General features: G+C 63.5%; 187 protein-coding genes (2 of these 187 only partly in view). 111 read left to right on the top strand and 76 right to left on the bottom strand.

The genetic code is table 11. The annotated features are described in order from the left end of the window. Positions 1 to 239, top strand: the 3' end of a protein-coding gene (locus tag RHP72_RS14120) for a malate dehydrogenase (RefSeq protein WP_221742123.1). It extends 751 nt beyond the left edge of the window; the window shows 239 of its 990 coding nt (coding positions 752-990); the start codon falls outside the window, past its left edge; it ends in the stop codon at positions 237 to 239. A 12-nt stretch (positions 240 to 251) separates the two neighbouring features. On the opposite strand, the gene RHP72_RS14125 is transcribed toward RHP72_RS14120, so the two are convergent. Both RHP72_RS14125 and RHP72_RS14130 read right to left on the bottom strand, forming a co-directional pair. Then, complete coding sequence (locus tag RHP72_RS14125; protein ID WP_311094822.1) at positions 252 to 1,487, bottom strand: hypothetical protein; 1,236 nt, start codon at positions 1,485 to 1,487, stop codon at positions 252 to 254. Then, on the bottom strand, positions 1,484 to 1,813 hold the full coding sequence (locus RHP72_RS14130; protein WP_037130770.1) for a type VII secretion target: 330 nt from the start codon (positions 1,811 to 1,813) through the stop codon (positions 1,484 to 1,486). Before RHP72_RS14130 ends, RHP72_RS14125 begins: the two co-directional genes overlap by 4 nt. Before the next feature lie 173 nt (positions 1,814 to 1,986). Between RHP72_RS14130 and otsB the strand changes: the two genes are divergently transcribed. Continuing rightward, positions 1,987 to 2,775 (top strand): trehalose-phosphatase, encoded by a 789-nt coding sequence (otsB, locus tag RHP72_RS14135; RefSeq protein ID WP_231917340.1) that lies wholly within the window; start codon positions 1,987 to 1,989, stop codon positions 2,773 to 2,775. 204 nt (positions 2,776 to 2,979) lie between these two features. On the opposite strand, the gene RHP72_RS14140 is transcribed toward otsB, so the two are convergent. The 4 genes from RHP72_RS14140 to RHP72_RS14155 form a co-directional block, all read right to left on the bottom strand. Further along, positions 2,980 to 3,771 carry an ABC transporter permease subunit gene (locus tag RHP72_RS14140; protein WP_007732982.1) on the bottom strand — a complete coding sequence of 264 codons (792 nt, stop codon included), beginning with the start codon at positions 3,769 to 3,771 and terminating at the stop codon, positions 2,980 to 2,982. Further along, positions 3,771 to 4,745 carry an ABC transporter ATP-binding protein gene (locus tag RHP72_RS14145; RefSeq protein WP_042919882.1) on the bottom strand — a complete coding sequence of 325 codons (975 nt, stop codon included), beginning with the start codon at positions 4,743 to 4,745 and terminating at the stop codon, positions 3,771 to 3,773. Before RHP72_RS14145 ends, RHP72_RS14140 begins: the two co-directional genes overlap by 1 nt. Before the next feature lie 81 nt (positions 4,746 to 4,826). Next, positions 4,827 to 5,882, bottom strand: coding sequence for a serine/threonine protein phosphatase (locus RHP72_RS14150; RefSeq protein WP_030536453.1), 1,056 nt, complete (start codon positions 5,880 to 5,882; stop codon positions 4,827 to 4,829). Continuing rightward, complete coding sequence (locus RHP72_RS14155) at positions 5,863 to 6,381, bottom strand: hypothetical protein (protein ID WP_311094823.1); 519 nt, start codon at positions 6,379 to 6,381, stop codon at positions 5,863 to 5,865. The genes RHP72_RS14150 and RHP72_RS14155 overlap by 20 nt, the downstream gene beginning before the upstream one ends. 158 nt (positions 6,382 to 6,539) lie before the next feature. On the opposite strand from RHP72_RS14155, the gene RHP72_RS14160 reads away from it, so the two are divergent. From RHP72_RS14160 to RHP72_RS14170, 3 genes are read left to right on the top strand one after another with little or no spacing between them, the layout of a single operon-like run. Further along, positions 6,540 to 7,160 carry a TetR/AcrR family transcriptional regulator gene (locus RHP72_RS14160; RefSeq protein WP_039972893.1) on the top strand — a complete coding sequence of 207 codons (621 nt, stop codon included), beginning with the start codon at positions 6,540 to 6,542 and terminating at the stop codon, positions 7,158 to 7,160. Beyond that, entirely contained in the window at positions 7,160 to 8,908 is a 1,749-nt protein-coding gene (gene kstD / locus RHP72_RS14165; RefSeq protein WP_311094824.1) for a 3-oxosteroid 1-dehydrogenase, read from the top strand. Before RHP72_RS14160 ends, kstD begins: the two co-directional genes overlap by 1 nt. Positions 8,909 to 8,923: 15 nt before the next feature. After that, positions 8,924 to 10,606, top strand: coding sequence for an ATP-binding cassette domain-containing protein (locus RHP72_RS14170; protein ID WP_003944811.1), 1,683 nt, complete (start codon positions 8,924 to 8,926; stop codon positions 10,604 to 10,606). Between the two features lie 17 nt (positions 10,607 to 10,623). On the opposite strand, the gene RHP72_RS14175 is transcribed toward RHP72_RS14170, so the two are convergent. Next, a complete protein-coding gene (locus RHP72_RS14175; RefSeq protein ID WP_311094825.1) occupies positions 10,624 to 11,271 on the bottom strand; it encodes a hypothetical protein in 648 nt (215 codons plus the stop codon). A gap of 440 nt (positions 11,272 to 11,711) precedes the next feature. Here RHP72_RS14175 and RHP72_RS14180 point away from each other — a divergent pair, with 440 nt between their 5' ends. After that, on the top strand, positions 11,712 to 12,266 hold the full coding sequence (locus tag RHP72_RS14180) for a transglycosylase family protein (RefSeq protein ID WP_003944949.1): 555 nt from the start codon (positions 11,712 to 11,714) through the stop codon (positions 12,264 to 12,266). A gap of 12 nt (positions 12,267 to 12,278) precedes the next feature. Here RHP72_RS14180 and RHP72_RS14185 read toward each other — a convergent pair whose 3' ends face one another. Then, positions 12,279 to 13,010, bottom strand: a complete 732-nt coding sequence (locus tag RHP72_RS14185; protein ID WP_311094826.1) for a TetR/AcrR family transcriptional regulator — start codon at positions 13,008 to 13,010, stop codon at positions 12,279 to 12,281. 197 nt (positions 13,011 to 13,207) lie between these two features. On the opposite strand from RHP72_RS14185, the gene RHP72_RS14190 reads away from it, so the two are divergent. The 4 genes from RHP72_RS14190 to RHP72_RS14205 are packed head-to-tail and all read left to right on the top strand — an operon-like array spanning position 13,208 to position 18,232. Continuing rightward, entirely contained in the window at positions 13,208 to 14,767 is a 1,560-nt protein-coding gene (locus RHP72_RS14190) for an amino acid permease (RefSeq protein WP_397517612.1), read from the top strand. 2 nt (positions 14,768 to 14,769) lie between these two features. Beyond that, positions 14,770 to 15,603 carry an urea amidolyase associated protein UAAP1 gene (locus tag RHP72_RS14195; RefSeq protein WP_065352440.1) on the top strand — a complete coding sequence of 278 codons (834 nt, stop codon included), beginning with the start codon at positions 14,770 to 14,772 and terminating at the stop codon, positions 15,601 to 15,603. After that, a complete protein-coding gene (locus RHP72_RS14200; RefSeq protein ID WP_054188195.1) occupies positions 15,600 to 16,253 on the top strand; it encodes an urea amidolyase associated protein UAAP2 in 654 nt (217 codons plus the stop codon). The genes RHP72_RS14195 and RHP72_RS14200 overlap by 4 nt, the downstream gene beginning before the upstream one ends. Beyond that, the gene (locus RHP72_RS14205; RefSeq protein WP_166502262.1) at positions 16,250 to 18,232 is read left to right on the top strand and encodes a 5-oxoprolinase/urea amidolyase family protein; all 1,983 of its coding nucleotides are present in this window, start codon (positions 16,250 to 16,252) and stop codon (positions 18,230 to 18,232) included. The genes RHP72_RS14200 and RHP72_RS14205 overlap by 4 nt, the downstream gene beginning before the upstream one ends. A gap of 114 nt (positions 18,233 to 18,346) precedes the next feature. Here the strand turns inward: RHP72_RS14205 and RHP72_RS14210 are convergent, their stop codons facing one another. From RHP72_RS14210 to RHP72_RS14225, 4 genes are read right to left on the bottom strand one after another with little or no spacing between them, the layout of a single operon-like run. Beyond that, positions 18,347 to 19,129 carry a Fic family protein gene (locus tag RHP72_RS14210; protein ID WP_050656329.1) on the bottom strand — a complete coding sequence of 261 codons (783 nt, stop codon included), beginning with the start codon at positions 19,127 to 19,129 and terminating at the stop codon, positions 18,347 to 18,349. Next, complete coding sequence (locus tag RHP72_RS14215) at positions 19,126 to 20,559, bottom strand: putative nucleotidyltransferase substrate binding domain-containing protein (protein WP_228232711.1); 1,434 nt, start codon at positions 20,557 to 20,559, stop codon at positions 19,126 to 19,128. Before RHP72_RS14215 ends, RHP72_RS14210 begins: the two co-directional genes overlap by 4 nt. A gap of 49 nt (positions 20,560 to 20,608) precedes the next feature. Continuing rightward, positions 20,609 to 21,493, bottom strand: a complete 885-nt coding sequence (locus RHP72_RS14220) for a DUF5995 family protein (RefSeq protein WP_081305406.1) — start codon at positions 21,491 to 21,493, stop codon at positions 20,609 to 20,611. 53 nt (positions 21,494 to 21,546) lie between these two features. Next, positions 21,547 to 21,912: a RidA family protein gene (locus RHP72_RS14225; RefSeq protein WP_019748335.1), complete on the bottom strand. Its 366-nt coding sequence runs from the start codon at positions 21,910 to 21,912 to the stop codon at positions 21,547 to 21,549. A 98-nt stretch (positions 21,913 to 22,010) separates the two neighbouring features. On the opposite strand from RHP72_RS14225, the gene RHP72_RS14230 reads away from it, so the two are divergent. From RHP72_RS14230 to RHP72_RS14245, 4 genes are read left to right on the top strand one after another with little or no spacing between them, the layout of a single operon-like run. Continuing rightward, entirely contained in the window at positions 22,011 to 23,048 is a 1,038-nt protein-coding gene (locus RHP72_RS14230) for an Rv2578c family radical SAM protein (RefSeq protein WP_003944842.1), read from the top strand. 37 nt (positions 23,049 to 23,085) lie between these two features. Beyond that, on the top strand, positions 23,086 to 24,510 hold the full coding sequence (locus RHP72_RS14235) for a 3' terminal RNA ribose 2'-O-methyltransferase Hen1 (protein ID WP_230359841.1): 1,425 nt from the start codon (positions 23,086 to 23,088) through the stop codon (positions 24,508 to 24,510). Further along, the gene (locus RHP72_RS14240; protein WP_311094827.1) at positions 24,507 to 27,050 is read left to right on the top strand and encodes a polynucleotide kinase-phosphatase; all 2,544 of its coding nucleotides are present in this window, start codon (positions 24,507 to 24,509) and stop codon (positions 27,048 to 27,050) included. The genes RHP72_RS14235 and RHP72_RS14240 overlap by 4 nt, the downstream gene beginning before the upstream one ends. A 36-nt stretch (positions 27,051 to 27,086) precedes the next feature. Continuing rightward, entirely contained in the window at positions 27,087 to 27,755 is a 669-nt protein-coding gene (locus RHP72_RS14245) for a bifunctional 2-polyprenyl-6-hydroxyphenol methylase/3-demethylubiquinol 3-O-methyltransferase UbiG (RefSeq protein ID WP_058226767.1), read from the top strand. On the opposite strand, the gene RHP72_RS14250 is transcribed toward RHP72_RS14245, so the two are convergent. After that, complete coding sequence (locus tag RHP72_RS14250) at positions 27,716 to 28,945, bottom strand: MFS transporter (RefSeq protein ID WP_221742133.1); 1,230 nt, start codon at positions 28,943 to 28,945, stop codon at positions 27,716 to 27,718. The two genes, RHP72_RS14245 and RHP72_RS14250, sit on opposite strands and share 40 nt — an antisense overlap. A gap of 70 nt (positions 28,946 to 29,015) precedes the next feature. On the opposite strand from RHP72_RS14250, the gene RHP72_RS14255 reads away from it, so the two are divergent. Both RHP72_RS14255 and RHP72_RS14260 read left to right on the top strand, forming a co-directional pair. Continuing rightward, the gene (locus tag RHP72_RS14255; RefSeq protein WP_256938262.1) at positions 29,016 to 30,071 is read left to right on the top strand and encodes a LacI family DNA-binding transcriptional regulator; all 1,056 of its coding nucleotides are present in this window, start codon (positions 29,016 to 29,018) and stop codon (positions 30,069 to 30,071) included. Beyond that, positions 30,068 to 30,523, top strand: coding sequence for a hypothetical protein (locus RHP72_RS14260; RefSeq protein ID WP_311094828.1), 456 nt, complete (start codon positions 30,068 to 30,070; stop codon positions 30,521 to 30,523). The genes RHP72_RS14255 and RHP72_RS14260 overlap by 4 nt, the downstream gene beginning before the upstream one ends. 95 nt (positions 30,524 to 30,618) lie before the next feature. On the opposite strand, the gene RHP72_RS14265 is transcribed toward RHP72_RS14260, so the two are convergent. Beyond that, on the bottom strand, positions 30,619 to 31,437 hold the full coding sequence (locus RHP72_RS14265) for an AraC family transcriptional regulator (protein WP_161120749.1): 819 nt from the start codon (positions 31,435 to 31,437) through the stop codon (positions 30,619 to 30,621). A gap of 89 nt (positions 31,438 to 31,526) precedes the next feature. Here RHP72_RS14265 and RHP72_RS14270 point away from each other — a divergent pair, with 89 nt between their 5' ends. After that, complete coding sequence (locus RHP72_RS14270; protein WP_003945018.1) at positions 31,527 to 31,898, top strand: cupin domain-containing protein; 372 nt, start codon at positions 31,527 to 31,529, stop codon at positions 31,896 to 31,898. Here the strand turns inward: RHP72_RS14270 and RHP72_RS14275 are convergent, their stop codons facing one another. The 4 genes from RHP72_RS14275 to RHP72_RS14290 form a co-directional block, all read right to left on the bottom strand. Continuing rightward, positions 31,899 to 32,627, bottom strand: coding sequence for an HD domain-containing protein (locus tag RHP72_RS14275; RefSeq protein WP_311094829.1), 729 nt, complete (start codon positions 32,625 to 32,627; stop codon positions 31,899 to 31,901). Between the two features lie 209 nt (positions 32,628 to 32,836). Next, a complete protein-coding gene (locus RHP72_RS14280) occupies positions 32,837 to 33,436 on the bottom strand; it encodes a CHAP domain-containing protein (protein ID WP_030536433.1) in 600 nt (199 codons plus the stop codon). 14 nt (positions 33,437 to 33,450) lie between these two features. Then, on the bottom strand, positions 33,451 to 35,022 hold the full coding sequence (locus RHP72_RS14285) for an MDR family MFS transporter (protein WP_003944867.1): 1,572 nt from the start codon (positions 35,020 to 35,022) through the stop codon (positions 33,451 to 33,453). 41 nt (positions 35,023 to 35,063) lie between these two features. Further along, on the bottom strand, positions 35,064 to 35,696 hold the full coding sequence (locus RHP72_RS14290; protein WP_166502267.1) for a TetR/AcrR family transcriptional regulator: 633 nt from the start codon (positions 35,694 to 35,696) through the stop codon (positions 35,064 to 35,066). A 104-nt stretch (positions 35,697 to 35,800) separates the two neighbouring features. Here RHP72_RS14290 and RHP72_RS14295 point away from each other — a divergent pair, with 104 nt between their 5' ends. From RHP72_RS14295 to RHP72_RS14310, 4 genes are all read left to right on the top strand, one after another. After that, a complete protein-coding gene (locus RHP72_RS14295) occupies positions 35,801 to 36,154 on the top strand; it encodes a zinc ribbon domain-containing protein YjdM (protein WP_164490578.1) in 354 nt (117 codons plus the stop codon). Between the two features lie 101 nt (positions 36,155 to 36,255). Then, positions 36,256 to 37,287 carry an ABC transporter substrate-binding protein gene (locus RHP72_RS14300; protein WP_228402242.1) on the top strand — a complete coding sequence of 344 codons (1,032 nt, stop codon included), beginning with the start codon at positions 36,256 to 36,258 and terminating at the stop codon, positions 37,285 to 37,287. A gap of 51 nt (positions 37,288 to 37,338) precedes the next feature. Next, on the top strand, positions 37,339 to 37,758 hold the full coding sequence (locus RHP72_RS14305; RefSeq protein ID WP_007728052.1) for a DUF1622 domain-containing protein: 420 nt from the start codon (positions 37,339 to 37,341) through the stop codon (positions 37,756 to 37,758). A 31-nt stretch (positions 37,759 to 37,789) separates the two neighbouring features. Beyond that, on the top strand, positions 37,790 to 39,190 hold the full coding sequence (locus RHP72_RS14310) for a DUF2252 domain-containing protein (RefSeq protein ID WP_007728051.1): 1,401 nt from the start codon (positions 37,790 to 37,792) through the stop codon (positions 39,188 to 39,190). A 4-nt stretch (positions 39,191 to 39,194) separates the two neighbouring features. On the opposite strand, the gene RHP72_RS14315 is transcribed toward RHP72_RS14310, so the two are convergent. From RHP72_RS14315 to RHP72_RS14325, 3 genes are all read right to left on the bottom strand, one after another. Next, complete coding sequence (locus tag RHP72_RS14315; protein ID WP_063316429.1) at positions 39,195 to 39,911, bottom strand: hypothetical protein; 717 nt, start codon at positions 39,909 to 39,911, stop codon at positions 39,195 to 39,197. A gap of 2 nt (positions 39,912 to 39,913) precedes the next feature. Next, positions 39,914 to 40,543, bottom strand: coding sequence for a helix-turn-helix domain-containing protein (locus tag RHP72_RS14320; RefSeq protein ID WP_007728048.1), 630 nt, complete (start codon positions 40,541 to 40,543; stop codon positions 39,914 to 39,916). A gap of 74 nt (positions 40,544 to 40,617) precedes the next feature. Next, positions 40,618 to 41,541 (bottom strand): neutral zinc metallopeptidase, encoded by a 924-nt coding sequence (locus RHP72_RS14325; protein WP_003945028.1) that lies wholly within the window; start codon positions 41,539 to 41,541, stop codon positions 40,618 to 40,620. Positions 41,542 to 41,704: 163 nt separating this feature from the next. Between RHP72_RS14325 and aspS the strand changes: the two genes are divergently transcribed. From aspS to RHP72_RS14340, 3 genes are all read left to right on the top strand, one after another. Continuing rightward, entirely contained in the window at positions 41,705 to 43,513 is a 1,809-nt protein-coding gene (gene aspS, locus RHP72_RS14330) for an aspartate--tRNA ligase (RefSeq protein WP_050656336.1), read from the top strand. Between the two features lie 18 nt (positions 43,514 to 43,531). Continuing rightward, positions 43,532 to 44,497 carry a DUF389 domain-containing protein gene (locus RHP72_RS14335; protein WP_042448764.1) on the top strand — a complete coding sequence of 322 codons (966 nt, stop codon included), beginning with the start codon at positions 43,532 to 43,534 and terminating at the stop codon, positions 44,495 to 44,497. A 191-nt stretch (positions 44,498 to 44,688) separates the two neighbouring features. After that, the gene (locus tag RHP72_RS14340; RefSeq protein ID WP_047270379.1) at positions 44,689 to 45,870 is read left to right on the top strand and encodes a kinase; all 1,182 of its coding nucleotides are present in this window, start codon (positions 44,689 to 44,691) and stop codon (positions 45,868 to 45,870) included. Positions 45,871 to 45,941: 71 nt separating this feature from the next. On the opposite strand, the gene RHP72_RS14345 is transcribed toward RHP72_RS14340, so the two are convergent. Then, complete coding sequence (locus RHP72_RS14345; protein WP_003944973.1) at positions 45,942 to 46,322, bottom strand: nuclear transport factor 2 family protein; 381 nt, start codon at positions 46,320 to 46,322, stop codon at positions 45,942 to 45,944. A gap of 96 nt (positions 46,323 to 46,418) precedes the next feature. On the opposite strand from RHP72_RS14345, the gene RHP72_RS14350 reads away from it, so the two are divergent. The 11 genes from RHP72_RS14350 (at position 46,419) to aroQ (ending at position 58,290) form a co-directional block, all read left to right on the top strand. Next, on the top strand, positions 46,419 to 47,858 hold the full coding sequence (locus RHP72_RS14350; protein ID WP_370852743.1) for a replication-associated recombination protein A: 1,440 nt from the start codon (positions 46,419 to 46,421) through the stop codon (positions 47,856 to 47,858). 77 nt (positions 47,859 to 47,935) lie between these two features. After that, positions 47,936 to 50,608 carry an alanine--tRNA ligase gene (alaS, locus tag RHP72_RS14355; protein WP_311094830.1) on the top strand — a complete coding sequence of 891 codons (2,673 nt, stop codon included), beginning with the start codon at positions 47,936 to 47,938 and terminating at the stop codon, positions 50,606 to 50,608. A 2-nt stretch (positions 50,609 to 50,610) separates the two neighbouring features. Beyond that, complete coding sequence (gene ruvX / locus RHP72_RS14360; protein ID WP_003944838.1) at positions 50,611 to 51,144, top strand: Holliday junction resolvase RuvX; 534 nt, start codon at positions 50,611 to 50,613, stop codon at positions 51,142 to 51,144. Beyond that, positions 51,141 to 52,451, top strand: a complete 1,311-nt coding sequence (mltG, locus tag RHP72_RS14365) for an endolytic transglycosylase MltG (protein WP_042445689.1) — start codon at positions 51,141 to 51,143, stop codon at positions 52,449 to 52,451. The genes ruvX and mltG overlap by 4 nt, the downstream gene beginning before the upstream one ends. After that, positions 52,441 to 53,280 (top strand): shikimate dehydrogenase, encoded by an 840-nt coding sequence (locus RHP72_RS14370; protein WP_081557839.1) that lies wholly within the window; start codon positions 52,441 to 52,443, stop codon positions 53,278 to 53,280. Before mltG ends, RHP72_RS14370 begins: the two co-directional genes overlap by 11 nt. Before the next feature lie 182 nt (positions 53,281 to 53,462). Further along, positions 53,463 to 53,984: an A24 family peptidase gene (locus tag RHP72_RS14375; RefSeq protein WP_232330040.1), complete on the top strand. Its 522-nt coding sequence runs from the start codon at positions 53,463 to 53,465 to the stop codon at positions 53,982 to 53,984. 225 nt (positions 53,985 to 54,209) lie between these two features. Further along, the gene (locus RHP72_RS14380) at positions 54,210 to 54,908 is read left to right on the top strand and encodes a S1 family peptidase (protein ID WP_007728030.1); all 699 of its coding nucleotides are present in this window, start codon (positions 54,210 to 54,212) and stop codon (positions 54,906 to 54,908) included. A gap of 111 nt (positions 54,909 to 55,019) precedes the next feature. Next, positions 55,020 to 56,207: a chorismate synthase gene (gene aroC / locus RHP72_RS14385; RefSeq protein ID WP_081558810.1), complete on the top strand. Its 1,188-nt coding sequence runs from the start codon at positions 55,020 to 55,022 to the stop codon at positions 56,205 to 56,207. Positions 56,208 to 56,220: 13 nt separating this feature from the next. Beyond that, positions 56,221 to 56,730 carry a shikimate kinase gene (locus RHP72_RS14390; protein ID WP_030536425.1) on the top strand — a complete coding sequence of 170 codons (510 nt, stop codon included), beginning with the start codon at positions 56,221 to 56,223 and terminating at the stop codon, positions 56,728 to 56,730. A 25-nt stretch (positions 56,731 to 56,755) separates the two neighbouring features. Next, positions 56,756 to 57,865: a 3-dehydroquinate synthase gene (gene aroB, locus RHP72_RS14395; RefSeq protein WP_003944873.1), complete on the top strand. Its 1,110-nt coding sequence runs from the start codon at positions 56,756 to 56,758 to the stop codon at positions 57,863 to 57,865. Beyond that, positions 57,862 to 58,290: a type II 3-dehydroquinate dehydratase gene (gene aroQ, locus RHP72_RS14400; RefSeq protein WP_003944916.1), complete on the top strand. Its 429-nt coding sequence runs from the start codon at positions 57,862 to 57,864 to the stop codon at positions 58,288 to 58,290. Before aroB ends, aroQ begins: the two co-directional genes overlap by 4 nt. A gap of 87 nt (positions 58,291 to 58,377) precedes the next feature. Here the strand turns inward: aroQ and RHP72_RS14405 are convergent, their stop codons facing one another. Continuing rightward, positions 58,378 to 58,986: a B-4DMT family transporter gene (locus RHP72_RS14405; protein WP_019748369.1), complete on the bottom strand. Its 609-nt coding sequence runs from the start codon at positions 58,984 to 58,986 to the stop codon at positions 58,378 to 58,380. A gap of 111 nt (positions 58,987 to 59,097) precedes the next feature. On the opposite strand from RHP72_RS14405, the gene RHP72_RS14410 reads away from it, so the two are divergent. From RHP72_RS14410 to RHP72_RS14500, 19 genes are all read left to right on the top strand, one after another. Next, entirely contained in the window at positions 59,098 to 60,192 is a 1,095-nt protein-coding gene (locus tag RHP72_RS14410) for a Xaa-Pro peptidase family protein (protein WP_003944812.1), read from the top strand. 34 nt (positions 60,193 to 60,226) lie between these two features. Beyond that, positions 60,227 to 60,790 (top strand): elongation factor P, encoded by a 564-nt coding sequence (gene efp / locus RHP72_RS14415; protein ID WP_003944958.1) that lies wholly within the window; start codon positions 60,227 to 60,229, stop codon positions 60,788 to 60,790. Continuing rightward, complete coding sequence (nusB, locus tag RHP72_RS14420; protein ID WP_007728014.1) at positions 60,791 to 61,288, top strand: transcription antitermination factor NusB; 498 nt, start codon at positions 60,791 to 60,793, stop codon at positions 61,286 to 61,288. It begins immediately after the preceding gene. A gap of 173 nt (positions 61,289 to 61,461) precedes the next feature. Beyond that, on the top strand, positions 61,462 to 62,103 hold the full coding sequence (gene pyrR / locus RHP72_RS14425; protein ID WP_003944977.1) for a bifunctional pyr operon transcriptional regulator/uracil phosphoribosyltransferase PyrR: 642 nt from the start codon (positions 61,462 to 61,464) through the stop codon (positions 62,101 to 62,103). Next, the gene (locus RHP72_RS14430) at positions 62,100 to 63,044 is read left to right on the top strand and encodes an aspartate carbamoyltransferase catalytic subunit (RefSeq protein WP_209448670.1); all 945 of its coding nucleotides are present in this window, start codon (positions 62,100 to 62,102) and stop codon (positions 63,042 to 63,044) included. Before pyrR ends, RHP72_RS14430 begins: the two co-directional genes overlap by 4 nt. Positions 63,045 to 63,070: 26 nt before the next feature. Further along, positions 63,071 to 64,378 carry a dihydroorotase gene (locus RHP72_RS14435; protein WP_256083065.1) on the top strand — a complete coding sequence of 436 codons (1,308 nt, stop codon included), beginning with the start codon at positions 63,071 to 63,073 and terminating at the stop codon, positions 64,376 to 64,378. Positions 64,379 to 64,384: 6 nt separating this feature from the next. Further along, positions 64,385 to 64,951, top strand: a complete 567-nt coding sequence (locus tag RHP72_RS14440; RefSeq protein WP_003944773.1) for a transporter — start codon at positions 64,385 to 64,387, stop codon at positions 64,949 to 64,951. Next, on the top strand, positions 64,948 to 66,123 hold the full coding sequence (carA, locus tag RHP72_RS14445) for a glutamine-hydrolyzing carbamoyl-phosphate synthase small subunit (protein ID WP_007728009.1): 1,176 nt from the start codon (positions 64,948 to 64,950) through the stop codon (positions 66,121 to 66,123). Before RHP72_RS14440 ends, carA begins: the two co-directional genes overlap by 4 nt. Beyond that, positions 66,123 to 69,479 (top strand): carbamoyl-phosphate synthase large subunit, encoded by a 3,357-nt coding sequence (gene carB / locus RHP72_RS14450; RefSeq protein WP_003945010.1) that lies wholly within the window; start codon positions 66,123 to 66,125, stop codon positions 69,477 to 69,479. The genes carA and carB overlap by 1 nt, the downstream gene beginning before the upstream one ends. Further along, complete coding sequence (gene pyrF, locus RHP72_RS14455; protein WP_063316422.1) at positions 69,476 to 70,297, top strand: orotidine-5'-phosphate decarboxylase; 822 nt, start codon at positions 69,476 to 69,478, stop codon at positions 70,295 to 70,297. The genes carB and pyrF overlap by 4 nt, the downstream gene beginning before the upstream one ends. A gap of 57 nt (positions 70,298 to 70,354) precedes the next feature. Next, on the top strand, positions 70,355 to 71,554 hold the full coding sequence (locus RHP72_RS14460; RefSeq protein WP_232330041.1) for a glycosyltransferase 87 family protein: 1,200 nt from the start codon (positions 70,355 to 70,357) through the stop codon (positions 71,552 to 71,554). Between the two features lie 369 nt (positions 71,555 to 71,923). After that, positions 71,924 to 72,244, top strand: a complete 321-nt coding sequence (gene mihF, locus RHP72_RS14465; RefSeq protein WP_003944825.1) for an integration host factor, actinobacterial type — start codon at positions 71,924 to 71,926, stop codon at positions 72,242 to 72,244. Positions 72,245 to 72,280: 36 nt separating this feature from the next. Continuing rightward, positions 72,281 to 72,880 (top strand): guanylate kinase, encoded by a 600-nt coding sequence (gene gmk / locus RHP72_RS14470; RefSeq protein ID WP_003944801.1) that lies wholly within the window; start codon positions 72,281 to 72,283, stop codon positions 72,878 to 72,880. 98 nt (positions 72,881 to 72,978) lie between these two features. Next, positions 72,979 to 73,278 (top strand): DNA-directed RNA polymerase subunit omega, encoded by a 300-nt coding sequence (gene rpoZ / locus RHP72_RS14475; protein ID WP_003944996.1) that lies wholly within the window; start codon positions 72,979 to 72,981, stop codon positions 73,276 to 73,278. After that, a complete protein-coding gene (gene coaBC, locus RHP72_RS14480; protein ID WP_003944888.1) occupies positions 73,275 to 74,573 on the top strand; it encodes a bifunctional phosphopantothenoylcysteine decarboxylase/phosphopantothenate--cysteine ligase CoaBC in 1,299 nt (432 codons plus the stop codon). The genes rpoZ and coaBC overlap by 4 nt, the downstream gene beginning before the upstream one ends. Positions 74,574 to 74,761: 188 nt before the next feature. After that, positions 74,762 to 75,976, top strand: a complete 1,215-nt coding sequence (gene metK, locus RHP72_RS14485) for a methionine adenosyltransferase (protein ID WP_003944827.1) — start codon at positions 74,762 to 74,764, stop codon at positions 75,974 to 75,976. Between the two features lie 25 nt (positions 75,977 to 76,001). Next, entirely contained in the window at positions 76,002 to 78,020 is a 2,019-nt protein-coding gene (locus tag RHP72_RS14490; protein ID WP_311094831.1) for a primosomal protein N', read from the top strand. A 172-nt stretch (positions 78,021 to 78,192) separates the two neighbouring features. After that, a complete protein-coding gene (locus RHP72_RS14495) occupies positions 78,193 to 78,861 on the top strand; it encodes a PadR family transcriptional regulator (RefSeq protein ID WP_370852745.1) in 669 nt (222 codons plus the stop codon). A 94-nt stretch (positions 78,862 to 78,955) separates the two neighbouring features. After that, a complete protein-coding gene (locus RHP72_RS14500) occupies positions 78,956 to 79,975 on the top strand; it encodes a triacylglycerol lipase (RefSeq protein WP_042445675.1) in 1,020 nt (339 codons plus the stop codon). A 57-nt stretch (positions 79,976 to 80,032) separates the two neighbouring features. Here the strand turns inward: RHP72_RS14500 and RHP72_RS14505 are convergent, their stop codons facing one another. Beyond that, on the bottom strand, positions 80,033 to 80,239 hold the full coding sequence (locus tag RHP72_RS14505; RefSeq protein WP_003944900.1) for a hypothetical protein: 207 nt from the start codon (positions 80,237 to 80,239) through the stop codon (positions 80,033 to 80,035). A gap of 288 nt (positions 80,240 to 80,527) precedes the next feature. Here RHP72_RS14505 and fmt point away from each other — a divergent pair, with 288 nt between their 5' ends. The 16 genes from fmt to tpiA all read left to right on the top strand — a co-directional run bounded on the left by fmt (position 80,528) and on the right by tpiA (position 96,453). Beyond that, positions 80,528 to 81,451: a methionyl-tRNA formyltransferase gene (fmt, locus tag RHP72_RS14510; RefSeq protein ID WP_007727991.1), complete on the top strand. Its 924-nt coding sequence runs from the start codon at positions 80,528 to 80,530 to the stop codon at positions 81,449 to 81,451. After that, entirely contained in the window at positions 81,448 to 82,896 is a 1,449-nt protein-coding gene (locus RHP72_RS14515; protein ID WP_311094832.1) for a transcription antitermination factor NusB, read from the top strand. The genes fmt and RHP72_RS14515 overlap by 4 nt, the downstream gene beginning before the upstream one ends. A gap of 40 nt (positions 82,897 to 82,936) precedes the next feature. Next, positions 82,937 to 83,284, top strand: a complete 348-nt coding sequence (locus RHP72_RS14520; RefSeq protein ID WP_003944924.1) for an MmcQ/YjbR family DNA-binding protein — start codon at positions 82,937 to 82,939, stop codon at positions 83,282 to 83,284. 64 nt (positions 83,285 to 83,348) lie between these two features. Beyond that, positions 83,349 to 84,032: a ribulose-phosphate 3-epimerase gene (gene rpe, locus RHP72_RS14525; protein WP_030536417.1), complete on the top strand. Its 684-nt coding sequence runs from the start codon at positions 83,349 to 83,351 to the stop codon at positions 84,030 to 84,032. A gap of 8 nt (positions 84,033 to 84,040) precedes the next feature. Continuing rightward, positions 84,041 to 85,093, top strand: coding sequence for a bifunctional diaminohydroxyphosphoribosylaminopyrimidine deaminase/5-amino-6-(5-phosphoribosylamino)uracil reductase RibD (gene ribD / locus RHP72_RS14530; protein WP_030536416.1), 1,053 nt, complete (start codon positions 84,041 to 84,043; stop codon positions 85,091 to 85,093). Between the two features lie 5 nt (positions 85,094 to 85,098). Beyond that, positions 85,099 to 85,707 (top strand): riboflavin synthase, encoded by a 609-nt coding sequence (locus RHP72_RS14535; RefSeq protein WP_003944892.1) that lies wholly within the window; start codon positions 85,099 to 85,101, stop codon positions 85,705 to 85,707. A 110-nt stretch (positions 85,708 to 85,817) separates the two neighbouring features. Continuing rightward, entirely contained in the window at positions 85,818 to 87,092 is a 1,275-nt protein-coding gene (locus RHP72_RS14540; RefSeq protein WP_003944833.1) for a bifunctional 3,4-dihydroxy-2-butanone-4-phosphate synthase/GTP cyclohydrolase II, read from the top strand. After that, positions 87,089 to 87,586 (top strand): 6,7-dimethyl-8-ribityllumazine synthase, encoded by a 498-nt coding sequence (gene ribH / locus RHP72_RS14545; RefSeq protein WP_003944999.1) that lies wholly within the window; start codon positions 87,089 to 87,091, stop codon positions 87,584 to 87,586. The genes RHP72_RS14540 and ribH overlap by 4 nt, the downstream gene beginning before the upstream one ends. Next, positions 87,583 to 88,056 carry a PH domain-containing protein gene (locus tag RHP72_RS14550; RefSeq protein ID WP_007727982.1) on the top strand — a complete coding sequence of 158 codons (474 nt, stop codon included), beginning with the start codon at positions 87,583 to 87,585 and terminating at the stop codon, positions 88,054 to 88,056. Before ribH ends, RHP72_RS14550 begins: the two co-directional genes overlap by 4 nt. A gap of 74 nt (positions 88,057 to 88,130) precedes the next feature. Continuing rightward, entirely contained in the window at positions 88,131 to 90,323 is a 2,193-nt protein-coding gene (gene uvrC / locus RHP72_RS14555) for an excinuclease ABC subunit UvrC (protein WP_054828415.1), read from the top strand. Next, positions 90,320 to 91,219 carry an RNase adapter RapZ gene (gene rapZ / locus RHP72_RS14560; RefSeq protein WP_003944872.1) on the top strand — a complete coding sequence of 300 codons (900 nt, stop codon included), beginning with the start codon at positions 90,320 to 90,322 and terminating at the stop codon, positions 91,217 to 91,219. The genes uvrC and rapZ overlap by 4 nt, the downstream gene beginning before the upstream one ends. Next, a complete protein-coding gene (gene yvcK / locus RHP72_RS14565) occupies positions 91,216 to 92,280 on the top strand; it encodes a uridine diphosphate-N-acetylglucosamine-binding protein YvcK (protein WP_042445666.1) in 1,065 nt (354 codons plus the stop codon). Before rapZ ends, yvcK begins: the two co-directional genes overlap by 4 nt. Continuing rightward, entirely contained in the window at positions 92,277 to 93,254 is a 978-nt protein-coding gene (gene whiA, locus RHP72_RS14570; protein WP_021344225.1) for a DNA-binding protein WhiA, read from the top strand. The genes yvcK and whiA overlap by 4 nt, the downstream gene beginning before the upstream one ends. A 158-nt stretch (positions 93,255 to 93,412) precedes the next feature. After that, positions 93,413 to 94,432 carry a type I glyceraldehyde-3-phosphate dehydrogenase gene (gene gap, locus RHP72_RS14575; RefSeq protein WP_003944851.1) on the top strand — a complete coding sequence of 340 codons (1,020 nt, stop codon included), beginning with the start codon at positions 93,413 to 93,415 and terminating at the stop codon, positions 94,430 to 94,432. A gap of 17 nt (positions 94,433 to 94,449) precedes the next feature. Then, on the top strand, positions 94,450 to 95,661 hold the full coding sequence (locus tag RHP72_RS14580; RefSeq protein WP_003944901.1) for a phosphoglycerate kinase: 1,212 nt from the start codon (positions 94,450 to 94,452) through the stop codon (positions 95,659 to 95,661). A 6-nt stretch (positions 95,662 to 95,667) separates the two neighbouring features. Further along, a complete protein-coding gene (gene tpiA, locus RHP72_RS14585; protein ID WP_042445664.1) occupies positions 95,668 to 96,453 on the top strand; it encodes a triose-phosphate isomerase in 786 nt (261 codons plus the stop codon). An 89-nt stretch (positions 96,454 to 96,542) separates the two neighbouring features. Here the strand turns inward: tpiA and RHP72_RS14590 are convergent, their stop codons facing one another. Further along, a complete protein-coding gene (locus RHP72_RS14590) occupies positions 96,543 to 97,313 on the bottom strand; it encodes a tyrosine-protein phosphatase (protein WP_311094833.1) in 771 nt (256 codons plus the stop codon). Between the two features lie 209 nt (positions 97,314 to 97,522). Here RHP72_RS14590 and secG point away from each other — a divergent pair, with 209 nt between their 5' ends. The 3 genes from secG (at position 97,523) to RHP72_RS14605 (ending at position 101,524) form a co-directional block, all read left to right on the top strand. Further along, positions 97,523 to 97,756: a preprotein translocase subunit SecG gene (gene secG / locus RHP72_RS14595; protein ID WP_003944946.1), complete on the top strand. Its 234-nt coding sequence runs from the start codon at positions 97,523 to 97,525 to the stop codon at positions 97,754 to 97,756. Positions 97,757 to 97,859: 103 nt separating this feature from the next. Beyond that, a complete protein-coding gene (gene ppc / locus RHP72_RS14600) occupies positions 97,860 to 100,634 on the top strand; it encodes a phosphoenolpyruvate carboxylase (protein ID WP_311094834.1) in 2,775 nt (924 codons plus the stop codon). 104 nt (positions 100,635 to 100,738) lie between these two features. Then, complete coding sequence (locus tag RHP72_RS14605; protein WP_042919818.1) at positions 100,739 to 101,524, top strand: oxidoreductase; 786 nt, start codon at positions 100,739 to 100,741, stop codon at positions 101,522 to 101,524. Here the strand turns inward: RHP72_RS14605 and RHP72_RS14610 are convergent. From RHP72_RS14610 to tkt, 11 genes are all read right to left on the bottom strand, one after another. Further along, positions 101,511 to 102,023 (bottom strand): hypothetical protein, encoded by a 513-nt coding sequence (locus RHP72_RS14610; protein ID WP_230587563.1) that lies wholly within the window; start codon positions 102,021 to 102,023, stop codon positions 101,511 to 101,513. The genes RHP72_RS14605 and RHP72_RS14610 overlap by 14 nt on opposite strands. 172 nt (positions 102,024 to 102,195) lie before the next feature. After that, positions 102,196 to 102,444 (bottom strand): hypothetical protein, encoded by a 249-nt coding sequence (locus RHP72_RS14615; RefSeq protein WP_207624530.1) that lies wholly within the window; start codon positions 102,442 to 102,444, stop codon positions 102,196 to 102,198. A 134-nt stretch (positions 102,445 to 102,578) separates the two neighbouring features. Further along, complete coding sequence (locus RHP72_RS14620) at positions 102,579 to 102,899, bottom strand: TfoX/Sxy family protein (protein WP_003944891.1); 321 nt, start codon at positions 102,897 to 102,899, stop codon at positions 102,579 to 102,581. 27 nt (positions 102,900 to 102,926) lie between these two features. Continuing rightward, positions 102,927 to 103,649: an AAA family ATPase gene (locus tag RHP72_RS14625; protein ID WP_003944997.1), complete on the bottom strand. Its 723-nt coding sequence runs from the start codon at positions 103,647 to 103,649 to the stop codon at positions 102,927 to 102,929. A 32-nt stretch (positions 103,650 to 103,681) separates the two neighbouring features. Beyond that, positions 103,682 to 104,026 (bottom strand): iron chaperone, encoded by a 345-nt coding sequence (locus tag RHP72_RS14630; RefSeq protein ID WP_030536407.1) that lies wholly within the window; start codon positions 104,024 to 104,026, stop codon positions 103,682 to 103,684. Positions 104,027 to 104,051: 25 nt separating this feature from the next. Beyond that, complete coding sequence (locus tag RHP72_RS14635; protein WP_030536406.1) at positions 104,052 to 104,972, bottom strand: SDR family oxidoreductase; 921 nt, start codon at positions 104,970 to 104,972, stop codon at positions 104,052 to 104,054. 338 nt (positions 104,973 to 105,310) lie between these two features. Further along, positions 105,311 to 106,051 (bottom strand): 6-phosphogluconolactonase, encoded by a 741-nt coding sequence (pgl, locus tag RHP72_RS14640; RefSeq protein ID WP_030536405.1) that lies wholly within the window; start codon positions 106,049 to 106,051, stop codon positions 105,311 to 105,313. Beyond that, on the bottom strand, positions 106,044 to 106,952 hold the full coding sequence (gene opcA, locus RHP72_RS14645; protein WP_003944921.1) for a glucose-6-phosphate dehydrogenase assembly protein OpcA: 909 nt from the start codon (positions 106,950 to 106,952) through the stop codon (positions 106,044 to 106,046). Before opcA ends, pgl begins: the two co-directional genes overlap by 8 nt. Next, a complete protein-coding gene (zwf, locus tag RHP72_RS14650; protein WP_030536404.1) occupies positions 106,952 to 108,496 on the bottom strand; it encodes a glucose-6-phosphate dehydrogenase in 1,545 nt (514 codons plus the stop codon). Before zwf ends, opcA begins: the two co-directional genes overlap by 1 nt. 4 nt (positions 108,497 to 108,500) lie before the next feature. Then, complete coding sequence (tal, locus tag RHP72_RS14655) at positions 108,501 to 109,625, bottom strand: transaldolase (RefSeq protein WP_039972890.1); 1,125 nt, start codon at positions 109,623 to 109,625, stop codon at positions 108,501 to 108,503. 5 nt (positions 109,626 to 109,630) lie between these two features. Continuing rightward, positions 109,631 to 111,733: a transketolase gene (gene tkt / locus RHP72_RS14660; protein ID WP_003944976.1), complete on the bottom strand. Its 2,103-nt coding sequence runs from the start codon at positions 111,731 to 111,733 to the stop codon at positions 109,631 to 109,633. 201 nt (positions 111,734 to 111,934) lie between these two features. Here tkt and RHP72_RS14665 point away from each other — a divergent pair, with 201 nt between their 5' ends. Continuing rightward, positions 111,935 to 112,918, top strand: a complete 984-nt coding sequence (locus RHP72_RS14665) for a heme o synthase (protein WP_003944994.1) — start codon at positions 111,935 to 111,937, stop codon at positions 112,916 to 112,918. Positions 112,919 to 112,974: 56 nt separating this feature from the next. Here RHP72_RS14665 and RHP72_RS14670 read toward each other — a convergent pair whose 3' ends face one another. Continuing rightward, positions 112,975 to 113,940, bottom strand: coding sequence for a quinone oxidoreductase (locus RHP72_RS14670; RefSeq protein WP_047270394.1), 966 nt, complete (start codon positions 113,938 to 113,940; stop codon positions 112,975 to 112,977). Between the two features lie 83 nt (positions 113,941 to 114,023). Between RHP72_RS14670 and RHP72_RS14675 the strand changes: the two genes are divergently transcribed. Continuing rightward, complete coding sequence (locus tag RHP72_RS14675) at positions 114,024 to 114,386, top strand: hypothetical protein (protein ID WP_003945032.1); 363 nt, start codon at positions 114,024 to 114,026, stop codon at positions 114,384 to 114,386. 63 nt (positions 114,387 to 114,449) lie between these two features. Here RHP72_RS14675 and RHP72_RS14680 read toward each other — a convergent pair whose 3' ends face one another. From RHP72_RS14680 to mptB, 5 genes are all read right to left on the bottom strand, one after another. After that, positions 114,450 to 115,424: a heme A synthase gene (locus RHP72_RS14680; RefSeq protein WP_193595302.1), complete on the bottom strand. Its 975-nt coding sequence runs from the start codon at positions 115,422 to 115,424 to the stop codon at positions 114,450 to 114,452. Positions 115,425 to 115,570: 146 nt separating this feature from the next. After that, a complete protein-coding gene (locus tag RHP72_RS14685; protein WP_311094861.1) occupies positions 115,571 to 116,965 on the bottom strand; it encodes a hypothetical protein in 1,395 nt (464 codons plus the stop codon). A 47-nt stretch (positions 116,966 to 117,012) separates the two neighbouring features. Then, positions 117,013 to 117,849: an ABC transporter permease gene (locus RHP72_RS14690; protein ID WP_371684328.1), complete on the bottom strand. Its 837-nt coding sequence runs from the start codon at positions 117,847 to 117,849 to the stop codon at positions 117,013 to 117,015. A 14-nt stretch (positions 117,850 to 117,863) separates the two neighbouring features. Further along, positions 117,864 to 118,805 carry an ABC transporter ATP-binding protein gene (locus RHP72_RS14695; protein WP_007727917.1) on the bottom strand — a complete coding sequence of 314 codons (942 nt, stop codon included), beginning with the start codon at positions 118,803 to 118,805 and terminating at the stop codon, positions 117,864 to 117,866. Continuing rightward, a complete protein-coding gene (gene mptB, locus RHP72_RS14700; protein ID WP_003944776.1) occupies positions 118,802 to 120,556 on the bottom strand; it encodes a polyprenol phosphomannose-dependent alpha 1,6 mannosyltransferase MptB in 1,755 nt (584 codons plus the stop codon). Before mptB ends, RHP72_RS14695 begins: the two co-directional genes overlap by 4 nt. A 130-nt stretch (positions 120,557 to 120,686) precedes the next feature. Between mptB and RHP72_RS14705 the strand changes: the two genes are divergently transcribed. The 8 genes from RHP72_RS14705 to RHP72_RS14740 all read left to right on the top strand — a co-directional run bounded on the left by RHP72_RS14705 (position 120,687) and on the right by RHP72_RS14740 (position 141,959). Beyond that, entirely contained in the window at positions 120,687 to 121,433 is a 747-nt protein-coding gene (locus RHP72_RS14705) for a metalloregulator ArsR/SmtB family transcription factor (protein WP_076948451.1), read from the top strand. A gap of 155 nt (positions 121,434 to 121,588) precedes the next feature. Continuing rightward, entirely contained in the window at positions 121,589 to 123,049 is a 1,461-nt protein-coding gene (gene sufB / locus RHP72_RS14710) for a Fe-S cluster assembly protein SufB (protein WP_003944799.1), read from the top strand. Continuing rightward, positions 123,049 to 124,269: a Fe-S cluster assembly protein SufD gene (gene sufD / locus RHP72_RS14715; RefSeq protein WP_003945011.1), complete on the top strand. Its 1,221-nt coding sequence runs from the start codon at positions 123,049 to 123,051 to the stop codon at positions 124,267 to 124,269. The genes sufB and sufD overlap by 1 nt, the downstream gene beginning before the upstream one ends. 61 nt (positions 124,270 to 124,330) lie before the next feature. Beyond that, positions 124,331 to 125,137, top strand: a complete 807-nt coding sequence (gene sufC, locus RHP72_RS14720) for a Fe-S cluster assembly ATPase SufC (RefSeq protein ID WP_003944795.1) — start codon at positions 124,331 to 124,333, stop codon at positions 125,135 to 125,137. A 5-nt stretch (positions 125,138 to 125,142) separates the two neighbouring features. Beyond that, a complete protein-coding gene (locus tag RHP72_RS14725; RefSeq protein ID WP_003944865.1) occupies positions 125,143 to 126,408 on the top strand; it encodes a cysteine desulfurase in 1,266 nt (421 codons plus the stop codon). Positions 126,409 to 126,411: 3 nt separating this feature from the next. Further along, positions 126,412 to 126,915, top strand: a complete 504-nt coding sequence (sufU, locus tag RHP72_RS14730; protein WP_003944894.1) for a Fe-S cluster assembly sulfur transfer protein SufU — start codon at positions 126,412 to 126,414, stop codon at positions 126,913 to 126,915. Continuing rightward, a complete protein-coding gene (locus RHP72_RS14735; protein WP_003944963.1) occupies positions 126,912 to 127,334 on the top strand; it encodes a metal-sulfur cluster assembly factor in 423 nt (140 codons plus the stop codon). The genes sufU and RHP72_RS14735 overlap by 4 nt, the downstream gene beginning before the upstream one ends. A gap of 339 nt (positions 127,335 to 127,673) precedes the next feature. Continuing rightward, on the top strand, positions 127,674 to 141,959 hold the full coding sequence (locus RHP72_RS14740) for a non-ribosomal peptide synthetase (protein WP_311094835.1): 14,286 nt from the start codon (positions 127,674 to 127,676) through the stop codon (positions 141,957 to 141,959). Position 141,960: 1 nt separating this feature from the next. Here the strand turns inward: RHP72_RS14740 and RHP72_RS14745 are convergent, their stop codons facing one another. After that, positions 141,961 to 142,809: a Ku protein gene (locus RHP72_RS14745; protein ID WP_020907736.1), complete on the bottom strand. Its 849-nt coding sequence runs from the start codon at positions 142,807 to 142,809 to the stop codon at positions 141,961 to 141,963. Between the two features lie 139 nt (positions 142,810 to 142,948). Between RHP72_RS14745 and RHP72_RS14750 the strand changes: the two genes are divergently transcribed. Then, positions 142,949 to 143,920, top strand: coding sequence for an alpha/beta hydrolase family protein (locus tag RHP72_RS14750; RefSeq protein ID WP_192712426.1), 972 nt, complete (start codon positions 142,949 to 142,951; stop codon positions 143,918 to 143,920). Between the two features lie 14 nt (positions 143,921 to 143,934). Here the strand turns inward: RHP72_RS14750 and RHP72_RS14755 are convergent, their stop codons facing one another. Both RHP72_RS14755 and RHP72_RS14760 read right to left on the bottom strand, forming a co-directional pair. Next, complete coding sequence (locus RHP72_RS14755) at positions 143,935 to 145,065, bottom strand: lycopene cyclase family protein (RefSeq protein WP_192712425.1); 1,131 nt, start codon at positions 145,063 to 145,065, stop codon at positions 143,935 to 143,937. A 10-nt stretch (positions 145,066 to 145,075) separates the two neighbouring features. Beyond that, entirely contained in the window at positions 145,076 to 145,861 is a 786-nt protein-coding gene (locus tag RHP72_RS14760) for an SDR family oxidoreductase (RefSeq protein WP_047270400.1), read from the bottom strand. A 129-nt stretch (positions 145,862 to 145,990) separates the two neighbouring features. Between RHP72_RS14760 and RHP72_RS14765 the strand changes: the two genes are divergently transcribed. Then, a complete protein-coding gene (locus tag RHP72_RS14765) occupies positions 145,991 to 147,622 on the top strand; it encodes an ABC-F family ATP-binding cassette domain-containing protein (protein WP_003944932.1) in 1,632 nt (543 codons plus the stop codon). A 60-nt stretch (positions 147,623 to 147,682) separates the two neighbouring features. Here the strand turns inward: RHP72_RS14765 and RHP72_RS14770 are convergent, their stop codons facing one another. Both RHP72_RS14770 and acnA read right to left on the bottom strand, forming a co-directional pair. After that, the gene (locus tag RHP72_RS14770) at positions 147,683 to 148,249 is read right to left on the bottom strand and encodes a TetR/AcrR family transcriptional regulator (RefSeq protein WP_003944970.1); all 567 of its coding nucleotides are present in this window, start codon (positions 148,247 to 148,249) and stop codon (positions 147,683 to 147,685) included. 180 nt (positions 148,250 to 148,429) lie between these two features. Next, complete coding sequence (gene acnA, locus RHP72_RS14775) at positions 148,430 to 151,231, bottom strand: aconitate hydratase AcnA (RefSeq protein ID WP_007727883.1); 2,802 nt, start codon at positions 151,229 to 151,231, stop codon at positions 148,430 to 148,432. Between the two features lie 456 nt (positions 151,232 to 151,687). Here acnA and RHP72_RS14780 point away from each other — a divergent pair, with 456 nt between their 5' ends. The 8 genes from RHP72_RS14780 to RHP72_RS14815 all read left to right on the top strand — a co-directional run bounded on the left by RHP72_RS14780 (position 151,688) and on the right by RHP72_RS14815 (position 160,399). Then, positions 151,688 to 152,278 carry a DUF6676 family protein gene (locus RHP72_RS14780; protein ID WP_070162284.1) on the top strand — a complete coding sequence of 197 codons (591 nt, stop codon included), beginning with the start codon at positions 151,688 to 151,690 and terminating at the stop codon, positions 152,276 to 152,278. Positions 152,279 to 152,729: 451 nt separating this feature from the next. Continuing rightward, positions 152,730 to 154,277, top strand: a complete 1,548-nt coding sequence (locus RHP72_RS14785; RefSeq protein WP_003944866.1) for an NlpC/P60 family protein — start codon at positions 152,730 to 152,732, stop codon at positions 154,275 to 154,277. Positions 154,278 to 154,427: 150 nt separating this feature from the next. Next, the gene (locus RHP72_RS14790; RefSeq protein ID WP_003944917.1) at positions 154,428 to 155,624 is read left to right on the top strand and encodes a MoxR family ATPase; all 1,197 of its coding nucleotides are present in this window, start codon (positions 154,428 to 154,430) and stop codon (positions 155,622 to 155,624) included. Continuing rightward, positions 155,621 to 156,613 carry a DUF58 domain-containing protein gene (locus tag RHP72_RS14795; RefSeq protein WP_283376413.1) on the top strand — a complete coding sequence of 331 codons (993 nt, stop codon included), beginning with the start codon at positions 155,621 to 155,623 and terminating at the stop codon, positions 156,611 to 156,613. The genes RHP72_RS14790 and RHP72_RS14795 overlap by 4 nt, the downstream gene beginning before the upstream one ends. After that, on the top strand, positions 156,610 to 157,590 hold the full coding sequence (locus RHP72_RS14800; protein ID WP_003944878.1) for a VWA domain-containing protein: 981 nt from the start codon (positions 156,610 to 156,612) through the stop codon (positions 157,588 to 157,590). The genes RHP72_RS14795 and RHP72_RS14800 overlap by 4 nt, the downstream gene beginning before the upstream one ends. Before the next feature lie 70 nt (positions 157,591 to 157,660). Then, complete coding sequence (fabG1, locus tag RHP72_RS14805) at positions 157,661 to 158,410, top strand: 3-oxoacyl-ACP reductase FabG1 (protein ID WP_007727875.1); 750 nt, start codon at positions 157,661 to 157,663, stop codon at positions 158,408 to 158,410. A gap of 54 nt (positions 158,411 to 158,464) precedes the next feature. After that, a complete protein-coding gene (inhA, locus tag RHP72_RS14810; protein ID WP_003944803.1) occupies positions 158,465 to 159,262 on the top strand; it encodes an NADH-dependent enoyl-ACP reductase InhA in 798 nt (265 codons plus the stop codon). An 84-nt stretch (positions 159,263 to 159,346) separates the two neighbouring features. After that, positions 159,347 to 160,399 carry a ferrochelatase gene (locus tag RHP72_RS14815; protein ID WP_047270404.1) on the top strand — a complete coding sequence of 351 codons (1,053 nt, stop codon included), beginning with the start codon at positions 159,347 to 159,349 and terminating at the stop codon, positions 160,397 to 160,399. Positions 160,400 to 160,410: 11 nt separating this feature from the next. Here the strand turns inward: RHP72_RS14815 and RHP72_RS14820 are convergent, their stop codons facing one another. Beyond that, positions 160,411 to 161,019 carry a transcriptional regulator gene (locus RHP72_RS14820; RefSeq protein WP_007727873.1) on the bottom strand — a complete coding sequence of 203 codons (609 nt, stop codon included), beginning with the start codon at positions 161,017 to 161,019 and terminating at the stop codon, positions 160,411 to 160,413. A gap of 106 nt (positions 161,020 to 161,125) precedes the next feature. Further along, entirely contained in the window at positions 161,126 to 161,467 is a 342-nt protein-coding gene (locus RHP72_RS14825; RefSeq protein WP_003944783.1) for a metallopeptidase family protein, read from the bottom strand. A gap of 77 nt (positions 161,468 to 161,544) precedes the next feature. Here RHP72_RS14825 and RHP72_RS14830 point away from each other — a divergent pair, with 77 nt between their 5' ends. Next, positions 161,545 to 162,036: a hypothetical protein gene (locus RHP72_RS14830; protein ID WP_003944993.1), complete on the top strand. Its 492-nt coding sequence runs from the start codon at positions 161,545 to 161,547 to the stop codon at positions 162,034 to 162,036. A gap of 181 nt (positions 162,037 to 162,217) precedes the next feature. After that, positions 162,218 to 163,984, top strand: a complete 1,767-nt coding sequence (locus RHP72_RS14835; RefSeq protein WP_251014346.1) for an enoyl-CoA hydratase-related protein — start codon at positions 162,218 to 162,220, stop codon at positions 163,982 to 163,984. On the opposite strand, the gene RHP72_RS14840 is transcribed toward RHP72_RS14835, so the two are convergent. Continuing rightward, on the bottom strand, positions 163,974 to 164,765 hold the full coding sequence (locus tag RHP72_RS14840) for a hypothetical protein (protein ID WP_042449131.1): 792 nt from the start codon (positions 164,763 to 164,765) through the stop codon (positions 163,974 to 163,976). The genes RHP72_RS14835 and RHP72_RS14840 overlap by 11 nt on opposite strands. Positions 164,766 to 164,832: 67 nt before the next feature. Here RHP72_RS14840 and RHP72_RS14845 point away from each other — a divergent pair, with 67 nt between their 5' ends. Genes RHP72_RS14845 through RHP72_RS14855 form a run of 3 tightly spaced genes read left to right on the top strand, consistent with a single transcriptional unit; the run spans position 164,833 to position 167,417 of the window. Next, complete coding sequence (locus RHP72_RS14845; protein ID WP_042449128.1) at positions 164,833 to 165,660, top strand: DUF3097 domain-containing protein; 828 nt, start codon at positions 164,833 to 164,835, stop codon at positions 165,658 to 165,660. A gap of 42 nt (positions 165,661 to 165,702) precedes the next feature. Beyond that, the gene (locus tag RHP72_RS14850) at positions 165,703 to 166,134 is read left to right on the top strand and encodes an NfeD family protein (RefSeq protein WP_003944877.1); all 432 of its coding nucleotides are present in this window, start codon (positions 165,703 to 165,705) and stop codon (positions 166,132 to 166,134) included. Continuing rightward, positions 166,134 to 167,417, top strand: coding sequence for an SPFH domain-containing protein (locus RHP72_RS14855; protein WP_030536387.1), 1,284 nt, complete (start codon positions 166,134 to 166,136; stop codon positions 167,415 to 167,417). Before RHP72_RS14850 ends, RHP72_RS14855 begins: the two co-directional genes overlap by 1 nt. Before the next feature lie 43 nt (positions 167,418 to 167,460). Here RHP72_RS14855 and RHP72_RS14860 read toward each other — a convergent pair whose 3' ends face one another. From RHP72_RS14860 to RHP72_RS14870, 3 genes are read right to left on the bottom strand one after another with little or no spacing between them, the layout of a single operon-like run. Further along, positions 167,461 to 167,994, bottom strand: a complete 534-nt coding sequence (locus RHP72_RS14860) for a hypothetical protein (protein ID WP_003944797.1) — start codon at positions 167,992 to 167,994, stop codon at positions 167,461 to 167,463. 55 nt (positions 167,995 to 168,049) lie between these two features. Further along, positions 168,050 to 168,646, bottom strand: a complete 597-nt coding sequence (locus RHP72_RS14865; RefSeq protein ID WP_054188230.1) for a hypothetical protein — start codon at positions 168,644 to 168,646, stop codon at positions 168,050 to 168,052. A 31-nt stretch (positions 168,647 to 168,677) separates the two neighbouring features. Continuing rightward, positions 168,678 to 169,385, bottom strand: coding sequence for a TVP38/TMEM64 family protein (locus tag RHP72_RS14870; RefSeq protein ID WP_007727829.1), 708 nt, complete (start codon positions 169,383 to 169,385; stop codon positions 168,678 to 168,680). Between the two features lie 423 nt (positions 169,386 to 169,808). Between RHP72_RS14870 and mutA the strand changes: the two genes are divergently transcribed. The 3 genes from mutA to meaB are packed head-to-tail and all read left to right on the top strand — an operon-like array spanning position 169,809 to position 174,963. Then, positions 169,809 to 171,704, top strand: a complete 1,896-nt coding sequence (gene mutA / locus RHP72_RS14875) for a methylmalonyl-CoA mutase small subunit (RefSeq protein ID WP_050656504.1) — start codon at positions 169,809 to 169,811, stop codon at positions 171,702 to 171,704. Next, positions 171,701 to 173,953 (top strand): methylmalonyl-CoA mutase, encoded by a 2,253-nt coding sequence (scpA, locus tag RHP72_RS14880; RefSeq protein ID WP_311093547.1) that lies wholly within the window; start codon positions 171,701 to 171,703, stop codon positions 173,951 to 173,953. The genes mutA and scpA overlap by 4 nt, the downstream gene beginning before the upstream one ends. Positions 173,954 to 173,970: 17 nt before the next feature. After that, a complete protein-coding gene (gene meaB, locus RHP72_RS14885; RefSeq protein ID WP_007727819.1) occupies positions 173,971 to 174,963 on the top strand; it encodes a methylmalonyl Co-A mutase-associated GTPase MeaB in 993 nt (330 codons plus the stop codon). Positions 174,964 to 175,025: 62 nt separating this feature from the next. Here the strand turns inward: meaB and RHP72_RS14890 are convergent, their stop codons facing one another. The 14 genes from RHP72_RS14890 to RHP72_RS14955 form a co-directional block, all read right to left on the bottom strand. Next, positions 175,026 to 175,973, bottom strand: coding sequence for a sulfite exporter TauE/SafE family protein (locus RHP72_RS14890; RefSeq protein ID WP_007727818.1), 948 nt, complete (start codon positions 175,971 to 175,973; stop codon positions 175,026 to 175,028). A gap of 230 nt (positions 175,974 to 176,203) precedes the next feature. After that, entirely contained in the window at positions 176,204 to 177,238 is a 1,035-nt protein-coding gene (locus RHP72_RS14895; RefSeq protein ID WP_003945017.1) for a nucleoside hydrolase, read from the bottom strand. Continuing rightward, the gene (locus tag RHP72_RS14900; RefSeq protein WP_007727816.1) at positions 177,231 to 177,707 is read right to left on the bottom strand and encodes an OsmC family protein; all 477 of its coding nucleotides are present in this window, start codon (positions 177,705 to 177,707) and stop codon (positions 177,231 to 177,233) included. Before RHP72_RS14900 ends, RHP72_RS14895 begins: the two co-directional genes overlap by 8 nt. 31 nt (positions 177,708 to 177,738) lie before the next feature. Further along, positions 177,739 to 179,052: a CoA transferase gene (locus RHP72_RS14905; protein ID WP_218695024.1), complete on the bottom strand. Its 1,314-nt coding sequence runs from the start codon at positions 179,050 to 179,052 to the stop codon at positions 177,739 to 177,741. Between the two features lie 18 nt (positions 179,053 to 179,070). Beyond that, positions 179,071 to 179,949, bottom strand: coding sequence for a hypothetical protein (locus tag RHP72_RS14910; protein WP_064075308.1), 879 nt, complete (start codon positions 179,947 to 179,949; stop codon positions 179,071 to 179,073). A gap of 3 nt (positions 179,950 to 179,952) precedes the next feature. After that, positions 179,953 to 181,041: a hemolysin family protein gene (locus tag RHP72_RS14915; protein WP_003944826.1), complete on the bottom strand. Its 1,089-nt coding sequence runs from the start codon at positions 181,039 to 181,041 to the stop codon at positions 179,953 to 179,955. Then, the gene (locus RHP72_RS14920; protein WP_003944847.1) at positions 181,034 to 182,416 is read right to left on the bottom strand and encodes a hemolysin family protein; all 1,383 of its coding nucleotides are present in this window, start codon (positions 182,414 to 182,416) and stop codon (positions 181,034 to 181,036) included. Before RHP72_RS14920 ends, RHP72_RS14915 begins: the two co-directional genes overlap by 8 nt. Positions 182,417 to 182,727: 311 nt before the next feature. Further along, positions 182,728 to 184,164, bottom strand: coding sequence for a GuaB1 family IMP dehydrogenase-related protein (locus RHP72_RS14925; protein WP_020969620.1), 1,437 nt, complete (start codon positions 184,162 to 184,164; stop codon positions 182,728 to 182,730). Positions 184,165 to 184,167: 3 nt separating this feature from the next. Then, complete coding sequence (locus tag RHP72_RS14930) at positions 184,168 to 185,049, bottom strand: DMT family transporter (RefSeq protein WP_042919783.1); 882 nt, start codon at positions 185,047 to 185,049, stop codon at positions 184,168 to 184,170. Positions 185,050 to 185,053: 4 nt separating this feature from the next. Beyond that, complete coding sequence (locus RHP72_RS14935) at positions 185,054 to 186,556, bottom strand: DEAD/DEAH box helicase (protein ID WP_217018854.1); 1,503 nt, start codon at positions 186,554 to 186,556, stop codon at positions 185,054 to 185,056. A 62-nt stretch (positions 186,557 to 186,618) separates the two neighbouring features. Beyond that, positions 186,619 to 188,076 carry an NADP-dependent phosphogluconate dehydrogenase gene (gene gndA, locus RHP72_RS14940; protein WP_007730904.1) on the bottom strand — a complete coding sequence of 486 codons (1,458 nt, stop codon included), beginning with the start codon at positions 188,074 to 188,076 and terminating at the stop codon, positions 186,619 to 186,621. Positions 188,077 to 188,293: 217 nt separating this feature from the next. Continuing rightward, the gene (locus tag RHP72_RS14945) at positions 188,294 to 190,291 is read right to left on the bottom strand and encodes a DEAD/DEAH box helicase (RefSeq protein ID WP_218695023.1); all 1,998 of its coding nucleotides are present in this window, start codon (positions 190,289 to 190,291) and stop codon (positions 188,294 to 188,296) included. A gap of 261 nt (positions 190,292 to 190,552) precedes the next feature. Further along, positions 190,553 to 191,506 (bottom strand): M56 family metallopeptidase, encoded by a 954-nt coding sequence (locus RHP72_RS14950; RefSeq protein WP_003944922.1) that lies wholly within the window; start codon positions 191,504 to 191,506, stop codon positions 190,553 to 190,555. A 25-nt stretch (positions 191,507 to 191,531) separates the two neighbouring features. After that, the gene (locus tag RHP72_RS14955) at positions 191,532 to 191,945 is read right to left on the bottom strand and encodes a BlaI/MecI/CopY family transcriptional regulator (protein WP_003944876.1); all 414 of its coding nucleotides are present in this window, start codon (positions 191,943 to 191,945) and stop codon (positions 191,532 to 191,534) included. 191 nt (positions 191,946 to 192,136) lie between these two features. On the opposite strand from RHP72_RS14955, the gene RHP72_RS14960 reads away from it, so the two are divergent. Continuing rightward, positions 192,137 to 194,710 (top strand): bifunctional lysylphosphatidylglycerol flippase/synthetase MprF, encoded by a 2,574-nt coding sequence (locus RHP72_RS14960; protein WP_042450926.1) that lies wholly within the window; start codon positions 192,137 to 192,139, stop codon positions 194,708 to 194,710. 10 nt (positions 194,711 to 194,720) lie between these two features. On the opposite strand, the gene RHP72_RS14965 is transcribed toward RHP72_RS14960, so the two are convergent. The 3 genes from RHP72_RS14965 to RHP72_RS14975 are packed head-to-tail and all read right to left on the bottom strand — an operon-like array spanning position 194,721 to position 198,117. Continuing rightward, the gene (locus RHP72_RS14965; protein WP_003945031.1) at positions 194,721 to 195,572 is read right to left on the bottom strand and encodes an ABC transporter ATP-binding protein; all 852 of its coding nucleotides are present in this window, start codon (positions 195,570 to 195,572) and stop codon (positions 194,721 to 194,723) included. Next, positions 195,569 to 196,660 (bottom strand): iron chelate uptake ABC transporter family permease subunit, encoded by a 1,092-nt coding sequence (locus RHP72_RS14970; RefSeq protein WP_003944960.1) that lies wholly within the window; start codon positions 196,658 to 196,660, stop codon positions 195,569 to 195,571. The genes RHP72_RS14965 and RHP72_RS14970 overlap by 4 nt, the downstream gene beginning before the upstream one ends. Next, the gene (locus tag RHP72_RS14975; protein WP_073512408.1) at positions 196,657 to 198,117 is read right to left on the bottom strand and encodes an iron ABC transporter permease; all 1,461 of its coding nucleotides are present in this window, start codon (positions 198,115 to 198,117) and stop codon (positions 196,657 to 196,659) included. The genes RHP72_RS14970 and RHP72_RS14975 overlap by 4 nt, the downstream gene beginning before the upstream one ends. A gap of 202 nt (positions 198,118 to 198,319) precedes the next feature. Here RHP72_RS14975 and RHP72_RS14980 point away from each other — a divergent pair, with 202 nt between their 5' ends. Together RHP72_RS14980 and RHP72_RS14985 are read left to right on the top strand one after the other, a co-directional pair. Then, entirely contained in the window at positions 198,320 to 199,102 is a 783-nt protein-coding gene (locus RHP72_RS14980; protein ID WP_003944809.1) for a hypothetical protein, read from the top strand. Positions 199,103 to 199,338: 236 nt separating this feature from the next. After that, positions 199,339 to 199,767 carry a PaaI family thioesterase gene (locus tag RHP72_RS14985; protein ID WP_003945020.1) on the top strand — a complete coding sequence of 143 codons (429 nt, stop codon included), beginning with the start codon at positions 199,339 to 199,341 and terminating at the stop codon, positions 199,765 to 199,767. Positions 199,768 to 199,850: 83 nt separating this feature from the next. Here the strand turns inward: RHP72_RS14985 and RHP72_RS14990 are convergent, their stop codons facing one another. After that, positions 199,851 to 201,266, bottom strand: coding sequence for an NAD(P)/FAD-dependent oxidoreductase (locus tag RHP72_RS14990; RefSeq protein ID WP_165639264.1), 1,416 nt, complete (start codon positions 201,264 to 201,266; stop codon positions 199,851 to 199,853). 411 nt (positions 201,267 to 201,677) lie between these two features. On the opposite strand from RHP72_RS14990, the gene RHP72_RS14995 reads away from it, so the two are divergent. Next, complete coding sequence (locus RHP72_RS14995; protein WP_080726673.1) at positions 201,678 to 202,475, top strand: metalloregulator ArsR/SmtB family transcription factor; 798 nt, start codon at positions 201,678 to 201,680, stop codon at positions 202,473 to 202,475. A 451-nt stretch (positions 202,476 to 202,926) separates the two neighbouring features. Here the strand turns inward: RHP72_RS14995 and RHP72_RS15000 are convergent, their stop codons facing one another. Continuing rightward, a complete protein-coding gene (locus tag RHP72_RS15000; protein WP_042450929.1) occupies positions 202,927 to 203,208 on the bottom strand; it encodes a hypothetical protein in 282 nt (93 codons plus the stop codon). Positions 203,209 to 203,260: 52 nt separating this feature from the next. Between RHP72_RS15000 and RHP72_RS15005 the strand changes: the two genes are divergently transcribed. Genes RHP72_RS15005 through galE form a run of 5 tightly spaced genes read left to right on the top strand, consistent with a single transcriptional unit; the run spans position 203,261 to position 208,657 of the window. Beyond that, the gene (locus RHP72_RS15005; RefSeq protein WP_165639265.1) at positions 203,261 to 205,348 is read left to right on the top strand and encodes a glycosyltransferase; all 2,088 of its coding nucleotides are present in this window, start codon (positions 203,261 to 203,263) and stop codon (positions 205,346 to 205,348) included. Positions 205,349 to 205,394: 46 nt separating this feature from the next. Then, a complete protein-coding gene (locus RHP72_RS15010; RefSeq protein ID WP_007732082.1) occupies positions 205,395 to 205,667 on the top strand; it encodes a PqqD family protein in 273 nt (90 codons plus the stop codon). 7 nt (positions 205,668 to 205,674) lie between these two features. After that, positions 205,675 to 206,553: a hypothetical protein gene (locus tag RHP72_RS15015; RefSeq protein ID WP_230359874.1), complete on the top strand. Its 879-nt coding sequence runs from the start codon at positions 205,675 to 205,677 to the stop codon at positions 206,551 to 206,553. After that, the gene (locus RHP72_RS15020) at positions 206,532 to 207,662 is read left to right on the top strand and encodes a nucleotidyltransferase family protein (protein ID WP_054781625.1); all 1,131 of its coding nucleotides are present in this window, start codon (positions 206,532 to 206,534) and stop codon (positions 207,660 to 207,662) included. Before RHP72_RS15015 ends, RHP72_RS15020 begins: the two co-directional genes overlap by 22 nt. Further along, a complete protein-coding gene (gene galE, locus RHP72_RS15025) occupies positions 207,659 to 208,657 on the top strand; it encodes a UDP-glucose 4-epimerase GalE (protein WP_054781624.1) in 999 nt (332 codons plus the stop codon). The genes RHP72_RS15020 and galE overlap by 4 nt, the downstream gene beginning before the upstream one ends. Before the next feature lie 7 nt (positions 208,658 to 208,664). Here the strand turns inward: galE and RHP72_RS15030 are convergent, their stop codons facing one another. Beyond that, the gene (locus RHP72_RS15030) at positions 208,665 to 209,492 is read right to left on the bottom strand and encodes a hypothetical protein (protein ID WP_256933198.1); all 828 of its coding nucleotides are present in this window, start codon (positions 209,490 to 209,492) and stop codon (positions 208,665 to 208,667) included. 671 nt (positions 209,493 to 210,163) lie between these two features. Between RHP72_RS15030 and RHP72_RS15035 the strand changes: the two genes are divergently transcribed. Continuing rightward, positions 210,164 to 211,213, top strand: a complete 1,050-nt coding sequence (locus RHP72_RS15035; RefSeq protein WP_256082814.1) for a diguanylate cyclase — start codon at positions 210,164 to 210,166, stop codon at positions 211,211 to 211,213. Here the strand turns inward: RHP72_RS15035 and RHP72_RS15040 are convergent. The 3 genes from RHP72_RS15040 to RHP72_RS15050 all read right to left on the bottom strand — a co-directional run. Further along, entirely contained in the window at positions 211,202 to 211,675 is a 474-nt protein-coding gene (locus tag RHP72_RS15040; protein WP_003945009.1) for a DUF5709 domain-containing protein, read from the bottom strand. The two genes, RHP72_RS15035 and RHP72_RS15040, sit on opposite strands and share 12 nt — an antisense overlap. Positions 211,676 to 211,748: 73 nt before the next feature. Further along, entirely contained in the window at positions 211,749 to 212,924 is a 1,176-nt protein-coding gene (locus RHP72_RS15045) for a lipase family protein (RefSeq protein WP_054827626.1), read from the bottom strand. Between the two features lie 110 nt (positions 212,925 to 213,034). After that, positions 213,035 to 230,686: the 3' portion of a non-ribosomal peptide synthase/polyketide synthase gene (locus tag RHP72_RS15050; protein WP_311093550.1), read on the bottom strand. The gene runs 8,925 nt beyond the window's last position; only the last 17,652 of its 26,577 coding nucleotides appear in the window; its start codon lies off the right edge, out of view; the stop codon is at positions 213,035 to 213,037.

A 230,686-nucleotide genomic window follows, 5' to 3' on the forward strand; every position in this document is an offset into this window, starting at 1 on the left:
TCCGGGACTGGGTGATCGGTACCGCCGAGGACGACTGGGTATCCATGGCCGTCTGTTCGGACGGTTCCTACGGAGTGCCCGAAGGATTGATCTCTTCCTTCCCTGTGACCTGTGCCGATGGCGAGTTCGCTATCGTTCCCGACCTCGCGATCGACGACTTCTCACGCGAACGGATCGACCTGTCCGTCAGCGAACTGGAGCAGGAGCGTGCGGCGGTGCGGAAGTTGGGCTTCGTCTGAGGTTTGTCTTGATCAGAGATCTCGGAACAGGTACTGATCGGGATCGTCAGCCCCGAGCACGGGCGGCGACACCATCGGCAGATCGTCGACCATCGAATTCTCGTCGCCGGCAGTGACGAGATACCTCGGGGTAGTGCGTGACGACTCGTCGTCCCGAGATCCGCGGGGTCCACCGCCCAGCATGCCGCCCGGCGACATGCCGCTACTGCCGACTGCCGACGATGGTGCACCCAGGCCGGGCGTTGTTACCGGAACCGGTTGAACTGCAGCAACTCCCGCTGCACCCCTCACCATTCCGCCGGTAGTGCCACCGCTTCCGCTCACCCATGCTCCGCCAGAGCTTGCCGTCGCACTGGGTGACGGCGACGCGCCGGCTGCGAGTGACGTCGACGGATTGCCTGCGCCCCACAGCTTGTCGACGCCGGTCGGAAGCCCGGCGCCGGCCTGTGCAGCCGAGGTTCGAACAGCCTCGGTGCCTGGCTGAGTGGAGTCCGGGTGGGTGGAGTACGGCGCATCACCGGCATCGGTTGAGGCAGAAAGAGGTTGGGCGATCTGACGGGCGGCGTTGTTGATTGCCTCCGCAGTGACCAGGTTGGAGAGTGCCTCACTGGTCGGTGGGGTCGGCACGGGGATCGGTCCGGCAAGGGCGTTCATGGCTGCGGTGTGCCCGAGCATCTCCCCACGCGTCCGAGTCACCGCCGCGACGGCTGCCTGCATGTGTTCAGCTGTCGAGGCAAGCAACATCGCCTGTCCTGGTGGTGTCCACGCGATGGGCGCGGCAGCTGCGACCGTGGTGGCGAAGGACTGCGCGATTGCCGCGAGATTCGCGTTGCCTCGCTGCACCGATTCCGCGGCGGCGGCAGCAGTTTTCGATATCGCGGTTCCGCGTTCGCTCAATTCTGCGCCGCTGTTCTGGGCGGATCGCGACAGTTCGGTCGCGGCGTCACTGCCGGTGCTGTTCCAGGTCTGGCCCACGTCGGCGACCGCGCTTCGGGACAGTCCCATGGCGTGGTAGATGAGAGTGGACGCCTGATCGAAGATGCCGACGGGATCGATGCCCGCAAAAGTGCCTGTGCCGAGACTCTTCCCGAGTTCGATCAAGGGCGCGAACAGATCTTCGATTCCGGGGAGTGCCGGTACCGGTATGCCGGCGAGCATCGATTCGACCACATTGTTCGGCAGTACCGGGGCAGGAGCGCCACCGTGAGGGAATTCGATGACGGTCGTCGAGTCGTCTTCGGTGCTCACGCGGTCGCGCCCGTCGATCCGGCCGCAGCGGTCAGATCTGTTGCGATTGCATGATCTGTGGTGTCGTAGGCCTGCGCGGCTGCACCGGCCGTCGCGGCGTTGCCGGCGTAGAACGTGGCGAGTGCTGCAACATCTTTGGTGTGTGTGGCCTGAGCGCGCGCGAATGCTTCGAGAAATTCGATCCCGACGGGGCCCACGGCCGGTGCGACTGCTGCGATGTTTGCACCCAGATCGACGGCGGCGGCCTGCGCGATGCGTCCTGCCGCTTCGGTCGACGTCGAGCCGTACTTTCGGATGCCGTCAGTGGCGACAGTCAATTCGCTCATCATTACCCCCCAGTTGGTAAGCGTCGTGAGAACTTTAGCGGACCACTGTGGGCCCTTACAGGGAGACGACGCGACCTACTCAGCGGTTCCGGACAACCTGGACGAAGTGGCAGAGATTACATTCGGCTCCGGTGTTGGTATTGCGAGTGCGATCGATTTGGCACACTCGAACCATGCGAACCGCTTCGGACGTCATCCTCCGACTCACGTCCGATCCAGCTCGCTGTGGACTGGTGATGGATTTCGACGGCGTGCTTGCACCCATCGTCGACGATCCGTCGGCGAGTGCGCTACTGCCCGGCGCCGAAGACGTGCTTGCGACCCTGGCCGAGCATCTCGGTGTTGTCGGCTTGCTCTCGGGACGGCCTGTGTCGTTCTTGCGAGAGCGGCTCAGCTTGAATTCCGTTGTGCTCATGGGTTCCTACGGCGTCGAGACCTGGACGGACGACGGAATCCACGTGCTTCCGGCCGTCGCGGCGTTCAGTGATGCTGTCGCCGAAGCAGAAGCCGAATTGCGACGCTTGTTCGACTCTCCGGCAGTTCCTGGCATCCATGTCGAGAGCAAAGGCCTTGCGGTGGCCGTGCATTGGCGTCGGGCCGCGGATCGTGCGGTCGCGCAGCGCCTGGTGGAAGCAGCGACGACAGAAATCGCGAGCCGGACCGGGTTGCGGCGTGAGCCCGGCAAGTTGGTCGAGGAATTGCGTCCACCCGTTGAGGAGGACAAGGGGACAGGCCTCCTTCGCGCGATCGCGGCCGCAGGGGTCGACGTCGTCGCGTACGCGGGCGACGACCGGGGTGACCTACCGGCCTTTGCCGTTGTCCTTGCCTCGGGTGGAGAAGCGTTGGTGGTCAAGGGCGACGACATCGCACCGGAAGTGGCTGCTGTCGACGGCGTCCAGTTCGACGGCCCGCAGGCATTCCTCGATTGGATGAAAGAGCTTGCCGCGCAACTGGAACGCTGACGCGTAAGGTCAGTCTGCCAGGAACTCGACCAGGTCTTATTTCGAGGTGCCGCGTCCGCGGGGCAGAGTGACGCGAACCCGCGCGTGCCCTGTCCTGTTCCTTGGCGTGATCGACAAGCGCTGCGGGTTCTGTCAACGCGAAACTGGCCGCACCGGAAGGGCTCCGGTGCGGCCAGTTTTGGTCTTGGTCGGTTTGCGACTCGGTCAGGCGTCGCGCTTGTTGACGACGGCGATGCTGATTCCGAATATCACCAGCACAAACGCTGCGAAGTAGAACAAGCTTCCCCAAGGGCCCCAATGGAAATTGGTGCTCGAACCCGAAGAGAGGAAGTGGTCGGCGTTGGCGAACGGGAGGAACGGTGTGACGTTTCTGCCGAAGGATCCGAACATGCCGAACAGGCTCTCGATGAGCAGTGGCCACAGCAGCAGTAGTGCAATGGCGCCGGCGGACTGACGAAGGAGTGCTCCGACGGCGATGGCAAGGGCAACGCAGAGGAACGCGAAGATCGGTACGCCGTAAACGGCGCGCCAGGCGTCGGCGTTGTCCAGTGCCAGATTGGTGGAACCTTCAGAGCCTGCCGCAGCTTTGGTGATGAATACCGCGCCGAGCATGAGAACGAAGGACAGCACCGCGCCGAAAGCCCCGATCAGGCAGGCTTTGGCGATCAGAACCGAAGCCCGACTCGGGATGGCCTGGAAGGTGGTACGGATGATGCCGAAGCGGTACTCGCTGGTGATCGCGAGCGCCGCCATGATCATCAGGACCATGACGCCGAATCCGGATACTCCTAGCCCCGCGTCGTTGAACGTGGGGAGGAATTTCTCGAAATCAGGAGTTCCTGATGCGGCTTCGTCGTTGTACGCCTGAATGCTCGAACTCGACGAACGCCCGATCATCCAGGCGACGCCCAACCCTAGGACGATGATTGTGATCGTGCACCACAGCGGCGACTTGGTCGTGGTGATCTTGATACGTTCAGCACTGAGAACAGCCATTACAGTGCACCTCCCATAGCGTGCTGTGTGTTTGCGTGGTGGGCTCCGGCGCCCGGATCGATACCGGATGCGTGGTACTGGACATCGTCCCCGGTCAACTTCATGAACGCATCCTCGAGCGATCCCTGCACAGAAGCCAACTCGTGCAACACGATTCCCTGCGAACCAGCCAAACCACCGATCACATCGGTGGTCGAATCCACGACCACCAACACCGGCTCCGATCCTGAATGTTCCTCGCGGACAGTCAGTCCCTGGGCAGTCAATGCGGCATGGAGAGCGTCCAATTGTGGGCTGCGCACGCGCACCGTCGACTCCGACGAACGATCCACGAACTCCGCGACCGTCGAATCCGAAATCAACCGACCCCGACCGATCACCACCAACTGCTCCGCCGTGAGCGCCATCTCCGACAGGAGGTGACTCGACACGAGCACCGTGCGGCCCTCGGCCGCCAACCGCTGCATGAACTTACGAATCCAGACGATGCCCTCCGGATCGAGACCGTTGACCGGCTCGTCGAACAACAACACCTTCGGATCCCCCAACAACGCACCCGCCAACCCCAGACGCTGCGACATACCGAGCGAGAACCCGCCTGCCTTCTTGCCCGCCACCTCGGACAATCCGACCAACCCGAGCACCTCGTCGACGCGGGACTTCGGGATCCCGTTCGAAGCAGCCATCCACTGCAGATGTGCACGCGCACTGCGATTGGGGTGCACCCACTTCGCATCCAGCAACGCACCCACCGTCCGCAACGGCGTCTTGAGCTCGCGGTACGGCTTGCCCTCGATCAACGCCGCACCCGACGTCGGCTGATCCAGACCCAGGATCATCCGCATCGTCGTCGACTTGCCTGCACCGTTCGGGCCCAGGAAGCCCGTCACGATGCCCGGCTTGACCGTGAACGACAAGTCGTCCACCGCTTTCGTCGGTCCGTAAACCTTGGTCAATCCCCTCAGTTCAATCATGAGGAGAACTGTGCCCTACCGGCACTGACCAGCACATCGGTCCCGAGGATGACATGAACCCTGAGATGTGAATACGGCAGTTCAGGGAAAACCCTGTGCTCGACCGGAAGTCGGAACTGGCGCGGCATGCGGGTAGGGCGCATCGAAGTCGCCGTCGAACAATCGCCAGTAGAAGTCGTTCATCCTCGCAGCGACGGGCGCGTGCCGTGTCACGATCGCGGCCACCTCTGGTGTCACATCACCTGGAATATGACCTGTGGCGCATCGTCGTACGTACTGGTTGCGGGCGACTGGTCCGCCGCTCGTCGGCCTCGGTACCCCGCAGACCTCGGTCACCAGCCAGTTGACCAGAAGCATGGCGGCGTAGTCGGCGTCATGAGTGGCGTGGCGCCGGACGAAGTCGTGCTCGGCAGTCGACAGGTCGAAGTGTGGGGATGTGGCCAGTCCGAAGTCGGTGAGATAGATCCGCTCCATGTCGGTGCGCATGTTGCCGAAATGTCCGTCCATGTGCAGCAACTGTCGATCGCGCAAGAATGCCACGATCTCCGAAAACTGTCGCTCGACTTCGGCAGCTTTGGCGGACGGGTTGTCTTCCAGCCAATTCGAGATCGGGTGTTCGATGTACTCGCAGAACAGTACGAGGCTGCACGGCGCAGCGGCAAGCGCTTCGAGACGGGTCCGCACTTCACGGCTGGCGCCGGCGGTGTGAACGGAATCGATGTCGGCGTGTTCGGCCGCAACGGGCGAACGTCCGGGAAGTATCCGCCAGTGGTAAAGCATTGGGAACGACTGTGTTTCGCCGGCCAGAACGGCATCGGTGACCACGATGTTCGCGGCCAGTTCTCGCCAGGCGTTGAAGCTTGGGCCACCAATGCCGTACTGGCAGAACGTCGGCAGATCGAAATGGTTGGAAGTAGAGCCCACCTCGGCGATTTCCCGCACGCTCAGTGGGATGCGTTTGGTGAATACCGGAACGCCGTTGAGCCTGTTGTCATAGACCCTGATCACTCCTGCGGCGCCACCTACGCCGACACTCGAGATTTGAACGGTGTCGACCAGTCGGGCCAGTTCGACATCGTTCTGGGAAGACAGGAACGCCGACAGCTTTCGGTGGCGGTCAATCCTGACGTCTGTCATTCCACGACTGTGCCACAGGCTCGTCCGGCTTCGATTTCGCGGAGCCGCCTGTCGAAGTCACCGATTCTGGCGGTGTCCTCGTAGTAGTCCTCTTGCTCGATGATCTTTCCCACTTGGTCCGAACGAGAAGCACTGTTCGATTTCGATAGATGACGGCGCCGTCGGGGCCGAGGGCTCGGTCGTCGAAACGGGCGAGCAGGGTCATGCGCCAGAGCGGACCACCGAAATACGCTTCGGTGACCGCGCCTTGAAGCCCCGCATCGACAAATTCTTGGAGAAACGTCTCGATTCGGTCCCGTCCGGCATGCACTCCTGACCACCGGTGATCACCATCCGCGAATCTCAGCACCGCGTCGCGGTGATAGGAATTCAACAGCGGCTGATAGTTGCCGGAATTGAGCGCGCGGACGTCGCGTCGGAACTTGAAGATCAGCGCTTGGCGCAGTAGCGATCGCGAGACGATCGCCGTTCCGAAGCCCGCCGCGAACCATCGTTTCATCTTCGAAGCTTGTCGTGGCATCGAATGCCCTGTCAACGAAATGCCCGGGTCTGCTGATATCTGACAGAGAATTGGATATTGACAGTGACTGTCACAATAGGTGAGACTCGCATTATCGAGAACGACCGGATCTCGGCCGAGGCGGGAGGACGTTGCTGATGTCACTACGGGAGAGACAGCGGTTGCAGGTGCGAGCAGACATTCAACGTGCGGCATTCGATCTGTTCGCGCGTGACGGTTTCGAGGACGTGACCACCGAGCAGATTGCGGCGGCAGCGGGGGTGTCGGCGAGTACGTACTTTCGGCACGTTCGTAACAAGGAGGATCTGCTGTTGGATCCGGTCAGGCAGGGCGGTGCCGGAATCGTGACGTTGCTCGAGGATCGCCCACCGACCGAGTCGGCTGATCTTGCGATATCACGGGCAATCCTCGAGCGTTCCAATGCTTTCGAGTCCGCGGAGATCGATCAGTGGCGATCGGCGTTCCGTACCGCGCCGCACCTGATGGATCGAGTCGCCCTGATCGCGCCCGAGCATCGTGATCGGTTGGTCGAGTTGGTGGCACAACGTATGCAACTCGATCCGGAAAACGACAGCCGCCCAGGACTTCTCGTTCATTTGATGTTGGCAGCGGCGGAGTTCGGTTATCGGCAATGGATACGTAACCCTCACAAGCGCGGGGCATCACTTCCCGTGTGCGTCGAGGGGGCGCTCGACGCAGTTCGGGGATCCCGGTGGCACACGCAGGACGAAGATGACACGAAAGGTCGTGACCAGTGATGGACGAGAACTCTCAGGGCGCCGCGCCGCCCGTAGTGGATGTCGTTGTTGTCGGATCGGGGGCTGCCGGCATGTCCGCAGCCATCACCGCAGCCCGCAACGGACTCTCGACGATACTCGTGGAGAAGTCCGAATACTGGGGCGGTTCGTCGTCCCGGTCCGGGGGCGGCGTGTGGATTCCGGGAAACTCGATACTTCGCCGCGAGGCACCGACAGATGATATCGACTCTGCGCGAACATATCTGAAGAGCATTGTCGGAGAGGATGCAGACGCCGACCGAATCGACACGTATATCGATCGGGGTCCGGAAGCCCTCGATTTCCTGATTCGTCACTCTGCGTTGGAGCTCGAATGGGTGAAGGGGTACTCCGACTACTTTCCCGAGGCACCTGGCGGACGTGCAAGCGGCCGCTCGTGCGAGCCGCGCCCGTTCGACGCGCGAGCTCTGGGCGACGATCTTGCGACACTTCATCCGCCGTACATGAAGGTTCCGCTCAACATGGTTGTCCAACAATCTGATTACCGTTGGCTGAGCACGGGGATCCGGCATTGGCGGGGTCCGGTGCGGATGCTTCGGGTAGGAATGAGATCCCTGGCCGCAAGAGCTCGGAGGAAGAAGCTGATCGGGCTCGGGCCGGCGCTCATGGCCGAACTGATGCTCGGAGTTCGGGACGCCGGAGTGACGGTGGAGCTCGGGACGAGGCTTGTGGATTTGGTGACCGACAGTGATCGTGTCGTGGGTGTGCGACTCGAGTCCGGGGGAGTGCAGACCACCATGCACGCTCGATGCGGTGTCATCCTCGCGTGTGGCGGGTTCGACAACAACGACGACATGCGAGGCGAGTACCAGCGACGGCCGAGTAGCGCGCAGTGGACTCTCGGGGCACCGACCAATACCGGGGATGGCATCCGTGCAGCTCTACGCGTCGACGCCGCAATTTCGTACATGGACGACGCGTGGTGGGCCCCGTCGATTCCACTGCCCAAAGGCCCGTGGTTCGCCTTGGCGGAACGCTCGTTGCCTCGCAGCCTCATGGTCAACGCCAGCGGTCAGCGCTTCATGAACGAGTCACTTCCCTATGTCGAAGCGGCACACGCCATGTTCGGCGGAAAGTACGGCCGAGGTGAAGGACCCGCTGAGAACATCCCGGCTTGGCTGATCTTCGATCAGACGTACCGTGACCGTTACCTGTTCGCGGGGGTTCCGGCGCGCAGGCCGATACCTCGGTCGTGGATCGAATCGGGTGCGATCGTGCGAGCTGGATCGATTGCCGAACTCGCTGCCGAGATCGGAGTGCCGGGCGATGCGCTGTCCGCGACCATCACACGATTCAACAGTCACGCGCGCGACGGAGTCGATCGCGACTTCGGCCGTGGGACAAGCAGATACGACCACTACTACGGCGACTGCACCAACAAGCCCAACCCCAGCCTCGGAGAACTCACGAAGGGTCCGTTCTATGCCGCGAAGATGGTGCCTGGAGACCTGGGGACCAAAGGCGGCATCAACACGGACGCTCGCGCGCGAGCGTTGCGCGCCGACGGTTCGGTCATCGACGGGCTCTACGCAGCAGGTAACACCAGCTCACCGGTGATGGGTCATACCTATGCCGGTCCAGGTGCAACTATCGGTCCCGCAATGGTTTTCGGATATCTGGCGGCGCTCGATGCGGTCGGACGATCCCACGACGGTAGTGAGCTCGAGACCGAAGGCAGGAATAATGGTTTGGCAGATCGCCGTGGGTAGGGTTCTCTTGACAGCGTGACCCACCTCAACATCGCCGACGTCGACTACTTTCTCCCTGATGGTCGGCAACTGCTCAGCGGTGTCAGCTTTCGGGTCGGCAACGGTGCAAAAACTGCACTGATAGGCCCCAACGGGACTGGTAAGACGACGTTGCTCCGCATTGTCGCCGGAGACGTCGTCGCCGACGAGGGCGCTGTCACTCGATCCGGAACACTGGGCGTGATGCGGCAATTCGTCGGCCAGGTTCGCGACGAGTCCACCGTGCGCGATCTTCTGTTGTCCGTCTCGCCGGCACGGATCCGGGACGCAGCACTGGCGCTCGATACGGCAGAAAACGCGATGATCGAGCGCGACGAGGAATCAACTCAAATGAAGTATTCGCATGCGCTGGCCGATTGGGCCGACGTGGGCGGCTACGAGACCGAAGACTTCTGGGACAAGGTCACTACCGCGGCTCTCGGTGTTCCCTATGACCGTGCGAAGTGGCGCGCGGCCAACTCCCTCAGTGGTGGCGAGCAGAAACGGTTGGTTCTCGAAGCACTGTTCGCTGGGCCCGACGACGCACTCCTACTGGACGAGCCGGACAACTACCTCGATGTTCCGGGCAAGCGATGGCTGGAAAAGACGATCTCGGAATCGTCGAAAGTGGTTTTGTTCGTCAGCCACGACCGCGAACTGATCGCCAACGCGGCCACCCACATCGTGACGCTCGAGCCCGGAATCAGCGGCGCAACGTCGTGGACGCACGGCGCTGGGCTGGCCAGCTACCACCAAGCCCGCGAGGATCGCAACGCTCGATTCGAAGAACTGCGTCGACGCTGGGACGAGGAGCACGCGAAACTGCGTGCCCTGGTTCTGCGATTGCGTGAAAAGGCCAAGTTCAACGACGGCGTCGCTGCGCGGTATCACGCCTCGCAAACCAGGTTGGCGAAGTTCGAGGAGGCAGGGCCACCCGAAGCGATTCCACTTCAGCAGAAGGTGACGGTTCGGTTGGCGGGCGGGCGAACCGCCAAGCGCGCGTTGGTATGTCAAGATCTCGAGCTGACCGGATTGATGAAGCCTTTCGACACCGAGATCTGGTACGGAGATCGGGTTGCCGTGCTGGGCTCCAATGGATCCGGAAAGTCGCATTTCCTTCGGCTCTTGGCGGGTGGGGGGACCGATCCGGGGAGCGAGCATCTGCCTGTCGAGGCGCTCGACATCGCGCCGGTCGAGCACGGGGGTACTGCGACGCTGGGTGCTCGGGTACGTCCCGGATTGTTTGCGCAGACACACTCCAGACCCGATCTGACCGGAAACACGCTGCTCGAGATCCTGCACATGGGCGACGAACACCGCAGCGGAATGGGACGCGAAGCGGCGAGCCGCGCGCTGGACCGTTACGGATTGTCCCAGGCTGCGGAACAGAAGTACGACGACCTGTCCGGCGGTCAGCAGGCACGATTGCAGATCCTGCTCCTCGAGCTCTCCGGCGCCACGATGTTGTTGCTCGACGAACCGACCGACAACCTCGACCTTCATTCGGCTGACGCGCTCGAGCAAGGCATTGCTCAGTTTGCCGGCACGGTCATCTCGGTCACGCACGATCGCTGGTTCGCGCGCGGGTTCGACAGGTTCCTCGTCTTCGGATCGGATGGGAACGTGTACGAGAGCGAGTCGCCGGTGTGGGACGAGGCCAGGGTCGAACGAGCGCGCTGAGATCGAGCAGCCACTCCCTACCTGGGGAGAGGCGGCAGCTCGTTGATCATCGCGCGAAGGAGGCCCGGATCGCTGCGATCCGATCGAGGCGGGGGACAGCGCGAAAGATCGAGCTGTGTCGGAAAGCGCCACACAACGCGACCTGGATCTACCCTGTTCACCGCCGAGTACCAGTGGGTGAGGGGCTCGGCGAGCGCCGCGTGAAGCTCGAAATGCCGTCGGCGGCGGCTGGGGTCGCCTTCGCGCTGAAGTAGAAGCTGCTCCGGTGACGGTATCGAGATGACGGTCAGATCCGCGAAACCCAGTTCGAGGTGCTCGAAAGCTGTCTCGACTGCCGCGAGCTCGTACTCGAATCGCTCCCGAGGTGCTGCGCCCACCGCAGCGAGACACCAGCTGTAGTGCAGTTTCAGCGGGTCGCTGTCGCAGAGCGCGATACCGGTTCTCGATTCGAGATCTTCCGCTTGCGACCATCGCTTCGAATTGACCGTTGTCCAGTAACTTGCCTGGACGTCGAGATCCGTGCCGTCCGGCTCGCGCCCCGTGGGCTGATACTCGGCGACGAATCCTTCCGCTGCGGTTTGTCCACCGAGTTGGGTTCGGCACCAGGTGGTCTTGCCGGCGGCGCTGGGTCCTTCTACTGCGATGATCACCAGTTCATTCTCCATAATGATTGGGGCGGTTGGTTTTTGCTCGTTGCCAGGACTCTCTTAACATTTGAATGGGGCTGTTTTGCGTTCCGACACGGTCTGTTTCGGTGCGGTGGGTCACAAAATTGTAGTGACGGTTACCACATAACGGACGGATAACGATCGGTATGGTTGAAGCTCGAATCAACTAGTTGACCTGTGGTTATCTTTTGAATCTCGACTGGATCTGGTACGGCAGTGCCGGAAAACCGCCCCGTGACCAATCCGTGACCATCGCCTACGGTCGTTGACAGCCCGAAACCACCGGGCAAACGCCGACCCGCAACTGCGTGCTTCTGCCCCGCGGGTCCGGTACTCCCGAAACCTTCGCGGGGCAGGAGTGAAACAGACGAGTCGATCGACGAGACGTGAAAGCGTCCGGGCCGACCTCGTCCGCGGTAGCGGAGAGGATTTACCCAATGACCAGCATCACCTTCAAGCGCGCCCTCGGCGCAGTTGCAACCGCAGGCGCAGTCGTCGCAATCCCGCTCGCCATGAGCACCGGCACCGCTTCGGCAGCCGGCCACGACTGGTCCGGAGTCGCAAATTGCGAGTCCTCCGGTAACTGGGCGGCCAACACCGGAAACGGCTTCTACGGCGGTCTGCAGTTCACGCAGAGCACCTGGAACGCATTCGGTGGATCGGGCAACGCTGCCAACGCCAGCCAGGCTGAGCAGATCCGTGTCGCCGAAAACGTTCTCGCAGGCCAGGGCGTCGGCGCATGGCCCGTCTGCGGTCAGTACCTGACCACCGGCACCACCGCAGGCAACTACGAGGCCGCAGCAGCCCCCGTCACCGCTGAGGCTTCCGTCGAGTCGGCTCCGGCAGCAAGCACCGGAAGCGGTAACTACGTGGTCAAGGCAGGCGACACCCTGTCGAAGATCGCTGCTGCACACGGCATCTCGCTCGAGAACCTCGCCAGCCAGGTTCCGAACATCAACCTGATCTTCCCGGGACAGTCCCTCTCGGTCTAGTCTCGTGGCCGTTTAGGTCCTCATTGCGTCGAAATTGTCCGGAGCTGATGCAGCCCCGGACAATTTCGGCGTTTCTGCGTTCGCAATGAGCGTTGCCGCTTCCGTATGGATGGGGTCAAGATCCTGGCGCCACCCAAGAATGTGCAGCGCCGACCCGGCGATGACGGCGGCGTCGGGAATCGGGGTGCCTTCGAGCGCGTCGGCTCGCGCGCTGATCACGCTTTCTACCAGGCGAAACGGAAGCTCGGCCAGGTGCGTTGATGATGGATCGTCAATCGCGTCGAGCACATCCTGGGCGAGTGCCCTGTATTGCTCGCGAAGCCGATCGCGATCGGCTCGGAACGACATGAACCTGTCACTTCTCAGTTCCGGTAAGAGATAAAGGACGCCGAGGTTCCACCGTCCGGTGATCAGTTGTGCCGCGTCGATGTACGAAAGTGCGTACAGCTTGACCTCGGGCGCGGTGTCGAGTGGCCTGAGATTCTCCGCGAAGTCGAGCGCCGGCGTCACGGTGTCGGCGAGCAGTGCAACCAGAATGTCGTCCTTGGTGGCGAAATGGTTGTACAGCGACGCCTGACGCATTCCGACTGCTTCGGCGATGTGGCGTGTGGACGTCGCGGCGAAGCCTCGGGTGGTGAACAGTTCAGCGGCTGCATCCAAGATCTCCGCCCGGGCAGTGCCACCCGGGCGTCGGCGAGCGGTCAGGCGGGGTCGTCCGGGGCCGGCGTTGGTCACGCCTTCCATAGTGGCAGGCTGCGGCCTTACGTGCGGGATGGCCGCCGCTGTGAGCATTCGGTCACGTGCTCGAAACGTACTCAACGAGCCTGTTACAGAATCAGGCGAATCGTATACGCGGGCGTCACCTGCGGCGAGTGAATTTCGCGAAAACTATCAATCGACAGTTATTCGCCTCTGAATCGCTTCGCCGAAGGAGTACGCCGTTGAGTGCAACCACCCCGGCTGCGCAGCCCATCACCGCATCCGCACTCGCCTCTTCGCCTCACGACGACGGTGACCTCGCGGAGTTCGGCTACGAGCAGCAGCTGCATCGATCGCTGGGAAAGTTCGCGTCTTTCGCCGCGGGCTTCTCCTTCGTCTCCATCCTCACCACGATCTTCCAATTGTTCGGCCTCGGTTTCGGTTTCGCGGGTCCGGCATTCTTCTGGACGTGGCCGGTCGTCTTCATCGGTCAGTTCATGGTCGCTCTCAACTTCGCGGAACTTGCTGCCAGATATCCGATTTCGGGTGCCATCTACCAGTGGTCGCGGCGGATGGGTGGTGAGATCGTCGGCTGGTTCGCCGGTTGGTTCATGATTCTCGCTCAGATCGTCACTGCATCGGCCGCCGCGATCGCCTTGCAGGTCGTGCTCCCCAATGTGTGGAGCGGGTTCCAGATCATCGGCGAGGACAGCGCACTCACCTCATCGAGTGGTGCCGCCAACGCCGTGCTGCTCGGATCGGTACTTCTGGTTCTGACCACCTTTATCAACTGCATCGGCGTCAACTGGATGTCGCGTATCAACAACATCGGCGTGACCTGCGAAATCGTCGGTGTCATCGCAGTGATTGGGATGTTCTTCACCCACGCTCAGCGCGGACCGGACGTCGTCTTCGACACCGGCAGTGCCGGCGGTCAGCCCGGATACGCCTGGGCGTGGATCATGTCCGGACTGATGGCTGCTTACGTCATGGTCGGCTTCGGTTCGGCAGGCGAACTGGCCGAGGAGACCCGCAACCCCCGACGCGTCGCACCTCGTACGATCCGGCTTGCACTGTCCGCTTCCGCGCTCGGCGGCGGCTTGATGATCCTCGGCGCGTTGATGGCAGCGCCCTCACTCACCGACGGACGCCTGGCCACGGAAGGTTTGCCGTACGTACTGACATCGATTCTCAGTTCCCCGTGGGGCACGGTCTTGTTGATCGACGTCTCGATCGCAGTGTTCGTGTGCACCTTGGCCATTCAGACTGCTGCTTCACGGCTGATGTTCTCGATGGCCCGCGACGGGCGGCTTCCTGCCTCGCAGGTACTGGCAAAGGTCAACCCCCGCACCGGAACACCTATCGCGCCGTCCGTCCTCATCGGTCTGGTCTGCATTGCCGTCCTGGCCGTCAACGTGGGCAACTCGGCAATTTTTGCAACCCTGTCCAGCGTATGCATCATCTTGATCTACTTGGCCTACCTCATGGTGACCGTGCCGCTGCTGGTTCAGCGTCTCAAGGGATGGCCTCGCACGGCAGTCGGCCCCAAGTTCGACGCCGAAGGCAAAAAGCTTTTCTCCCTGGGTATCTGGGGAGTTCCGGTCAACATCGCCGCGGTTGTGTACGGCGCGCTGATGGTGATCAACCTGTCCTGGCCACGAGCCGAGATCTTCAACCCCACCGGGGAGTTCCCCATTCTGCAGTGGGCCGCGCCCATCACGGTAGCGCTGGTCGTGGGGCTGGGAGTCGCTTGCTTCCCACGTGGCCGCGCCACCCCGAATCCCGTCACGATCGGAGCCTGACCATGAGTACTCAGACCACCGCCGGAGCGCGCGAGCATGCCCGGTCTCAAGCTGGAACGATCACCGATTCCATGCCCGTATTGCCGGCAACGCGTTGGCCGAACCCACCCGAAGACGTCGCTCCCGAACGTCTGACCTGGGCTGAGACCGTGCCGGGTGGGCGGTACACGACCAAGGTTCTCGCACGTGGAACCCGATTGCGACTTCGCGACATCGCTGGCAGCGCCTGCGCAAACATCTTGCTCTATCGCGCCGACGCCCCCTGGGAGCGTCTCAACGTCGCCGATACCGTCAAGGTGCCATGGCAGGCCTATCTCGGCGTCGGGCACCCGTTGCTCTCCGATCAGGGGCGAGTACTTGCGACCGTGGTCGCAGACACGTCGGGTCACCACGACGCGTTCTGCGGAACGACGTCACGCGCCACCAACGAGGCGAAGTACGGGCAGGGTTCGCTGCACAGTGCCTCACCGGCCGGTCGTGAACTGTTCACCGTCGCTGCCGCGAAGAACGGACTCGGGCCGCAGGACATAGCGCCGCCGTTGTCCTTCTTCCATGGTGTCCGCGTCGAGGCGGACGGCGCTCTCACCAGTACGGGGTCCGTCGGCTCAGGCGCAACGGTCGACCTTCTGATTCACCTGCCCGTCATCGTGATGATCGCCAACACCGCGCACCCACTCGATCCGGCGCCGCAGTTTCCCACCACGTCCCTCGAAGTGCTCGCGTGGAAGGCCGCCGACGAACTCGGCAGCCTTGACGATCTCGGGCCGGAATACCAACGCGCAGTGCTCAATACCGAAGATGCCTGGACGGCTTCGAACCTGGAGGAGACCGCATGACCACCACCTTGGATGTCCCCGCCCTCCTTCCCGGAACGGTGATCCTCGACGAGATCGCGGACGCATTCGGGCCGTGGTCCGCAGTTGTCCGCGCCGGTGACGTCCTGACCATCGTCGATCTACACGGAAATCAAGCCGTCGACACCCTCGTTTACGCCGGTGACGATCACAGCGTTCGGTACTCGGCAGCAGCGACGGTCACAGCTCAGAAGAACCTGTTTCTGTCCACAGGCTCCGTGCTCCGCAGTGACGACGGAACTCCACTCATGACCCTGGTCGCAGACGAGGTCGGAAACCACGACACCGTCGGCGGCGCGTGCTCACAGGAATCGAACACCCTGCGATACGGCCACCACACCAAGCATCAGCACGCGTGCGTCGAGAACTTCCTCGTCGAGGGCGCAAAATGGGGGCTCGGTAAGCGGGACCTGGTGTCCAACATCAACTTCTTCATGAACGTCCCGGTCGACCCCGACGGCACACTCGGAATCGTCGACGGACTGTCGGCACCAGGCAAGCGGCTCGCGTTGCGTGCCGAACGTGACGTGCTCGTCCTCGTGTCCAACTGCCCGCAGATCAACAACCCGTGCAACGGCTTCGATCCCACGGCCGTCCGCATGATCGTCACACGGCCGGGAGCAGACGAATGAACGCAAAACTGACCATCGTGCGTCCCGGAATGCTGACGACGGTTCAGGACTATCCAGGACGCGTCGGATACTGGCAGATCGGAGTCCCACCATCGGGCCCGATGGACGACCTGTCGTTTCGGTTGGGAAACACCGCACTCGGAAACCCCGAAGGCGCCCCCGGCATCGAATGCGCGATGGCCGGACCTGCCATGACGTTCGACGAAGACACCACGGTCTGCATCACAGGTGCCCCGGTGTCGGTGACCGTCGACGGCGTCGTACACGGTCAGTGGCGACCAGTTTTCGTCCCCGCTGGATCGGTGCTCGACGTCGGAACGGTCAGCGGCCCGGGACTGCGCATCTACGTACTCGTACAGGGCGGAATCGAGACCGACGACTATCTCGGCAGTGCGTCGACCTTCACCCTGGGCAGGTTCGGGGGACACGAAGGTAGGACTCTGCGGGCAGGAGACGTTCTCAAACTCGGACAGGCGACCGGGGTCGCGGGAGCTGTTCCCGCCGAGCATGTTCCGGCGATACACACGTGCTGGGAACTTGCGGTGACCGAGGGCCCGCACGGGGCGCCGGAGTTCTTCACCCGCTCCGACATCGACACGCTGTACGCGACCGAGTACGAGGTCCACTTCAACTCCGACCGCACCGGTGTCCGGTTGATAGGTCCGAAACCAGACTGGGCCAGAACCACCGGCGGCGAAGCCGGACTTCACCCTTCGAACATCCACGACAACGCGTATTCGATCGGTGCACTCGACTTCACCGGCGACACGCCCATCCTCCTCGGACCCGACGGACCGAGCCTCGGCGGCTTCGTCTGCCCGATCACAGTGGTGTCCGCTGATCGCTGGAAGCTCGGACAGTTGGCTCCCGGGAACAAGATTCGCTTCGTGCCGGTCCGCGCCGAACGGGCAGCCTCCCGGCGTGACCTCGGAGTATCGCGTCGAGCCTCCAATTCGGTTGTTCATTCCTCCGGTGGTGACGGCGACGACGGCGTCATAGCCCGTCGTGACGGCGACACCACGGTCACGTACCGGCGCTCAGGCGACGACAACGTTTTGGTCGAATACGGCGACATGAATCTCGACCTGGCGTTACGTGCGCGTGCTCATGCACTGCATCAGCGACTCGAAGCCGAGAAGCCGGCCGGACTACTCGATCTCACCCCGGGAATCCGCAGCCTGCAGGTCCGCGTTGACCCGGACGTGCTGCCCGTCCGCAAGCTGATGGGAATGCTCGCCGAGGCGGAGGACACCTTGCCGGCGGCCAACGAACTCGTTGTGCCCAGTCGCACTGTGCGGATGCCACTGTCGTGGGACGACCCGGCAACGCGCGAAGCGATCCAGCGGTACATGCACGGGGTTCGCGCCGACGCGCCGTGGTGCCCGTGGAACATCGAGTTCATCCGCCGGATGAACGGTCTCGAATCCGTGAACGACGTGTTCGACACCGTCTTCGGCGCCGAATACATGGTGCTCGGACTCGGTGACGTCTACCTCGGAGCGCCGGTCGCGACGCCGCTCGATCCGCGTCATCGTCTGGTCACGACCAAGTACAACCCCGCCCGCACCTGGACCCCCGAAAACGCCGTCGGGATCGGTGGGGCGTACCTCTGCATCTACGGCATGGAAGGCCCAGGCGGGTACCAGTTCGTCGGACGTACGACGCAGGTGTGGAATCACCGCCACCCCGCGAAGTCCGGGCCGTTCGAGGAGGGCACTCCGTGGTTGCTGCGATTCTTCGACCGGATCTCCTGGTACCCCGTCGAGCCGGAAGAGTTGATGGATCTGCGCGCGGACACCGCCGCCGGCCGCGGCGGGGGCGTCGAGATCGAGGACGGCAGCTTCTCGCTGGCCGAGCATCAGGAGTTCCTCGCGTCGAACTCGCGCTCGATCGAGGAGTTCCGCGCGATGCAGTCCGTCGCGTTCGGGGCCGAGCGTCAGCGCTGGTCCGACGCAGGGGAGTTCGCGCTGCCCGGTTGATGGTCGAGTGAGCACAGTCGTCTTAGAGTGAGCACCGCTTCGAGTGTGGCGGAAGCGGTGCTCACTCAGCAGTAACGGTGTTCAGTCCGCCTGGAACGGTTGCAGATGTCTGCGTCAGCGAGTCAGCGCGCGATTGAACAGATCGATGAACGGGCGAGGCGACGGGGTTCCGGTGGGCCGGAAAGGCGCAGAATCCCTCGACGCGGATACCCACTCGGTTCTGCTCACCCGCGACAAGTCGAGCTGATACCGGGTGTCCGCGGCGAGTCGGTGCAGGAAGAGGGTTCCGGTTCGCCCGTTTCCTTCCCGAAACGGGTGGGCATGATTGAGCGTCGAGTACACCGATGCGAGCGCGAACGACGCAGCGCCGTTATCGAGCGCTACCCAATCGACGGCGGCGATGATCTCTTCCACCTCGGACAGGTAGTTCCGAATCGCCGAGACCGGAGCAAACGTTGCCGCACCTTTCCTGATGTCGACGGTTCTGATGTGGCCGGCCCACTGGTACAGATCTTGGAAAACGTGCTGGTGAAGCAGGAGAAGTTCGGCTGTGTCTCGCGTGTGCTGTACGAGGTCGCTGCCGAGATGCGCCTCACCCAGGCGAAGCGCGGTCGCCGCGAACTCGAGTGATTGCAGTGCGGCGGGATCTCGTACGTCGAAATTGTTCTCGAGAACCGATGTACCGCGATAGACGTACGGCGCTGATCGTCGCCAGCGGATCCGCGGGGGAATCGCAGACGAGAGGCCGACGGCTCGCGCCAATTCCTGCTCGAAATACTCACGCCGAGAAAGCATCCCGATCATCACGGCCTCGAGTTCCGCGATCTGTTCATCGCTCGGATCCCAGCCTTCGAGGCGCTCCGCCGCCAGAACCTGTTCGAGCGCAGTGCGATTCACGGATCGATGTCGGGTAGCGCCGACGCGGACGCGGCATATTCGAGTCGTCGTTGCACACCTGCGACCTCGCGCACTGCATTGCTCAGCAAGCTCCGCGAGAGCGGAGTGAGTTCGGAGATCACGACTTCGTCGGTCGGTGGCCGACCTGCCGCGAACTGATCGGTCTGGTGGCGGACACGAATCTGCTGCAACACCTCGAAAGATTCGATCAGTACCTGGGCGTCGTCGTCGAGTAGGAAACCGCTTCCCGCTGCAGCCTTGAGGCGTTCGAGTGTCGAACTCGTGCGGGCGCCCACGGAAATCCCCGCCCAACGAGCGATGTTCACGATCGGTTGGACGGCGCTGGCTTTGAGGTCGACGGTTCCGGTCCGACGCGTCATCACGTCCTTGAACGAATGGAGCTTTGCCTTGTCCCCGACGGCTTCGCGAAGGAGCAGTCGCATGACGGCCGGGTGCAGTCGCAGTTGATCCAACGCCGCAGGGCGAGGATCCAACGCCGGATCGCCTGCGACGACACGGGCGTCCGCCAGCATCGACAACATGACCAGGGCTTGGTCCTGATACGGGTTGGACACCCATTTCCGCAGCGCAGTGCGCCATTGTGGGAGCGTCCGAGCAAACCTGGCCTGGGTCGCGACGGCGTTCTTGGTGTCGCGAGGGAACCCGCAGAGATCGAGGATGTCGTGGATGGTCTTCGCGGCGTCGGCTCCCTCGTGATGAGATTCGCCCCCCCACACCAGCGCACTGTCGATATCCGAAGAGGGGAGCGCTTCACGCCTGGCGACGCTGCCGAGCGACAGCCACGCGAAATCCGGTCGCTCGTCTCCGCCCACCACCAATTCTATGGCTCGCCTGACTGTTACGTCGATCAGCACGGCCAGCGTCGCGCCGATGTCGAGCGGAGAGACCCGTGACGCCACCAATTCCGTCACCAGAACAGGGACCGCGCGGGCTGTTTCGACGAGGTGGGCGTCGTCCTGTGCTGTGGCGAGCGCTGCGCGCAGTTCGAAACCCTGATTGGTGGCCGAAGTCAGGAGGTCGCTGAGTTCGAGCACACCCATCAGTGCGCCTGCCTCGGTCACGACCGGGAGATGGCGCAATCCGTACTCGAGCATGTCGGTCACGGCGTCGGCGCCCAATCGATCCGGATCGACTGTCACTGCTGACGGCGTCATCACCGTTGATACCGGCTGATTGCTGTCGATACCACCAACTACCACACGAGCACGTAGGTCACCTTCGGTGAAGATTCCGAAACCGGTTGTCTCCGTCGGGATCACAACAGCGCGGCGGCCCGCGTCGGTCATCAACTTCGCGGCCTCGCGGATGGTTGCTCGGCCATCGCAGACAATTGCGGGCCCGCGCAACAGGTCTCGCACCCGGCGCATGGCGGGACTCTGCATGCCTTGCCCCGTCGAGTGCCCCGTCATGGGGTCATTGTCGCAGGTGTGTCCGGTTCAGGCAGCGGAGGGTGAGATGTCAGAGACCACCGAGTCGCGAGAGTACGTCGAGAGCGGAATCTGTAGTACGCCAGAGTGCGTCGATCTCCTGTTCTGCGCCCGGACGTGTCTGCGGATTCTGGAGGGCGAATCCGTTGGCCAGCGTGATGGTGTTGTATCCGCTGTCGGCGGCGCGGAGCAGCAGTTCCGAGGGCTGCGAGTTTCCGGCCAATCGGTCGAGTCCTTCGCCGACGAAGTAGAACCGCCAGAGCGGCCCCAGATCGGCGTCGTACTCGGCCTTGGTGAGGGTCACGATCGAACCACCCTTGACGGCAATGGAATCGACGATCTTGTAAAAATCGGGGACATCCTCCGCAGTGGTTCCGGACGTGGCGACGGCGTGAGCGAGGTCGACGGTGAGATGCGCGTTGTAGCCGGCCATGGCGACCCGTGCTGGACTGGCGTCGCACTGACGTGTCAGGGCGAAGTAGTTGCTCCACGCCGGATCGGTGGGAGTACCGGTGAACTCCGCATGGACGTTCACCAGGTACCTGCGCAGCAATTCGAAGCTGACGGAATGGGCCCACTCGTCATCGGCGAAGGCCGCAGGGTCTCGCTGCAGCGGCATCACCGCCTCGTGTTCGACAGCGTCGAGGCCGATGGAGAACAAGCCTCGCCAATCGTGGTGTGAGACGAGGATCGACGTGATCTCACGATGACGTTCGACAGCGGTCTCGAGCCGAGGCAGTCCGGCACCGTTCAGGGTCGTGACGTCGCTGAGTTCGGCAATCCGGCCCACCTCGGCATTGCTCAACTGGCTGCCGCAAGCCGTCGAAAGACTCTCGCCCGGTTCTGCGAGTGCAGAACCGGGCGAGAGGAAAGCGGCGGTGATGCCGAGCGCGAGCGTCAACGGATACAGCCGCATCGGTTTCATCGGCTCAGACTATGCGCCCATTTCACAAATGTCCGGATTGGCGATCAGCTGAGAACCGCGTCGGCCTCGATCTCGATGAGCAGAGCGGGGTCGATCAGCGAGCTGACCTCGAGGATCGTCGTGGCGGGACGAATCTCGCCGAACACTTCACCGTGCGCGAGAGCGGCCTGCTCCCACTGCGTCATGTCGCGCAGGTACATGCGAGTGCGGATGACGTCGTCGAGCGAGGCGCCGGCCTCGGCAAGTGCTGCCTTGATAGTTTCGAGCGCTGCGCGGGTCTGATCTGTGAGGGTCTCACCAGGAGCGGTGGTGCCGGAGACTGCGATCTGGTTACCGATGCGCACGGCACGGGAGTAACCGATCTTGGGTTCCCATTCGGAACCGGACGAAATATTGATTCTGTTCGACATGCACCGAATTCTGCCAACAACTTCCCGGCCGTGGTGAGGCACGGTCAGGTATTCGCTCCATCTTGACATACCTTAGAACAAGTGTTCGACTTGGGGCCATGAGGTGGTCGGGTCAGGCATTGGATGCAGATGACGGAGCGCTACCCGGACTCGAACGAGCCGGGTTGGTTCGCTCCGTGCAGACTCCCGAGTTCGAGGGAATCACGTTTCACGAGGTGCTCTGCAAGAGCGCGCTCAACAAGATGCCCGAAGAGTCGACGTTGCCGTTCAGCTTCACCGTCAACGCTTTTCGTGGTTGCTCGCACGCATGCCGATATTGTTTCGCGAGACCGAGTCACGAGTATCTCGACCTCGACGCCGGCGCGGATTTCGACTCCCAAGTGGTCGTGAAGACGAACATTGCCGCGGTGCTCCGCAAAGAGTTGGCGCGAAAGTCCTGGAAGCGGGAGGCGGTGGCACTGGGTACCAACACCGATCCCTATCAGCGAGCGGAGGGCCGATACCGCTTGATGCCCGGCATTATTCGCGCGTTGACCGAATCCGGAACTCCCTTCTCGATCTTGACGAAGGGAACTTTGCTCCGACGGGACCTGCCGCTGTTGAAAATGGCGGCGGCGCAGGTCGACGTCGGAATCGGAGTGTCGTTGGCGATCAACGACGCTGCACTTCAGAAGCAGATCGAGCCTGGTACCCCGTCGCCGCGGGCGCGTCTCGAGATGATCCGCGCCATCACCGACGCGGGATTCTCGTGCAATGTCATGGTGGCGCCGGTCATTCCGTTCCTCACCGACTCCACCAGTCATCTCGACGGGCTGTTCGAGGCACTGTCCGAAGCCGGTGCGACGAGTGTGACGGTCTTCCCGATGCACCTGCGGGGGAGTACTCGGGGTTGGTTCATGAATTGGCTTGCTCAGGAACATCCGGCGCTCATCCGTCGCTACCGCGAGCTGTACGGGCGGGGCGCGTATGTCACTCCCGAATACAAGCGTTGGCTCGCAAGCCGTGTCGAGCCATTGGTCGAGCGCCATGGGTTGGGTGGTCGTTCGGAGCATCGAGACGTCAGTGCAGCTGGCAGTGAGCCGCGTGAGGCGCCCCGGGAACTGGTGGGTGCGGGAGCAGCTCTCACTTTGTTCTGACGGCCGCGGGCGCGTAAATCGGAGGCGCCCCGGACGTTTGCCGGGCTACATTCGCCTGGTGCTACTCACACTGACGTCCACCCCGACCCCGCAGACTCCTGATGCGACCGCGTTGAGCTACCTGCTGCACAAACATCCCGACCGCGTGCAAAGCTTCGACTTGGCGATCGGCACCGCCACGGTTCTGTACCCGGAGGCCTCAGCCGAAAAGACCACGGTGGCAGTGATTGTGGACGTCGACCCCATCGAACTTGTGCAGAGTAGGTATCGACGCGGCAAGAGTGGCGACAACTTTTCGCTGGGTGAGTATGTCAACGATCGGCCGTATGCGGCGTCGTCCATACTCTCGGTTGCTCTGTCGAAGCTGTTTCGCACCGCGTTGACGGGAACGTGCAAGTCGCACCCGGAACTCGTCGGAACCGAACTCGCGTTGACCGTCTCGATTCCGGTGGTTCCGTGCGGCGGCGATGCGGAATTGCCTCGTCGGTTGTTCGAGCCGCTGGGCTGGGATGTGGCCGCGATACCGGTGCAGCTTGATCCGCACCTGCCGACGTGGGGAAACTCCGACTTCGTGTCGTTGACGCTCACCGGGGAACACACGGTGCAGAGTGCCCTTCGGCACCTCTACGTGCTGTTGCCGGTCCTCGACGACGTGAAGCACTACTGGGTGGGACCCGACGAGGCAGACAAGTTGATCCGCGTCGCTGGAGAGTGGTTGGCGTCGCATCCGGATTCCGCGCTGATCATGTCCCGCTACCTGGCGCGTCGACGCGACCTGGTCGAATCGGTGGTCGATCGACTGATTCCCGACCAAGCAGAGGCGCAGATCGAACTACCGCGACCGGATCCGCCGCTGGCACGGCTTCGCGTCGACGCAGTTTTGGCGACACTTCAGCGACTGCACGTCAGAACGATTGTCGACATCGGTTGCGGCGAAGGCAAACTGATCGAGGCGCTGATGCCGCACGCTCAATTCGACAAACTTGTCGGCGTCGATGTGAGCGCGCGCGAACTGACACGGGCGCAACGCAGATTGAAGTTCACCGAAATGTCCGACGCCCAACGTGAACGTGTGTCTTTGATGCAGTCGTCCGCGACGTACCGCGACGCACGCTTGAAAGGCTTCGACGCAGCCGTGCTGATGGAGGTGGTCGAGCACGTCGACACGGCGCGCCTGCCGGCGCTGGTCAGATCGGTCTTCGTGGACGCAGCACCGCAGTATGTGCTGCTGACTACTCCGAATGCCGACTACAACGTGCTGTATCCGGCATTGGCCGCGGGAGAGTTCAGGCACCCCGATCACAGGTTCGAGTTCTCCCGAACCCAATTCCGCGACTGGGCAACCGAAACGGCCCGAGTCCACGGCTATTGCGTGGAGTTCGAATTTGTCGGAGCAATTGATCCGGTCCTTGGCGGGCCGACACAGATGGCAATCTTCACGAAGGAGGCACGAACGTCATGACGGTGTACGAGATTCCAGATCTCGCCCTGGTAGTACTCATCGGCGTCAGTGGCTCGGGAAAGTCGACCTTCGCGGCGCGTCACTTCGGTGAGTACGAAACTCTCTCGAGTGACACATTCAGAGGGTGGATCAGTGATGATCCGAACTCACAGGAGTCGACGTCCGATGCTTTCGAAGTGCTGGAGTTCGTTGCGGCCAAGCGTTTGCGACGCGGACGTCTCACGGTGGTCGACGCGACCAACGTCCAGCCCGCCGCGCGCAAGCGACTCGTTGCGTTGGCTCGCGAGCACGACATACTGCCGGTGGCAGTCGTGCTCGATGTTCCGGAATCGGTCTGTTCTGCACGAAACGACGCTCGCTCTGATCGGACGTTCGGACGCGACGTGATTCGCCGTCAGCACCAACAGTTGACTCGCTCGCTCCGCGGGCTGGGTAAGGAAGGTTTCCGTTCGGTTCACATCCTCAGAGGTGAGGACGCGGTTTCCGAAGCCACATTCTTGCGCCACCCGCTCCGCAGCGATCTGCGTGTCGAGCGTGGTCCGTTCGACGTCATCGGTGACATCCACGGATGTCGAAGTGAGCTCGAGACGCTCCTCGTGAAACTCGGCTACACCGTCGACTACGGGACGGACGGCAGAGCTGTCGATGCGGTGCCGCCGGAAGGGCGAACTGCCGTCTTCCTCGGTGACTACGTGGATCGAGGACCGGATTCGGTCGGTGTGCTGCGTCTGGTCATGGGGATGGTCGCGGCGGGACATGCGATAGCGGTTCCGGGTAACCACGAGAACAAACTCGTCAAGGCCTTGCGCGGTAAGAAGGTCACGGCCAGTCACGGACTCGCCGAGACCCTCGAGCAGATGGCCACCGAGTCGGCGGAGTTCCGGGACAGCGTCGTCGACTTCTGTGACGGGCTCGTCGCGCACCTCGTCCTGGACGACGGCAAACTCGTGGTTGCGCACGCCGGTCTCAAGGAGGACTACCACAACAGGGCGTCCGGCCGAGTCCGGAGCTTTGCGCTCTACGGTGAAACTACCGGTGAGACGGACGAATTCGGCTTACCCGTTCGATACCCGTGGGCGCAGGACTACCGAGGATCAGCCATGGTCCTCTACGGTCACACGCCGGTGCACGAGGTGGAATGGATCAACAACACCGCGTGCCTCGACACCGGCTGTGTGTTCGGTGGATCCCTCACGGCTCTTCGATACCCGGAACGAGAGATCGTGTCGGTTCCGGCGGAGCAGGTTTGGTACGAGCCGGTGGTACCGCTGGCACCGCCGACTCGTGATCCGGACGTGCTCGATCTCGCCGACGTCCTCGAAACGACCGGCGTCGACACCGAACTGCGCGGTCGAGTGTCCGTTCGCACCGACAACGCTGCCGGCGCCTTGGAAGTGATGAGCCGATTCGCGGTCGCGCCGCAATGGCTGCGATACCTACCGCCGACCATGGCGCCCTGCGCGAGCGCCCAATCCGATGACTATCTGGAACACCCGTCGACCGCGTTCGACGCATACCGGGCCGGCGGAATCGGAACAGTGATCTGCGAAGAGAAGCACATGGGTTCGCGGGCAGTGGTGCTCGTGTGCCGTGATCGATCGGTTGCTCAGTCCCGCTTCGACGCACCGGATGCGCTCACCGGGATGGTGCACACCCGCACCGGCCGCCAGTTCTTCGACGACGACCTGACTCAGCAGTTGATCGACGACATCGCCGCCGCAGTCACCTCCGCTGGGTTGTGGGAAGAGCTGGGCACCGACTGGCTGCTCCTCGACTGCGAACTGTTGCCGTGGAACGTCAAAGCGGAAGGTCTGCTGCGCTCGCAGTACGCGTCGGTCGCGGCGGCCGGGCGATCAGACCTCACAGCTCGCGAGGCCGTGCTGGCGCGGGCCGGGTCGCGGGGCCTGGACGTGGCGGAGATGTTCGAACAGACAACTGTTCGGGCCGCCAGTATCGAGCGCTTCGGCGAGGCGTACCGACGGTACGTGTGGCCGACGAACGGACTGGACGGCGTCACCATCGCGCCGTTCCAGATTCTGGCGGCCGAGGGCCAGTCGTACGGGGAACGGGATCACGAATGGCACCTCGGTATTTCGGACCGCCTGGCCGCGGCCGACCCGAGTCGATTTACCACTACACGTCGCCTGGTGGTCGATCTCGGTTCCGAGGACTCGGTGTTCGAAGCGACGAAGTGGTGGGAGTCGCTCACCGGCGACGGTGGTGAGGGGATGGTCGTCAAACCGCTGGCGAATCAGATTCACGGACCGCGGGGGTACGACGCGAAGGTTCAGCCAGGGATCAAGGTCCGCGGCCGGGAGTACCTACGGTTGATCTACGGTGCCGACTACCTCGAACCGTCGACACTTGCTCGGCTACGCAATCGCAACCTCGGACACAAGCAGTCGATGGCGCTGCGCGAGTACGCGCTCGGCATGGAGGCGGTATCCAGGCTCGTCGACCGTGAACCTTTGTGGCGAGCGCACCAGGCCGTGTTCGCGGTGTTGGCTCTCGAATCGGAGCCGGTCGACCCGCGGTTGTGACGGCCGGTGCGCAGGCTCGGATTGATACCGTCGGGTATGGGTGTGATTGCTCGCGTGGACGGTTTCAACCGACGCCATCCGTGGAGTCACAACGATTACTACGGCCGGTGGGTTCTACGTAATCTGCGCGGGGTCAGGTCCGGTCGCGCTCTCGACGTGGGGTGCGGGACCGGCAATCTGATCGACCTCTTGCGTCGGCGGTTCGACGTGGTGGTCGGTGTGGAACCCGACCTGACAACCTCGGCCGCCGTGCGCGCAAGGTTTGTCGACGACGAGAACGTGATCTTCGACGCGCAGCGGATCGAGGACTTTGCATCCGAGGCGAAGTACGACGCGATCACAGTCGTCGCAGCGTTGCATCATCTGCCACTCGAAGAGTCGATGAAGCAGCTGAGTAGCCTGCTCGAACCGGGCGGGCGGCTCGTCGTGGTCGGGTGTTATCGATCGACCACAGCCACCGACGCACTCCTGTCGGTGTTGGCGACCGTGTGCAATCCCGTCGTCGGCGTCGTCAAGCATCGACGGGTTGCCTCCGAGCCACTGAAGGCGATGACGGCTCCCACCGCGGAACCGGGGGAGTCGATGGCTGACGTCCGACGCGCGGCCTCGTTGTGTCTGCCAGGTAGCCGGATCAGGAGACGACTGTTCTGGCGATACACCCTGATCTACGACGAGAGTCCGGCCGGCGCGTCGGTGGGGGAGTGAGTAGACCGTTCCGGTTCCTGGGGAAACGCGCGTCGGCCGAACCCGACTATCGCCAACGAAGCGATCATCAGAGCGACCCCGATGCCCGCCAGATGTGAGAGCCCGCCACTGTCGACGACGGCCGCACCGAGCAGAGCGCCCGTTGCAATCGCGATCTGGAACACGACAACGTAGATGGCCGAGGCACGGTCGGTCCCGATCGGAACGGCGCGCAGAACCGAGGACTGGAGGCAGATCGGAACGGTGGTGAACGCCGCACCCCACAAGATCGTGGCGACAACTGCGAACGCTCCCATCGACGGCGCCAAGAGCCAGAACATGGCCAGCGCGCCTGCCACTGTCGCGATCGAGATGAGCGTGAAGAGACGCGGTCGGCGGTCGTAGTACTCGCCGGCGACCCACACTCCGACGGCGCCGGCGGCGCCGTAGACCAGAAGCATCGCGGTACGGATGCCACCGGACGAGCTGAGGCTTTCCTCCACCAGAAGTGTGAAGAACGTGTACGAAGCGAATTGCCCCAGGGCGGCAAACAGCGTTGCCGCGCAGATGACGGCGAGTGCCCGTTTCATCGCCGGTGTCGGCTTCGGTTTGTCTCGCTTGCTCCGATGGTGTTGATCGACCGGCATTTCGGGCAACGCACGATGCAGTGAGAAAGCAATGACCACTGCCACCACACCGATTGCCGCCGACGCGGTCCGCCAACCCCAGGACTGGCCGATCGCCGAAGACAGTGGCCCTCCGAGAACAAAAGCGAGAGACGTTCCGGCATACACCATCGCGATGGCCTTGCCCTGTTGTCCGCGCGGAACGAGGGTGGCTGCGACCGGTGCAACGACAGCCCAGAACACTCCGTGCGTCGCAGCGCAGAGCAATCGTCCGATCACCAGCATCGGATAGTTGACGGCCAATGCTGCGACCAGTTGCGACACCGCGAGGGTGGCCACCGTCAGAACGACGACGCGTCGTCGCGGCCAGGTTTTGACCGCTCCAATCAGCGGAAGCGTCAAGACCGCGACACCGTATGCGTAGAAGGTCAGCAGTAGGCCGACACGCCCTTCGGTGACGTCGAGGTCCGTCGAGATTTCGCTGAGCAGTCCGACGGGGAGCATTTCGGCCGTCACGTAGGCGAAGGCTGCTCCGGCCAGTGTCATCAGCCGTAGCGTGGTTGCCTTCGGCAGTCGAGCACTCATGTTGTGTAACGATACATGTATCGATACACACCTGCGCAATGGATATTTTTCACTCGCTATGCTGATGCTCATGGCCATACGTGCGCAGCGTTCGAGTCGTCCGACGATGGCCGACGTCGCCAAGGCCGCAGGCGTGTCGGTGATGTCGGTGTCGTACTCCTTCGCGCAGCCCGAGCGCGTGTCTGAATCAACGCGGGCCAAGGTGTTCGCCGCCGCCGAAGAGCTCGAGTACGCGGGCCCGAACCGGGCGGCGCAGTCCTTGCGGAGCGGGAAATTCAACAACATCGCGGTCGTCTTCAGCGAGAAGCTGACGTACGCCTTCGAAGACGCAGTAGCTCGGCGATTCCTCTCGGGAGTCGCCGAAGCGTGCCTGGATGCGAACGCCGGGCTGATGATGCTGCCGAACTCGGGGAAAGCCGGAGACGTCGACAGAGTTCGCGACGCGGCAGTAGACGGTTTTGTCGTCTGGACCACCGTCTTCAACGATCCCATCCTCGACGCGATTGTCGGCACCGGAAAACCCGCATGCATCCAGGGTGGTCCGTTGCACGAGGGTGTGGATCTCGTCGGGATGGACGATGTTGCCGGCGCCGTTGCGATCGGGGCAGTCGGGTTGTCGGGGGCGCAGCGGCCCGCGGTGATCAGCCTTCCGTGGGATCGTGAGCGTCGGTCCGAGATTCGGATGGACGTGGATCCAGGTGAAGCGTTCTTTCCGGTGTCCCGCCATCGGCTCGAGGGCTACGAGCGCGCCGTCCGCGACGCGGGCCTCGATTGGCCCTCGGTGCGGGTGGGGGTGGTCACCGTCAACGAGCGGAGCGAGGGTGCGCGGATGGCTCGGTCCCTGCTCGACGTTCCCGAGAGCCGAAGGCCCGATGTCATCTTGGCGATGAGTGACGAACTGGCTCTGGGGGTTCTGGACGCGATCCGTGAACTCGGCCTCGCGCTGCCCGACGATGTCGCAGTCGTCGGATGGGACGACACAACAGCCGCATCGGACGCCGGCCTGACAACGGTTCGCCAGTCCCTGTTCGATCAAGGGCGCAATGCAGCTCGCGTGGTTCTCGGGCTGGACGATGCGGTCGAGCCGGTCGAATGGTCGGTGCGTCGGCGAACCTCGACGCGATGATCACGCCGGTAGTCATCGACGGTCTGCGTTTTCGGTGGTTTGTTCCTCCAGAATTGGGGGAGACCGTCCGTTGGGGGCTCTCGTGGAATGCCGACAACCCGCGCCGGTGGGCGGTTGCCGAAGTCGCGGGTGCATTGCACCTACTTGCCGGAACTCCTCGTGACGACCCAAACGCGCGTCAGGCGTGGATAGACTTCGGCGCAGATGCCGCCACGACCGGAGTAGTTCGGCGCCTGCGGCTCATGTCGATCGAGTCCGACATGCTTCCCGACCCGAAGATTCCGCACGGCGCAGATTGGGGTTGGGCTACGACGCAATTCGTGCCGGGCTCCGAGCGCTTCTACGAGTTGGCGCGTGCACCTCGTGCGTTGCGCTCGTACCAGCTGACCGATCGTGAATACGGGCCGCGGCGCGAGGACTTCCTCCTGGTCGACCTCGAGACGGCTGCTTGATCGTTGGGACCTGACACCGTTTTCATTCAGTGCACACAGACTCCAGCTGACCGGAACCAGTGTCTGCTCGACGCAACCGGTGCCAGGTGCTGCGACTAGCGCGCTCCACCGGCCACGTTCAGTGAGTATTTGCCGGGCGGCGCCCCGACATGCTTGACGAAGTGCCGCGACAGGTGGGATTGATCGTGGAATCCGACGTCGACGGCCACGTCCGCCAATTCGCGCCCGGCGAGGATTGCGCGTCGCGCCAGATCGATTCGACGTCCCGTCACGTACTTGTGAGGCGGAAGCCCGAAATGCTTCGCGAAGTTCTTGATCAGATACGTGGGGTTCCGCTGCAGGATGTTCGACGCTTCCCGCATCGTGATTCCCGTTGTGAGTCGCGCATCGAGCAGGTCCCGAAGTTGATCGGCAACGCGTTCGTCAACGGTCGGCGTGTGACGGGATCGACCTGTGGCCGGTGTGAGGATCTCGTTCAATCTTTCAGAGAGGAACCCCAGGCGACTTTCGGCCTCGAGTGATTCGCCGTCCGGGCCGAGTGCAGAGTGCAGTTGATCAATGCGGTGGCGCAGCAGAGGGTCTCGAATCTCGGGGCTGTCCACCGCCGGGCCTATGAGGACCTCACCGAGAACTGACGTGTCGAGGTAAAGGATTCGTTGACGAAATCCAGCCTCGGTGACCGGAACTCCGTCGTGTGCGATGCCTGGCGGCAACAGAGTCACGATCTCGGGTGCCGCGCCATGAGAGCGATGATCGAGGTCGTATGCAATCGTGCCGCGGTCGACGAGCATCAGAGACCACTGATCGTGCGTGTGTTTGGGATAGGCGTGTCCGACGAAATCGGCATGGAAGACCTCGGTGATTCCCGCGAGGCCCGGTGCCCACGCGGTGATCTGTGCGCCGCGGGGATCCATGTCAGAAACGTACAAGACGCAGCTGCCTCGGGTGACGAAGAGTGGCGGGGTCGTCATCGCGGTGGTGGCGCGCCCGAGGGAGGAACAACATGAACAGTTCGGCAACAGCGGTATCGCTCCGCGAGAAGTTCGGTCAGTTCACCGAGCACTGGTCGCCCAAGAAGATTGCAGCCCTCAATGATTACGAGATCAAGATCGTCAAGATCAAAGGTGAATTCGTCTGGCACTCCCACACCGACACCGACGAAATGTTCCTGGTGACGAAGGGGCAGATTCGAATCCAACTCCGAAACGGAGATGTTCCACTGGGGCCCGGTGAACTGTTCGTGGTACCTCGCGGAGTCGAACATTGCCCGATCGCCGAGGACGAAGCGGAGGTGATGTTGATCGAACCCGTTGGCGTGGTGAATACCGGGAACGTCGGAGGGGCGCGAACCGCAGTGCTCGAGGACTTTTCGTAGTTACCGGCTCTTCCAATCCAGGGGATTGGTACGCAACGGCAAGGCCATTCCCGATCTTGAGAGCGTCGCCGCGCGAGAGTGAGGACGGAGCTCGACCTCGCGCCGCATCGACTGCGCGAACTCGTCGGTGAACCCTGTTCGCGGGTACTCCGCGATTGTTGCATCAACAGTTGCTCGCGGAATTTCGGGCGCACGCCGACCGGCAACGTCGAAATGCGCTGCGGCATGCAGTAGGTAGGCGTCAGCGCCCGCGCCGCGGTCGACGGTCAGATCCATGTGCAGACGGATCGCTTCGCCGATTCGCTGTACCGACCTCTCCGAAGTTCCCACTCTGGTCGCGAGTTCTTCTGCGTCTGCGGCACTGATGTAGGTGAAACACCCGTGCTCGGCCGATCCTTCTGCGCCCAGTCCGACATCGTGAAGGGCGCACGCAGTGAAGAGATCTTCGGGGTCGTACTCGATCGCATCGATCTGCGCGAAGGCGTCGGCCCAGATCCAGCAGCGCAGGCTGTGGTTCAAGACCGCGGGGGACAGGGTTCCTCTGGCGTGATCGAGCGCTTCGCTGCACAGCTTGGTGTCGGGGAGTGGGCGTTTGCGCAGCTCGGGTGTGCGAGTGGGGTAGCGGCCGAGCCGCAGTCGGAGCATCGACGGAGCACTCATGGCCTGCGCAGCAGCCGCGCGGGCCATGAGTTGTATCTGCTCGAGAGTGGTGAGCTCACCAGGGCGCATCGAATTCCTGTTCTGGGTGGGGGACAGCTGGATACGAATCTAGTTGGCAGGGAGACTTCTTCACAGATGTCTAATATCTGTCAATGACGGAAACACGGAATTAGCCGAATATTGGTCAATAGCAAGTGCCATCCAACGACAACCCCGAATCTGTAGCCTCACCTCTGCACTTCGCAGGAACCATCAAGCAACGACGGTGGGGCTCGGGCTCAGATGACGCCGAACCCGACGATCCCCGGGACTTCCGACGGGACGATGCGATGGAGCATGACCTTGTTGTTCTCGTTGCCGCCGACGGTCGTCAGAGTGCCGGCGTCGTTGACCAGAACGACGTTGACGTGTTGGCCGAAGGGGCTCGAGTCGCCGTACAGGATCGTGTCGCCGACCTTGGGTTGGTAGTCCTGACCGTAGGGGACAAACGCGTCGACGGACTCGTAATACTCCTGCAGCGTGTACACCCCGGGGATGCGCCACGACCCTGAGTTGGGGTTCGAGAACGGCGTGCCGATCTGGTTCATCGACCAGCTCACGAAATCGGCACACCACGATTCTTCGACACCCTCGGCGTATTTGGTGCCGGGACTCCCTGACTCCCACTCCTGCTCGAGGACGCCCAGTAGCGCACTCTGCTGAGCGCTGAGAATGCTGTGGTCGACGGCCGGGAACGAATCGAGATTCTCGCCGGCAAGAGCGTCGTCGCCGCGCGCGAACCACCACAGTGCGCCGGCGACAACTACGACCACCACAACGCCGAATACGCCCAGAACAGCGAGAGTGCGTCTGGGCGTATTCGGTGCGTGCGACATCACGCCACGATAGTCAATTACTCGAGCGGGGGCGCCGAGCGATCGATCGTCGTCGCGAGGGGCTTCTCCTTGACGAAGAGCAACAGGACAACCGCCGCGATGACCAAGGGGACGAGGTACAGGAAGATCGGCGCCAGCGCGTCGTTGTATGCACCGACGATGATCTCGCGAACCTGGCTCGGCAACTTCCAGAGGATTCCCGGGGTCAAGGAGTTCTCGTCACCACCGACCGCGCCGCCATTCGCCGGGAGTCGCTCGGCCAGGAGATTGGTCAGACGCGAGGCGAACAGGCTGCCCACGATCGCGCTGCCCAACGACGCACCGATCTGGCGGAAGAAGTTGTTCGACGCGGTGGCCGTTCCCACTTCGGCCGCGGGGAAGGTGTTCTGCACGATCAAGATCAAGATCTGCATGACGAGGCCGAGTCCGATACCCATGAGTGCGATGTAGCAACCGAAGACCAGCAGTGAGGTCGACGGCGTCAGACGTGAGAGCAGGACCAGAGCAACAGCGACGATGGATGTTCCGACGATGGGGAAGATCTTGTAGCGGCCGGTCTTGCTGACCAGCTGGCCGGACCCGATGGAGGCGACGAGCAGGCCCGCCATCATGGGAATCATCATCAATCCAGCTTCGGTGGCGTTCTTGCCTGTCACCATTTGGATGTAGGTCGGCAGGTAGGCGAGCGCACCGAACATGGCGATTCCGATGATCAGGCCGGCGACGGTGGTCAACACGAAGTTGCGCTGAGCGAACAGGTGCATCGGAATCACCGGTTCGTCGGCACGCTTCTCGACGAAGACAAAAGCCACTGCCGTCACGACGCAGCCGACGATCAACCCGATGATGACGGCCGATCCCCAGGCGTAGGTGTTTCCACCCCAGGTCGTGAACAGGATCAGACACGTCGCTGCCGTCGCGACGAGAACCATGCCCAGATAGTCGATGCGAGGCTTGCCGAGGTTCGGCTTCCGCAGGTGCAGAAATGCCATCGCGCTCGCGATGGCGAGTAGGCCTAGGGGGATGTTGATCCAGAAGGCCCAACGCCAACCGATGCCTTCGGTGAACCAGCCGCCGAGTAGGGGACCGGCAACCGAAGCCAGTGCGAACACGCCGCCCATCGCACCCATGTACCGGCCGCGTTGCCTGGCGGGGACGACGTCGGCGATGATCGCCTGGGACAGCAGGATCAATCCGCCGCCGCCGAGTCCCTGCACGGCTCGACCAGCGATGAGTGTGGTCATGTCGTGGGACAGACCGCCGATCACCGAACCGACGATGAAAATGCTGATGGCGCCGATGAAGAGGCCCTTGCGGCCGATCAGGTCACCGAGTTTTCCGTACACCGGCATCATGACGGTCGAGGCGAGGATGTATGCCGTCGTCACCCAGACCATGTGGTTGACGCCGTTCAATTCGCCCACGATGGTGGGCAAAGCGGTACTGAAGATCATCTGGTCGAGCGAAGCCAGAAGCATCGTGATCATCAGCCCGACAAAAACGAGGATGATCGACCGTTTGTCCGGCGAGGCCTCGGTGTCGGTATGCGTGCCGTCGGGCTCGACGGTCGCAGCTTCTCGAGTGGACATGTAGTTCCTTAGTTGAGTGACGGCGGGTGCGAGAGTGTGGATCAGGTCTCGGACCTCAGTATTCGAGCCATCAGGAGTAGTGCCGGATCGAGCAAATCTGTTCTGGGGCTTGCCCGTTCACTGTTCTGCCATTTTCGGAAGACGTAACGCATCGCGGCGCCTGCGGTGATGACCGTTGCTGTGGCTTCGTCGGCAGCGGCTGTGTCCGAGTGCAGGCGGCGATACTCGGTTCTGTTCGACAACTCCCGCGTGAGGATCCGGGTGAGCGTGTCTTCAAGATCGTGGAAGGTGGCCAGATGTTGTTGCAACAGCGTGGGATGACGCTCGAACAATTCGCGTCGATGCGCGAGCAGATCGGGTCGCTCGTCGACGATTTGCATCGCCGCCTCGAATACCGCGAGAGCGCCGCGCAGCGGATCGTCCGGGTGCTCGCCGATGAGCGTGAGCATGGTCGTCTCACTTGGCACGACGAGCATGAGCCCGCCGATCGCTGCGTCCTTGGTGGGGAAGTAGTTGAAGAACGTGCGGGTCGACAGATTGCAGGCTTCGCAGATTTTCTCGACGGTCACTTCGTCATAGCCCAGGTCGAGAACGAGTTCGACGGCGGTGTGCTCGATCAGCTGCCTCGTCGCAATTCGTTTTCGTTCGCGCAATCCGAGAGTTTCGGTTCCCATTTCATCCATAATTGCACAGAGTGCAAAGTTTCATCGAATGCAATATTTCGCCCAAGAATGCCTCATGAAATGCAAAAATGGGGATCGGGTGCCTGGTGGATAGGATGAACCGCGTGGAAGACACCTTGCCCCCTTGCCCTGAATGCGCCGGCGAATACACCTACGAGATGGGCGCGTTGATGGTCTGCCCGTCCTGCGCGCACGAGTGGGCGCCGACCGATAGTGCCGGCGAGGACCTGGGTGTGGTGAAAGATGCCGTAGGCAACATTCTTGCGGACGGCGACACGGTGACGGTCGTCAAGACGCTCAAGGTGAAGGGCAGTCCGACCGGCATCAAGTCAGGTACGAAAGTTCGCAACATCCGCCTTGTTCAGGGTGTTGGTGACCACGACATCGACTGCAAGGTCGACGGCATCGGACCGATGCAATTGAAGTCGAGCGTCGTCAAGAAGGTGTGACCGGACAGCGATAGTTGTCGGCTCGAAATCCTGTTCAGTTTCGACGGTTCGATAGCCACAATCGAGGTGATTCTCGACCGCTCGAACGAATGGACCGAACTGTGCCGAACTCGATCTGCCTGGCGCCCGCACTCGATAACACCGCACTCGATACAGACGAGCAGTGGAAACGCATCGTCGATGCGCTGACGCGCAGGGGTTTCCTCGGCGCCGGGCTCGGTGCCGCGGCCGCGACCTTGCTTGCAGCGTGCAGCAGCGACGAAAACGGCTCGGCGCCAAGTGGTCTCGTCACAGTGCAGGATGAGACGGGCAGTGTCGAGATTCCGTCGGACCCGCAGCGAATGGTCATCGCCCATGTCAGCGCCATGGCGACGGTGCTCGACCTCGGTGTGCCGCCGGAGAAGATCGTCGGCGGCTTCTTCGGTCTCGAGGGTGTGAGCGGTGACGCGGTGTTGCGTACGATGCCGGAGGCTGCGAACATCCCGAACCTCGGCACGGCGGGGACGTGGAACAAGGAAGCGATCATCGGCGCGTCGCCGGATCTGATCGTCATGCTCCTGACCGCCGGAAATGCTTATGCGGCAAAGTCCTACGACGAACTCTCCGCGACCGGTGTTCCAGTATTCGCCGGCTTCAACGGGTACCTCACGTGGGCCGAGATGAAGAAGTTGGTCACCTCGATGGGCGTCGCGGTCCGACGCGAAGACGCTGCTGCGGAATTGAACGCGAGAACGGAAGAGCGCCTCCTCACAATCAAGGATCGACTCTCCGCCCTCGGTTCGTTGCCGTCGGTGACCCTCCTCCGCACCGGCGAGAACGGTGTCGTCTACAACCAGGTCGACGCTCTTCTCGACGCCCTCGGTTTCCCCGGCGAACGAGCTACATCGGAGGAGTTCACGCGCACACTCACAGCGGAGCAACTCGATCAGGTGACCAGCGACGTGATCATCGTGGGCGCATTCCAGGACCAGCAGGACGTCCGCGCGCAGTTGGCGATGAACCCGCTCTGGGAGCGTCTTCCCGCTGTCCGCTCGGGGAACGTCCATTACGTCGACGACAGCCTGTGGGGCTCGGGCTATTCTCCCCGCGCGACCGAGCTGCGACTCGACGACATCGAGCGGATCTTCAGCTGACGCCGTCGTGTCACCTCGACTTATCGGTGCATTACCTCGAGAATCATGACCATGGACAAAATCAGGTTCTTCGAGCTGGTCACCGAATGGTTCGAGGTACTCGGTGTTGTCGCCATGGTTCTCGGGTTCGTGTTCGCATTCGTGATCGCGGGGCGCGCATGGAGTCGAACGCGGGACGGTAGTTCGGCGTTTCGTACTCTGCGCGAGACCATGGGCGCGGTCATCCTTCTCGGCCTCGAGATCCTTGTCGCCGCTGATCTGGTGAAGACGGTGACGTCGTCGCCGTCGCTGACAGACGCCGCAGTTCTGGGCATGATCGTTCTTATTAGGACCGTGCTGAGCCTGTCGATTCAGATTGAGATCGACGGGGTACTTCCGTGGCGCAAGGCGTTGGTGTCAAGTCCGGAACTCCTGGTACGCGCAGCGCGCGGATCAGGAGGCCGCACGACGCCCGACGCGTCGAGTTCGTAGCGATAGCCGTTGCGAGTGAAAGGTCGGGCAGATGACAGCAGTGCGTACCGAGCATCTCACGGTCGACGAAAGGCGGGCGCGCGGCCGTCAGGCGCGTAGAGATACGCCATTGGCCGCGCTCGCGGATCTGGCAGAGAGTGACCGTGATCCGATATCACTGCTCGAATTGCAGGCGAAGTCGCGGGTACAGGACCTGGTGCCCATCCGATACGGGCGGATGTCGGCATCGCGGTTCTCGTTCTTCCGCGGCGCTGCTCTGGTGATGGCCGACGATTTGTCACGCAGTCCGGATTCGGGTCTTGCCAGCCAACTCTGCGGCGACGCGCACCTGAGCAACTTCGGTATCTATGCGACGCCCGAGCGAAAGCTCGCGTTCGACATCAACGACTTCGACGAAACGTACCCGGGACCGTTCGAATGGGACGTGAAACGACTGGCCGCAAGTTTGGTGATCGCCGCAAAGGACAACGGATTTTCGGGCAAGGAGCGGAAGAAGATCGTTCGCGGATGCGCGGCCGAGTATCGGGAAACCATGATCACCCAGGCAGGATTGGGAAATCTTGCAGTCTGGTACTCACACATCGCACCCGAGGACGGGCTCGAGGCTCTCCAGATCGACCTGAAGAAGCGCATGCTTGCTCGCACACAAGCGACGCTGGACAAGGCTCGTCGCCGCGACAGTGTGCAGGCGGCAGGCAAGTTCACCGAAATCGTCGACGGCCGGCGGCAATTCATCAGTGATCCGCCGCTGATCGTGCCCGCAAACGAGTTGTTCGCAGGGACCGATCTCACGCAGATCGAGGAGTTGCTACGTCAGCGCGTTCGGTCGTATCGGAGCACGCTGCAGTGGGACCGTCGGGTGTTGCTCGAAAGCTTCGAGATGACGCACATTGCGCGGAAGGTTGTCGGTGTCGGGAGCGTCGGAACACGCGCATGGATGATCCTCATGAAAGGAGTCGACGACGACGATCCGTTGATCCTGCAGGTCAAGGAAGCTCAACCCTCGGTATTGTCCGGCTACGTCGATGGTCCGACCTTCAAGAACGAAGGGGAACGCGTCGTCAACGGGCAACGCTTGATGCAAGCGACAAGCGACATCTTTCTCGGCTGGGAACGAGGGCCGGGGCTCGACGAGGGTGAGCACGATTTCTACATTCGTCAACTGCGTGACGGTAAAGGGTCGGCAGTCATCGAAGAGATGGTGCCGCAGGGGCTGGAACTCTACGGGCGCCTGTGCGCCAGGGTCCTTGCCTACGCACACGCTCGCTCGTCCGATCGGATAGCGATCGCCGAATATCTCGGTGACGGAACCGAATTCGATTTCGCGATCGGGGAGTTCGCGGCTGCCTACGCCAAGCGCAATGCTCGCGATCACGCCGCTCTGCTGACCGCGATCGACGACGGTCGCGTGTCAGCAGAGCGGGGAGTGTGACGACTCAGGCGAACGCGCCGTCGAGCCAGCCCTGCCACGCTGCCGTTGCTGATCCACCGTCAGCACCCTCTGCGAAGAGGTGATGGGCCGCGTCGACGGTGCCGCCGAAAGCATTTCGGCCGTAGAACCGCAGCAATGCGTCCTGGGTGCGCAAGCCGATGAACCAGTCGTTGATGTAGTCGACAATCGCGTCGACGGTTCCGATTCCGGGGACTTCCACCGACGCGGAGTCACCGACAGCGGCGCCCGAGGTGATTCCGAGGGCGCTGCGAAGCGTTCCCATCGCTTGCGGCGCGGAAGAGGATTCCGGGCCTTCAGCCGAGACATAGGTGGTGGGCCTGCCGGCGAAGTACCGCACGTACTGGCCGAGACTGTGCAGGTAGAAGTCCGTGTGCTTGCTCGCGCCGTCGTACTGGTTGTCCCAGTCATCGGCAAACACTCCGGCGTGGACGTAGCGGACAACGGCGGTGCTCTCGTCGCGGGCCTCGACGACGTATTCGAGGTTGTTGAACCAGCCGTCGGGGCCTTGCATGTGGATGGCGAGTTCGCGGGGTGGCTCCCAGGTCGCGATGATCGGGCTGTCCGGGCGGCTGCCGTCGGCGGGGATCTCGAGAGGGGAGGGGAACATCCAGCCGGCCGTTTCGGCCGAGATGGCGGCCCAGATCTGCTCGGGGGTTCCTGGGACGACCACCTCGCGGCGGATTTCGAATTTCTCGGACATTGCTACTTCTCCGTTTCGGGCGCGTCGATCGCTTGGGTTGTGATGGTTTGGGGTGTGGTGAGGCTGGGATGCAGGGCGACAACGAGGCGGTGTTTGCGTCCGCCTTCGGAATTGCCGTCGTGATACTTGGCGACGAGTGAGTTGATCGACTCGCCGAGTTCGCCGGCGAAGGCGGCACGGTCGGCCGCCGTGGCAAAGGTGATGTCGCTGTCGATGGCAAAGGACGCCAACGGTTTTCCGGCTGCAGTTGCTCCGGCGATCAGTTCGCCGACCTCTCGGACGATCCGCGCTGCGAGACTGACGAGCCAGCGCGCCGAGAGTTGATCGGGGAACCGGCCCGGGTCCGGGGCGAGCGCCGACATGGCGGCAGGGGATATGACGTACGACGCGGCACTGGCCTGCATGATTCGCTCGGTCATGTTGCCTCGCTTGCGTTCCTCGACGAGCTCGACAAGTCCGTGGTCTTCGAGAGTGCGCAGGTGGTAGTTCACCTTCTGGCGTGTCAGCCCGATCCGGGGCGCCAGCGAGGATGCCGATCCCGGCACCGCCAATTCGGCCAGAATCCGTTGCCGAATCGGATCGAGCGACGCCTCGGCAGCTCCGGGGCGATCGATGACTGCTACGTCCAACATGAGAAAACCATCCCACCGACAACTAAATCTGTCAAGACAGAAAAAATTGTCGGTGGGATGGTTTCGGAGATTCGCTATCGCTTGAGGTCGGGCGGGTTGTTCAGATCCCGCGCCGAGTACGTGTCACACGACGAAATCTGGCCGGTCTGGTATCCGGTCATGAACCACGCCTGACGCTGTGCGGAGGAGCCGTGTGTCCAACCTTCAGGGTTGACCCGACCGGTCGTGGACTTTTGGATACGGTCGTCGCCCACCGACGAGGCGGCGGACAACGCGTCGCGAATGTCGTCTTTTGACAAGGGCTTCAGGAACGGTTGACCGGTCGCCTGATCGGGAATCGTGTCCGCAAAATGTGCCCAGACGCCTGCGTAGCAATCGGCCTGGAGTTCGGTGCGAACCGCACCCGACTGCTCACCCTGCGGGTCGGCCTGCGCGCGGCCGATGTCGCCGAGCTGATTCTGGATGTGATGTCCGAACTCGTGCGCGACCACGTACTCCTGTGCGAGCGGTCCGGCGCTGGAACCGAAACGGTCGACGAGTAGTTGGAAGAAACTCGTGTCGAAGTACGCAGTCTGGTCGGCCGGGCAGTAGAACGGACCGACGTCACTAGACGCCTGGCCGCAACCGGTGTTGACCGAACCGCTGAACAGAATGACTTCGGGTCGCACGTACGCCGTGCCGGTCTGCTTGACCAACTGCTGTTCCCAAACGTCGTCGAGGCTTCCGACGGTCAGTGTGACGCGGCAGTTCACATCGGCGTTTGCCTGAGCGCCGGTGCACTCGTCGACCGACGACAGTCCGGTCGACGAACTCGAAGTCTCGGTAGACGTACCCAGGAGTGAGCCGGGGTCACCGCCGAACAACAGCGCCAGGATCAGAACGATAATGCCGCCCGCGCCACCGCCGATCGCGATTTTGCCGCCGCGGCCACCGCCACCCCCGCCGCCTTGAACCTGAACGCGTCCCGCTTCGCCGCGGGCCCCCTCGTTGAAGGTCATCTATGTCCGCTTTCTGCTGTCGTGAACAAGTGCTTGCCGTCACTTCTGGAGATAGCTTCGCATGCGATGCGGGTCCGCGTTTCCGCTCTGTGCAGTTCGCTCCGTAGGATCGCAGGCAAAGTAGTCGGTCGTCGGTTATTGGAAGTAGTTCGAAAGGAATCCCGTGCTGCGCACACATCTCGCCGGTTCATTGCGACCCGAGCAGGCAGAGCAGACCGTAACGCTCACCGGTTGGGTAGCCAGGCGTCGTGATCACGGCGGAGTGATCTTCATCGATCTCCGTGATGCATCCGGAGTTGCGCAGGTAGTTTTCCGGGCAGGTGACGTGGCCGAGCAGGCGCACCGTCTGCGCGCGGAATACTGCGTTCGCGTGACCGGAACGGTCGAGGTTCGCCCCGAGGGCAACCAGAACTTCGAGATCCCCACCGGAGCGATCGAGGTCAACGCCACAGAACTCGAGGTTCTCAACGAAAGCGCACCGCTGCCGTTCCAGCTCGACGATCAGGTCGGCGAAGAAGCGCGCCTCAAGTACCGCTACCTCGACCTGCGTCGTGAAGGCCCCGGCTCCGCAATTCGCTTGCGCTCCAAGGTAAGTGCTGCAGCGCGCGGCGTTCTCGCGCATCACGAGTTCGTCGAGGTCGAGACTCCGACGCTCACGCGCTCGACGCCCGAGGGTGCCCGTGACTTCCTGGTGCCGTCGCGCCTTCAGCCCGGTAGCTTCTACGCACTGCCGCAGAGCCCGCAGCTGTTCAAGCAGCTCCTCATGGTCGGCGGCATCGAGCGCTACTACCAGATCGCACGTTGCTACCGCGACGAGGATTTCCGCGCCGATCGCCAGCCCGAGTTCACTCAGCTCGACATCGAGATGGCTTTCGTCAACCAGGACGACATCATCCTGCTCGCCGAGGAAATCCTGACGGCGCTCTGGAAGCTCGTCGGCCACGAGATCAAGACGCCGATCGACCGCATGACCTACACCGAGGCAATGCGTCGTTACGGCAGCGACAAGCCGGACCTGCGTTTCGACATCGAACTCGTCGAGTGCATGGACTTCTTCAAGGACACGACGTTCCGCGTGTTCCAGGCGGAGTACGTCGGCGCCGTCGTGATGCCAGGCGGTGCAAGCCAGCCGCGCAAGCAACTCGACGCCTGGCAGGAATGGGCCAAGCAGCGTGGGGCCAAGGGTCTGGCGTACGTGTTGGTCGGTGAAGACGGCACTCTCGGTGGACCTGTTGCCAAGAACCTGACCGACGCCGAGCGTGAGGGCCTGGCCGCCCACGTCGGAGCTCAGCCGGGAGACTGCGTCTTCTTCGCAGCTGGTGCAACGAAGCCGATGCGCGCCCTCCTCGGCGCTGCCCGTGGTGAGATCGCCCGCAAGAAGGACCTCATCGATCCTGACGCGTGGGCCTTCGTGTGGATCGTCGACGCTCCGATGTTCGAGCCGACCGCCGACGCCACTGCATCCGGTGACGTCGCTCTCGGCCACTCCGCGTGGACCGCCGTGCACCACGCGTTCACGTCGCCGAAGCCGGAGTTCTTCGACACGTTCGACACCGATCCGGATTCCGCTCTCGCCTACGCGTACGACATCGTCTGCAACGGCAACGAGATCGGCGGCGGCAGTATTCGTATCCACCGCAAGGACATTCAGGAACGAGTGTTCAAGGTGATGGGTATCTCCGAGGACGAGGCTCAGGAGCAGTTCGGCTTCCTCCTCGACGCCTTCGCCTTCGGTGCGCCGCCGCACGGCGGAATCGCATTCGGCTGGGACCGCATCACCGCGCTCCTCGCCGGCATGGATTCCATCCGTGAGGTCATCGCGTTCCCGAAGTCCGGCGGCGGCGTCGACCCGCTGACGGATGCTCCGGCACCGATCTCGGCTCAGCAGCGCAAGGAATCGGGTATCGACGCGAAGCCCGAGAAGAAGTCAGAGGACAAGAAGTCCGAAGGCGACACCGGCGAAGCCAAGTAGAGCCGACACCGGATCGCCATGCTGCATTTGCGGGTGATCTGCCCGACCGAGCGCACCGAGCAAGTTCTCGGTGCGCTCGCGTCGCAGCGGGGCGCGACACACATCGTCGTGATGCGCGACGTCGCGGTTCATCCTGCCGGCGACATGGTGGAGGCCGACGTCGCCCGTGAGGCGGCGAACGACGTCGTCGATGCCCTGAACGAACTCGGCGTCGCCGAGGACGGCGGAATGACGCTCGTACCGGTCGAGACGGTGTTGTCGGCGTCGGCGCGCAAAGCCGAGCGTGACGTGCCTGGTGATCCCGCGGATTCCGTCGTGTGGGAGGAATTGCTGTCCCGCACTCGCGAAGAGTCGACTCTCAACGGATTGTTCGTCGCGTTCCTGACCATTGCGTGTCTGCTGGCCGCGATCGGCGTCGTCACCGACTCTCAGATCACGATCGTCGGCGCCATGGTCGTCGGTCCGGAGTTCGGTCCGCTGGCTGCTTTGGCAGTCGCACTCGTACGGCGAGATCGACGGTTGCGTCGACGTTCGATTCTCGCGCTTGCCGTCGGATTCCCCATCGCGATGGGCGTGACGCTTGCCGCAACGTTCGTGGTGAAGTTCTTCGGATGGATGGACGTCGTCAGTCTCGAGTCACTCCACGAGGTCGATTTCGTATACAAGGTCGGGCCCATTTCGTTTGTCGTCGCGCTTCTTGCCGGTGCGGCTGGGATGCTGGCACTCGTCTCGTCGAAGTCCGCTGCCTTGGTCGGGGTGTTCATCTCTGTCACCACGGTTCCTGCCGCCGGTTTCGCGGTGGTTGCGGCAGCAAACGGAGAATGGCGGATCGCCGGGTTGTCGTCTCTGCAACTGGCTGTCAACCTGCTTGGGATCGTCACTGCCTGCGTGCTTGTTCTCTGGCTCAGAACCCGGGCCGACGAGGAATTCGAAGCAGCGTTGAAAGGCATTTCTCGATTTGTCGACGAGGACAAAACTCCATGACGTCGCCGGTTCGGAGTTCTGCTCACCGACAGCAAAATTCTCGAGAGAACTGTGTGCCGGTGTGGCGATTGGGGACTTTTGTCATCACCGCAGGTAGTCGGCAATTTCTGATGCTGTGAGGCCTTGAATTCTCCGCTGCGAGCGGACGAGCTGGGCATGATCGGAGTCACTAACGGGTAAGTTGGTCGGTGATGACCGCATTACTGGCAGACCCCGTTTCCGAAGTCGTCGCAGCTGCTGAGCAGTTGCTGACACGCCGCACAGGGGCACCCGTAACCCTGGTGGATCCCGTAGATCTCGGGGGGAGTGGCCGCACCGTCGTGCTGCGCGTTCGTGTCGCCGAGAACCCGTTCTCCCTGCCCCGAACTTTGGTGATCAAGCAGGTCCGCGACAACTTCCAGGGAGCTACCAAAACAGCGATTGCGCTCCCGGCCGCGTCCGAAGGTGACTTCGACGTCGAGACCGCATTCCTTCGTGAAGCGGTGTCGTATCAGTTCGCCAACGCGCTTGCCAAGGACGCACGCCCCGGCGCCGAACTGTTGGCGTCCGACCTCGATGCTCGCCTCCTGATCCTGAGTGATCTCGGCGACGCCACCGCAATCAGCGTCCGACTCGAAGACTCCGACCCGGACACCGTCACTTACACGTTGATGGCCATGGCTCAGGCAATGGGACGCATGCACGCCGCGACCGTCGGCCGGGAGGACGACTTCACCGCACTGCTGCGTCGAGCCGAGGTTGCCCATTGCTCCGATGAAGTTGCGGATCAGGTGGGACGCGCAGTGGCCGGTGTTCCCGCGATGCTGGTGGAAAGTCTCGGCATCGATGTGAGTTCGGACATTCTCGAGCAGGTTCAGCATGCGCAGACACTGTTCAGCGGTGGCCGGTTCCGTGCCTTCAGTCCGTCGGACCTGTGCCCCGACAACATCATTGTCAACGACGACGGCGTGCAGTTCCTCGACTACGAGTGGGGTGGCTACCGCGATGCCCTCCTCGACATCACCTACGCGTTGGTGTCTTTCCCCGGTTGCCTGTGCAACATCGACCTGACCGAAGAGCGGGCGTCGGCGATGGTCGATGCCTGGCGGGCCGAGGTAGTGGGGATGTGGCCCGCCCTGGCCGACGAGGCCGAATTGGGCCGCCGGATCGTCGAGGCCCAACTCATCTGGGTCTGGCTCAGTACCTATCTGTACCTGCCCGAGGATCATTCGCGTATCGCCGCCGTCCGCGAACATTATCTCTCGATTCCACGCGCCGACGCACTGGTCGGACGCTGGGCCAGGCTCGCACGCTCGGCTCAGCTCGCCGGCAACGCCGCCGTCGAGGCACACGCCCGCGACGTCGTGGCGGCTCTGCGCACCGAGTTCAGTTGAGTTTCTGACTGACCATATGCAGAAGGGCGCCCGTGCACGAAGCACGAGCGCCCTTTCTCGGTCGAGTCCGCTCAGTTGTCGGAGACCAGATCGTTCTCGGACAGGTCCGTCGCCGCGAGCGCTGTCGCCAGATCGGGATGCCGGAACGTCGACGTCACCTGGTCGGCCACGACTCGGAAAGCAGAGGCCAGGGTCGCGGACTTGTCCGGTTCGGCCGCCCACGTTGCGGTCTGTTCGACGACGACCACGCCGTGGTGGACGTACATCTTTCCGGGGACGAGCGTGATGCCGGCGTTGGTGGCCCACTCGCGCAGGGCAGCGAGTCCCTGGCTCGCGCCCTTGGGGCCGCCTACCTCGATGTCGTCACTCGACAACTGCAGCAGAGTGTCGACGTCTTGGGAGTTGAGTGCATCGTGCCACGCGAGGACGGTGGCGATCTCGGAGGTGCTCATGGCGACAACGCTATCCAATGCGGATTCACGACTGGGTGAGGGCTGGCGGAACAGCGGATTGTGTCGGGCGTCGGTGGTCTCTAGTAGCGTCGATTCGTGAGCGATTGGCAAGCGGAAGACAGTGTGGGGGCGAAAGACGGCGTGGTGGCGGAAGACGGCCTGTTCGAGGCAACTCCGGAGGAATCCGCGATCGTCGACGAACCAGATGTCGTGTCTGTAGCCGAGCGCGCCCTGTCCTCGGTGCCGCCCGGTGCTCCTCTGGCTGTCCGCATGCGTCCGCTCACTCTTGGTGAAGTTGTCGGCCAACAGCACTTACTCGGGCCCGGCGCGCCACTCCGCAGAATGGTCGAGGGGTCCGGCGCCGCATCGGTACTTCTGTACGGACCTCCCGGCACCGGCAAGACCACGCTCGCATCGTTGATCTCGGGTGCTACCGGCCGCCGGTTCGAGGCTCTGTCGGCTCTGTCCGCCGGAGTCAAAGAAGTCCGCGGTGTCATCGAACTCGCGCGCCGCCGCCTGCTGAACGGCGAACAAACCGTCTTGTTCATCGACGAAGTTCATCGCTTCTCCAAGACCCAGCAGGACGCCTTGCTCGCCGCGGTCGAGAACCGCATCGTGCTCTTGGTCGGCGCGACCACCGAGAACCCGTCGTTCTCGGTCGTCTCCGCTCTGTTGTCGCGCTCGTTGGTCCTGCAACTGCAATCGCTCACCGCTGCGGATGTCCAGGAACTGCTCGAGCGCGCTGTCGCCGACGAACGCGGGTTCGGCGGAGCGATCACGATCGACGACGACGCGATGGAACACCTCGTTCGTCTGGCGGCCGGCGACGCCCGCCGAGCCCTGACGGCACTCGAGGCTGCCGCCGGAGCTGCACTGGACACGGCCGGTGACGCTTCGGGCCCGGTGGTGCTCGACCTCGCGACCGTCGAGGCCAGTGTCGACAAGGCCGCGGTTCGGTACGACCGTGCCGGAGATCAGCACTACGACGTCATCAGTGCATTCATCAAGAGCATTCGTGGATCAGACGTCGACGCCGCCCTGCACTACCTCGCACGGATGCTGACCGCGGGCGAAGACCCTCGCTTCATCGCACGGCGTCTGGTGGTTCACGCCAGCGAAGACATCGGCATGGCTGATCCGATGGCGCTGCAGACTGCCACCGCCGCGGCGCAGGCAGTGCAGCTGATCGGTATGCCGGAGGCTCGTCTGGCGCTGGCACAGGCCACCATTCATCTGGCGACGGCTCCCAAATCGGGTGCGGTCATCGCCGCACTCGGCGCGGCCATGGCCGACGTGGCCGCCGGAAAATCCGGACTGGTACCGCCGCACCTGCGTGACGGGCACTACAAGGGCGCCGAGCAATTGGGCAACGCAGTCGGATACAAGTACCCGCACGACACACGTGATGGTGTTCTGCGGCAACAGTATCCACCGGACGATCTGGTGGGTGTCGACTATTACCAGCCCACCGCGCACGGCAACGAGCGGGAGATCGCCGATCGGGTGAGCAAACTTCGCCGAATAGTTCGTGGCTGACGCCTGCCAGGTTCCACCGGCCGACGCGTTAGTCTGGACACCCATAGCTCGACGCTCTTGAAGGTAAGGACCGGTTAGTGCAAACCCACGAGATCCGCAGGCGATTCCTCGACCACTTCGTCAAGGCCGGCCACACCGAGGTGCCCAGCGCCTCGCTGATTCTCGACGACCCGAACCTTCTGTTCGTCAACGCGGGCATGGTTCCGTTCGTGCCGTTCTTCCTCGGGCAGCAGACGCCGTCCTACTCACGGGCGACGTCCGTGCAGAAGTGCGTCCGCACCCTGGACATCGAAGAGGTCGGCATCACCACCCGCCACAACACCTTCTTCCAGATGGCGGGCAACTTCTCCTTCGGTGACTACTTCAAGAAGGAAGCCATCTCCCACGCCTGGCAGTTGCTGACAGGTTCGGTCGAGGACGGCGGATACGGCATCGATCCCACGCGCCTGTGGGCCACCGTCTACCTCGACGACGACGAAGCGTTCTCGATCTGGCGCGACGAGGTAGGAGTGCCCGAAGAGCGCATCCAGCGCCGCGGCATGAAGGACAACTACTGGTCCATGGGCATTCCCGGGCCGTGCGGTCCCTGCTCGGAGATCTTCTACGACCGCGGCGCCGAATACGGCGTCGAGGGTGGCCCCGAAGCCGACGAGGATCGCTACATCGAGATCTGGAACCTCGTGTTCATGCAGAACGAGCGCGGCGAGGGCACCAACAAGGGCGACTACCCGATCCTCGGACCGTTGCCGAAGAAGAACATCGACACCGGCATGGGCGTCGAGCGCGTTGCGTTCCTCCTGCAGGGCGTCGAAAACGTCTACGAGACAGATCTTCTCCGCCCCGTCATCGACAAGGCCGCCGAACTGACCGGCAGTGTCTACGGGACCGACCACACTTCAGACGTCCGTTTCCGCGTCATCGCCGACCACGCACGCACCGCAGCGATGTTGATCGCCGACGGTGTGAACCCCGGCAACTACGGCCGCGGCTACGTCCTGCGCCGGTTGCTGCGTCGCATCGTGCGTTCGGCCAAACTGCTCGGCAGCGAGCAGCCCACCATGCGCGAGTTCATGGTCGTCGTCCGCGACACGATGGCGCCGTCGTACCCGGTTTTGGAAACCGACTTCACGCGCATCGAGAACGTCGCCGTCGGCGAGGAGACCGCGTTCCTCAAGACGCTGGCTTCGGGTTCTGCTCTGTTCGAGAATGCTGCCGAGACGGTCAAGTCGTCCGGAAAGTCGGTCATCGCCGGCGATCAGGCATTTGCACTGCACGACACCTACGGCTTCCCGATCGATCTCACGCTCGAGATGGCGTCCGAGGCCGGTCTCACCGTGGACGAGGACGGCTTCCGCGCGCTCATGGCCGAGCAGCGCAAGCGCGCCAAGGACGACGCTCAAGCGCGCAAGCACGCCCATGCCGACCTCACGGTCTACAAGGAACTGCTCGACCGAGGTGCCACCGAGTTCACCGGTTTCGACGAGCTCGTCTCCGAGGCGCACGTCCTCGCACTGATCGTCGACGGTGTCCGCGTGCCGGTCGCGAAGGCCGGTCAGGACGTCGAGGTCATCCTCGACCGCAGCCCGCTTTACGCAGAGTCCGGTGGACAGATCGCCGACATCGGTTCGCTCACCGCTCCGGGCCTCGAAGCCAAGGTCAACGACGTACAGAAGATCGCCAAGAAGGTCTGGACGCACAAGGTGACGGTGCAGAAGGGCGAGATCACCGAGGGCGACGTCGTACTCGCGCACGTCGACGCCGAGTGGCGCAAGGGTGCAACCCAGGGGCACTCCGGCACCCACATGGTGCACGCGGCGCTGCGTCAGGTGCTCGGCCCCAACGCGGTGCAGGCAGGCTCGCTCAACAAGCCGGGTTACCTCCGCTTCGACTTCTCCTGGCAGGGCGCGCTGTCCGACTCCCAGAAGCAGGACATCGAGGCACTCACCAACGAAGCCGTGGCGTCGAACTACGCGGTCAACACATTTGTCACGGATCTCGACAAGGCCAAGGCGATGGGTGCGATGGCACTCTTCGGTGAGAACTACGGCGACGAGGTTCGCGTCGTCGAAATCGGCGGCCCGTTCTCGATGGAACTGTGCGGTGGCACTCACGTCGGAAGCTCCGCACAGATCGGTCAGGTAACGCTGCTCGGTGAACAGTCGGTCGGCTCCGGAATCCGACGCGTCGAGGCGTACGTCGGTTTGGACTCCTACCGCTACCTCGCCAAGGAACGCGCGCTCCTGGCCGGACTCTCCTCCTCGCTGAAGGTTCCTTCGGAAGAGGTGCCCGCCCGCGTCGAGGCGCTCGTCGAGCGACTCAAGGTGGCCGAGAAGGAACTCGAACAGACAAAGGCCAAGGCAGTGCTGGCGTCAGCAGGCGAGTACGTCGCCAAGGCCAAGCGCATCGGCAGTGTCCTCGTCATCGCCGAGCCTGCTCCCGCCGGAGTCGGCGGAAACGACCTGCGCAGCCTCGTCACGGACATCAAGGGTCGCCTCGGCTCCGAACCTGCCGTCGTAGCTCTGCTCGGTGACGTCGACGGCAAGGTTCCGTTCGTGGTCGCCTCGAGCAAGGCAGCTCAAGGTCTCGGTGTGAAGGCCGGTGAGCTGGTCGCGTCGTTCGGTCCCAAGATCGGCGGCCGCGGCGGCGGAAAGCCCGACATGGCCCAGGGTTCGGGTTCGGACTCCGCAGGAATCCCGGCGGCGCTCGATGCGATCCGGGACAGAGTCGGAGAGCTGGCGGGCGGCAGCTGACGGTGGTGGCTACGCAGCAGGGTCCCGATCGCCCCGGCATCGACGACCCTGGTCGCGGGCGGCGCATCGCCATCGACGTGGGCAGTGTTCGCATCGGCGTCGCGTCCAGCGACCCCGACGGCATCCTCGCGACACCGGTGGAAACGGTTCCACGCTCGAAGGAGCGTGGGCCCGACGCGCCGGATATCCGGCGCATTATCGCCATCGTGTCCGAATACGAGGCCGTTGAGGTTATCGTCGGACTGCCACAGACGCTGCGCGGTGAGCAAGGTAAAGCCGCCGGTATCGCGACTGCATTCGCCAAACGACTGCAGCGGGCCGTCGAACCGATCCCGGTGAGACTGTCCGACGAACGACTGACGACCGTCACGGCTGCGCGCAATCTCCGCGAAAGTGGAGTCAAGGCACGCGGCCAGCGACCGATGATCGATCAGGCTGCGGCGGTGGAAATCCTGCAAGGCTGGCTGGACGAGCGGAGTAGAGCTGTGAAACCAGGGGAGTCGTCGAAGGACGCTGCACTGGAGGGCGATCTGTGAACGCGCGGTGGGATGAGGGCGGCGGAAGCCGGCCCACCAGTTCGTTCGACTTCGACAACGACGAGACCATGGTCATGCGTGCACTGCCGCAGAACATCGATCCGCCGCATATGTCGCGAGCCGAGGCACGCAAGCAACGCGAAGCGCGCAACAAGCGCGCCAAGCGTGGCAAGAAGGTCGGCGTTCTCGCCCTGCTGGTGTTGGTGATCGCAGTCCTCGGTGTCGGTGCATACGGCGCTCTCTGGTACATGGATCGCAACAAGACCGCGGAGGATTTTGCCGGCCCCGGCGGCGCACCCGTGGTCATCCAGATCAACAGTGGAGAAACTGCATCGGAGATCGGTGCGACGCTCGAGGCGAAGAACGTCGTCGCGAGTTCCGCTGCTTTCTACAACGCGGCGATCGCCAATCCGTCTGAGATCCAGAAGGTGCAACCCGGCTTCTACCAGGTGCCGGTGCAGAGTAGCGCCGCGAGCGCACTCGACACCTTGGTTGCCCCGGACTCCCGAGTCGGCAGTGTTGTCATCGCCGAAGGGCGTCAGCTGCACGACAGTTCGGACGCGCAGACCGGCTCGCTCAAGAAGGGCATCTACAACCTCATTTCCGAGGCGAGTTGTGTCGGCCCGGTTTCCGCTCAGAAATGTGTCTCGACAGACGAATTGAACACTGCGGGAGCATCTTCCGATCTGGCTTCGCTCGGCGTGCCCGAATGGGCGATGTCGTCGGTCAAGAGCGTGCCGGACAAGGACCGTCAGCTCGAAGGCCTGATCGCCGCCAGCAGTTGGGATTTCGATCCCACTGCGACACCGACCGAGATCCTGCGGTCGTTGGTCGAGGGTAGCGCCGCCAAGTACGAGGCCACGGGAATTCTGACAGCCGGCAGCGGGGTCGGAATGTCTCCGTACCAGTTGTTGGTGGCAGCGTCGCTGGTTGAGCGTGAGGCGTTGCCCGCTGACATGGCCAAGGTCGCGCGGGTGATCGTCAACCGACTCGCAGTCGATCAGCCTCTGCAGTTCGACTCCACGGTCAACTATTCACTCGACACCACCGAGGTCGCAACCACGGATGCCGACCGTGAGCGCGTCACGCCGTGGAACACGTACGCAATGCCGGGTCTGCCTGCAACGCCCATCGCTTCGCCGAGCATCGACGCACTGAAGGCCGTGGAATCGCCGGCGGCCGGTGACTGGTTGTACTTCGTCACGATCAACAAGGAAGGCCAGACGCTCTTCACCAAGAGCTACGAGGAGCATTTGGCCAACATCGAACTGGCACAGCAAAGTGGGATTCTCGACAGTGGACGGTAGTACCGCGACTTCGCTCGCGACGCCACGTAAGGCGGCAGTTCTCGGAAGCCCGATCGCTCACTCGAAGTCCCCGTTGCTGCATCTTGCGGCGTACGCGGCTTTGGGGCTGAGCGATTGGACCTACGAGCGGATCGAATGCACCGGCGAGCAGTTGCCTGCCCTCGTCGACTCACTCGGCCCCGAATGGATCGGCCTCTCGGTGACGATGCCGGGCAAGATCGCAGCACTCGAATATGCCACCGAACGCACACCGCGAGCGGTGACCATCGGCTCGGCCAACACCCTGGTTCGCATCGACGGCGGTTGGCGTGCCGACTGCACGGACGTCGACGGAGTCAGCGGTGCGTTGATCGCCGGCGGTGTCGGCGATCTCAGCGGCACTTCGGCGGTAGTTGTCGGCGCGGGCGGCACCGCGCGGCCGGCATTGGTCGCGTTGGCCGACATGGGAGTTCGGACAGTCACCGTGGTCGCGCGTGATCCGGGGCGCGCATCCGGTGCCATCGAATGCGGCGGCGCGGTCGGGTTGGACATTGATCTGGTCGCCTTCGACGACGCACAGCTAGGCGGGATCTGTGCCGAATCCTCGGTTTTGGTCAGTACCGTTCCCGCGGAAGCGGCAGCGCCCTTTGCCCAGCAATTGGGGAAGGCGCGATTTGTCCTCGACGCGATCTACAACCCCTGGCCGACGCCACTTGCTTCGGTTGTCGAGGCGGCCGGTGGCACGGTGATCGGTGGCCTCGAGATGTTGCTCAATCAGGCCTTCGGGCAGGTAGAGCAGTTCACGGGCAAGCCCGCTCCGCGAGAGGCGATGGCAGCCGCTATCGCTTAGGTCTGTTCACAGTGTCGAGGTAGTCCACAAGACGATTCGTAGTCTGCCGCTGGCGAACGGCAGACGCCAAGCTCGAAACCATGTGGACATTGATGGTCTTGGCAGGCTCGGGGGTAGTCGCTGGCTTCGGAGCTCGGGCGATCGTCGACAATTGGTTGCGGCGACACGGTTATCGACCAGTCGTGACTTTCTGTTGTGTGCCGCAGTGCGCCGTCGCAACAGGCTGGGTTGTCGTCGGTGCGCTGAATACCTCGGTGGTGCAGTTATTTTCCGGTCTCGCCGTGGTGTGGTGGTGCGTCGCGATCTCGACTGTCGACCTGGCTGTGCGTCGGCTGCCCAACAGTTTCACGCTGCCGGGCTACGCCGTCGTGATGGTCTACGCGACGGTGTCGGGAACGGTGTGGGTGGCGGTGGTGGGGTCGGCACTGCTCGCCGGAATCCACCTCCTGGCGCACGTGATGTCGCCTGGTTCCATGGGCGTCGGCGATGTGAAGCTCTCGCTTCCTCTGGGCGCCGTGACCGGATTGGTGGGAGCGGACGCCTGGCTGTGGTCGTTGGTGTCTGCCTCGGTGCTCACCGCAACGCTGGGCACCGCGCTGGAACTGCGAAGACGAGGGCTGGTAGCCCACAATTCGCCCATTGCGCACGGACCCTCGATGTGCCTGGCAGCCTGCGGTTCGATTGCGTTTGCCTGGCTGACGTGACGAGTGCAACATCCGCGAGAAGTCTGGCGTTATTGACCGTTCAACGACGGACGGTGAACTGCAGGAAAGACGTAACCGTCGGTTTCATAAATGCGGGTATTGCCAGCGCGCGGTCCCAGTATGCGGCGAGTCGGACTTGCCGAATGTCCACATCCTGACGTTCACTGAGGTTTCGGAAATGGGACAAAACGAATCTCGTTTCGCACTCGATTATCGGGGGAACCTATGCGCACAAGGCTTTTCGTCGCTGCGGCAGCCTGTTTGGCGGCTGTGGCTGCAGGAGCGGGCGTCGCCGGCGCCGCGCCTGCACCTTCATCGGTGGCACTGGGCGGGGGCTCAGGAATCCTGCTGCCGGACGTGGATCACTCCGATCCTGACCGAGTTGCAGCATGCACGTTGACTGCGGTCGGCTACGACAACGCCGGTTCTCTCGTGGCACTCACCGCCGGACACTGCGGAGTTGTCGGGGACCGGGTGTTCGCCGAGTACCTGCCCGAGGCCGGACCCATCGGTCGGTTCTCTTACTCGAGTCCGGTCTCGGACATCGCCGTGATCGATCTCGACGACGCCAAGGTAGCTCCGCTGCGTACCGTCGGCGGCACGACGATCAACGGAATCGGCGCCCCGCCGGCACCGGGCACGATCGTGTGCAAGGAAGGCCGTTCGACCGGCAACACGTGCGGTATCACCTGGGGTTACGACTCCGTCTACGGTGAGATCGTCGAGCACACGTGCTCGATTCCCGGTGATTCCGGTGGACCGCTCGTCGTCGGTGACCGCCTGGTGGGCTTGATCAGCAACGGCTACCCGCCGTACTGCTTCGAGCCGCTTCCGCCGCCGTTCCACGCTCCCGACAACTCGGCGGACATCAACATCGGTTTGGCTGACATCAACGCAAACGGTGGAGGATTCCGCCTGTTCTAGACCCACAGGTACCTCTGAGATGGCCCACACGCCTCGTGCGTGTGGGCCATCTGTGTTCACCGGGAGGACCACTGTGACAACTGAGGTCTGCGACGTGGAAAGATGGTCGGCGTGCTGCGTTGGATAACTGCCGGAGAATCCCATGGTCCCGCCCTCGTCGCGATGCTCGAGGGCATGGTCGCGGGGGTCGAAGTGACCTCTGAGGCCATCTCGTCCGAACTTGCCCGTCGTCGACTCGGTTACGGCCGTGGCGCACGGATGAAGTTCGAGGCCGACAAGGTCACCATCATCGGCGGTGTCCGCCACGGATTTACGCTCGGTGGCCCCGTGGCCATCGAGGTCGGCAACACCGAGTGGCCCAAGTGGGAAACCATCATGTCCGCCGACCCGGTCGACCCGGACCTGCTCGCCGATCAGGCTCGCAATGCCCCGTTGACGCGCCCGCGTCCCGGACACGCCGATTACAGCGGCATGCTCAAGTACGGCTTCAACGACGCGCGTCCCGTCCTCGAGCGCGCCAGCGCTCGCGAGACCGCAGCCCGCGTGGCCGCTGGAACCGTCGCACGGTCCTTCCTGCGTCAGGTATTCGGTGCCGAGGTCGTTTCACACGTTATTTCCATCGGTGCTTCCGAGCCGTACGTCGGACCCGTGCCGGAGGGCAAGGATCTCGACGCGATCGACGCGAGCCCGGTCCGCGCATTCGACAAGGCTGCAGAAGAGTCGATGATCGCCGAAATCGAATCGGCGAAGAAGGACGGCGACACCCTCGGTGGCGTCGTGGAGGTCGTCATCCACGGCCTGCCGGTCGGACTCGGCACTTTCGTCAGCGGCGCCGAGCGTCTCGATTCACGACTTGCTGCTGCTCTCATGGGAATTCAGGCCATCAAGGGTGTCGAGGTCGGCGACGGCTTCGAGACCGCGCGCCGTCGTGGCAGCGAAGCTCACGACGAGATCCGTCCGGGCCCGGACGGCATCGTGCGCTCCACGAACCGCGCAGGCGGAATCGAAGGTGGCATGACCAATGGTGAGGCTCTTCGAGTTCGCGCCGCGATGAAGCCGATCTCGACGGTTCCGCGCGCTCTGGCGACGGTCGACATGGAGAGCGGCGAGGAAGCGGTTGCCATCCACCAGCGCAGCGACGTGTGCGCGGTTCCGGCCGCCGGCGTCGTCGCCGAGTCGATGGTCGCGCTCGTCGTGGCTCAGGCCGCACTCGAAAAGTTCGGTGGTGATTCCATTGCTGAAACCACTGCCAACTACCGTCGTTACGCCGAGGGCATCGCAGCCCGACCGCCTCGATAGGACTCACGTATCGATGAAGCCGAAGGCTGTACTCATCGGTCCGCCCGGTGCCGGCAAATCGACCATCGGTCGACGTCTCGCGCAGGCACTCGAACTCGAATTGGTCGATACCGACGCCGAGATCGAACGGACCACGGGTAGGACGATCCCGGAGATCTTCACCCATGACGGAGAGCCTCGGTTTCGTGAGATCGAGGAATCGGTGGTTCGCGAAGCGTTGCAGGCCACCGACGGAATCGTCTCGCTCGGCGGTGGTGCGATCCTCTCCGATCGCACGCGCGAACTGCTCCAGGGGCACACGGTCATCTACCTCGAGATCAGTGTCGCCGAAGGGCTTCGCCGCACGGGGGCGAACAATCATCGCCCGCTGCTGGCCGGCGGAGATCCCAAGGTCAAGTACCAGGAGTTGATGAGGCGTCGTCGTCCGCTGTACCGGCGTTCGGCCACGATTCGGATTCGGACCGACGGCCGAAGTCCGGCGCGTGTCGTCGGGCAACTGGTGTCGAAACTTCAAGACAAATGAACAACCGGAGCGGAGTAGTGGAGCAGTGACCGAACCCGTACGTGTAGAGGTGAAGACCGCAAGTCCTTACCCGGTCGTGATCGGCCGCGGCCTGCTCGGTGATCTCGTTGCCGAGTTCGACGGCGCGCGCACTGTCGCGATCTTCCATCAGCCGCCGCTGGCAGAGACCGCGGAGGCCGTACGGGCTGCGTTGGCGGAGAAGGGAATCGACGCCCACCGTATCGAGATCCCCGATGCCGAGGACGGCAAGGATCTTGCTGTCGCGGGTTTCTGCTGGGACGTGCTCGGCCGGATCGGCCTGACTCGCAGCGACGCGATCATGAGCTTGGGCGGGGGAGCGGCGACCGACCTCACCGGCTTCGTCGCGGCTACGTGGATGCGCGGTGTCAAGGTAGTTCACGTCCCCACCACCTTGCTCGCGATGGTCGACGCAGCAGTGGGTGGCAAGACCGGTATCAACACCGAAGCGGGCAAGAACCTCGTCGGTTCGTTCCACGAGCCGGGAGCGGTGTTCATCGATCTCGCGACGCTCGAGACTGTGCCGCACAACGAGATCGTTGCCGGCATGGCCGAGGTCATCAAGACCGGATTCATCGCCGACCCGGTGATCCTGGATCTCATCGAAGCCGATCCCAAGGCAGCTCTCGATCCGTCGGGAACTGTTCTGCCCGAGTTGATTCGGCGCTCCGTAGAGGTCAAGGCCAAGGTCGTGGCCGCGGATCTGCGCGAGTCGGATCTGCGCGAAATCCTCAACTACGGCCACACCCTCGGCCACGCGATCGAACGTCGTGAGCGCTACAAGTGGCGCCACGGTGCCGCTGTCTCCGTCGGCCTGGTCTTCGCTGCCGAACTCGGACGGCTCGCGGGCCGACTCGACGACGCCACCGCGGATCGTCACAAGTCGATCCTCGATCTCGTCGGGCTGCCGACGTCGTACGACGGTGATGCGTTCGGCGATCTGATGAAGGGAATGCAGACCGACAAGAAGAACCGTGCCGGGCTGCTGCGTTTCGTGGTCCTCGACGGACTGGCCAAGCCGGGTCGCCTCGAGGGGCCGGATCCGAGTCTGCTGGTTGCGGCGTACTCCGCGATTGCCCGCGATGCGCGGCCGGCCGGCGGAACGGTCCTGTTGTGAGGATCAACGTCGTCAACGGACCCAATCTGGGGCGTCTGGGTAAGCGTCAGCCCGAGGTCTACGGCGCGACCACACACGACGATCTGATCGAATTGTGCGTCGCGGCAGGCAAGGAGCTCGGCGTCGAGGTGATCGTCCGTCAGAGCGATCACGAAGGCGATCTGCTCGGTTGGATCCACGACGCGGCGGACGCGGGGGAACCGGTGATCCTCAATGCCGGTGGCTTGACGCACACGTCGGTGGTCCTGCGAGATGCATGCGCCGAACTGACCGCAGGTCTCGTCGAGGTACACATCTCGAATGTTCATGCGCGAGAAGAGTTTCGGCACCACTCCTACCTGAGTCCGATTGCGACCGGAGTGATCGTCGGACTCGGCGTCGCCGCGTATCCGCTGGCGATCAGGTTCCTCGCCGAGCGAGGCTGAACGAGGGAAGTCGAAAAAACAGCCACACGAATGCGGCCCCGAGGAAAATATCCTCGGGGCCGCATTCGGTTGTGTGGACGGTGGGCGTTACTGCTCGCGCTTGCCCAGATCGATCGCCGGGAAGACCGCGGTATCGGCGTCGGATTCCTCGACGGACATCGCGGCTCCGCTGTATGCGTGCTGCTCGGTGGGGGAGTCGTAGCCCTCGCTGACGGGCACCGGTTCGTGGTGACGCTCGTGGGACGGGGTCTGCGGAGCTGTTCCGTTCTTGCGCTGTTCACGGCTGACGAAGAAGCGTCCGACGGTGATGGCGATCATGGCGGGGACGAAGATGAGAAGGATCGTGAACGCCGCACCGGAGGTCACCTCGAAAAACAAGCCCTGCTGGGTGAGTTCGAGGGAGGGGACCAGGCTGAGTGCCCAGCTGGCAGCGCCGGCGACGAACCCGCCGACCAATGCGGCCTTGAGCCACAGCATGGTCAGATCGGCGCCGTCCTCGGGTTCGGGGAAATTCCGGCGGTCACGAATGCCGTCGATACCACCCCAGATCGCGGCGAAGACGATGACGATCAACAGGGACAGCCAGCGCAGGGTGGACCCCTGAAGTGGCCACTGTGCGATCGCTGCACCGAGCAACGCACGAAACACAACATGTATCAGGGCCATGCCGAGGCCACGTACCAACCACGCATTCATGGGTACAGCCTAACTAGAACCCATTACACCTTGTGGCCTAACCCACACTTATTGCTGTAACCGCGAGTTTCGAGTTGATCGGCAGGTCTGCGCGGGCGGTAGGTTCGAGGGATGCCGGTCGACTTCAGAACACGCCGTGAATCCCTCAGACGCCTCCTCTCGGAGCGCGAACTCGACGCGATTCTCGTCACAGATCTCCTCAACATCAGATACCTCACCGGTTTCACCGGTTCCAATGCGGCGCTCGTCGTCAGTGCATCGGATTCAGCGTCCGACGAGCGTGAGACGGTGATTTGCACCGACGGCCGCTACGTGACGCAGGTGTCAGAGCAGGTGCCGGACCTTCGGGCCGAAATCGCCCGTTCGAGTGCTGCGCACTTGATCGAGAAGTCCACGGCGCCCGTTCTCGCGTTCGAGTCACATGTGGCGACGTTCGCCGAACATCGGGCTTGGACCGAAGCAGCGCCGAAGATCCGGTTCGAACCGGTGAGCGGACTCGTCGAACAATTGCGCATGGTCAAGGACGAGTACGAGGTGGAGTTGTTGCGAGCCGCGTGCACCGCAGCCGATGTCGCGTTGGCGCAGTTGATCGCTCGCGGCGGTCTGCGACCTGGCCGAACGGAACGAGAGGTCGGCCGCGAGCTGGAAAATCTGATGCTCGACAACGGGGCGGACGGTATTTCCTTCGAGACGATCGTGGCGGCCGGCGCCAACTCGGCGATTCCGCATCACCGACCGACCGATGCGATCCTGGCGTCGGGTGACTTCGTGAAACTCGACTTCGGAGCCCAGGTCGGTGGGTACCACTCGGACATGACACGGACCTACGTGCTCGAGTCCGTTTCCGATTGGCAACGGGAGATCTACGAGCTCGTCGCGCGTTCGCAAGCTGCCGGTTGCGACGCGCTCGCGCCGGGTGTCGAATGTGCGGCAGTCGACGCCGTCGCCCGTGCGGTGATCGACGATGCAGGCTACGGCGAGTTGTTCCTGCACGGCCTCGGCCACGGTGTGGGGCTCGAAATCCACGAAGCACCGGGGATCGGCAAGCTCGGCACCGGTACACTTCTTTCCGGCGCGGCGGTGACCGTCGAGCCGGGCGTGTACTTCTCCGGGCGCGGAGGTGTACGGATCGAGGACACGCTCGTTGTTCGTGAGCAGGGGCCAGAGCTGCTCACACTGACCGCAAAAGACCTTACCGTCGTCTGAGACGGTTTCCCGACCCCTAGGAGACGCGAAGCAAGTGGCTTCCACCAGTGATTTCAAGAATGGTCTGGTTCTGCAGATCGAAGGCCAGCTGTGGACGATCATCGAGTTCCAGCACGTCAAGCCCGGCAAGGGCCCTGCCTTCGTGCGCACCAAGCTCAAGAACGTGCTCTCGGGCAAGGTAGTGGACAAGACGTTCAACGCCGGTGTGAAGGTCGAGACCGCCACGGTCGACCGTCGTGACATGACGTACCTGTACCACGACGGCAGCGACTACATCTTCATGGACGGCGACACCTACGACCAGGTGTCGATCAGCGAGTCCACCGTCGGCGACCAGTCGCGTTTCCTGCTCGAGAACATGGCAGTCCAGGTCGCGACCCACGAAGACGTTCCCCTCTTCGTCGAGCTTCCGGTCACCGTCGAGCTCGTCGTCAAGCACACCGATCCGGGCCTGCAGGGCGACCGCTCCACCGGCGGCACCAAGCCTGCCACCCTCGAGACCGGTGCCGAGATCAACGTCCCGCTCTTCATCAACACCGGTGACAAGCTCAAGGTCGATTCTCGTGACGGCAACTACCTCGGGCGTGTGAATTCCTGAGTGTCCGGCACACATAAGAAACTCGGTGCACGCCACAAGGCGCGCAAGCGTGCCGTCGACTTCCTCTTCGAAGCCGAGGCACGTGACCTCGATCCGGTCGCACTGGCGTCGGAGCGTTCCGATCTGTCCGTCAAGGACGACGCGGTAGCACCCGTCGCGGCCTACACCGTCACGTTGGTGTCCGGCGTTGCGGAGAATCTGGACCGGATCGATCAGGTCATCTCCTCGCATCTGCAGGACTGGACGCTCGAGCGTCTGCCCGCCGTCGACCGTGCGATTCTGCGTATCGCCGTGTGGGAGCTCTTCCACGCGACGGACGTTCCGCCGGTTGTCGCCGTGGACGAGGCCGTCGAACTCGCGAAGCAGCTCTCGACGGACGACTCTCCGGGATTCGTCAACGGAATCCTCGGCCAGGTCGTTCTCGTTGCGCCGCAGGTTCGATCGGCTGCGGCCGCGACCTCCCAGCGCGCGCAGGAATCGGATTCGGGTACCGAGTAGCAAGTTTTGTTCCACCACCGCCGTGCGAGTGTCACCGTGCGCGTTGTGTGTCTGCACACAACCGGTCGGAGTCGCTGCTCGCACGGCGGGATCAGGTCTGTCGGCTGATAGGGTGGGGACCGTCAGACATCCTTTAACGATCCGTCCAGTGAGGCGGAGAAGGAGGTCGCTGCATGAGCGTGCCCGAAGGGTCTCGCCCATCCGATCTTGCAGGTCCAGGTAACTCGAAGGCGCCGGTCGGTGCCGAGGCAGGTAGCGAAACCCGCGAATTGTTGTCCGCCCAGGATGTGGGCCGGACCATCGCGCGGATCGCTCACGAGATCATCGAGAAGACCGCACTCGACGGACCCGAGGGAACTGCCCCTCGTGTGGTCCTGATCGGGATCCCGACGCGTGGAACCACCCTCGCCACGCGACTGCGCGCCAAGATCGAAGAATTCTCCGGTGTGCGTCTTCCCATCGGATCTCTCGACATCACCCTCTACCGCGACGATCTCCGGAACAAGCCGCACCGCCCGCTCGAGCGCACGTCCGTCCCCGAAGGTGGCGTCGACAATGCGCTGGTCGTTCTCGTGGACGACGTCCTCTTCTCCGGTCGCACCGTGCGCTCGGCACTTGACGCGTTGCGCGATCTGGGCCGCCCCCGCGCGGTCCAACTCGCAGTGCTCGTGGATCGTGGTCACCGCGAACTCCCGCTGCGCGCCGACTACGTCGGCAAGAACGTCCCGACCGCGAGGTCCGAGGACGTCAAGGTTCTCCTCCAGGAGCACGACGGCAGGGAAGCGGTAGTCATCTCCGGGGGTAAGAGCGCGTGAAGCACCTACTTTCCATCGCGGACCTCGATCGTGAGTCCGCGGTAGAACTTCTCGACGAGGCAGAACGGTTCGAGCAGGCACTTCTGGGACGAGAGGTACGCAAGCTCCCGACGCTGCGCGGACGCACGGTCATGACGGTGTTCTTCGAGAACTCGACGCGCACCCGGGTGTCTTTCGAGGTGGCAGGCAAATGGATGAGTGCCGACGTCATCAATGTCAGCGCATCCAGTTCCTCGGTGTCCAAAGGTGAATCCCTGCGCGATACCGCGATGACCCTGCGCGCGGCCGGTGCCGACGCACTCATCGTGCGCCACCCGGCTTCGGGCGCCGCCCACCAGATCGCAAAGTGGACCGGAGCGGCCGACGACGGTGGCCCGGCAGTCATCAACGCAGGTGACGGCACGCACGAGCACCCCACTCAGGCGCTTCTCGACGCTTTGACCCTTCGCCAGCGTCTCGGCGACATCGAGGGCAAGCGGATCGCCATCGTCGGCGACATCCTGCACAGCCGTGTCGCCCGCTCCAACGCACTGCTGCTCTCGATGCTCGGTGCCGAGGTCGTTCTTGTTGCGCCGCCGACACTGCTGCCGGTCGGTGCGCACACGTGGCCGGTCACGGTTTCGCATTCGCTCGACGCGGAACTGCCCGGACTCGACGCGGTGCTGATGCTGCGGGTTCAGGCCGAACGCATGAACGGTGGCTTCTTCCCGTCGCAGCGCGAGTACTCGGTCAACTACGGCCTGTCCGAGAAGCGGCTGGCGATGCTGGCCGATCACGCGGTGGTCCTGCACCCCGGCCCGATGCTGCGCGGCATGGAGATTGCATCCGCCGTTGCCGATTCCTCCAAAACTGCTGTACTGCAACAGGTTACCAACGGCGTACACATGCGCATGGCTGTCTTGTTCCGACTGCTGGTCGGGTCGGAGGACGGTGCGCTGTGACCAGAAACGAGAACGGAGAATCACCCGTGAGTGTCCTGCTCCGCGGAGTCCTGATCTACGGAGAAGGTGAGCCCACCGACGTACTCGTCGGCGACGGCACGATCCTCGAGATCGGCGTGGACCTCGATCCGGCCACGGCATCCGAGGTGATCGATGCCGGCGGGCAGATCCTGCTTCCCGGCTTCGTGGACCTGCACACACATCTGCGTGAGCCCGGCCGCGAAGACACCGAGACCATCGAAACCGGAAGCTCGGCAGCGGCTCTGGGTGGATACACCGCGGTCTTCGCGATGGCCAACACGAGTCCCGTCGCCGATTCGGTGGTCATCACCGATCACGTCTGGCGACGCGGGCAGGAAGTCGGCCTCGTCGACGTCCACCCCGTCGGCGCAGTCACAGCGGGCCTGGAAGGCAAGCAACTCGCCGAGATGGCGACCATGGCCGCAGGCGTCGGCAAGGTCAAGATGTTCTCCGACGACGGCCACTGCGTCTACGACCCACTGATCATGCGTCGCGCGCTCGAATACTCCAGCTCACTGGGCGTCCTGATCGCTCAGCACGCGGAAGAGCCGCGTTTGACCGTCGGTGCGGTCGCCCACGAGGGCCCCACGGCCGCGCGTCTCGGCCTGGCCGGGTGGCCGCGAGCAGCCGAAGAATCGATCGTGGCCCGCGACGCACTGCTCGCGCGTGACGCCGGCGCCCGCGTTCACATCTGCCACGCCTCCACCGCCGGAACCGTCGAACTCGTGAAGTGGGCTCGCAGCCAAGGGATTTCGATCACCGCCGAGGTCACCCCGCATCACCTGCTCCTCGACGATTCACGGCTCGAGACGTACGACGCGATCAACAAGGTCAACCCGCCCTTGCGTGAGGCCAGTGACGTTGCCGCGCTGCGCAAGGGTCTGGCCGAGGGAATCATCGACTGCGTCGCGACCGACCATGCTCCGCACGCCGAGCAGGACAAGTGCTGCGAGTTCGCAGCCGCTCGCCCTGGAATGCTCGGCCTCGAGACCGCACTCTCGATCATCGTGCAGACGATGGTCCAGGCCGGCCTGTTGGACTGGCGCGGTGTTGCCCGGGTCATGAGCGAGCGCCCCGCGGCAATCGTCGGCCTCGACGATCAGGGCCGTCCCATCGAGGTGGGGGAGCCCGCGAACCTGACATTGGTCGATCCGTCGGCCGAGTGGACGGTCCACGGTCCCGACCTGGCGAGTGTCGCGCATAACACTCCGTACGAGTCGATGACATTGCCCGCTCGGGTCACGACCACACTGTTACGTGGCCGCATCACCGCACACGACGGGAATGTGCGGCTGCGGAGTAGCGAGGAGTAGCGCGTCATGGACAGAGCACTGTGGATCATCGGTCTGGCGATCTTCTGGGTCGCGATGATCGGCCTGATGTACGTCGGCTGGCGTGGACGCGCTCGACGCCAGAAAGACAAGATCGGCGAACTGCCGACGGTACCGGCAACCCTGGGTGAACTGCTCGTCCTGCCGACCACCGGCCTGTACGTCGGCAGCACCATCGCACCCAGTTGGCAGGACCGGATCGCCGTCGGCGACCTCGGTTTCCGCGCCACCTGCGAGATCAGCCGCTACAGCGGCGGAATTCTGGTCGAGCGTGACGGCGCGTCGGCGATCTGGATTCCGGAGAAGTCGATCCGCGCGATCCGCACGGAGAACGGTCTTGCCGGCAAGGTCATGAGCAAGGACGGCGTCCTGGTGATTCGCTGGGAATTGCCGAGCGGAACCGAGATCGACACGGGCGTGCGCGGTGACGACAAGACGGTTTATCCGGACTGGGTCAAGCCGGTGACTGCTTCGAACAAGACCGCTTCGAACAAGACGAATGACAACGAAGACGCAAGCTCTGGCGACATCGAGCAGAACGGAAAGAACGCATGAGCGGCTTTGACAACAGCCCCGCAGTACTGGTCCTCGAAGACGGACGGGTGTTCCGCGGAACCACCTTCGGTGCGGTTGGACAGACCCTGGGCGAAGCGGTGTTCAGCACCGGAATGACCGGCTACCAGGAAACGCTCACCGATCCCAGCTACCACCGCCAGATCGTCGTCTCCACCGCACCGCAGATCGGCAACACCGGCTGGAACGACGAAGACGACGAGTCGGTCGGACCGACCGGCGAGCGTGCCGGCGCGAAGATCTGGGTTGCCGGGTACGTCGTTCGTGACCCCTCGCGCGTCACCTCGAGCTGGCGTGCAACTGGTTCGCTGCAGGCCAAGCTCGAAGAGCAGGGCATCGTCGGAATCGCCGGGATCGACACCCGCGCCCTGGTTCGCCACCTGCGTACTCGCGGCTCGATGAAGGCCGGAATTTTTTCCGGTGAAGCCATCGCCGCCGATGACGAACTGGTCCGACGGGTTCAGGATCAGCCGACCATGCTCGGCGCCGATCTTGCCGGTGAGGTCAGCACCACCAGCGGCTACGTCGTCGAGCCGAAGGGCGGGGAGGCGCTGTACACGGTTGCCGCCATCGACCTCGGTATCAAGACCAACACCCCGCGCATGTTCGCCGAGCGCGGTATCCGCGTCCACGTGTTGCCGTCCAACGCGAGTCTCGAACAGATCCTCGACCTGAAGGCCGACGGAGTGTTCCTCTCCAACGGTCCCGGTGACCCAGCCACCGCCGACGGCGCAGTCCACCTCACGAAAGAGGTCATCGGACAGGGCTTGCCGCTGTTCGGTATCTGCTTCGGCAACCAGATCCTGGGCCGCGCCCTGGGCCTGAGCACCTACAAGATGAAGTTCGGCCACCGCGGAATCAACATCCCGGTGATCGAGCATCAGACCGGTCGCATCGCGATCACCGCTCAGAACCACGGCTTCGCGCTCGAAGGCGAAGCCGGTCAGGAATTCGACACCCCGTTCGGCCGCGCGGTGGTCAGCCACACCTGCGCCAACGACGGAGCCGTCGAAGGTGTTCGCCTGCTGGACGATTCGGCCTTCTCGGTGCAGTACCACCCCGAGGCGGCAGCCGGCCCGCACGACGCCGCGTACCTCTTCGACCGCTTCACCAGCCTGCTCTCCGCACGGAAAGAAACCGGAGTCAAGAACTAATGCCACGCCGTACAGATCTCAAGCACATCCTGGTAATCGGCTCCGGTCCGATCGTCATCGGTCAGGCCTGCGAGTTCGACTACTCGGGCACCCAGGCCTGCCGCGTCCTCCAGGAGGAGGGCCTGCGCGTCAGCCTGGTCAACTCCAACCCGGCCACCATCATGACGGACCCCGAGTTCGCCGACGCCACGTACGTCGAGCCGATCACGGCCGAGTTCCTCGAGAAGGTCATCGCCAAGGAAGCCTTGCAGGGCAACAAGATCGACGCCGTCCTCGCGACGCTCGGCGGTCAGACTGCGCTCAACGCCGCAGTGGCGCTGCACGAGCAGGGCATCCTCGAGAAGTACGACGTCGAACTGATCGGCGCAGACTTCGACGCCATCCAGCGCGGCGAGGATCGCCAGAAGTTCAAGGACATCGTCGCCAAGGTCGGTGGCGAATCCGCGAAGTCCGCAGTTTGCTACACGATGGACGAAGTACACGCCACGGTCGCCGAACTCGGTTACCCGGTTGTCGTGCGTCCGTCCTTCACCATGGGCGGCCTCGGTTCCGGCATGGCGTACGACGTCGACGATCTCAACCGCATCGCCGGTGGCGGTCTGGCCGCGTCGCCGACGGCGAACGTCCTGATCGAGGAATCCATCCTCGGTTGGAAGGAATACGAACTCGAGCTCATGCGTGACAGTCGCGACAACGTCGTGATCGTCTGCTCCATCGAGAACGTCGACCCGGTCGGTGTCCACACCGGAGACTCGGTCACCGTCGCCCCGGCGATGACGCTGACCGACCGCGAGTACCAGGCGATGCGCGACCTTTCCATCGACATTCTGCGTGAGGTGGGCGTCGACACCGGCGGCTGCAACATCCAGTTCGCGATGGACCCGAAGGACGGCCGCCTGGTTGTCATCGAGATGAACCCGCGTGTCTCCCGCTCGTCGGCTCTGGCGTCGAAGGCGACCGGTTACCCGATCGCGAAGATGGCGGCCAAGCTTGCCATCGGCTACACGCTCGACGAGATCGTCAACGACATCACCAAGGAAACCCCGGCTTGCTTCGAGCCGACGCTCGACTACGTCGTCGTCAAGGCTCCGCGGTTCGCTTTCGAGAAGTTCCCCGGTGCCGACGGAACTCTGACCACCACGATGAAGTCGGTGGGCGAGGCCATGAGCATCGGCCGCAACTTCACCGAGGCTTTCGGCAAGGTCATGCGTTCGCTCGAGACCAAGCGTGCGGGTTACTGGACCGGCGCCGACATCGAGACGGAGAGCCTGGATGCACTACTCGCCGATCTGAGCGTTCCGCAGGACGGCCGCATGTACGGCATCGAGAAGGCATTCGCGCTCGGCGCAACTGTCGAGCAGCTCTTCGACGCCACCAAGATCGATCCGTGGTTCCTCGACCAGTTCCAGCAGATTCACGAGCTCGGTGAAAAGCTGCGCGCTGCAGAGTCTTTCGACGAGGCTTCCCTGCGTCAGGCCAAGTACCACGGCATCTCGGACCGCCAGATCGCGGCTCTGCGCCCCGAGCTCGGTGGTGACACTCACGCAGGTGAGGACGCCGTTCGCGCTCTGCGTGATCAGCTGGGCGTGCGCCCCGTCTACAAGACCGTCGACACCTGCGCCGCAGAGTTCGAGGCCAAGACGCCGTACCACTACTCGACCTACGAGCTCGATCCCGAGGCCGAGTCCGAAGTTGCTCCGCAGACCGAGCGACCCAAGGTTCTGATCCTCGGATCCGGCCCCAACCGCATCGGTCAGGGCATCGAGTTCGACTACTCGTGTGTCCACGCGGCGCAGACGCTGTCCGAGGCCGGGTACGAGACCGTCATGGTCAACTGCAACCCCGAGACCGTCTCCACGGACTACGACACCGCTGATCGCCTGTACTTCGAGCCGCTGACGTTCGAGGATGTCTTCGAGGTCTACCGCGCGGAGGCGCAGTCGGGCACCGTTGCCGGCGTCATCGTCCAGCTCGGCGGCCAGACCCCGCTCGGACTGGCGAAGCGTCTCGAAGCTGCCGGCGTCCCCATCGTGGGAACCAGCCCCGCAGCCATCGACCTGGCGGAGGACCGCGGCGAATTCGGCCGCGTACTGACCGAAGCCGGTCTGCCCGCACCGAAGTTCGGTACCGCCACCACGTTCGACGGCGCCCGCGAGATCGCGGCAGGTATCGGCTACCCGGTGCTGGTGCGTCCGTCGTACGTGCTCGGTGGTCGCGGCATGGAGATCGTCTACGACGAGGCTTCCCTCGCCGACTACATCTCGCGCGCCACGGAGATCTCCGACGATCGTCCGGTCCTGGTCGACCGCTTCCTCGAAGACGCGGTCGAGATCGACGTCGACGCTCTGTGCGACGGCACCGAGGTGTACCTCGGCGGCGTCATGGAGCACATCGAGGAAGCCGGCATTCACTCCGGTGACTCGGCGTGTGCGCTCCCGCCCATCACTCTGGGCCGGGCGGATCTCGAGAACGTCCGCCGCTCCACCGAGGCTCTCGCAAAGGGCATCGGCGTCAAGGGCCTGCTCAACGTCCAGTACGCCCTCAAGGACGACATCCTCTACGTGCTGGAAGCAAATCCCCGCGCCAGCCGCACGGTTCCGTTCGTGTCCAAGGCGACGGCCGTCCAGCTGGCCAAGGCATGCGCCCGCGTCATGCTCGGCGAATCCATCGCGGAACTGCGTGCGAGCGGCATTCTGCCGGCGAAGGGCGACGGCGGAAACACCCCGGCCGGTGCACCGATCGCGGTCAAGGAAGCTGTGTTGCCGTTCAACCGCTTCCGCCGCGCCGACGGTACCGGCGTGGATACCTTGCTCAGCCCGGAAATGAAGTCCACCGGTGAAGTCATGGGAATCGACTTCGACTTCGGTACGGCTTTTGCCAAGTCGCAGACTGCCGCCTACGGTTCGTTGCCCACCACGGGCGCGGTGTTCGTCTCGGTCGCCAACAAGGACAAGCGTTCGCTGATCTTCCCGGTCAAGCGCCTGGCAGACCTCGGATTCACCATTCTTGCCACCGAAGGAACCGCAGATGTTTTGCGGCGCAACGGTATCGAGTGCAAGCAGGTGTACAAGCAGTCGGGTGAAGATGTTCCGGCCGGTGCCGAGACCATCGTCGACCAGATCCGCAGCGGCGAGGTCGCCATGGTCATCAACACGCCGTACGGCAACAACGGCCCGCGTGTCGACGGCTACGAGATCCGAAGCGCAGCGGTTGCGTCGAACATCCCGTGCATCACGACGGTGCAGGGCGCCTCGGCTGCCGTGCAGGGCATCGAAGCAGCCATTCGCGGCGACATCGGAGTTCACTCCCTGCAGGAATTGCACGCAGGTCTTCGTCAGCCGGCACAGCAGTCGTGAGTCACAGTTGGGGGCAGCGTCTCCGGTCCGCGATCGCGGACCGGGGGCGGCTGTGCGTCGGTATCGACCCGCATCCCGCGCTTCTCGACGCGTGGGGACTGCCGCGTACGGCCGAAGGTCTCGAGACTTTCGCCGAGATCTGCGTCGAGGCGTTCACCGGTGAGGTCGGACTGGTCAAACCGCAGGTCGCGTTCTTCGAGGCTTACGGCAGCGCCGGCTTCGCCGTGTTGGAGCGGACCATCTCGGTTCTTCGCGATGCGGGAACGCTGGTCGTCGCGGATGCCAAGCGCGGTGACATCGGTTCGACGATGGACGCGTACGCGCAAGCCTGGTTGGGTGATTCGCCGTTGGCCTCCGACTCGGTCACCGTTTCGCCGTACCTGGGATTCGGGGCGCTGACTCCGACACTCGAACTGGCAAGGCAGAACGCCCGCGGGATCTTCGTCCTGGCACGAACCTCCAATCCGGAAGGCGGCGTACTTCAACAGTCGTCGGCTGACGGTGTGAGCGTGGCTCAGTCGATCGTCGACGCTGCGGTCGATGCGAACGGCGACGGCCGTGACACCGTCGGACTGGTGGTCGGTGCAACTCGGGACCACGGTCTGGACCTGTCGCAGTTCAACGGCCCGATTCTCGCTCCGGGACTCGGCGCGCAGGGTGCGACGGCAGCGGATCTCGCAGACATCTTCGCGGGATCGACCGAGCTCCTGCTGCCGAACACTTCCCGTGGGGTGCTCAAGCATGGTCCTTCGGTATCGGCACTTCGGGAGGCAGCAATGCGTGACCGAGACGAGATCGAAGCCGCATTGGCGAACTGATCCGTGAGTGACCTCGAGGCTCGTTCGAGCGGTGGAACCCGGTGGTACCGTCCGTCGGTGAATCGTTGGTGGCAGATCGGACTTCTCGTCGCGGCGTGCGCGCTGCTGGCCACCGGGTTCCAATCCGTCACCGGCGTACACGGCGACGATCTCGCCGTGTACCGGACGGCGGGTCAGGCCGTCCTCGACGGCTCGAACCTGTACGACGAGTCGTTCAACGCGAGACTGCCGTTCACGTATCCGCCCTTCGCTGCGCTCGTCGCCGTTCCAGTCGCCCTGGGTTCCTGGGGTGCGGTCCAGTGGGGATGGAGTTTCGTCAGCCTCCTGATGCTGGCCGCGATCATCGTGCTCAGCTATCGCGAAGTCCCGTTCACACGTAAGCGGCCAGTCGTCGTCTACGTGGGTTTCCTGGTCCTGTGGACGGCGGCATCGCCGATCTCCGATCACCTCGGGTACGGCCAGGTCGGGTTGCTTCTGACTCTCCTGTGCTTGATCGACGTGCTGGCTCGACCACGGTGGATTCCCGAGGGTGTGCTGGTGGGGATCGCCGGCGCGGTCAAACTGGTGCCACTCGTCTACATCGGTTACTACGTGATCACCGGGCGCTGGAAAGCAGTTGCGGGCGGCCTCGCCGGCTTCCTCGGCGCCACGGCTCTGGGCTTTGCGGTTCTCCCGCGCCAGACGATCGACTACTTCGGCGACATCGCCTCACTCTCGGGGCGCGTCGCCGTCGGTGACCCGTCCGTGTTCGGTAACCAGTCCGTGCGTGGAATGGCCTTGCGGCTACTTCCCGAGGGCCTGGTGGGTCCGGCATGGCTCGTCGCCTGTGCGGTGTTGGGTGTCCTCGGAATTGTCGCGACGCGGCGCGCTCAGCGCCTGCGGGGCGATCTCGCCGGTTTCACGGTGGTGGCTCTGCTGGCGGCAATCGTGACTCCCATTGCCTGGACGCACCACTTCGTGTGGTTGGTGCCGGCGGTGGGTGTACTCCTCGTTCCGATCAAGTCGGGCGTGGGGGAGGGCACTCGATCGGTCCCTGTGTGGTCCTGGATCGCGATCGGTCTCACCGCTGTCGTAGTGCTGTTTCGGCTTCCTCGAGTCGGCGCGGACATGGATATCCCGGTAGTCGGCTTCGTGCTGGAGAATTCATTGCTCTGGGCGAGCCTCGCGGTAGTGCTCGCTCTGGCCGCCCCCGGCGTGAGTCGCATCGAACCCGAGACGGTCGACGCCGGCGATCCGAAATCGTCGCTGCAGACCTGAAAACGGGCCGCGACACGCGCATAGGCGTCGAAAATGCTCGAAAATTTTGGATGTGTCGGCGACCACGTTCATTCCCGCAGGTAACGATTTCGCACACTCGCACGGGGGTGTCGCACGCTATGGGTCGAAATACATTGTGTTACAGTCTATTTCGGTACTGTACGCACGTTCGTGTGGCGTCGAATTCGTCTCGATCCAGCCGAAAACGGTGACGATCCGTGACATCGATTCGACGCGCATAACCCACCGCGATCTGCATCGGACCGCGGGGGGTGGGTTAGCAATTCGCGCCAGGCGTGAGTACGGTCGCTATCGCTGCTGGTTATCAGCGGAATAGACAAAATTTGCACACGACGAGACGGAGGAACCGTGGCCCTTCCCCAGTTGACTGATGAGCAGCGCGCTGCTGCTTTGGAGAAGGCAGCTGCTGCCCGCAAGGCCAGGGCTGAGCTCAAGGAGCGCCTGAAGCGTGGCGGCACCGACCTCAAGCAGGTCCTCAAGGACGCCGAAGACAACGAAATCTTGGGCAAGATGAAGGTTTCGGCACTGCTCGAGGCGCTGCCCAAGGTGGGCAAGGTCAAGGCTCAGGAGATCATGACCGAGCTGGAGATTGCACCGACCCGTCGCCTTCGTGGCCTCGGTGATCGGCAGCGCAAGGCTCTGCTCACCAAGTTTGACTTCGAGGCCTGAGCCGACAAGTGATGATTGCTGACGCGGCAGTGTCTGATGATTGCTGACGCAACAGTGTCAGAGAGCAAGACCGCAGTGCGGAGGGGTCGGCTGGTTGTACTGGCCGGCCCTTCGGCTGTCGGTAAGTCCAGCGTCGTTCGCGAGCTGAGAACTCGGTTGCCTGAACTCGTTTTCAGTGTTTCGGCGACCACTCGCGATCCCCGTCCAGGTGAAGTGGACGGCAAGGACTACCGATTCACCTCCCGTGAAGAATTTCAACGGATGATCGACTCCGGTGAACTTCTCGAATGGGCGGAAATCCACGGCGGCCTGCAGCGCTCCGGCACCCCCGCAGCTCCGGTCGAAGAAGCGCTCGAAGCTGGAAAGCCCGTTCTCGTCGAGGTCGATCTCGCCGGAGCACGAGCTGTCCGCAAGGCGATGCCCGAGGCTCTGTTGGTGTTCATGGCTCCACCGAGCTGGGACGTTCTGGTGCAACGGCTGACCGGACGTGGAACCGAAACGGAAGACGTCGTGGCGCGCCGACTCGAGACGGCCCGAGTGGAATTGGCCGCACAGGACGAGTTCGACACGGTCATCGTGAATGAGGATGTAAGCCGTGCTTGCGATGAGTTGGTATCCTTGTTGGTTGGGAACTGATTCCGCACCCTTCGGGAACCGATTTCCACCCCGTTTCTCAGATATCCGGATCGATAAAACTAGTTCTTCAATGAAGATCTAATTCAGGAGACACAAGAGTGAGCAGCACTTCAGCCGCGTCCGCAGCAGGTCAGGGCGCTCTGCCTGCCTACGACACCCCGCTCGGCATCACCAACCCGCCGATCGACGAGTTGCTCGAACGCACCTCTTCCAAGTACGCCCTGGTCATCTACTCGGCCAAGCGCGCGCGCCAGATCAACGACTACTACAACCAGCTCGGTGACGGCATCCTCGAATACGTCGGACCTCTGGTCGAGCCCGGTCTGCAGGAAAAGCCGCTGTCCATCGCGTTGCGTGAAATCCACGCTGATCTCCTCGAGCACACCGAAGGCGAGTGAGCACCACATCTGCCGCACCCGAACCTCGTTCGGGTGTCGGGGGAGTGTCCGACGCGCCCACATCGATACGTAAGCGCATTGTCGTCGGTGTCGGTGGGGGTATCGCCGCGTACAAGGCGTGCTCGATCATCCGCAGCTTCACCGAGAGCGGTCATCACGTCCGCGTGATTCCGACCGAATCCGCTCTGGAGTTCGTCGGGCGCGCGACGTTCGAAGCACTCTCCGGCAACCCGGTTCACACCGGCGTCTTCAACGACGTCCCGCAGGTTCCGCATGTCCGTCTCGGACAGGAAGCCGATCTGGTCGTCATCGCGCCGGCAACCGCTGATCTGATGGCGCGAGCGGTCATGGGTCGCGCAGACGACCTGTTGACGGCCACTTTGTTGACCGCGCGCTGTCCGGTTGTCTTCGCCCCAGCAATGCACACCGAGATGTGGGAGCACCCCGCAACGGTCTCGAACGTGGCGACACTGCGTTCGCGCGGCGTCCACGTGATCGAACCTGCCTCCGGGCGTTTGACAGGGAAAGACACCGGAGCCGGTCGACTTCCCGAACCCGACGAGATCGTCGGGTTGGCATCGTTGCTCCTCGAGCGCTCGGACGCGTTGCCGCGCGACCTGGAGGGTCGCCGCATTCTGGTCACCGCCGGCGGTACTCGCGAGCCGCTCGATCCCGTGCGCTTTCTCGGTAATCGCAGCTCGGGCAAGCAGGGCTACGCGCTCGCCCGTCTTGCCGCGCAACGCGGCGCGCACGTGACACTGATCGCCGGGTACACGGCTGATCTCGCCGACCCCGCCGCTGTCGACGTCGTGCACATCAAGACGGCCGAAGATCTCCGGTTGGCAGTGGAAAAGCACGCACCGGGACACGACGGAGTCGTCATGGCTGCGGCTGTCGCGGACTTCCGCCCCACCACCGTCGAAGGCAGCAAGATCAAGAAGGGCGCAAACGAACCCGACTCGATCAGCCTCACCAGAAATGCCGACATCCTCGCCGGTCTCGTCGAAGCGCGTCGTGACGGCGACTTGGATGCTCGAACGGTGATCGTCGGATTCGCCGCTGAGACCGGTGACGCCCATGGTGACGTTCTCACCTATGCCCGCTCCAAGCTTGCCCGCAAAGGTTGCGATCTCCTCGTGGTCAATGCGGTCGGCGAGGGCAAGGCGTTCGAGGTCGATCACAACGACGGTTGGTTGCTCGGTTCCGACGGCTCGGAGTCCGCTCTCGAACACGGATCCAAGGCTTTGATGGCCAGTCGAGTACTCGACGCCCTGGTCAAGCTCTTTCCCGAGTAGCGACACGCGGCCGGTGGTGAGAGTTACCCCACGATAATCGGGTGAGTACAAGGGTGTTGCGCAGGCGGTCCAACCGTTATCGTCGGCTCAGCCCCCAGCTAACAAAGCATGACAAAACGGTCACCGAACGGTGATTCGGATACTTCAATAAGCTGTAGTCAAGAACTCAGTCGTCGAGAGGGAGATCTGTGAGCAAGTCCGGCAGTCGGCTATTCACCAGCGAGTCCGTCACCGAGGGGCACCCGGACAAGATCTGTGACGCGATCAGCGACTCGATCCTCGACGCGCTGCTCACCCAGGACCCGCGCGCCCGCGTGGCCGTCGAGACACTGGTCACCACCGGCCAGGTTCACGTAGCCGGTGAGGTCACGACCACTGCGTACGCGGACATTCCGAAGATCGTGCGCGACACGGTCCTCGAAATCGGCTACGACAGCTCCGCAAAGGGCTTCGACGGTAACTCCTGCGGCGTCAACGTCGCGATCGGCGCCCAGTCGCCCGAGATCGCGCAGGGTGTCGATCACTCGCACGAGGCTCGCGTCGACGGAATCAGCGACGACGAGATCGACCGTCAGGGTGCGGGCGACCAAGGCCTGATGTTCGGCTACGCCACCACCGACACGCCGGAACTGATGCCGCTGCCCATCGCGCTGGCTCATCGTCTCTCTCGCCGGTTGACCGAGGTCCGTAAGTCCGGCGTGCTGCCGTACCTGCGCCCGGACGGCAAGACCCAGGTCACCATCGAGTACGACGGTGACAAGGCTGTCCGTCTCGACACCGTGGTCATCTCCACCCAGCATGCCGCTGACATCGACCTCGACAACCTGTTGACGCCCGATCTTCGCGAGAAGGTGCTTCACTCGGTGCTGACCGACGTCAACCTCACCGATCTCGACACCTCCGATGTTCGTCTGTTGGTGAACCCGACGGGCAAGTTCGTCCTCGGTGGCCCGATGGGTGACGCCGGTTTGACCGGCCGCAAGATCATCGTCGACACCTACGGCGGAATGGCTCGCCACGGTGGCGGCGCGTTCTCCGGCAAGGACCCGTCAAAGGTCGACCGCAGCGCTGCCTACGCCATGCGCTGGGTGGCCAAGAACGCTGTTGCCGCAGGTCTGGCCGACCGCATCGAGGTTCAGGTCGCCTACGCCATCGGCAAGGCAGCTCCGGTCGGACTCTTCGTCGAAACCTTCGGCACCGAGAAGACCGATCCGGCACGGATCCAGAAGGCGATCACCGAGATCTTCGACCTGCGTCCGGGAGCGATCATCCGCGACCTCGACCTGCTGCGCCCGATCTACGCGCAGACGGCGGCATACGGTCACTTCGGTCGCACCGATATCGACCTCCCGTGGGAGAGCACCGATCGCGCCGACAAGCTGCGTAGCGCAGCTGGTCTCTGATCACTGACGTACAGACGGGGCGCGGGTGGGCGCGGAAAGAGTAGCGGCAGAAGTCGATCCGGTCGCCCGGGTGCTGCCGATGCTCCCGCTCGCTCACCTCGACCGTGAATTCGACTACCTCGTTCCTCGTGAACTCGAAGCGGATGCGCAGCCCGGAGTCCGGGTGCGCATCCGCTTCGCTGGTCGTCTGGTGGACGGTTTCATCGTCTCGCGCGAGGCGACCAGTGACCATCAGGGGAAGTTCGGCTGGCTCGAACGCGTCATCTCGTCCGAGCGGGTCCTGACGGCCGAAATCGCGCAAGTCGTCGATCGTGTGGCGGAGCGTTATGCCGGAACCCGTGCCGATGTTCTCCGTTTGGCGGTACCGCCGCGGCACGCGAAGGTCGAGGCGGAACCGTGGGGGCCCGCCGAGCCGCCGTCCGCTCCTGAACCGATCGAAAATGGTTGGCATCTCTACAGATTCGGTGACGCCTTCCTGTCCGCGATTCGCGAGTCGAAAAGCCCACGTGCGGTCTGGCAGGCGTTGCCTGGTGAAAACTGGCCACTGCGCCTGGCCGAACTGGCCGGGGCCGTAGCGGCAAGTGGTAAATCCGCGATCCTGGTTGTGCCCGATCAACGCGACCTGGACCGCGTCGTCGCCGCTTGTACCGAACTCTCCGGAGCGGATGCGGTGGTAGGTCTGTCCGCGGGCCTGGGGCCGGCCATGCGATATCGGAGGTGGCTCGCTGCACTGCGCGGGACCGCCCGGATCGTCGTCGGCACGCGGAGTGCTGTTTTTGCGCCGACGCCCGAGACCGGTCTTGTCGTCGTCTGGGACGACGGCGACGACAACTTGTCCGAGCCGCGGTCGCCGTATCCACATGCCCGCGAAGTTGCCGTCCTGCGTGGCTACGTCGCCGGGTGCGCCGTCGTGATCGGTGGGTTCTCCCGTACGGCAGAAGCGCAGGTACTCGTCGACTCGGGATGGGCGCACGATCTGGTCGCTACGCGGGACGTCGTTCGTGCCCACGCACCCAAGATCACCGCGCTTGCCGACAGCGATCAAGCCTTGGCCCGCGATCCGGGAGCCAGAGCGGCTCGTTTGCCCGCTATTGCATTCGCGGCCGCCCGGCGCGCTCTGGGTGAGGGCAACGGAGTCCTGGTACAGGTGCCTCGGCGGGGGTACGTACCGACCCTGGCCTGCGGAAAGTGCCGTGCCCCGGCACGGTGCCGTCGGTGCAACGGCCCACTGGCTCTTCCCGCTGCGGCAGGTCCCGACGGCGCCGGGACACCGGCGTGCCGCTGGTGCGGGGTTGCCGATGCCGCCTACCGATGTCACGCGTGCGGGGCGAAAGCGTTGCGCGCGGTGGTGGTCGGTGCCGGCCGGACCGCCGAAGAACTCGGGCGGGCGTTTCCCGGTGTGAAAGTTGTTCTGTCCGGGGGCAGTGATGTGGTCAAGGAACTGCCACACGGGCCCGCGTTGGTGGTCTCGACAGTGGGTGCGGAGCCGGTGATGACCGGCGGCTACGGCGCCGCGCTCTTGCTCGACGGTTGGGCACTGCTCGGCCGGCCCGATCTTCGCGCCGCCGAGGAAACACTCAGACGCTGGATGTCGGCTGCTGCCATGGTGATTCCGCTGTCCGAAGGCGGTGAAGTTGTGGTTGTCGCAGACTCGGGTATCCCGACGGTGCAGGCGTTGGTCCGATGGGATCCAGTGGGGCACGCACAGTCTCAATTCGAGGAACGGGACGAGGTCGGCTTTCCTCCGGCCGTTCACATGGCTGCGATCGACGGTGGATCCGCGGCAATTGCGGAGTTGGTGAATTCAGCTGATCTGCCGGCAAGTGCTGTACTGCTCGGACCAGTGGAATTGCCTGCGGGGGAGAGGCTTCCGTATTCCGGTGAGGACGAGAGCGGTGTCGCGCCGGAGCGAATGCTGGTCCGCGTTCCACGCAAGGACGGTCGCGGCCTTGCGGACGCTCTGGCACATGCGAGGGCCGCGCGCAGTGCGCGGAAGTCTTCGGGTCCGGTCCGCATTCAGATCGACCCACGCCGCATCGGCTGAGTTTCGAGTTGTCGGAGGAATCCTTGCGCTACCCGATATGACGATATATCGTCGAACTATCAACGATAGTGATGGAGGTTCGACGATGGATGCAAGTTTCCCGAACGAGGGGATGTTCGGCCGGCGCGGTTTCTTCGGCGGTTTCGGCCGTGAGCAACGGCCACCATTTGTGATGTGGGTGCCGACGGACGACGGCGCGTCGGGCGATGGTCCCGGCGATCGAGACGGTGGACGACGCGGTCGACCGCACGAGCGGCCGGGCTTCGGTGACATGCCACGCAGAGGCCATCGGCGGGGGCGTTTCGGTCCAGACGGCGGACCCGGCCCCGGCTTCGGTCCGGGCGCTCAGTTCGGTCGCGGGCGAGGACGTGGCGGACGAGGTCGTCGAGGAGATGTGCGCGCTGCGATTCTGCTGTTGATCGCGGAAGAGCCGATGCACGGCTACGAATTGATTCAGCAGATCGTCGAGCGCAGCGGCGGCGTCTGGAAGCCGAGTCCGGGCTCCATTTATCCCGCGCTGTCCCAACTCGAGGACGAAGGACTGGTGATCATCGAAAAGGTTGCCGGCCGCAAAACCGCCAAGCTGACAGAAGAAGGCGTCGCGTACGTCGAGGAACATCGCGCCGATCTCGGGGCGCCGTGGGATGACGTTCGTCTCAGCGTAGGGGAGCCGGAGCAGGACCTTCGAGAACTGATCGGCCAGCTGATGGGCGCGGCCGGTCAAGTGGCTGCTGTAGGCACACCAGCGCAGGTCAAGGCCGCAGCCGACGTGCTTGTCGAGGCGCGCAAATCGCTCTACCGAGTGCTTGCCGGTGATGACGCCGATGAAGGTGGCAATTGAGACGTCGGATACCTACTGTTCGGTAGGGTATGCGCCTCGAAGTTTCTGGTGTTACGGTCAGCTCCCTCGTAGGATCAGAGCAGGAGCAGGAACAATGTCTGGCGTCAAACGGTCTGTGGGACTGACATTTTCGGTAGCAGTGGCGCTGCTGATCGGAGCACCGCCGGCGATATCGGCTGCAGCACCGACGCTCCCGTCTGCGAGTGCCGACGCGATGGATGTTCCCCTCGTCATCGGCCCAGGCCAGGTGTCGCGTTCGGTAGCCACCGCATTCGCTCATGCTCATCCAGGATCCGCACCTGCCGGATCGAACGATTTCGGCTGTGAGCCTTCCGCCACGCATCCCCGACCGGTTGTACTCGCCCACGGAACCGACACCGAGGCGTACGCGGATTGGGCGGCCCTGTCGCCGGCACTGGCAGCTGACGGCTACTGCGTCTTCGCTCTCAATTACGGCGGTGCGATCAAAGAAGAAGACGGGGACGTCGCACACGAGACCTACGGCGTCGGCGACATAGTCGGTAGTGCCACCGCGTTCGGTTCTTTCGTCGATCAGGTGCTGACCGCGACCGGAGCGGACAAGGTCGACGTGATCGGCTATTCCCAAGGCGCGACGGTGACGCGGTACTACGTCAACAAGATGGGCGGCGACGCCTACGTCGATCATTGGGTCGGTTTGGCTTCGCCGACCTACGGTGGGGTGATGTTCGGGTTGGTTCCCATTGTCCGTGCGATCCCCGGCGGAGAAGACTTTGTCGAAGACGTCTTTTCGCGAGCTGTCCGCGAGCAGATGCAAGGGTCGGATATGTTGAACACCCTCAACGCCGGCGGTGACACCGTACCCGGAGTGCGCTACACGACCATCGGGTCCACTGTCGACGAGATGATCCAGCCGTCCTCGAACATCGCGCTCCGCGGTGCCGGTGCAGAAAACATCGTCCTCCAGGATCTGTGCCCGTCTAACCTGACCGGCCACTTCCGCATGCCGTACGACCCCTACGTGATCGACGTCATCCGGACGGTCCTCGACCCCGATGCCGAGCGGCACGCTTCGTGCAGCGTGGTGCCGCTCGGCACGGATATTCCGCAAGTGGTCATCGACGCAAATTCGTGAGCTGCAAATTCGTGAGCTGCTAACTCGTGAGCACCGAGATCACGTGGGTCGGGATGTTTACTCGGCGAGCTTGGCAGTGGCCTGCGCCCACAGGAAGAACTTGTTCGTTCCGAGGTCGCGGACGGTCTTGATGTTGAACGCTGCCTTCAAATGTTCTGCGTCCGAATCGCTTACGCCGTTGAGTGCCGCGACCGGGGCGTCCGCCAATTCTTCGACGGACTTTCCTGCGTAGGCCTTGTCGAACTTACTGTCGATGCCTGCCATCTAAGTTCCTCCGTGTGATCGGTGTATCCCGTATCAGCCTCCGCCGAGTGGCGACGACAGAAACAGTCAATACCGAGGACCGGTGAATGTGCAGGGTTCTGATCAAAGAAATTGCTGAGAAAGTGGTTCGGTGTGGCGCGAGGTAGGTCGTAGCTCTCGCAGTCCTTAGACTGACAGTTCCACCCACCGACACATCCGGGAGCATTTTCGTGAGTTGCAGTCCACCGCGTTCGACAGGCCGATCGGCTGATCAGAGTCCGAAGAGCCCAACGAAACGGGAGAGCTGACATGCGCGTCGTGTTCGCCGGAACACCCGAACCCGCGGTTCCTTCACTGCGTCGGCTCATCGAATCCGCCAACCACGAAGTGGTAGCCGTCGTCACGCGTCCGGACGCTGTGGCGGGCCGCGGTCGAAAAGTCACCCGATCGCCGATCGGTCTGCTTGCCGACGAGCACGGCATCCCGGTGCTGACGCCGGCCAAGGCGTCCGATCCCGACTTCGCGGCCGAACTCGCCCGCCTCGAACCGGACTGTGCACCCGTCGTCGCCTACGGAAACCTGTTGCCACAGAACGTCCTCGACATTCCGAAATACGGTTGGGTCAATCTGCATTTCTCGTTGCTTCCCGCGTGGCGCGGCGCCGCGCCGGTGCAGGCCGCGATCAGTGCCGGTGACGAGGTGACGGGTGCGAGCGCGTTCCGTTTGGAAGCCGGGATGGATACCGGCCCCGTGTACGGAGTGATGACCGAGCGGATTCGCGACACCGATACGGCGGGCGACCTGCTCGGACGTCTCGCGGAAAACGGCGCTGCCCTCCTCGAATCGGTACTCGACGGACTCGAGGCCGGCGAGATCAACGCGGTTCCGCAGTCTGCCGACGGCGTCTCGTATGCCCCCAAGGTGACGGTGGACGCGGCCCGCGTGCGGTGGGAACTGCCCGCTCGCACAGTGGACCGGCATATCCGAGCCGTCACACCCGCACCCGGGGCATGGACGATGATCGGTGATCTTCGAGTCAAGGTCGGCCCGATCACCGTCACGGACGAGACCCTGGCAGTCGGTGAGATCTCGGTACGCAAGGATGGTCTGTACATCGGTACCGCGACCACCGCGGTGCGACTCGGGCAGATTCAGCCCCCGGGCAAGAAATTGATGTCGGCAGGGGACTGGGCACGCGGTGCCCGACTCGACGCGGAGGTACGAGCACAGTGACCGAATCACGACGACCGGCACGACGGGCACAGGGTCCCGGAGCCAAGAACGGCGGCGGCGCCAAGAACACCAAGCCGAAGCAGGCCAAGCGGCCTGATCCGGCAACCGCCGGGCTCGATCAACCGCGTCTGGCGGCGCGTGACGTCCTGCGCGCGGTCCGTGAGCGTGACGCGTACGCGAACCTGGTTCTGCCAGGGCTCCTGCGTGACCGCAAACTCTACGCACGCGACGCTGCGCTGGCAACCGAACTGGCGTACGGCGCGGCACGTGCTCAGGGACTGCTGGATGCGGTGATCGCCCATGCAGCGGGTCGGCCGATCGAAGAGATCGACGGAACGCTGCTCGATGTACTCCGACTCGGCTCGTACCAATTGCTGCGCACTCGTGTCGCACCGCACGCTGCCGTCGCAACCTCGGTCGATCTGGTCCGCGCCGAAAACGGCCAGGGCCGAGCAGGATTCGTCAATGCGGTCCTGCGCCGTGTTTCCGAACGCACCCAGGAGGAGTGGGTCGAGCTGCTGGCCCCGAAGGACCCGGTCGGCCGGCTCGCCTTCGAGCACGCTCACCCCCTGTGGATCGCGCAGGTATTTGCCGACTCGCTCGGCGCTGCTGCCGGTGAACTCGAAGACGTCCTGATCGCCGACGACGCCCGCCCTGCAGTACACCTCGTCGCCCGCCCCGGCGAGATCTCCGCCGAGGAGCTAGCACTGGTGACCGGCGGCGAGATCGGGCCGTACTCGCCGTACGCCGTGCATCTCGACGGCGGTGACCCCGGACAGCTCGAGGCGGTCCGCCAAGGCTTGGCGGGCGTGCAGGACGAGGGCAGTCAGCTGGTGGCCCGCGCCCTCAGCATTGCTCCTCTCGAAGGTGAAGACTCCGGACGCTGGCTCGATCTCTGCGCAGGTCCGGGCGGTAAGGCAGCGCTTCTCGGCGCTCTCGCCGGTATCGAAGGCGGGCGACTCGACGCCGTCGAGCCCGTCGAACATCGCGCCGAACTGATCCGCAAGACCACTCGCGAGCTTCCCGTGGACGTACACGTGGCGGACGGCCGCGAATCCGGGCTCGAACCCGGATACGACCGCATCCTCGTCGACGCTCCCTGCACCGGGTTGGGTGCGCTGCGTCGGCGCCCGGAGGCACGTTGGCGTCGGCAGCCGTCCGATGTGGCCCCGCTCGTGAAGTTGCAGCGTGAATTGCTTGCTGCCGCAATCGAACTGGTTCGCCCCGGCGGAGTGGTGCTGTACTCCACGTGCTCGCCGCACTTGTCGGAAACGCTGGCTGTGGTCGCCGATGCGGTGCGGCGTCATGGCGTCGTGGAACTCGACACCAAGGCATTGGTGCCAGGTGTCCCGGACGTCGGAGACGGATCGTCGGTTCAGTTGTGGCCGCATCGACACGGCACGGACGCTATGTTCATGGCCGCTTTGCGCAAGCCGCTGGCCTGATCGGATGACTTCTGGGCATCGGTAGTCGTATGGTGCCTACATGGTTACGTGGGAACAGGTTGTAGTACTGGGTTCGGCTCTTCCCTCCGTGGAAGAGTCGACCTCGTACAACACCCCGGCACTCAAGGTGGCAGGTAAAACTTTTGCACGGCTCCGCACCGAAGCGGAGGGCGCTTTGGTCGTGATGTGCGGTCTGGACGAGAAGGAGGCGCTACTCGCCAGTGGCGAGGCGGCTTTCTTCACCACCGATCACTATCACGGGCACGGCTCGATCCTCGTGCACCTCGAACTGATCGACGAGGTGCAGTTGGGTGAGATGCTCGAAGACGCGTGGCGGATCAAGGCACCGGCCAAGGTGCGAAAGCTCCACACCGTCGTCAAGAACTGATCGGATTTCACCGGCTCCGATGTGCATGCACGGTCGGCAATGAGACACAGCTAAACTCGGCGTCGTGGCTTCCCCGATGATTGCACCGTCCATTCTGTCCGCAGATTTTGCTCGACTCGCTGATGAAGCGACTGCCGTGTCCGGCTCCGACTGGCTTCACGTCGACGTGATGGACGCGCATTTCGTTCCCAATCTCACGCTGGGTCTGCCGGTGGTCGAGAGTCTGCTGAAGGCGACGGATATTCCGCTCGACTGCCATCTCATGATCGAGAATCCGGAGCGCTGGGCGCCGCCGTACGCCGAGGCCGGTGCGTACAACGTCACGTTTCACGCCGAGGCCACCGACGATCCGCGTTCGGTTGCCCGCGATATTCGTGCAGCTGGTGCCAAGGCGGGGCTGAGCATCAAGCCTGGAACCCCGATCGACGACTACCTGGAAATCCTCGAGGACTTCGACACCCTCTTGATCATGAGCGTCGAACCCGGATTCGGTGGTCAGTCCTTCATGCCTCAGGTGCTCGACAAGGCACGCGCAGTTCGAAAGCTCGTCGACTCGGGTGAGCTGACGCTCCTTGTCGAAATCGACGGCGGCATCAACGCTTCCACGATCGAGCAGGCCGCTGAAGCAGGGATCGACTGCTTCGTCGCCGGTTCGGCGGTGTACGGAGCGAGTGATCCCGGTGAGGCGGTGCGCAAGCTGCGCGCGCAGGCCGCCTCGGCGTCGCCGCACCTGACGCTGTCGGTCTGAGCCGCTCGATGGCAAAGGGTGGACAGGCGTCGACGGCTGATCTCGACGCCGCGATGCAGATCGCGCTGGCCGCAGCTGATTCCGCGCGCGGATTCACCAGCCCCAACCCACCGGTCGGCGCGGTCATCCTCGCTGCCGACGGAACCATCGCGGGCGTCGGTATGACGCAACCGCCCGGTGGACCGCACGCGGAGGTCGTGGCTCTCGACGAGGCCGGCGATGCAGCGCGTGGCGGTACGGCAGTGGTGACACTGGAACCGTGCAATCACCAGGGACGAACCGGCCCTTGCTCACAGGCATTGATCGATGCCGGAGTCTCGGCGGTTGTCTACGCCGTCGGTGATCCCAATCCCGAGGCTTCCGGCGGCGCAGCGACGCTCATGCGCGCTGGAATCAGCGTCACGGCCGGACTGAGAGCACCCGAGGTGGAAGCTGGTCCACTGCGGGCCTGGCTGCACAAACAGCGCACCGGTCGCCCGCACATCACGTGGAAGTACGCGGCCAGTCTGGACGGACGCAGCGCCGCCGAGGACGGAACGAGTCAGTGGATCACCGGTCCGCAGGCGAGGGCGCGCGTGCATGCGCAGCGAGCGCAGATCGATGCGATCGTGGTCGGTACCGGCACCGTGTTTGCCGACGATCCGTGGCTGACGGCGCGTCAGCCCACCGGTGAGCTCGCGGCGCATCAGCCCGTTCGGGTCGTCGTCGGAAAGCGCGAAATACCCTCGACGGCAAGCATTCTCGACGACACCGCACCGACTTTGGTGCTCAACACCGACAACATCGACGAAGTAGTCGAGGCGTTGGGGGAGTACACGGACGTACTTCTCGAGGGTGGGCCCCGTCTGGCCGGAGCATTCCTTGCCGCCGGATATGTCGACGTCATAGAGGCATACATCGCTCCGATCCTGCTCGGCGCGGGCGCCTCCGCACTCGTCGATGCCGGAGTGCACACCATCACCGACGCCCACCGATTCCGTTTGGAGTCTGCGGTAACGATCGGCCCCGATATTTTGTTGAGTCTGGTTCCGGAGAGTTCTGCTCCGGGGAACGAGGAGTAGGGCGCGTGTTCACAGGAATTGTGGAAGAACTCGGCGAAATTGTCGCCAAGGAAGAACTGGTCGATGCTGCACGTTTCACGGTGCGCGGGCCACTGGTCACCTCCGACGCCGGTCACGGTGATTCGATCGCGGTCAACGGAGTGTGCCTGACGGTGGTCGACGTGCTTGCCGACGGTTCGTTCACCGCAGATGTCATGCAGGAAACCCTGAACCGCTCGAGCCTGGCGAAATTGGATGTCGGCTCTCGCGTCAACCTCGAGCGTGCCGCGGCGCTGAACAGCCGACTCGGCGGCCACCTGGTTCAAGGGCATGTCGATGGAACAGGCCACGTCATTTCCCGCTCGCCGTCCGAGAACTGGGAGGTAGTGCGGATCGCACTGCCCGACTCCATTTCCCGTTACGTCGTGGAGAAGGGTTCGATCACCGTCGACGGAGTCTCGCTGACGGTCTCCGCGCTGGGCGGAGACCGCGGGTTCGAGTACTTCGAGATCTCGCTGATCCCGACAACGCTCGAGTTGACGACGCTCGGAACCGCTGTGGTCGGTACGCCGGTCAACCTCGAGGTGGACGTGATCGCCAAGTACGTCGAGCGGCTTCACTCTGCCGGTCGGTAGGACCAGGCTGATCGGACCCGTCCGATTGGTCGTAGGGTTGTCAGTGCATCCGTCGGATGCACTTGTTGTATTCGATGATGTGAAAAGTCAAGACTTTGGAGTGCGAGCACGTGACCAGGTTCGACAGTATCGAGCGCGCAGTAGCAGATATCGCTGCAGGTAAAGCTGTTGTCGTCGTGGACGACGAGGATCGCGAGAACGAGGGCGACCTCATCTTCGCCGCCGAGAAGGCCACCCCGGAACTGGTGGCGTTCATGGTCAGGTACACCTCCGGCTACCTGTGCGTGCCGCTCGACGGTGACGATTGTGATCGGTTGGGCCTGCCCCCGATGTACGCCACCAACCAGGACAAGCACGGCACGGCGTACACCGTCACGGTCGACGCCCGTGAGGGAATCGGTACCGGCATCTCGGCGTCGGACCGCGCTGCGACGATGCGTCTGCTCGCCAACCCCGAATCCGGTGCCAACGATTTCACTCGCCCCGGTCACGTCGTTCCGCTCCGCGCGAAGGAAGGCGGAGTACTGCGTCGTCCTGGCCACACGGAAGCTGCAGTCGACCTCGCCCGCATGGCGGACCTGCGTCCTGCCGGCGTCATCTGCGAAATCGTCAGCCAGAAGGACGAAGGCGCGATGGCTCAGACCGACGAGTTGCGAGTCTTCGCCGACGAACACAACCTTGCTCTGATCTCGATCGCCGACCTCATCGCGTGGCGTCGCAAGCACGAGAAGCACGTGCTGCGTATCGCCGAGGCCCGCATCCCCACCCGCCACGGTGAGTTCACCGCTGTCGGCTACACGAGCATCTACGACGAGGTCGAGCACGTTGCGCTGGTGCGCGGCGACATCGCAGGCCCCGACGGAGACGGTAGCGACGTGCTCGTCCGCGTTCACTCCGAGTGCCTCACCGGCGACGTCTTCGGTTCGCTGCGGTGCGATTGCGGCCCGCAGCTCGACGCCGCACTGGACATGGTCGCCCAGGAGGGCCGCGGCGTTGTTCTGTACATGCGCGGGCACGAGGGTCGTGGCATCGGTCTCATGCACAAGCTGCAGGCCTACCAGCTCCAGGACGCCGGTTCCGACACCGTCGACGCCAATCTCGAACTCGGCCTACCGGCGGACGCCCGTGACTACGGCATCGGTGCCCAGATCCTCGTCGATCTGGGGATCTCGTCGATGCGTCTGCTGACCAACAACCCGGCCAAGCGTGTGGGTCTGGACGGCTACGGCCTGCAGATCACCGATCGTGTTCCGATGCCGCTGCGCGCGAATGCGGAGAACCTCACCTACCTGCGCACCAAGCGCGATCGGATGGGGCACGATCTGATCGGACTGGACGAGTACGAGGCGAACCAGAACACCGCACAGCCGGGAACCGCACTGTGAGCGGCGAAGGTCAGCCGCAGCTCGCGATCGCCGAGGCCAAGGATCTGAAGCTGGCGATCGTTGCCGGGCAGTGGCACGCGACGATCTCCGAGGCCCTGATCGCCGGCGCGCAGCGCGTCGCGCAGGAAGCACAGATCAAGGACGTGACACTGGTCCGTGTCGCCGGCGCGATCGAACTGCCGGTCGTTGCGCAGGCATTGGCGCGCACGCACGACGCCGTCGTCGCTCTCGGTGTTGTCATCCGCGGTGGCACGCCGCACTTCGAGTACGTGTGCGACGCGGTCACCGCGGGCCTCACACGCGTCTCGCTCGACGAAAGCACCCCCGTGGGGAACGGTGTGCTGACCACCGACACCGAGCAGCAGGCTCTTGACCGTTCGGGTCTGCCGGGTAGCGTCGAGGACAAGGGCGCACAGGCCTGCGCCGCCGCACTGGACACCGCAGTGACCCTGCGTCATCTCCGAGCACCATGGACCGAGGATTCGTTTCGATGAGTACACCCGGCGACAACGAGAACTGGGAACTGATTGCGTCACCGCGTAAGTCGACGCGATACGCGATCGGAGTTGCCGTCCTCCTGGTGATCGTTCACGTCACACTTGCACTCCTGCTCCGCCAGGGGTCCACCGGCGTGTACTTCCGCGCCGCGGACCAACTTGCGATGGCAGGCATCGGCACCATTCTGGCTCTCGGTGTACTGATGTTGACGCGGCCCCGGGTCAAGGTGGGCAAGCAGGGTATCGCCGTACGAAACATCTTGGGCGAGAAGATCGTCGACTGGGATCTGTTCGAGGGACTCTCGTTCCCCGACGGTGCCGCCTGGGCACGCATCGAATTGCCCGACGACGAGTACATGGCAGTGATGGCGATCCAGTCCAACGACCGCGAGTACGCCGTCGACACGGTCGGTAAGTTCCGCGAACTGGCCGACCGCTACGCACCGGTCGCGCACAAGAGCAACTGACGTCTTCCGACCGGTTCGGTGCCCGCATCCTGCGCGTTTCCGAGTCGGTCGGTGGCGGCGACTAACCTGAAACCGTGCCGGATCCCTCGACTTACCGCCCCGCTACCGGAACCATTCCGGCTGCGCCGGGCGTCTATAAATTTCGCGATCCGCATGGTCGGGTCATTTACGTCGGAAAGGCGAAAAGCCTCCGTTCACGTTTGAACTCGTACTTCGCGGACGTCACGACACTTCATCCCCGTACTCGGCAGATGGTGACCACCGCCGGCAGCGTCGAGTGGACCGTCGTCAGTACCGAAGTCGAAGCGCTTCAGCTCGAGTACAACTGGATCAAGGAATTCGATCCGCGGTTCAACGTCCGGTACCGCGACGACAAGACGTATCCGGTTCTCGCTGTGACGCTCAACGAAGAGTTCCCGCGCTTGTTCGTCTACCGCGGTCCGCGGCGCAAGGGTGTCCGGTACTTCGGTCCCTACTCCCATGCCTGGGCCATCCGCGAAACACTCGATCTGCTGCTACGAGTGTTTCCCGCACGAACGTGCTCGTCCGGAGTCTTCAAACGACACAACCAGATCGGCCGGCCGTGTCTGCTCGGCTACATCGACAAGTGCTCGGCGCCCTGCGTCGGGCGAGTCAGCGCCGAGGAGCATCGTCAGATCGTCGAAGATTTCTGCGACTTCCTCGCCGGCCGCACGGACAAGTTGGTCAAAGATCTCGAAAAGCGCATGCAGCAGGCTTCCGAGGACCTCGACTTCGAGACCGCAGCCCGTCTGCGTGACGATATCGGGGCTTTGCGCAAGGCGCTCGAGAAGCAGGCCGTCGTACTCGGTGACGGCACCGACGCCGATCTCGTCGCCTTTGCCACCGATGATCTCGAAGCCGCCGTTCAGGTGTTCCACGTGCGGGGCGGACGCGTGCGGGGCCAGCGTGGATGGGTCGTGGAGAAGGCAGGCGACGCCATCGACTGGGCCGCACTCGACGCCGAGTCCGACCTGCCGATCCTGGTCGAGCAGTTCCTCACCCAGTTCTACGGGGAGCAGGCGGCCCTCGACCCGGGAGCGGGTTCCGAGGCCGGGATCAGCGCAGTTCCCAAGGAAGTTCTGGTGCCGGTTCTGCCGGCAAACGCGACCGAGATCCAGGCGTGGCTGAGCAAGCTTCGGGGATCGCAAGTGCAACTGCGGGTTCCGCAACGCGGCGACAAGAAAGACCTCGCCGAAACAGTCCAGCGAAACGCGAAAGAGGCTCTGGCGCAGCACAAGCTCAAGCGCGCCGGCGATTTCACTTCGCGTTCCGCGGCGCTGCAGGGCATCCAGGAAGCACTGGACCTGGACTCGGCTCCGCTACGAATCGAATGCATCGACATCAGTCACGTCCAGGGAACCGACGTCGTGGCGTCACTGGTCGTGTTCGAGGACGGGCTCCCGCGTAAGTCGGACTACCGCCATTACGCGATCAAGGAAGCTGCCGGCGACGGTCATTCCGACGACGTCGCGAGTATCGCCGAGATCACGCGTCGGCGGTTCCTGCGCCACAACCGCGACCTGGGCGTCCTCGCGGCGTCGGCGTCGACCATGGACTCGGACGGTGGGGATCTGGCTCCCGAAGCGGCGATCGACCCGGCGACGGGCCGGCCTCGGCGGTTCGCCTATCCGCCCAATCTGTTCGTCGTGGACGGCGGCGCCCCTCAGGTCACGGCGGCAGCGGCGGTCCTCGACGAGCTGGGGGTCACTGACGTCGCGGTAGTCGGGTTGGCCAAAAGACTCGAAGAGGTATGGGTGCCGGGGGAAGAAGATCCGGTCATCCTCCCTCGGACGAGCGAGTCGTTGTACCTACTGCAGCGCATCCGAGACGAAGCCCACCGCTTCGCGATCACGTTCCATCGCAGCAAACGCTCGAGGCGGATGACGGCTTCGGCTCTGGATTCGGTCAAGGGGCTCGGTGAAACTCGTCGAACCGCTCTGGTGGCTCACTTCGGTTCCGTGGCGAAGCTGAAAACGGCAACGGCCGAGGAGATCATGCAGGTCCCCGGTATCGGTGAGACCACCGCCACAGCAGTTCTGGCCGCACTCGGCACGGATTCGGCTGCAGCCGACGCGGGTGCTGAAGCTCGAGCGCTGCCAGCCGCGGTAGGGGATGATGAGCTGGACACGGAATCCGAATCGTCTGTTACGTCTGCTGACGCGCCCAGTGCCGAATCCGGTAGCGATGACGAGGGCTCCGAGTCGCGAGAATTGTCCATGCCGACGACGGGGCCGAGTGCACAGTGACTACCGACAGCGCCAAAGACAGTCGAACGATGGATTTCCTGCTAGTGACGGGATTGTCCGGAGCAGGTTTGAGTACCGCTGCCAAGGTGCTCGAAGACCTCGGCTGGTATGTCGCGGACAATTTGCCACCTGAGCTCATTTCCCGAATGGTCGGTCTGAGCCTGACCTCCGATCCGCCGGTCGATCGTCTGGCCGTCGTGATCGACGTGCGGAGTCGACTCTTCACCGGCGATCTCGGGTGGGTGCTCACCGAACTCGAGGCGGAACCGATCCATACTCGGGTGCTGTACCTCGAAGCGTCGGACGACGTGTTGATCCGACGGTTCGAACAGGTGCGCCGCAGTCATCCGTTGCAGAACGACGGCATCGACGGCACGTTGTCCGAAGGGATCGCAGCCGAGCGTCGGCAGTTGGCCGTGGTGAAGGCGGCCGCCGATCTGGTCATCGACACGTCGGCGCTGAAGGCGCATCAGCTGCGTCAGAAGATCGAAACGGCGTTCGGGAACGATGCCAACCGCACGATGAAGGTGACGGTCCAGTCGTTCGGATTCAAGTACGGCCTGCCGATGGACGCCGATCTCGTCTGTGACGTTCGATTCCTGCCCAATCCCCACTGGATCCCTGAACTTCGCCCGCACACCGGTCAGGATGCCGACGTCCGCGACTACGTGTTGTCCCGCGAGGGCGCGGAAGACTATCTCGACACCTACCGACATCTGGTGGATTTGACGATCGCCGGATATCGACGAGAAGGAAAGCGCTACATGACAATTGCGGTCGGATGCACCGGCGGTAAGCACCGAAGCGTGGCAATGTCCGAAGCTCTCGCGAGGCGTTTGGGTTCCGAGGACGACATCTCGGTCAGCATCGTGCACCGGGATCTGGGGCGCGAATGAGTGAACCGACACATCGCTCGCGGGAGACACCCGAAGGGCCGGCCATCGTCGCGCTCGGCGGCGGGCACGGATTGTTCGCCACGCTCCAGGCCGTCAGACGCTTGACGTTCGACGTCACCGCCGTGGTCACGGTCGCCGACGACGGTGGTTCGTCGGGCCGGCTGCGCGCCGAACTCGGCGTCATCCCGCCTGGAGACCTCCGGATGGCGCTGGCTGCTCTCGCGTCGGACGAACCCGAGATAGTCGACTGGACTCGGACCATTCAGCATCGCTTCGGCGGTGTCGGCGCACTTGCCGGGCATTCGGTGGGCAATCTCATCCTGGCCGGACTGACCGAGGTGCTCGGCGATCCGGTCGTCGCGCTCGACGAGATGGCGCGACTGCTGCGAATCCGTGGCCGTGTGCTGCCGATGTCGCCGATCGCGCTCGAGATCGAAGCCGACGTTCAGGGACTCGAAGAGGACCCCCGCGTCAGCCGCTGCATTCGTGGACAGGTTGCCGTCGCGACCACCCCGGGCAAGGTTCGGCGTGTGAGACTGCTCCCGTCCAATCCGCCCGCGTGCCCCGATGCCGTGACTGCGATCGATCGTGCCGATCTCGTGGTTCTCGGCCCGGGATCGTGGTTCTCGAGCGTGATCCCACACGTCCTGGTACCCGAACTCGTCGAATCACTGTCGTCGACGAAGGCTCGAAAGGTACTGGTGCTCAATCTCGCACCCGAGCCGGGGGAGACCGCCGGATTCTCCGCGGAGCGTCACCTGCACGTACTCTCCCAACACGTGCCCGATTTCCGGGTCGACTACGTGGTGGTCGACTCGGCGTCGGTACCGGCCGGGCGTGAACGTGAACATCTGCAGCGTGCGGCGGATCAATTTTCAGCCGAAGTCAGGTACGCGGATGTCGCGGACACCTCACCGGGCGCAGCGCATGTACACGATCCGGCAAAACTGGCCGATGTACTGGCTGAACTGTCGAGCAGTGCGGCAGTAGGGGATTCGACACAGTCTTCCCTGCAAGAACAGCAATCCGAAGAACAGAGGGAGAACGCTTCGTGGCAATGACAGCGGAGGTCAAGGACGAACTGAGCCGGTTAGTGGTGACTCAGGTCAGCTGCCGCAAGGCAGAGGTCTCCGCGTTGCTGCGCTTTGCCGGTGGGCTCCACATCGTCGGCGGCCGGGTGGTCGTCGAAGCAGAGGTGGATCTGGGCTCCACGGCGCGACGTCTGCGCCGGGAGATATTCGACCTGTTCACCTACAGTGCCGATGTGCACGTACTCAGTGCGGGCGGGCTTCGAAAGTCCGCTCGCTACATCGTGCGTGTAGCGAAGGAGGGTGAGGCCCTCGCGCGCCAGACGGGACTGCTCGATCTTCGCGGGCGCCCGGTTCGCGGCTTGCCTGCGCAGGTCGTCGGCGGAAGTGTCGGCGACGCCGAAGCAGCGTGGCGCGGTGCGTTCCTCGCGCACGGTTCCCTGACCGAACCCGGCCGTTCGTCGGCGCTCGAAGTGAGCTGCCCCGGCCCGGAAGCTGCACTTGCTCTGGTTGGAGCTGCGCGGCGTCTGGGGATCTCGGCGAAGGCACGTGAGGTTCGCGGAACGGATCGTGTGGTGATCCGCGACGGTGAGGCCATCGGCGATCTCCTGACCCGAATGGGAGCCCAGGACACACGTCTGGTGTGGGAGGAGAGGCGGATGCGACGCGAGGTCCGCGCCACCGCCAATCGTCTCGCCAATTTCGACGACGCAAACCTGCGACGCTCTGCTCGCGCTGCCGTTGCGGCTGCTGCGCGCGTCGAGCGTGCGTTGGAGATCCTCGGTGAGGACGTGCCCGATCACCTCGCGGCGGCGGGTGCTCTGCGCGTCGAGCATCGGCAGGCGTCCCTCGAAGAACTCGGCCAGTTGGCCGACCCGCCGATGACCAAGGACGCCGTTGCCGGACGTATCCGTCGCCTGCTGTCCATGGCTGATCGCAAGGCCAAGGAAACGGGCATACCCGACACCGAATCCGCAGTGAATGTGGAGCTACTCGAAGAGGGGTGACCTGCCCTCCGTCAGGGTGGGCTGCGCACGTTCGGGCCACGCGCATTAGGGTATGAGTCACATCGACCGATGAACCCCACGTCCGCGTCGTGCACACACGGATTCGGAGTATGCGTGGGTCAAGTTGCACACCAGAATCATGGTCAAAGGAGCGAATTGTGACTGTCCGGGTTGGCGTAAACGGTTTCGGCCGTATCGGACGTAACTTCTTCAGGGCGGTGGATGCGCAGAAGGCGCTCGGAACCACCGATATCGAGATCGTGGCAGTCAACGACCTGACTGACAACGCGACGCTCGCTCACCTGCTGAAGTACGACTCCATCCTCGGCCGTTTGCCGTACGACGTGTCGCTCGACGGTGACGACACGATCGTCGTCGGCGATCAGCGCATCAAGGCCCTCGCACACCGTGGCCCGTTGAACGAACTTCCCTGGGGCGAGCTGGGCGTCGACGTCGTCGTCGAGTCCACCGGCATCTTCACCGACGCCGCAAAGGCCAAGGGACACCTCGAAGCCGGCGCCAAGAAGGTCATCATCTCGGCTCCGGCCAAGGGTGAAGACATCACCATCGTGATGGGCGTCAACGACGACAAGTACGACGGCAGCCAGAACATCATCTCCAACGCGTCGTGCACCACCAACTGCCTCGGCCCCATCGCCAAGGTTCTCGACGACGAGTTCGGCATCGTCAAGGGTCTGATGACCACGATCCACGCGTACACCCAGGATCAGAACCTGCAGGACGCTCCGCACGCAGACCTCCGTCGCGCCCGCGCAGCTGCCCTCAACATCGTTCCCACCGGTACCGGTGCAGCCAAGGCAATCGGCCTGGTTCTTCCGCAGCTGCTCGGCAAGCTCGACGGCTACGCACTGCGCGTGCCGATCCCCACGGGCTCGGTCACCGACCTCACCGCGAACCTGAAGAAGTCGGCCACCGCCGACGAGATCAACGCTGCGATGAAGGCTGCTGCCGAGGGACCCCTCAAGGGCATCCTGAAGTACACCGACGCACCGATCGTCTCCTCGGACATCGTCACCGACCCGCACTCGTCGATCTTCGACTCGGGTCTGACGAAGGTCATCGACGACCAGGTCAAGATCGTCTCCTGGTACGACAACGAGTGGGGCTACTCCAACCGCCTCGCCGACCTCATCGGCCTCGTCGCCAAGTCTCTCTGAGCGGAGTTTCGATAACAGTGGCAGTTCAGACGCTGAAGGATCTGCTGGACGCTGGGGTCGAGGGGCGCACCGTACTGGTGCGTTCCGACCTCAACGTCCCGTTGGATGGCGGAGAAATCACGGACCCGGGTCGCATCGTCGCGTCCGCTCCCACCCTGCGGGCACTCGCCGAGGGTGGAGCGAAGGTCATCGTGACCGCGCACCTCGGGCGCCCCGACGGTCAGCCCGATCCCAAGTTCTCCCTCGCACCGGTTGCCGCGAAGTTGGCCGAAATCCTCGGTCGTAACGTGCAACTCGCCGGTGACGTCGTGGGACAGGACGCGCTGGCTCGTTCCGAAGGACTCACCGACGGTGACGTCCTGATGCTCGAGAACATCCGTTTCGACCCTCGCGAGACCAGCAAGGACGAAGCCGAGCGGGTCAAGCTCGCCAAGGCTCTCGTCGAGCTGGTCGGTGACGACGGCGCATTCGTCTCCGACGGATTCGGTGTTGTTCACCGTAAGCAGGCGTCGGTCTTCGACGTCGCGAAGCTGCTCCCGCATTACGCCGGATACCTGGTCGGCGCCGAGGTCGAGGTGCTCGCCAAGCTCACGCAGGACGCAGCGCGTCCGTACGCGGTGGTGCTCGGTGGCTCCAAGGTCTCGGACAAGCTGGCCGTCATCGAGGCACTGGCACCGAAGGTCGACACTCTGGTGATCGGCGGCGGAATGTTCTACACGTTCCTCGCGGCTCAGGGTGTGTCCGTGGGCAATTCGCTGTGCGAAGAGTCCATGATCGAGACCTGCAAGGATCTCCTCGACCGGTACGCCGACGTCATCCACATCCCTCAGGATGTTGTCGTCGCGGACTCCTTCTCGGCCGATGCCGAGTCGAAGATCGTTCCGTTCGACAAGATTCCCGACGGCTGGATGGGTCTGGACATCGGACCGGAGTCGGTCAAGCGCTTTGCCGCGATCCTGACCGGCGCCAAGACGGTGTTCTGGAACGGCCCGATGGGCGTGTTCGAGTTCCCGAAGTTCGAGGCAGGCACCCGCGGTGTCGCCGAGGCAATCGTGGAGGCAACCGAGAAGGGCGCCTTCAGCGTCGTCGGCGGCGGCGACTCCGCAGCAGCCGTTCGTCAGCTCGGTATCCCGGACGAGGGCTTCTCGCACATTTCCACCGGTGGTGGCGCTTCCCTCGAGTACCTCGAGGGCAAAGAGCTGCCTGGCATCGCAGTACTGGAAGGCTGATCCGACATGGCACGTAAGCCGTTGATCGCCGGCAACTGGAAGATGAACCTGAACCACCTCGAGGCTATCGCCCTGGTGCAGAAGATCGCTTTCTCCTTGCCTGCGAAGTACTTCGACAAAGTGGACGTCACGGTCATCCCGCCGTTCACCGACATCCGAAGCGTCCAGACGCTGATCGAGGGCGACAAGCTCCTCCTCACGTACGGCGCGCAAGATGTCTCGGCTCATGACTCGGGTGCGTTCACGGGCGAGATCAGCGGCTCCATGCTGGCCAAGCTCGGTTGCACCTTCGTCGTGGTCGGTCACTCCGAGCGTCGCACCCTTCACGGTGAGACCAACGAGACCGTCCTCGCGAAGACGAAGGCTGCTCTCAAGAACGGCCTCACGCCGATCGTGTGCATCGGCGAAGGCCTCGAGATCCGCGAAGCGGGCGAGCATGTCGCCTACAACGTCGACCAGCTCAAGGGTTCGTTGGCGGGCCTGAGCGCGGAGGAGATCTCCAAGATCGTCATCGCGTACGAACCTGTCTGGGCCATCGGCACCGGCCGTGTCGCTTCTGCCGCCGATGCACAGGAAGTGTGTGCTGCGGTACGAGCAACAGTGGCCGAACTTGCCGACGCCGAGGTCGCGGCCGGCGTTCGCGTTCTGTACGGCGGTAGCGTCAGCTCGAAGAACGTCGGAGAGATCGTCGGCCAGACCGACGTCGACGGCGCTCTTGTCGGCGGCGCGTCACTCAAGGCTGACGAGTTCGCGACACTGTCTGCGATCGCTGCAGGCGGTCCGCTCCCGTGATGATCGGGTAGTGAGCTGAAACTGCTCGAGACTAAGACTGCGGGTGTGTGACCGAGTAGGTCACACACCCGCAGTTTTTTGTTCGCGAGTCAGCTCACCAGTTTGGTTTCCAGAGCGCCGACGAGTTCGGGAGCAAGCTCCAACCCGGCGGTCAGATAGTTCTCGACGGTCCCGTACTGGTGCTCGACCTGCTCGAAGGCAGCGCCCAGGTAACTCGCGTCGACGGAAAGCAGCAACCGGATCACCTCGCCCTTGTCTGCATCTGTGGCAGCGGCGATCTTCGCGACTGTTGCATCGATGTACTCGGCCGAGTACGTGTTCGTGAGCAGGTAGTCCGCCGTGATCGTTTCGCTCGGTACACCAGCGAGTGTCTGCAGTAGTGCTGCCGCCCAACCTGTTCGGTCCTTGCCCGCCGTGCAGTGGAAGAGTTGCGGCCCCTCGGTGGTCGCCAGGGCGGCGAACAACTGCGAAAATCCGTTCCGAGTGACGGGGTCTGCGACAAAGCTGCGATTGATGTTCTGCATGAAAGCTGTTGCAGCGTCCGCTGTTCGGAGAGCCATCGCTTCGGCGTGGATGTTTCCGGACAGGATGGGAATGTGGGCGTACATCGCCGGCGCCGGCACGATGTCGGGAGTTTCGTTCGCCTCGGTTTCGGAGCGCACGTCATAGACGGCGGTCAGCCCCAGCGATTCCACGATTGCAAGATCCTCGGGCGAGGGCGTCAGTACGTTTGCACGGTAGAAGACTCCGCGGCTCATCGCCTGTCCGCTGGTCGTGACGTACCCGGGGCCGGCCACGTCGCGGAAGTTGTGAATCGAAGCCAGACGTGGTGTGTCGGGCAGGGCAGTGTCGGAAAGCATGGAGCCGGCCTTTCGGAGGTAGAGTCGCGTCAACTGAAAAACTACTGAATCGGTATCTCGACAGTGTGATCGATGCCACTGACCAAGAGTCGTGCCTGGCCGGGTGCAAAGTTATGTGCGAGGCGGGTATGTGGTCAGGCTATCTGCGCGCGCCTGTATGGTGTTATCGGTTGTAGTTGTCCCTATTGGATTGGTGGACGTAGACAGACATGAAACTGTTCCTGGATATCCTGCTGGTCATCACCAGCTTGCTCCTCATCGCCTTGGTGCTCCTGCATCGCGGTAAGGGCGGCGGTTTGTCGAGTCTGTTCGGTGGCGGTGTCCAGTCCAGCCTGTCCGGATCGACTGTTGTCGAGAAGAACCTCGACCGGTTGACGGTCTTCACCGCGTTGATCTGGCTCATTTCGATCGTCGGCATCGGCCTGGAGATCAAGTTCGCCTGATTCTCGGCTCATGACTTACAGCCGGTAGTTTTTCACACACGAATTTCAGACACGGAACCCCGCCTATCGAGCGGGGTTCTTTGTTTCGGTCGATAATTGTGTGATGACTGAAACCGCGTCGCATCGAGAAACACCGCGAGAAGCCACCGAGCCGCTACGCGAAGACATCCGGCTTCTCGGCGGAATACTCGGACAAATAGTGCGAGAGCAAGCCGGCGACAATGTGTTCGATCTGGTCGAGCGAGCCCGTGTCGAGTCGTTCCGAGTCCGTCGTTCGGAGATCGATCGCGCCGAACTGGTGTCGCTGTTCGCCGAAATCAGTACGGACGACGCCATTCCCGTCATCCGGGCGTTCAGTCACTTCGCACTGCTCGCCAACCTGGCCGAGGACATCCATCGCGAGCGTCGACGGGCCATCCACGTCAACGCGGGGGAACCGCCCCGCGACAGCACTCTCGCGGCCACGTACACCAAACTTGATGCAGCCGATATCGATTCGGCCACCGTCGAAGAAGCGCTTCGGGGCGCCCTGGTCTCACCCGTCATCACCGCTCACCCGACGGAGACTCGACGCCGTACGGTGTTCGAGACGCAGAGTCGGATCACCGAGTTGATGCGATACCGCGAGCGCACGGCGCTGACCGTCGCAGAAACCGCTGATGTCGATCTGCAATTGCGCCGTCAGATCCTGACCCTGTGGCAGACGGCTCTGATCCGGCTCAGCCGCCTCCGCATCCAGGATGAAATCGAGGTAGGCCTGCGCTACTACGACGCAGCGTTGTTCGAGGTGATTCCGAAGATCAACGCCGAGGTTCGCAAAGCTCTGCGCGCGCGTTGGCCGGACGCCGGGCTCCTGCCGGAACCGATCCTGAGGCCGGGTTCGTGGATCGGCGGTGACCGAGACGGCAATCCGTACGTGACCGGCGAAATCGTCCAGCGCGCCACGTCGCGCGCTGCGGCGACTGCTCTCGAGCATCACCTCGAGGAACTCGAACATCTCGAGCGTGAACTGTCGATGTCGGCGCGGCTGGTTTCCGTCACGCCCGAACTCGATCTGCTGGCGTCTACCTCCGGCGACGACTCTGCCTTCCGGGCCGACGAGCCGTACCGTCGCGCGATTCGCGGTATCCGCGGGCGCTTGAGCGCCACAGCACTGACGGTACTGGGGGAGTTGCCCGCCCACGGCTCCGACGACGGACTCGAGGCGTACACCGACCCGGCACAGTTGCAGCGGGATCTCGGAATCATCGACACCTCGTTGCGTCGTTTCGGTGACGAGACCATCGCCGACGATCGACTCGATCGGCTCCGAGAAGCGGTGGAGGTGTTCGGCTTTCACCTGTCCGGTCTGGACATGCGGCAGAACTCCGAGGTACACGAAAGCGTCGTCGCAGAACTTCTGGCGTGGGCCGGAGTTCACCCGGACTACGCGTCCTTGCCGGAAGCCGATCGAGTCGAATTGCTGTCGGCCGAGTTGACGACGCGGCGACCACTGACTTCGCCGGACGCCGAGTTCAGCGAATTGACCACCAAGGAACTGGCCATCATGGCGGCCGGTGCCAAGGCAGTGCGGGTTCTCGGAGCGGGTGCGGTACCCAACTACATCATCAGCATGTGTACCTCGGTCAGTGACATGCTCGAGGCTGCAGTGCTGCTCAAAGAGGTCGGGGTGCTCGATCCGGGCGTCGGTAGCGAGCCCTCGTGCCCGATCGGCATCGTGCCGTTGTTCGAGACGATCGAGGATCTGCAGGGCGGCGCCGACACATTGCTGGCGACGCTCGACATCCCGATCTATCGTGCGATCGTCCGTTCCCGTGGTGACAGTCAAGAAGTGATGCTCGGGTACTCCGACTCGAACAAGGACGGCGGGTACCTGGCAGCCAACTGGGCGCTGTACCGTGCCGAACTCGACCTCGTCGATGCCGCGCGTAAGAGCGGAATCAGGTTGAGGCTCTTCCACGGCCGCGGCGGAACCGTCGGACGTGGCGGCGGACCGAGTTACGAAGCGATTCTGGCTCAGCCTCCCGGTGCAGTCGCGGGTTCTCTGCGAATCACCGAGCAGGGTGAGGTGATTGCGGCCAAGTACGCCGAACCGCGTCTGGCACATCGCAACCTCGAAACACTCATCGCCGCGACTATCGAGTCGACGTTGCTCGACGTCGAAGGACTCGGCAGCGATGCCGACGCTGCCTACGCGGTACTGGACGAGCTCGCGGCCCTCGCCCGCACCGCGTACAGCGAATTGGTGCACGACACACCAGGATTCGTGCAGTACTTCGAAGCGTCGACACCGGTCGCCGAGATCGGGGCACTCAACATCGGCTCTCGTCCGGCCTCTCGCAAGCAGACCAAGGCGATCTCCGACCTGCGAGCGATTCCCTGGGTGCTCTCGTGGAGTCAGTCTCGCGTGATGCTTCCGGGTTGGTACGGAACCGGCACCGCGTTCGAAAGATGGATAGACGGAGACGATACTCGGCTTGCCACGTTGACGGCCCTGTACGAGAAGTGGCCGTTCTTCCGAACCGTGCTCTCGAACATGGCCATGGTGATGTCGAAGTCGGATCTCGGTTTGGCGGCCCGGTACGCGGACCTCGTGCCCGACGCCGAACTGCGCGATCGAGTCTTCGGAATGATCACCGACGAGCACGAACGCACAATTCGCATGTACAAGGCAATCACGGGCAACGAGAACCTCTTTGCCGACAACTCGGGCCTCGAGCGTTCGGTCCACAACCGGTTCCCGTACCTCGAACCTCTCAACCATCTACAGGTCGAGCTGATCCGTCGGTACCGTTCCGGCGACGAGAGCGATCAGGTGCGTCGGGGTATCCAGCTGACGATGAACGGCCTGGCCACTGCGCTTCGTAACAGTGGCTAGGTAACAGCGGCTGGTTCTGCAGGTTTACCAGGGTGTGCGTGCGGCGACTCTAGAGCTGTCGCACGCACACCCAACGCTGCGCACCGGACCGAACGGGGACCGCAGTGGATCTGCAATTGGACGGACGAACTGCCGTCGTTACCGGCGCGGGAAAAGGTATCGGGTTGGCGATCACTCGGGCCCTGGTGGCCGAGGGAGTCCACGTCGTCGCGGGCTCGCGGACGCTCTCGCCGGAACTCGAATCGCTGCAGTCCGGCGGCGCCGTCACCTTTGTCGGCGTCGACCTCGCGAGTGTCGAAGGATCAACCCGACTGCTCGAGGTTGCAGCAGCGAGGGGCGGCGTCGACATCCTGGTCAACAACGTCGGCGCCGTCACCCCGAGAACGAGCGGTTTCGCGGCCATCACGGACGAAGAGTGGGCGGCGTCGTTCAATCTGACGTTCTTGTCTGCTGTACGCACTGTTCGCGCTGCGCTGCCGGAGTTGATCCGCCGAGGTGGAGGGAGCATCGTGACGATCAGTTCGGTCAACGCATTCTTACCTGACCCCACGGTGATCGACTACAGCGCCGCCAAAGCGGCATTGACCAACTTCTCGAAGTCGTTGTCGAAAGAACTGGGCGGGCAGGGGATCCGCGTCAATACCGTCAGCCCTGGCCCGGTGCAAACGGAGTTGTGGCTCGGCAAGCACGGAGTGGCCTCGACGCTGGCGAAGGCGAGTGGATCAGCCGCCGACGACATCGTCGAAAGCGCCGCGGCCGGAGCCGAGACTGGGCGGTTTACCTTCCCCGAAGAGGTTGCCGACCTGGTGTTGTTCCTCGCCAGCGATCGTGCGGGGAACGTGACAGGCGCGGATTTCGTGATCGACGGCGGTCTGATCAAGACCTTGTGATCATTGCTGCCTGAAACCTGATCATGTGCGCGACGGTCGACGACGTGATGCACAGGATCACTGCGGACGCGATGACCACCCACAGTCCCCACCCGATGGACGGTCCGGCAGTGTGCCCTGCGAACTCGGTACTACGTCGCACGATGGACGCGGCGTTTCCGACGGCAACGATCAATACCGCGATTCCGACCAAAGGGCCGGTGCAGTGATTCTTGATCTCGGGCGTGACGTCTCGAACCATGAGGGTGATCAACGCGGTCACCGCGCACAGAGCGAGGACGAGAGTGATCGCTCCGCATTCGTCGACACCACTGTGGTCCAGCGCAGAGGATGACGTCCACGGGCCGAGGCTTCCGGCGACGATCCCGGCGCACGCCCAGAGCGATCCGATGAGGCTAGGTCCGAAACGGTCGGGCATGAGGGAGGGAATTGCGCGGGTCGACGGCGTCTGAAACCCGAAGGCGCGTTGGTGATCCGGCTGATTGGGTGTGAACGTCACGCGACGGACCACCTTTCCTCCGCGGCGTCGAGCCGCCCAATCCAATGCTTTTCCGGAGTCTAAGGGCCGCCCAGTTCACTTTTGCCGAATCGAGCGAAATTGATCGAACCGGCGCTAGGGCTCGAGCAACTCGGCGTGAGAATATTCGTTGCGGCCCGCACCGACGAGGCGCTTACTGATCAAACGGCGTCGTGAACGACACTGGTTTGCCGGCGGCGCGCGCGTACGCGATCTCTCGGCGCGTGGACTCACCGATGTATCCGCGAGGGTTGACGACCAGAACCCGATCGGCGAGGTCGATCTTGCGCAGATGGAGCGCGTCGAGCAGGTTCTTCTGCTCGACAGAGACCGCCTCGTCTGCTTCAACCGGCGCGACGACGATCACGCCCGCGAACGTCAGGTCGCGGTTCGCCTCCCGCATCTCTTCAGCGAATCGCGCAGAGCCGCAGATACAGACAATCTCAGGTCGATCGGGCACGGTTCAGTCTCTCATCGACGCGAGAGCCCGCGGCCACACCAGTCTCGTCAGATATCTTCGGCAACGCACCCCAGCTGTCAGTGAACGAAGTCCAGAGCTTCCTTGATCCACGCGTTGAATTCGACGTTCGAACTCGTCCCGGTTCGGTCGACGACGATCCATCCCTTGCTCATCGGCTTACCCCGCATCTCGGGCCAGCTTGCACCCTTGTGCGTCAGAAGCTCGTCGACTCGATCGGGGTCACACCGAACCATGATGTTGCCGTGTGAGTTCGCACTGGCGGCCAGCTTCCCGTTCACCATGAAGCTCAGCCCACCGAACATCTTTACTTCCTCGACGTCGTCCTCGCCCGAGAGCGCATCGCGGATACGCTCAGCCAGCGCTTTGTCGTATGCCATGGAGGCCTCCTGGGGTGGAGTTCCAGGTTAGATCAGATGGCGCAGGTACGTGTGCGGGTCGTGAAGGAACCGCTGCCAGTTCGAAACCAGATCGAGGTCCTCCCAGCTCGAGGCTCGGATTCCCCATTCGCCGATCTCGAGCAGGTTGGCGTTCGGCAGCGCCGCGATGATCGGCGAGTGCGTCGCGATCACCGCCTGCGCGCCGGATTCCACCAGCTCGCCGAGCAGCGCGGCCAGTGTCAGGGTCCCCTGGAAGGAGAGTGCGGCATCGGGTTCGTCGATGAGATAGAAGCCGCCGTCGGAGGTCCTCGACGACAGGATCTCGAGCAGCGCCTCACCGTGGGAGAGGTGATGGTAAAGCGGTTCAGGTCGCTTGGGATTGGGGTTGTCCTCCAAGTACGTGTACAAACCGTGCAGGGTTTCGTCTCGGAGGTAGTACGCCCACTTCGATGCTCCGGGACTCCGCTCGAGCACAAGGTCGAGGCCGCCCGGTTCACTCGATCGAGTCTGATGCCGCGTATTGGTCGACCCGCCTTCGGCGTTGAGACCGAGAACGGCGGCAATAATTTCGATGACGGTCGACTTTCCCGCTCCGTTTTCGCCGACCAGAATGGTGACACCCGGTGGTAGCTCGAGACCGTGCTGAACGATCTGCGCGACTGCAGGCACCGTCATCGGCCAGCTGCCTACGTCGGCGCCCGACGATGGCCCGGCCTTGATGCGGCGGATGGGTTGTCTCTGCACGGCCATACGTTCTCACAAGGCTCCGACGAGAACGGACGTTAGTGGCGCTGCGCGAGCAATTCGACGATCTGAGCCACGAGATCGAGAGGGATCGGTTTGTTCAGCGGGAACTTCACCGTTGATTTCGCAGCCCGGTAAGGGTCGACGGACTTCTCGAACTCGGCGTCACCCGCCGGGAGCGGGTACATCGAGATGTGGTTTTTCCAGCCTGCGAAGTGAATCAGGTTCTTTCCGTGCACCGTCATGGTCGGCATCTGATAGCTGATGGTCTCATCGAGGCCTGGAACCGTGTTGTGAATCGTCTCGCGGATACTCTCGAGGGCTGGTTGCACGTCGGTGGGAAACGAAGCGATGTATTCGTTGATCGTCGCGAATTCGGCCATGCGCGGATCATAATCGCAGCCGGATTCATTTGGTCCGCCAGAAATCGGGGCGGCTGCCGTCCGCGTCGGTGAACCCGTATTCCGTTCCGAGTTCGCCTGAACTGACCGATCGCTGATTCCATCGCTGTCGATTCGGATCGGCAGCGATGGCCGCGATCGCACGTCCGATGAATCTCGGTGACTCGGAGCGTGCGAAATCCGCGGGCGCAGTCGGACCATCCCGCTCCGGCAACAAAGCGTCACGCCAATTCGATTCGCCGACACCAAAATTCTCGAGCATCATCTCCGATCGCAGGAACCCGGGAGTGATGGCGACGGCAGTACAGCCGAACGGGGCAAGTTCGTGGCCTTGCGAAAATGCGAGCCTGTTCACGGACACCTTGGCCAAGTCGTAGAACACCGAGATGCGATAGTTCGATGCGTTGTATTCGGTAGTGCCATCGGTTATTTCGGCGACCAGTCCGCCTGGCCGATCAGTCATGAGCGGCAGGAGGTGGTGCGACGTGGTGATGTGGGTGTCGATCGCCAGACGCAAGATGTGAAACCCCTTGTCCAGATCGTGTTCCCATACCGGCGTGTTCCACTCCGCCGGCCCACCCTTGAGTAATTCCGCGCCCCAGATGTCGTTGACCAAGATGTCGATATGGTGATAGTCGATTCGCAAGCGTTCGGCGAGATCAGCCACTTGTTTGCTCTTGAGATGATCGACGGCAATCGGCACGCCGACGCCGCCCAGCTCGGTGACCAGCTCTGCCGTCTCTTCGATGGTCTCTCCGCGCGGATAGTCCGACTGAAGAATTCCGGCAGATGTGCTCCGGCCAGTGCAGATGACGGTTGCACCGGCCTCGCCCAAGGCCGCGGCGATTCCGCGTCCGGCGCCCCTCGTCGCCCCGGCAACTACAGCCACTCGCCCGCGAAGTGCGTCCGGATTCGGTGTCCACGACATTGTTCGATTGTTCTCGCCTGGATTGCTTCGTTCAAGAGTGAACGCGATCTGCGGAACCGAACCTTACTTCGCGGCGTCCAAGGTAGTAATCACTCGGATGAAGGAGGTAGGGGAGAGATGGATCGTTGTGTGGGGCGCAGTGCTGGTTGGAGAAACGGGATCTCGGGATTGAGTTCCGTTCCGTCAAAAGGAAATTCGCATCGGATCCGGACTCGGCGGGTAATCGAAAGTCGCCACGGTGAGGAAGTCGTCGACGTACCACCAAGCCGGGAATCGCCCGAAGACGATTCCCGACCGGTGTGAAATCAGATCTGTGAAATCAGATCTGTGAAATCAGATCAGGGAAGCTGCGAGGCAGCGTCCGAATCGAGGAACCAACGTGTCGCAACCAAACCGGTGGCGCCGGCAGACGGCCAGTCGTCGGCCGAAGCACCTCCGACGGCTTTGGCAACGGCCTCGGCCTTTGCAGCACCCGAGACGAGCAGCCAGACCTCTTTGGCTCGCCGAACAGCAGGCAACGTGAGGGTGATCCGCACCGGTGGCGGCTTGGGGGAGTCCGTCACCGCGACTACGAAACGCGCTTCTTCGCGAACAGCGTCGGTATGCGGGAACAACGAGTTGACGTGTCCTTCGCCGCCCATACCGAGCAGGTGCACGTCGAACGTCGGAACCTGATTCCCGTGTGCCTGAGCGCCCAGCAGTTGTTCGTACGCCGTCGCCGCCCCGTGTGGATCACCGTCGTAGATACCGTCGGATGCGGCCATCGCATGTACCCTGTCGGGATCGACCGGCACATGATCGAGAAGCGCCTCACGAGCCTGGACTTCGTTTCGCTCGGGATCGCCGGACGGCAGGAACCGTTCGTCGCCCCAGTACAGATCGATCTGCGACCAGTCGATGTCGCCGGGAGCTTCACGCAACTTCTCCAGAAGTGCGATGCCGGTTCCACCGCCAGTCAGCACGATGGACGCAAACCCTCGAGCCTTCTGGGCATCGACGATGGTCGTGACCAGGCGTGCGGCGGCAGCGTCGACAAGTTGGCCGGCGTCGGAAAACTTCTCTACGACAACATCACTCATAGGTCACCTTCTCCAATCCGGCCAGAGCTTCCTCGTAGATCTCGTCCGGATCGAGCCGACGCAATTCCTCGGCGAGGCAATCGCGTGTCTCTCGACGACCCAGAGAAACCAGCGCGTCAGGCTGACCGGTGCGGATCAACGTAGCGGTCGTGCCCTCCTGAGGACGACTGATGGAGATGCTGCGAGTCTCGAGCTTCAACTCGACCGTCAGCTCACCCGTACGCCGAATGACCGGACCGTCGATCTTGGCCGCCAACCAACCGGCGAGAATATCCAGTGCCGGTTCGGTTTTGAGACCGGAGACCACCGCTGAGGTGATCTTCTCGTGCGGCGGCTGATCGAGAGCCGATGCGAGGAGCGCGCGCCAGTAGGTGACGCGACTCCAGGCGAGATCGGTATCGCCGGCGGTGTACGACGCGAGTCGCCCCTTGATGGTGGCGGTCGGATCGGGGGCGCCGGTGGCATCGGTGATGCGCCGTATCGCGAGCTTCCCGACGGGGTCCTTCGCCGGAATCTCGGGTGCCTCGAGGGGCCACCACGCGACTACCGGGGTGTCGGGGAGCAGGAACGGGATGACGACGCTGCTCTCGTGATCCGCAAGCGGACCGTAGAGACGCAACACGACAACCTCCGAGGCGCCGGCGTCCCCGCCGACACGGATCTGAGCATCGAGCCTGGGCTCACTCTGCTCGTCGCCACGCAGAAGCACGATGACGCGGCAAGGGTGCTCGCGGCTTGCTTCGTTGGCGGCCTCGATGGCTTCCTCGGCATTCCCGGTGTCCCTGGTGCAGACGACGAGCGTCAACACTCGTCCCAAGGTGACAGCGCCGCCGGTCTTACGTACCTCGACCAGTTTCTTGCTGACCTGGACCGTGGTGGTGGACGGCAAATCGAGAATCACTAGGGTCGCCTCCATTCGCGTCCGGTGCGTTGCATCATTTCGTCCGCAGACGGTGGTCCCCACGTTCCGGCCTCGTAGGGTTCCGGCTTACCGCCGGCAGCCCAGTGCTCGAGGACGGGATCGAGGATCTCCCAAGACAATTCGACTTCGGCATTCACCGGGAACAGAGACGGCTCGCCGAGCAACACGTCGAGAATGAGCCGCTCGTACGCCTCCGGAGACGACTCGGTGAAAGCCTGGCCGTACGAGAAGTCCATGTTGACGTCACGGACTTCCATGCTCGATCCGGGAACCTTCGAGCCGAACCGCATGGTGACGCCCTCGTCGGGCTGCACGCGGATGACCAGAGCGTTCTGGCCGAGGTCTTCGGTCATCGTCTTGTCGAACGGTAGGTGCGGTGCACGTTTGAACACCACCGCGATCTCGGTGACACGGCGTCCGAGTCGTTTGCCCGTGCGCAGGTAGAACGGCACACCCGCCCAGCGGCGGGTGTCGACCTCGAGGGTGATGGCGGCAAAGGTCTCCGTGATGGAGTCCGCTGCGAAGCCGTCTTCTTCGAGGAGCCCGACCACCGGCAGCCCACCCTGCCAGCCGCCCGCGTACTGGCCGCGGGCGGTGGTCTCGTCGAGGGGCTCGGCAAGGCGAGTAGCCGAGAGGACCTTGATCTTCTCCGCCTGCAGATTGAGCGGCTCGAAGCTGATGGGTTCTTCCATCGCCGTGAACGCGAGCAACTGCAGCAGGTGGTTCTGGATCACGTCACGGGCCGCGCCGATGCCGTCGTAGTACCCCGCGCGTCCACCGAGGCCGATGTCCTCGGCCATCGTGATCTGAACGTGGTCGACGTAGTGCGCGTTCCAGATCGGATCGAACAACTGGTTCGCGAAGCGCAGAGCCAGAATGTTCTGGACGGTTTCCTTACCGAGGTAGTGGTCGATACGGAAGACCGTGTCCTCGGGGAACACCTTGTTGACGACGGCGTTCAGTTCGCGAGCGCTCTCGAGGTCGTGGCCGAACGGCTTCTCGATGACGACTCGTCGCCACTGACCGTCCTCGGCCTGCGCGAGGCCCGACGCCGACAGTTGCTCGAGCACCTGAGGAAACGCGTTGGGCGGAATCGCAAGGTAGAAACCGTGATTGCCGCCGATACCACGTTCGTTGTCGAGCGTGGCCAACGTGTCGGACAGGTTCTGGAAGGCCTCGGCCTCGTCGAAACTGCCCTCCACGAACCGGATACCTTCGGCGAGCCTCTCCCAGACGTCCTGACGGAACTTGGTGCGAGCGCCGTCCTTGACTGCTTCGAGGACGACGTTCGTGAAGTCCTCGTCCGTCCAGTCACGCCGGGCGAACCCGACCAAAGCGAATCCGGGCGGCAACAGTCCACGGTTGGCGAGGTCGTAGATGGCGGGCATGAGCTTGCGCCTGGCAAGGTCGCCGGTAACACCGAAAATCACCAGGGCGCAGGGCCCCGCAATGTGCGGAAGCCGTTTGTCGGTGCTGTCCCGAAGGGGATTCACCCAATCTGATGCCGCCGCGGAATCGCTCACAGGCTCAGCTCTTCTGGGTTGCTGCGCGGAGCTGCTCGGCGGTTGCGTCGAGCAACTCGTTCCAGGACACCTCGAACTTGTCGACGCCCTCTGTCTCGAGGACCTTGAACACGTCCGCAAGATCGATGCCGACTGCAGCGAGCTGATCGAAGACCGCCTGTGACTCCTGAGCTGTGCCCGAGATCGTGTCGCCGGTGATCTCGCCATGGTCGGCGAGAGCGTCGAGCGTCTTCTCCGGCATGGTGTTGACCGTGTTCGGCGCAACCAACTCGGTGACGTAGAGAGTGTCGGGGTAATCCGGGTTCTTCACGCCGGTCGACGCCCACAGCGGACGCTGAGCCTTGGCGCCGTCGGCCAGAAGAGCCTGGAAGCGCGGCTGCACCTCGAAGATCTGCTGGTACGCGTTGTACGCCAGACGTGCGTTTGCGAGTGCAGCCTTGCCACGAAGCTCGAGGGCTTCCGGCGTGCCGATTGCCGTGAGGCGGTTGTCGATCTCGGAATCCACGCGGGAGACGAAGAACGAGGCGACCGACTCGATGGACGAGATGTCGCGGCCGGCAGCCTTGGCGGTGTCCAGACCTTCCAGGTATGCGCCCATGACTGCCTCGTAGCGCTCGACCGAGAAGATCAAGGTGACGTTGACGCTGATGCCCTCACCGATCACCTTGGCGATGGCGGGAATGCCTGCCAGCGTCGCGGGAATCTTGATCAGGACGTTCGGGCGATCGACGATCTTGTGCAGCTCGATCGCCTGCGCGACGGTGGCGTCGGTGTCGTGTGCCAGGCGAGGATCGACTTCGATGGACACGCGGCCGTCGACGCCGTTCGACGCCTCGAACTGCGGAGCCAGGATGTCGCACGCAGCACGCACGTCGTCGGTGGTCACCGCGGTGATGGTGGCGTCGACATCGGCGCCGCGCTGTGCGAGCTCACGGACCTGAGCGTCGTACGCCGATCCCTTGGACAGTGCCGCCTGGAAGATTGACGGGTTGGTCGTGACACCCACGATCGACTTCGTGTCGATGAGGTTCTGCAGGTTGCCGGACTGGATGCGATCCCGCGAGAGGTCGTCGAGCCAGATGGAAACGCCTGCAGCGGAGAGCTTTTCGGTATTCACGTTCTGTGTCATCGAGATCATCCCTTCACAGCTGCGAGGGAGCGCTGCGCGGCTTCGACAGTCGCGTCGGCAGTGATGCCGAACTCCCGGAACAAGGTCTTGTAATCGGCGGAAGCGCCGTAGTGCTCGAGCGAGACGGCCTGACCGGCGTCGCCGAGGATGCGCCACCACGGCATCGCGATGCCGGCTTCGACGGACACACGCGCGCGCACGGCGGGCGGAATGACCTCGTCGCGGTACGCCTGATCCTGCTCGAGGAACCAATCGAGGCACGGCACGGAAACAACGCGGGTTGCGACGCCCTGAGCTTCGAGGGTTTCGCGAGCCTCGGTGGCCAGATGCAGTTCGGAACCGGTCGCCAGCAAGATGACCTCCGGCGAACCGTTGGCTGCGTCGACGAGGACGTAAGCGCCGCGCTTGACACCCTCGGCAGCCTTCTCCTTGGTGCCTTCGAGAACCGGGATGTCCTGGCGCGTGAGTGCCAGAGCCGTCGGGCCCGTCTTGTTCTCGAGTGCTGCCTGCCATGCGAAAGAGGTCTCGTTGGCGTCACCCGGGCGGACGACGGCGAGGTTCGGGATCGCACGAAGAGCAGCGAGGTGCTCGACCGGCTGGTGGGTCGGGCCGTCTTCGCCCAGACCGATGGAGTCGTGGGTCCAGACGTAGGTGACGGCAGTCTTCATCAGTGCGGCCAGGCGAACCGCCGGACGCATGTAGTCGGAGAAGACCATGAAGGTTCCGCCGTACGGGCGGGTGGGTCCGTGAAGCGCGATGCCGTTGAGGATCGAGCCCATCGCGTGCTCGCGGATGCCGAAGTGGAGCGTGCGGCCGTAAGGCTGCGCATTCCAGTCGTTTGTGGAGATGGAGAACGGGCCGAACGAATCTGCGCCCTTGATGGTGGTGTTGTTGCTACCGGCGAGGTCGGCGGAGCCGCCCCACAGCTCGGGCAGGATCGGTCCGAGCGCGTTGAGCGCCGAACCGGAGGCCTTGCGAGTCGCAACGCCCTTGGCGTCGGCCTCGTAGGTCGGGAGAGCGTCGGCCCAGCCGGCGGGGAACTCACCGGCGAACAGGCGGTCGAAGAGTTCCTTGCGCTCGGTCTCACGTGCAGCCCACGCGTCGAACTCGACCTGCCATGCCTTGCGTGCGTCGGCGCCGCGGGAGACGACCTCACGGGCGTGAGCCAGAGCGTCGGCGTCGACGTCGAAGGACTTGGCCGGATCGAAGCCGAGGGCTTCCTTGACCGCTGCAACTTCGTCGGCACCGAGAGCGGAGCCGTGGACGTCGCCGGTGTTCATCTTCTTCGGAGCCGGGAAACCGATGATGGTGCGGAGCAAGATGATGGACGGACGATCGACGACGGCCTTGGCCGCGGCAACCGCGTCGAGGATGCCGGAGACGTTCTCGCCACCTTCGACGTGCTGAACGTGCCAGCCGTACGCCTCGTATCGCTTTCCGACGTCTTCGCCGAGAGCGATGGTGGTGTCGTGCTCGATGGAGATCTTGTTGTCGTCGTAGAAGACGATGAGGTTGCCCAGTTCCTGGACCCCGGCGAGGGACGAGGCCTCGGACGTGACGCCTTCTTCGATGTCACCGTCGGACGCGATCACGTAGATGTGATGGTCGAAGGGGGAGGAGCCGACCGGGGTCTCCGGATCGAACAGTCCGCGCTCACGACGCGCAGCCATCGCCATACCGACTGCGGACGCAAGGCCCTGGCCCAGCGGACCGGTGGTCATCTCGACGCCGACGGTGTGGCCGACCTCGGGGTGGCCGGGGGTCAGTGCGCCCCACGTGCGGAGAGCTTCGAGGTCAGCGAGCTCGAGGCCGTAGCCCGACAGGTAGAGCTGGGTGTACAGCGTCAAGGATGAATGGCCACAGGAGAGAACGAAGCGGTCACGGCCGACCCATTCTGCATCCGAAGGATCGTGGCGCATGACGCGCTGGAAGAGGGTGTATGCCAACGGCGCCAAGCTCATTGCAGTTCCGGGATGGCCGTTGCCGACCTTCTGAACCGCGTCGGCGGCGAGCACGCGGGCGGTATCGACAGCCTTGGTGTCCAGGTCGGTCCAGTCCGAGGGGTGGACGGGTTGCGTGAGGACGTGGATCTCGTCTGTGATCGACACTGGCAGATGTCTCCTGACATGGTGTACGTGGATTGCGAGGGTGGGGTGTCCCTCCACTGCGTAACCCAGCCTAATGGTCCTGGCTGTCCGGGTCGATTCGGTTCCTCAATGGCTGCGGTCTACCATCGTTCGTAGTAGAGAACAGTGTCAGCAGTGTGTCGTGAAGAGTTAGTGCGGTAACGCGTGGTGCAAGGAGAGAACGTGCGGACAGGGCAACAGCCGAGCGGACATGGCTTCGGCAGCCCAGGTGCCGCCCCGCGGGCGACCAATACCGATACGGTGTGGGGTCGCGCAACGGGCAAGGTTCTGGCTTATATCGCGCTCACGAAGCCGCGAGTGATCGAATTGCTGTTGGTGGCAACCATTCCGGCAATGCTGCTGGCCGATCGCGGAACGGTCGACATCGTTCTGATCCTCAGCACCCTCTTCGGTGGCTGGATGGGCGCGGCGAGTGCGAACTCGCTCAACTGCGTTGTCGACGCCGACATCGACAAGGTCATGAAGCGCACGGCGAAGCGTCCGCTGGCCCGCGAGGCGGTGCCGACGCGCAACGCGCTCGTCTTCGGGCTCCTTCTCGGACTCGCGTCGTTCCTGTGGCTGTGGTGGCGAGCCAACCTCTTGGCCGGCATCCTCGTCGTGATCACGATCGCGTTCTACGTCCTCATCTACACGATGGTTCTCAAGCGTCGTACCTGGCAGAACGTCATCTGGGGTGGCGCAGCCGGATGTATGCCCGTCCTCGTGGGCTGGGCCGCTGTCACCGGGTCGCTGAGCTGGCAGCCCGTCGTGCTGTTCCTGATCATCTTCTTCTGGACGCCGCCGCATACCTGGGCGCTGGCGATGCGATACAAAGAGGACTACAAAGCTGCCGGTGTTCCCATGCTTCCGGTGATCGCCACCGAAGAGCACGTCACCAAGCAGATTCTGTTCTACAGCTGGGCAATGGTCGTCACGACGCTTGTCCTCGTGCCCGCATCGGGAGTCATCTACGCCGCCATCACCATCGTTGCCGGTGCGTGGTTCCTGCTCATGGCACATCAGCTGTACCGCAGCGTTCGCGGTGGTGCTCAGGTCAAACCGCTACGCTTGTTCCTGCAGTCCAACAACTATCTTGCGATCGTGTTCGTCGGCCTCGCCGTCGACTCGGTTCTCGGACTCCAGACGATCAGCGACATGCTGAGCTGATTCTGCTGTGCGCCTTTATTAACCGCGGGCGGTTAATAAAGGCGCACAGCACTTCGCTAGGGGATCAGAACGATCGACCCGGTCGTTGCTCGACCTTCCAGATCCCGATGCGCTGTTGCCGCATCGGCGAGGGGATACTCGGCGCCGACGCGAATATCGAGTTTCCCGTCCGCAATGGCGTCGAAGACATCGCCGGCACGCCAGGTCAGTTCCTCTCGAGTGCGAATGTGATGCGCGAGCGTCGGACGCGTCAGGAACAGCGAACCCGACGAATTGAGCCGCTGCGGATCGACAGGCGGAACCGGTCCACTGGCCGCACCGAACAAAGCGACCGTGCCGCGGATGCGCACGGAAGCCAAGCTCGAATCAAAAGTTGTCGCACCGACGCCGTCGTATGCCGCCGCTACTCCTTCGCCGCCGGTCAACTCCCGGACTCGCGCTGCGATGTCCTCGTCGTACCGCAGGACCTCCGCGGCGCCCGCGCCACGCGAGAGTTCTTCCTTTGCATCCGATGACACAGTCGTGATGACCTTCGCCCCGAGGCTGACGGCCATCTGCGTCAGGATCAACCCGACGCCGCCCGCGCCTGCGTGCACGAGCACGGTGTCGCCGCTCTGGATCGGATACGTCGACTTCGCGAGGTAGTGCGCTGTCATCCCCTGCAGGAGCGCCGACGCCGCGGCCGATGCCGGGACACCGTCAGGCACTTTCACGGCGACTGCGGCGGGAACAGCCACCTTCTCGGCATAGCTGCCAGTGGCAGCGGCCCACGCGACCCGGTCGCCCACGGCGAATTCGTTGACCTCGGAACCGACAGCTTCGACGACACCGCTGCCCTCGTCGCCGGGAATGTAGGGGAGCGGACGCTTGTACTGGCCCATTCGGAAGTACGTGTCGATGAAATTGATGCCGATCGCTTCGGTCTTGACGAGTAGATCGCCTGGGCCCGGTGTCGGTTCGGGTTGTTCGGTCAGAGTCAGAACCTCTGGTCCGCCGGTCTCGGTCACGTAGATGGCTCGCATGGTTTCTGTTCTACACCCGAGGCGGCCGACGCTCAGTCCATGCCTGGTGTCGCTTCCGGGCTACCGACCAGTATTGTCGAGTCATGAGCACCGATACCGAGAAGTCGGACGCCACCCCGTCCGCGCCGGAACTGCCGAAGTCCACGGTGAACGCCATCACCAAGTTCGTCGCCGAGCACGGCGGCTCCGCCAGCGCCGTCATCCAGCCGGTCGGCCTGGCCGGCGTTCGCATCACCCTCGTAGGTGCCGACGGCATCCTCGGTGATCAGGTCGTCGAGGACCTCGCCACGGCAAACGCGGTCGTCGCGTCCTTCGACAACGTCACCGTCGCCGAGTGGGAGCGCGAACTGACGAGCATCGTCACCCCGCAGGAAGGCCATTTCAAGAAGATGGCCGGTTGGGTCGCCAACCAGACTCGGTTCCCGAAAGCTCGCAACGAATCCTGAAATGACGTGTGGGGCGTAGGAACACCTTTTGGTGTTCCTACGCCCCACACGTGTCTTGAAGCGTCAGACAGCTGGTATCGGCGAATTGGTCGGCGTGTACTGGCGGGTCTTACCCGCAGCCCAAACTGCTGCGGTCGCAGCCGTGCACAGTCCTGCACCGGCGACGTGCATGATCACCAGAACTTCCGGCACATCGGTGAAGTACTGCACGACACCGATGAGCGACTGCGCGAGGATCAGTCCCAGCAGGACCTTCAGACGGATCTTCACGGCTGCGGATGTCCCGACCGCATACAGGCCGAAGGTCAGACCCACGACCAGCGCGAGATATCCGACCAGAAGCTGTGAGTGCAGATGGACGAGCGTCACGATCTCGATCTCCAGGCGAGGCACCGTCCGGTCCAGCCCCTTGTCGCCGGCGTGCGGGCCTGCGCCCGTTACGAGAGTTCCAGCGACCAAAACGCCGGCGAGCGCGACACCTGACAGCGCGGTAAGCCAGCGCAGCGGCCTCGGCATCACGACCAGAGTTGTTGCTTCGTCGGGTTCCGCGATCTTCGCGTACATCACCGTGGCAACCCAGACCATCAGCATCGACGCAACCAGGTGAATGGCGACCGTCCACCACAGCAAGCCTGTGAGGACGGTGATACCGCCGATCACTGCCTGAACGACAGTGCCGAGCGGCATCATCCAGGCGTAGACAAGCACCTCTTTGCGTCGGCGAGCGCGAGTCACCGCAAGCACGATCGCAGCGGCGACGATGACGACCAGGAAGGTCAGCAGGCGGTTGCCGAACTCGACGGCTTGGTGAATCACCGCGACCTGTCCGTGGCCGACCGGGACGAAGCTACCGGGGAAGCACTGCGGCCACGTCGGGCAACCGAGTCCCGAGTCCGTCACGCGCACCACCGCGCCGGTGACAGCGATGCCGCCCTGCGTCAGGATCACGATGAACGCGATGATCTTCTGCGTTTTCAGCGAGGGGAGAGGTAGTCGATCCACCAAGCGTAAAAATCCGGCATACACACGATTCACCACGCCAACGATCGTAGTTCCCCATCAACTACACAGTGTCGTTGGGGCCAGCTCGCTCCGCGCCTGCCCCGCGTCGTTGGGGCCAGCTCGCTCCGCGCCTGCCCCGACTCGACGAGACCAGAACTGCGCAGCCGTGGGGCCAGCTCGCGTCAGTTCGCGCGAACTCGCACGATTCCCGAGATCGTTCCCTGGAAGTACTCGCCCGACTCGGTGATGAGTGCAGACATCTGAAGGGTGTCGTTGAGGATCGTCGACGGCAGCGGAGTCGAACCGATCTGCGACCCGTCCTTCGAGTCGATCACCGCGAAGGAGTAACCGTCCAGCGGAGAGGTGTTCGGAGCACCGTCCCGTGTCACCGTGTAAATCGAGCCGTCAGCCGTCGAGAGGTGAGGTACCGCGGAGCTACGAATCGTGTTGTCCCACACGACATGGCAGCCGACCGGATCGATGTCGACGCGGGTCATTCCGCCGTTGAAGGGTGCCGTGGCGGGGACCGCTGGACCGGCACCTTCAGGAGTCGTGGGGTACGGGTATCCGTAAGTGCCGGCGACGTAGACGGAATGACCGATGCCGACGGGGGAGTTCTCGCTGCCGCTCGGTGAGCCGTCCTGGCTGGCAGCGGACAACACCGGCTGCGTGCACACCTCGGCGCCCGTGTCAGCGCGATAGACATGCAAGCTCACTGTCGGGTGGGCGTTGTCGACGATGGTCAAGAAATCGCTGCCCGTCGACGGGCCGAAGTATGTCGGCGTCGATCCGGTTCCCCAGCTGAGCTGACCCGGATTGCGGGCCGGCCCGCGGTCGTACGGCTGACGCCAGTCGATGACGACCTCGTCGCCATTTCGCTTCAGTTGGTAGAGCGCGTGGGTCGTTGCGACAGCAGTGCCCGTCGGGGAGGTGGAGATGCTGTTCTGCACCTGTTCACCTTCGGGGAGCGCAATGCTGTGCGCGATTCGATCCGCGCCGACATACCCGACGGTGCCGTGCCCGGTGGCGAACCAGACATTGCCTTCCCAGTCCGGAGCGAGTCCGTTGACGTTGTCGTCGGCGGCAACCGCACCACTGAGATCGACTACATCCGCGAGTTCCAGCCGCCAACTGCCGTCCGGATTCTGCGCATGGGAAATGCGGACCAGTTGACGGTTTCCGTCGACGGCTACGAGACGGTTCTCGTTGTCGAGGTAGGCGTAGACGCCGCCGAGCAGACTGCCCTTCGCGAGCGGCAGTTGTGCTACGGATCTACCCAACGGCGTGGCGTCGGCCTTCGGATCGATCAAATGGATGGTCGGGATCTGGCCGATCATCGTCGTGCAGAGCGAGACGACCATGCCGTCGGAACCCTGGAGGACCGTCGGGCAGGCGGCCATCATCGGGAAAGCAGTCACCTCGTGTGGGCCGGTTCCTGGACCAGGCAGCGGAGTGACGTCGGACGAGCCCGCGTCACCGTGCATGGTGGAAGTACCGACGGGACCGAGGTGCGGATTTGCAGGTGCGAGTGGACCGGACACCGAAGGGGTCGCCGTTGCGGGTCCGGCACACAACATGACTGTTGCGGCCACACAGCCGACGATCTGAGCTGTCCGTCGTGTACTCACGTGAACTTGAACCACCTTGCTGCGCAGACTCCGGCCACTGCGGCCCAGATGAGAAGTACGAGAATCGAGAACCAGTCCATCGAGGTGTCGAGGGCCGCTTCGAGTGCGTGTGCGAGAGCGCCGGACGGAACAATGCGGACCAGCGTGTGGACGGCGGTCGGAAGTTCACCACTGGCGAAGACCACACTGCCGATGCCCACCATGATGAACCACAGGATGTTGGCGAGAGCGAGAACGATCTCTGCTCGCAAAGTACCGCCGAGCAGTAGGCCAAGCGCTGCAAATGTGACAGTACCGATGGCAATGACCACTGCGCCGAGTACAAGTTCGACGAATGACGGACGCCATCCCAACGCCAAACCGATAGCGCCGAGCAAGAGTGACTGCAGCGCCACGACGATGATGACGGCAGCGCTCTTGCCTGCGATGATTCCCCACCGCGGTAGCGGCGTTGCACCGAGTCGCTTGAGCGCGCCGTATCGGCGGTCGAATCCGACGGCGATGGCCTGTCCGGTGAACGCCGTCGACATCACGGCAACCATCATGACACCAGGGAGCACGGTATCGACCCGAGAATCGCCCAAATCGCCGATCGGAAGTAGACACAGTCCGATGAGCAGGGTGATCGGGATGAACATGGTGAGCAGCAATTGCTCACCGTTGCGGAGCAGAAGAGTCAACTCCAGTTTGGTCTGCGCCGCCAGCATCTTGGCCGCCGAATTGGGGCGGGGATCCGGCGAGAAGGTGCCTGGCTCGAAGCGGTTCTCGGCGAGTCGCCGGTCTCTGGCAACGCTGATGGGACTGCTCTGGCCGTTCGACGCTGTTTCGTTCATGACCTTGATCTCCGTCATCCCCTCAGTTCCCGGCCCGTCAATTCGAGGAAGACGTCTTCCAGACTCCGTTGATCGACGCGAATGTCGTTGATCAGCACGTCCTGATCGGCACACCACGTTGCGACAGTCGCCACGGTTGCCGGATCGATTGCACCTTCGACGACGTAGGTGCCGGGGTTGGATTCCTCGATGCGGAACCCGGCGAGTGAACCGGCCAGCGAATCGAGGCTCAAACCGGGAACCGTCGTCAGACGGAGTTGTCCTTCGGCGCCCTTGCTGGTGACCTCCGCCGGCGTTCCCGACGCGACGATCTTGCCGTGGTCGATGATGACCAGTTCGTCGGCGAGCGCTTCGGCCTCGTCCATGAGGTGTGTGGTGAGCAGGACGCTCACGCCGTCGCGTCGCAGAGCGTCGATGAGTTCCCACACGAGTAGACGTGCCTGAGCGTCGAGGCCGGCGGTGGGTTCGTCCAGAAATACCAATTCGGGACGGCCGACCAGCGCGCACGCCAGGGACAGTCGTTGCTGCTGGCCTCCGGAGAGGCGGCGGTACGGGGTCTTGCGCGCATCGGTGAGGCCGAGTTTGGAAAGGAGCCAGGCGGGATCGAGCGGGTCGGCCGAGTATGCGGCCACGAGGTCGAGCATTTCCCCGGCCTTGGACCCGGGGTACGCGCCGCCGCCCTGCAGCATGACACCGATTCGCGAGCGGACTTCACCGGAGTCGGCGATGGGATCGAGACCGAGCACTCGAACCGTGCCGGCATCGGGGGTGACAAACCCTTCGCACATCTCGACGGTGGTTGTCTTACCGGCTCCGTTGGGGCCGAGCAGGGCAACTACCTGGGCCGTCTCGACAGTGAGATCGATACCGTCGACGGCTCGAACACCGTCGAAGGACTTGACGACACCCTGGATCTGTACCGCCGGCGTCGACGATCTGGAGGCTCTCGAGGTCACGGGGAATCAGCGTAAGCCCCCGCCGAGTTGTCTTCGTCTACCGGTCCGCCTTTCGTGATCTCCGCTACTGGCTTGTCGCTACGCCAGGGGAGTGAATTGCGGGTGAAGACGATGAGCGTTCCGGCGGTGAGGATGGTCGCGATGACGGCCTGCACGATCATGAACGGAAGGTATTCGGCGCCGTTGGACATCAACATGACGCTGACGATCGAGGTGAAGACGACGGCAGGGATGCGGAAAATCGGCGCGGTGGCCCACGCCGCCAACGGAAGGATCGCCCACAGCAGGTACCACGGCTGAACGACGGGGAACAGGAGAACGATCGCTCCGAGTGCGATGCCGAGTCCACCGACCGGGTGTATGCGGCCCATGTACACCGAGATCATCATCCGTGCGGTGACGAGCATGGCGACGAGAGTTGCGATGGGCCGCGTGATCGTGAGGATCGCCGTCGTGTGATCGCCGAGTCCGAGTAGTACACCGGCCAATCCCGTGCCGACGCCCAGGAGCGTCGGGATGGACATCCAACTCCGGACTGCCGTGGCGGTGTCGAGGGTGTTGATCCAACCCATACCGAGCCCACTGGCCACGCTGATGACAAACGTGACGACAGCGGCAACGATGCCCAGGAGAATCGCGGCTCCCGCCAGGGCTTTCCAGGTTCCACCCCAACGCCGAGCCAAGGCCATGCCGACAAATCCCAAGGCAAGCAAGGACGGAATTTTGACGGTCGACGACAAGGCGATCAAACCTGATCCCGCAACGAGATAGAACAGCGCTCGCCCACGGATGGGCCCGGACCCTTCGACTGCGCGGAGAGCGATCTCGATTCCGGCGAGCATCAACCCGAGCATGAGCGCTTCGTTGTGGATGCCGGCCACCAAGTGGAAGAGCAACAGCGGGTTCGCGGCACCGAGCCAGAGCGAACTGACGGCAGAGACACCGCATCGCTTGGCCAGTCGCGGTATCGCCCACACGATGAGCGCGACGCCGGCCAATGCGAGCAAGCGGTGCAAGAAGATTCCGGCCACGATGTTGTCGCCGGTCAGTGAGCTGATCCCGCGTCCCAGCCACAGGAAGAACGGACCGTACGGAGCTGGGGTGTCGCGCCAGATCGTCGGAACCGTGCGGGTGAGAACGTGGTCGACGCCCAGTGCCGCCTTGGGGCCGATGGCGTACGGATCGAGTCCACGGGCCGCGATTTCGCTTTGAGCCAGATACGAGTAGACGTCGCGGCTGAACATCGGCGGTGCGACCGAGAGCGGCAGGATCCACAGCAGGAGTGTGCGGTCCAACTGGGAACGGGTCATGCGCCGCGGTGCGCCGGAACGGCTGCGTATGTCCCCGACTGCAAATCGGCCCATCATCAGCCAGGCCAGAACGACGAGCACGGTTCCGGTCATCGTCATGGTGAGTGAGACCGTCGGCATACGTCCGGGAAGGCTGAGGACTCGAAGTCCTGCGGTCGGATTCTGCAGGACGGGTTGTGCGCCGGCGCCGAGCGCTCCGACTGCCATCAAGACCGCGCCGGTTGCGCCGAATCGGCGAATCCCTCGCAGTTGTGCGGTTTCCTTCGCGTTCAGGCCAGGGCGCTCGTCCTCGTCGCCGTGCAGCACCGCGGCCATACTCTGCCGGGGAGCGGATCCGAAAGGTCGAACGCCGATTGTGGAAAGCGCGAGTGCCTTGGGTTTTTCCAGCAGGATCGCGCGCGCCGATCGCGCGGTCGTCGTCTTCTCGGGGGTCTGCGGCACACCAGGCAGCGTAGCGGCTCCATCCAGCCGGACAGACAAGCACAAACAACGTACGTTGTCCGGATATTCCCGAATGTAATGCAGGTTGCCCTTAGTAGACCTGCGAAAAGAATTCCGTCACACTTGTGTTGTGAAAAGAAATGCGTCAGACCCTCGAAGCAAGGAAGTTGCAGGTCAGCCCACTGTAGCGACCTCGCCTAGTGCTGCCGCAAATCCGGTGACGGTGAGCGTCGAAGGCCAGACCCGGGCCGCAGTGGTCAAGCTGCTACTCGAAGAAGGCCCCATTACCGCCTCCGAAATCGGCACGCGCCTCGGTTTGAGTGCCGCAGGTGTCCGACGTCACTTGGATGCGTTGATCGAGTCCGGCGAAGCCCGTACCGCTTCGGCGGCGTCGCTGCGTCAGCGCGGACGAGGTCGTCCCGCCAAGCAGTTCCAGATCACCGCGACCGGCCGCGGCCGCCTCGGCCACACCTACGACGATCTGGCGGGAGCCGCGATGCGGCAACTCCGTGAAATCGGCGGAGACGCGGCAATCGAGGAGTTCGCCAAGCGTCGGGTTCAGGCGATCGTCGGCGACGTCGAACCGGCTGATCCGACAGATGTCGACAACGTCGAGGCGACAGCGGACGCAATCGCCGAAGCCTTCAACGCGGTGGGGTTCGCAGCGTCGACCCGGCCGGTCGGCAACGGCGTGCAGATCTGCCAACACCATTGCCCGGTTTCCCATGTGGCAGAAGAGTTTCCGGAACTGTGCGAGGCAGAGCAGCAAGCATTCCGGCAATTGCTCGGGACTCATGTTCAGCGTCTGGCGACCATCGCCAACGGTGACTGCGCCTGCACGACGCACGTGCCCCTCGTGTCCACCGGGAGTAGATGACCGGACCAGAGTGTTCTACAGAGCGTTGCCACCGTGCAGCGTTCGAATAGAGATTTTTCAGCTAGTTCTTCAAAGTCAGAACTGCTCGACCACAGCGACCAGCCCTCGCTGAACCCGAGCAGCCGTCAAGAAACAAGACTCCGGAAGGAGCTCGCATGACCGTCACATCAGACCAGGCGACTACCACTGCGGCAGCAGGCACCGAGCCGCTCACGCAGGAAGAGACCATCGCGTCCCTCGGTCATTACGGCTACGGCTGGTCCGATTCCGACGAAGCCGGAGCCAGCGCGCAGCGCGGGTTGTCCGAGGCTGTCGTGCGGGACATCTCCGCCAAGAAGAGCGAGCCCGAGTGGATGCTCGACATCCGCCTGAAGGCGCTGCGCACCTTCGACAAGAAGCCGATGCCGAACTGGGGCAGCGACCTCGAAGGTATTCACTTCGACAACATCAAGTACTTCGTCCGGTCCAGCGAGAAGCAGGCCGAGTCGTGGGAAGACCTGCCCGAGGACATCAAGAACACGTACGACAAGCTCGGCATCCCCGAGGCGGAGAAGCAGCGCCTCGTTGCCGGCGTCGCAGCTCAGTACGAGTCCGAGGTCGTCTACCACTCGATCCGTGAGGACCTCGAGGAGCAGGGCGTCATCTTCCTCGACACGGACACCGGTCTCAAGCAGCACCCGGAGCTGTTCAAGGAGTACTTCGGATCGGTCATCCCGGCCGGCGACAACAAGTTCTCCGCGCTGAACACCGCCGTGTGGTCGGGCGGCTCGTTCATCTACGTTCCGCCGGGAGTCCACGTGGACATCCCGTTGCAGGCGTACTTCCGCATCAACACCGAGAACATGGGTCAGTTCGAGCGCACCCTGATCATCGTCGACGAAGATGCCTCCGTGCACTACGTCGAGGGTTGCACCGCGCCGATCTACAAGTCCGATTCACTGCACTCGGCCGTCGTCGAGATCATCGTGAAGAAGGGCGGCCACTGCCGCTACACGACCATCCAGAACTGGTCCAACAACGTCTACAACCTGGTGACCAAGCGCACCAAGGTCGAGGCCGGCGGATCCATGGAGTGGGTCGACGGCAACATCGGCTCCAAGGTCACCATGAAGTACCCGGCCGTGTGGCTGATGGGCGAGTACGCCCGCGGTGAGGTTCTCTCCGTTGCGTTCTCCGGCGAGGGCCAGCACCAGGACACCGGCGCCAAGATGCTCCACCTCGCGCCGCACACGTCCTCGACCATCATCAGCAAGTCTGTCGCCCGCGGCGGTGGACGTGCGTCGTACCGCGGTCTGGTGCAGGTCAACAAGGGTGCCCACGGCTCCAAATCGACCGTCAAGTGTGACGCTCTGCTGGTCGACCAGATCAGCCGAAGCGACACCTACCCGTACGTCGACATCCGCGAGGACGACGTCACCATGGGTCACGAGGCCACCGTTTCGAAGGTCAGTGACGATCAGCTCTTCTACCTGATGAGCCGCGGACTGACCGAGGACGAGGCGATGGCCACCATCGTGCGTGGATTCGTCGAGCCCATCGCGAAGGAACTCCCGATGGAGTACGCGCTCGAGCTCAACCGCCTTATCGAACTTCAGATGGAAGGGGCTGTGGGTTAGTGACCACGCCAGAGACCGGAGTCATCGGAGCTGTTGCCGGGGAGAACCCGACCGCTCCTGTAAAGGGTGCAGCCACAGGCTCACCCATCACGAACAAGGGTGAGCAGTTCTCCTCGTTCGACGTCAATGCTTTCGAGGTTCCCGGCGGACGTGACGAGATCTGGCGGTTCACCCCGCTGCGTCGCCTCCGGGGATTGCACGACGGCAGCGCCGTCGCCAACGGACAGGTCACCGTCGAGGTCGACGGCGGCAGCGACATCACCGTCGAGACCGTCGGCCGTGACGACGCACGTCTGGGCAAAGCCGGCGTTCCCGCTGATCGCATTGCAGCGCAGGCGTATTCGAGCTTCGAGACGGCAACGGTCATCTCGGTTGGTGCCGAGGTCGAGGTCGAGAAGCCCGTTGTGGTCACCATGACCGGCCCCGGAGTCGACAACGTCGCCTACGGACACACCCAGATTCGTCTGGCGCAGTTCGCCAAGGCGACGTTCGTGATCGACCAGCGCGGCAGCGGAACCTTCGCGGAGAACATCGAATTCGTTCTCGGTGACAGTTCGCAGCTGACCGTGGTGGCCATCCAGGACTGGGCGGACGACGCAGTTCACGTGACGTCACACCACGCTCGCCTGAACCGCGACGCAGTGCTTCGATACACCTCGATCAGCCTGGGCGGCGACCTGGTTCGCCTGTCCGCCACCGTCAAGTACGACGGACCGGGCGGCGACGCCGAACTGCTCGGCCTGTACTTCGCCGACGCCGGCCAGCATCTGGAACAGCGTCTGCTGGTGGATCATTCGCAGCCCAACTGCAAGTCCAACGTGGTCTACAAGGGTGCGCTTCAGGGCGATCCCGGATCCGGTAAGCCCGACGCGCACACCGTGTGGATCGGCGACGTTCTCATCCGCGCCGCAGCGGAGGGCACCGACACGTTCGAGCTCAACCGCAACCTGGTGCTGACCGACGGCGCCCGCGCCGACTCGGTTCCGAACCTCGAAATCGAAACCGGTGAGATCGTCGGGGCCGGCCACGCAAGTGCAACGGGACGTTTCGACGACGAGCAGCTGTTCTACCTGCGTGCTCGTGGTATCCCGGAGGATCAGGCTCGTCGTCTGGTCGTACGTGGGTTCTTCCACGAAATCATCAACAAGATCGCTGTTCCCGAGGTGCGCGATCGCCTCGAAGCCGCAGTCGAAGCCGAACTCGCAGCCGTCGGCTCCTGACCGCCCCGCCTGCGACACCACCCCGTCGCTACGCTCGCCCGCCTCATCTTGAAGGAATTTCATGTCTACCAGTGACAACACCACCACCTCGGTCCTCGAGGTTCGTGACCTGCACGTCGAGGTCGCCAACTCCGATGCCAACGCCGAGCCCATCCAGATCCTCAAAGGCGTCGACCTGACGGTCCGCTCGGGGGAGACCCACGCGATCATGGGCCCCAACGGCTCCGGCAAGTCGACTCTGTCGTACGCCATCGCCGGTCACCCCAAGTACCAGGTCACGTCGGGCTCCATCACCCTCAACGGTGAAGACGTCCTCGCAATGAGCGTCGACGAGCGTGCACGTGCCGGGCTCTTCCTGGCCATGCAGTACCCCGTCGAGGTTCCCGGCGTTTCCATGTCCAACTTCCTGCGCACCGCCGCTACGGCCGTGCGAGGCGAGGCTCCCAAGCTGCGCCACTGGGTCAAGGAAGTCAAGGAAGCCCTCAGCGAGCTCGAGATCGATCCCTCGTTCATCGAGCGCTCGGTCAACGAAGGCTTCTCCGGTGGCGAGAAGAAGCGGCACGAGATCCTGCAGTTGGGCATGCTCAAGCCGAAGATCGCGATCCTCGACGAGACCGACTCCGGCCTCGACGTCGACGCTCTGCGCACCGTCTCCGAAGGCGTCAACCGCTACAAGGAGCGCGAGAACGGCGGCGTTCTGCTGATCACGCACTACACGCGCATTCTGCGCTACATCAACCCCGACTTCGTTCACGTGTTCGTCGGTGGCCGCATCGTCGAGTCCGGTGGACCGGAGCTGGCCGACGAGCTCGAGACCAACGGCTACGTTCGTTTCACCGCGGACACCGCAGCTACCCAGGGAGCGTAATCACGATGACCACCTCGGTGCGCGAGCTCGACGTCACAGCGGTTCGGGCCGACTTCCCGATCCTGGCGCGAACCGTGCGCGACGGAAAACCTTTGGTGTACTTGGATTCGGGCGCTACCTCACAGCGTCCGGTCCAGGTTCTCGATGCCGAACGGGACTTCCTGACCACGTGTAACGCGGCAGTACACCGGGGTGCTCATCAGCTCGCAGAAGAGGCGACTGACGCGTACGAGAATGCTCGCGCCACCATCGCTTCCTTCGTGGGTGCGGATTCGGACGAGTTGGTGTTCACCAAGAACGCCACCGAGGCTCTCAATCTGGTGACCTACGTTCTCGGTGACGATCGCTTCGACCGCCATGTCGGTCCTGGCGACGAAATCGTCATCACCGAACTCGAACACCACGCCAACCTCGTTCCCTGGCAGGAACTTGCGCGCCGAACCGGTGCGACGCTCAAGTGGTACGGCGTCACCGACGACGGCCGGATCGATCTCGATTCGCTGGAGCTGACGGACGCGGTGAAGGTCGTTTCGTTCACCCACCAGTCCAACGTGACCGGCGCGATCGCGCCCGTCGAGGAATTGGTGCGACGAGCACGCGCCGTCGGTGCACTCGTCGTGCTCGACGCGTGCCAGTCGGTGCCTCACATGGCGGTCGACTTCCACGAACTGGGAGTGGACTACGCGGCGTTCTCCGGTCACAAGATGCTCGGCCCTTCGGGGGTCGGAGTTCTCTACGGCCGTCGTGAACTGCTGGCAGCGATGCCTCCGTTCATCACCGGCGGATCGATGATCGAGACGGTCACCATGGAGGTCAGCACTTACGCGCCGCCGCCTCAGCGTTTCGAGGCCGGCGTCCCGATGACCTCACAGGTGGTCGGGTTGGGCGCTGCCGTGGATTACCTGAACACCTTCGGGATGGACGCAGTCGCCGCGCACGAGCACGTGTTGGTGGAGGCTGCTCTCGAAAAGTTGTCGGCGATCGAAGGTCTGCGCATCATCGGACCACAGACGTCCGAGAACCGCGGCGGCGCGATTTCCTTTGTCGTGGACGGTATTCACGCCCACGACCTCGGACAGATCCTCGACGACGAGGGCGTCGCGATTCGCGTCGGACACCATTGTGCGTGGCCGCTGCATCGTAAGTTCGGTGTCGCTGCGACGGCCCGTGCGTCGTTTGCGCTCTACAACACCACCGCGGAAATCGATGTTCTCGTTGCCGCGATCAAGCGTGCGCAGGAATTTTTCGGTGTCGCAGGGGAGTTGAACTGAATCATGCGCATGGAGCAGATGTATCAGGAAGTGATCCTCGATCACTACAAACATCCGCACGGCCGCGGACTCCGTGAGCCGTTCGGCGCCGAGGTGCACCACGTCAACCCGACGTGTGGCGACGAGGTGACGTTGCGCGTCCAGATATCCGAGGACGGAACGGTCTCCGACGTCTCGTACGACGGTCAGGGTTGTTCGATCAGCCAGGCGTCGACGTCGGTGCTCAACGACCTCGTCATCGGGATGCAGGTCACCGACGCACTGAAGACGGTGACGGCGTTCAACGAGATGGTGAGCAGTCGGGGCACCGTCGAGGGGGACGAGGACGTTCTCGGCGACGGTATCGCGTTCGTCGGAGTCTCGAAGTATCCGGCACGCGTGAAGTGCGCCTTGCTCGGATGGATGGCATTCAAGGATGCTGTAGTCCAGATTGTCGACGGCAGTGCTGTGACGACGGCGGACAGCAGCAGTGAATTGGTCGACACGACTGAAGGACAGGGATCATGACCGAGACACAACCAGTGCAGGACGCCGAGGTCGGCGCTCCGGTGAATCCGAATCCCGATTCCACTGCGGAATTCGGTGGCGCACAGGGCAGTGGCACTGTCCCGTCGCCTGAGCGACTCGACGAACTCGAAGAAGCGATGCGCGACGTCGTCGATCCCGAACTGGGAATCAACGTCGTCGATCTCGGCTTGGTCTACGGACTCTTCGAAGACGACGGTGTCGTCACTATCGACATGACTTTGACGTCGGCGGCGTGCCCGTTGACCGACGTGATCGAGGACCAGGCGCGCGGCGCACTTGTGCGTAGCGATCTGTGTACCGACATGAAGATCAACTGGGTGTGGTTGCCGCCGTGGGGACCGGACAAGATCACCGAAGACGGACGCGAGCAACTGCGCGCACTCGGCTTCACGGTCTGACAAGCAACCTCGGCACGATCAACTGAATACATTTCACCGGAGCGTCGGTGCCCGTTCGTCGGGTACCGGCGCTTCGGTTTGTTATATAGGGCCGTTTTAGCCATGATATTCAGGACAATAGTCCCAAATGGTTGTTTGATGAATATTTGCTGGAAGCTGACTGATCGGTAACATCGCAGCTGATTGTCACGATGTGATCTCCGGCGGGCGATTTGCCAGTTTCCACCCGAGCTTTCCAAAGTATTCGTCTCATTTTCGAAGTGCCCCGATCAGTTCGAAGCGTCCAGCGGACGCATAAACCTGTTTGCATCATGATCAAGTTGTAAGAGGGAGATTCGTGTGGATGGCAGTCCCGACCGAGGAATCGTTTCCGCAGCTCGTCCGGACGACGAACTCACCTTCCCTCTTTCTGCCGCGCAACTTTCCCTGCTTGTCGCACAACAGCTTCGACCCGAGATTCCCGTCAGCATCGCTCAGTACGTGGACGTGGACGGCCCACTCGACATCGAGCTGCTGACCGCTGCCAGCAAACAGACCGGCCGTGAGATCGGCTCCGGATATCTGCGCCTGGTCGAGGTGGACGGGGTTGCGCGTCAGTGGCTCGATCTCGACATGGACGACTCCCTCGACGTGGTCGATCTTCGCGCCGAATCGGATCCGGAATCTGCAGCGCAGGAATGGATGCGCAGAGAGCACACTGCTGCCATCGATCCGTTCACCGATCGCCTGGTCAGGCTGGCAGTCCTGGTGCTGCGCGACGACCATTACTACTGGTACAGCCGTATTCATCACGTAGCGCTCGACGGTTTCGGCGCGATGTCGATGATGAACCGCACAGCCGAGATCTACACCGCCGCGGTGCGCGATCTACCAGTTCCCCCAGCGGTAACTGCCCCCCTCCAATCGTTGGTGAAGGCAGAGGCCGACTATCTGGGCTCCACGCGGTGGGAGCGCGATCGCGACTACTGGAACACCAAGATGGCCGACAAACCGGGCGGAACCTCGCTCGCGTCCTCGACTGCTCCGTCGCAGGCATGGTCTCGCCTACGGTCGGCGACGGTACCTACGGAAATGCGGAGCTCCCTCGAACGGCTGGCCGCCGCCCACGATGTGACGACGTCGTCAGTGGTGATCGGTGCACTGGCGGCTTACCTCGCCCGGGCCACCGGGACCCGCGACGTGGTCCTCAGCCTGCCGGTCTCGGGGCGGACGACAAAAGCTGCTCGCCGGTCCGGCGGAATGATGTCGAACGTCGTTCCGATACGTGCGAGCGTCGATCCGCATTTCGCGGTCGGGGACTTGCTGCACGAGGTGAAGATCGAACTCACCGGCGCACTGCGTCATCAGAAATACCGCCACGAGGACCTACGACGCGACCTCAACGCCGGTGATCACAGCATCGCCGACGGACGAGGCTTCCACGGGCCGTTGATCAACCTCATGCTGTTCCATTCCGGAATCACTCTCGGGGACGCGCACGGCGAACTGAACGTGATCTCGACCGGGCCGATCGAAGACCTCTCCGTCAACGTCTATCAGACTTCCGCAGCCGAAGAGATCCAGATCGACTTCGCCGCGAATCCAGACCTGTACACCAACGAGGACATCTCGCGTCACCACCGGCGTTTCCTCGAGTTCCTCGACTTGTTCTGCGCTGCGGAATCGGGAACTCGATTGATGGATATCGACCCCGACGCCGCGGGTAAATGGATCGCCGAAGTTCAACACGCCCGCAACGTCGAGTACTGGTCTGCGACCTTGTCGAACCCCGCCGAGGAACTGGGTTTGCCGGTCGTCGCCGGAACCGGTCGAACGTCCACGCCCCTCGAGATCGAGGCAGGCCTCTGCCGGAGCCTCGAGACGATGGCGACGACGATGAACACGAGTCTGTTCGTGCTGTTCCAGTCTGCGATGGCCGGACTGCTGCGCCGCGTCGGTTCGGCTGACGAGGTGTCGATCGGCGTCTCGGTCCGAGGATACGGCGCCTCCAATCCGGACGATTTCGTCTCGATGTTCGCCAACCAGTTGGTGCTTCGCTCGACGGTGTCGAACACCATGACGCTCACCGACCTGGTCGGTGCGGTGGACACCGTCGCAATCGAAGCTCTCGAACACGCAGACATTCTTCTGTCTTCGGTGACCGCCGCACTCGGTGACGGCCGCTGGGTCGAGACGGGCCCGTTGTTCCGGGCGATGGTCTGCTTCGAGGAGCCGCTGGATGCTCACCCGAGATTTCCGGGGCTCATGGTCGGTGCGCCTATCGGATCGGATCTGGCCACCGTGCCGGAACTGTTTGTCTCCCTGGCGATTCCGACTGGTGAGCATGCCGATTTCGATCAGCCGATCTCCGGTGTTCTGGATTGGCTCGGCACGAAGGAGCAAGCCGAGGACCTCGCCGACCGTTATCTACGAATCTTGACCGCGATGGTCGGTGCTCCGCACTCGGCGCTCGGCTCAGTGGATCTACTGCGCCCGGACGCGCGCCAGGCGCTGGTGCCGCCCGTTCTGCCGATTACCCCGGTCCGAACGCTCTCCGAGATCCTTTCCGACCGCATTCGGGCGACCCCGGAAGCGATCGCCGTTGTCGCAGGTAGCGAGCGCGTGTCGTACCGCGAACTCGATCGACGATCGAATCAGTTGGCGCGCAAGCTCGTCGATCATGGCGTGCAATCCGAGTCGTTGGTCGGAATCATGCTGCCGAAATCCGTGGACATGATCGTTGCCGCTGTCGCGGTAGTGAAGGCCGGCGGCGGATACCTCCCACTCGATCGTGCACACCCCGCCGAGCGTTTGGCATACGTGGTCGAGGATGCGCAACCGGTGTGCGTCATCTCCGATTCCACTTTCCCGAACTCCGCCTTCCCGAACTCTGACGTGGTGGTCGTCGGCGTCGAATCCGACGAATACTCCGGTGAGAGTCTGGAAACCGATGAGCGCCCGCGCGGACACGGAGCCGACAATCTGGCGTACGTGATCTACACCTCGGGGTCGACGGGCCGACCCAAAGGTGTCTCCGTCACCCACGCCGCTGTGGTGCGATTGTTCGAGAACACGCACGTCGAATTCGGATTCGACGGCAACGACGTGTGGACGATGTTCCACTCGTTCGCCTTCGACTTCTCGGTCTGGGAACTGTGGGGCGCGCTGCTCCACGGCGGAACGCTGGTCCTGGTCGATCACGAGGTATCACGCGACCCTGACGCCTTCCGGGCGCTGGTCGCCGCAGAAGGCGTCACCGTGCTCAATCAGACGCCCTCGGCCTTCTACCAGTACATCGAAGCCGACCTTCGGGCCGATTCGGAGACCCGGCTCCGGTACGTGATCTTCGGTGGCGAAGCCTTGGACCTGCGTCGACTCGGGCGCTGGTACGACAATCACCCGGGGTACGAAAGTCACACGGAATCCGCGCCTGCACTCGTCAACATGTACGGCATCACCGAGACGACGGTGCACGTCACCCATCTCGAACTCGACCGGGCGAGCGCGAGTGCGGTTACCGGCAGCCGGATCGGTGACGCGATCGACGGACTTCGTGTGTACCTGCTCGACGAGCATCTCTCCCCGGTCCCGGTGGGGATCGCGGGGGAGATCTATGTCGCGGGCGGTCAACTCGCCCGTGGCTATCTGGGCCGTCCAGACCTCACCGCGGGCCGGTTCGTCGCCGATCCTTTCAATGCCGGCGGACGACGGTTGTACCGGTCCGGCGACCGCGCACGATGGATTGCGCCCGGACAACTCGAGTACCTCGGACGCGGCGACGCGCAGGTCAAGATCCGCGGATTCCGGATCGAACTCGGCGAAATCGACTCCGTCATCCTCAGCGCGCCGGGAATCGACGATGCCGTGACCGTCGTGGCTCCGACGCCGGCGGGCGGCGCTCTCGTGACCTATGTGACCGCTTCCGACGTCGTGGACGCCGAAGCCCTCCGAGCTCACGCCGCCGAAGCCCTCCCGACCTACATGGTTCCCGATGCCTTCATGGTCCTCGATTCGATTCCGTTGACCACCAACGGAAAACTGGACCGGCGTGCGCTGCCTTCGCCTATCCTGGCCTCCACCAAGGTCTTCCGACCCCCGACGACCCCGACCGAGGGCAAGGTTGCGGCGGTTCTGGCTGACATCCTGAGTAGTGGACCGCTCGGACTCGACGATAATTTCTTCCATCTGGGCGGAAACTCGCTGGTAGCGACGACGGCGGTAGCGCGCTTGACCGAAGCCACCGGGGTTAAAATGCCGCTGCGTGCACTCTTCGACCATCCCACGGTGTCCGGGATCGCGGCGACGATCGAGCGTGCGGCACAGACCCCGGACGCCGACGGTATTCAGGTCGTGGCCCGGCCGGCTGCACTGCCTCTCGCTCCCGCGCAGCAGCGACTGTGGTTCCTGAACCGCGTGGCACCGGAATCAGGTGCGTACAACATTCCACTGGCGGTGTCGTTGCGCGGCGCCGTCGATCCCGACGCACTCAGTGCCGCGATCGTGGACGTCGTGACACGTCACGAGTCACTACGCACCGTGTTTCCTCAGATCGGGGACAACGCGACGCAGAAGGTTCTGGGCCTGGGCGAGGGGATCGCAGGGCTCGAGTCGATCGACGTGGAACGCGGAAGCCTCGAGAGAGTGATCTTCGAATTCTCTTCGGCCGGTTTCGATCTGGTCCGCGAACGTCCGGTGCGCTACCTGCTGATCACTGTCGCCGCCGAGAAGGAAGGCGATGACGAGGAAGCTGTCCTCGTAGTGGTTCTGCACCACATGGTGGCCGACGGTTGGTCGCTCGCGCCGTTGGCTGCTGATCTCACCGGCGCCTACGCCGCCCGCGTCGGCGGCAACAGCCCGCAGTGGGCACCCCTTCCGGTGCAGTACGCCGACTACACGCTCTGGCACCGAGAACACCTCGGCGACGCGTCATCCACCGATTCACTTGCCCACTCACAGATCGCGTTCTGGAAGCAGCAGCTGGCGGGAGCGCCCGAGCAGCTCCACCTGCCGACGGACCGTCCGCGCGCACTCGACCCGACCATGCGCGGAGCCGGAGTCGACATCAGAATCGGCGCTTCCACGCATCAGAAGCTCGTTGTACTTGCCGCCGATCACGACGCCACGCCGTTCATCGCCCTGCACGCGTGCTTCGCCCTGCTTCTGGCCAGGTACAGCGGCACGGACGACATCGTCATCGGAACACCGGTGGCCGGACGAGGGGACAGATCTCTCGATCTGCTCGTCGGCATGTTCGTCAACACTCTTGCCCTGCGGACCGTCGTCGATCGGGACGCAACGTTCGCCGCACACCTGTCACAGGTCAGGGCCGTCGACGTGGATGCCTTCGACAATGCGGACGTGCCTTTCGACGTCGTCGTGGACGCGCTCGAACTGGACCGCTCGCCCGCACACCACCCGGTCTTTCAAGCGGCCATCACCTCGCGGATAGCCACCACCCACACAGCCGAACTGGCAGGGGTGTCGATGACGGCGCGGGCAGTCGAGACGGGGCTGACCAAGTTCGACCTCGAGCTCACCGTCACCGAACGTCACGAGGCCGGGGCCGCAGCAGGAATCGATGCCACGTTCACCTATTCCACCGACCTGTTCGACAGCGCGACCGTCGAAGCGTTGGCGCGAAACTTCGTGACACTCGTGGAATCGGCAGTGTCGGAACCGACTGCATCGGTTGGTGACCTTCGTGTACTCGGATCGCGGGAGAGTGCCGCGACGTTGCCGCGACGCGGTGTGGCTTCGGTGGGCGAATCGACGCTGGCGCAGATCCTCGGAGACACCGCGAGGACGTATCCCGACGCGATCGCCCTCGAAGACTCCGAGCGCTCACTCTCGTACGGGGAGCTGGAGCGTCGATCGAATCGGATCGCTCGATACCTCATGGACCTGGGAGTCGGCCCCGAGACACCGGTCGCACTGGCCGTCGCCCGATCGGTCGACTCCGTGCTCGCAGTCTGGTCGGTCACCAAAGCCGGTGGCGTTTTCGTCCCGGTCGATCCCCGTTATCCCGCAGATCGAGTTGCGCACATGCTCGAGGATTCGGGTGTGCGGATCGGAATTCGGTCCGCCGAGGTTGCGGCCGGTCCGGCAGCCGGTGGGAACGTCGCAGCCTGGATCGACCTCGGCGACGCGGACACGGTTGCAGAATGTGCCGCCTACTCCGACGCTGCCATCGACGACGCTGACAGAACAGCGTCGATCACTGCGGCGTCGGCCGCGTACGTCATCTACACGTCCGGCTCGACCGGAGTGCCGAAGGGCACCGTCGTCACTCACGCGGGTTTGGCCAATCTTGCTCGCGAACAACAGGATCGGTACCGGATCACCGCCGGGTCGCGAACTCTGCATTTTGCGTCACCGAGCTTCGACGGCGCCGTACTCGAGCTACTGCTCGCCGGTTCGACCGGCGCGACGATGGTGATCGCCCCTCCCGACATCTACGGAGGGGAGGCGTTGAGCGAGTTCCTCCGAAGCCACGAGGTCACTCATGCCTTCATCACTCCGGCTGCGCTGGCGACCGTCGATCCGGCGGGCGTGACGGCACTGGAATGCGTAGTCGTCGGCGGCGACGTGTGCACGCCGGAATTGGTCTCGAGCTGGGGCAACGGGCGCAGACTGCACAATGGATACGGTCCGACCGAAACCACTGTCATGGTTGCCATCAGTGACCCACTCTCACCGGGGGAGCCGATCACCATCGGCGGTCCCATCCGCGGAATCGACGCCGTGGTGCTCGACTCTCGGCTGCAACCGGTCCCGATCGGCGGCGTCGGCGAGCTGTACATCGGTGGGCCGGGCCTTGCACGTGGTTACCACCTTCGTCCCGCGCTGACGTCGGATCGGTTTGTCGCGCATCCGTACTCGACGCCCGGTGCCCGGATGTACCGAACCGGTGACCTGGTCCGCTGGACCAAGGACCTGACCCTTCGCTACGTGGGCCGCAGCGATCATCAGCTCAAGATCCGCGGGTTCCGCATCGAACTCGGCGAGATCGACGCTGCTCTGATGGATTCCCCTCTCGTCCAGTTCGCCACGACGATTCCCGTCGAATCCGCCGCGGGTACCACTCTGGCGTCGTACGTGTTGCTGAGCGGCGACGCTGATATCGAGTCGCTGTTCGTGGGACTCGCCGACACGCTGCCGCGCTACATGATTCCGTCGTCGATCACCCCGATCGACGCCATTCCGTTGACTCCGGTCGGCAAACTCGATCGCAGAGCGTTGCCGACGCCGATACCGCGCGAAATCCTCGGAACGGGCCGTGAACCCGAGGCCGGACTCGAACGAACCGTTGCCGACGTGTTCGCTTCACTGCTCGACGTACCCGAGGTCCGAGCAGGAGACAGCTTCTTCGATCTCGGGGGCAACTCGCTCGTCGCGACGCAGGTGTCCGCGCGGTTGAGCGCAGCGACGGGACTCACCGTGGACGTGCGCTCGATCTTCGAAGCACCGACCGTCGAAGCGCTCGCTGCACGTCTGGCGGCGAGCGCCGAAGAATCAGACGATCGACCTGCCCTGAGCGCCGGTGCTCGCCCGGACCGCCTACCGCTCTCCGCCGCGCAACAGCGCCTGTGGTTCGTCAATCGCTTCGACCCCCATTCCGCGGTCTACAACATTCCGTTCGCGATCCGCATCACCGGAGACATCCACGGCGATGCACTCGAGGAGGCGCTTGCGGACGTCATTGCACGCCATGAGGTGCTTCGAACGATCTACGTCGACAGCCCCGACGGCCCGAGCCAGGTCATCCGAGCGCTCTCCGACGTGCAGTTCTCCGTCGAGCGCTACCGCGGATCCGAAGGTGTGGACGCGGCGACGACGGAGTTCGCGGCGCGTGGGTTCGATCTCGGTTCGGATCTGCCGATTCGGGCCATGCTGGTGCGCGAGGACGCCGGCGCTCACGTACTGGTCGTCGTCATCCACCACATCGCCTTCGACGGCTGGTCCCTGACTCCCTTTGCGACAGATTTCGTCGCGGCGTACTCCGCACGCGTCGTCGGAGACGCCCCGGTTTTCACACCGCTCGACGTGCAGTACGCCGACTACGCGGTGTGGCAGCAAGACTCGCTCGGACAGGTCGGCGACCAGGAGTCTCTGGTTGCCCGCGAACTGACCTTCTGGACCACTGCCATGGCTGGTGCCCCGGACGAGGTACTGCTACCGGTCGATCGCCCACGCGGATCTGTCTCCACGACCGCCGTCGGATCGGTGCCGATCGTCATCGACGCGGCGACCGGGGAGCGTCTCGCCGCCGTGGCGAGGCGCAGTGGCTCGACGCAGTTCATGGTCGTACACGCGATCCTGGCGGTTGTTCTCGCGCGTCTCGGTGCAACCGACGACGTGGTGGTCGGCACCCCGGTGGCAGGCCGCGGGCGACCCGAGCTGGATTCCCTGATCGGGATGTTCGTCAATTCGGTACCGCTTCGCACGCCGGTCGATCACCGAGCGCCGTTCACCTCCCTGCTCGAGGTCGTCCGTGAACGCGACCTTGCCGCCTTTGCGCACCCCGAGCTGCCCTTCGAGGTGCTGGTCGACGCCCTCGATCTCGACCGGTCGACGACGCGACACCCCCTGTTTCAGGTCATGCTGTCGTACCACCAGAATGTGGTCTCGCCGCAGGTCACGGTCCACGACGCGCATCTCGAAGCGCAAGCACTCGAACCGTCCGTCGCGAAGTTCGACCTCGAGTTCACCCTGCTGGCAGGCGATTCCGAGAAGACCGAGATCACCGGGTCGCTCAGGTTCGCCGAGGCGCTCTTCGACATTGCCACCGCGGAAACGATCGCCGCGCGTGTGCAGTCGGTGGCCCGCGCCGTCGCCGCAGATCCGGACGCCGCGATCGACGACCTAGATTTCCTCAGCACCCTCGAGCGGGCGTCGCTGATGCCGGTACGAGGTCCGGCGTGGACCAGTTCGCGCACCTTGGCCGAAATATTGACGCGGACCGCCACCCGTTCAGGCGATTCGGTGGCCCTTCGATCCGGTGACACCACCGTGCTCTACCGAGATCTCTTCGCCCGTGCATCGGCGCTTTCCCGCCGTCTGACCACGGAAGGGATCGGTGCCGAAGACATTGTGGCGATCGCGATTCCGCGCTCGATCGACTCGATCGTCGCCTTGTGGGGCGTTTCCTTGACCGGCGCCGCGTTTGTTCCGGTCGATCCGCGATACCCCGCCGATCGCATTCTGCACATGCTCACCGACTCCGGAGCCACTCGCGGAGTGACGACGGAAGCGGTGATCGAATCACTGCCCCGCCCGGTTCCGTGGATGACAATGGACGACATCCACGGCGACGGTGTCGGGCAGCCGGTTCCGGCCGCGCCGATCCGAATCGACAACCTCGCCTACATCATCTACACCTCCGGATCGACGGGAAAGCCCAAGGGCGTCAGCATCACTCATCGTGGCCTGAGCGCGTTGGCGGCCGAGCAGACGGCGCGTTACGGCATCTCGGCGCAGTCGCGGACGCTGCACTTCTCCTCACCGAGCTTCGACGCATCCATCCTCGAACTGCTGCTCGCAGTCGGTGAAGGCGCGACGATGGTGATCGCCTCTCCCGACGTCTACGGCGGCCAGGACCTCGCCGAATTGGTCACCGATCACCAGGTGACCCACGCGTTCATCACACCGGCAGCGCTGGCCTCGGTCGATCCCACCGGGCTGGACGTCTTGCAGTCGATCGTTGTCGGTGGCGAGGCATGCCCACCCGAACTGGTCCGTAAGTGGGCACCGGGTCGCCGATTGTTCAACGGCTACGGGCCGACGGAAACCACCGTCATGGTCTGCATCAGTGATGCCTTGAGCGTGGGGGAGACCGTGACCATCGGCGGGCCCGTCCGCGGCGTGTCCGCGGTAATTCTCGACGGCTCGGCTCAGCCGGTACCCGTCGGGGTCACCGGTGAGCTCTACATCGCCGGCCTGGGACTTGCCCGCGGCTACCTCGACCAACCCGCCTTGACGGCGACGCGATTCGTGGCAGCGCCGTTCGGCCCGGCCGGCACCCGCATGTACCGGACCGGTGACTTGGTTCGGTGGACGCCGCTCGGGACGATCGAATACGTCGGACGCTCCGATCACCAGGTGAAAGTGCGCGGATTCCGCATCGAACTGGGCGAGATCGACTCCGTCCTCAGCACTTACCCCGGCGTCGAGTTCGCGGTCACCGTGGGCGTCGACGCAGCTTCCGGTGAGACGATGTTGGCGTCGTACGTAGTGCTCGGCGCCGATGCGGTCGAGATGGACGAGTTGCTGAGCCATACGCGCCGCTCACTGCCCGCCTTCATGGTGCCGTCGGCGATCACCCCGATCGATCACGTACCGCTGACCCCCGTCGGGAAGCTCGACCGATCGGCGCTGCCGGCGCCGACACTGCGTTCGTCCGAGCGAAGTGTCGAGCCGCTGACGACCGCGACCGAACTCCAGGTTGCCGGCGTCGTGGCGGAACTGCTGGGTATCGAACAGATCAGTGCGTCGGACAGTTTCTTCGAACTCGGCGGCAACTCACTGCTCGCCACCAGACTGGCCCAGCGACTCGGCGAGTCGTTGGGCAGGCAGGTGCCTGTCCGAATGCTGTTCGAGCACCCCGAAATTCGGGAACTTGCCACCGCGCTCGACACATCCGCCGGGGCGAAGGCGCTTCCACCGATCACCGCCGTAGACCGCCCCGAGCGAATTCCGCTGTCCTACGCGCAAGCACGCATCTGGTTCCTCAACCAGATGGATCCCGGCTCACCCGCGTACAACGTCCCTGCTGCGATCTCCCTCGACGGTGCACTCGACGTGCCGGCCCTCGAAGCTGCGGTCCTCGACGTGATCGAAAGGCACGAAATCCTGCGCACGGTGTTCCCCGACTCCGGCACCGGTCCACACCAGGTGATCCAGGATGCATTCACCTCGCTCGAGTACGGAAATGCGGACACCCGTGAACCGGCAGAGCTCGCCAGAGAATTCGCGTCGCGTGGATTCGACATCACGACCCAAGCTCCCGTTCGCGCGCTCCTGCTCGAATCGACGCCGCAGCACCACACACTTGTCATCGTGATCCACCACATCGCGGCGGACGGATGGTCGATCGCGCCGTTGATGAAGGACGTGCTCACCGCCTACGTCGCGAGAAGTTCGGGACACGCTCCCGAGTTCACCGCGCTCGAGGTGCATTACGCGGACTTCGCGATCTGGCAGCGGGAAGCGCTGGGCGCGGTGAACGAATCCGCGAGCGTGCTCGGGGCACAGGCGTCGTATTGGCGGGAGACGTTGCGGGGCGCACCTGAATTGATCGACCTTCCGAGCGATCGAGCGCGTCCGCTCACCCAGTCGTTGAGCGGTGCCCACACCGCGGTCTCGCTTCCGGCGCACACCCGGATCGCGGTCGAGGCGGTTGCCGGAGCCAATGCGGCGACGCCGTTCATGGTGCTGCACGCTGCCTATGCCGTCCTGCTGTCCAGGCTGAGTCGAAGCACCGACATCGTGATCGGATCTCCGGTCGCCGGGCGAGGACACCGAGTTCTCGACGACCTCGTGGGAATGTTCGTGGGCACGGTCGGACTGCGCACGACGGTCGACCCCGGGTCGACGTTCGTCGACGTTCTGCGTACTGTCCGCTCCGTCGATCTCGACGCCTTCGCCCACGCGGACATTCCGTTCGAGCAGGTCGTGGACGTGGTGGCGCCGACCCGGAGCACCGACCGTCATCCGGTGTTCCAGACGATGATCTCGTTCCACGGCGCCCACCCGACGACGTGGGACCTGCCTGGACTTGCCGTTCGTGCCCACGAGATCACACCGGACATCGCCAAGTACGACCTGCAGTTCACCGTTGTCGAACAGACCGCGGAGGAAGGCGGCGGCTACGAGGCCTCCCTCACCTACGCGAAGGATCTCTTCGACACCGATACGGCGGCGTCGTTTGCAGTGATGCTGGAAACGATCGTCGAGACACTGACTGCCCAGCCCTCCGCCGTCGTCGGTGACGTGGATCTTGCGGGACGTCGCCTGCGTGCGTTGCCCGGACGTCCGGCCGGCGATGCTTTGACCTTGCCGGAGTTGCTGCTTCGCGGCGCTGCCGATCCGCACGCTCCGGCAATCGTCGACGTCGCCACATCCGTCACGCTCACGTACGGCGAACTCGACCGACGCTCCGACGCTATGGCGTTTGCGTTGATCGCTCGCGGAATAGCGCCGGAAATGATTGTGGCACTGGCGCTTCCGAGGTCGGCCGACTATGTGATCGCGCTCTGGGCCGTAGCGAAAGCCGGCGGAGTGTTTCTTCCCGTGGATCCGGCGTACCCCGCCGAGCGGATCGAGCACATGCTCACCGACAGTGGAGCGGTACTCGGTATCACCAGGGGCGAGTATGCGGCCGACCTTCCTGGCGTCACATCGTGGATCGAGTTGGATGCGATCGAATTCACCACCGAAATCGAGGCAGTCCATTCCGAGACACTGCCGGACGCGCCACTCGAGTTCGACAACCCGGCCTACTTGATCTACACCTCGGGCTCGACAGGAAAACCCAAGGGCGTGTTGGTCACTCACGCGGGACTGGCAGCGTTTGCCGACGAACAGCGGGAGCGTTTCGGCGTCACCGCGCACTCTCGTGCTCTGAGCTTCGCCTCGACGAGCTTCGACGCGTCGGTTCTCGAGCTCCTTCTGGCTCTCGGCGCCGGCGCAACGATGGTGATAGCGCCGCCGACAGTTCTCGGCGGTGTCGAATTGCACGAACTGCTCGACGAGCAGACGATCACCCATGCTTTCGTGACTCCAGCCGCCTTGGCGACTGTCGATCCCGCCGGGCTCGACCATCTCGAAGCCGTCGTCGTCGGCGGCGACGCCTGTTCCGCCGACCTCGTATCTCGGTGGGCACCGGGGCGCCGAATGTTCAACGCGTACGGCCCGACCGAGGCCACCGTCGCCGTCACCATCAGTGATTCGCTGGTCGCGGGGGAGCCCGTGACGATCGGCGGCCCGATCCGCGGCGTGGACGCGATGATTCTCGATTCCCGACTGCACTCGGTTCCCGGCCAGGTCGTCGGTGAGCTCTACGTCAGCGGCGACGGTCTCGCCCGCGGGTACCTCGGCAACCCCGCACTCACAGCCGCGCGCTTCGTCGCCGACCCGCATGGACCCGAAGGCGCTCGCATGTACCGCACCGGGGATCTTGTGCGCGAAGATCGCTCAGGGGCACTGATCTACCTCGGACGCGCAGACCACCAGGTCAAGATCCGAGGGTTCCGAATCGAACTCGGAGAAATCGACGCGGTGCTGGCAGCGGAAGCGTCCGTGCATTCGGCTGTCAGCGTCGTCGTCGGGGAGGGCGTCGACGCTCGGATCGTCGCGTACGTCGTCCCGGCACATGCGGACTTCGACGCCGCCGCGCTGCGCCGTCACGCAGGTATATCGCTGCCTGCGCACATGAACCCGTCCGCTGTTGTCGTGATCGGCGCAGTCCCGACCACACCGGCGGGCAAGCTCGATCGCAGCGCTCTGCCTGCTCCCAACTGGGAGTCGCCGAGTGGACGCAGTCCGGAAGGCAGCGACGAGATCGCGATCTGCGCTGCTTTCGCAGAGGTACTCGATCTGGCCGACGTAGACACGTACGCCGATTCGAGTTTCTTCGAACTCGGCGGCAACTCACTCATGGCAACGCGTTTGGTCGCTGCCATCAAAGAACGCACCAGCATGACCGTCCCCGTCGCGTGGATATTCTCCGACCCGACTCCGGAGGCATTGGCGCGCAGACTCTTCGAACTCGAGGCAACAGTTGTGACAAGTGACGCGGATACCTCCGCACTTGCGGTAGTCCTGCCACTACGTCCGGAAGGCCGCGCCGAGCCACTGTTCTGCATCCATCCGGCCATCGGATTGGCCTGGTGCTACGGAGCGCTCGATCGCTACGTCGACTCCAGCCGGCCGCTCTACGGCCTGCAGTCGCCGGTCCTGACGGACTCCGAATTTCGGGCGGAGCTGATCGAGGACTTCGCGGCGCGGTACGTCGAGGAAATTCGAGGAGTTCAGCCGCACGGTCCGTATCACCTGCTGGGGTGGTCGATCGGCGGATTGATCGCTCACGCGGCGGCGGTGCAGTTGCAAGCCGCGGGTGAGAGCGTCGCCGACCTGATTCTGCTCGACAGCTTCGTTCTCGAAGACCCGACGATGGCAGGCGCGCAGCCTTCTCTCGCCGAACTGATCGGCGGGTTGGGGATCTCGGTCCCGGACACCGGCGAGCGTGATCTGACATCCGAGGACGCCGAAGCACTCTTGCGTGAAACCATCGGCGATCACCCCTTGGTCTCGAGCGATCGGATCGAGCGACTGTTCGAGGAATACTCCGCCGGCGCCGAACTGGCTCACCGATACCGCCCGGGCAAGTTCGTGGGCGATCTGCTGTTCTTCTCGGCACACGCCGACACCTTCGACCCGCTGCGAACCGCGTCGGCGTGGCGACCGTTCGTCTCCGGGGTGATCATCGACCGTCCGGTGCCCACGTCACACGCCGAAATGTTCACCGAGGCAGGTCTGGAGGCGATCGGACCCGTGATCAACCTTGCGGTCGGAACGGGTCGTCACGCGGCCCCGGACGTCGACGCTGAGTTGGACGCTCTGATCGAGGTCCAAGACGTGCGCGGCTGACTCAGGCTCGTTTCTTCCTCGGTGTGGTCGACTTCGACGAGCCGGCCTTGGAGGCGTTCGACTTCGCTTCGTCCACACTGCGCTGCAGTGCGGCAACCAGGTCGACCACCTCCGCATCGGTGCCCTCTTGGTCGACCTCGGCGGCGGGGATGACCTTCTTGCCGCCGTTCTCGATCATCTCGTCGAGCAACTGCCGCAGTTGGAGCTGGTAGTCGTCGGTGAACTCGGTCGGATCGAAGTCGCCCGCCATGCTCTCGACGAGCGTCTGCGCCATCTTCAGTTCCTTGGCCTTCGGCTTCTCCACGTCGTCGAGCGAAGGGAACTCTGCTGCGCGAACTTCGTCGGGCCACAGCAACGTCTGGATCACCAGGACGCCGTCGCGAGCGCGCATCGCGGCCAGGCGCGTCTTCTGTCGCAGCGTGAAATGCACCAGTGCCGTTCGATCACTCTCGGTGAGCACAGTCGAAAGCAGGACGTACGCCTTCGGCGACGCCGAATCGGGTTCGAGGAAGTAACTCTTCTCGAACAAGATCGGATCGATCTGATCGTTCGGCACGAATTCCAGCACCGGAATCTCGTGCTTCTCCGCAGCCGGGAGTTTGTTGAAGTCCTCGTCGCTCAAGATGACGCGCGATCCGTCTTCCGAGTCGTACGCCTTGTCGATGTCCGCGAACTGAACCGTGTTTCCGCACTCGGAACACACACGGTTGTACTTGATGCGGCCACCGTCTTTTGCATGGACCTGGTGAAATCGGATGTCGTGGTCCTCGGTCGCCGAGTACACCTTGACCGGGACGTTGACCAGACCGAAGGCTATCGAGCCTTTCCAAATCGAGCGCATGCCTCCCATGATGGTCGCCGCCGGCCGTTTGCGCGAGGCAAACGATCACGGTTGATCCCGAACCGTTGCGTGTGGATGGGTCGGTTCGGGGCGTATCGAGCGGGTATCCGCTTCGAGAACCCGACTCGCACACCTGGGGGACGCTCCGATGAGAATCCGAACCTACCGTCGACGCGTCACCGCGGCGCTGGCGATTTCACTGGTTCCACTGCTGTTTGCGCCTTTGCCCGCGAACGCAGATCCGGCACGAACCGTAACCATCAGCGTCCACTCCGATGCGATGGGCCGCGACATTCCACTCGAGATGATCCTCCCCGCCGACACGAGCGCCCCACGGCCCACGTTGTATCTGCTCAACGGCGCCGGTGGTGGCGAGGACAGTGCAACGTGGGAAGGACGGACCGATGTCCTGGACTTCTTCGCCGACAAGAACGTCAACGTCGTGACGCCGCTGGAAGGAGCGTTCAGCTACTACACCGACTGGCAGAAAGACGATCCCGTACTCGGGCGCAACAAGTGGCAGACGTTCCTCACTCGCGAACTGCCGCCCGTCATCGATGCGCAGTTCGGTACCAACGGGGTCAACTCCATCGCGGCGATTTCGATGACGGCGACGTCGGTACTCAATCTCGCGATCTCGGCACCAGGGCTCTATCGGAGTGTCGGGGCCTACAGCGGGTGCGCGGAGACTTCCACCCAGCCGGGTCAGGACTATGTGCGGTTGGTGGTCGGCGCGCGGGGTGGCGCTGATCCGACAAACATGTGGGGACCGTTCGACGGTCCGGGGTGGCGCGAGAACGATCCGGTCGTGAACGCGGAGAAGTTGCGGGGGACCGCACTGTACGTTTCCACCGGATCCGGGCTGCCAGGTCCGCACGACAACCTTCAGGCACCCGATGTGAACGGAAATCCCGGAGCCCTCCTTAATCAGATCGTCGTCGGCGGCATCATCGAATCCGCGGTCAACGGGTGCACGCACGGCTTGGCGGACCGACTGAACGCACTGGGCATCCCCGCGACGTTCGACTTCAAGCCGACCGGAACCCACTCGTGGGGCTACTGGCAGGACGACCTACACAATTCCTGGCCGATGATCGCCGGCTCGATGGGAGCGCAGTAGTCGGTCCGGAGTGCTCACCTCAGAAACGGCGCGCGCATCAACGTCTTTCGGACGTGCCACGGTGACGATCGGAACAGGGTTGCCATCACCTTCGCCGTCGCGGACGCGTCCCGCCGATCGGACAGGTAGGACCGCTGAGCCTCGACCGGTAGATCGAAGAACGTGTCGAAGAATGTCGCGACCTCTCCCGAGCCGAGGGTGAGAAGTGTGTTCAGGCCAACGCGGCGAAGGGCAGACACCGCCTTGGCCGACCGCGGCCAGAGCGCCGCGTTGGGATCTCCACCGTCGGCGATTGCTTTGGCGACAGCGTCTGCCTCGGCGAGTGACGAGGCAACGCTGTATCCGGTTCCCGGATGCATCAGACCGCCTCGCCCGCCGAAACGGAGGACACCGTCGGGGAACGATTCCTTCGGGCCTTCGACTGCAAAACGGACTCGCTCGACCGGTGCGTCGTCGGGGACTTCGCAGCCCCGATTGCGAAGCCGGGTGCGCAGACGCGCTTCGAGTTCGCGGAGCCCCAACGCCGGCCGGCCGACGAGGCAGGTCTCCTCGAGGAGAACTCGCTCGTCATCGAGTGGGACCGCATAGAGAAACGACGGAGTGTCGGCGTCGGAGGCGCCGTTGTCTGTTCGCCAGTCCATGAACCAGGCTTCGCCACCACCCAGAATCGGATCGGCCAGAGCGCGGTCGACGATCACTCCGAAGGCGGTCTGCTGGGCGATTGTCACCGTCAGTTCGGTACCCCGGGCGTCGATGACGACGGAACCTGTCAGCTGCGATCCGTCCACGCACAGGACGGCGGTAGGTGACAGTGTTTGAGCACGCAAGGCTCTGAACTGTACGGATGTGCCTGAGAGAAATGATTGCAGTAAAGATGTATTCAATACGCAATATGTGCGATCAAGCGTTTTCTGTCTGCGGGTCCACACGCTCGGGCGTTCGATCCGGCTTGCGATCACATCGACCGGCAGCCACGACGGCAGCTCGTCAGCCCACGCCGAATAGGTCGGCGTCCACACCCGATGGGGATGCGGATCGACAACGACGACGGTGAGTTGCCGGGCGATACAGCGGGTGGCGAGTGCCCGCCCGGCCGGGCCGCCACCGACGATCACCACGTCGGCGGAGGAGTTGTCTGTGCTCACGACCGGCGCACTACATCGATCCCGTTGCGAGCAGACCGCCGTCGACCCGGACCGTTTCGCCCGTGATCCACGCCGCCGCGTCGGAGACGAGGAAGCCGACCAGACCGGCAACGTCCTCGGGGGTGCCGAGCCGCTTCATCGGGTAGCCCGCCGACGCCTTGTCCTCGCCGGCAGCGACCAGGGCTGCCGCGAACTGCGTCTTGACGATCCCGGGAGCTACGGCGTTGACACGAATCTTCGGTCCCAGTTGCCAGGCCAGTTCTTCCGTCAGGCGGATGAGCGCAGCCTTCGACGCGCCGTACGCCGCGATGACGCCCGTCGACCGGATCCCGGCCACACTTGCCAGGTTCACGACGGCTCCACCGTGTTCGCCCATCCATGCCCGATGTGCTTGCTGGACGTAACCGAGGGCGGCAACCACATTCACGTCGAAGATCTTGCGCACGGCGTCGAGGTCCGCTTCCATGAGCGAACCGAAGACGGGGTTGATTCCGGTGTTGTTGACCAGAATGTCGAGTGAACCGAATTCGGACACGGCGCGGTCGACGGCACCGGAGCGGGCTTCGGCATCGGCTGCGTTGCCCGCGAATGCGACGACCTTTCCGCCGTGCCCCAGAGCGGACAGCTCGGATGCGGCGGCCTCGAGAGGCTCCGGCTTGCGGGCTGTGATCAAGACGTCGGCACCGCGAGCGAGGAGTTCGGCGGCGACAGCTTTGCCGATTCCGCGACTTGCGCCGGTGACGATGGCGGCACGGCCTTCGAGGTCGCGAGGACGAGTGCTGTTTTCGCTAGTCATGTCCCGAACGTTAGCGGACTCACACGCTGCTGGTCGGAACGACCGTCAGGTCACGGTAAAATCGATAGTTCTTGTGTCTGTAGTCAGGCATTGTTTACCCGTATTCGTCGTTTTTCCTGAGGAGTTTGCTTGATTACCGCCACTGACCTCGAAGTTCGTGCCGGTGTCCGCACCCTTCTCACGGCTCCCGGGCCTTCGTTGCGCATCCAGCCGGGCGACCGGATCGGACTCGTCGGACGTAACGGAGCCGGAAAGACGACCACACTGCGCATCCTCGCCGGCGAAGGTGAGGCATATGCGGGAAGCGTCGTACGTACCGGTGAACTCGGATACCTCCCGCAGGACCCCAAAGAGGGCGACCTGAGCGTCCTCGCCAAGGACCGGGTTCTCTCCGCACGTGGCCTCGACACGATGCTCCGCGAGATGGAGAAGCAGCAGATTCTGATGGGCGAGGTGCTCGATCAGGAATCGCAGGACCGCGCGGTCAAGAAGTACGGTCAGCTCGAGGATCGGTTCTCGGCCCTCGGCGGATACGAAGCCGAGAGTGAAGCCGCACGCATCACCAGCAGCCTCGGTCTCGAAGACCGCATTCTCGGGCAGCCGCTCAGCACGCTGTCCGGCGGTCAGCGTCGTCGCGTCGAATTGGCGCGCATCCTCTTCGCCGCCTCCGACGGCAGCGGTGCCCGCTCGGACACGACTCTGCTGCTCGACGAGCCCACCAACCACCTCGACGCCGACTCCATCACCTGGCTACGTGGCTTCCTCCAGAACCACGAGGGTGGACTGGTGGTCATCAGCCACGACGTCGACCTGCTCAACGACGTCGTCAACCGCGTGTGGTTCCTCGATGCCGTCCGCGGTGAGGCCGACGTCTACAACATGAACTGGAAGAAGTACCTCGACGCTCGTGCCACGGACGAGCAGCGTCGTCGCCGCGAGCGCGCCAATGCCGAGAAGAAGGCCGGTGCGCTGCGGATTCAGGCCGCCAAGATGGGCGCAAAGGCAACCAAGGCCGTCGCGGCTCAGAACATGGCCAAGCGAGCCGACAAATTGATGGCGAACCTCGATGCCGAACGTGTCTCGGACAAGGTTGCGCGGATTCGTTTCCCCGAACCCGCCGCTTGTGGCAAGACTCCTCTGATGGGCAAGAACCTCACCAAGGTGTACGGCTCGCTCGAGATCTTCACCGGTGTCGATCTCGCGATCGATCGTGGGTCTCGTGTGGTGATCCTCGGACTCAACGGTGCAGGTAAGACCACACTGCTCCGCATCCTCGCGGGCGCGGAGAAAGCGGACGCTGGTGAGCTGATCGCCGGTCACGGACTCAAGGTCGGCTACTTCGCTCAGGAGCACGACACCCTCGACGACGACGCGTCCGTGTGGGAGAACATCCGCCACGCCGCGCCGGACACAGGGGAGCAGGAACTGCGTTCGCTGCTCGGTGCCTTCATGTTCACCGGCCCGCAGCTCGAACAGCCGGCCGGAACGCTCTCGGGTGGTGAAAAGACGCGTCTGGCTCTGGCCGGTCTGGTGTCGTCCGCTGCCAACGTTCTGCTTCTCGACGAGCCCACCAACAACCTGGACCCGATCTCACGCGAGCAGGTGCTCGACGCGCTCCGCAGCTACACCGGTGCCGTCGTCCTGGTCACCCACGATCCGGGTGCTGCCGAGGCACTCAACCCCGAGCGGGTCATCCTCCTGCCCGACGGCAACGAGGACCACTGGTCGCAGGAGTACCTCGAGCTGATCCAGCTCGCCTAACCCCCTGTGCGCCTTTTTGGTAGTGGGAACTACCAAAAAGGCGCACAGGGGCGAAGCCCCTCAATCTCTCCGCCGCACCGATTCCTCGACCAGATCGAGAACCGCTGACAGGTTGTCGACGCCGTGGCCGGAGGCGATTCTCGCGACCAGGCCGTCCATCACCAGATCCAGGTATCCGATCAGAATTTCGGTGGGGACGTCGTCACGGAGTCTGCCTGCCGATTTCTGTCTGGCGAGACGCGCACTGGTCGCTTCCGTCAGTTCTACGGAGCGCTGTGACCACTTCTCGCGGAAATCGGCGTCGTTGCGCAGTCGACGCGCTATCTCCAGTCGCGTTCCCAGCCAATCGAATTGGTCGGGCTGCGCGAGCATGTCCCGCATGACCTGGACGAGGCCCTCTTCGGCGACGACATCTGCCATCCGGCTCGCATCCTCGCTTGCGAGAGCGAGGAACAGGCCGTCCTTGTCCTTGAAGTGATGGAAGATCGCTCCGCGGGACAAACCGGTGACTTCTTCGAGACGGCGAACTGTGGCGCCGTCGTAGCCGTATTCCGCAAAGCAGCGGCGGGCGCCGTCAAGGATCTGACTGCGCCGTGCCGCGAGATGGTCTTCACTGACCTTGGGCACGGGCATCCCTCCTTTGTCGGGTTGCCTGTGAACACTTTCGGCCGTAGGCGCTGAATGTCGACTCAGTGCACAAAGCGCTCACGACCACCGATGAAACCTGGTTCGCCTTCCGGCGAAAGTGGTCGTGAGCGCTTTGTGACCCGTCAGGGGCCGAAAGTGCTCACAGGCACGTAGTGCCTACTAGCCGCGGATCATGTTGCGAAGCACGTACTGCAGGATGCCGCCGTTGCGGTAGTAATCCGCTTCGCCGGGGGTATCGATGCGTACGACTGCGTCGAACACGACCTTCTCGCCGTTCTCGCGCGTCGCCGTGACCTTCATGGTCTTCGGGGTGACGCCCTCGTTGAGCTTCTCGACACCTTCGATGTCGAAGGTCTCGGTGCCGTCGAGCTTGAGCGAACCTGCGGACTCGCCGACCGGGAACTGCAGCGGGACAACGCCCATGCCGATCAGGTTGGAGCGGTGGATGCGCTCGAACGACTCGGTGATGACGGCCTTGACGCCGAGCAGGCTCGTGCCCTTGGCTGCCCAGTCACGCGAGGATCCGGAGCCGTACTCCTTGCCGCCCAGGACGACCAGCGGGATGCCGGCTGCCTGGTAGTTCTGCGACGCGTCGTAGATGAATGCCTGCGGTGCGCCTTCCTGCGTGAAGTCGCGGGTGTAACCACCCGAGACGTCGTCGAGGAGCTGGTTGCGCAGACGGATGTTCGCGAACGTTCCGCGAATCATGACCTCGTGGTTACCGCGACGCGAGCCGAGCGAGTTGTAATCCGCACGCTCGACGCCATGGGAGTCGAGGTACTGCGCAGCGGGGGTGCCGACCTTGATCGGACCTGCCGGGCTGATGTGGTCGGTGGTGACCGAGTCGCCGAGCAGTGCGAGGACGCGAGCGCCCTTGATGTCCTTGACCGGAGCCGGATCCATCGTCATGCCGTCGAAGTAAGGTGGCTTCCGCACGTAGGTGGAGTTCTCGTCCCACTCGAAGGTGTCACCCTTCGGGGTTTCGAGGTTCTGCCAGCGGCTGTCGCCCGCAAAGATGGTTGCGTACGACTTGCGGAACATGTCCTGGTCGATCGAGGACTTGATGGTCTCTTCGATTTCCTGCGTGGACGGCCAGATGTCCTTGAGGTAGACGGGGTTTCCGTCGGTGTCGTTACCGAGCGAATCGGTCTCGAAGTCGAAGTCCATGGTTCCGGCGAGGCCGTAGGCAATCACGAGCGGCGGGGAAGCCAGGTAGTTCATCTTGACGTCGGGGGAGATACGTCCCTCGAAGTTACGGTTACCCGAGAGCACCGCGGTGACCGAGAGGTCGTTGTCGTTGATCGCCTTCGAGACTGCCTCGGGCAGCGGTCCGGTGTTACCGATGCACGTGGTGCAGCCGTAACCACCGAGGTAGTAACCGAGCTTCTCGAGGTACGGCCACAGGCCGGCCTTCTCGTAGTAGTCGGTGACGACCTGCGAACCGGGAGCCATGTTGGTCTTGACCCACGGCTTGGTGGCGAGGCCCTTTTCGACGGCGTTGCGTGCGAGCAGTGCAGCGCCGAGCATGACCGACGGGTTGGACGTGTTGGTGCAGGAGGTGATACCTGCAACGACGACGGCGCCGTGGTCGAGAACGAACTCACCGGCGTCGGACTTGACGACGACCGGCTTGCTCGGACGGCCTTCTGCACCGTTGGCAGCAGAGAGAACGTCGACCGCTCCGTCGTCGGCAAACGACAGAACCGCGGGATCGGAAGCCGGGAAGGACTCTTCGACGGCCTCGTCGAGCTGGGTGTGCTCGGTCGGGTGGTTCTCTTCCACGTAGTTGTGGATGTCCTTGCGGAACGCAGTCTTGGACTCCGACAACAGGATTCGGTCCTGCGGGCGCTTCGGGCCGGCGATCGAGGGAACAACGGTTCCCAGATCCAGCTCGATGTACTCCGAGAAGACGGGTTCCTTGTCGGGGTTGTGCCACAGGCCCTGTTCCTTGGCGTACGCCTCGACGAGAGCGAGCTGCTCGTCGCTGCGGCCGGTGAGGCGCAGGTATTCGATGGTCTCGGCGTCGATCGGGAAGATCGCTGCGGTGGAACCGAATTCGGGGCTCATGTTGCCCAGCGTCGCGCGGTTCGCGAGCGGAACCTCGGCAACACCGTTGCCGTAGAACTCGACGAACTTGCCGACGACGCCGTGCTTACGGAGCATCTCGGTGGCGGTGAGCACGACGTCGGTTGCGGTGACGCCGGGCTTGATCTCACCGGAGAGCTTGAAGCCGACGACGCGGGGGATCAGCATGGAGACGGGCTGGCCGAGCATTGCTGCCTCGGCCTCGATGCCGCCGACGCCCCAGCCGAGCACGCCGAGGCCGTTGACCATCGTGGTGTGCGAGTCGGTGCCGACACAGGTGTCGGGGTATGCCTGTCCGTTACGCGACATGACGGTGGGTGCCAGGTACTCGATGTTGACCTGGTGAACGATGCCCATTCCCGGGGGGACGACCTTGAAGTCGTCGAATGCGCCCTGGCCCCAACGGAGGAACTGGTAACGCTCGCCGTTGCGCTCGTATTCGAGGTCGACGTTGCGCTCGAGTGCGTCGGCCTGGCCGAAGACGTCGAGGATGACCGAGTGGTCGATGACCATGTCGGCGGGGGAGAGCGGGTTGACCTTGTTCGGGTCGCCGCCGAGGGTGGTGACGGCCTCACGCATGGTGGCGAGGTCGACGATGCAAGGAACGCCGGTGAAGTCCTGCATGATCACGCGGGCAGGCGTGAACTGGATTTCGATGCTCGGCTCGGCTGAGGGATCCCAGCTTGCGATTGCGCGGATGTGATCCGCGGTGATGTTGGCGCCGTCTTCGGTGCGGAGAAGGTTCTCGGCGAGAACCTTCAAGGAATAGGGCAATTTCTCGGTGCCGGGGACGGCCGAGAGGCGGAAGATCTCGTAAGAGTTCTCACCGACCTCGAGGGTTCCCTTGGCTCCGAATGAATCGATACTGGTGCTCACGTCTGCTCCACTCGTCTATGAGGGTCGCTACCGACGGGGCTGTGTCGGCAGCTGAAGCGAGGTACTTCGGCCGGGAAGATCCTCCGTAGCTCACGCCAATCGCACAGTTCGCGTGAGAACTGTCCGAACATCGGAGCTGCAGTAGAACCTGTCCTGACCGGTGGTACCTCTTGGTCCAAGTCTAACAGTACGCTTGTCCTGTGAGAATTCAGGGCAAGTTGACCGAAACAATCTTCATGCAGACTGCGGGCCTGCGCAACGCAGGCTTGGCTGGGTGACCGCACCCACAGCTACCGCTCGGGCGGCACGCGCGGCGGTTGTGTGTGACGCCTGGTGGCAGTCGACCTGAAGTAGGGTGCATGCAGGCCCGTCGCGGGTCGGCCGCCGAAAAACGACCTCGGAAGAACTCCCCGCATCTCAGCGGTGGACGGAATCCGAACAGCACCCGGATGAGAGATGTCTGCTCCTACAAATCACGCTTTTGCGCCTGTGCACGTGAAGTCCCCGTTGCACGTCGCTGTTCCGTCGGACGTCGATCTCGACGACGTGCTCGCGGACATTTCGACGGACGGCGTCTCCGCCCCCGCGGATGATGTTGCGGGGCTGACCGCGGTGGTGACCGACGCTCGTGAACGTGGTGTCGACTTGAGCGTCGTAGTAGTCGACGCAAATCCGGGCCGGCCGTCCGATCTTCGAGACCTGGCCACGACGGTCGGCAAAACAGAAGGCGGAACGGTTCTCGTTCTGAGCCCTGACTGGATGGGTAGCTACAGCGATTCGATCAGTCGAGTGCAGCTCGAAACTGCACAGGACCGATCTTTCGGCGAAAGCGCAAGCGTGACCGCGGACCGCTTCTCGCACGAGATCGTGGCGCCAGGTCCGCCGTGGACGCTTTACACGGTCCTTGTCATCGCAGTGGTGGCGGTTATTGCCGGAATTACCTTTGCCGTCAAGTGGCGGCGAGAGCCAGAAAACGCGCAAACCAGACATATCGCTTCGCCTTCGGAAACACCAGCACCATCCGACCACCGGGCCGATTCCGTCTGACCTTGGTCCTCTTGCGAGATTTTCAGTAACTCGTCGAAAACAGGTACTCACCGCTGTTTGCGGTGAGTACCTGCCCTTTTTGGTGCCTGCATGCCATTCGACCAGCTCAAATACCGTTTGTGTTATTTGTGGCTAAAGTTTCCAAAGAGCGCTTGAGTGTCGTACGGTACAACTGGCACTTTTTGGGGAAGAAGTGTCGCAGACAGGCTGATGTTGTTCGACGCGTACTTGTCGGTTGCCTCGTTCTCGAGGTGTCGACGGTGGCGTTCGTACGGCACGTCCAGGTCGACGAGCAGCTCTCGGGCTGTGGGCGACCGGTGCTTGGTCTGCGCATTCCCTCCCCGCACGGATCGGCGACCCAGCGGGCCGTGGCGTTACACGCGAGGGAGAGTTATTTGTGAGGCAAGTAACACGTGGCGGCGAGTCCCGTCGTGGTCCTTCCCGTAAATCGATGCGCCTGGCGCAACTGGTCATCGGATTCGGCGTCGTCGGATCCCTGATCGTCGGGACGCCGGCCATGTCCTCGGCCGTACCGCCACCGCCGCCGAATCCGAGTGACTCGGATATCGCCGCGGCAGATTCGCAGGTCTCGTCGAGCGTCGGCACCGTCAGCGCGCTCATCAATCAAGTCGCATCGGCAAACGAACAGTTGTCGGCACTCGACAACGAAGTTGCGATCAAGCGTGAAGACGTCAACAAGACTCTCGTGGATCTGCAGAACGCTCGCGGCGCCGCAGACTCCGCAGCGCAGGCCGTCGGAGTCACGAAACAAGCTCTGAAGGACGCGTCGGCGCAGATCGAGGTCGCTCAGACGGACTTCGACAAGTACGCACGCTCGAGCTACGTCAAGGGCACCAATACTGCGTCGATCTCGTCGTTCCTCGACGCCAAGGGTCCTGGCGACGTTCTCGACCGCGCCCAGGTCCTCAAGCTTCTCGCCAATACGCAGAGTGCAGTGCTCGACGGTCTCCAGCGAGCACGCACCGAGCAGGCGAACAAGGATTCCGCGACCCGCCAGGCCAAGCAGCAGGCCGATGCCGCCGCCGAGGTCGCGGCACAACTGAAGGATCTGGCGGAGCAGGCGATTCAGATCGCGCGCAACGCTCTCGATCAGCAGGTAGCCAAGAAGGCCGCGATCGAAGCCGAGCGCAACTCTGCCCAGGCTCAGCTCGACGCCGCCCGCAACGCCGTCGCCGGCTTGCAGGGTCAACGCCAGGCATACGCGACCTGGGACGAACAGCGCCGTGCCGAGGAAGCGCATCAGAAGGCTCTCGAAGCCGCTGCCAAGGAAGCGGCCGCTCAGGCCGCCGCCCGTGCCGCAGCCGACCAGGCAGCCAAGGATCGAGCTGCCGCACTGGCAGCAGCCCAGCGTCCGCACACCGCGGTCGAAGACCCGACTCCGACCGTCATCCCCGACGACGACGACACCTGGACTGACGAAGAAACAGGGACCGACGAGGAAACAGGCACGGACGAAGAGACCGGCACCGACGAGGAAACGGTCACGACGCCCAAGCCCACCACCCCGAAGCCGACGACGCCGAAACCCACCACTCCGAAGCCTTCCGTCACCGGAAGCGCTGCAATCGAATCCGTCATCGACCGCGGAATGTCTCAGCTAGGCGTGCAGTATGCCTGGGGCGGCGGCGACGAGAACGGTCCGACGCGAGGCATCCGTGACGGCGGCGTCGCTGACAGTTACGGCGACTTCAACAAGGTCGGGTTCGACTGCTCCGGCTTGATGATTTATGCCTTTGCCGGCATCGGGATCTCGCTGCCGCACTACACCGGCTATCAGTACACCGCAGGCACTCAGGTTCCGTCTTCGGAGATGAAGCGCGGCGACATGATCTTCTACGGCCCCAACGCCAGCCAACACGTGGCGCTCTACCTCGGTAACGGTCAGATGCTCGAGGCACCACAATCCGGTTCGAGTGTCATGGTCTCACCGGTTCGGTGGGGCGGAATGACGCCGTACGCCGTCCGACTGGTGTCCTGACCGTCAGAGGAAATGCCGCTGACACCCGCATTGTCAGGGAAGTATCAAGTTCCCGACGTGGTGTTACGGCATCGAGCGCAACTACCTGGAATAGTTGACGAGGAACACGTTACTGTCGGTACTTTTCTAGGTGAAAGCGATGGATTCTTGGTGACCTCACGTGAAGATTCGGTCGGAACGGTCGACGTAAGCAAGGCGAGTGGAAGTGCGGACGGAGCAGCACCTTCCCTGGCAGCCGACGTTCAGACCTTGGAACGAGCGATTTACGAGGTCAAGCGAGTCATCGTCGGGCAGGACCGGCTTGTCGAGCGCATTCTCGTCGGACTTCTCGCCAAGGGGCACGTCCTCCTCGAAGGCGTACCCGGTGTCGCCAAGACGCTGGCTGTCGAGACTTTCGCGAAGGTCGTCGGCGGTTCGTTCTCCCGCGTCCAGTTCACCCCGGACTTGGTGCCCACCGACCTGATCGGCACGCGCATCTACCGTCAGGGCCGCGAGGAGTTCGACACCGAACTCGGCCCCGTCGTCGCCAACTTCGTGTTGGCCGACGAGATCAACCGTGCCCCGGCCAAGGTGCAGTCCGCGCTCCTCGAGGTGATGGCAGAACGCCACGTCTCGATCGGTGGCAAGCGGTACCACATGCCCGATCCGTTCCTGGTGATGGCGACGCAGAACCCCATCGAGAACGAGGGCGTCTACCCGCTCCCCGAAGCGCAGCGCGACCGCTTCCTGTTCAAGATCCTCGTCGATTACCCGACAGTGGAGGAAGAACGCGAAATCGTCTACCGGATGGGCGTCGCGGCCCCGGAGCCGCACCAGATCCTCGGTCCGGAGGAGTTGGTCAGGCTCCAACGTGTCGCCAGCAACGTCTTCGTTCACCACGCGCTCGTCGATTACGTTGTCCGGGTCATCGCCGCTACGCGTACGCCGCGTGAGGTCGGACTCGAGGACGTCGCGGGCTGGATCGCGTACGGTGCCTCACCCCGTGCGACGCTCGGCATCATCGCCGCGTCGCGAGCTCTCGCTCTCGTCCGCGGGCGCGACTACGTAGTGCCGCAGGACGTCATCGAGGTGATCCCGGACGTGCTGCGCCACCGCCTCGTTCTTTCCTACGACGCCATGGCCGACGAGGTGACTCCCGACGCCGTCATCGCCCGGGTGCTGCAGACCGTCGGACTGCCGCAGATCGCCGCGCGGCCGGTTCCTACCGTTCCCGGACCGCCCCAGCAGGGCGCACCGCAAGCACCGCAGTTCAACGCACCGGGCACAGCTAATCCGCAGGGCACAGCTAATCCGCAGGGCAACGGCGCGCCGATCGCGACCGCTGAGACGATGAGTCGCCCGCAGTGACCGAAGGCCGCGACGGTGGCCAGGCGACACCCGCCGGATCCACCGGTTCTCCGCCGTCGTTCCGATCCGGCGAGCTCAGCGACCCCAAACTCACCGCTGCGCTGCGCACCCTCGAGCTGACGGTTCGCCGCCGCCTCGACGGTGTGCTGCACGGCGATCATCTCGGCCTGATTCCCGGTCCGGGTTCGGAGCCGGGAGATGCCCGCGAGTATCAGCCGGGCGACGACGTGCGGCAGATGGACTGGTCCGTCACCGCACGGACGACGCACCCACACGTGCGTCAGTCGGTCGCAGATCGTGAGCTCGAGACGTGGCTCGTCATCGACTTGTCCGCAAGTCTCGACTTCGGGACCGCCGGATGCGAGAAGCGCGACCTGGTCGTCGCCGCAGCCGCGGCGATCACTCACCTGACCAGTTCGGGCGGTAACCGCGTCGGCGCCATCATCTCGACCGGCGCACAGACAACTCGAATTCCGGCCCGCGGTGGGCGAATTCACGCACAGGCGATGCTCCGCAAGATCGCGACGACTCCGCACGCGCCGGACGGGGTACGCGGTGATCTGGTCGGCGCGATCGAAGCGCTCAGACGCCCACAGCGTCGGCGCGGACTGGCGGTGGTCATCAGTGACTTCCTCGGACCGATCGACTGGGAACGCTCGCTGCGCGCCATTTCAGGACGGCACGACATGCTCGGTGTCGAAGTGGTCGATCCGCGAGACCTCGAACTGCCCGACGTGGGCGACGTGGTGCTCCACGATCCCGAGTCCGGCCGGACCAGAGAATTCACCACGACGCCGCAATTGCGCGCCGACTTCGCCAGAGTCGCCGCCGAGCACCGCGTCGAGGTCAGGCAAGCTCTACGTCGTTGCGGCGCACCGCTCATGTCCCTGCACACCGATCGGGACTGGATCGCCGACGTCGTGAGATTCATCTCGGCACGCCGACACAGTTATGGTGCCGGCGCCGGAACTGGGGGCGTTCGTTCGTGAGTCTTTCTCAATTCACCGCACCGTGGTGGCTGCTGTTCCTCGCTGTCATCGCCGCGTTGGTGGTCGGTTACGTACTCGTGCAGAAGCAGCGAGCCAAGCACACACTTCGGTTCACGAACTTCGCACTGTTGGAGAAGGTCGCGCCTTCGCGGCCCGGGCGGTGGCGTCATATTCCGGCGATTCTGATGGTCATCGCATTGGTGTTCTTCACCGTCGCCCTTGCCGGTCCGACGGCAGACAAGAAGGTCCCGCGAAACCGCGCCACGGTGATCCTCGTGATCGACGTGTCGCTGTCGATGCAGGCCACCGACGTCGAGCCGACGCGATTGGCAGCAGCGCAGGAAGCTGCGAAGTCGTTCGCCGACGGTCTGACTCCCGGCATCAACCTCGGGTTGGTCGCATTTGCCGGAACGGCTTCGGTTCTGGTGTCGCCCACCACGAATCGTGACGCGACGAAGGTCGCCATCGACAACCTCAAGCTCAGTGAGCGAACGGCGACGGGCGAAGCGATCTTCACCTCGTTGCAGTCGATCGACACGCTGTCGGCTGTTCTCGGCGGCAGCGATCAGGCGCCACCGGCGCGCATCGTGTTGCTGTCCGACGGTAAGCAGACCGTTCCCGAAAACTCGGACGATCCGCGGGGCGGATTCACCGCTGCCCGTCAGGCCAAGGACAAGGGCGTTCCGATCTCGACCATTTCCTTCGGAACGACATACGGGCGAGTCGAGATCGAAGGAGACCGAATCCCCGTCCCGGTCGACGACGCGTCATTGAAGGAGATCGCCAACCTTTCCGGCGGAAGTTTCTTCACGGCATCGAGCCTCGAAGAACTGCGCCAGGTGTACGACACGCTCGAAGAGCAGATCGGTTTCGAGACGACACGAGGCGATGCGAGTCGACCGTGGTTGGTTCTCGGCGTCGTGTTCGCGACCGCTGGTCTGACGATTGCCCTGGTACGCAGGCAGCGTCTGCCCTGATCGAGAGCAGTTCCGAATTGTCCAAATACCGCTGGTACGCGGCCCGCAGAGAATTGATAGGTTGATCGCCATGTCTACCCCTCCCACGACAGTGGTTTCCGAACGGACCGTCACCACACCGCGCTCGGTGCTCGTCACCGGCGGTAACCGCGGAATCGGCTTGGCCGTCGCTCAGCGGCTCGCCGCAGACGGCCACAAGGTAGCCGTCACGCACCGCGGTTCCGGTGTCCCCGAAGGGTTGTTCGGCGTCGTGTGCGACGTCACCGACACCGAGTCGATCGACCGTGCATTCAAAGAGGTCGAAGCGCACCAGGGGCCGGTCGAGGTCATCGTCGCCAATGCCGGCGTCACCGACGACACACTGATCATGCGAATGAGCGAAGAGCAGTTCACGAGCGTCGTCGACGCGAACCTCACCGGTACGTTCCGCCTCTCGAAGCGTGCGACCCGGTCGATGCTGCGCGCGCGTTTCGGACGGTTCATCTTCCTCGGCTCTGTGGTGGGTCTGGCAGGTCAAGCCGGCCAGGTCAACTACGCCGCGTCCAAAGCAGGCATCGTCGGTATCGCTCGTTCCCTGACAAGGGAACTCGGCTCACGTTCGATCACCGCCAACGTCGTCGCTCCCGGGTTCATCGAGACCGACATGACGGCAGCACTGGGCGACGACGTCAAGGACAAGGCCACCGAGTTCATCCCGTTGCAGCGGACCGGAAAGCCGGAAGATGTTGCAGCAGTTGTCAGTTTCCTCGCCTCCGACGATTCGGCCTACGTCTCGGGTGCGGTCATCCCCGTCGACGGCGGACTCGGCATGGGGCACTGACCCGCTTTTCGCACACACACCTTTCTCGTACGTCTGAAATCAGGAGGACATCTCATGGGCGGCTTGCTCGAGGGTAAGACCATTCTTGTCACCGGCATCATCACCGATTCGTCGATCGCGTTCCACGTGGCCAAGGTCGCGCAGGAGCAGGGCGCGAAGGTACTGATCACCGGATTCGATCGTCTGCGCCTCATCGATCGCATCGCCCAGCGACTGCCGCAGCCCGTGCCGCCGGCAATCTCGCTCAACGTCCAGAGCTCGGAGGATCTCGCATCTCTCGCCGAGCGTGTGCGCGAGCTGGCTCCCGAGGGTATCGACGGCGTCGTCCACTCGATCGGCTTCGCTCCCCGCTCCTGCCTGGGAAGCCCGTTCATGGACGCGCCGTGGGAAGACGTGGCGGTCGCACTCGAGGTGTCCGCCTACTCGTACAGCGCACTGGCCAAGGCCTTGCTGCCGGTGCTCAACGACAACGCGTCCATCGTCGGTATGGACTTCGATCCGGCGCGCGCGATGCCGTTCTACAACTGGATGGGTGTCTCCAAGGCGACCCTCGAGGCCGTCAATCGGTACGTGGCCAAAGAGGTCGGCGTCCGCGGCATCCGCTCGAACCTGGTGTCCTCCGGCCCGATCAAGACCTTGGCCGCCAAGGCCATTGCCGGTGACAGCACCGGTCCGGGCGCGGAGTTGGACAAGCTGAACACCGCATGGGACGGTGCTGCGCCCATCGGCTGGGACGTCGACGATCGCGAGCCGGTCGCCAAAACGGTCTGCACCGTTCTCTCGGATTGGTTGCCCGGCACGACCGCGTCGATCATCTACGTCGACGGCGGCTTCCACGCGATGGTCGGCTAGTAGCACCCCTTCTACTACGCAGGTGAGTACCCGGGTGACTCCCGCCGAACGGCATCGCGCAAGATTGAACTCATGACCGCAAGTATGGACATGCAGTTCGATGCTCTTCTCGTTTTGTCGTTCGGCGGTCCCGAGAAACCCGAAGACGTACGGCCGTTCCTCGAAAACGTCACCCGCGGTAGGGGAGTGCCACCGGAGCGGCTCGACGCCGTCGTCGAGCACTACATGCATTTCGGTGGAGTTTCGCCCATCAACGCGCTCAACCGAGACCTGATCGAACGGGTCGAAGGTGAGCTGGCAGCAGCCGGCGTGGATTTGCCCGTGTACTTCGGCAACCGCAACTGGCACCCGATGGTCGAAGACACCGTTGCCAAGATGCGCGAGGACGGTGTCCGCAACGCCGCCGTGTTCGCCACGTCGGCGTGGGGTGGTTACTCCGGATGTCGGCAGTACCACGAGGACATCGCTCGCGCCCGTGAGGCGGTCGGTGACGGCGCACCGACGCTGACAAAACTTCGCCAGTACTACGACCATCCGCTGGTCGTCGGCGCGTTCGCCGACGGTGTGCGCGCGGCCCGCGCAGAGTTGCCCGAAGCGACTCGCGATACTGCGCGCCTGGTGTTCACCGCGCATTCGGTACCGAGTGCCGCAGACCGCAATGCAGGGCCGCCGGCAGAGGGCGGAAACCTCTACAGTCGACAGGTCGCCGAGGCCGCGAAGTTGGTTGCTGAGGCCGTCGGCGCCGAGGATTTCGATCTGGTGTGGCAGTCGCGATCAGGCCCGCCGCAGGTTCCGTGGCTGGACCCCGACATCTGTGATCACCTGGATACGTTGTCCGCCAAGGATGTTCGCGCCGTGATCGTGTGCCCCGTCGGTTTCGTCTCCGATCACCTCGAAGTGGTGTGGGACCTGGACACCGAGGCCAAGGACAAGGCAGCCGAACTCGGGATGGATTTCGTTCGGGCAGCAACGCCCGGCCGCGATCAGCGTTTTGCGCAGCTGGTGCCCACGCTCGTTCGGGAACTGGCCGAGGCCGAGCAGCCACTGCGACTGGGGGTCGAGCCGCTGCTCGGCTCGACCACCAACGGTCTCTCGTGTGCGGTCAATTGCTGCGCGGCCGTTCAGCGTCCCCGCTGACGGTCCGGCGCTCAGGTGTTCGGATGCTTGAGCTTTCCGCAGGGCCCGGGAACGGTGGACGTGCTGCGCGAGGTGAGGAGCGTCTCGACGATCTGTCGATCCTCGGGGCTCAGTGACGGGTCTATGTAGTTGAGTTCGGGCGCGCCCAGTTCGCGGACTCGCCCGGCGAGGGTCGCGACAAACGAGACGCGTTCTTCGTCGTCGTCGTTGACGTCGTGGATCTGCAGCACCGACACCGGAAACTTACGCAGCGTCACAGGCAGGAAGCGGGCGCCGAGCACATGGTCGACGTTGAATCCCGCCCACTGCCCCTGGTTGGCCTCCACGCATTCGGCGTCGGAGTGAATTGCGCTCTCGCCGATGTACTTACGTGCGGGCAGCATCTTCTTGGGTGCAAGTTCGGATGCGCCCTGCTGAAGGACGGGAAAGTCGCCGTCCGAGTACAACCAGGGCTGGTTGGCCATCTTGATCAACCGACCGGCGTCCAGATCCGGGAGATAGCGAGACTTGAGGAGAAACGCGACGCTGTCGACCGAGATGCCCAGCAGTTCTGCGGCCTTCTGTCGGCTCATCGCGAACGTCGGGGCATTCTTCGGGGCGATCTGGATCAAATTGACCATGCGAACTCCTGTAAGTGTTCAATTGTTGCGGGTTTGGTACAGCTGACATGACAATTCGCCGATTATCAACCTCTAGCTGATTTCCGACTTGTAGATGAGTCGGTTGTCACCATCCGAGTTCACGCAACCGGGGATCTCCGATCCCGAAGTGGTGGCCGATTTCGTGGATCACTGTTCGGCGAACTTGCTCGATCACCTCGTCTTCGGTGCTGCAGATCGCACAGATGGCCCTGCGGTAGATCGTGATGCGGTCGGGAAGGACGCCGGCGTACGTGGTGGTTCTCTTGGTCAGTGGGATGCCCTGATACAGCCCGAGTAGCCCCGGTCGTCCACCTTCGAGTTGAACGGTCACTGCGACATTGGCCATCTCCGCACCCAATTTCGGTGGCAGGCTGTCGAGCGCCCGCTTGACCATGTCCTCGAACTGGCTGTCGTCCACGTCGATCATTTGCCCATTGTGCGTGCGGGGGCGGGATCCGGGTGTGTCCATGTGGAAACAGTGCAGCTTACGGCTATGTTCATTGCGTGGCCGAAGACCTCTATCACCGTTACGAATTCACATTCATCGTTCAGATGCTGACAGTCTCGCAAGAGCAGGCGATCGAAGAGAGCTTGGGCGGAAGGGTCGAGGACCGACGCGGGCTGCAGCTGCTGACGCTCACCTCGGAAGGTATGCGAGCGGCGACAACGGCTATCACAGTGGTGGACCAGTTGGTGGCTGCAGGCGTGCGTCCCCAGCGGACACATCCCGATCTGGTGTCACGTCAGGACATTGCCGACCGTGCGGGGGTGACGCGGCAAGCTGTCGGGCAGTGGGTGCGAGGGGTCCGGCAGGCGGCTACGCCTTTCCCGATTCCGTACAACTCGGTTGCCGGGGGGATCTGGTTCTGGGGCGACGTCCTGGATTGGTTGCGCCGTCAGGGGTACAGCCAGGACACCGGTTTGCGCTACCCGACGCTGGATGAACATATTCGCATCGACCGCCATATCGCGATCAATCACAAGACTGTGGGTTGATCGATCAAAAGGTTTGCTTGAAAATAGCTATTGAAACAAACCGACGGTAGGTATAAAGTCCCTAAATACCTCAATCAATCTATCGGTGCGTCGGTCCTGCTCTGGGGGGAGTCTGGTCTGCGCTGCAGATACCCGAGCATGCGAGCAGGAATTCATGGTTTCGACCCCCGAAGTACGATCGATGCCCAAATCGGCCGCGCTCACGACTTCTGTGGCTATTTCCAGCGATGGAGCAACGGCTAAGCTACGTGAAGGTGTATCGGGCAGGGGCCGTCTGCGAGCGGCGACGGCGGCGCTGTTCCGGCGCTCACGCCCACGTACGACCTTCGCGCCACCGTTGAGCGTGCTTCTTCTCGTCACCTCCGACAACGGTCTCTCGCAGCGGGCCGGTCTTGTTCTTCGCGAGGCGGGACACCAAGTCCGTACAGCCGTCGTCGCCGACGCGGACGCAGTGCTGGCCGCGACTTCTTCGGGAGATTTTGACCTCGTCATCTGCCCGTTCTTGAAAGCCTATGTCCCGGAATCTGTTTGGCAGCGGTGGACAACGATCATCATCCATCCCGGCCCGCCCGGAGATCGCGGGCCGTCGTCGCTGGACTGGGCGATAACGGATGGCGAACCGATCTGGGGTGTCACGGCATTGCAGGCCGCTGAGGAACTCGATGCCGGAGCGGTGTGGGCCTGGCGGACGTTCGAACTCCGGAACGGGGCAACCAAATCCTCGGTATACAACGAGGAAGTCACCGACGCGGCGATGGAGTGCATTACGGAGGTCGTCGAACATTTCCGTACTCCTGACTTCCAGGCGATCCCATCGGACCGAGTTGCGCGGCCCGTGGCTTCGACCCGATCGAGGCCCAGCATGAAACAGGCCGATCGCGTTTTCAGCTGGGAGCAAGACGCGTCGAGCATCGTCCGCGCCGTCAACGCCGCCGACGGCTTTCCCGGCGTCGCCGTTCAGTTGGGGCTCGACCGGGTCTACGTCTACGACGCTCACCTCGATACCCACGTCGATGCAGCGCCCGGCACCATCGTCGAGTACTTCCACCAGGCAATACGTGTTGCCACCGGTGCGGGCTCCGTATGGATCGGACATGCGCGGCTCGTCGGCGCCGGCAATGTCAAACTTCCGTCGACCGCGGTCGTACGTCCGGACGTGTTCGTTCCACAGGTCTGGGAGAGTCGTTACCCCGAGACCGACTATCACCGCGACGGCGAAATCGGATATCTCTCGTTCCGCTTCTACAACGGTGCGATGAGTACGAAGCAATGCGCGCGACTGACCTCCAGGCTCCGCTGGGCGATCACGCAGGACACCAAGATCCTTGTCCTGACGGGTGACTACGACAGATTCAGCAACGGTATCCACCTCAACGTCATCGAGGCCGCGTCGGATCAAGCCGGAGAAGCGTGGGCCAACATCAAAGCCATCAACGAGATCGCGAAAGCGATCGTCACCTGTACGGAACAGGTTGTGGTGGCGGCATTCACAGGCAACGCCGGTGCCGGCGGGGTCATGCTCCCGCTTGGAGCCGACGTAGTCGTGGCCAGGGACGGTGTGGTTCTCAATCCTCATTACGCCACGATGGGCCTGTTCGGCTCGGAACTGCACACGTACACACTTCCGGCTCGGGTCGGCGAGCAGCAGGCCCGCAGTCTGCTGGCCGAGTGCAGTGCGATCGGCATCCGTCGAGCCTTGGACATCGGACTTGTCGACGCGATCGGCCCCAGGCGGCCGGATCTGTTCGAGGCGTGGTTGCGCGAGGTCGCCACCGACTTGCTCGAAGGAGATCGGCTGGAATCGATGCTGGAGCGCAAACGTCTTCGACTGGAACGTGATCCGGTGGAGCCCTACGAGGAGCGTGAGCTCGAAGAGATGAAGATCGACATGTTCGGTGACCGCAACGGGTTTGCCGAGAAACGCCGGAACTTCGTGCTCAAGCTCTGATCGACACGCTGTTCGCCGACGCGACACGGGCAGTGCGAACAACGTCCCACAGTCGTCGCAGCAGGTCGTCACGCCTCTGCGCAGTAGACACGCTCGGGGCCTGATTGGTCGATACCGACGCAGCCACGGTGAGAATGGCTGCCACGTTGTCGGCGGTGTCGATCACCTGCAAATGCCGAGGTGACAGTGTCGACGGCCAGCGGTGTCCGGCCTGTGCCTGCAGGGCTTCGGCGACCAGCGTACGAGCGTCGTTTCCAGGTATTCCGGTGGCTACGGCCGGAAGCCCGCCGAGCACCTCGGCTGCGTCCCGAACAGCTTGGCGCAGTTCGTATTCGGCTTCGCGGAGTCCGATCGATTCGGCGCTGCCCGCCACAGTGGGAATGGAGAAGACCGTCCATCGCAAGACGTCCGGGCCTTCCTTCGATGGCACGAGTCCGACTCCAGGCTTGCCGACGGCGCCGATCTGTATCCCTTCACCCGTTGCGATCGCAGCGCGCGCGAACTCGGTCCCGGTGGGCAGACCACGTACATCACCAGCCGTAGGAAGGACCAGGCGGACCTCGGCAGCCTCCGAGCGTGCGATTCTGAGCAGGGTGGGCACACCGGAAGCCGTGACTCCCGGCCATTCGAGATCGTGGCGGACCGCGGTTTCCGCATCGGCGGCGCCGATCAGGTGCATCGGTGCCCACGCGGCAAGGGCGTCGATGACGTCGTCCGGCGCAGCGTCGCCGGCGAGCCATGACGCTGCCCACACGGTGAGGGTTGCGCTGGGAGAACTCATGACCGTGAAGTTTAGTTCGGCGTGGCGACATGCGCGGCCCCGGCGTTGTGACCTAGCGTGATCCGGCGTGAGCGGTGGCAACGGATACGGTGACATTTTTGCGGGTCATACCCGCAAACAGAAGCGCGTGACGCCTGAAGTGGCGGCCGAGCGTGATCTTGTCGTCGAGGATGCGGCGACGGGATTCTGCGGTGCGGTAGTCGGTTTCGAGCGCACGTACGACGGCGATTTCGTGCGGCTCGAGGACGGTCGTTCCCGGACGCGGTTGTTCGCGATGCGCGAGGCGGCCTTCCTCATCGACGGCTCACCGGTCACCCTCGTACGCCCGGCCCCCAAGCCCGTGTCCACCAGACCCGCACGGTCGGCTTCGGGTTCGACGCGAGTCGAAGGCTTACGCGCCCGCACGGCACTGCCCAGCCGGATCTGGGTGGAGGGAGTACACGATGCTGCCCTCGTCGAGCGGGTGTGGGGTCACGATCTTCGCGTCGAAGGTGTTGTCGTCGAACATCTCGAAGGACTCGACAATCTGGGGGAGCGGCTTGCCGAATTCGGGCCTGGTCCCGGCCGCCGCGTCGGGGTCCTGGTCGACCACCTGGTCACCGGTTCCAAGGAAACCCAACTGACTCAGGGCCTCGGCCCGGACGTGTTGGTGACCGGGCACCCGTACATCGACGTGTGGGAGGCCGTTCGTCCCAAATCTGTCGGAATCGCCTCCTGGCCGAAGATTCCACGCGGCGAGGATTGGAAGACGGGAATCTGCCGCGAACTGGGCTGGGGGACACCTCAGGAGGGCTGGCGGCGGGTCTACAACTCGGTCGAGAGCTTCCGCGATCTGGAAGCTCCTTTGATCGGTGCAGTCGAACAACTTGTCGATTTCGTTACCGAGCCGAACTGACGTAGCGGCGGCCTGGGTCACACATTCTGGTTAGATGGTGTTGTGGCTGCACTTATTTGGCTGATCGGAGCACTGGTGCTCGCCGGGGCCGAAGCGCTGGTGGGGGATTTCTTCCTGCTGATGCTCGCCGGTGGGGCGCTCGCTACTGCCGGTGTCAGTGCTGTCACCGACTTCCCGGTGTGGGTCGACGCCGTCATGTTCGGAGTGTTCTCCGCCGCCCTCGTCCTGGGCGTGCGACCGATCATGTTGCGTCGCTTCGGTAGTCCGCCGCCGACCCCGACCGGAATACAGGCACTCGAAGGTAAGCACGCTCTGGTTCTGGAAGAAGTGGGCGAGCATTCCGGGCAGGTCAAGTTGGACGGCGAGGTGTGGACTGCCAGGCCGTACGACACCACCGAGGTGTACCCGCCGGGTACCAAGGTGACGGTGATGGAAATCAACGGCGCAACAGCAGTCGTCTGGAGGGGACCTTAATGGCAGCACTCATAGTGCTCGGTGTGTTGGTGCTATTCGTGATCTTGGTGGTCGCGAAGTCGGTAGCACTGGTACCGCAGGCAGAAGCCGCGGTGATCGAGCGGCTCGGTAGGTATTCGAAGACGGTGTCCGGGCAGCTCACGTTCTTGATCCCGTTCGCCGATCGTGTGCGCGCCAAGGTGGATCTTCGTGAGCGGGTGGTCTCCTTCCCACCGCAGCCGGTGATCACCCAGGACAACCTGACACTGTCCATCGACACGGTGGTGTACTTCCAGGTCACCAATCCGCAAGCTGCGGTGTACGAGATCAGCAACTACATCGCTGCCGTCGAGCAGTTGGCAACCACCACGCTGCGAAACGTCGTCGGCGGAATGACCCTCGAAGAGACGCTTACCTCGCGTGATTCCATCAACGGTCAGCTTCGTGGTGTCCTCGACGAGGCGACTGGTCGCTGGGGCCTGCGAGTGGCCCGCGTCGAGCTCAAGAGCATCGATCCGCCGCCCTCGATCCAGGAGTCGATGGAAAAGCAGATGAAGGCGGACCGCGAGAAGCGCGCGATGATTCTGACGGCTGAAGGTCACCGCGAATCCGCTATCAAGACCGCCGAGGGTGCCAAGCAGAGCCAGATTCTTTCTGCCGAGGGAAACAAGCAGGCCTCGATCCTGAACGCCGAGGGTGAGCGTCAGTCCCAGATCCTTCGCGCTCAAGGTGACCGCGCGGCCAAGTACTTGCAGGCTCAAGGCGAGGCCAAGGCCATCGAGAAGGTTTTCGCTGCAATCAAGTCCGGTAAGCCGACTCCGGAATTGCTTGCATACCAGTATCTTCAGACGTTGCCGCAGATGGCGCAAGGCGATGCGAACAAGGTGTGGCTCGTACCCAGCGACTTCGGTGACGCGCTGAAGGGATTTGCCAAAACGCTTGGCGCGCAAGGGCAGGATGGCGTTTTCCGGTACGAGCCGCCGGCCGCCGAAGAGAATCTTCCCAATCCTGAGGACGATTCAGCCGAGGTGGCGGAGTGGTTCGAGACCAAATCCGATCCGGCTATCGCGGAAGCAGTGCGCGCTGCTGAAGTTGCTGCACGCACACCGGTCGAAGACCCGGCAGCTGCGGTCAGGCACCGCCGTGAGAGTGCGCCCGAGCAGCCTGGATTCGTAGATCCCGCGTTGCCACAGCAGGGCGAAAATCCTTGGCCGGGTCAGTTGCCGCTGCCGCCCGAGCGTGAAGATTTCCAGCAGAAGTACCCGTACCAGGGGCAGCCGCCCGAGGGTGGCCAGCGCCAGTAGACGCCTCTCGTAGCGAACGTTGATCGGGACGGGCACTCATCACCTACGTGATGAGTGCCCGTCCCGTTCCGCATACGGCGATCGCCCAGAGGACACTGACGAAGGTTCCCATGATGAACTGCTCGGACGCATGAGGTTCGCGAAGTTCCGGGTACCGCGCGAGCCCCTTGACTGCCAAGACGATCGCGATGCCTTCCGGCCAGGTTGCGAGAATCGATGCCGCCACCGCGAGCCGTTCGAGGATGCCGATCACACGTCCGCCGCGAAGAGGTCCGGCGTCCGGTGCCGGGCTCCCGTCCGGTTGGCGACGAGCGATCTTGAAGGTGGCAAGTACCAACGGTGCACCGGCCGTGGCGGCGGCAAGTACGCACAGGACAAGCGTCGCCCCGAGAGCGAAACCGGTGACCGGGGTCGTTCGGGTCGATGCCAGTGCGGCAACACCCAGCGCCGGAAGAGCCACCACGGACGACGCCCATTCGGGGACTTCCAGTCGACCACGACTGAGCGGTCCCAGTGCCGCTGCAACTGCTGGTGCCGCGGCGGCGACGGCGAGCGCGATCAACGCCAGAACGACCATGTATTCGAGCCCCCTGCTGTGTCGACGAGTTTGTACCGGTGCGAGCGTGAGCAGTCTAGGGCTGGAGTCTGACCAAAAGTCGTTCTGCGAGTCTGCGCCCGGCGAGTTCTGCGTGCCACCCGGCTGTCAGGAGTCGCTTGGACATGGCCTGTTTGGTGATTCCGAGGTGGGCCGCTGCGCTGACCTGAGTGAGTCCGCTGTCCATCAGGGCGATGGCTTCGCGTCCGTCCTTCGTCTGTCTCGTGACGATCGTTCCGAGCAAGGTGAACGCGGCATCGACATCTGCGGCGAGTTCGTCGCGTGAGCTATCCGCCGGCGCCTGTTCGACGGCAATTCTGGCCGGAGCTCGCTTGGCTCGCTCGACGGCGATCCGAGCAGCTTCGAATGCCGGTCCGCGTCCGGCCCGGGTCTGCCGTGGGAGAGGCTGCTCGACGGGACCGATCCCGATCCCGACACTCCAGTGCTCGCGCCGAATCAGCTCGAGTGCGACGAGGACGAGTAGCGCCGGATCGTCGGTCACCGCTTGAATCTCGTCGCCCGCTGTGCGCTCGAACAGCCGCAGGAGCCTGCGATCGGCCATGTCGTCGATGATGTCCCCGACGCGGTCGACATCCCGTCGGCTACCTCGCTGATCCACCGTCAGTACAAACATTAGTCAATGCTAGATAGTTGACTTTCAATAGTCAATCGTTTTGGGTTGACTCAATCAAATCAACCTCTTGGGGTTGACCGTTGTCAACGATGGTTTCGCCCGGTGAAGGCTGACGGCGAGCGTCGAACACCAGACCGGCGATGCCGATCGCAATGCAGATCCCGGACAGAATCAGGAGACGAGGATCGGCTTCGCCGGAGAGCGCATCGCCCAGAACGACAATCCCAACAGTGCCGGGCAAGATGCCGACGACGGTGGCAAGGATGTAGGGCACGATCCGGATCGACGAAATGCCGCAGCAGTAGTTCACCACCGAGAAGGGGACAAACGCGATCAAGCGCAGAGAGCCGACGGCCAGCCACCCCCGCTTTTCGATCCGCTCGTCCACCCGCCGGATCGTCGGACTCGAAATCCGTTGCCACACGACGTCGCGGCCGATGGCGCGGACCAGGTAGAGGGCCAGAACGGCGCTCACAGTCGTTGCCGCCACGGTAAGAGCGATGCCGGTCACCGAGCCGAAAAGAACCCCCGCGCTGAGCGTGAAGACGGTGCGCGGGAACGGCGCGACGGTGACTATCGAATGAACCAGGAAGAACACGAGGGGAAACGCCGGGCCAACCGAGTCCGCCCACTCTCGCACCTGGGACACCGTGGGATGTGGGGCGAGGAGGGCTGCGAGGAACAAAGCGAGCACTACCAGGACTATTGCGATCAATCTTCGGTCCAGCAGGCGTCCCATCACAGGTCACAAGGCTACCTGCGAACGGTGAACCGGGCCGACTGCCGACCCGCAATCGTGAGTCGAACATCGCCACGGGGGCGGGAAAGCGACGTGCTCCAGGCGACAATGAAACGGCGCTGTGACGAAAACCACTAGGCTTTCGGAGTGGCCTTCACCTGCAGTCCCGGCCAGTGAAACGAACTCGCGGGTAACCCGCAAACATGCTGAACAATCGCTAGGTAAGGGCCGGTTACACGTGCACGAACGACCGAATCCGCACGTCGCCCGGCCGGTCGGAAAGTGGCCACGAACAGCCCTGTGAAGAACATGACGTGATCCTCACGATATCTGGGCTCAACCGCGGGTTAGCATCACAGAACTAACGAACAAATCCGATTATCGGTAAAGCGCTCACGCAAAAAATGAGAGGGAGCGGACACAGTGTCATTAGCTTCAGAAGCCGAGGCTGTCGAGCAGGCGTACGCGGAGTGGCAGCGCTCCGTAGCCGGTGTGCTCGCCAAGTCCCGCAGAGTCGACGCGGCAGAACTGGGCCCCGAGCCACAGAAACTGCTCGAAACCGTCACCTACGACGGTGTCACTGTCGCACCGCTCTACAGCCCACGCGACGAGCGTCCCGAGCAGAGCTTGCCGGGCACTTTTCCGTACGTGCGTGGCGTCGACGCTCACCGTGATGTCAATGCCGGTTGGTTGGTTTCCGCTGCTTTCGGAACCGCTTCGGCGGCCGAGACCAATCGCGCCATCCTGGACGCCCTCGAAAACGGAGTCAGCGCACTCTGGTTGAAGGTGGGCGCCGACGGCGTTCCGGTCACCGACCTCGCCGCTGCGCTCGAGGGCGTGCTTCTCGACCTCGCACCGCTCACGCTCGATGCAGGCGCAGCGACAAACGATGCAGCCCGAGCACTCTTCTCTCTCCTCGATGCTCGCGGCGAAGCCGGCGACGGTGTCAGCGATCGCAGCAGTATCCGAGTTCACCTCGGTGCAGCGCCGCTGACCAGTTCGTTCTCCGGCGCAGCCGACGTCGAACTTGCAGGCGCAGTCGAGTTGGCCGCCCTCGCCGCAGCTCGTGCGGAAACCGTGCACGCGATCACCGTCGACGGCACGGCCTTTCACAACGCGGGTGCCGGGGATGCCGAAGAACTCGGAGCCGCAATCGCCGCCGGCCTCGAGTACCTCCGTGCACTCACCGCCCAGAGCGGCCTGACCATCGGTGCTGCGTTGTCGCAGTTGGCTTTCCGCTACGCGGCAACCGACGATCAGTTCCAGACCATCGCGAAGTTCCGCGCCGCACGTCTCGTATGGGCACGCATCGCCCAGGTCTGCGGAGCTTCCGATTTCGGTGGAGCGCCGCAGCACGCAGTCACCTCCGCCGCGATGATGGCTCAGCGTGATCCCTGGGTGAACATGCTGCGCACGACCCTCGCCGCATTCGGCGCCGGCGTCGGCGGAGCAGATGCAGTGACAGTTCTTCCGTTCGACGTCGCCCTGGCCGACGGCACCCTCGGTGTCAGCAAGTCCTTCTCCTCGCGCATCGCGCGCAACACACAGCTGCTCCTGCTCGAGGAGTCGCACCTGGGCCGTGTCCTCGATCCGTCGGCCGGGTCTTGGTACGTCGAGGACCTGACACAGCAGATCGCCGCCACCGCGTGGGAGTTCTTCCAGGAAATCGAAGCAGCCGGCGGATATCTGGCGGCACTCGAAGCGGGAATCGTCTCCGGTCGCATCGCCGCTACCAAGGCCAAGCGCGACTCCGACATCGCACACCGCAAGACCACGGTCACCGGTGTCAACGAGTTCCCGAACCTCGGCGAAACGCCGCTGTCCGCCGAAGCCGTCGAGCCCGGCCAGTCCGTCGCCCGCTACGCAGCTGCATTCGAAGCGCTTCGTGACCGTTCGGACGCGTTCCTCGCCGCCGGCGGCGCCCGTCCCACTGCGCTTCTCGCGCCGCTGGGCTCGGTTGCAGAACACAACGTGCGCACCACGTTTGCGTCCAACCTGCTCGCTTCGGGTGGTATCGACGCAGTCAACCCCGGCCCGCTCGAGGTGGGCGCCGAGGCCATCTCCGCTGCAGTCAAGGCTTCCGGTGCCACCGTCGCCGTGCTGTGCGGCACGGACAAGCGCTACGGCGAGAGCGCCGCAGCGGCCGTCGCCGAACTTCGCGCCGCCGGCATCACCAAGGTGCTGCTCGCAGGACCGGAGAAGGCAGTCGCCGACGCGACCGGCGATTCTCGCCCGGACGGATTCCTCACCGCCCGCATCGACGCAGTGTCGGCTCTGACCGAACTGCTCGACTTCATCGAGACGGGAAGCTCCAAGTGACGACACGAGAGGTCAAGCACGTGATCGGCAGTTTCGCCGAGGTCCCACTCGAGGACCCGCAGTCTCCGGCACCCACACCGCCGTCAGTCGAGCAGGCCCAGGCGCTCATCGAAGAGGGCGCCAACGCCCACAACTACGCCGCCGAGCAGGTTGTCTGGTCCACCCCCGAAGGCATCGACGTCAAGCCGGTGTACACCGGTGCGGACCGCACGGCCGCCGCCGAGTCGGGTTACCCGCTCGACAGCTTCCCGGGCGCAGCGCCGTTCCTGCGTGGTCCGTACCCGACCATGTACGTGAACCAGCCGTGGACCATTCGCCAGTACGCCGGATTCTCCACTGCCGCGGAGTCGAATGCGTTCTACCGTCGTAACCTCGCGGCCGGTCAGAAGGGTCTCTCGGTCGCCTTCGACCTCGCCACACACCGCGGCTACGACTCCGATCATCCTCGCGTTGCCGGTGACGTCGGAATGGCCGGTGTCGCAATCGATTCCATCCTCGACATGCGTCAGCTCTTCGACGGAATCGACCTCTCGCAGGTCTCGGTCTCGATGACGATGAACGGCGCCGTGCTGCCGATTCTCGCGCTGTACGTCGCTGCGGCAGGCGAGCAAGGTGTCACTCCGGACAAGCTGGCCGGAACGATCCAGAACGACATCCTCAAAGAGTTCATGGTTCGTAACACCTACATCTATCCGCCGAAGCCCTCGATGCGGATCATCTCGGACATCTTCGCGTACTCCAGCGCGGAAATGCCGAAGTACAACTCCATCTCCATCTCGGGCTACCACATCCAGGAAGCCGGAGCGACGGCCGATCTGGAACTGGCGTACACCCTCGCCGACGGCGTCGAGTACATCCGCGCCGGCCTCGACGCCGGTATGGACATCGACAAGTTCGCACCTCGCCTGTCCTTCTTCTGGGCCATCGGCATGAACTTCTTCATGGAGGTCGCCAAGCTCCGCGCCGGACGCCTCCTGTGGGCCGAGCTTGTCGCCAAGTTCGATCCCAAGAGCGCGAAGTCTCTCTCGCTGCGTACCCACTCGCAGACCTCCGGCTGGTCCCTGACCGCGCAGGACGTCTTCAACAACGTTCCGCGTACCTGCGTCGAAGCCATGGCTGCCACCCAGGGCCACACTCAGTCCTTGCACACCAACGCACTCGACGAAGCGATCGCATTGCCGACGGACTTCTCCGCCCGCATCGCCCGTAACACCCAGTTGCTGCTGCAGCAGGAATCCGGCACCGTGCGTCCCATCGACCCGTGGGGTGGCTCGTACTACGTCGAGTGGCTCACCAACGAACTCGCCAACCGGGCTCGTAAGCACATCGAAGAGGTCGAGGAAGCCGGCGGAATGGCTCAGGCCATCAACGAAGGCATCCCGAAGCTGCGCATCGAGGAGGCTGCCGCCCGCACCCAGGCACGCATCGACTCCGGTCGGCAGCCGCTCGTCGGCGTCAACAAGTACGTTCCCGACGAGGTCGACACCATCGAAGTTCTCAAGGTCGAGAACTCCAAGGTCCGGAAGGAACAGCTCGAGAAGTTGGTTCGTCTTCGCGCGGAACGTGATCCGGAAGCCGTCGAGGCCGCACTGGCGAACCTTACTCGAGCTGCCGCATCCACCGAAGGCGGCATGGAGAACAACCTCCTCGCCCTCGCTGTCGTCGCCGCCCGCGCGATGGCTACCGTCGGCGAGATTTCCGACGCCCTCGAAAAGGTGTACGGACGCCACCAGGCCGAGATCCGCACCATCAGTGGTGTGTACCGCGACGAGGCAGGAACGGTGAGCAACATCAGCAAAGCGATGGAACTGGTCGAGAAGTTCGCCGATGACGAGGGACGTCGTCCCCGCATCCTCGTCGCGAAGATGGGCCAGGACGGTCACGACCGTGGCCAGAAGGTCATCTCCACGGCCTTCGCGGACATCGGATTCGACGTCGACGTCGGACCGCTGTTCCAGACCCCCGAAGAGGTCGCCAATCAGGCGGCCGACAACGACGTCCACGTAGTCGGTGTGTCGTCGTTGGCCGCCGGTCACCTCACCTTGGTGCCGGCGCTGCGGGAGGCTCTGGCTGCGGCCGGTCGTCCCGACATCATGATCGTCGTCGGCGGCGTCATTCCGCCCGGTGACTTCGACGAACTCTACGAGGCCGGCGCTGCTGCCATCTTCCCGCCCGGCACCGTCATCGCCGACGCTGCCAGCGGATTGTTGGAGAAGCTCTCCGCCCAACTGGGTCACGACAACAGCTGAGAAGGGGGTCACTGAAGATGGCACGTCAGCCCATCGACATTGATTCCCTCGCCGAGGCGGTGCGCGGAAATCAGCGTGCCGGCCTCGCTCGGGCGATCACCCTCGTCGAGTCCACTCGCGACGACCACCGGGCCCTCGCGCAGCAACTTCTACTGAAGTTGCTGCCGGAGGCCGGGGGAGCGCACCGGATCGGCATCACCGGAGTTCCCGGCGTCGGCAAGTCGACCTTCATCGACGCGCTCGGAATGTACTTGCTGAGCAAGGGACATCGGGTTGCGGTGTTGGCGGTCGATCCGTCGTCCACCCGCACCGGCGGCTCGATTCTCGGCGACAAGACACGCATGGCTCGGCTCACCGTCGAACCGAATGCGTACATCCGGCCGTCACCGACGTCCGGCACGCTCGGTGGTGTAGCCAAGGCAACCCGCGAGACCATCGTGCTTCTCGAAGCTGCCGGTTTCGACGTCATCCTGGTGGAAACGGTGGGTGTCGGCCAGTCCGAAGTCACTGTTGCCAACATGGTGGACTGCTTCACGTTCCTGACCCTCGCTCGTACCGGTGATCAGCTCCAGGGCATCAAGAAGGGTGTCCTCGAGCTCGCAGATCTGGTGGCGGTCAACAAGGCCGATGGCAAGCATGAGCGCGAGGCAAAGGGTGCTGCCCGCGAATTGGCCGGAGCGCTTCGCCTGATCTACCCGCACGACGCCATCTGGAAGCCGCCCGTCATCACGATGAGCGGCCTCGAAGGTGTCGGGCTGGACGAGTTCTGGGGAACTGTCACCAAACACCGTGAGGTGCTCACCGAAGCGGGACAGTTCGAGGAGAAGCGTCGCAAGCAACAGGTCGATTGGACCTGGACGATGGTCAACGATCAGCTGCTACGCAGGCTCTCGAGCAACGATCGGGTGCGTGCGATCCGGGCCGACGTCGAGCAGAGCGTGCGTGACGGTTCGCTGACAGCAGCGTTGGCGGCGGGGCGAATTCTCGACGCGTTCGACGGAAGCAACTAGCGCGGAAAGAACGAAATCCCGGGTATCCGAGCGCGGATACCCGGGATTTCTTCTGTGACGAGTTATCGTTCGCGTTTGACTGCAGGCTCGGTGAGTTCGGTCTCGACAGCGAGTTCGACTCCCGTGAAATCGCCTTCTGCCTCGGCCGGGGTGAGCGTGGACCGCTTCCACGCGTAGAACAGCAGCGCTGCCCACGCGCCGAGAATGGTCAGGTAACCGGCCACTGTGACCGCCCCGGTGATGTCGAAGGATTTGAACAGCTTCTGTGCGTTGGTCAACACGATGACGCCGCCCACCGCCGTTCCGAGCAAGGTTGCAGGTACGCGGCTGACCAGCCACGCCGCGAACGGAGCTGCGATGACACCGCCGAGCGCGAGACCGGCGACAACGAGGAGGTTTCCCGCCGACTCACGTCCCAATCCGACAAGGAATCCCAGCGACGCGGCTGACGCGACCAGAAACTCCGAGGCGCTGACCGAGCCGATCACGGTGCGCGGCGCGGTCTTTCCTCGTGAGAGCAGCGTGCTGGTGGTGATCGGACCCCAACCACCACCGCCGGATGCATCGATGAAACCACCGAACAGGCCGAGTGGGGACAGGAAACGTGCAGTGTGCGGGGTGGTACGAGCGTCCGCGACGGCCGGTGGGCGGACCGAAAAGCGTAGTGCCACATAGATACCGATGGCCAGCAGGATCGTCGCCGTGATGGGGACTGCCGCTTCGGTGGACAGACCCGAGAGCACAGTTGCGCCGATGAATGCACCGACTGCGCCGGGCACACCGAGCTTGGCGACGAGCTTCCAGTCGATGTTCTTGAACTTCCAATGCGACACACCCGAAGCGAGGGTGGTGCCGACCTCGGCCAGGTGAACAGCGGCGCTGGCCTGAGCCGGACCGAGGCCACCGATCATCAACAGAGTGGTTGCGGTGACACCGAAGGCCATACCGAGGGCGCCGTCGACGAGCTGGGCGCCGACGCCGACAAGGGTGAACAAAAGAAGGTTGAACATGAGAAGACAGACTCCGAGCGAAGAAGCGACAAAGTCAGGGGTGCAGGCAGCGAGAATCGCCGCTCAGCAACACGCCTGATCGAAGCATGCGCTACGACGAGTGGGCCAGAACGCCATCAATCCGAGCGCAAATGCCGGGGAGGCATCGTGGCTGGAAATCTGCACGTCAGGTCCTTTGTTCTCGTTCGTTGGTGTTCTGTCCATGCGAGCATAGCCGGTGACCGGCTCGGTCAACCCACGACGCGGGCGTAATTTCCCACTCGGTGGACAAGTCGATCGAAGAATTCCGCCGGATCGGTTCTGACCGCGATATCCGCGTTGGGCTCACGCTGCCAGTGCCCGACCCAGTCCGCGACCGTCGTTCCGATCAGCAGTGGACTCTCGGTTTCGACATCTACCGTTGCCGGTTTCAGCGTCGCCAGGCTCGGATCGAGCGCGACGGCAGCAGCGAAGGGATCATGCATGTGAGCAAGAAATCCCTGGTCGTATTCACGGTGGAATTCCATGTAGAACCGGATTGCGTCGGACATATGCCTGATCACGCTGTTGGACGCGGAACTGCGGACGTCGGGACCGTCGTCAGGCGAGATGATCTCTTCCGGGGTGCTCCCGGCAGCTTCGGCGAGCCGACGCACATGTTCGGGGAACATCTCGATGGATTCGGTGACGTTGAGGCCGCAGATGATCGGGCGCCGGTGCGCGGGTACGACGGAGAACGCGTCGAACACCTCCTTGGCGGCGTGCGGATCCACCGAGACGTTCCACTCCGCGGTCGGCGTCGTGTTGCCCGGATAGTTGAACGACCCACCCATCACTACCAGTCGCTTCAGCAGAGACGGCAGATCGGGTTCACGTCTGATCGCCAAGGCCAGGTTGGTGAGCGGCCCCGTCACCAGCCCGGTGAGTTGTCCGGGGTACTCCCGGACGAGATCCACCCAGAGGTCGGTGGCGGTTCGGACCGAGCGCTTGCGACCCGAATCGGGGAGGACCGCATGGCCGATTCCTTGCGGACCGTGAGTCTCCTCGGTGGTGCGCAACGGTATGACCAATGGCTCGCGGGCGCCGAGTGCAACCTCGATGTCCGGGGCGCCGCAGAGCGCAAGCCAGTTCAAGTTGTTGGCCGCGACCTGTTCCACCGGAACGTTGCCGGCGGTGCTCGCAATCCCCAGTATCTCGGCTTCGGGGCTGGCAAGGAGATAGAGAAGCGCCAACGAGTCGTCGATACCGGTGTCGACGTCGACGATGAGCTTGTGCATGTCACTCATCGGTGGCCACCAGGATCGTCGGGGAATGCAGGACGGGGAAGTTCACCGACCGAGCGATGAAGCACTTCGTGTGTGCGGGGCCGTGAAGCTCCTGGGCCTTCTCGACCATCGACGCCTCCGCGACCAACACCGTCGGATTCAACGTCACTTCGATGAACTGGCCGCCGCCATCGGATTCCTCGATCATGCTGCCGACCGGCTGATCGCTGTAGTCGAGAACGACGACCCCAGCGGCAGCTGCCAGCCCGAGGTACCAGAGCATGTGGCACTGGGCGAGGGAGGCAACGAGCAGTTCCTCGGGGTTCCATCGCTGCGCGTCGCCGCGGAACGAGGGATCGGAGCTGCCGAGAAGTTCCGGCTTTCCGACCGCGGATATTGCATGATTGCGCGAATATCCCTGCGTGCTGGACGTTCCGGTTCCCAGATCGCCCGTCCACTGAAGGTCGAGTGTGTAGGTATGTGACTTCACAGGTCCATCTTGCCCTGAATGTGCCGGTCCCTCAGTGTGCCCACTCCGCGCGATCCGATCCCCACGGATGCGCCGGTTCGGGGTAGTCCTCGAACTCTGCCAGCGCGGGTCGTGCGGTGGTCACGTCGGCATGGTTGACAACAACATTCAGGCCGGGAGCGGTCGGTAGACCGGGATGGGCGGTTCGGCCGGGTGCGTCGAGAAGACGAGCGCCTGTGCTTGCCAGCGACACGTCGACGTCGCGGCCACGGCCGTCGTGCGAGCGCAGTGTCAACGCGTCGAGGATCCCCGCTGCCAGGAAGTATCCGGTCGAGTGGTCGAGTGCCTGCGCCGGAAGTGCACCAGGGTTCTCACCGCCCTCGAGAAACGAAATGCCGGACGCGGCCTGCACGATGCTGTCGAAGCCACGGCGATTCGCCCACGGACCTTCCCATCCCCATGCGCTGACGCGCCCGTGAATCAGGTGGGCGGGAAGATCCTGCCCGATGAGCGCTTCGAGTGCACCCGGCCGGTAGCCGGTGACCAGTACGTCTGCGGTTTCGAGGAGTTCTCGGAACGCTGTCGCTCCCGCCGAGGACTTCAGGTCGAGAAGCGCCGACCGCTTGCCCTGTCCACTGTCGAGGTGCTGCCATCCGATCTCAGGGATCGCCGGGGGATCGATCCGCAGAACGTCAGCGCCGACCAACGCCAGGGCGCGCGTCGCGACCGGACCGGCGATGACGCGGGTCAGGTCGAGAACGCGTGGGCGCGTCGGATGCGTGCGGGGTTTTCCCTCGTCGCGTGCTCGGATGGATACCAGAGGCGCAGACCTCGCAGCTGCGCACTGCTCACTCAGGCGCCACTCGGTCTCGGTACGAACACGGACCGCGATGGCTCCGATCTCGGCGGCCTGCTGCTCGATCTCGATGGCGCTGAGTTCGGATATCCGTTGCGCCACTGCATCTTTGGGTGATCCGTGATCGAGCTCGAGGACGGCGAGCAGGCGGTCGCGATGGTGCGGATAGTTGCCGTGCGTGCGGACCCAACCGTCGCGGGCGGCAAAGAACCCCGAGTGCTCGGAGAACCCGTTGATCGGCTCGCCGCCGATCCGGAACAGTCGATCGCTCGAGAAGGACGCGGCGATGCGCTCGGGATCGAGGGTCCAGTGTCCGTCGCCCGGGCCGGTTGACCGATGAATCGCCGAGGCGAACGCCGCTACCGAGCCCGCAGCGAGGTCGAACACCGGCAAGTGCGCCGCAAGGAAACCCGCCGAGTCCGGGCATTCGATGTGCCCGCGTCGGTCGTCGGTGTGCACCCCGACGCCACGCTGGTATTCGTCGAGATAGAACCCGTACCCGTGATCCATGCGACGCCTTTCGGCAGTTCAGTGGCCGAGAAGCTCCCGGCACTTCTCTGCCAGCGTATCGCGGAGCGGCGCAGCACGATCCGCCAACTGTTGTTGCTGACGCACGTATTCGGCGCGGCCCGCGGGAGTTTCGATACGAATGGGGGAGTACCCGTACTCGGCAAGGTCGTATGGGCTCGCGCGCATGTCGAGTTCACGGGCCAGGAGCGCGTGTTCGAAGCACCGCATCACCAGGTCGGAATCGACGAGTGGCAACAACTTGAAGCTCCACTTGTACAGATCCATACCGGCGTGCAGGCAGCCCGGCTGTTCGTGATCGATCTGAGTTTCGCGTGCAAGCGGGAGCGAGTTCTTGGGGGCCGCGTCCGGTGTGAAGAACCGGAACGCGTCGTAGTGCGTGCATTTGAGTGGCAGGGATTCGACGACCGCGTCGGTACCGGCGAACCCGAGTCGCAGCGGCACCGACTGGTGACGGATTGCGTCCTCGCCGCCGCGATAGACCATCGCCCATTCGTGGAGGCCGAAGCAACCCAGCACAGCGGGCCGCGCAGACGTCTGATTCAACAGATTCCACACGAATTCGACTGTGTGACGCCGACGCTCCAGCACTGAGGCCTCGACCGTCGCGGTACCCGAATCGTCGACGCGGTAGCCGGAGAAGGCTGCGTATTCGGCGGCGTTCTCGAGCGCGACTCCGTACCCGGGGTGCCAGCGGCGCAGTTGAGCGGGTTTGAAGTTGTAGTACGTGAAGAGGAAGTCGTGCACCGGGTGAGAGATACCGGCGCTACGACGCGCTCGGTGCGGCTCGACGAGCTTCTCCACCTCCTCGAGGTGAAGCGCCCGCCGAGCCGTCCACTCGCTCTGCGCGAGTGCGAGTGAATGCACCGAACGTGTCATCGATCAGCTGTTTCTTTGTCCGGGAACAGCATCCGTGCCGCGGTGCGTGCCGTCGCGGACCGTTCCGACGTACTCCTCGAGGAGATCCTCGAGCGCGACGATACCGATCACCACTCCGTCAGCGTCCGTGACAGCGCCGAGGTGCGAGCTGGCCCGACGAAGGCCGGCCAACGCTTCGGCCAGCGGTGTGCTGAGCGGAACGATGGGCAGCGGCCGGATATCCGACGTCGGAACGACGGTGTCCGGTCCAGCGGCCTCGTCGAGCACCTCGTCGAGCACGTCCTTGAGGTGCACGTACCCAGCCAGCGATCCGTCGCTCGCTCGCACCGGGTAACGCGAGTATCCGGTCTCGATGACCGCACGCTCGATCTCACCCAGTGTTGTTCCCGACGGTGTGAGGGGAATGGTCCGCACCTTGTCGAGAGTGATCAGGACCTCGGAGACGGTCCGATCGGTCGATTCGAGTGCCTGCTTCAACCGCCGGTGTTCTTCGGCGTCGATCAGACCTTCGGATCGCGATTCACCGATCATCGCGGACAACTCCACCGCCGAGACCGTGACGTCGAGTTCGTCCTTGGGTTCGACGCGCAGGAGCTTGAGCACTCCGTTCGCGCACAGGTTGTAGAACGCGATGATCGGGCGAGCGATCTTGATGAACGCCAGATGCACGGGAACGAGCAGCATGGCCGTCTTCTCGGGGCCGGCCAACGCGATGTTCTTGGGCACCATCTCGCCGAGCAGGATGTGCAGCACGACGACGAGCGACAGCGCGATGGCAAACGAGATCGGGTGCAGCAATCCGTCGGGCAGACCGACGGCTTCCATCGGCACCTCGAGGAGGTGCGCAATGGCGGGCTCGGCGACCTTACCGAGGAGGATCGAGCAGATCGTGATGCCCAGCTGAGCCGCCGCAAGCATGAGCGAGAGGTTCTCACCGGCCTTGATGACTGTGAGCGCCCGCTTCTTGCCTTGCGCGACCAGTGCTTCGAGGCGGTCACGTCGTGCGGAGATCAGTGCGAACTCCGCACCGACGAAGAATGCATTGCCGGCGAGCAGCACGACGGTGAGGAGTACACCGAAGAGGTTATTCATCGTCGGACTCCTTCTTGCTGTCGTCTGCGGATTCGGGTTCGACGTAAGCGGGGACCGGCGTGATGGTCACCCGGTCGATACGGCGGCCGTCCATGCCGGTCACTCGTGCAATCCACTTTCCGCGCGAATCACCGGACGAGTCGACGTCGGGCAATTCCACCTCGTCACCCTCGTCGGGGATGCGGCCCAGTTCGGTGAGCACCAACCCACCGAGCGTGTCGTAGTCGCCTTCGGGAGCGGTGTACCCGGTAGCCGAAGTGACCTCGTCGATGCGCAGGAGACCGGAGCACGACCATCCGTCGCCGACGCGCTGCACGTCGAGTTCGGGTTCGTCGTGTTCGTCGCGCACATCGCCGACGATTTCCTCGATGAGGTCTTCCATCGTGACGATGCCGGCAGTTCCGCCGTACTCGTCGACGACGAGCGCAACCTGCATACCGTCCGAGCGGATTCGCTCCATGACGGTGTCTCCGTCCAGGCTCGACGGCACGACGGGAACACGTTGAGCCAGACTGTCGACGCGCGTCGTGCGCCGACGTTCGGCCGGAACGGTGAACGCGTGCTTGATGTGTACGACGCCGACCGTGTCGTCGAGATCGCCGCGAACGACCGGGAAGCGCGAATAGCCGGTCCGCGACGCCGTCACGATCAGGTCTGCGACGGTGTCCGAGAGTTCCAGCGATTCGATCTTCACTCGCGGAGTCATCAGCTCTTCTGCCGTGCGGTCACCGAACTGCAGTGAACGGTCGACGAGCATCGCCGTGCCCTTGTCGATGGACCCGCGCTGCGCGGACGTCCGCACGAGGGACCCGAGTTCCTGCGGTGATCGCGCGGAGCGCAATTCCTCCGCGGGTTCGATGCCCAGGCGTCGCACGATCCAGTTGGCGGTTCCGTTGAGGCCGTTGATGGCCCACCGGAAGATCAGCGAGAACCCTGCTTGCAGGCCCGCAGTCGCGCGGGCGGTGGGCATCGGCTTGGAGATTGCGAGGTTCTTCGGTACGAGCTCACCGAAGATCATGGAGAACGAGGTCGCGATCACGAGCGCCAGGATCAAAGACGTTGTCGAGGCAGCGGATTCACTGAGCCCGACGGCCTTCGTGACCGGTGTGATGAACCGTGCCAGGACCGGCTCGGCCAGGTAACCGGTGATCAGGGTTGTGATCGTGATGCCCAGCTGAGCGCCGGAGAGCTGGAACGAAAGAGTCTTGTGCGCGTGTTGAACCTGCCGCGAGCGTCGGTCGCCGCCACGAGCAGCTTCGTCGACGGTGCTGCGTTCGAGCGCGGTCAGTGAGAATTCGGCCGCCACGAAGAGGGCGGTGCCTGCAGTCAGCGCGATGAAGCCGACCAGGCTGAGAATGGTGAAAACGATGTCCATGTGTCATCGCCACCTGAGATGTGCACGGGGGCCGCCGGGTTTGTCTCCCGGCTCGCTAGAGGAGCCCTCCGAACCGGCGGAATCAGAAGATTCCTCGGATAAAACGACGGGTGTAGCGCCGGGTAAGTGTGTGGGTGCCTCGGGCACCGGGTTCCTTTCGTCAGAGCCGAGTAGTTCTCGGCTGTAGCGGGCTCGGTCGGGTCGCCGAAGGGCACCCGACCGAGTTTTGTTTTCTGTTTACGGATCCAATGATACCGGCGGGTGCCCGGGAGTAGGGACCCGAGCACCCGCCGACAGTCACAGAACGTGGTTCACCAACCAGACGGAAGCGGCCGTCCTTCGGCAAATCCGGCGGCGGACTGCACGCCCAGAACGGCCTTCTCGTGCAGCTCCTCGAGAGAGCGCGCACCAGCGTACGTGCAGGTACTGCGCACGCCGGAACAGATCTGATCGATCAGGTCCTCGACTCCAGGGCGCTCGGGATCGAGACGCATCCGCGAACTGGAGATGCCTTCCTCGAACAATCCCTTACGGGCGCGATCGAAAGCCGTTTCGGTGGCTGTGCGAGCGGCAACAGCGCGCTTGGAGGCCATACCGAAGCTCTCCTTGTACGCGTTGCCCGCCTGATCGACTTTGAGATCGCCGGGGGACTCGTATGTGCCGGCGAACCACGAGCCGATCATGACGTTCGACGCGCCCGCCGCGAGGGCGAGTGCAACGTCGCGGGGGTGTCGAACGCCGCCGTCGGCCCAGACGTGCTTGCCGAGCTCACGTGCCGCTGCAGCACATTCCGCGACGGCCGAGAACTGCGGGCGTCCGACGCCGGTCATCATGCGAGTCGTGCACATGGCTCCGGGTCCGACGCCGACCTTGACGATGTCCGCGCCTGCGGCGATCAGATCACGGGTTCCCTGTGCGGAGACCACGTTGCCTGCGACCAACGGGACGCCGAGATCGAGCGCCTTGAGGGTGGTGAGCGCATCGATCATTCTCTGCTGGTGACCGTGAGCCGTGTCCACGACGATTACGTCGGCACCGGCGTCGACGAGTGCCTTGGCCTTGGCGCCCACGTCACCGTTCACACCGACCGCCGCAGCGACCCGGAGTGCGCCGCGCTCGTCGACTGCGGGGTCGTAGATGCCGGCACGAATCGCGCCGGTGCGGGTGAGGACGCCGGCAAGAGTCCCGTCTTCGTTGACGATGACCGCCAGCGGATCGTGCTTGGTTTCGAGCAGTTCGAAGACCTCACGCGGTGTGGCGGTGACCGGGGCCGTGACGAAGTCGGTGATCGCGACGGTACGGAGGCGAGTGAACCGATCGACATCCGCGCAGGCAGCCTCGGTGACGACACCGAGAGGCTTACCGTCCTCGACCACCACGACCGCGCCGTGAGCGCGCTTGGGAAGCAGCGCCAGCGCATCGGAGACGGCGTCGTCCGGACTCAGCGTGACCGGCGTATCGGCGACGAGGTGGCGGCTCTTGACGAACGCCACGGTCTCGGCGACAGCTTCGGTGGGGACGTCCTGCGGAATGATGACCAGTCCGCCGCGGCGGGCGACAGTCTCCGCCATGCGGCGGCCGGCGACTGCGGTCATATTGGCGACCACGACGGGAATGGTCGTTCCGGATCCGTCGGAAGAATTGAGATCGACGTCGAACCGAGAGGTGACCTCGGTCCGGTTAGGGACAAGGAAGACGTCGTCGTAGGTCAGGTCGTATGGGGGGCGTTGCCCTTCGAGGAACTGCACGTTTCACGAGCCTACCGTCGATTCCGCCGTAGCGCCCTCGGTATCGCGCGCTTGTGAGCGGGAGAGGGCGATCGTGGTCATGATCATGACGGCGACGGCGCACCCGATGAGAGCAATTCCGGGACCGTCGACGCGGAGGCGTTCGTCGAGCACTGTCATCCCCAGGAATATGGCCGCGATCGGCTCGCCGATCGTCAGGGCGGGTAGCGACGCCGACAGCGGCCCGACCTGGAACGCGCGCTGTTGCAGGTAGACCCCGATTGCGCCCGAGGCGATCAGCGCCCACGTCTGCCATGCCGAAATCACCCCGATGACGCCGTGGCCGAGTAGGTCGGTGACGTACTTGGTGAATGCGACGGCGACGCCGTAGAAGATGCCTGCCGCAGAGCCGAGAAGCAGTGCGCGCCAGCCGCCGTCGAGTTTGGACAAGCCGCCGACAGTTGCGGCCACGGCCACTGCGACCGTAATCGTCAGGGGCACAGCCCAATCCGACCATGGAGCATTGCTGTCTCCCTCGGTGGGATCGCCGACGACGAGGAAGATCGCCAAGGAAATCGCGAGCATGATCGCCAGTGACCACGCGGAACGGGTGATGCGGATTCCCGAGAATTTGGCCGAGAGAGGCAGCGCGAACAGCAACGAGGTCACGATCAGCGGCTGCACCACCAACACCGAACCCAACGACAGTGCAACGGCCTGCATGACGTACCCGCCGCCGTCACCGATCAGCCCGGCCCACCACCGAGGACTGCGAATCAACGACGCCACCAACGCCTCGCCCTCAGGAACCGCGGACGCCGCCCGTTGCTGAGCGACCGAAGCGCACGCGAAGAGCAGTGCAGCGAGAAGTGCGCAGAGAACCGAGATCAGTGGAAGATCACCCATTCCCTCAGTGTGCGCGCTTGCCCGCCCGATTTCCGGCAGACGGCTTTCCTGCGCCGGGTGCGCCGTGACGCGGGGTCAAGCCCTTGGACGCCAGACGCTCCGAACGGGTCGGGACCGGAGTGCCGTCCGCACGGATCTTCTTCACACTCTTCGGATCGGTGACGCGCCGCGAGGAGGCGGCGCGCTTGTCGCCGTCCTTCTTCATCCGGCCTCCGGCAGCGGTCCGGCCTGCAGTGTCGTGTTCCTGACGGCCACGCTTGGCGGTGTGCTTGACGGCAACCGTCGTATCGGGAGCCTCGACCGGAATTCCCGTCGGCTCCATCGCACCGGTGATGCGCGTGAGTTCAAGATCGTCAGGACGAACCCGCACACCGTGAACCTTGATGCCTGCCTGCTTGGTCAACTTCTCGACCGAATCACGTTCTTCGTCGGTGACGATGGTGACGACGACGCCTGATTCCCCGGCGCGTGCCGTCCGGCCGGCCCGGTGCAGGTAGTCCTTCGCCTCGGCCGGGGGATCGACGTGAACGACGAGCGTCACGTCGTCGACATGGATTCCGCGCGCGGCGACATCGGTGGCGACCAGGACCGGTGTTGTCCCGTCGGAGAACGACGCGAGGGTCTTGGTCCGATTGTTCTGCGTCTTGCCGCCGTGCAGAGCCCCGGCCGAGACGCCGATCAAATGCAGTTGCTGCGCAAGACGATCCACACCGTGCTTGGTCTTGACGAACATGATGGTCCGCCCCGCGCGCGAAGCGATATGTGCGACAACGGATCTCTTGTCGTCGTGGTCGACGAAAAGCAGGTGATGCTCCATGGTCGAGACGGTCGCAACCGGGGGAGCAGTCGAGTGCGACGCCGGATTGCGCAGGTAACCCGCGACCAGATCGTCGACCTTGCCGTCGAGTGTCGCCGAAAAGAGAAGACGCTGACCGTCTTTCGGAGTCGTGTCGAGAATCTTCGCAACCTCGTCGATGAAACCCATGTCTGCCATGTGGTCGGCTTCGTCGATGGTCGTGATCACGACGTCGTCGAGAATCACCGACTTCTGGTCGAGTAGGTCGAGTAGGCGCCCGGGGGTCGCGATCAGCAGATCGACGCCGCGGGCAAGGATGTCGGCCTGACGCTTGATCGGAACGCCCCCGACCGCATTTGCCACACGCAAACCGATCTCGGTAGCGGCGTCGTCGAGTGCCTTGTGGATCTGGATCGCCAGCTCACGGGTGGGAGCGAGCACCAAACCGCGCGGACGATTCCGCTTGCTCGCCCCACCCTTGAGGCGCACCAGCATCGGAAGCCCGAAGGCCAGAGTCTTTCCGGAACCCGTCGCACCGCGCCCGAGTACATCCCGACCGGCAAGAACATCGGGGATGGTTGCCGACTGAATGGGGAAGGGGGCATCGATGCCGCTTCGGCGCAACGCGTGCACCATCACGGCGGGGATTCCGAGGTCGACGAACGAACGCCCTTCGGTCGAGGTGGGCGAGTCGATCGTCGATTCCTGCATTTGTCCAGGCTACCGGGTATCGGTAGACGCAGATGACCGCATCTACCGATACCCGCTGTGAATCAGGCCTCGATTTCGCTGCGGTCACCGCTCCACAGTGTGTGGAACTTGCCCGGCTTGTCGATGCGCTCGTAGGTGTGCGCGCCGAAGAAGTCGCGCTGACCCTGAGTCAGGGCGGCCGGCAGACGCTCCGCGCGGAGACCGTCGTAGTACGACAGCGAGGACGCGAACGCAGGTACCGGAATGCCGAGCATCGTCGCGGTGGCGACCACGCGGCGCCAGCTGTCGATGCCTGCCTCGATGGCCTCGCGGAAGTACGGCGCCAGAATCAAACTCGGCAGGCTCGGATCGGCGTCGAACGCGTCCTTGATGCGGTTGAGGAACTGCGCACGGATGATGCAGCCACCGCGCCAGATCGTCGCCAGGTCGGCAGGCTTGAGGTTCCAGTCGTACTCGGCGCTGCCGGCAGCGATCTGATCGAAGCCCTGCGCGTACGCCACGATCTTCGACGCGTACAGCGCGGCCTGGATGTCGGCGGCAAACTGCTCGGCGTCAGCAGGCTTGTCGCCGAGAGAGCCGGCAGCCAGACCCTGCGCCTGAGCTGCGGCGCGCTGATTGCGGCTACCGGACAGTGCGCGAGCAAACACGGCCTCGGCGATGCCGGTGACCGGCACGCCCAGATCCAGAGCGGACTTGACCGTCCAGCGGCCCGTGCCCTTCTGCTCGGCAGCGTCGACGATGACGTCGACCAAAGGCTTGCCGGTCTCGGCGTCGACCTGGCGGAGCACCTCGGCGGTGATCTCGATCAGGTAGGACTCGAGGGTGCCCTTGTTCCACTCGGTGAAGACGTCGGCAACCTGACCGGCGTCGTAGCCCAGAGCGTCGCGGAAGAGGTTGTACGCCTCGCCGATGAGCTGCATGTCGGCGTACTCGATGCCGTTGTGCACCATCTTGACGAAGTGACCGCTGCCGTCGGGGCCGATGTGCGTGCAGCACGGGGTGCCGTCGACGTGAGCGGAGATGGACTCGAGAAGCGGGCCGAGAGCCTCGTAGGACTCCTTCGGGCCGCCCGGCATGATCGACGGACCGTTGAGTGCGCCTTCTTCGCCACCGGAGATACCGGCGCCGACGAAGTGCAGTCCGCGGGCGCGGATCGCCGCTTCACGACGGATCGTGTCGGTGTAGAGCGAGTTGCCACCGTCGATGATGATGTCGCCGGGCTCCATGGCGTTTGCGAGCTCTTCGATGACAGCATCGGTCGGGGCGCCGGCCTTGACCATGATCAGGACGCGTCGCGGCTTCTGAAGTGCGGCAACAAACTCCTCGACGGTCTCGGTGCGCACGAAATCGCCCTCGGAACCATGCTCGGCGATCAGGGCATCGGTCTTCGCGATGCTGCGGTTGTGCAGGGCAACGGTGTGACCGTGGCGGGCGAAATTGCGGGCAATATTCGAACCCATGACGGCCAGGCCGGTGACGCCGATCTGAGCTCGGGGTGATTCGGTGCTAGTGGTTGACATGCTTACAGCTTTCCCTCTCGGTCCGCGGCTGTGAAATCCTGCGCTGTGCGCAGCCGAAAACGGTGCGGCCGCGACGCGCGTGAACATCAGACCGTGCATACAAAACACGGATGCAGATCACTTTAATTGCAGTGACCTGCATCCGTCTCGATACAGCTTCCGGCACAGCCGGAAGGTTCTCAGTGTTCAGTTGTCGAGCCGCAGCTCAGCGCAGGTATTACCGCTGATCGCGCTTCGGGCCGTCGAATCCGTCATAGCTACGACGGTCGGTGCGGCTGCGGAAGCCGCCACCGCTGGTCGAGGCTGCACGGTTGTCGCCGCCTTCGCGGTTTCCCTGGTATCCACCGGAGGAGCGGTTGCCCTGGTAGCCGGTCGAGGGGCGGCTGTCGCGATCGCCGTACGAGCGGTTGTTGTCGCGGTTGCCCTGGTATCCACCACCGGACGAGCGGTTGCCCTGGTATCCGCCGCGGCTCTCGCCGTCGCGGCTTCCCTGGTATCCGCCCGAAGAGCGGTTGCCCTGGTAACCCGTCGACGGGCGGCTGTCGCGGTCTCCGTAGGACGGACGGCTGTCACGGTTGCCCTGGTAACCACCGCTGGAGCGATCACCCTGGTATCCACCACCGGACGAGCGGTTGCCCTGGTATCCGCCGCGGCTCTCGCCGTCGCGGTTGCCCTGGTAGCCACCCGAGGAGCGGTTTCCTTGGTATCCGGTCGAGGGGCGGCTGTCGCGGTTGCCCTGGTAACCACCACTGGAGCGATCACCCTGGTATCCGCCGCGGCTCTCGCCGTCGCGGTTGCCCTGGTAACCACCGCTGGAGCGATCACCCTGGTATCCACCCGAAGAACGATTGCCCTGGTATCCACCGGACGAGCGGTTGCCCTGGTAGCCGCCACGGCTTCCACCACGATCACCGAAGGAACGCTCGCCACGAGAAGAGCTCTCGCGCAACGGTTCTCCGGTCGGCTTCTTGGCGCCGGTGATGCGAGCAAGTTCAGCAGAACCCGGGGTGACGGCAACGGCTGCGGCATTGACGCCGGCCATACCGGTCAGACGCTTGAACTGACGCTTCTGGTTGGGCAGCACGATGGCGACAACGGTGCCCTTCTCGCCGGCGCGAGCGGTACGACCAGCGCGGTGCAGGTAGTCCTTGTGGTCGGCCGGGGGATCGACGTGAACGACGAGGTCGATGCCGTCGACGTGGATGCCGCGTGCTGCGACGTCCGTTGCGACGAGGACCGGGGTGCGGCCGTTCTTGAAACGCTCGAGGACGCGGGTGCGCTGGTTCTGTGCCTTGCCGCCGTGAAGCGACTCGGCAGCGATGCCGACTGCGCGGAGGCGGTCGGTGATTCCCTCGCAACCGAGCTTGGTGCGGGCGAACATGATGGTGCGTCCGTCGCGGGCACCGATCTCGGCGAGAACGGAATCCTTCTGTCCACGATCGACGAGGAGAACGTAGTGCTCCATCGTGTCGACGCTTGCGCGGCCGTCTTCGGTGGAGTGGGTGACGTGGTTGGCCAGGAACTGACGAACCAGCGACTGGACCTCACGGTCGAGGGTTGCCGAGAACAGCAGACGCTGTCCGTCTGCGGGGGTCTCACCGAGGATCGAGCGAACCTCGGGCAGAAAGCCCATGTCCGCCATCTGATCGGCTTCGTCGAGTGCGGTGATTTCCACCGAGTCGAGGATGCAGGTGCCCTGACGCAGGTGGTCGCCGAGACGACCCGGCGTTGCGACGAGGACGTCTACGCCGCGGCGAAGCTGATCGACCTGCTTGGCGAACGGCGTTCCACCGACAGCGGGGCGAACCGTGAGTCCGAGTGCTCCGGCGTAGGAGTTGAGGGAGTCGACCACCTGGAAAGCAAGCTCACGGGTGGGGACGAGCACGAGTGCGCGGGGACGCTTGGCGGCCGGGCGATCTTCGTGGCGTGAGAGGCGGGTCAGCATCGGCAGGCCGAAGGCGAGGGTCTTGCCCGATCCGGTCTGTGCGCGGCCGAGAACGTTGGTTCCGGCGAGCGCGTCCGGGATGGACTGCGCCTGGATGGGGGACGGGACGGTGATGGAGTTGCGCGCCAATGCGGCAACAAGCTGCTCGGGCAGGCCGATCTCGGCGAAGGTGATACCCGGCTCGGTGGCGACTGCTTCTTCGGCAGCGGGGGTGTTGACGGTGGGGTCTTCGATGTTCTCGGAAGACGACATTTGGACAGCGTTGGTCACGCGGAAACCTCTCCGGACTACGGGCACGTCGCGGAGCGGAAGAAGCCATGCTGAAATACACGACACAGTTCGCAAAGGGACGAGCCAGGGCACATGTCACCTGGCAATCCGAACGCATACTGCGGGGAATTGGGCTGTGTGCCGTTATATGTTGACGGACCACGATGGTGGCCGTGATCCACTCTACGCCACCGGGGACACCGAAGTCAGGTAGCCCCGCCTGTGACCTGCACTACTACACGGGGTTACGCAGGTCAAGACTCAGTATGCGTTGAAAAGCAGTCGAAGTTCGGTGAGCCAGGGCACAGCCACCGCAACCGTGGGAACAACGAGAATCGCGACCGCCCCGAGATACGCAAAAACTGCGATGCGGGGATCTGCGTCGTCGGCCGAGAGGCGTTGCACTCGGATGAGCGTCGACGGCCCGCCCGCTGCCATTGCCCCGCGGGGTGCCGTCGATCCGGCACACGCGACAAGCGCCCGCGCGAGGGGAGTGGGACCGGTAGCCCGCACGGCTGAATCGTCGGCGAGCAACTCCACCAGTAGCTGCACCGATCCCAGGGCCGACTTGCTACGAACGAAACGGGGGAACGCGTGGTTGACGGCAGTGAAAGCCTCGAGGACCAGATCGTGACGAGCTCGCAGGTGGGAACGCTCGTGCGTCAGGATGGCTTTGACCTCGGCATGATCGAGGTTCTGCAGAGTGCCTTGACTGAGAACCACGCGTTGACGCAGACCTGGCAGGCAGTATGCGATCGGTTCGTCGACGTCCAGTACCCGCAGATCGGGTGTGCGTTCCACTGACGCAGGCATGGCGCAGTCGTCGAGAAGGTCCACCAACACACGGTGACGTGCACGGCGACGTCGGGTTCTCACAGCGACCTGGATGATCGAGAAGATCAGCTTCGCGCCGATCAGGAGCGTCAGGGCAAAAACAACCACGTACAGAATCCACAGCGGGAGCCCAAGTGCATCGATTTCGGCGGTCGGGGCCGTCGTCGGCCTACCGTCAGCGCCGGGAACGAGCAGCTGGCTGGCAATGGCCAGCCCCGAGCTGAATGCCGACAACACCGCAGCAATTGCGACGGCTTGCCACAGAACCAACGCCGCGCGTGGAGCGCGGTAAGGCCACGTGGAGCGGCTCAGGAGTGCGGGAACCGGACCGGCCAGCAACAAGGCAAGCAGTCCGAAAACCAGTGCAGTAGTGGCGTTCATGTCCTACACATCATGCACGACGAAATCAGTTCGGCCTAGAAATTCCGGGCTGCGCAGCCTTTTTCGCGGACTCGCGCACCTCGAGGGCAGCGAGCGCCTCGCGGAGAGCATCGGCTTCGTCAGCATTGACCTGTCCCACGAAGTGGACGAGCGCCGCAGCGCGACCGCCGGACTCCGGAGCCTGGGCCAGCGCGTCGACCATCAGACTCGCGACCAGTTCTTCGCGCTTGTTGACGGGAAGATAGCGATGTGCGCGATCGTCACGCTGCTGAATCACCAGATGCTTCTTCGCCAGGCGCTGCAGAACGGTCATCACCGTCGTGTACGCCAATTCGCGATGCGTCGCGAGTGCTTCATGCACCTGTCGCACAGTTTGCGGTTCCGATGTGGACCACAAATGATCCATCACCGCGCGTTCGAGTTCACCTAGACCTGCCATTCTTCGATTCTACGGACTTCCACGACGAAATACGTACTACTGGTAGTAGTAACCACCTCGGTGGGGGTGTGGTATTGGCCATAGTGATCTGCGTGACGGTTACGGTGGTGTGAGACGACGAAAGTCCCGACAATGACGATGCCCGATAATTGCAAGCCAACAGTCGATCCGCAGAAAGTAGCCGCACGTAGATGACGATCGACAGTTCGCCGGGCACCGAAGAATCGACATCACGGGCGCGGGTAGTCACGCAGAAAGCTGCCGGCATCATCCGTTTCGGCATTCGCGACGCACCGTTGACGGTCGTTCTACTTCTCACCATGTGGATCGTGGGTGCCGCAACCGGCAGCCTCGTTCACGGACCGTCCCGCGATCTCGAGCACACGATCGGTGCCGGAATGGGCTCGATCCAGCACGGCCGCATCTGGACTCCGCTCACGTCCGTGCTGTGGGCAGGAAACCTGCTCGGGTACCTCGGCGCGACCGTGCTCCTGATCGCAGTCGCCGCACCCCTCGAACGCCGAATGGGAACGATCAAGCTTGCGATCGCCGGCGCAAGCACTCAAATCTTGGGAGTCCTGCTCGGGCTCGGCTGGGCGTCGTTTGCGAAGGTGTTCGATTCCAGTTGGGGATTCCGCCTCCACGTGGGCTCCGCGGTCGGAGCCAGTGCATGGATCGTCGGCGCTGCGATGGCCGCCAGCTCGAACATGGGCACCCTGTGGCGCCGTCGCATTCGCGTCGGAACTTTGGCGTTGACGATCACTTTGGCCTTGTTCAGTGGTCAGCTGCAAGACGTCATCCGATTCTTTGCCGCTGTGGTGGGTTTGGTGATCGGTCAGTGGATCGTCGGACGATCGGCGCGCGGTGAGCGCATCGCCGGGACACAGCGAGAGGGTCGCGTCCTGGTCGCCATCGTCGTCGCGGCGAGTGCGATCGGCCCGATGATCGCCGCATTGTCCCCGCAGGCGGTCGGCCCACTCGCGGTCCTCCGTGACCTCTTCCGCGGAGTTCCCTGGACTGTCGCCGAGGTTCGAGAACTGTGCGAGGAGTCCTCGTCGGATCCGGACTGCCGACGAGGACTCCTCGAGCTCAGACTCTCCGGTATCGGCCCGACTCTGCTCTCGCTGATGCCGTCGATCTTCGTTCTCGTGTTGAGTGACGGGCTCCGTCGTGGCCGCAGATTCGCCTGGATTGCGACAGTGTGTGCTCAGGTAGTCCTACTCGTCCTCTCGATCGGGAACTTCGTCATCAGGTTCGTCGACGCCGTCGACAGTGACAGCTTGTTCTACGGAATCAGCGATCCGAACGTGTACCGAACTCTGGTGCCGTTCCTGACACCGCTCTTCGTACTGATCCTGCTGATCGCGACACGTCGATACTTCGACGTCGCGGCCCCGGCCAAGACATACCGACGTCTCGGTGCTGCGATCGTGACCTTGCTCGCGGTCCTCGCCGTGATCTACGTCGGCGGCGGAATGCTCGCCAGGCACGGGTTCGATCGCGAGCCAACCGTAACGATGTTGCTCGCGGACTTCCCTCAGCGCCTTGTACCGCCCGTGTACCTGCAGTTGATCGATCCGCGTCTGCTTCCCGTGGACATCGAGTCGACGTTGCTCTTCGAGTGGACCGGCGTCGTGTTCTGGGGCGTCGCCGCCGTGTTGGTGTTCGTGAGTTTCCTCAAGCCGGTCAAGACCGCCGATCCCAAAGCCGCCGAACGAGCGCGATCCATGTTGATCGCCGGTACCGGCAGCCCGTTGTCCTGGATGACGACGTGGAAGGGAAACACATACTGGTTCAGCGCGGACGGTTCGAGTTACGTCGCGTATCGCGTCATCGCCGGTGTTGCTCTCACAACCGGTGATCCGGTCGGTCCTCCAGATCGCATGCGCACGGCGATCGAGGAGTTTGCCGAGTTCGCGTCGTCGAACGGTTGGATTCCCTGCTTCTATTCAGTGACCGACGACGCCCGAAGCATCACTGATTCCATGGGCTGGAGCGGCCTGCAGGTCGCCGAGGAAACCGTGCTCGACCTCGGACAGGTCGCGTTCACAGGAAAGCGGTTCCAGGATGTGCGAACAGCACTGAACCGGGCGAAGAAGTCCGGGATCACGGCCGAGTGGATTTCCTTCCCTCATGCACCTCTCGCGATCAAGGATCAGATAGTTGCGATCTCGGAGGAATGGGTGGCGGACAAGGGGATGCCCGAGATGGGATTCACCCTCGGCGGACTCGACGAGGTCGACGACGAACAAGTGCGGTGCCTGATCGCCGTCGACGAGGATCGCACCGTGCACGGTGTCACGTCGTGGCTACCGGTGTACCGCGACGGCAAAGTCGTCGGGTGGACACTCGACTTCATGAGGCGACGCTCCGAAGGATTCCGTCCCGCGATGGAGTTCCTCATCGCCTCCGCTGCACTGAAATTGGAGGAGGAGGGCGTCGAGTTCCTCAGTCTGTCCGGTGCACCGTTGGCAACAATCGCCGGTGACTCCGAGAGGAATGCGAACGAACCGGAGGCCACGACTTTCTCGGCGATGATGGACAGCGTGCTCGACCTACTCGGTCGCACCCTGGAACCGGTGTACGGATTTCGTTCGCTGTTGGCCTTCAAATCGAAGTTCCAGCCTCGGTACGTGCCGATGCACATGACTTTCGCCGATCCAGCCGCGTTGCCGAGCATCGGGAACGCGGTCGGACGGGCGTACCTGCCGACCGTGACGATCGGTCAAGGATTCAAACTTGTTCGGACGATTCTGGGTCGCTGATTCGCGATCGTCACGCAGGCTTTGCCGGCCCGCCGACGGCGCCGAACACGTGCCGGGTACCGATCGGAACGATCAGCGGCCGATCCGAGACAGGATCGTCGATGACCGCAGCTTCGAGACCGAACACCTCGAGCAGAAGTTCCGCGGAAATGATGTCCTTGGGGACACCAGAAGCGACGACGGCGCCGTCGCGCATCACGATCAGATGATCGCTGTATCTGACCGCGAGATTGAGGTCGTGCAGCACCATCACCACGGTGCGCCCCATTTCCTCGTGGAGTTGATCCACCAGGTCGAGGACTTCCATCGAGTGCGCGAGGTCCAGATAGGTAGTCGGTTCGTCGAGAAGCAGAATGTCGGTTCCCTGGGCGAGAGCCATCGAGATCCAGGCTCGCTGGCGCTGACCGCCGGACAATTGATCGACGGGTCGATCGGCGAGATCCGAGACACCGGTCAGCTCCAGCGCTTCGGCGACCTCGCCCTCGTCGTCCGCGGACCACTGCCTGATCCACGACTGGTGCGGGTGGCGCCCACGTGAGACCAGATCGGCGACCGTGAGTCCTTCGGGCGCAACCGGAGTCTGGGGGAGCATTCCGAGCACCCGTGCGACTTCCTTGGTCTTCATCGAACTGATCGCCTTGCCGTCCAGGACAACCGATCCGCCCTTGGGCTTGAGCAGACGACCGAGCGCACGCAGGAGCGTCGACTTGCCGCAACCGTTGGGGCCGATGACCGTCGTGATCACGCCGGTGGGGATCTCGAGATCGAGTCCGTCGACGATGATGCGGTCCCCGTACCCGAGCGTCAGGTTCTTGGCGACGAGACGCGAAGGAGTATCGGTGGACTGGGCGATGGTGGTCATGCTGTGACCTTCCGATTGTTACGAACCAACAGGTAGAGCAGGAACGGACCACCAAGTGCGGAAGTCACGATTCCGACGGGGAGTTCCACAGGCAGAATTGTTCGAGCGATGACGTCGCTGCCGACCACCAGTACAGCACCGGTCAGCGCGGACGCCACGATGGGCGGGCCGGCAGAGCGCACCAGACGCATAGCGACCTGTGGCGCAGCCAGGGCGACAAAGCCGACCGGACCTGCTGCGGCGGTTGCGATGGCGGCCAGCGCCACGGCGGAGAGCAACAGTTTGGCCTGCGATGATTGCAAGCGAACACCGAGAGAGGTGGCGTTGTCGTCGCCCAACCGCAGCGCTCCCATGGTGAACGAAGCGATCACCGCGTAGCCGCCGACTACCGCGACAGCGATGGCTACCGGCCACATCTGATTCCAGGTGGCACCGTTGAGCGAACCGTTGAGCCACACCTGTGCGCGGGAAGCATCGTTGATGTCCGCCGAGATGAGAAGCCATCCCGTCGCTGCCACGAGCATGGCGTTGATGCCGATGCCGATCAGGATGAGGCGGAACCCCTCGACGCCCTTGCGCCACGCCAAGGCGTAGATCACCACTGCTGTCAGTAGGCCGCCGCAGAGTGCAGCCAACGGAATCCCCAGTGTGGCAAGCAGTCCCACGAACGAGCCACCCCCGCCGAGTACGATGAGTGCCACTGCGGCGGCACTCGATCCAGCCGTGATTCCGAGGATGTCGGGGCTGGCGAGGGCGTTGCGAGCGATCGTCTGGGTGACCGCACCGGCAATGCCGAGTGCCATACCGATGAAGAGCGCGGTGAGCGACCGAGGAAGTCGAAGGTCGAAGACGATCAGGTTCTGTGTCTTGCTGCCATTGCCGAGCAGGACCGAAATGACATCGGGGATCGAGATCGGATAGTCGCCCCGTCCGATGTTGATGCAGAGCAGAAGGAAGAGTGCGACCGCGAGCGCAATGCACACCGACACCGCGAGTGGACGGTAGACCAGCGAGAATCCACCGATACGAATCGACTTACGTGAGGGGACGGTCCGGGGGAGTACCCGGAGTTCTTGCTTGAGCGTCACAGACTTGCCAACTTCCTGCGGCGTACGAGAGCGATGAAGAACGGGGCGCCGAACAGGGCCAGGATGATTCCGACCTGCAACTCGCCGGGGCGCACGACTACGCGACCGATGATGTCCGCGGTGATCAGCATGACCGCACCGAGCAAGCCCGCGTACGGGACCAGCCAGCGGTAGTCGGGTCCGGTGATGGCCCGGGCCACGTGGGGGACCACCAATCCGATGAACGCGATAGGTCCACACGCTGCGGTCGCGGCGCCGGTCAGCAGGGTGATCGCGATGATGCCGAGTGTGCGACTGAACGCGATGTTCGTTCCCAACGCTTTTGCGACGTCTTCACCCAGGCTGAGGACATTGAGACCAGGCGTACTCGCCAGGGCGATGACCAAACCGAGTATCAGGAAGGGGAGGACCTGCCAGAGAACGTCGAACCCGCGACCGGACACCGACCCGACTACCCAGAAACGGTAGGCGTCCAGACTGGTCTGGTCGAGGATGATCACGGCATTGGTCATGGCTTGCAGGAAGAACGCGACGGCTGCGCCCGCCAGAGCCAAACTCAGAGGACTCGCGCCGCCGTTTCCGATGGAGGACAAGCCGAAGACGACGATGCTGGCGACGAACGATCCTGCAAACGCGAACCAGAGGTACTGACTCGGGGCGGTGAAGCCGAAGAGATAGATCGCCATGACTACGAAGAAAGCCGCGCCGGCGTTGAGGCCGAGTAGTCCGGCATCTGCCAACGGGTTACGCGTGTGTCCCTGAATCAGGGCGCCGGCGATACCGAGTGCGATGCCGACGACAAGACCCAGGATGGTCCGCGGAGCGCGCAATGTTCGCACGATGATGTCCGTCTGGGTGCCGTCCGAACTGAAGATGGCGTGGAAGATCTCGGCAAACGTCAGCGGACGTGCGCCCACCGCGATGCTCGCGAGCATGACGAGCGCGAGAAGAACCGTGAGCACCGCGAGACCGATCAGCCGGCGTCGACGAGTTGCCCCGACGCTGTTGTCGCGCGCGAGTTCCTCGAACCCTTCTTCGCGCGCCGTGCTTTCACGGACCACCTCGATACCGGTTCGATCGAACGGCCTGCGCAGAGCCCGGCGAACACCGATGGGCTGCTTTGTCTTCGCGTCACGCGTGACCAGACCTACCCATCCCTTTCCCGAGGTCCGGCCTGTGGCACCTTCGCGGAATCCCAGGTTCCACACGAGGAGACCAACGGCAATGGCTATTGCCGTCCCACCGAACACTGCGCGGTCGGCTTCGCCGCCACCGTTCTCGTCTCGGAGCGACTGAACGACGTACCAGCCGACGAGCAACGGAAGCAGGAACACCCCCGCGTCGAAAATCCCAGCTAGAACACGCATTCGGACAGGAGCCGGGCCGCGCGGCACTATGCGCCGTCCGTACGTCTCGCTGGGTCCTCGGGGATGTCCGTTCCCGAGCGGTTTGATCATCGTCACTGGCGGTTCGAGCTCCTGGTCTTTGTGCGCAGGGAATTCGCATCTTAGGTTACGGAACCCTATGTGGGTGTGCTCCCTGCGGGGCAAGTTCCTGTGAATATGCGGTGCCCAGCGTCACAGTTCTTTACTCTTGAATTATGGTGAGGCTAACCTACATTAAGAACCACAAGACAACTTCGGCCGATTGGAGTGCACGGTGACAATCACCTTGACCACCCAGCATGCGGATGTTCGTGAATTCGAACTCCGGTCGAACGCATTGAGCCGCACCAGCGTTCGCCTACGAGCACTCAACCCTGACTACCCGCGCGTCTACGCGGTTGCCGCCATGTCAGGTGAAGGCAAACGGCGTTGGTGGCAGTTGAGTGAAGGCTTGTGCGGGGATCGGGTGCATCAGATGTTCGCCCGCTCGCTCCAGGATCTCGACAGTGCCGAAGCTGCGGCGATACAGGTCGCAACATCACTGATTCACGCTGTGGTCGGCAGGGTTGCCGCATCGATCGTCTCCGAAGGTGCCGCTTGGGATCCAGGCCTCGAGAACCTGTTCATCCACATGGACAGCGACGGCGGTATCGACTGGGCCGGGGTGATCGACGAAACTCTGCGAGTTGCGCCGAACGGACGGGAGTCCGGCAGTGACGGCGTCGTCGACATGCCGTGCGAAGAAGCGCTCCTCGTCTGGACCGCGCACCGTTGCCTGACCTCGCTACGGGCGATCTACGACGCCGTCTCCAGGTGTGCGCCCGTCGACCAGTTCAGATTCTGGGGCTTGGTAGGGGAGTCGATCCTGGGCGCAGCGGCATATGTCCCCATCTTGGCCGGCGGGGGCGAATCAGCCGCTCAGCGCCGCGGGCAGGGGCTGCTGGACGCTTTTGTCGCCGCAGGGCTGCCCGTGCGTGCACGCCGCAAGGTCTCGCTGCGTCCTCGTTGGAACCAGTTCGACGAAGGGCTTGCTAAATTAGGTCAGCCTTGCCTATGATTGTGGAACACCACGCGGAGAGTTACACCCCGCGAGAGTGACGAAACTGCCGGACCGCGCCGGAGTCCTGAGGGCTGCAGAGACTCCCGGTCCTTCCCACGGCGGGTTTCACATCGAATGATGTGAAACCCGCCGGTTCTTTTTCCAGACCTGATTCCAAGCTCGAGTTACCTCTCGTGTAATCAGGTAGGGAGTGGCAGCCACACCGGCGCCAGAGAATCACAGATGGAGATGGCATGGTCGACACTGCTGAGACCGCAGAGATGATGAAACGGCTCGGAACGGGCTTCGACGCCACCATCGGCCTGGAATACACCGAACTGAGCCCAGATCGCGTGCGGGCGCAATGGACCGTCAAGCCCACGCTGCACCAGCCCGCCGGGATACAGCACGGGGGTGTGTACTGCTCGGTGGTGGAGTCTCTCGCCAGCGTCGGTGGCACCGTGTGGCTGGGCGAGCGAGGACACGTGGTCGGAGTCAACAACAACACCGACTTCCTGCGCGCAACGCGGGAGGGCACTCTCACCGCTGAAGCCACCCCGATTCATCGCGGACGCACCCAGCAACTCTGGGAAGTTCGCATCACCGACGAGAACGACCGACTCGTTTCCAAGGGACAGGTTCGCCTCGCGAACATCACCGAGGTGGCGAAGATCGGAAACTGACCACGCGGCAGTCGATCGAATGACGGAGGGCGGCTGCGGAGTTGAACTCCACAGCCGCCCTCCGCCGGTCACTCAGGTGTTGATCAGCCGGCGGCCTTCTGCTGCTTGTCGGCAGCCTTCTTGGCTTCGCCATTCGAAGCGCTGCCGGACTCCGTCGCTTCCTTGTTCTTCTTCTCCAACTCGCCCATCGCGTTTCGCGCGAAGACCTGCTGCTCGGTGGACGCCATCTGAGCACGGCCACGCCCGAAGAACGTCACCGCCCATGACAACAGCGTCGAGGCACGGGAACGGAATCCGACGAGGTAGAGGAGGTGAATTGCCAGCCAGGCAACCCACCCGATGAAGCCGCTGATCTCGAGCTTGCCCACCTTGGCTACCGCGCTGAAGCGCGAGATCGTTGCCATACTGCCCTTGTCGAAGTACTTGAACGGAACTCGTTCCGACGGGGACTTGCCGTCCAGTGACGCTTTGATCTGCTTGGCCGCGTACTTGCCACCCTGCATGGCAACCTGAGCCAATCCGGGCAGCTTGTCGAGCGACATCATGTCGCCGATGACAAAGACGTTGGGGTGCCCGGGCAGAGACAAGTCGGGATTGACCATGACGCGGCCGGCGCGGTCGGTTTCTCCGCCGCTCTGTTCTGCGAGCTGCTTGCCGAGGGGGCTGGCCTGCACGCCGGCGGACCACACCTTGCACTGCGACTCGATACGGCGAAGCGTGCCGTCCTTCTCCTTGATGATCAGACCGTCGTTGTCCACGTCGGTGACCATCGCGTCGAGCTGGATCTCGACGCCGAGCTTCTCGAGCGTCTCGGCAGCCTTGCGGCTGAGCTTCCCGCCGTACACGGGCAACACGGCAGGGGCGCCGTCGAGGAGCACGACGCGTGCTTCACGAGGATCGATCTTGCGGAACGCGCCGTCCAGCGTTCGACGGGAAAGCTCGGCGATCTGCCCGGCCAACTCCACGCCGGTGGGGCCGGCGCCGACAACGACGAAGGTGAGCAAGCGCGCACGCTCGGCGGGATCGTCCGACAGTTCGGCCTGTTCGAAGGCCCCAAGGATTCGTCCGCGCAGTTCGAGGGCGTCGTCGATCGTTTTCATTCCGGGGGCGAACTCCGCGAACTGGTCGTTGCCGAAGTACGACTGACCGGCACCGGCTGCCACGATCAGACTGTCGAACGGCGTAACAGTGACGCGTTCGAGCAGGCGCGAGGTCACGGTCTGATTCTCGAGATCAATGGTCTCGACCTCACCGAGCAGTACCTGTGCGTTCTTCTGCTTGCGCAGCACCAGTCTCGTGGCGGGAGCGATGTCACCGACCGAGAGGATGCCGGTCGCAACCTGATAGAGGAGCGGCTGAAACAGATGGTGGGTTGTACGCGCGATCATCGTGATGTCGGCATCGGCTTTTTTGAGAGCCTGAGTGCCGAACAATCCTCCGAAGCCGGAACCGATCACCACTACGCGGTGGCGGTGCGGTTCAACCGACTGGATGCTCATTCCGTACTCCTCGAGTTTTAGGCGACAGTCCTACGGTAGTCCCACCGCGGCCGAGCTTCTCTGCGAGCAGTCCGACGCGCGCCGGTGTGTCCGAATCGATCAAGCGGCCTCGAGGGTGATCACTCCCGAGGTGATCGGCTTGGCCGGACCCCGGGGTGATCACCACTTTGTCGAGGTGTCAGCTACTGGCGGACGGACAAGATGAACAGTGCGATGCACCCGCCGACGAAAACCAGGATCGACAGGGCCACCGAGGCATACCCGACACCCACTCCAATTGCTGCCCAGTCCATGTGCCCAACCTCTCTTACGGTGTAATCCGGGATTCAGATCACATCTGCCTAGAGACATCACACCTCATCTGTCCCAACTTTCGAAACCCGGCACGCCCAACCGTTGACATGCAAGTAAATGCTTGCATATTGTGAAGTTGTGAACGACCGGATGAATGCAGCCTTCAAAGCACTGGCCGATCCCACACGAAGGCTTCTCCTGGACCGCTTGTTCGTAGCCAACGGTCAGTCGCTCGGCGAGCTGTGCGACAGCCTCGACATGAGTCGGCAAGCTGTCACTCAACACCTCACCATGCTCGAGGACGCCAATCTGATCAGCACGGTCCGACAGGGGAGGGCGAAGCTTCACTATCTCAATCCCGTTGCGCTCGAGGAGATTCGAGAGCGGTGGATCAACAAGTTCGAGGTACCGCGCCTTCGTGCGCTCAGTACCGTCAAAAAAATCGCGGAGGAAGCCATGACCGACAAGCCCAGTTTTGTGTACGTCACCTACATTGCGAGCACGGCGGACAACGTCTGGAAAGCGCTCACCGACGCACAGGCCACCGCAGAGTATTGGGGACACAGCAACGTCTCCGACTGGCAGCCGGGATCGACCTGGGAGCACCGCCGGATCGACGGTTCGAACATTGCCGATGTAGTCGGCACCGTAGTCGAGAGCAACCCTCCGTCGAGGTTGGTCACCACCTGGGCTGATCCGAACGGCGAACCGGGCGTCGACATCTCTCGGGTGAGTTTCGACATCGAAGCCTTCGGCGCGATCGTGCGACTGACCGTCAAGCACACCGATTTGGCGGACGAATCGGCTCGCATGGAGGTGGCCGGTGGATGGTCGGCGGTGTTGTCGAACCTGAAGTCCTACCTCGAAACCGGAAGCACTCTTCCGGTGGCGCCGTGGGAGATGCCGGTCGGTTGACGGTTGTCGACCGGGACAAACGAGTCCCCTGAACAGGAGGAGATCGCCGTACGTTTGTCCGAACAGTCGGCCCAGTCCGGACTCAAATTCGCATAACCGTCAAATATCGGCGCGTTCAGTCTGTAAAGTTGCCAGAAGGATGCTAGCGTTTTGCCCGACATCGAGTGAGGACGACCTCGTCTCGGACGCATGGGAGAAACGCTATGGGCGGCGACGCTTTTCAGAATGTTCCAGTTGATCGACGCAAGTTCGTCAAGACAGTTCTAGCGGCCTCGGCGGTAACTGTGCCAGTCGTGACGTCGATCAGCCTCGGTGGTGCGGCGCCGGCCTTCGCAGCCGGTGACACGCCGAATCTTTCCGGAGCGCCAAGTCGTGGCCAGCAGAATCCGAATCAACCAGGCGGCGAGCAACCAGGCGGGAATCAACCCGGTGGTAATACTCCGGGAGGGAATCAGCCGGGCGGAAACGAGCCGGGCAATCCCGGATCATCGGGAAGTTCGGGATCGTCAGGAAGTTCGGGTAGTTCCGGGAGTTCGGGACCGTCCGGAAGTTCCACAGGTTCCGGATCAACCGGTAGCTCGTCAGGTTCGGGTGGAACGACGACCGCCAAACCCACCGGGCCGACAGCGCCGACGGAGCCGACCGTCCCGACTGTGCCAACCGTACCGACGGTGCCGACCACTCGCACCGAGCCGACCTTCCCGACCCCTCCGACCCAGCCGACAAATCCCACGGAACCTACGTAGCCGACACGACGCGACTGGTTCCGAGGGGGAACACCGACGATGACAGAGTTCGACGTCGCGCTACACCGCGCGCTGAAGAAGTTTCAGAGCGCGGGGTCAGTTCAGGTGAAGGAGACTCCGCCACACGGAGAACCGGCCGATCTGACTGTCGCGATCGCGACCTACGACGATTTCGACGGCGCGTACTTCACGATCCACTCGATCTTGGTCCATCATCGCGAGGTTCTGGACAGAGTCGAATTCGTCTTGTTGGACAACAACCCCGAGGGGTTGCCGGCGCCGATGCTCGAATCGTTTGCCGGTTACATCGATCGGTTCCGCTACATCCCGTTCACCGACGTTCGATCGACTGCGGTGCGGGACGTCCTGTTCCGCAAGGCCACCGGAAAGTATGTCCTTGTCCTCGACTCTCACGTGATCTTGGCACCGGGATCGTTGTCGGCGTTGCTGGCGTATTTCGATGCGGACCCGGAAACCGACGATTTGATCCAGGGACCGATGCTCTCCCAGGATTCCTCGCACATCGCGGCCACCCACATGGACCCCAAGTGGCGCAACGGGATGTTCGGCTCGTGGGGAGTTGATCCGCGAGCGAAGCAACACCCGGACGTGCCTTTCGAGATCGTCATGCAGGGCCTCGGCTCATTTGCCTGCAGGCGTGAGGCGTGGCCGGGATTGAACTCGCACTTCACCGGATTCGGAGGTGAAGAGGGGTACATCCACGAGAAGTTCCGGATCAACGGCGGCAAGGTCGTCTGCCTTCCGGCTTTCGGCTGGCACCATCGGTTCGAGCGCCCGGCAGGCGTCCCATATCGAATAAACTGGGAAGATCGTGTTCACAACTACCTGCTCGGTTGGACTGAGGTCGGTTGGGACATCGATTCACTCCATCGTCAGTTCTCCGAATACCTCGGTGATTCGTATCCCGAGATCCGTCTCCGTGCGGAGCTGAGCGTCCAGAAACCCGAGTTGGCCTTTGGTGGAGTGATCGTTCTCGGCGACGACGGCCGAGTCGCTCCGTGGCGTTCATGCCTGGCGGAGGCCGAGTCGATCGAACTGACCGTTCACCGTGCCATTCCGTCGCAGGACGACGCTCCGGATGTGTGGAGGACTGCGTCTGCGTTCGTCGCCGGAATCGACAAGGCCATTCTGTTGGCCTGGAAATCGGTAGTTTTTCTGGACGAGGCTCGCGTGATCGAACCCGCGGTTATGTACAAGCTACGGAACATCGTCGACGACCTCCCGGCCGAGGCCGATACGGCTGTCATCCACGCACACGGCGAAGATCTGGTCGGAGTTGCACTGATTGTTCGCGCGGCGACATACGGAACTTTGCGAGACGAACTCTCACGAAGGATCAACGGACCCGTGCCGTCCGACTTCTCACTGGCGGCTTATCTGCTCGAGCGAGGCGCAGTCGACGTTGTGCTCGATCGCCCACTGTCGCCTGTCCGCGTAGGGGGAGAACCCAACCCCGTTGTCGAGGATTCTGAGTCGGACCTCGGTGTTGCCGTCGTGAATCTCGATCTTGACATCGACAGATGGAAAGCATCCTGGCATAGATTCATTCGCTTACCGCGCGTAACAGCGGTGGAAAGAGTGTCGGCTTTCGAGGACGCGATGAATCAGGACGCGGCCTTTGCCGTCTCGTGGCGTCGTGCGCTCGCTCGGGCGACTGAGAAGGGCTGGGATTCGGTCCTCATCGCTGCTGACGACGTCAGTTTGCTGGATGCCGCCGCATCGATCCTTGGCCATGCCCGCGAAGAGTTGGATCACGGCGATTGGGATGTCGTCCACCTCGGACACGACCCGAAATCGAGGGACGGAGCTCTGCTCGACGGTTCGGCACTCTTGCGCACCAGTCCTGAGAACCGTGGAGTCCACGCCGTTCTCGTACATTCGCGCGCCTTCGAGCGAATTCTCGACGAGATTGCGGATCCGGAGTCAGATCCCGAAGCATTCGGACAATGGGCGGGTCACTACCGAACTCTGGGCGACTACCTGGTGGATGCGAGTGCCGGGGGAGCGCTCACGTGCCTGACGCTGTCGCCCGGCATCGCCTCCACACGCAGCCTGATTCGTTCGGGCGCAATCGAATCCGAATACTCACGACGCTTCGCACTGTGAGACCACCACCGAAACGAAATCGGATTCGCTGAATCAAGGAGATATCTTGACCGAACTACTCGAAGGTGTGAGACCGCAACGCTCTCAGACGGTGGAGAGCAACGATCTCACCGACGGTGTTGTGCTGTACGACAGCTCCAGCGAGGTTGCCCATCACCTCAACCCGGTCGCGACGTTGGTGTGGGAACTGTGTGACGGCCGGACCGTCAGCGAAATTGTCCAGGCCGTGGCAGAAGTGCTCGAGATCCCTGACGACGAGGCGAAGTCGGTAGTCAACGAGACGTACGGACAGCTGAGCACCTCTCGTCTGCTGGTGTGAGAATTCCGTGACAGGCAACCACGTACCACAATTCCGGGCGCACTACCTTTGGGTTGACGCGATTGTGCGCGGTTTCCGCATACCCGAGGTCGGTGTCGTCGAGCATCGGATTGCCAGCCCGTGGCCTGCGGACAACAACGTCGAAGTTCGGATTCAGCGGAATCGAGCGACATTCGGTCGCTGGGACGTCACCATCGAATCGACCATCGGCGGCAGCCTTGAAACGCTGATCGGTCTGGACGGTCTCCAGCTCGCGGAGAGCGTGTACCGCACGGTGCACCGGGATGTCATGACGGCCGCGCACGCCCGACAGTGGACACGCCTGCACGCCGCTCTGGTCGACTGCAACGGTGTGAGAGTGGCGATCGCCGGGCATTCCGGGGCGGGCAAGACCACCTTGGCGCTCGCCCTTGCCCTGCGGGGTGCACAACTGCGTGCTGACGAAGGCGTCTTCATTCGTGGTACCGAAGCTGTGGGCTTACCACGGCGGGTTCACCTCAAAGCCGGTACGTTCGACGTCCTCCCGGAGATCAAAGCGCACGATTCGCTGTATCTTCCGTACGCCCCGCCGGTGTGGGCGTTGGACCCGTCAACCTTGCCTGCTGAACGAAACGTCAGCTCGGCGGTTCGCGGAATCGATCTGGTGCTGATCCTCGATGGATGGGACGAGGCGCCGACTCGACTCGCTCCGATGCCCGTATCCCAAGCGATACAGTCGCTGGCCGGGCAATCCGCACTGTGGTCCGACAATCACGGAGTGACCCTGAGAAACATCGCTGCTCTACTCTCGAATGCCCCGTGCTACAGACTGATTCGACATCACGGCGATACCGGCGCCGACACCGTGGAGGAACTGGTGGCGTCATGCGTGACACCCGGTACCTGATTTCCATGTTGAAACCCGAGTGTGGGGCCGACGTCATCCGCTTGTGTTCGCAGCAGGATTGGCCCAGAGTCATCGACGCCGCTGTAAGGCACAAGGTATTGCCATTGCTCGCCTCCCGAGCGGTCGAGGCCGGCTTCGCATCGGTCCTACCTGCGAGCTTCGCGGAAATGCTGTCGGAATCCTCGGCCACCGCATCGAGTCCGGAATTGACGCTGAGCCTTGTCCATCACCGAAACACCATAAGGATCTCGGACCTCGACGCGCAACGAGTGGAACTGCAAGAGTTGTTACACAGCAACGGCTTTCCGACGGTTGCACTGAAGGGTGCCGCCCTTCTCGAGCGAAGAATCTGGCCGAACCCGGCAGCTCGACGGATGACGGACATCGACCTTTTGGTCGTCGACCCTGCACATGCCGTTCCGGCCAACGACGCGATCCTCGATTTCGGCTACCGAATGGTCCGCCCCGACGAAGTGGACTCCGACTCCATCGATCACGACGATCACCAGGAACCGGCACTCCTTCGCGACGACCGTCATGGCTCCGTCGAAATCCATTCGCACTTACTTCCGAGGTTCGCCCGTCACGCGCTGACCCGGGAGGCCGCGGTCCGAGGAATCAGCTCGGAGGCGGAAGGATCCCGCCTTGCGATGGCCGACGTGACGCTGCACGTCATCGCTCACGCGCGGCTTGCCGATCGGGCCTTGATTCGAGCCGATTTGTCGTTGAACAGTGTCTTCGACGTGGGGTACCTGCTCACTTCCGAACCGGAACTCGCTGTGACGCTCTCCAGACGCCAGTTGCCACGCGATGTCCGTCGGGCGGTGAACGTCCACTGGGCGGCGGTGGAATCGATCTTCGGCGTCAGTACCGGAATGACGACCTTCCCGGCGCATTGGTGGTGGCGATGGACGCTGTGGTTGGCGGATCGCCCACGCCTGCACTCGCTCTACCGCGATCTGGTCATGGTGCCGCTCTTTCTCGACCGTGATCGGCTTTCCATCCGGGACGGGCGCGACCTACGTGGATGGGACTTGGCGCGCTCACGCGTGTCCCACTTCGTCCGTCGTGCGAGGACTGCCGTCGAAGATGCCGGGGGAGCGGCGTGAAAGTACTGATCACGGGCGGAGCGGGATTCATCGGAAGCACCGTAGCGTCGAAGTGCGTCGACGCCGGGATCGATGTCGTGATTCTCGACAACCTGCTGACCGGCCGCGCCGAATTTGCGCACAGATTCCCGTTCTACTGCGGCGACATCGCGGACGAGAAACTGCTCGACAAGGTATTCGCAGATCATTCCGATATCGATGCGACAGTTCACTGTGCGGCCTTGATCGTGGTCGGAGATTCCGTGAGTAGCCCGGCGCGGTACTACGAGAACAACGTATCCAAGTCGCTGACGCTGGTATCGAGTGTCCTTCGGAACGGGTGTGAGCGCTTCTTGTTCAGTTCCTCTGCGGCGGTGTATGCGCCGAGCGACGGTGGGTGTGTCGACGAACGTTGGGGGATCGCACCGCAGAGTCCCTATGCGCACAGCAAGGCTCAGTTCGAAACGATGCTCGACGACATTGCGGCGGCCACTGAATTATCGGCGATATCTCTACGCTACTTCAACCCGGTCGGGGCAGATCCGGATCTGCGAAGTGGTACACCATCGGCACGCCCGACCCACGCACTCGGAAAGCTGTTCGAATCATATTCGACAGGAACGCCTTTCAGGGTTACGGGAACGGATTGGCCGACGCGCGACGGATCCGGAGTGCGTGATTACGTTCATGTCTGGGACCTTGCAGACGCTCATGTTCGAGCACTCGAAAGGTTCGACCGGGTCACCGCTGATTCATCACGCATGACTGTGGTCAATCTGGGCAGCGGGCGGGGGACGACGGTGTGGGAGCTGGTACACACATTCGAGAACGTGCTCGGCGAAGATATCGACGTGGTCGCTGCCGGCCGACGCACCGGTGACACTGCCGGCGCTTATGCGTCGAACGATCGTGCGTTGCGACTACTCGGGTGGGTTCCGACATTCACCCTGGAACAGGGGATCGAGGACACCGCGCGGTGGCTGGCAGTGCGGCCGCACCTGCTCAACTCGGTGTAGCCGAACGTCAGCCCGTCGGGTCGTCGTCAACGGTGATGTTGTTGCTACGTAGCCAGAAGGTGGCGTCCGGATCCCACCCGGCGAGCACGGTGGCCCCCGCGTTGGCCGACAACGGGATCGCGATGCCTGGCGTGGTCAGATAAGCCATCATGGTCAGGTGCACGGCGTCGTAATCTGCAGCGACCGAAACCCAGTCCGGAATGAACCAGTCACGGTATTCACCGGTCGTGTCGTACCACACGGAGCGACGTGAAGCGGGCACTGGCAGGGGATAGGTATCGACCAGATTCGCCCAGTCCTGCGGACCGGTGATCTCGTAGATCCGGGGCGCGCCGTAGATCCTTACCGGCTGCACCCGCGCCTCGTTCGAGGAGCTGTCTTCTTCGAGAAACACCCCGAGCGCCCCGATACCGTCGCGGGCCCTGGTTGTTTCGGTTGTACCGTTGGCAAACGGGATAGACCACCATTCGCCTCCGATGTGACGGTCCGGATCTTCGATCTGGTATTCCAGAAACTGACGTTCGTTGTCGAGTGCCTCAGCACGCCACTGTTCGAGGCCGTCCTCTGCACGGTAAATCCGCAAGGGTAGGTCCGACCAGCCGTAAATAGGGTTTCGCTTTTCAACCAGATTCTGGTTCAGACGGTCGATCGGCTCGGTCCACCAGGCAGTGTGTGGGGAGTCGAGTAGTGCTTCGGCAACCGGTCGCAGCGCCGCTGCGACATCCGGCCGGACGAAGATCAGGTCTTCTTCGTCCGGCGGCTCCCAGTAGCGTGCAAAATCTACGGCATACGCAAGACAGTGCAGAATCTCGAGCTCGGACATTTCTGCTGGCATGCGTAACCGACGTTCGCACAGAAGCGACGGCCACGTGGTGAACCGAGGACGAGTGCAACGGAATCCATGTGGGTAAAGCTAGCGGACAAGCTGACGGGGGACGTTCGAATATCCTTTACTTGACATAATGTAGATTATCGGCAAATTCTCGACCTGGCGATATCCGGCTCACGCCTTGTTCGTGCAACCTTCCTTGTTTCCGCCCACCTATGTCTGTCTGCCGGTACATTTGCCGGCTTTCCTGCGTTTCCGTCCGAGATCTGCGACCGGCTTGCGCGACTCGACTATTGCGACTCCGCGATCGCCGGCTGAATTGCTGCCGATCACCGCCTGGCCTCGCCGGCGACTGCGGCTACGCCGCGCGACCTGGACATCAGGAACGACCAATAAGTGCTCTGATGTGGATTGATGCCAATAAACACGTCTCACCGACTTCCGGCTACCCCACCTCAATTCGTCACTGTGACGTATTATGGTTGACAGGCTGGAGGCGAGTTCAGTTCCATTGTCATCGCCACGGACTACTATCGCCGCATGTGTTGTATTCGACCGGCCGCTTCTCATGGTCAGTGGCCGCGATGAGCGACACACCCAAGGTCGTGCATCGCTGGCTCGCAGTGCCAGACCAGTTTGACCGATTCACGCGATTCTTGCGCGACAACGGAATTCTCATGCCGACTCGGATAGGCATCGGCGTATTGGTTTTCCTCCTGGGTATCACGATTCTGCTGAAGCGACTGGGCACTCATTCGGTACAGACCATCGGATTTCCGTTGGACGTCGTCGTCGCAGTGCTTGTGATGATCGGCGGAATTGCCTTGCCTGTCATAGCGACCACCCGTGAAAGGTCGTATTTCTTCGTCGTTGCCGGGGACTTCGCTGTTGCGGTGATCGTGCTGGCCGAGGCGAATCCGGATCAGAGATTGCTTGGATGTCTCGTCTTCGGGCTCGTCGGCTCGTACATAGCCTTCTTTCACAATCTTCGAACTCAGCTGTGGCACCTGCTGTTTTCCGGGGCGGTCATCGTTGTTGCCAGCATCGGCGTGTTCACCGATGTACCTTCTGGCCTTCCAGACGTCCTGGGACGCATTGCCTTTGCCATTCCTGTCATCACTGTCATACCGGTGGTCACGCAGATTGCTCTGGCGCTCCTGAGCAACGACGCTCAAAGCTCAGAACTCGATCCGTTGACGGACCTGCTGAATCGGCGCGGACTCGCACGGCGGACTTCCGAATTACTACAAGCGAAATCCAGCCTCGACCAGTCCTTGCTGGTGGTGGTGATCGACATCGACAATTTCAAACACTTCAACGACACCTACGGTCACGACGTCGGCGACCGAGTCATACTGCGCACGGCCTATCGACTACACGACTGGGCCAGATCGGACGCGGCGATAGCGCGCATCGGCGGTGACGAGTTCGTCGTCGTTCAGATGATGCCGTTGCCGTACGTCGGCGATCTACTGGCCCGGATCGCGCCCATCATGAACTCCCCTACAGGCGAACCAATCTCGACGACAAGCATCGGCATAGCCATCCACAACGGCGCCTGGCCGGACGTACAAGCAGCAGAAAGTGGCGTTCACGATCTACATCGCCTCGCCGATTCGGCGATGTACGAAAGCAAGAGAATGGGTGGAAATCACGTCCACTCCATCGTTCTCACCGATCAACAGCTACAACAGCCACAACAGTCAGGCGGTCGTTCAGTCCTCTGAATCGTCGATCAGATGCATCGCGGCTTCCTCTGCCGACGCTGCGCCGCCGTCGATTCCGACGTCTCCGGCAATGAGTTCACTTTCCTCGTCCTCGTATCTGCCCTCGTCTTCGGCAACGAGACGCCCGACCCGACGGTTACCCACTTCGTCACCGTTCGGGAATTCTTCTTCCCGTTCGAATTCGTCGGCATCGGCGGGATCCTTCAAAGGATCTCCGAGCGACGCGTACGGATCGGGTTCTTCTTCGGCCAGGCGCTCGTCGAGGGTCTCCCCCGCTGATTCCTCGCTGCCGGTCAACCCGTGGGCATCAAGTCCCAGTGGGCGTTCCGGTGGTGAGATTCCCTCGTCGAGAATGTCGTCGACGCCTCGATCGATCAGAGTGTCTTCAGGTTGAAGCTGGTCGTCGGGATCGAGACTGTAATCGCCATTGCCGGCCGCGCCGGTGTCATCCGTGTCGCTCATACGATCAACGATGCCACGGGCACACCGAGTTGGCCATGTGCCGCGCCTGCTCGATACGTCACTCCGGAGACATTCAGCACGAACGCGGGGCCGGCACTCCGTCGAATCGGTCCTGTAGGTACTCGAATGCGGTGGGCAGACCGAGGACCGCAGTGGTGAGGTGGTCCGGGCTGGGGAACAGTTGGGATTGAATCGTGGCTCCGGCGGCGCAGTACCGCGAAATCGTGTTGACCACCGAATCGATGGGGATTAGAACGTCGTCGGGCGTGTGCCATTCGAACACCGGGGCAGTCGGCACACCCGGATAGAGTTCGACGCTGTTGTCGTCCATCACCTTTCGCACTTCAGGGCTGGACAGCAAGGATGTCGACGTCGACACCTGAGAGGCACTGCGCCCGGCACCGACCCTGAGGATGTCGTTGGTGCACGCGTTGGTGAGTTCGGCCCGCATCGACCGTCCGAGGTCGTTGAGTTGGTTGCTCAGCGGCAGTAGGTCGGGATACTCGCGTTCGAGGCCCATGGCTGCGGCGAAGGCGAGGCCGAATGCCGGGTGCGGATCCTGTCCGAGGCCGTTTGCCATCTTGGACAGATTCATCGGGACGCCGCCCTCGGCTACACCGACAAGGTTGACCTCGGGTGCGTAGCTCGGGGCCAGTGCGGCCGCCCACGCGGTGGCCATGCCGCCGCCGGAGTAGCCGGCAATACCGACAGGGCTGGCGCCACTACGCAATTCGGGGACTTTCTGAACGGCGCGGATACCGTCGAGCGTGATCTGTCCGCCCAGGCGCGCGGCGCCGTACGCACTGTTGGGTCCGAGATGGTCGGGAAGGGCAATGGTCCATCCACGTTGCAGCGCGACGTTGAGGATGGGCGCTTCACGGATGACGATGTTGGGATCCGATGCGTAAAGCGCGCGAGACGGCGCACATCCCGTACCGAGTGCATTGACGATGTGCTGATACGAGAGCAACGGGCCGTCTTGTGCTTGATTCGGCGGGACCAGGATCGTGCTGACCGCGGCAATAGGCTTGTTCTCGGAGTTCGTGGACCTGTAACTGACCTGCCAGATCGCGACGCCGGGAAAGGTCATCAGGTCAGGGGCCCGGCGCACGGAGATCGGCGTGCCGGCGGTCCCCTCGGCCGCTGCTTGCGAATAGAACGGGTCCGGGTCCGGTGCCGGATATGCGGGATCGGCCTGTGCAGTCCCCCCGGAGAGCAATGCGGCAGTCAGTGCAGCGGCAGTCAGCATCGATCCGGTAAACACGCGTGTGGTTCGCAGTTTCAACGTTTTCCCCTCGTCCGGACCCACCCGGGGTCCATCACCCTGTGTGTTTCACTCATACCCATGTCGAACCTGGTTCAGACACCCCACTGAGCGATAACTTCTCGCAATCGTACAGCTATGGTTGCCGCCGGACCCGGTTCGATCATCTGGTTGTGTTCGCAATCGACTACGGTGACTCGGATGTCCCCTTCCACAAACCTTCGCCATTCGGCGACATCGTGTCCGTTCTCCGTAGATCTTCCGGCTACGAAGAACTCGATGGCTCCAACGTGGACAGGCGGTTGGTGCCGATTCGTCAATTCGACGGAGTGGGAGTAACCGCGACTGATCCCCGCCAGATGCTCCGCTTCGATTCCGATTCCGGCACCCAGGGTCTGCTCCAGCAATTCCGCCGCTTCTTCGAAGGTCTCGACCGTCTTGGATCCCGCCGGCATCGCGAGCCCGGCCAGTAGTTCGGAGACCGAGAGTTCTGCGGGCTGATCGGAATCCGACGACGGATAGCTGTCGAGTATCGACAGAGTCACGTCACGTCCGCTCCGAGTGAGGCTGTGTGCCACGGCGTGTGCGATCACGCCGCCGAGCGACCAGCCGGCCAGATGGATCGGGCCGGTCGATGCCACGGCTGCAATGCGATTCGCGTAGTCGTCGGCGAGTTCGGTCAGCGAGTCGAAGCTGGGCCCGCCGCTCAGGGACGGTAGCTGAAGACCGTAGACGGGTTGATCCAGCTCGAGATGCTTGACGAATTCTGCGTAACCCCAGGACAATCCGATACCCGGATGGACGAAGAACAGTGGTGCACGATCGGATCCGGCGCGCAGCGTGATCATCGGGGCGAGAAGATCCGACGAATCGTCCGGCGAGTGTGCGTCCATTCCGTCGGCAGCCCGGGCGACTCCGGCAGGTGTCGGGTCCAGGAAAAGCGATTGCAACGGCACTCGCATCCCGAGACGCTTCTCGAGTTCGATGGTGATGCGAGTGGCCACGATCGACGTTCCGCCCAGTTCGAAGAAGTCGTCGTCGACGCCGATGTGCTCGTGCCCGAGCACGGTCTCGAAGATGTCGACGACCGTTCGTTCGGTGTTGTTTGTCGGCGGTGCGTACGGGACCGTGCGTCGCTCGAAGCTCGGGGTCGGCAGTGCCTTGCGGTCCAGCTTGCCGACCGGTGTCACCGGAATGCGGTCGACGACGACGATCGCGCCGGGAACCATGTGCGCGGGCAGGCGAGAAGACAGATGGCGGCGAAGCTCCCAGTCGTCGACGGTCTGTCCTTCCACGGGCTGGATGTAGGAGGCGATCATCGTCTCCCCCGACGGCGCTTCGTGCCCGAGTGTGGCGGCGAAGTAGACGGATGGGTGTGCCATCAGAACAGAGTCGATTTCGCCGAGCTCGATGCGGAATCCGCGGACTTTGATCTGGAAGTCGCTGCGGCCCAGGTATTCGAGGGTGCTGTCGGAGCGCCAGCGCACCAGGTCGCCCGTGCGGTACATCCGCTGGCCTGGTTCGCCGAACGGATCGGCGACAAATCGGTCGGCGGTGAGGTCGGGACGATTGTGGTATCCCCGGGCGAGTCCGGGGCCGGTCACGTACAGCTCCCCGATGACTCCCACCGGCACGGGCTTGAGGTGCCCGTCGAGGACCAGTCCGGCAAAGCCGATGGCCGGTCGTCCGATGTTGATGTCCTTGCCCGGCCGCATGGGTTCACTGACGCTGGCCTGGATGGTGGATTCGGTGGGTCCGTATCCGTTGAACATGCGACGGTCGCGGCCCCAGATGTCCACGAGTTCGGGTGGGCAGGCCTCGCCACCGACTGCGAGTACGCGGAGTTCGGGTAGCGCGGAGCTTTCGATCGAGCTGAGCGCGGTCGGAGTGATGAACGCGTGTGAGACGTGTTCGTCGGCAAAGATTTCGGCCAACTCGGATCCGCCGAAGACCGTCGGTGGGATGACGACCAGGCACGCTCCGCTGCCGAACGCCATCATGAGTTCGAAGACCGAGGCGTCGAAGCTCGGTGATGCCAGGTGAGAGATCCGCGAATAGGGCTGGACGTTGAATCTCTGATGTTCCTCGGCGTTGAGGTTTGACAACCCGAGGTGGGTGACGATGACGCCCTTCGGCTTCCCGGTTGAACCCGAGGTGTAGATCAGGTACGCGGGATGCCCGTGATGCAAGGGGATCGTGCGGTCGCGATCGGTGATCGCGGCTGCGCTCTGGGCGTCGATCTCGTCGACGGTCTCGGCTTCATCGAGGACCATCCACTCGACCGTGTCGGGAAGTTGACTGCGGTGAGCGTCGTCGGTGATGCCGAGTACGGCCCGCGAATCGTCGAGCATGTGGTTGATGCGATCGTCGGGATAGTTCGGGTCGACCGGCAAGAACGCTGCACCGGTTTTCGTGACCGCCCAGATCGCGACGATCTCCGCAGTGGACCGCGGCAGACCCAGCGCCACAAAATCTTCGGGACCGACGCCGCGCCGACACAGCGCGCGCGCCAGCTTCGTCGATTCCTCGTCGAGCTCGCGGTAGGTCATCGACCTCTCGCGACTCGAGAGGGCTGGGGCATCCGGGTTCGAGGCGACTGCTTCGGCGAGGATCTCCGGCCACACCCGCGCTCGAGTCGCGGCGGCACCGGATGCCGGCACCAGGGCAGCTGTTTCATCGGCGCCGAGGATGCCGATGTCGGCGATACGTGTTGCGGGTTCGCGTCCGACAGCGTCCAGGATCAGGCGCAGTCGGTCGGCAAACCGACGAATGGTGGCGGGTTCGAAGAGATCGGTTGCGAAGTCGAAGGCTGCGGACATCCCAGCCGGGATGCCGAACTCGTCGAACTTCTCGTCGACGATCAGCTCCAGGTCCTCCTTCGCGAATTTGGTTTCCACGGTCAGTCCGTCGATGTCGAGGCCGGGTAGGTGGAAATGTGCGGGTTCGTTGTTCTGAAGTTCGAGGGCGACCTGGAACAACGGTGAGTACGACGTGGATCTGGTTGGGTTGATGACGTCGACGAGCCGTTCGAATGGCAGGTCCGAGTTCTGGAATGCGGCCAGGTCGATTTCCCGGACGTGCTCCAACAGGTCGGCAAACGTGATGTCGGGATCGACGCTGGTTCGCAGGACCAGTGTGTTGACGAACATTCCGACGAGATGGTCGAGCGCTGCCTGACCTCGGCCCGCGATCGGTGTGCCGATGGTGACTTCGTCGGCGCCCGACAACTTGGACATCAGCACTGCGAGCGCGCCGTGCAGCGCCATGAACATCGTGACACCGTTTGCCCTGGTGAGGTCCGCGAGGGCGCGGTGGGTGTTCGCGTCGATGTCGAAGGTGAATCGGTCACCGTGGAAGGTCTGTTGCACGGGTCGCGGGTGGTCGGCGGGCAGTGCGATGACGTCGTCGAGTCCGGCGAGTTGCTCACTCCAGTAGTGCAATTGGCGACTGATGACGGATTCCGGGTCGTCTTCCGATCCGAGGACGCGATGCTGCCACAACGTGAAGTCTGCGTACTGCACCTCGAGTGGCGCCCACGTGGGCTCGGTCCCTGCCGTACGCGCCAGGTAGGCCGTCATCACGTCGCGTGCGAGCGGCGCCATCGACGATCCGTCGGCGCAGATGTGATGGACCACGACAAACAGAATGTGAACGGGTTCAGCGGTGTCGAGTCGGAACAGTGCCACGCGCAGCGGCAGGTCCACCGACACGTCGAAGCCGGTCGTGGCGAGTCGTTGCATGCGCTCCGCGAGCTCGTCCTCCCCCAACGTCATTTCACGGACCGGCGGTACTGCCTCGTCGACGGTGAGCACTTGCTGAATCGGATCGCCGCCGACGGCGGGGAACACCGTCCGCAGTGTTTCGTGCCGCTCGACGACGTCGGCGATGGCCTGTTGCATGGCCGTGACGTCGAGGTCACCGGTAAGGCGAACAGCTAGTGGGATGTTGTACGCGGCTGAGCGTGTGTCGAATTGGTTCAGGAACCACATGCGCTTCTGCGCCAACGAGAGCGGGACGCTGCCACTGCGCTCCATGGGAGTGAGCGGCACAGCGCCGACGGCAGTGACAGCGCTGGAGAGCCGTTCGGCGAGCTGAGCCGTCGTCGGTGCCTCGAACAGCACGCGCACCCCGACGTCGATGTTCAGTGCGGAGTTGAGCCGCGAGACCACGCGAGTGGCGATCAGCGAGTTGCCGCCGAGCTCGAAGAAATTGTCGTCGACGCCGACCCGTTCGACGCCGAGTACGTCGATGAACGCATCGGCGATCCGACGTTCGAGGCTGGTGCCGGGCGCCCGGAATTCCACACCGGTTCCGGTGAACTCCGGCGTCGGCAACGCTTTTCGATCGAGCTTGCCGACCGCGGTGCGCGGTAGCTCGTCGACGATCATGATGCTGGCCGGAACCATGTGCGAGGGAACACGTCCGGCGAGGTGCGCGGTGATCTCTGCCCCGGTCAGCGTCGATCCTTCCTCGACGGTGAGGTAGGACGCGAGAACTGTGGCGCCGGCCGGTCCGTCGACGCCGAGTGTCACGCAATTCGTGACACTCGCCATTGCGGTGATCTGGGCGTCGACCTCGCCGAGCTCGATGCGGAATCCGCGAATCTTGACCTGGAAGTCGCTGCGCCCGACGTATTCGATGGTGTGATTGCTTCGCCAGGAGACGATGTCGCCCGTGCGGTACATCCGGTCGCCTGGCTTGCCGAAGGGGTCGGCGACAAATCGCTCGCTGGTCAGGCCGGGACGCCGGTGGTATCCGCGAGCCAGGCCGATGCCGGCGATGTACAGCTCACCGGGAGCTCCGACGGGTACGGGTTGCAGGCGCGAATCGAGGATCATCTCGTGCACGCCGCGGATCGGTCCACCGATCGTGATGGGTGCGCCCACTGTCATGGGTTCGCTGATGTCTGCCATGACGGTTGTCTCGGTCGGGCCGTAGGCGTTGACGAATTCTCGTCCGGGAGCCCAGAGGCCGACGAGATGCGGCGGTAGTGTCTCTCCCCCGACGACGACGTGCCGGAACTCGTCCAGGCCGGCCGGGTCGACGGTGGCGAGCGCTGCCGTGGTGACGAACGCGTGAGTGACGTGTTCGCGGCGGATGAGACTTGCCAGTTCGGCGCCGCCGTAGATGTCGGTCGGGACGATCACCATGGTGGCTCCGACACCGAATGCCTGCAGGTACTCGAAGACGGCTCCGTCGAAGCTGGGGGTGGCGAAGTGCAGGGTTCGAGAGTGGTGATCTGCGTGGAATCGACGCTGCTGGTCGAGTGCGAAGCTGTCGAGTCCGGTGTGGGTGACGACAACTCCCTTGGGTCGGCCGGTGGATCCCGAGGTGTAGACCACGTAGGCGGCGTTGTCCATGACCACCGGTGCACGCCGTTCGTCCTGGGTGATCGGCAGCGTGCAACTGGTGGCGACGTCGTCGTCGAATGCCTCTTCTCCGAGCACCAACCAGGACACGATGGGTGGAAGTGTGTCGATGGCGTCGACGACGGTCAACCCGAACAGCACCTCGGAGTCGCTGAGCATGTGTTCGATTCGGTCAGCCGGATAGGTGGGGTCGACGGGGACGAACGCTGCGCCGGTCTTGGCCACCGCCCACACCGCGAGTACGGATTCGACGGACCTTTCGATGCCGATGGCAACCGACGTCTCGGGCCCGGCGCCGCGGCGAATCATGGCTCTGGCCAACTGGTTCGAGCGCCGGTCCAGTTCGGCGTAGGTCATGGAACGGCTGCCGGCCGAGAGCGCGATGCGGTCGGGATAGGTGGCAGAGACGTCGGCGAGAATCTCTGGGAGCGTTCGCGCGGAGCGCCCCGGGGAGCCGAAGACCGGCGCAAGATCACGGCTCTCGAACTCCGTGAGAACCTGCAGACGGGCCAGCGGCTGATCCGGTGCCGAGGCGAGTTGCCCGAGGACGATGCCCACGCGCTCGGTGATCTTGGCGACTTCGCGGGCGGAGAAGTGCGTCGGCAAGTACTCCATCTTCAGATTCAGCGTGTCACTTTCGGACGCCACCACGGCAATCGGATAGTGCGCCGAGTCGCGTCCGTCGATGCCGAGAACGTGCATTCCCGCGATGTCGGTTTCGGCGGTCAGGGCTGTCTCGTCGACGGGATACGACTCGAATACCGTCAGGGTGTCGAAGGAGCCGGCGGCGCCGACTGCTCCGGCGATGTCCGACAGTCCGATGTGGTGGTGGTCGAGCAATGACGCTTGCTCGGATTGGACGCGAATGGCCATTTCGGCGAGGGTTTCTCGGGCGTCGAGGCGGACTCGGACAGGCACCGTGTTGATGAACAGGCCGACTATCGATTCCACGCCGGGCACCTGTGGTGGGCGTCCTGAGACCGTTCCGCCGAAGACGACGTCGTCGCGTCCGAGAAGTTCGGCGAGCACGATTCCCCATGCCACCTGTACCAGGGTCGCCATGGTCAGGCCGCGGCTTCGCGCGAACGCCCGAAGAGTCTCGGCTCGTTCGGTCGGCAGCGAGTACGAGTGGATTTCACTTGCCACGGTTTCGGCGGCGGTGTCTGCCCTCGAGAGGTGGGTGGACGTGTCGACGCCCCGTAGCGCTTCTTGCCACGCCCGTAGCGAAGTCTCGGGTTCTTGCTTCGAGATCCAGGAGAGATAGTCGCGATACGACTGAACTCGGGGCAGAATCTCGGGGTCACCGTCGGTTGCGTAGAGAGTGAGCAGGTCTCGAAGCAACAGCGGGGTGGACCAGCCGTCGAGCAGGATGTGGTGGTTCGTCACGACGAGGCGTGCTGTGTCCGGTCCGATTCGCACGAGCATGAAGCGGATCAGCGGGGCTGTTTCCATGTCGAAACGATGAGCGCGATCGCGTTCGAGCAGTTGACCGAACGCGACTTCACTGTCTTCGGCCCCGGACAGGTCGATCTCGGCCCAGCCGATGTCGGCACCGGAACGGATCACCTGCAGTGCCCGCCCTCCCGGTGCGGAGACAAATCCCGCGCGCAGGCTCGGATGACGATCAACCAAGGCCTGCGCGGCGCGGCGCAGGCGCGGCGCCTCCACCCGACCCCCGAGCTCGAGGGTCAGTTGCACCATGTACGGGTCGATTTCGGTTTCGTCGAACTGGGCGTGGAAGAGCATGCCCGACTGCAGAGGTGACAGTGACCAGATGTCGGTCAGGTCGGGGAATCTGCGCTCGAGCTGTTCGATGCTCTGTTGATCCGCGGTGACGAGATCGAGATCGGTGGGCGTGAGCTCGCGCTCGGAGTGTTCCTCCACGTATTCACTCAGTGCGCCCAGTGCTCGGGTCCAGAGCTCCGCCAGTTCGGTGACTTCGGCCTCGCTGAGAATGCCGCGGGGGAAGGACCACGTAGCGCGCAGAATCGGACCGTGTGCGGTATCGGTCGTGACGGCGTTGATGTCGAGCACCGACGCGGCGGCCAATTCGCCGCTGTGCGCTTCGTCGAGGGTCACTTCCGAGATCGGCAGCCACGGCACTTCGCCGTGCTCGGGATCCGAGCCGGCAAATCGTCCGAGGTAGTTGAACGAGATCTGCGGCGTGGGCAGCTCACGAAGTTCCTCGTTTCGATCGAGGTACTTCAGGATGCCGAACCCGATTCCGTTGTCGGGCAGGCCGAGCAGCGTTTCCTTGACGAGTTTCACGGCGGAGGCGGCGGTTGATCCCCCGGCCAGTGCATCGACGACATCGAGTCCGGTGAGATCGATCCGGACGGGGAACAAGGTGGTGAACCAACCGACCGTGCGCGAGAGGTCGGCGCCCGGTACGGCGTTCTCCTCCCGGCCGTGCCCTTCGAGGTTGACGAGCACGTCCCCGCTGCGCTGTCCGCGCGATCGACGCCAGGCGGTAACGGCAATCGCGAGAGCAGCGAGCAGCCCGTCGTTCACCGAGCCTCCGAAATGCTGAGGCACCGTCGAGATGACGTTCTCGGTCACGGAGGTCGGAACGTCGACGCTGACTCGGTCGACGGTGGCTCCGACATCGACGGCTGGGTCGAGCCCGCGTGCCCCGAGCAATGGCTCGTCGGTCCGCATTCTCGACCACAGGTCGATCTCGTCGCGTCGCAGCGCAGCGGTCTCGGCGAGCGCTGTCGCCCAGCGACGTATCGACGTTCCGCCCGGCGGAAGTATGGGTGTTTCTCCGTCGAACGCCGAGGCATAAGCAGTGACCAGGCCCGGGACGAGCATGCGCCAGGACACACCGTCGACCGCGAGGTGATGAAGGACCAGGAGCAACCGTCCGGCTTCGGCCCGGTTGCCGTTCGAGCTGACGGGATCCAACCAGACTGCGCTGATCATCTTCCCGTGTTCGGGATCGAGGCGGCTGGATGCGTCCTGCATCGCGGTTTCCGCAGCGGCGACGAATTCTTCGCCGCTGGTGGACACGATGGAGGTTCGGCGCAGGATGTCGGGGGCGGTGATGCTCCCTGGCTCGCGGATCTCGAGTTGGTGAGTCGCGGCGTCCAGGCGCGCCCGCAGCACGTCGTGACGATCGAGGATCGTTTGCAATGCTCGTTCCAGCGCGGGGCCGGAGACATCCGCGGGCAGTGCGATCAGCGCGCTCTGGCTGTAACTGCGGATCGTGCTCAGGTCACCGCGACTGCGTTCGACGAGCCACTCCATGATCGGCGTGAGCGGTAGCGGGCCGGCTCCCCCGCCGGGTAGCTCCGTGAGAACCGGTGCCGTTTCCGATGATTTGATGAGGAGCACTTTGGTGAGGCCGGCCACGGTCTTCGCTTCGAAGACGTCCCGCGGAGTGAAGACGAGGCCTGCGGACTTCGCCCGTGAGACGAGTTGGATCGACATGATCGAATCGCCGCCGAGACCGAAGAAGGAATCGTCCACTCCGATACTGCCCCGACCCAGCACCTCCGCGAAGAGGTCCGCGAGGACCGCTTCGGTAGCGGTGGCCGGCGCCCGCGTCGCCTCGGTTGTTCCCGTGACGGTGAAGTCCGGAGCCGGGAGGCTGCGTCGGTCGAGCTTTCCGTTGACCGTCAGTGGAAGCGATTCGAGGACGACGATCGCGGTGGGCACCATGTACTCCGCGAGTTCGGCGGCGACGAAGTCGGTCACCGTCGCTGAATCGACGGTACTGCCTGTTTCGGCGACCACGTACCCGACGATCCGCGGTGACGCTCCCTCCGTTCGAACAAGTGCTACCGAGGCAGCGACGCCGGGGCAGCGGAGCATTGCGGCTTCGATCTCGCCGAGTTCGATGCGGAAACCACGCACCTTCACCTGGAAATCACTGCGGCCCACGTACTCCAACTGCCCCGCGTCGTTCCACCTCGCCAGGTCCCCGCTCCGATACATTCGATCCCCCGAACTACCGAATGGATCGGGAAGGAACCGCACCGAAGTCAATGCGGGTTTCCCGAGGTATCCCCGAGTCACCTGATCACCGGCGACGTACATTTCGCCGACGACACCTGGTGGTACCAAGTTCAGTCGCCGATCGAGTACGTAGACGGACAATCCCGGTACTGCTCGCCCGATGATGCTCGCCGACGCGTGCTCGCTGTCGTTGCGGTCGAGTGCGATTCGACTGACGTGCACTGTCGTCTCGGTGATCCCGTACATGTTGACCAACGTCGGAGCCGTGTCGGCCCGCCTGTCGTACCACTTGCGCAACTGCCCGAGGTCGAGCGCTTCGCCACCGAAGACGACGTAGCGCAGTGCAAGGTCGGGACCGGTGCCGTTCGGTGAGTACGCACGGTCGGCTTCGGCGAGTTGGTAGAAGGCGGTGGGCGTTTGGTTCAGGACCGTCACTCGCTCACGGCGGAGCAGTTCGTGGAACATGTCCGGTGATCTGGTCGTGTAGTAGTCGACGACGACCAGCCGGCCGCCGTGTAGCAGCGGCCCCCACAACTCCCAGACGGAGAAGTCGAATGCGTACGAGTGGAACATCGTCCACACGTCCGTGTCGTCGAACCCGAACGTCGGGGCGGTGTTGTCCATCAGAGTCAGCACGTTGCGGTGGCTGACCTGGACACCTTTGGGGCGCCCTGTGGATCCGGAGGTGTAGATGATGTACGCGATCGCGTCGGGCAGAAGTGGTGTCGTCCGGTCCGCGTCGGTGATGCGACGGGGCGCGGAGTGATCGAGGCGTACCGCGATCTCCGGCGATCCGAGTTCGACGACGTCTATGCCGGATTCGATGATCTCCGAAGGTAGGTCACTTCGGAAGTCTCCGGTCGTGACCAGGCATACCGGCCGCGCGTCGTCGAAGAGGAACCGCATGCGCTCGGCCGGGTAGGTGATGTCGACCGGCAGGTATGCCGCTCCGGTTTTGATGACGGCGACGAGGGCCAGCACGAGATCGGTGGTTCTGGGCATCGCAACAGCCACCACGGATTCCGGACCGATACCGCGGCCGATCAGGAGCCGCGCCAGGCGGTTAGCGCGCCCGTCCAGTTCGGCGTACGTCATGGCGCCGTCGCTGTCGTTGACCGCGGTCGACGACGGATGTGCTGCAACAGCCTCGAAGAATCGGTCCGCGATGTTGTCCGCTGGAGCCGGTTCGGCGTGAGTGTTCCACTCGGTCAGCATCTGTCGACGCTCGACGGCGCCCACGACGTCGATGTCACCGGTAGGAGTCGACGGCTCTCGCGAGACCGCCTCGAGGATGGTGAGCAGTCTGCGTGAGAACGAATCGATCAAGTCACCGTCGAACAGGTCTGTGGCGTAGATGAATTCGGCGTCGATTCCATCCGTTCCGCCATCCGCGTCGTAACGCTCGGTGACCGAGAGTTGCAGATCGAACTTGGCGACGGGTAGGTCGAACTCGACTCCCGAGACCGACAGCCCCGGCAATTCGAGTTGTGGGAGTGCATTGTTGCGGAACTCGATGAGGATCTGGAACAACGGAGTGTGCGAAGTCGAGCGTTCCGGGTCGAGTGCGTCGACCAACCTTTCGAAGGGCAAATCGGTGTGCTGGAACGCGCCGAGGTCGCCTTCGCGAACCTGGGCGAGGACGTCCTCGAACGACGCGTCGGGCGTGATCTGTGTTCGCAGCACGAGAGTGTTGACGAACATACCGACCAGGTGATCGAGTTCGGCCTCGCCGCGGCCGGCGACGGGTGTTCCGATGGCGATGTCCTCGGTACCGGCCAGGCGCGCCGCAAGTACCGCCAGTGCTGCGTGCATGAGCATGAACATGGTGGTGCCGTGCTCACGTGCCAGGTCGGTCAGCGCCCGATGGGTCTGCGGCGATACCGCGAACCGGTGGACCGAGCCGACCATGGACGGCTTTGCCGGACGTGGGAACGACGTCGGCAACGCGATCGGCTCGCCCAGTCCCGCGAGTCGGTCCTTCCAGTAATCGAGCTGACGGGTCAGAGCCGAGTCCGGATCTTCCTCGGAGCCGAGCACTTCGTGCTGCCACACAGCGAAGTCGCCGTACTGCACGGCCAGTTCCGACCAGTTCGGCGCACTGCCGGCACTGCGGGCCGCATAGGCCGCTGCCACGTCCGCTGCCAGGGGGTTCATCGAGAACCCGTCGGCGACGATGTGGTGGACGACGATCACGAGTACGTGCCTGCGCTCGTCCCCGTCGACGCGCAGGACCGCGCAGCGGATCGGAACTTCGGCCGAGGCGTCGAAGCCTGCCGAGGCCAGCTCGAGGATGCGATCGGACACTCTGGCAGCAGTGACGATTTCCGGCTCCAGGATCGGCATGACCTCGTCGCTGGACATCACCTGCTGAACCGGCTGTCCGTCGATCGAGGGGAACTTCGTCCGCAAGCTCTCGTGGCGCCCCAGTACGTCCGCTACCGCGGCCTGCAATGCGGCGAAGTCCAGATCGCCGTCGAGGCGCACTGCCAGGGGAACGTTGTAGGCGGGGGACGTCACGTCGAACTGGTTGAGGAACCACATCCGCTTCTGTGCCAGTGACACGGGCAGTGGGTCCGGGCGGGATCGCCGAGTCAACGGTGGTCTGGGGTTCTCGCCGCGGCCGACGCTCTCCGCCAGACGAGACAGCTGCCGAACTGTCGGAGACTCGAACAATCCTCGAACGCCGATGTCGGTGCCGAGAAGTGCGTTGACGCGGGCGATGACGCGGGTCGCGGTCAGTGAGTTTCCGCCGACGTCGAAGAAGTGAGTGTCGATACCGATCGGAGACACTCCGAGCACGTCCTCGAAAACGCCCACCACCAGCCGTTCCAACTCGGTGGCCGGTGCAGTGAGTGTTTCGGAATCGGTGTCGAAACGAGGCGCCGGAAGAGCAGCCCGATCGACCTTGCCGACGCCGGTCAGCGGTAGTTCGTCGAGCACGACGACGCTTGCGGGCACCATGTGTGCCGGCAGTAGCTCCCGTGCCGCCGCCCGGATGTCCTCGGCGCTCACCCGGCGTTCGTCGTCGCAGACGACATATGCCGCCAAGGCCTGCTCGTCGGAGGGTCCGCGCACCGCCAACGTGACCGCGTACTCCACGCCGGGCAGCTGACCCAACGCCGTGTCGACCTCGCCGAGTTCGATGCGGAAGCCGCGGATCTTGACCTGGAAGTCGCTGCGTCCGAGGTACTCGATGGTGCGGTCGCTGCGCCAGCGCACCACGTCGCCCGTGCGGTACATCCGCTCCCCCGGCTCGCCGTACGGGTTGGCGACAAATCGTTCGCTCGTCAGTGGTGAGCGCCCGTGATAGCCGCGCGCGAGTCCGAGTCCGGCGACATACAGTTCGCCGGGAACTCCGACGGACACCGGTTGAAGTCTGCGATCGAGGACGACCTCGCTGAATCCGCGGTTCGGCGGTCCGAGATAGACCTTCTCGCCGGCCGGGATGGGGTCGCTGAGGTTGCAGGAGATGGTGGTTTCGGTGGGTCCGTAGACGTTGACGAACGATCTTCCCGGCGCCCAGGTGCGCACCAGGTCCGCCGAGGGCGCCTCGCCGCCCACCGTGATGGTGGTCAGTTCGTCGATTCCCTCGGGATCCACCGACGTCAGCGCTGCAGGCGTGATGAACGCGTGGGTGACATGTCCCTCGCGGAGAACGTCGGCCAGTTCGGTTCCTCCGTAGACGGTGGTGGGAGCTACGGCCAGTTCACCGCCGACGGCGAAGGCGAGCAGGTACTCGAGAACGGAGGCGTCGAAGCTCGGAGAGGCGAAATGCAGTGCGCGTGAATTCTCGGTGAGACCGTAGCGATGACGCTGTTCGTCGGCGAAGTTCTCGAGACCGGTGTGCGTGACGACGACGCCCTTGGGTCGGCCGGTCGAGCCCGAGGTGTAGATGAGATAGGCAGTGTTCTCCAACCGCGGGGTTCCCCGGCGCTCGTCCTCGCGTAGCGGCGCCGCGGATACTCCGGAGAGCCGAGCGATGCTCGTCGGGTCGTCGAGTTCGAGCCACTTCGTCACACCGCCGTCGCCGGGTCTGTGGGCAGCCGTGGTCAATCCGAGCGAGGATGCCGAGTCCTCGAGCATGAACGAGATCCGGTCACTCGGGTAGCGAGGATCGATCGGCACGAAGGCGGCGCCGGTCTTGGTGATCGCCCAGACCGCTGCGACGGATTCGAAGGACCGTTCCACACAGATCGCCACCCGTGAGTCCGGGCCGGCGCCTTCCGAGATGAGCACGCGCGCCCACTGGTTCGACGCCTCGTCCAGCTCTCGATAGGTCATCTTTCTCTCACCACAGGACAGTGCGACCCGTTCGGGGAATCTGCTCGCGGTGTCCGAAAAGATGCGATCGAGTGTCCTGACCGAGCGGCCCTGCCGGCCGCGCGCGGGAACCAATTGCTGCACTTGCGAATCCGGCATCAGGCGCAGTTTCGCCAGCGGGAGATCCGGTTGCGCGGTGATCAGCTCGAGGGTGCGGAGCAGCCGGTCGGCGATCGCGTCGATGTCGTGATCGCCCAGGACTCCCGGGAAATACTCGAATTTGAGCCGCAGTCGCCCGTCTGCCGCAGAGGCAACGATCGCGAGTGGATAGTGCGCGGCATCCTCGGCGTCGTGGACGTCGAGAACGTGCATTCCGGCTATGTCGGTGCCGGAGGAGAGTCCACCGCGGTCGACGGGATACGACTCGAACACAGTCAGCGTGTCGAACGATGCAGCGGACCCCACAGCCGAAGTGATGTGCGAAAGCCCGACATGATGGTGATCGGACAACCGCGCCTGTTCCGCTTGGACGCGAACGCACAGCGCCGCCAGGGACTCTCTTGGATCGAGGCGAACTCGGACGGGGACGGTGTTGATGAACAAACCCACCATCGACTCGACGCCGGACACCTGGGGTGGACGGCCGGAGACGGTTCCACCGAAGACGACGTCGTCGCGGCCGAGGAGTTCGGCGAGCACGATTCCCCAGGCCACCTGGATCAAGGATGCTGTCGTCAGGCCACGGGAGCGGACGAATCCACGCAGAAGTTCCGTCTCACGTTCTCCGAGCGCTGTGGTCGTCGAGCGTGAGGTAGCGCCGTCCTCGTCGACGGCGTGAGTTCCGGTGAGCAGCGTCGGGTCGTCGAGTCCGCGGAGTGCTTCGCCCCAGGCCTCGATCGACACGCTGTCGTCGCGAGTGCTGATCCAGCTCAGATAGTCCCGGTAGGGGTGTACGCGTGGGATGGCACTGTGATCACTGTCTGTCGCGTAGAGCGTCAGTAGGTCGCGGACCAGCAGCGGCATCGACCATCCGTCGAGGAGGATGTGGTGGTTGGTCAGGATCAACCGATAAGCGTCGTCACCGGTTCGCAGAAGCAGGAACCGCAGCAGGGGCGGAGTGGCCATGTCGAAGCCGCGGACCCGATCCGCATGGAGAAGCTCGCGTATCTCGGTCGCCTGTTCGGTGGGGGCCAACGGAGAGATGTCGATCTCGGTCCACGGCACGTCAACGTCGGCGCTGATCACCTGCACCGATCGTCCACCGGTGTCGGTCGTGAACGCCGCGCGTAGGTTCTCGTGTCTGTCGAGCAGTGCCTGTGCGGCGCGGTGCAACCGGGACGCGTCGACGCCGTCGAGTTCGAGTGCGAGTTGGACGGTGTACGCGTCCACAGTGTGTTCGGCGTAGCGGGCGTGGAAGAGCAGTCCGGATTGCAGTGGTGAGAGGGACCAGACGTCGGTCAGTGTCGGGAACTCGCGCTCGAGGTGGTCGATGGAATCCTGGTCGAGGTCGATCAGGTCGATGTCCGACGGGGTGAGTCCCCCGCGTTCGCTGTGTTCGGCATAGGTGGCCAGCGCGCGCAACGCCTGCACCCAGAGGTCGGCGATGGCGCGAGCATCGCGCTCTGCCAGCACGCCGGTGGGATAGGCGATAGTGGCACCGATGTGCGGTGCGCCCGAGATCTCGGTGGTGACGACGTTGACGTCCAGGACCGAACCCACTGGCATCTCGGACCGCGCTGCCGCTTCCAGATCGACGTCCCGGGCCAGTGCCCAGTCCCCCAGTGACTCTCCTGCTTCGGTGCCGGAGAAACGGCCCAGATAGTTGAACGAGATCTGCGGTTGGCGGAGGTCTTCGAGTTCCGCTCGACCCACCTCGTCGAGGTAACGCAGAACTCCGTAGCCGATGCCGCTGTCCGGAACACCCAAGAGTTCTTCCTTGACACGCTTGAGCACCACCGCTGCCTCTGGGGCGCTGCTCATCACTTCCGCGATGTCGATGCCGGCCAGGTCGATCCGCATCGGGAAGACGCTGGTGAACCAGCCGACCGTGTGCAGGACGTCCGCACCGGGCACCACGTGAGCTTCGCGTCCGTGGCCCTCCATCGAGATGAGCACGTTGTCGGTTCGTATGCCCTGTGCCTGCCTCCACTGCGTCAGTGCCAGTGCGAGAGCAGCAACGAGACCGTCGTTGACTGATCCACCGAAAAGCGCCGGAAGCGTGGTCAGGACTGTGTCGGACAGTTCGACGGGTACGTCGGCGACAACTCGGCCGACCGAATCGAACGTGTCGAGCCGCGGGTCCAGCGGCCGGGTTCCGATCAGCGGGTCGGCACCTTCGAGTATCGAACGCCACCGGGGCAATTCGACTCTTCGATCGGGCGCGATGTCGCGGAGCGCATGCGACCAACGACGAACCGACGTGCCCGAGTACGACGGCTCCGGTTCCTCGCCTGCATCGATGCGGTGGAAAGCCGACGCAAGTTCCGGCACGAGGACGCGCCAGGAGACACCGTCGACGGCGAGGTGGTGGATCACCAGGAGCAGCCGGCCGGTGTTGCGCACGCCGGACAACCAGACGACCCGCACCATCACGCCCCGGCCGGGGTCGAGTTCTCGACGCGCACCGCCCAGTGCGTCGACGATCGCCGCGTCGAACACCGCGGTGCCCGGCTCGGCCTCTACCTCGATCACCCGGCAAATATTCTCGGCTGCAACAGATCCCGGCTCGCCGACAACAAGCCTGCGCTCGCCGTCGAGCTCGAGGCGTGCGCGAAGGATGTCGTGACGATCGAGAACAACTTGAAGAGCCGCGGTCAACTGCTCCACACTGTGAAGCCCGTGCGGCGCGTTGAGAAGAGTCGCTTGGGAGAACGAATCGAGACCTCGGAGATCGGAGCCGAGCCGGTCGAGCCACCACTGAGCCACCGGCATCAACGGCACGTGGCCCACGCCGTCTCCGGGAAGTTCCTCGAGCACCTCGGGTTCGTCGTCCTTGGTCGATGCCAGCAAAACCGCAAGACCGGCGACCGATTTCACCTCGAAGACGTCACGCGGGGTGAAGACGAGCCCGGCATCGCGGGCACGGGCGACGAGCTGAATCGACATGATCGAATCGCCGCCCATCGAGAAGAACGAGTCGTCGACGCCCACCGATTCGACACCGAGGACATCGACGAACAAGGCGGCCAGCGTGCGTTCGGTATCGGATTCGGCGGCCCGCGAGCGTGCCTGGGTTGCTCGCAAGTCGGGAACCGGCAGGGCTCGGCGGTCGAGCTTTCCGTTGGCAGTCATCGGCAGTTCGTCGAGAACGACCACGACCGCAGGAACCATGTACGGGGCCAGAGCCGAGCCCGCGAACGCGATGACGGCCTCGGGATCCACAGTCTGAGCGTCGTTGGCAGGCACGACGTATCCGACGATCCGTGCGGCGCCTCCGTCACGTTCGAGCGTGGTCACCACGGAATGTGCAACGCCGGGATAGCGAGCCAGAACTGCCTCGATCTCGCCGAGTTCGATGCGGAATCCGCGAATCTTGACCTGGAAATCGCCTCGACCCTGGTACTCGAGTTCGCCGTTCTTGTTCCACCTGGCGAGGTCGCCGGTTCGGTACATCCGTGTGCCCGCACTGCCCGCGGGATTGGGCACGAATCGTTCGGCGGTCGTGCCGGCGCGGTTTCGGTAACCGCGGGCGAGTCCGTCGCCGCTGACGTACAGCTCTCCCGTCACTCCGACCGGGACGCGGTGCAGGCGATTGTCGAGGACCCACGCGGTGATGCCGGTCGACGGGCGACCGATCGTCACTCGATCGGTCGGGGACATCGGCTCGGTGATGCTGGCGACGACCGTCGATTCGGTTGGTCCGTAGGCATTGATCATGATCCGGTGATCGCTGACCCAGGCGGCGACGAGGTCCGGTGGGCAGACGTCGCCGCCGGTTCCGATGCACACCAGCTCGTTCAGTCCGCTCGGATCGACCGTGGCCAGTGCGGCTGGTGTGATGAAGGCGTGCGTGACGTGCTGGTCGGCGATCAGACTCGTCAGTTCGGTTCCGCCGATGATGCTCGGTGGGGCGATGACCATCGTGGCCCCGGCACCAACAGCCATCAGGAGTTCGAGAATCGAGGCGTCGAAGCTCGGTGAGCTGAAATGCAGCGTGCGCGA

This window comes from Rhodococcus sp. SG20037 (genome assembly GCF_031763325.1).
In the GTDB taxonomy this organism is placed as follows: Bacteria; Actinomycetota; Actinomycetes; order Mycobacteriales; family Mycobacteriaceae; genus Rhodococcus_F; species Rhodococcus_F qingshengii.

Coding starts and splice junctions, on each gene's coding strand:
- RHP72_RS14130 (WP_037130770.1), bottom strand. CDS start 1,813: ATGAGCGAATTGACTGTCGCCACTGACGGCATCCGAAAGTACGGCTCG.
- otsB (WP_231917340.1), top strand. CDS start 1,987: ATGCGAACCGCTTCGGACGTCATCCTCCGACTCACGTCCGATCCAGCT.
- RHP72_RS14140 (WP_007732982.1), bottom strand. CDS start 3,771: ATGGCTGTTCTCAGTGCTGAACGTATCAAGATCACCACGACCAAGTCG.
- RHP72_RS14145 (WP_042919882.1), bottom strand. CDS start 4,745: ATGATTGAACTGAGGGGATTGACCAAGGTTTACGGACCGACGAAAGCG.
- RHP72_RS14150 (WP_030536453.1), bottom strand. CDS start 5,882: ATGACAGACGTCAGGATTGACCGCCACCGAAAGCTGTCGGCGTTCCTG.
- RHP72_RS14155 (WP_311094823.1), bottom strand. CDS start 6,381: ATGAAACGATGGTTCGCGGCGGGCTTCGGAACGGCGATCGTCTCGCGA.
- RHP72_RS14160 (WP_039972893.1), top strand. CDS start 6,540: ATGTCACTACGGGAGAGACAGCGGTTGCAGGTGCGAGCAGACATTCAA.
- kstD (WP_311094824.1), top strand. CDS start 7,160: ATGGACGAGAACTCTCAGGGCGCCGCGCCGCCCGTAGTGGATGTCGTT.
- RHP72_RS14175 (WP_311094825.1), bottom strand. CDS start 11,271: ATGGAGAATGAACTGGTGATCATCGCAGTAGAAGGACCCAGCGCCGCC.
- RHP72_RS14180 (WP_003944949.1), top strand. CDS start 11,712: ATGACCAGCATCACCTTCAAGCGCGCCCTCGGCGCAGTTGCAACCGCA.
- RHP72_RS14185 (WP_311094826.1), bottom strand. CDS start 13,010: ATGGAAGGCGTGACCAACGCCGGCCCCGGACGACCCCGCCTGACCGCT.
- RHP72_RS14195 (WP_065352440.1), top strand. CDS start 14,770: ATGAGTACTCAGACCACCGCCGGAGCGCGCGAGCATGCCCGGTCTCAA.
- RHP72_RS14200 (WP_054188195.1), top strand. CDS start 15,600: ATGACCACCACCTTGGATGTCCCCGCCCTCCTTCCCGGAACGGTGATC.
- RHP72_RS14205 (WP_166502262.1), top strand. CDS start 16,250: ATGAACGCAAAACTGACCATCGTGCGTCCCGGAATGCTGACGACGGTT.
- RHP72_RS14215 (WP_228232711.1), bottom strand. CDS start 20,559: ATGACGGGGCACTCGACGGGGCAAGGCATGCAGAGTCCCGCCATGCGC.
- RHP72_RS14220 (WP_081305406.1), bottom strand. CDS start 21,493: ATGCGGCTGTATCCGTTGACGCTCGCGCTCGGCATCACCGCCGCTTTC.
- RHP72_RS14225 (WP_019748335.1), bottom strand. CDS start 21,912: ATGTCGAACAGAATCAATATTTCGTCCGGTTCCGAATGGGAACCCAAG.
- RHP72_RS14230 (WP_003944842.1), top strand. CDS start 22,011: ATGAGGTGGTCGGGTCAGGCATTGGATGCAGATGACGGAGCGCTACCC.
- RHP72_RS14240 (WP_311094827.1), top strand. CDS start 24,507: ATGACGGTGTACGAGATTCCAGATCTCGCCCTGGTAGTACTCATCGGC.
- RHP72_RS14245 (WP_058226767.1), top strand. CDS start 27,087: ATGGGTGTGATTGCTCGCGTGGACGGTTTCAACCGACGCCATCCGTGG.
- RHP72_RS14250 (WP_221742133.1), bottom strand. CDS start 28,945: ATGAGTGCTCGACTGCCGAAGGCAACCACGCTACGGCTGATGACACTG.
- RHP72_RS14255 (WP_256938262.1), top strand. CDS start 29,016: ATGGCCATACGTGCGCAGCGTTCGAGTCGTCCGACGATGGCCGACGTC.
- RHP72_RS14260 (WP_311094828.1), top strand. CDS start 30,068: ATGATCACGCCGGTAGTCATCGACGGTCTGCGTTTTCGGTGGTTTGTT.
- RHP72_RS14265 (WP_161120749.1), bottom strand. CDS start 31,437: ATGGATCCCCGCGGCGCACAGATCACCGCGTGGGCACCGGGCCTCGCG.
- RHP72_RS14270 (WP_003945018.1), top strand. CDS start 31,527: ATGAACAGTTCGGCAACAGCGGTATCGCTCCGCGAGAAGTTCGGTCAG.
- RHP72_RS14275 (WP_311094829.1), bottom strand. CDS start 32,627: ATGCGCCCTGGTGAGCTCACCACTCTCGAGCAGATACAACTCATGGCC.
- RHP72_RS14285 (WP_003944867.1), bottom strand. CDS start 35,022: ATGTCCACTCGAGAAGCTGCGACCGTCGAGCCCGACGGCACGCATACC.
- RHP72_RS14290 (WP_166502267.1), bottom strand. CDS start 35,696: ATGGGAACCGAAACTCTCGGATTGCGCGAACGAAAACGAATTGCGACG.
- RHP72_RS14295 (WP_164490578.1), top strand. CDS start 35,801: ATGAACCGCGTGGAAGACACCTTGCCCCCTTGCCCTGAATGCGCCGGC.
- RHP72_RS14305 (WP_007728052.1), top strand. CDS start 37,339: ATGGACAAAATCAGGTTCTTCGAGCTGGTCACCGAATGGTTCGAGGTA.
- RHP72_RS14310 (WP_007728051.1), top strand. CDS start 37,790: ATGACAGCAGTGCGTACCGAGCATCTCACGGTCGACGAAAGGCGGGCG.
- RHP72_RS14315 (WP_063316429.1), bottom strand. CDS start 39,911: ATGTCCGAGAAATTCGAAATCCGCCGCGAGGTGGTCGTCCCAGGAACC.
- RHP72_RS14320 (WP_007728048.1), bottom strand. CDS start 40,543: ATGTTGGACGTAGCAGTCATCGATCGCCCCGGAGCTGCCGAGGCGTCG.
- RHP72_RS14325 (WP_003945028.1), bottom strand. CDS start 41,541: ATGACCTTCAACGAGGGGGCCCGCGGCGAAGCGGGACGCGTTCAGGTT.
- RHP72_RS14335 (WP_042448764.1), top strand. CDS start 43,532: ATGCTGCATTTGCGGGTGATCTGCCCGACCGAGCGCACCGAGCAAGTT.
- RHP72_RS14340 (WP_047270379.1), top strand. CDS start 44,689: ATGACCGCATTACTGGCAGACCCCGTTTCCGAAGTCGTCGCAGCTGCT.
- RHP72_RS14345 (WP_003944973.1), bottom strand. CDS start 46,322: ATGAGCACCTCCGAGATCGCCACCGTCCTCGCGTGGCACGATGCACTC.
- RHP72_RS14380 (WP_007728030.1), top strand. CDS start 54,210: ATGCGCACAAGGCTTTTCGTCGCTGCGGCAGCCTGTTTGGCGGCTGTG.
- RHP72_RS14390 (WP_030536425.1), top strand. CDS start 56,221: ATGAAGCCGAAGGCTGTACTCATCGGTCCGCCCGGTGCCGGCAAATCG.
- RHP72_RS14405 (WP_019748369.1), bottom strand. CDS start 58,986: ATGAATGCGTGGTTGGTACGTGGCCTCGGCATGGCCCTGATACATGTT.
- RHP72_RS14410 (WP_003944812.1), top strand. CDS start 59,098: ATGCCGGTCGACTTCAGAACACGCCGTGAATCCCTCAGACGCCTCCTC.
- pyrR (WP_003944977.1), top strand. CDS start 61,462: ATGAGCGTGCCCGAAGGGTCTCGCCCATCCGATCTTGCAGGTCCAGGT.
- RHP72_RS14440 (WP_003944773.1), top strand. CDS start 64,385: ATGGACAGAGCACTGTGGATCATCGGTCTGGCGATCTTCTGGGTCGCG.
- carA (WP_007728009.1), top strand. CDS start 64,948: ATGAGCGGCTTTGACAACAGCCCCGCAGTACTGGTCCTCGAAGACGGA.
- carB (WP_003945010.1), top strand. CDS start 66,123: ATGCCACGCCGTACAGATCTCAAGCACATCCTGGTAATCGGCTCCGGT.
- gmk (WP_003944801.1), top strand. CDS start 72,281: ATGATTGCTGACGCAACAGTGTCAGAGAGCAAGACCGCAGTGCGGAGG.
- RHP72_RS14495 (WP_370852745.1), top strand. CDS start 78,193: ATGTGGGTGCCGACGGACGACGGCGCGTCGGGCGATGGTCCCGGCGAT.
- RHP72_RS14500 (WP_042445675.1), top strand. CDS start 78,956: ATGTCTGGCGTCAAACGGTCTGTGGGACTGACATTTTCGGTAGCAGTG.
- RHP72_RS14505 (WP_003944900.1), bottom strand. CDS start 80,239: ATGGCAGGCATCGACAGTAAGTTCGACAAGGCCTACGCAGGAAAGTCC.
- fmt (WP_007727991.1), top strand. CDS start 80,528: ATGCGCGTCGTGTTCGCCGGAACACCCGAACCCGCGGTTCCTTCACTG.
- RHP72_RS14520 (WP_003944924.1), top strand. CDS start 82,937: ATGGTTACGTGGGAACAGGTTGTAGTACTGGGTTCGGCTCTTCCCTCC.
- ribD (WP_030536416.1), top strand. CDS start 84,041: ATGGCAAAGGGTGGACAGGCGTCGACGGCTGATCTCGACGCCGCGATG.
- RHP72_RS14550 (WP_007727982.1), top strand. CDS start 87,583: ATGAGTACACCCGGCGACAACGAGAACTGGGAACTGATTGCGTCACCG.
- yvcK (WP_042445666.1), top strand. CDS start 91,216: ATGAGTGAACCGACACATCGCTCGCGGGAGACACCCGAAGGGCCGGCC.
- whiA (WP_021344225.1), top strand. CDS start 92,277: ATGACAGCGGAGGTCAAGGACGAACTGAGCCGGTTAGTGGTGACTCAG.
- tpiA (WP_042445664.1), top strand. CDS start 95,668: ATGGCACGTAAGCCGTTGATCGCCGGCAACTGGAAGATGAACCTGAAC.
- RHP72_RS14590 (WP_311094833.1), bottom strand. CDS start 97,313: ATGCTTTCCGACACTGCCCTGCCCGACACACCACGTCTGGCTTCGATT.
- secG (WP_003944946.1), top strand. CDS start 97,523: ATGAAACTGTTCCTGGATATCCTGCTGGTCATCACCAGCTTGCTCCTC.
- ppc (WP_311094834.1), top strand. CDS start 97,860: ATGACTGAAACCGCGTCGCATCGAGAAACACCGCGAGAAGCCACCGAG.
- RHP72_RS14615 (WP_207624530.1), bottom strand. CDS start 102,444: ATGCGGGAGGCGAACCGCGACCTGACGTTCGCGGGCGTGATCGTCGTC.
- RHP72_RS14620 (WP_003944891.1), bottom strand. CDS start 102,899: ATGGCATACGACAAAGCGCTGGCTGAGCGTATCCGCGATGCGCTCTCG.
- RHP72_RS14625 (WP_003944997.1), bottom strand. CDS start 103,649: ATGGCCGTGCAGAGACAACCCATCCGCCGCATCAAGGCCGGGCCATCG.
- RHP72_RS14630 (WP_030536407.1), bottom strand. CDS start 104,026: ATGGCCGAATTCGCGACGATCAACGAATACATCGCTTCGTTTCCCACC.
- RHP72_RS14635 (WP_030536406.1), bottom strand. CDS start 104,972: ATGTCGTGGACACCGAATCCGGACGCACTTCGCGGGCGAGTGGCTGTA.
- pgl (WP_030536405.1), bottom strand. CDS start 106,051: ATGAGTGATGTTGTCGTAGAGAAGTTTTCCGACGCCGGCCAACTTGTC.
- tal (WP_039972890.1), bottom strand. CDS start 109,625: ATGACACAGAACGTGAATACCGAAAAGCTCTCCGCTGCAGGCGTTTCC.
- RHP72_RS14670 (WP_047270394.1), bottom strand. CDS start 113,940: ATGCGAGCCATCTACGTGACCGAGACCGGCGGACCAGAGGTTCTGACT.
- RHP72_RS14675 (WP_003945032.1), top strand. CDS start 114,024: ATGAGCACCGATACCGAGAAGTCGGACGCCACCCCGTCCGCGCCGGAA.
- RHP72_RS14685 (WP_311094861.1), bottom strand. CDS start 116,965: ATGTTGTGTGCCGGACCCGCAACGGCGACCCCTTCGGTGTCCGGTCCA.
- RHP72_RS14690 (WP_371684328.1), bottom strand. CDS start 117,849: ATGAACGAAACAGCGTCGAACGGCCAGAGCAGTCCCATCAGCGTTGCC.
- sufB (WP_003944799.1), top strand. CDS start 121,589: ATGACCGTCACATCAGACCAGGCGACTACCACTGCGGCAGCAGGCACC.
- sufC (WP_003944795.1), top strand. CDS start 124,331: ATGTCTACCAGTGACAACACCACCACCTCGGTCCTCGAGGTTCGTGAC.
- RHP72_RS14725 (WP_003944865.1), top strand. CDS start 125,143: ATGACCACCTCGGTGCGCGAGCTCGACGTCACAGCGGTTCGGGCCGAC.
- sufU (WP_003944894.1), top strand. CDS start 126,412: ATGCGCATGGAGCAGATGTATCAGGAAGTGATCCTCGATCACTACAAA.
- RHP72_RS14735 (WP_003944963.1), top strand. CDS start 126,912: ATGACCGAGACACAACCAGTGCAGGACGCCGAGGTCGGCGCTCCGGTG.
- RHP72_RS14745 (WP_020907736.1), bottom strand. CDS start 142,809: ATGGGAGGCATGCGCTCGATTTGGAAAGGCTCGATAGCCTTCGGTCTG.
- RHP72_RS14750 (WP_192712426.1), top strand. CDS start 142,949: ATGAGAATCCGAACCTACCGTCGACGCGTCACCGCGGCGCTGGCGATT.
- RHP72_RS14760 (WP_047270400.1), bottom strand. CDS start 145,861: ATGACTAGCGAAAACAGCACTCGTCCTCGCGACCTCGAAGGCCGTGCC.
- RHP72_RS14780 (WP_070162284.1), top strand. CDS start 151,688: ATGTCTGCTCCTACAAATCACGCTTTTGCGCCTGTGCACGTGAAGTCC.
- RHP72_RS14785 (WP_003944866.1), top strand. CDS start 152,730: ATGCGCCTGGCGCAACTGGTCATCGGATTCGGCGTCGTCGGATCCCTG.
- fabG1 (WP_007727875.1), top strand. CDS start 157,661: ATGTCTACCCCTCCCACGACAGTGGTTTCCGAACGGACCGTCACCACA.
- inhA (WP_003944803.1), top strand. CDS start 158,465: ATGGGCGGCTTGCTCGAGGGTAAGACCATTCTTGTCACCGGCATCATC.
- RHP72_RS14815 (WP_047270404.1), top strand. CDS start 159,347: ATGGACATGCAGTTCGATGCTCTTCTCGTTTTGTCGTTCGGCGGTCCC.
- RHP72_RS14820 (WP_007727873.1), bottom strand. CDS start 161,019: ATGGTCAATTTGATCCAGATCGCCCCGAAGAATGCCCCGACGTTCGCG.
- RHP72_RS14825 (WP_003944783.1), bottom strand. CDS start 161,467: ATGATCGACGTGGACGACAGCCAGTTCGAGGACATGGTCAAGCGGGCG.
- RHP72_RS14835 (WP_251014346.1), top strand. CDS start 162,218: ATGCCCAAATCGGCCGCGCTCACGACTTCTGTGGCTATTTCCAGCGAT.
- RHP72_RS14840 (WP_042449131.1), bottom strand. CDS start 164,765: ATGAGTTCTCCCAGCGCAACCCTCACCGTGTGGGCAGCGTCATGGCTC.
- RHP72_RS14855 (WP_030536387.1), top strand. CDS start 166,134: ATGGCAGCACTCATAGTGCTCGGTGTGTTGGTGCTATTCGTGATCTTG.
- RHP72_RS14860 (WP_003944797.1), bottom strand. CDS start 167,994: ATGGTCGTTCTGGCGTTGATCGCGCTCGCCGTCGCCGCCGCGGCACCA.
- RHP72_RS14865 (WP_054188230.1), bottom strand. CDS start 168,646: ATGTTTGTACTGACGGTGGATCAGCGAGGTAGCCGACGGGATGTCGAC.
- RHP72_RS14870 (WP_007727829.1), bottom strand. CDS start 169,385: ATGGGACGCCTGCTGGACCGAAGATTGATCGCAATAGTCCTGGTAGTG.
- meaB (WP_007727819.1), top strand. CDS start 173,971: ATGGCACGTCAGCCCATCGACATTGATTCCCTCGCCGAGGCGGTGCGC.
- RHP72_RS14890 (WP_007727818.1), bottom strand. CDS start 175,973: ATGTTCAACCTTCTTTTGTTCACCCTTGTCGGCGTCGGCGCCCAGCTC.
- RHP72_RS14895 (WP_003945017.1), bottom strand. CDS start 177,238: ATGAGTGACATGCACAAGCTCATCGTCGACGTCGACACCGGTATCGAC.
- RHP72_RS14905 (WP_218695024.1), bottom strand. CDS start 179,052: ATGGATCACGGGTACGGGTTCTATCTCGACGAATACCAGCGTGGCGTC.
- RHP72_RS14910 (WP_064075308.1), bottom strand. CDS start 179,949: ATGACACGTTCGGTGCATTCACTCGCACTCGCGCAGAGCGAGTGGACG.
- RHP72_RS14915 (WP_003944826.1), bottom strand. CDS start 181,041: ATGAATAACCTCTTCGGTGTACTCCTCACCGTCGTGCTGCTCGCCGGC.
- RHP72_RS14920 (WP_003944847.1), bottom strand. CDS start 182,416: ATGGACATCGTTTTCACCATTCTCAGCCTGGTCGGCTTCATCGCGCTG.
- RHP72_RS14930 (WP_042919783.1), bottom strand. CDS start 185,049: ATGGGTGATCTTCCACTGATCTCGGTTCTCTGCGCACTTCTCGCTGCA.
- RHP72_RS14935 (WP_217018854.1), bottom strand. CDS start 186,556: ATGCAGGAATCGACGATCGACTCGCCCACCTCGACCGAAGGGCGTTCG.
- gndA (WP_007730904.1), bottom strand. CDS start 188,076: ATGTCAACCACTAGCACCGAATCACCCCGAGCTCAGATCGGCGTCACC.
- RHP72_RS14950 (WP_003944922.1), bottom strand. CDS start 191,506: ATGAACGCCACTACTGCACTGGTTTTCGGACTGCTTGCCTTGTTGCTG.
- RHP72_RS14955 (WP_003944876.1), bottom strand. CDS start 191,945: ATGGCAGGTCTAGGTGAACTCGAACGCGCGGTGATGGATCATTTGTGG.
- RHP72_RS14960 (WP_042450926.1), top strand. CDS start 192,137: ATGACGATCGACAGTTCGCCGGGCACCGAAGAATCGACATCACGGGCG.
- RHP72_RS14965 (WP_003945031.1), bottom strand. CDS start 195,572: ATGACCACCATCGCCCAGTCCACCGATACTCCTTCGCGTCTCGTCGCC.
- RHP72_RS14975 (WP_073512408.1), bottom strand. CDS start 198,117: ATGATCAAACCGCTCGGGAACGGACATCCCCGAGGACCCAGCGAGACG.
- RHP72_RS14985 (WP_003945020.1), top strand. CDS start 199,339: ATGGTCGACACTGCTGAGACCGCAGAGATGATGAAACGGCTCGGAACG.
- RHP72_RS14990 (WP_165639264.1), bottom strand. CDS start 201,266: ATGAGCATCCAGTCGGTTGAACCGCACCGCCACCGCGTAGTGGTGATC.
- RHP72_RS14995 (WP_080726673.1), top strand. CDS start 201,678: ATGCTTGCATATTGTGAAGTTGTGAACGACCGGATGAATGCAGCCTTC.
- RHP72_RS15005 (WP_165639265.1), top strand. CDS start 203,261: ATGACAGAGTTCGACGTCGCGCTACACCGCGCGCTGAAGAAGTTTCAG.
- RHP72_RS15020 (WP_054781625.1), top strand. CDS start 206,532: ATGCGTGACACCCGGTACCTGATTTCCATGTTGAAACCCGAGTGTGGG.
- RHP72_RS15030 (WP_256933198.1), bottom strand. CDS start 209,492: ATGCCAGCAGAAATGTCCGAGCTCGAGATTCTGCACTGTCTTGCGTAT.
- RHP72_RS15035 (WP_256082814.1), top strand. CDS start 210,164: ATGCCGACTCGGATAGGCATCGGCGTATTGGTTTTCCTCCTGGGTATC.
- RHP72_RS15040 (WP_003945009.1), bottom strand. CDS start 211,675: ATGAGCGACACGGATGACACCGGCGCGGCCGGCAATGGCGATTACAGT.
- RHP72_RS15045 (WP_054827626.1), bottom strand. CDS start 212,924: ATGCTGACTGCCGCTGCACTGACTGCCGCATTGCTCTCCGGGGGGACT.